162 protein-coding genes and 1 riboswitch (1 of these 163 only partly in view) are annotated in these 189,570 nt (G+C 58.9%); of the genes, 64 read left to right on the forward strand and 98 right to left on the reverse strand.

The features are described 5' to 3' along the window. The 5 genes from ispG to DOU54_RS09030 form a co-directional block, all read right to left on the reverse strand. A protein-coding gene (gene ispG, locus DOU54_RS09010) for a flavodoxin-dependent (E)-4-hydroxy-3-methylbut-2-enyl-diphosphate synthase (RefSeq protein WP_006698284.1) crosses the window boundary here: on the reverse strand, positions 1 to 1,035 show its 5' portion. 216 nt of this gene lie to the left of the window's left edge; the window shows 1,035 of its 1,251 coding nt (coding positions 1-1,035); it begins with the start codon at positions 1,033 to 1,035; its stop codon lies off the left edge, out of view. Between the two features lie 120 nt (positions 1,036 to 1,155). Then, positions 1,156 to 2,346: an MFS transporter gene (locus DOU54_RS09015; protein ID WP_004443984.1), complete on the reverse strand. Its 1,191-nt coding sequence runs from the start codon at positions 2,344 to 2,346 to the stop codon at positions 1,156 to 1,158. 33 nt (positions 2,347 to 2,379) lie between these two features. Next, positions 2,380 to 3,159, reverse strand: a complete 780-nt coding sequence (locus DOU54_RS09020) for a DeoR/GlpR family DNA-binding transcription regulator (RefSeq protein WP_004443986.1) — start codon at positions 3,157 to 3,159, stop codon at positions 2,380 to 2,382. 122 nt (positions 3,160 to 3,281) lie between these two features. Next, positions 3,282 to 6,743, reverse strand: a complete 3,462-nt coding sequence (gene pyc / locus DOU54_RS09025) for a pyruvate carboxylase (RefSeq protein ID WP_113382010.1) — start codon at positions 6,741 to 6,743, stop codon at positions 3,282 to 3,284. A gap of 105 nt (positions 6,744 to 6,848) precedes the next feature. After that, a complete protein-coding gene (locus tag DOU54_RS09030; RefSeq protein WP_004443990.1) occupies positions 6,849 to 7,586 on the reverse strand; it encodes a helix-turn-helix transcriptional regulator in 738 nt (245 codons plus the stop codon). A gap of 335 nt (positions 7,587 to 7,921) precedes the next feature. Between DOU54_RS09030 and DOU54_RS09035 the strand changes: the two genes are divergently transcribed. Beyond that, entirely contained in the window at positions 7,922 to 9,688 is a 1,767-nt protein-coding gene (locus tag DOU54_RS09035) for a glucan ABC transporter ATP-binding protein/ permease (protein WP_004443992.1), read from the forward strand. A 527-nt stretch (positions 9,689 to 10,215) separates the two neighbouring features. On the opposite strand, the gene DOU54_RS09040 is transcribed toward DOU54_RS09035, so the two are convergent. Continuing rightward, on the reverse strand, positions 10,216 to 18,711 hold the full coding sequence (locus DOU54_RS09040; protein ID WP_113382009.1) for a glycoside hydrolase family 94 protein: 8,496 nt from the start codon (positions 18,709 to 18,711) through the stop codon (positions 10,216 to 10,218). 561 nt (positions 18,712 to 19,272) lie between these two features. Between DOU54_RS09040 and DOU54_RS09045 the strand changes: the two genes are divergently transcribed. Next, positions 19,273 to 20,451, forward strand: a complete 1,179-nt coding sequence (locus DOU54_RS09045) for a M20 aminoacylase family protein (RefSeq protein WP_162749677.1) — start codon at positions 19,273 to 19,275, stop codon at positions 20,449 to 20,451. Between the two features lie 447 nt (positions 20,452 to 20,898). Then, positions 20,899 to 22,002, forward strand: a complete 1,104-nt coding sequence (locus DOU54_RS09055; RefSeq protein WP_113382085.1) for an NAD(P)/FAD-dependent oxidoreductase — start codon at positions 20,899 to 20,901, stop codon at positions 22,000 to 22,002. Positions 22,003 to 22,013: 11 nt separating this feature from the next. On the opposite strand, the gene DOU54_RS09060 is transcribed toward DOU54_RS09055, so the two are convergent. The 4 genes from DOU54_RS09060 to denD form a co-directional block, all read right to left on the reverse strand. Beyond that, positions 22,014 to 22,988 (reverse strand): threonine ammonia-lyase, encoded by a 975-nt coding sequence (locus DOU54_RS09060; RefSeq protein WP_022556987.1) that lies wholly within the window; start codon positions 22,986 to 22,988, stop codon positions 22,014 to 22,016. A gap of 110 nt (positions 22,989 to 23,098) precedes the next feature. Next, entirely contained in the window at positions 23,099 to 24,883 is a 1,785-nt protein-coding gene (locus DOU54_RS09065; protein WP_113382008.1) for an IlvD/Edd family dehydratase, read from the reverse strand. Positions 24,884 to 24,892: 9 nt separating this feature from the next. Continuing rightward, positions 24,893 to 25,795: an NAD(P)-dependent oxidoreductase gene (locus DOU54_RS09070; RefSeq protein WP_113731061.1), complete on the reverse strand. Its 903-nt coding sequence runs from the start codon at positions 25,793 to 25,795 to the stop codon at positions 24,893 to 24,895. Further along, positions 25,792 to 26,778: a D-erythronate dehydrogenase gene (denD, locus tag DOU54_RS09075; protein ID WP_006698295.1), complete on the reverse strand. Its 987-nt coding sequence runs from the start codon at positions 26,776 to 26,778 to the stop codon at positions 25,792 to 25,794. The genes DOU54_RS09070 and denD overlap by 4 nt, the downstream gene beginning before the upstream one ends. 200 nt (positions 26,779 to 26,978) lie before the next feature. Between denD and DOU54_RS09080 the strand changes: the two genes are divergently transcribed. The 6 genes from DOU54_RS09080 to DOU54_RS09105 all read left to right on the forward strand — a co-directional run bounded on the left by DOU54_RS09080 (position 26,979) and on the right by DOU54_RS09105 (position 33,493). After that, positions 26,979 to 28,424, forward strand: coding sequence for an FAD-binding oxidoreductase (locus tag DOU54_RS09080; RefSeq protein WP_035207983.1), 1,446 nt, complete (start codon positions 26,979 to 26,981; stop codon positions 28,422 to 28,424). A 115-nt stretch (positions 28,425 to 28,539) separates the two neighbouring features. Beyond that, a complete protein-coding gene (locus DOU54_RS09085; protein ID WP_035207984.1) occupies positions 28,540 to 29,256 on the forward strand; it encodes a FadR/GntR family transcriptional regulator in 717 nt (238 codons plus the stop codon). Positions 29,257 to 29,451: 195 nt separating this feature from the next. After that, on the forward strand, positions 29,452 to 30,612 hold the full coding sequence (locus tag DOU54_RS09090; protein WP_113382007.1) for a fumarylacetoacetate hydrolase family protein: 1,161 nt from the start codon (positions 29,452 to 29,454) through the stop codon (positions 30,610 to 30,612). A 21-nt stretch (positions 30,613 to 30,633) separates the two neighbouring features. Then, positions 30,634 to 31,164 carry a TRAP transporter small permease gene (locus DOU54_RS09095; protein ID WP_004444021.1) on the forward strand — a complete coding sequence of 177 codons (531 nt, stop codon included), beginning with the start codon at positions 30,634 to 30,636 and terminating at the stop codon, positions 31,162 to 31,164. Positions 31,165 to 31,168: 4 nt separating this feature from the next. Next, the gene (locus tag DOU54_RS09100) at positions 31,169 to 32,446 is read left to right on the forward strand and encodes a TRAP transporter large permease (RefSeq protein WP_045533426.1); all 1,278 of its coding nucleotides are present in this window, start codon (positions 31,169 to 31,171) and stop codon (positions 32,444 to 32,446) included. Positions 32,447 to 32,485: 39 nt separating this feature from the next. Further along, positions 32,486 to 33,493 carry a TRAP transporter substrate-binding protein gene (locus DOU54_RS09105; RefSeq protein ID WP_113382006.1) on the forward strand — a complete coding sequence of 336 codons (1,008 nt, stop codon included), beginning with the start codon at positions 32,486 to 32,488 and terminating at the stop codon, positions 33,491 to 33,493. Between the two features lie 101 nt (positions 33,494 to 33,594). Here the strand turns inward: DOU54_RS09105 and acs are convergent, their stop codons facing one another. Then, a complete protein-coding gene (gene acs, locus DOU54_RS09110; protein ID WP_004444026.1) occupies positions 33,595 to 35,547 on the reverse strand; it encodes an acetate--CoA ligase in 1,953 nt (650 codons plus the stop codon). Between the two features lie 230 nt (positions 35,548 to 35,777). Between acs and DOU54_RS09115 the strand changes: the two genes are divergently transcribed. Next, the gene (locus DOU54_RS09115) at positions 35,778 to 36,479 is read left to right on the forward strand and encodes a DUF1013 domain-containing protein (RefSeq protein ID WP_006698297.1); all 702 of its coding nucleotides are present in this window, start codon (positions 35,778 to 35,780) and stop codon (positions 36,477 to 36,479) included. Positions 36,480 to 36,536: 57 nt separating this feature from the next. On the opposite strand, the gene DOU54_RS09120 is transcribed toward DOU54_RS09115, so the two are convergent. Continuing rightward, the gene (locus DOU54_RS09120; RefSeq protein WP_162749676.1) at positions 36,537 to 37,196 is read right to left on the reverse strand and encodes a YggS family pyridoxal phosphate-dependent enzyme; all 660 of its coding nucleotides are present in this window, start codon (positions 37,194 to 37,196) and stop codon (positions 36,537 to 36,539) included. Between the two features lie 191 nt (positions 37,197 to 37,387). Here DOU54_RS09120 and leuS point away from each other — a divergent pair, with 191 nt between their 5' ends. Genes leuS through holA form a run of 3 tightly spaced genes read left to right on the forward strand, consistent with a single transcriptional unit; the run spans position 37,388 to position 41,605 of the window. Further along, positions 37,388 to 40,018, forward strand: coding sequence for a leucine--tRNA ligase (gene leuS, locus DOU54_RS09125; RefSeq protein WP_113382004.1), 2,631 nt, complete (start codon positions 37,388 to 37,390; stop codon positions 40,016 to 40,018). Next, complete coding sequence (gene lptE / locus DOU54_RS09130) at positions 40,011 to 40,556, forward strand: LPS assembly lipoprotein LptE (protein WP_006698300.1); 546 nt, start codon at positions 40,011 to 40,013, stop codon at positions 40,554 to 40,556. Before leuS ends, lptE begins: the two co-directional genes overlap by 8 nt. Positions 40,557 to 40,567: 11 nt before the next feature. Next, the gene (gene holA, locus DOU54_RS09135; protein ID WP_112553110.1) at positions 40,568 to 41,605 is read left to right on the forward strand and encodes a DNA polymerase III subunit delta; all 1,038 of its coding nucleotides are present in this window, start codon (positions 40,568 to 40,570) and stop codon (positions 41,603 to 41,605) included. A gap of 64 nt (positions 41,606 to 41,669) precedes the next feature. Here holA and fdxA read toward each other — a convergent pair whose 3' ends face one another. From fdxA to DOU54_RS09160, 4 genes are all read right to left on the reverse strand, one after another. Beyond that, on the reverse strand, positions 41,670 to 42,008 hold the full coding sequence (gene fdxA / locus DOU54_RS09140; protein ID WP_004444038.1) for a ferredoxin FdxA: 339 nt from the start codon (positions 42,006 to 42,008) through the stop codon (positions 41,670 to 41,672). 158 nt (positions 42,009 to 42,166) lie between these two features. Continuing rightward, positions 42,167 to 42,583 carry an RNA-binding S4 domain-containing protein gene (locus DOU54_RS09145; RefSeq protein WP_004444041.1) on the reverse strand — a complete coding sequence of 139 codons (417 nt, stop codon included), beginning with the start codon at positions 42,581 to 42,583 and terminating at the stop codon, positions 42,167 to 42,169. A gap of 4 nt (positions 42,584 to 42,587) precedes the next feature. Further along, positions 42,588 to 45,671: a helicase-related protein gene (locus DOU54_RS09150; protein ID WP_004444043.1), complete on the reverse strand. Its 3,084-nt coding sequence runs from the start codon at positions 45,669 to 45,671 to the stop codon at positions 42,588 to 42,590. A gap of 458 nt (positions 45,672 to 46,129) precedes the next feature. Next, the gene (locus tag DOU54_RS09160; RefSeq protein ID WP_373968923.1) at positions 46,130 to 47,467 is read right to left on the reverse strand and encodes a ubiquinone biosynthesis hydroxylase; all 1,338 of its coding nucleotides are present in this window, start codon (positions 47,465 to 47,467) and stop codon (positions 46,130 to 46,132) included. Here DOU54_RS09160 and tesB point away from each other — a divergent pair. From tesB to DOU54_RS09190, 6 genes are all read left to right on the forward strand, one after another. Beyond that, entirely contained in the window at positions 47,431 to 48,315 is an 885-nt protein-coding gene (gene tesB / locus DOU54_RS09165; RefSeq protein ID WP_004444049.1) for an acyl-CoA thioesterase II, read from the forward strand. The two genes, DOU54_RS09160 and tesB, sit on opposite strands and share 37 nt — an antisense overlap. Before the next feature lie 211 nt (positions 48,316 to 48,526). After that, entirely contained in the window at positions 48,527 to 48,877 is a 351-nt protein-coding gene (locus tag DOU54_RS09170) for a P-II family nitrogen regulator (RefSeq protein ID WP_004444057.1), read from the forward strand. 29 nt (positions 48,878 to 48,906) lie between these two features. Continuing rightward, positions 48,907 to 50,253, forward strand: a complete 1,347-nt coding sequence (locus DOU54_RS09175; protein WP_004444059.1) for an ammonium transporter — start codon at positions 48,907 to 48,909, stop codon at positions 50,251 to 50,253. A gap of 273 nt (positions 50,254 to 50,526) precedes the next feature. Continuing rightward, entirely contained in the window at positions 50,527 to 53,190 is a 2,664-nt protein-coding gene (locus DOU54_RS09180; RefSeq protein ID WP_004444062.1) for a DNA translocase FtsK, read from the forward strand. 47 nt (positions 53,191 to 53,237) lie between these two features. Further along, positions 53,238 to 53,963, forward strand: coding sequence for a LolA family protein (locus DOU54_RS09185; protein ID WP_006698306.1), 726 nt, complete (start codon positions 53,238 to 53,240; stop codon positions 53,961 to 53,963). 158 nt (positions 53,964 to 54,121) lie between these two features. Continuing rightward, positions 54,122 to 54,925: an exodeoxyribonuclease III gene (locus DOU54_RS09190; RefSeq protein ID WP_004444069.1), complete on the forward strand. Its 804-nt coding sequence runs from the start codon at positions 54,122 to 54,124 to the stop codon at positions 54,923 to 54,925. Positions 54,926 to 54,957: 32 nt separating this feature from the next. Here DOU54_RS09190 and DOU54_RS09195 read toward each other — a convergent pair whose 3' ends face one another. Together DOU54_RS09195 and DOU54_RS09200 are read right to left on the reverse strand one after the other, a co-directional pair. Further along, positions 54,958 to 55,413: a cyclic nucleotide-binding domain-containing protein gene (locus DOU54_RS09195; RefSeq protein ID WP_004444071.1), complete on the reverse strand. Its 456-nt coding sequence runs from the start codon at positions 55,411 to 55,413 to the stop codon at positions 54,958 to 54,960. Positions 55,414 to 55,531: 118 nt separating this feature from the next. After that, positions 55,532 to 56,215 carry a response regulator transcription factor gene (locus tag DOU54_RS09200; RefSeq protein WP_004444073.1) on the reverse strand — a complete coding sequence of 228 codons (684 nt, stop codon included), beginning with the start codon at positions 56,213 to 56,215 and terminating at the stop codon, positions 55,532 to 55,534. A 183-nt stretch (positions 56,216 to 56,398) separates the two neighbouring features. On the opposite strand from DOU54_RS09200, the gene DOU54_RS09205 reads away from it, so the two are divergent. Further along, positions 56,399 to 56,902: a L,D-transpeptidase family protein gene (locus DOU54_RS09205; RefSeq protein WP_113382084.1), complete on the forward strand. Its 504-nt coding sequence runs from the start codon at positions 56,399 to 56,401 to the stop codon at positions 56,900 to 56,902. Between the two features lie 71 nt (positions 56,903 to 56,973). Here DOU54_RS09205 and DOU54_RS09210 read toward each other — a convergent pair whose 3' ends face one another. Next, positions 56,974 to 57,543: a CarD family transcriptional regulator gene (locus DOU54_RS09210; protein WP_004444078.1), complete on the reverse strand. Its 570-nt coding sequence runs from the start codon at positions 57,541 to 57,543 to the stop codon at positions 56,974 to 56,976. Between the two features lie 541 nt (positions 57,544 to 58,084). On the opposite strand from DOU54_RS09210, the gene DOU54_RS09215 reads away from it, so the two are divergent. After that, a complete protein-coding gene (locus DOU54_RS09215; RefSeq protein WP_113382003.1) occupies positions 58,085 to 62,845 on the forward strand; it encodes an NAD-glutamate dehydrogenase in 4,761 nt (1,586 codons plus the stop codon). Between the two features lie 103 nt (positions 62,846 to 62,948). After that, the gene (locus tag DOU54_RS09220; protein WP_113382002.1) at positions 62,949 to 64,325 is read left to right on the forward strand and encodes an MFS transporter; all 1,377 of its coding nucleotides are present in this window, start codon (positions 62,949 to 62,951) and stop codon (positions 64,323 to 64,325) included. Between the two features lie 61 nt (positions 64,326 to 64,386). Here DOU54_RS09220 and phaR read toward each other — a convergent pair whose 3' ends face one another. Then, positions 64,387 to 64,962: a polyhydroxyalkanoate synthesis repressor PhaR gene (gene phaR, locus DOU54_RS09225; protein WP_113382001.1), complete on the reverse strand. Its 576-nt coding sequence runs from the start codon at positions 64,960 to 64,962 to the stop codon at positions 64,387 to 64,389. A gap of 243 nt (positions 64,963 to 65,205) precedes the next feature. On the opposite strand from phaR, the gene DOU54_RS09230 reads away from it, so the two are divergent. From DOU54_RS09230 to bfr, 4 genes are all read left to right on the forward strand, one after another. Then, a complete protein-coding gene (locus tag DOU54_RS09230) occupies positions 65,206 to 66,387 on the forward strand; it encodes an acetyl-CoA C-acetyltransferase (RefSeq protein WP_113382000.1) in 1,182 nt (393 codons plus the stop codon). A 157-nt stretch (positions 66,388 to 66,544) separates the two neighbouring features. Further along, on the forward strand, positions 66,545 to 67,270 hold the full coding sequence (gene phbB / locus DOU54_RS09235) for an acetoacetyl-CoA reductase (RefSeq protein WP_022557005.1): 726 nt from the start codon (positions 66,545 to 66,547) through the stop codon (positions 67,268 to 67,270). Positions 67,271 to 67,536: 266 nt separating this feature from the next. Beyond that, positions 67,537 to 67,848, forward strand: a complete 312-nt coding sequence (locus DOU54_RS09240; protein ID WP_004444092.1) for a (2Fe-2S)-binding protein — start codon at positions 67,537 to 67,539, stop codon at positions 67,846 to 67,848. Continuing rightward, a complete protein-coding gene (gene bfr, locus DOU54_RS09245) occupies positions 67,814 to 68,305 on the forward strand; it encodes a bacterioferritin (RefSeq protein WP_004444094.1) in 492 nt (163 codons plus the stop codon). The genes DOU54_RS09240 and bfr overlap by 35 nt, the downstream gene beginning before the upstream one ends. 31 nt (positions 68,306 to 68,336) lie before the next feature. On the opposite strand, the gene DOU54_RS09250 is transcribed toward bfr, so the two are convergent. The 14 genes from DOU54_RS09250 to rplU form a co-directional block, all read right to left on the reverse strand. Continuing rightward, positions 68,337 to 68,849, reverse strand: coding sequence for an RNA pyrophosphohydrolase (locus DOU54_RS09250; protein ID WP_022557006.1), 513 nt, complete (start codon positions 68,847 to 68,849; stop codon positions 68,337 to 68,339). A 56-nt stretch (positions 68,850 to 68,905) separates the two neighbouring features. After that, complete coding sequence (locus DOU54_RS09255; protein ID WP_113381999.1) at positions 68,906 to 70,099, reverse strand: divergent polysaccharide deacetylase family protein; 1,194 nt, start codon at positions 70,097 to 70,099, stop codon at positions 68,906 to 68,908. Positions 70,100 to 70,161: 62 nt separating this feature from the next. Continuing rightward, the gene (locus tag DOU54_RS09260; RefSeq protein ID WP_004444102.1) at positions 70,162 to 71,490 is read right to left on the reverse strand and encodes a S41 family peptidase; all 1,329 of its coding nucleotides are present in this window, start codon (positions 71,488 to 71,490) and stop codon (positions 70,162 to 70,164) included. Then, entirely contained in the window at positions 71,480 to 72,877 is a 1,398-nt protein-coding gene (locus DOU54_RS09265) for a murein hydrolase activator EnvC family protein (protein ID WP_113382083.1), read from the reverse strand. Before DOU54_RS09265 ends, DOU54_RS09260 begins: the two co-directional genes overlap by 11 nt. A 159-nt stretch (positions 72,878 to 73,036) precedes the next feature. Then, positions 73,037 to 73,519 carry a 23S rRNA (pseudouridine(1915)-N(3))-methyltransferase RlmH gene (gene rlmH / locus DOU54_RS09270; protein ID WP_113731063.1) on the reverse strand — a complete coding sequence of 161 codons (483 nt, stop codon included), beginning with the start codon at positions 73,517 to 73,519 and terminating at the stop codon, positions 73,037 to 73,039. Between the two features lie 157 nt (positions 73,520 to 73,676). Further along, positions 73,677 to 74,120 carry a ribosome silencing factor gene (rsfS, locus tag DOU54_RS09275; RefSeq protein ID WP_113381998.1) on the reverse strand — a complete coding sequence of 148 codons (444 nt, stop codon included), beginning with the start codon at positions 74,118 to 74,120 and terminating at the stop codon, positions 73,677 to 73,679. Between the two features lie 114 nt (positions 74,121 to 74,234). Next, on the reverse strand, positions 74,235 to 74,846 hold the full coding sequence (locus DOU54_RS09280; protein WP_193603312.1) for a nicotinate-nucleotide adenylyltransferase: 612 nt from the start codon (positions 74,844 to 74,846) through the stop codon (positions 74,235 to 74,237). A gap of 15 nt (positions 74,847 to 74,861) precedes the next feature. Beyond that, positions 74,862 to 76,148 (reverse strand): glutamate-5-semialdehyde dehydrogenase, encoded by a 1,287-nt coding sequence (locus tag DOU54_RS09285; RefSeq protein ID WP_162749674.1) that lies wholly within the window; start codon positions 76,146 to 76,148, stop codon positions 74,862 to 74,864. Then, positions 76,141 to 77,310 (reverse strand): glutamate 5-kinase, encoded by a 1,170-nt coding sequence (proB, locus tag DOU54_RS09290; protein ID WP_113381997.1) that lies wholly within the window; start codon positions 77,308 to 77,310, stop codon positions 76,141 to 76,143. Before proB ends, DOU54_RS09285 begins: the two co-directional genes overlap by 8 nt. Continuing rightward, entirely contained in the window at positions 77,307 to 78,374 is a 1,068-nt protein-coding gene (gene obgE / locus DOU54_RS09295) for a GTPase ObgE (RefSeq protein ID WP_113381996.1), read from the reverse strand. The genes proB and obgE overlap by 4 nt, the downstream gene beginning before the upstream one ends. A 169-nt stretch (positions 78,375 to 78,543) precedes the next feature. After that, positions 78,544 to 79,137 carry a GNAT family N-acetyltransferase gene (locus DOU54_RS09300; protein WP_004444123.1) on the reverse strand — a complete coding sequence of 198 codons (594 nt, stop codon included), beginning with the start codon at positions 79,135 to 79,137 and terminating at the stop codon, positions 78,544 to 78,546. Then, on the reverse strand, positions 79,134 to 79,766 hold the full coding sequence (locus DOU54_RS09305) for a GNAT family N-acetyltransferase (RefSeq protein WP_004444125.1): 633 nt from the start codon (positions 79,764 to 79,766) through the stop codon (positions 79,134 to 79,136). Before DOU54_RS09305 ends, DOU54_RS09300 begins: the two co-directional genes overlap by 4 nt. Before the next feature lie 131 nt (positions 79,767 to 79,897). Then, complete coding sequence (rpmA, locus tag DOU54_RS09310; protein WP_004444127.1) at positions 79,898 to 80,167, reverse strand: 50S ribosomal protein L27; 270 nt, start codon at positions 80,165 to 80,167, stop codon at positions 79,898 to 79,900. A 40-nt stretch (positions 80,168 to 80,207) separates the two neighbouring features. Beyond that, on the reverse strand, positions 80,208 to 80,522 hold the full coding sequence (gene rplU, locus DOU54_RS09315; protein WP_003492690.1) for a 50S ribosomal protein L21: 315 nt from the start codon (positions 80,520 to 80,522) through the stop codon (positions 80,208 to 80,210). A gap of 333 nt (positions 80,523 to 80,855) precedes the next feature. Between rplU and DOU54_RS09320 the strand changes: the two genes are divergently transcribed. Further along, a complete protein-coding gene (locus DOU54_RS09320; protein WP_113381995.1) occupies positions 80,856 to 81,296 on the forward strand; it encodes a metallopeptidase family protein in 441 nt (146 codons plus the stop codon). 19 nt (positions 81,297 to 81,315) lie between these two features. Here the strand turns inward: DOU54_RS09320 and DOU54_RS09325 are convergent, their stop codons facing one another. Then, positions 81,316 to 81,522 carry a DUF1737 domain-containing protein gene (locus DOU54_RS09325; protein WP_003505258.1) on the reverse strand — a complete coding sequence of 69 codons (207 nt, stop codon included), beginning with the start codon at positions 81,520 to 81,522 and terminating at the stop codon, positions 81,316 to 81,318. Beyond that, positions 81,519 to 82,430, reverse strand: a complete 912-nt coding sequence (locus DOU54_RS09330) for an HpcH/HpaI aldolase/citrate lyase family protein (RefSeq protein ID WP_113381994.1) — start codon at positions 82,428 to 82,430, stop codon at positions 81,519 to 81,521. The genes DOU54_RS09325 and DOU54_RS09330 overlap by 4 nt, the downstream gene beginning before the upstream one ends. Positions 82,431 to 82,540: 110 nt before the next feature. Between DOU54_RS09330 and DOU54_RS09335 the strand changes: the two genes are divergently transcribed. The 3 genes from DOU54_RS09335 (at position 82,541) to leuB (ending at position 84,921) form a co-directional block, all read left to right on the forward strand. Beyond that, positions 82,541 to 82,771, forward strand: a complete 231-nt coding sequence (locus DOU54_RS09335; protein ID WP_006698322.1) for a hypothetical protein — start codon at positions 82,541 to 82,543, stop codon at positions 82,769 to 82,771. Between the two features lie 161 nt (positions 82,772 to 82,932). Then, positions 82,933 to 83,538 carry a 3-isopropylmalate dehydratase small subunit gene (gene leuD, locus DOU54_RS09340; protein WP_006698323.1) on the forward strand — a complete coding sequence of 202 codons (606 nt, stop codon included), beginning with the start codon at positions 82,933 to 82,935 and terminating at the stop codon, positions 83,536 to 83,538. Positions 83,539 to 83,808: 270 nt separating this feature from the next. After that, on the forward strand, positions 83,809 to 84,921 hold the full coding sequence (gene leuB / locus DOU54_RS09345; protein ID WP_022557015.1) for a 3-isopropylmalate dehydrogenase: 1,113 nt from the start codon (positions 83,809 to 83,811) through the stop codon (positions 84,919 to 84,921). Here leuB and DOU54_RS09350 read toward each other — a convergent pair. The 3 genes from DOU54_RS09350 to cobA all read right to left on the reverse strand — a co-directional run bounded on the left by DOU54_RS09350 (position 84,902) and on the right by cobA (position 88,450). Beyond that, complete coding sequence (locus DOU54_RS09350; protein ID WP_113731065.1) at positions 84,902 to 86,149, reverse strand: cytochrome-c peroxidase; 1,248 nt, start codon at positions 86,147 to 86,149, stop codon at positions 84,902 to 84,904. The genes leuB and DOU54_RS09350 overlap by 20 nt on opposite strands. 199 nt (positions 86,150 to 86,348) lie before the next feature. Next, a complete protein-coding gene (locus tag DOU54_RS09355; protein WP_107340702.1) occupies positions 86,349 to 87,665 on the reverse strand; it encodes a cobyrinic acid a,c-diamide synthase CobB in 1,317 nt (438 codons plus the stop codon). Further along, on the reverse strand, positions 87,662 to 88,450 hold the full coding sequence (gene cobA, locus DOU54_RS09360) for a uroporphyrinogen-III C-methyltransferase (protein WP_035208016.1): 789 nt from the start codon (positions 88,448 to 88,450) through the stop codon (positions 87,662 to 87,664). Before cobA ends, DOU54_RS09355 begins: the two co-directional genes overlap by 4 nt. A gap of 58 nt (positions 88,451 to 88,508) precedes the next feature. Here cobA and DOU54_RS09365 point away from each other — a divergent pair, with 58 nt between their 5' ends. Then, entirely contained in the window at positions 88,509 to 89,639 is a 1,131-nt protein-coding gene (locus DOU54_RS09365; protein WP_037090092.1) for a cobalt-precorrin-5B (C(1))-methyltransferase, read from the forward strand. On the opposite strand, the gene cobM is transcribed toward DOU54_RS09365, so the two are convergent. From cobM to cbiE, 3 genes are read right to left on the reverse strand one after another with little or no spacing between them, the layout of a single operon-like run. Further along, complete coding sequence (gene cobM / locus DOU54_RS09370; RefSeq protein WP_004444155.1) at positions 89,594 to 90,367, reverse strand: precorrin-4 C(11)-methyltransferase; 774 nt, start codon at positions 90,365 to 90,367, stop codon at positions 89,594 to 89,596. The genes DOU54_RS09365 and cobM overlap by 46 nt on opposite strands. Further along, a complete protein-coding gene (locus DOU54_RS09375) occupies positions 90,364 to 90,786 on the reverse strand; it encodes a cobalamin biosynthesis protein (RefSeq protein ID WP_004444156.1) in 423 nt (140 codons plus the stop codon). Before DOU54_RS09375 ends, cobM begins: the two co-directional genes overlap by 4 nt. Further along, positions 90,780 to 92,039 (reverse strand): precorrin-6y C5,15-methyltransferase (decarboxylating) subunit CbiE, encoded by a 1,260-nt coding sequence (gene cbiE, locus DOU54_RS09380; RefSeq protein WP_113381992.1) that lies wholly within the window; start codon positions 92,037 to 92,039, stop codon positions 90,780 to 90,782. The genes DOU54_RS09375 and cbiE overlap by 7 nt, the downstream gene beginning before the upstream one ends. On the opposite strand from cbiE, the gene DOU54_RS09385 reads away from it, so the two are divergent. After that, entirely contained in the window at positions 92,038 to 92,820 is a 783-nt protein-coding gene (locus DOU54_RS09385) for a cobalt-precorrin-6A reductase (RefSeq protein WP_037090085.1), read from the forward strand. The genes cbiE and DOU54_RS09385 overlap by 2 nt on opposite strands. Here DOU54_RS09385 and DOU54_RS09390 read toward each other — a convergent pair. The 7 genes from DOU54_RS09390 to DOU54_RS09420 are packed head-to-tail and all read right to left on the reverse strand — an operon-like array spanning position 92,787 to position 101,102. After that, positions 92,787 to 93,548, reverse strand: a complete 762-nt coding sequence (locus DOU54_RS09390) for a precorrin-3B C(17)-methyltransferase (protein WP_045533471.1) — start codon at positions 93,546 to 93,548, stop codon at positions 92,787 to 92,789. The genes DOU54_RS09385 and DOU54_RS09390 overlap by 34 nt on opposite strands. Next, positions 93,545 to 94,312, reverse strand: coding sequence for a precorrin-2 C(20)-methyltransferase (locus DOU54_RS09395; RefSeq protein WP_113381991.1), 768 nt, complete (start codon positions 94,310 to 94,312; stop codon positions 93,545 to 93,547). Before DOU54_RS09395 ends, DOU54_RS09390 begins: the two co-directional genes overlap by 4 nt. Continuing rightward, positions 94,309 to 94,941 carry a precorrin-8X methylmutase gene (locus DOU54_RS09400; RefSeq protein WP_113381990.1) on the reverse strand — a complete coding sequence of 211 codons (633 nt, stop codon included), beginning with the start codon at positions 94,939 to 94,941 and terminating at the stop codon, positions 94,309 to 94,311. The genes DOU54_RS09395 and DOU54_RS09400 overlap by 4 nt, the downstream gene beginning before the upstream one ends. Then, positions 94,938 to 96,290: a precorrin-3B synthase gene (gene cobG / locus DOU54_RS09405; RefSeq protein ID WP_113381989.1), complete on the reverse strand. Its 1,353-nt coding sequence runs from the start codon at positions 96,288 to 96,290 to the stop codon at positions 94,938 to 94,940. The genes DOU54_RS09400 and cobG overlap by 4 nt, the downstream gene beginning before the upstream one ends. Next, positions 96,290 to 99,640, reverse strand: a complete 3,351-nt coding sequence (cobN, locus tag DOU54_RS09410) for a cobaltochelatase subunit CobN (protein ID WP_113731067.1) — start codon at positions 99,638 to 99,640, stop codon at positions 96,290 to 96,292. The genes cobG and cobN overlap by 1 nt, the downstream gene beginning before the upstream one ends. Positions 99,641 to 99,642: 2 nt before the next feature. Further along, positions 99,643 to 100,680, reverse strand: a complete 1,038-nt coding sequence (gene cobW / locus DOU54_RS09415) for a cobalamin biosynthesis protein CobW (protein WP_006700272.1) — start codon at positions 100,678 to 100,680, stop codon at positions 99,643 to 99,645. Continuing rightward, positions 100,677 to 101,102: a DUF1636 family protein gene (locus tag DOU54_RS09420; protein ID WP_004444176.1), complete on the reverse strand. Its 426-nt coding sequence runs from the start codon at positions 101,100 to 101,102 to the stop codon at positions 100,677 to 100,679. The genes cobW and DOU54_RS09420 overlap by 4 nt, the downstream gene beginning before the upstream one ends. Before the next feature lie 118 nt (positions 101,103 to 101,220). Then, positions 101,221 to 101,437: riboswitch (cobalamin riboswitch) on the reverse strand. Positions 101,438 to 101,568: 131 nt separating this feature from the next. Between DOU54_RS09420 and cobO the strand changes: the two genes are divergently transcribed. Both cobO and DOU54_RS09430 read left to right on the forward strand, forming a co-directional pair. Next, complete coding sequence (gene cobO, locus DOU54_RS09425) at positions 101,569 to 102,186, forward strand: cob(I)yrinic acid a,c-diamide adenosyltransferase (protein ID WP_004444179.1); 618 nt, start codon at positions 101,569 to 101,571, stop codon at positions 102,184 to 102,186. A 1-nt stretch (position 102,187) separates the two neighbouring features. Further along, positions 102,188 to 103,645 (forward strand): cobyric acid synthase, encoded by a 1,458-nt coding sequence (locus tag DOU54_RS09430; RefSeq protein ID WP_113381987.1) that lies wholly within the window; start codon positions 102,188 to 102,190, stop codon positions 103,643 to 103,645. Here DOU54_RS09430 and cbiB read toward each other — a convergent pair. Next, complete coding sequence (gene cbiB / locus DOU54_RS09435) at positions 103,632 to 104,597, reverse strand: adenosylcobinamide-phosphate synthase CbiB (RefSeq protein WP_072495204.1); 966 nt, start codon at positions 104,595 to 104,597, stop codon at positions 103,632 to 103,634. The genes DOU54_RS09430 and cbiB overlap by 14 nt on opposite strands. On the opposite strand from cbiB, the gene cobD reads away from it, so the two are divergent. Next, complete coding sequence (gene cobD / locus DOU54_RS09440) at positions 104,596 to 105,642, forward strand: threonine-phosphate decarboxylase CobD (protein WP_113381986.1); 1,047 nt, start codon at positions 104,596 to 104,598, stop codon at positions 105,640 to 105,642. The two genes, cbiB and cobD, sit on opposite strands and share 2 nt — an antisense overlap. Here the strand turns inward: cobD and DOU54_RS09445 are convergent. From DOU54_RS09445 to DOU54_RS09485, 9 genes are all read right to left on the reverse strand, one after another. Then, positions 105,624 to 106,901: an L-fuconate dehydratase gene (locus DOU54_RS09445; protein WP_006700268.1), complete on the reverse strand. Its 1,278-nt coding sequence runs from the start codon at positions 106,899 to 106,901 to the stop codon at positions 105,624 to 105,626. The genes cobD and DOU54_RS09445 overlap by 19 nt on opposite strands. A gap of 36 nt (positions 106,902 to 106,937) precedes the next feature. Further along, positions 106,938 to 107,267, reverse strand: coding sequence for an L-rhamnose mutarotase (locus DOU54_RS09450; RefSeq protein WP_006700267.1), 330 nt, complete (start codon positions 107,265 to 107,267; stop codon positions 106,938 to 106,940). Positions 107,268 to 107,278: 11 nt separating this feature from the next. Then, on the reverse strand, positions 107,279 to 108,412 hold the full coding sequence (locus DOU54_RS09455) for a mannitol dehydrogenase family protein (protein WP_112765678.1): 1,134 nt from the start codon (positions 108,410 to 108,412) through the stop codon (positions 107,279 to 107,281). Then, on the reverse strand, positions 108,409 to 109,419 hold the full coding sequence (locus tag DOU54_RS09460; RefSeq protein WP_113381985.1) for a zinc-binding alcohol dehydrogenase family protein: 1,011 nt from the start codon (positions 109,417 to 109,419) through the stop codon (positions 108,409 to 108,411). Before DOU54_RS09460 ends, DOU54_RS09455 begins: the two co-directional genes overlap by 4 nt. A gap of 3 nt (positions 109,420 to 109,422) precedes the next feature. Further along, positions 109,423 to 110,244, reverse strand: coding sequence for an amidohydrolase family protein (locus DOU54_RS09465; protein WP_113381984.1), 822 nt, complete (start codon positions 110,242 to 110,244; stop codon positions 109,423 to 109,425). A 4-nt stretch (positions 110,245 to 110,248) separates the two neighbouring features. Next, complete coding sequence (locus DOU54_RS09470; protein WP_113381983.1) at positions 110,249 to 111,262, reverse strand: aldo/keto reductase; 1,014 nt, start codon at positions 111,260 to 111,262, stop codon at positions 110,249 to 110,251. A gap of 66 nt (positions 111,263 to 111,328) precedes the next feature. Then, positions 111,329 to 112,270 (reverse strand): ABC transporter substrate-binding protein, encoded by a 942-nt coding sequence (locus DOU54_RS09475; protein WP_004444202.1) that lies wholly within the window; start codon positions 112,268 to 112,270, stop codon positions 111,329 to 111,331. 75 nt (positions 112,271 to 112,345) lie between these two features. Beyond that, entirely contained in the window at positions 112,346 to 113,368 is a 1,023-nt protein-coding gene (locus tag DOU54_RS09480; protein ID WP_004444206.1) for an ABC transporter permease, read from the reverse strand. A gap of 8 nt (positions 113,369 to 113,376) precedes the next feature. Further along, positions 113,377 to 114,942 carry a sugar ABC transporter ATP-binding protein gene (locus tag DOU54_RS09485; RefSeq protein ID WP_162749673.1) on the reverse strand — a complete coding sequence of 522 codons (1,566 nt, stop codon included), beginning with the start codon at positions 114,940 to 114,942 and terminating at the stop codon, positions 113,377 to 113,379. 254 nt (positions 114,943 to 115,196) lie between these two features. Between DOU54_RS09485 and DOU54_RS09490 the strand changes: the two genes are divergently transcribed. Together DOU54_RS09490 and DOU54_RS09495 are read left to right on the forward strand one after the other, a co-directional pair. Beyond that, a complete protein-coding gene (locus tag DOU54_RS09490) occupies positions 115,197 to 115,889 on the forward strand; it encodes a FadR/GntR family transcriptional regulator (protein WP_004444212.1) in 693 nt (230 codons plus the stop codon). Positions 115,890 to 115,931: 42 nt separating this feature from the next. Further along, positions 115,932 to 117,464 (forward strand): UxaA family hydrolase, encoded by a 1,533-nt coding sequence (locus DOU54_RS09495; RefSeq protein WP_022557036.1) that lies wholly within the window; start codon positions 115,932 to 115,934, stop codon positions 117,462 to 117,464. 85 nt (positions 117,465 to 117,549) lie between these two features. Here DOU54_RS09495 and purH read toward each other — a convergent pair whose 3' ends face one another. From purH to htpX, 4 genes are all read right to left on the reverse strand, one after another. After that, positions 117,550 to 119,166, reverse strand: coding sequence for a bifunctional phosphoribosylaminoimidazolecarboxamide formyltransferase/IMP cyclohydrolase (purH, locus tag DOU54_RS09500; protein ID WP_006700260.1), 1,617 nt, complete (start codon positions 119,164 to 119,166; stop codon positions 117,550 to 117,552). A 149-nt stretch (positions 119,167 to 119,315) separates the two neighbouring features. After that, positions 119,316 to 120,983 carry a heparinase II/III family protein gene (locus DOU54_RS09505; protein WP_162749684.1) on the reverse strand — a complete coding sequence of 556 codons (1,668 nt, stop codon included), beginning with the start codon at positions 120,981 to 120,983 and terminating at the stop codon, positions 119,316 to 119,318. Between the two features lie 125 nt (positions 120,984 to 121,108). Continuing rightward, a complete protein-coding gene (locus DOU54_RS09510; RefSeq protein ID WP_113381981.1) occupies positions 121,109 to 122,494 on the reverse strand; it encodes an RsmB/NOP family class I SAM-dependent RNA methyltransferase in 1,386 nt (461 codons plus the stop codon). After that, entirely contained in the window at positions 122,491 to 123,456 is a 966-nt protein-coding gene (htpX, locus tag DOU54_RS09515) for a zinc metalloprotease HtpX (RefSeq protein ID WP_004444222.1), read from the reverse strand. The genes DOU54_RS09510 and htpX overlap by 4 nt, the downstream gene beginning before the upstream one ends. Positions 123,457 to 123,587: 131 nt before the next feature. Here htpX and DOU54_RS09520 point away from each other — a divergent pair, with 131 nt between their 5' ends. Then, positions 123,588 to 123,788, forward strand: coding sequence for a DUF1674 domain-containing protein (locus DOU54_RS09520; protein WP_004444223.1), 201 nt, complete (start codon positions 123,588 to 123,590; stop codon positions 123,786 to 123,788). Positions 123,789 to 123,847: 59 nt separating this feature from the next. Here DOU54_RS09520 and DOU54_RS09525 read toward each other — a convergent pair whose 3' ends face one another. The 8 genes from DOU54_RS09525 to hemE form a co-directional block, all read right to left on the reverse strand. Next, positions 123,848 to 124,732, reverse strand: a complete 885-nt coding sequence (locus DOU54_RS09525) for a ParB/RepB/Spo0J family partition protein (protein ID WP_004444225.1) — start codon at positions 124,730 to 124,732, stop codon at positions 123,848 to 123,850. Between the two features lie 30 nt (positions 124,733 to 124,762). Beyond that, complete coding sequence (locus DOU54_RS09530; RefSeq protein WP_004444228.1) at positions 124,763 to 125,557, reverse strand: ParA family protein; 795 nt, start codon at positions 125,555 to 125,557, stop codon at positions 124,763 to 124,765. A 19-nt stretch (positions 125,558 to 125,576) separates the two neighbouring features. Next, positions 125,577 to 126,194 (reverse strand): 16S rRNA (guanine(527)-N(7))-methyltransferase RsmG, encoded by a 618-nt coding sequence (gene rsmG / locus DOU54_RS09535; RefSeq protein ID WP_113381980.1) that lies wholly within the window; start codon positions 126,192 to 126,194, stop codon positions 125,577 to 125,579. 11 nt (positions 126,195 to 126,205) lie between these two features. Next, the gene (gene mnmG / locus DOU54_RS09540; protein WP_113381979.1) at positions 126,206 to 128,089 is read right to left on the reverse strand and encodes a tRNA uridine-5-carboxymethylaminomethyl(34) synthesis enzyme MnmG; all 1,884 of its coding nucleotides are present in this window, start codon (positions 128,087 to 128,089) and stop codon (positions 126,206 to 126,208) included. Positions 128,090 to 128,145: 56 nt separating this feature from the next. Further along, on the reverse strand, positions 128,146 to 129,471 hold the full coding sequence (gene mnmE / locus DOU54_RS09545) for a tRNA uridine-5-carboxymethylaminomethyl(34) synthesis GTPase MnmE (RefSeq protein WP_113381978.1): 1,326 nt from the start codon (positions 129,469 to 129,471) through the stop codon (positions 128,146 to 128,148). A gap of 87 nt (positions 129,472 to 129,558) precedes the next feature. Next, complete coding sequence (rho, locus tag DOU54_RS09550) at positions 129,559 to 130,824, reverse strand: transcription termination factor Rho (protein ID WP_004444236.1); 1,266 nt, start codon at positions 130,822 to 130,824, stop codon at positions 129,559 to 129,561. Positions 130,825 to 131,010: 186 nt separating this feature from the next. Continuing rightward, positions 131,011 to 131,556 (reverse strand): protoporphyrinogen oxidase HemJ, encoded by a 546-nt coding sequence (hemJ, locus tag DOU54_RS09555; RefSeq protein WP_035208036.1) that lies wholly within the window; start codon positions 131,554 to 131,556, stop codon positions 131,011 to 131,013. Next, positions 131,553 to 132,587, reverse strand: a complete 1,035-nt coding sequence (gene hemE / locus DOU54_RS09560; RefSeq protein ID WP_072495218.1) for a uroporphyrinogen decarboxylase — start codon at positions 132,585 to 132,587, stop codon at positions 131,553 to 131,555. Before hemE ends, hemJ begins: the two co-directional genes overlap by 4 nt. Positions 132,588 to 132,996: 409 nt before the next feature. Between hemE and DOU54_RS09565 the strand changes: the two genes are divergently transcribed. The 5 genes from DOU54_RS09565 to dnaQ are packed head-to-tail and all read left to right on the forward strand — an operon-like array spanning position 132,997 to position 136,601. Beyond that, on the forward strand, positions 132,997 to 133,818 hold the full coding sequence (locus DOU54_RS09565) for a pyruvate, water dikinase regulatory protein (RefSeq protein ID WP_107340724.1): 822 nt from the start codon (positions 132,997 to 132,999) through the stop codon (positions 133,816 to 133,818). Positions 133,819 to 133,849: 31 nt separating this feature from the next. Continuing rightward, entirely contained in the window at positions 133,850 to 134,449 is a 600-nt protein-coding gene (locus DOU54_RS09570; protein WP_113381977.1) for a Maf-like protein, read from the forward strand. Beyond that, on the forward strand, positions 134,442 to 135,302 hold the full coding sequence (locus DOU54_RS09575; RefSeq protein ID WP_113381976.1) for a shikimate dehydrogenase: 861 nt from the start codon (positions 134,442 to 134,444) through the stop codon (positions 135,300 to 135,302). The genes DOU54_RS09570 and DOU54_RS09575 overlap by 8 nt, the downstream gene beginning before the upstream one ends. Next, complete coding sequence (gene coaE, locus DOU54_RS09580) at positions 135,302 to 135,910, forward strand: dephospho-CoA kinase (protein ID WP_044459679.1); 609 nt, start codon at positions 135,302 to 135,304, stop codon at positions 135,908 to 135,910. The genes DOU54_RS09575 and coaE overlap by 1 nt, the downstream gene beginning before the upstream one ends. After that, the gene (dnaQ, locus tag DOU54_RS09585) at positions 135,903 to 136,601 is read left to right on the forward strand and encodes a DNA polymerase III subunit epsilon (protein WP_004444252.1); all 699 of its coding nucleotides are present in this window, start codon (positions 135,903 to 135,905) and stop codon (positions 136,599 to 136,601) included. The genes coaE and dnaQ overlap by 8 nt, the downstream gene beginning before the upstream one ends. A gap of 95 nt (positions 136,602 to 136,696) precedes the next feature. On the opposite strand, the gene secB is transcribed toward dnaQ, so the two are convergent. Both secB and DOU54_RS09595 read right to left on the reverse strand, forming a co-directional pair. Beyond that, on the reverse strand, positions 136,697 to 137,179 hold the full coding sequence (secB, locus tag DOU54_RS09590; RefSeq protein WP_022555303.1) for a protein-export chaperone SecB: 483 nt from the start codon (positions 137,177 to 137,179) through the stop codon (positions 136,697 to 136,699). Positions 137,180 to 137,281: 102 nt separating this feature from the next. Further along, complete coding sequence (locus DOU54_RS09595) at positions 137,282 to 137,818, reverse strand: FxsA family protein (protein WP_113381975.1); 537 nt, start codon at positions 137,816 to 137,818, stop codon at positions 137,282 to 137,284. 140 nt (positions 137,819 to 137,958) lie between these two features. Between DOU54_RS09595 and DOU54_RS09600 the strand changes: the two genes are divergently transcribed. From DOU54_RS09600 to gyrB, 5 genes are all read left to right on the forward strand, one after another. Beyond that, complete coding sequence (locus DOU54_RS09600) at positions 137,959 to 138,657, forward strand: Tim44/TimA family putative adaptor protein (protein ID WP_004444258.1); 699 nt, start codon at positions 137,959 to 137,961, stop codon at positions 138,655 to 138,657. Next, positions 138,654 to 139,766, forward strand: coding sequence for a murein transglycosylase A (mltA, locus tag DOU54_RS09605; RefSeq protein WP_113381974.1), 1,113 nt, complete (start codon positions 138,654 to 138,656; stop codon positions 139,764 to 139,766). The genes DOU54_RS09600 and mltA overlap by 4 nt, the downstream gene beginning before the upstream one ends. After that, a complete protein-coding gene (locus tag DOU54_RS09610; RefSeq protein ID WP_022555306.1) occupies positions 139,763 to 140,332 on the forward strand; it encodes a Smr/MutS family protein in 570 nt (189 codons plus the stop codon). Before mltA ends, DOU54_RS09610 begins: the two co-directional genes overlap by 4 nt. Further along, positions 140,329 to 140,694: a helix-turn-helix domain-containing protein gene (locus tag DOU54_RS09615; protein WP_004444265.1), complete on the forward strand. Its 366-nt coding sequence runs from the start codon at positions 140,329 to 140,331 to the stop codon at positions 140,692 to 140,694. The genes DOU54_RS09610 and DOU54_RS09615 overlap by 4 nt, the downstream gene beginning before the upstream one ends. Positions 140,695 to 140,850: 156 nt before the next feature. Next, positions 140,851 to 143,286, forward strand: coding sequence for a DNA topoisomerase (ATP-hydrolyzing) subunit B (gene gyrB / locus DOU54_RS09620; protein WP_004444267.1), 2,436 nt, complete (start codon positions 140,851 to 140,853; stop codon positions 143,284 to 143,286). Positions 143,287 to 143,381: 95 nt separating this feature from the next. On the opposite strand, the gene DOU54_RS09625 is transcribed toward gyrB, so the two are convergent. Beyond that, the gene (locus DOU54_RS09625) at positions 143,382 to 143,984 is read right to left on the reverse strand and encodes a nitroreductase family protein (RefSeq protein ID WP_045533512.1); all 603 of its coding nucleotides are present in this window, start codon (positions 143,982 to 143,984) and stop codon (positions 143,382 to 143,384) included. A gap of 128 nt (positions 143,985 to 144,112) precedes the next feature. Between DOU54_RS09625 and DOU54_RS09630 the strand changes: the two genes are divergently transcribed. The 8 genes from DOU54_RS09630 (at position 144,113) to DOU54_RS09665 (ending at position 152,370) form a co-directional block, all read left to right on the forward strand. Beyond that, positions 144,113 to 144,955, forward strand: a complete 843-nt coding sequence (locus DOU54_RS09630; RefSeq protein ID WP_022555308.1) for a fumarylacetoacetate hydrolase family protein — start codon at positions 144,113 to 144,115, stop codon at positions 144,953 to 144,955. Between the two features lie 123 nt (positions 144,956 to 145,078). Then, positions 145,079 to 146,311 carry a polyhydroxyalkanoate depolymerase gene (locus tag DOU54_RS09635; protein WP_286079877.1) on the forward strand — a complete coding sequence of 411 codons (1,233 nt, stop codon included), beginning with the start codon at positions 145,079 to 145,081 and terminating at the stop codon, positions 146,309 to 146,311. A gap of 69 nt (positions 146,312 to 146,380) precedes the next feature. After that, positions 146,381 to 147,148 (forward strand): M48 family metallopeptidase, encoded by a 768-nt coding sequence (locus DOU54_RS09640; RefSeq protein WP_113381972.1) that lies wholly within the window; start codon positions 146,381 to 146,383, stop codon positions 147,146 to 147,148. 102 nt (positions 147,149 to 147,250) lie between these two features. Then, the gene (locus DOU54_RS09645) at positions 147,251 to 147,913 is read left to right on the forward strand and encodes a phosphoribosylanthranilate isomerase (protein ID WP_004444276.1); all 663 of its coding nucleotides are present in this window, start codon (positions 147,251 to 147,253) and stop codon (positions 147,911 to 147,913) included. Position 147,914: 1 nt separating this feature from the next. Beyond that, entirely contained in the window at positions 147,915 to 149,135 is a 1,221-nt protein-coding gene (trpB, locus tag DOU54_RS09650; protein WP_045533517.1) for a tryptophan synthase subunit beta, read from the forward strand. Positions 149,136 to 149,139: 4 nt separating this feature from the next. Then, positions 149,140 to 149,979 (forward strand): tryptophan synthase subunit alpha, encoded by an 840-nt coding sequence (gene trpA / locus DOU54_RS09655; protein ID WP_004444282.1) that lies wholly within the window; start codon positions 149,140 to 149,142, stop codon positions 149,977 to 149,979. A gap of 27 nt (positions 149,980 to 150,006) precedes the next feature. Further along, entirely contained in the window at positions 150,007 to 150,903 is an 897-nt protein-coding gene (accD, locus tag DOU54_RS09660; RefSeq protein WP_004444285.1) for an acetyl-CoA carboxylase, carboxyltransferase subunit beta, read from the forward strand. A gap of 87 nt (positions 150,904 to 150,990) precedes the next feature. Next, entirely contained in the window at positions 150,991 to 152,370 is a 1,380-nt protein-coding gene (locus tag DOU54_RS09665) for a bifunctional folylpolyglutamate synthase/dihydrofolate synthase (RefSeq protein WP_169692066.1), read from the forward strand. Between the two features lie 47 nt (positions 152,371 to 152,417). On the opposite strand, the gene trxA is transcribed toward DOU54_RS09665, so the two are convergent. The 12 genes from trxA to chvI form a co-directional block, all read right to left on the reverse strand. Next, entirely contained in the window at positions 152,418 to 152,738 is a 321-nt protein-coding gene (gene trxA / locus DOU54_RS09670) for a thioredoxin (RefSeq protein ID WP_003516334.1), read from the reverse strand. A gap of 78 nt (positions 152,739 to 152,816) precedes the next feature. Further along, positions 152,817 to 156,374, reverse strand: coding sequence for a double-strand break repair helicase AddA (addA, locus tag DOU54_RS09675; RefSeq protein ID WP_113381971.1), 3,558 nt, complete (start codon positions 156,372 to 156,374; stop codon positions 152,817 to 152,819). Further along, positions 156,364 to 159,549, reverse strand: a complete 3,186-nt coding sequence (gene addB, locus DOU54_RS09680) for a double-strand break repair protein AddB (protein ID WP_113731069.1) — start codon at positions 159,547 to 159,549, stop codon at positions 156,364 to 156,366. Before addB ends, addA begins: the two co-directional genes overlap by 11 nt. After that, positions 159,546 to 160,283 (reverse strand): nucleotidyltransferase family protein, encoded by a 738-nt coding sequence (locus DOU54_RS09685; RefSeq protein ID WP_113382080.1) that lies wholly within the window; start codon positions 160,281 to 160,283, stop codon positions 159,546 to 159,548. The genes addB and DOU54_RS09685 overlap by 4 nt, the downstream gene beginning before the upstream one ends. A gap of 16 nt (positions 160,284 to 160,299) precedes the next feature. Next, a complete protein-coding gene (gene tsaE, locus DOU54_RS09690) occupies positions 160,300 to 161,811 on the reverse strand; it encodes a tRNA (adenosine(37)-N6)-threonylcarbamoyltransferase complex ATPase subunit type 1 TsaE (RefSeq protein ID WP_113381969.1) in 1,512 nt (503 codons plus the stop codon). Then, the gene (locus DOU54_RS09695) at positions 161,808 to 164,453 is read right to left on the reverse strand and encodes a sensor histidine kinase (protein ID WP_113381968.1); all 2,646 of its coding nucleotides are present in this window, start codon (positions 164,451 to 164,453) and stop codon (positions 161,808 to 161,810) included. Before DOU54_RS09695 ends, tsaE begins: the two co-directional genes overlap by 4 nt. A gap of 208 nt (positions 164,454 to 164,661) precedes the next feature. Beyond that, a complete protein-coding gene (ahcY, locus tag DOU54_RS09705) occupies positions 164,662 to 166,062 on the reverse strand; it encodes an adenosylhomocysteinase (protein WP_004444302.1) in 1,401 nt (466 codons plus the stop codon). A gap of 121 nt (positions 166,063 to 166,183) precedes the next feature. Next, positions 166,184 to 166,459, reverse strand: coding sequence for an HPr family phosphocarrier protein (locus DOU54_RS09710; RefSeq protein WP_004444304.1), 276 nt, complete (start codon positions 166,457 to 166,459; stop codon positions 166,184 to 166,186). 11 nt (positions 166,460 to 166,470) lie between these two features. Continuing rightward, entirely contained in the window at positions 166,471 to 166,872 is a 402-nt protein-coding gene (locus DOU54_RS09715) for a PTS sugar transporter subunit IIA (RefSeq protein WP_003505374.1), read from the reverse strand. A 125-nt stretch (positions 166,873 to 166,997) separates the two neighbouring features. Beyond that, a complete protein-coding gene (locus DOU54_RS09720; protein WP_004444313.1) occupies positions 166,998 to 167,462 on the reverse strand; it encodes an HPr kinase/phosphorylase in 465 nt (154 codons plus the stop codon). After that, a complete protein-coding gene (gene chvG / locus DOU54_RS09725) occupies positions 167,452 to 169,242 on the reverse strand; it encodes a two-component system sensor histidine kinase ChvG (RefSeq protein WP_004444315.1) in 1,791 nt (596 codons plus the stop codon). Before chvG ends, DOU54_RS09720 begins: the two co-directional genes overlap by 11 nt. Before the next feature lie 57 nt (positions 169,243 to 169,299). Continuing rightward, the gene (chvI, locus tag DOU54_RS09730) at positions 169,300 to 170,025 is read right to left on the reverse strand and encodes a two-component system response regulator ChvI (RefSeq protein WP_006700117.1); all 726 of its coding nucleotides are present in this window, start codon (positions 170,023 to 170,025) and stop codon (positions 169,300 to 169,302) included. 338 nt (positions 170,026 to 170,363) lie between these two features. Between chvI and DOU54_RS09735 the strand changes: the two genes are divergently transcribed. The 3 genes from DOU54_RS09735 (at position 170,364) to lysM (ending at position 173,075) form a co-directional block, all read left to right on the forward strand. Beyond that, positions 170,364 to 171,974 carry a phosphoenolpyruvate carboxykinase gene (locus DOU54_RS09735; protein WP_035208087.1) on the forward strand — a complete coding sequence of 537 codons (1,611 nt, stop codon included), beginning with the start codon at positions 170,364 to 170,366 and terminating at the stop codon, positions 171,972 to 171,974. Positions 171,975 to 172,101: 127 nt separating this feature from the next. After that, the gene (gene arfB / locus DOU54_RS09740; protein WP_004444320.1) at positions 172,102 to 172,536 is read left to right on the forward strand and encodes an alternative ribosome rescue aminoacyl-tRNA hydrolase ArfB; all 435 of its coding nucleotides are present in this window, start codon (positions 172,102 to 172,104) and stop codon (positions 172,534 to 172,536) included. A gap of 86 nt (positions 172,537 to 172,622) precedes the next feature. Further along, complete coding sequence (lysM, locus tag DOU54_RS09745) at positions 172,623 to 173,075, forward strand: peptidoglycan-binding protein LysM (RefSeq protein WP_113381967.1); 453 nt, start codon at positions 172,623 to 172,625, stop codon at positions 173,073 to 173,075. A 48-nt stretch (positions 173,076 to 173,123) separates the two neighbouring features. Here lysM and coaA read toward each other — a convergent pair whose 3' ends face one another. The 7 genes from coaA to hisB are packed head-to-tail and all read right to left on the reverse strand — an operon-like array spanning position 173,124 to position 177,744. After that, on the reverse strand, positions 173,124 to 174,125 hold the full coding sequence (gene coaA / locus DOU54_RS09750; RefSeq protein ID WP_004444323.1) for a type I pantothenate kinase: 1,002 nt from the start codon (positions 174,123 to 174,125) through the stop codon (positions 173,124 to 173,126). Further along, on the reverse strand, positions 174,122 to 174,445 hold the full coding sequence (locus tag DOU54_RS09755; protein WP_004444325.1) for a phosphoribosyl-ATP diphosphatase: 324 nt from the start codon (positions 174,443 to 174,445) through the stop codon (positions 174,122 to 174,124). The genes coaA and DOU54_RS09755 overlap by 4 nt, the downstream gene beginning before the upstream one ends. 15 nt (positions 174,446 to 174,460) lie before the next feature. Next, complete coding sequence (gene hisF, locus DOU54_RS09760; RefSeq protein ID WP_113381966.1) at positions 174,461 to 175,237, reverse strand: imidazole glycerol phosphate synthase subunit HisF; 777 nt, start codon at positions 175,235 to 175,237, stop codon at positions 174,461 to 174,463. After that, positions 175,234 to 175,977 carry a 1-(5-phosphoribosyl)-5-[(5-phosphoribosylamino)methylideneamino]imidazole-4-carboxamide isomerase gene (gene hisA, locus DOU54_RS09765; RefSeq protein WP_035208065.1) on the reverse strand — a complete coding sequence of 248 codons (744 nt, stop codon included), beginning with the start codon at positions 175,975 to 175,977 and terminating at the stop codon, positions 175,234 to 175,236. The genes hisF and hisA overlap by 4 nt, the downstream gene beginning before the upstream one ends. Position 175,978: 1 nt before the next feature. Further along, on the reverse strand, positions 175,979 to 176,629 hold the full coding sequence (gene hisH / locus DOU54_RS09770; protein ID WP_004444331.1) for an imidazole glycerol phosphate synthase subunit HisH: 651 nt from the start codon (positions 176,627 to 176,629) through the stop codon (positions 175,979 to 175,981). Between the two features lies 1 nt (position 176,630). After that, positions 176,631 to 177,125, reverse strand: coding sequence for a DUF2628 domain-containing protein (locus DOU54_RS09775; RefSeq protein ID WP_037090013.1), 495 nt, complete (start codon positions 177,123 to 177,125; stop codon positions 176,631 to 176,633). Between the two features lie 22 nt (positions 177,126 to 177,147). Further along, a complete protein-coding gene (gene hisB / locus DOU54_RS09780) occupies positions 177,148 to 177,744 on the reverse strand; it encodes an imidazoleglycerol-phosphate dehydratase HisB (protein WP_113381965.1) in 597 nt (198 codons plus the stop codon). Between the two features lie 201 nt (positions 177,745 to 177,945). On the opposite strand from hisB, the gene hslV reads away from it, so the two are divergent. The 4 genes from hslV to DOU54_RS09800 all read left to right on the forward strand — a co-directional run bounded on the left by hslV (position 177,946) and on the right by DOU54_RS09800 (position 183,303). After that, positions 177,946 to 178,470, forward strand: coding sequence for an ATP-dependent protease subunit HslV (gene hslV / locus DOU54_RS09785; RefSeq protein WP_004444336.1), 525 nt, complete (start codon positions 177,946 to 177,948; stop codon positions 178,468 to 178,470). A gap of 73 nt (positions 178,471 to 178,543) precedes the next feature. Then, a complete protein-coding gene (gene hslU / locus DOU54_RS09790; RefSeq protein WP_004444342.1) occupies positions 178,544 to 179,851 on the forward strand; it encodes an ATP-dependent protease ATPase subunit HslU in 1,308 nt (435 codons plus the stop codon). Positions 179,852 to 180,049: 198 nt separating this feature from the next. After that, positions 180,050 to 181,015 (forward strand): DUF1402 family protein, encoded by a 966-nt coding sequence (locus DOU54_RS09795; RefSeq protein ID WP_113381964.1) that lies wholly within the window; start codon positions 180,050 to 180,052, stop codon positions 181,013 to 181,015. A 119-nt stretch (positions 181,016 to 181,134) separates the two neighbouring features. Further along, the gene (locus DOU54_RS09800) at positions 181,135 to 183,303 is read left to right on the forward strand and encodes a malate synthase G (protein ID WP_162749672.1); all 2,169 of its coding nucleotides are present in this window, start codon (positions 181,135 to 181,137) and stop codon (positions 183,301 to 183,303) included. Between the two features lie 76 nt (positions 183,304 to 183,379). Here DOU54_RS09800 and DOU54_RS09805 read toward each other — a convergent pair whose 3' ends face one another. Next, entirely contained in the window at positions 183,380 to 184,093 is a 714-nt protein-coding gene (locus DOU54_RS09805) for a L,D-transpeptidase (RefSeq protein WP_006700126.1), read from the reverse strand. 184 nt (positions 184,094 to 184,277) lie between these two features. On the opposite strand from DOU54_RS09805, the gene DOU54_RS09810 reads away from it, so the two are divergent. Further along, a complete protein-coding gene (locus DOU54_RS09810) occupies positions 184,278 to 184,763 on the forward strand; it encodes an MmcB family DNA repair protein (RefSeq protein ID WP_004444350.1) in 486 nt (161 codons plus the stop codon). A gap of 4 nt (positions 184,764 to 184,767) precedes the next feature. Here DOU54_RS09810 and DOU54_RS09815 read toward each other — a convergent pair whose 3' ends face one another. The 4 genes from DOU54_RS09815 to DOU54_RS27705 form a co-directional block, all read right to left on the reverse strand. Beyond that, positions 184,768 to 185,355 (reverse strand): ActR/PrrA/RegA family redox response regulator transcription factor, encoded by a 588-nt coding sequence (locus tag DOU54_RS09815; protein ID WP_004444351.1) that lies wholly within the window; start codon positions 185,353 to 185,355, stop codon positions 184,768 to 184,770. Between the two features lie 69 nt (positions 185,356 to 185,424). Then, positions 185,425 to 186,732 carry a two-component system sensor histidine kinase ActS gene (gene actS, locus DOU54_RS09820; RefSeq protein WP_081093539.1) on the reverse strand — a complete coding sequence of 436 codons (1,308 nt, stop codon included), beginning with the start codon at positions 186,730 to 186,732 and terminating at the stop codon, positions 185,425 to 185,427. A 26-nt stretch (positions 186,733 to 186,758) separates the two neighbouring features. Then, positions 186,759 to 189,245 carry an ATP-dependent helicase HrpB gene (gene hrpB, locus DOU54_RS09825; RefSeq protein ID WP_113381962.1) on the reverse strand — a complete coding sequence of 829 codons (2,487 nt, stop codon included), beginning with the start codon at positions 189,243 to 189,245 and terminating at the stop codon, positions 186,759 to 186,761. A gap of 48 nt (positions 189,246 to 189,293) precedes the next feature. Continuing rightward, positions 189,294 to 189,570, reverse strand: a 277-nt coding sequence (locus DOU54_RS27705) for a hypothetical protein (protein WP_210206193.1), incomplete at its 5' end; no start/stop codon positions are given.

The following is a 189,570-nucleotide window of genomic DNA, read 5'->3' on the forward strand; positions in this document are numbered from 1 at the left end:
GACATTTAATGCCTCGACGCCGGGATATTTTTCACGCCAGACCGGCATATTCTTGCGGATATCGTTCTGGATGTTCTGGGCCAGTTCCTGAAATACCGTCGACGTGGTACGCCCGCAGCCGGGACATGCCGCAACCACCGGAATGAACTGACGGAAACCCATGACCTGCAGCAATTCCTGCGCCACCTGCACCTCGCGGGTGCGGTCGCCATTCGGCTCAGGCGTCAGCGAAACGCGGATCGTATCGCCAATACCATGCTGCAACACATAACCCATGGCGGCGGACGAGGCGACGATACCCTTTGAACCCATGCCGGCTTCCGTGAGACCGAGATGGAGGGCGTGGTCGGAGCGTTCAGACAACATCGAATAGACGGCAATCAGGTCCTGCACCTGGCTGACCTTGGCCGAGAGGATGATACGGTTGCGCGGCAGGCCGATCTCTTCGGCAAGCTCGGCGGAAATCAGCGCCGACTGAACAATGGCCTCCCGCGTGACCTGACGGGCGGAAAGCGGAAAGCCCTCTTCCTTGTTCCTGTCCATCAGCGTAGTCAGCAATTCCTGATCCAGAGATCCCCAGTTGACACCGATGCGAACGGGCTTGTCGTAACGGATCGCCATTTCGACGATCTCACCGAACTGCTTGTCCTTCTTGTCCTTGAAACCGACATTGCCCGGATTGATGCGGTACTTCGCCAGCGCTTCGGCGCAGGCCGGATGGTCGGCCAGAAGCTTGTGGCCAATATAATGAAAATCACCGACCAGCGGCACATCCATCCCAAGACGCAGCAGCCGTTCACGAATTTTCGGCACGGCGGCCGCACTCTCATCCCGGTCAACGGTGATACGGACGATTTCCGAACCTGCCCGGAACAGCGCCGCCACTTGGCTGACGGTGGCGTCGATATCAGCCGTATCGGTATTGGTCATCGACTGCACGACGACGGGTGCGCCGCCACCGACGATGACGCCGCCGACGTCTACGGCGACGGAGGCGCGGCGGGGCTTCGGGTCGTAATCGGCATGTGACGTCATGGCGGTCTCTGGAGCTTGCGGCAAGGTCTTGCAATTGAGGTGAAACAAGGGGGACTTCTTGTCAACACCCAACGCGCTGGAGCTTCTACTTTACCGCAATCATGGCAAAATTCGATACGCCTATTCCTTGCCCGCACCGTCGGCATGACGGGCGAGCCGCGAAAGTAGCAGAACCACCACATGCAGTAACGGGAGAAACAGGAAGACGCTGGCGAGACCGGTATGTTCCGCAATGAAGCCAATCGCCGATGGCGCCACCAGAATGCCGGAATAACCCATGGTGGTGACGACCGAAAGGCCGATTCCCGGTGCCAGGCCCGGCATATTGCCCGCCGCCGAGAAGGCAATGGGCACCATGTTGGAGATGCCGATGCCCGCAATCGCGAAGCCAACGATCGCGATGGTGGAATTTCCCGCAATACCGGCGATAAGAAGACCGATAATCGACATGGCCGAACAGAAGCGCAGGGTCGTCACAGCCCCGAAGCGGTCGCGCACCAGATCGCCGGCAAAACGCATGGCCGCCATGGTCATCGAGAAAGCCGCAAAGGCGAAGCCGGATTGTGACACCGAAGCTCCGAGCTCGTTGCGCAGATAAAGAGCGCCCCAGTCGAGGATTGCGCCTTCCGGGATCATCGAGAAAAGGGCCATCAGGCCGATGATCCACGGCAGCGGCGTCAGCGGCAGGCCGCCTTTCGGGCGCTCTTCCTCCGGGTGCGGACGATCTGCAAGCACACGCGGCCATGCCACGATCAGCAGTACGAATGCGATGACCGTCAGCGCAATGGCATGCCCCTGCACGCCGATGGCCGTGATGAGATAACCGCCGAGACCGGCCCCGATGAGGCCGCCGAGGCTCCAGAAAGCGTGGCAGGATGACATGATGGCGCGGCGCATATCGCGCTCAACCGCTACCGCATTGGCATTCATGGCGACATCCATCGCTCCCGTTAGGCCGCCAAACAGGAAAACCGCGATTACCCCGGCCCAGACGGTTCCCGCCCAGGAAATGAAAAGCAGTGTGGGCAGAAAGATCGCCGCGGTCACGAGACTGACCGTCCGGGAGCCAAAACGGGCGATCTGCGAGCCGGCGATCGGCATGAAAACCAGCGAGCCGATACCGAAGACCAGGATGATGAGACCAAGCGCGCTTTCACTAAGGGAAAGACGCGCCGCAAATTCGGGAATCTTGGGCGCCCATGATCCCATCATGAACCCGTTCATCAAGAACAGCAGGGAAACGCCGATACGATGACGCGTCAGATAGGACGAGCGTGCACCCGTCTGCGAAAATGTGGTGGGGCCATTCATCGGCTATATCCTTCAGACTTGACCATGGGAAAATCAGGCGACGGCATCGTCGCCGCAATAAACGTCTACGCCTCGGCTGGACACGCCCTCGACCAACACGCGGTCGGCATCCCGTTCCAGCACAAGGGAAAGCGGCGGGGAAAAATCATGCACGTGGAACGCTGCCTTATGCCCCAGCTTCTCGGTGGTGATTGCAGCGACAATCCGCTGGCTGGCGCTGCAGGCGAGCCGCTTGAAAACGGCATCCTCGAAGACATCGGCCGACAGGCCGGTCTCGACCGCGACACCACAGACCCCGAGAACACAGAGATCGGGTCGCATCAATTCGAGCTGCCGCAGCGCCATTGCATCGATTGCCGCACCAACGGCGGGATCAACCTTGCCACCGATCAGCACAAGATCGATATCCGCCCGCCCCGTGAGTTCGGCGGCAATGGCGGGCGTATTCGTCACCACCGTTACATTGAGACCAGCCGGGATCGCCCTGGCAATGGCGAGGTTCGTCGAACCGGCATCGATGAAAACGACCATGCCCCGCTTGAGAAGCGGGACAACGGCGCGGGCCAGCAGAGCCTTGCGGTCCGCATCCTCGGCGATCCGCGTCTTCAGCGGCACCGTCTTGCTATCCGAGAGCAGGGCGCCGCCATAAACGCGCATGCATTCCCCACGGGCCGCCATCTCTCGCAGGTCGCGGCGAACCGTGTCTTCAGAAACGCCAAAGTTTTGAGCGAGGTCCTGCGCCAGCACACGGCCGTTCTGCCGCAACTGTTCGAGGATAAGCGCCTGCCGCTCGCTGACGAAATGATCACTCATACAGACTCATGCATAAACAGGAATAAACGTGCATGAACATGCATATTCGAGTTTTCGGGGAAACGCAATAAAAAACGCCCGCCGGGAAGGCGGGCGTCTAACTGTTCGATCGACGAATGTATTTATTCCGCGTAAGCGACCAGTAGATCCTTCGCATCGATCTGGTCGCCCGGGCGCACCAGAACTTCCGCGATCTTGCCATCCCGCTCGGCGTGAAGCGCCGTTTCCATCTTCATCGCCTCGATGGAGAGCAACACATCGCCAGCCTTGACCTCCTGGCCTTGATTGACGAAGACGCGGCTGATGACACCCGGCATCGGTGCCCCGACATGCGACGCGTTGCCAGGTTCGGCCTTGCGGCGCACGGCAGAGCCGGAAGCACCATGCGTCCGATCCGGCACCTTGATACGGCGCGGCTGACCATTGATTTCGAAAAACACCGTCACCATGCCCTTGTCGTCAACGCCGGATGAAGCCTGATTGACGATGACCAGCGTCTTGCCGCGCTCGATATCTGCAAACAGTTCCTCGCCATCCTCCATTCCGTAGAAATAGGCATGGGTGGGAAGCACCGAGACCGGACCATAGGTTTCGGCGGTGAGCGCGAAATCCGTGAATACCTTCGGATACATCAGATAGGATGCGAACTCGAAATCATCGACCTTGCGCTCCAGCTTGGTCTCGATGGTCTTCCGTTCGGCATCGAGATCGGCATCCGCCAATAGTGAACCCGGACGAACGGTATAGGGCGCTTCGCCCTTCAACGCTTTTTTCTGCAGGGCTTCCGGCCACCCGCCGGGCGATTGTCCGAGATCGCCCTTCAGCATGGAAACCACGGACTCCGGGAAAGAGACCTCGCGCTCGGGATTCTGTACGTCGGCCACTGTCAGATCCTGGCTGACCATCATCAGCGCCATGTCACCGACGACTTTCGAAGACGGCGTCACCTTGACGATATCGCCGAACATCCTGTTGGCATCGGCATAAGCCTGCGCCACTTCGTGCCAACGGCTTTCGAGACCCAGCGAACGCGCCTGTTCCTTGAGGTTGGTGAACTGACCACCCGGCATTTCGTGCAGATAGACTTCCGACGCCGGCCCCTTGAGATCGCTTTCGAAAGCCGCATATTGGTTGCGCACGGCCTCCCAATAGAAGGAAATGCGGCGAATCCATTCGGTATCAAGGCCCGTATCGCGTTCCGACCCGGCAAGCGCTTCCACGATCGAACCAAGGCACGGCTGCGACGTGTTGCCAGAGAAGGCGTCCATCGCGGCATCGACCGCGTCGACACCCGCATCCACGGCGGCAAGAACCGTCGCTGCCGCAATTCCTGATGTATCATGGGTGTGGAAATGGATCGGCAGACCCGTTTCTTCCCGCAGCGCCTTGAACAGAACCTTGGCGGCAGCCGGTTTCAGCAGGCCCGCCATATCCTTGACGGCAATAATATGCGCGCCTGCGCGTTCCAGTTCCTGGGCGAGATTGGTGTAATATTTCAGGTCGTATTTCGGACGCGCCGAATTGAGGATGTCTCCGGTGTAGCAGATGGCCGCTTCACAGAGCTTGTTTTCCTCCGAGATGGCATCCATCGAGACCCGCATATTCTCCACCCAGTTCAGGCAATCGAAGACACGGAAAAGATCAATGCCGCCCTTTGCGGCCTGACGGACAAAATACTTCACGACGTTATCCGGGTAGTTCTTGTACCCGACGCCGTTTGCCCCGCGCAGAAGCATCTGCAGCAGCAGGTTGGGAGCACCTTCGCGGATCAGCGCCAGACGCTCCCACGGGTCTTCGGTCAAGAAGCGCATGGAAACGTCGAATGTTGCACCGCCCCAGCACTCCAGCGACAGAAGCTGTGGCAGCGCTTTGGCATAGGCGCTGGCGACGCGGGCGATATCGTGGGTACGGACACGGGTCGCAAGCAGCGACTGATGTCCGTCGCGCATCGTCGTATCCGTGACGAGTACCCGCTTTTCGTTGCGCATCCAGTCTGCGAAACCCTTCGGGCCGAGCTTGTCCAGCAACTGCTTCGTGCCGTCGGGCGTCGGCGCATCGATATAGGGCACGATGGGCTTTGCCGCCTTGTCCGAGGGCCTTGCGCGTCCCTTGGTTTCCGGGTGGCCGTTCACGGTCACATCGGCGAGATAGGTCAAAAGCTTGGTAGCGCGGTCCTGCCGTTTGACCTGGGCAAAAAGCTCGGGCGTCGAATCGATGAAGCGGGTTGTATAGGTATTGTTGCGGAAACTGTCATGGCCGATGATGGCCTCTAGGAATGTGAGGTTGGTCGCCACGCCGCGGATACGGAATTCGCGCAAAGCGCGATCCATACGGTTGATCGCCTCGTCAGGCCGCGGCGCCCAGGCCGTCACCTTCACAAGCAACGGATCGTAGTAGCGGGTGATGACAGCCCCTGTATAGGACGTGCCGCCGTCCAGACGGATACCGAAGCCTGAAGCGGAGCGATAAGCGGTGATACGGCCATAATCCGGAATGAAATTGTGTTCCGGGTCTTCCGTCGTAATGCGGCACTGGAGGGCGTGGCCATTCAGGCGGATATCCTCCTGCCTCGGCACCCCGGATTCCGGCGTGCCGATGGCGGCGCCTTCCAGAATGTGAATCTGCGCCTTGACGATATCGATACCTGTGACGACTTCCGTAACGGTATGTTCCACCTGAATGCGCGGATTGACCTCGATGAAGTAGAATTTTCCGGTGTCGGCATCCATCAGATATTCGACTGTGCCGGCGCCGATATAGCTGGTCGCGGCGGCGATCTTCAGGGAATAGGCGGCCAGTTCCTGACGCTGCGCTTCTGACAGATAGGGGGCAGGCGCACGCTCGACGACCTTTTGATTACGCCGCTGGATCGAACAATCACGCTCGAACAGATGCACGACATTGCCATGCGTATCGCCGAGAATCTGGCTCTCCACATGGCGCGCGCGTTCGACCAGCTTTTCCAGATAGACTTCGTCCTTGCCGAAGGCGGCCTTCGCTTCGCGCTTGGCTTCCGTCACCTCGCGGGCGAGGTCTTCCTTCTTGCGGATGGCGCGCATACCGCGACCGCCACCGCCCCAGGAGGCTTTGAGCATCACGGGATAACCGATTTCCTCGGCCATGCGCTCCACTTCCGCCATATCCTCAGGCAGCGGATCGGTGGCGGGAACGACGGGAACATTGACCGAAATGGCGAGATTGCGGGCTGCGACCTTGTTGCCGAGCTGGCGCATCGTATCGGCGGTCGGTCCAATGAATGTGATGCCGGCCTTGTTACAGGCCTCCACGAATTCGGGGCTTTCAGACAGAAGACCGTAACCGGGATGAATCGCGTCCGCTCCGGAGAGCTTCGCAACGCGGATAACCTCCTCGATCGAAAGATAGCTCTCGATCGGTCCCATATCCTTGGCGAGATGCGGCCCCCTGCCGACCTGATAGGACTCGTCCGCCTTGAAGCGGTGCAAAGACAGCTTGTCCTCTTCCGCCCAAATCGCAACGGTTTTAATCCCGAGCTCGTTGGCTGCCCGGAAAACGCGGATCGCAATTTCGGATCGGTTGGCAACAAGTATTTTCGATATTTTCAAGACGGTCTCCCCACACGCCAAAACAAAATTCTGCTGCACTGCGGAATTAAGCAGCAAAACCCCGTCTTGGAAAGGGCAATTCCGGCGAGAACTGTTCTGTTTGCGCTAGCTCAGCAAGCCATGGCGGAACGCGAGTGCGACGGTGTGCTGCCGGTTCTTGGCGCTGAAACGACGCTGAATCCCGTTTATATACCAGTCGACCGTATGGTTGGAGATGGATAGCTTGCGGCCGATCTCCGCCGATGTCATGCCATCCGCCATCAGCGCCAGCACTTCCGTCTCACGCCGTGTGAGCTCAAGAGCGGAACCGTCTGGAATATTGCTGAGATCATGGGCCTGACCTGAAAGATCGAGCAGGCGCCAGAAGACCGCCCGGGTCGCAGCATCGAGCAGTTCCACCTGCAAGGAGGGCAATTGCCGGTCCTGTCCACCTATGAACACGGCACCTATGAATCCCGCCCGTCCATGCACGGGAAAAGCATAACCGCCCTGCAAGCCGTAACGGCCGGCATCGTGGAAAAACACGCTCGCCCTTTTCCGATGCATGGCGCGGGGAAGCCCCTCCAGCGCCTCTTTCCAATGAAAGGGTTTGTGCACCATGCCGATCACTTTGCGGACGGGATCGACGAGGTTGTATTTCTTGGCCCTGTAGACCTCTATCCAGCCTTCCGGCAAATGTTGCGCAAGGATTTGGCCGGTGGAGGCCAGCTCGCCGGTCATGCGTCTGCTGACAAGGAAATATTCGAAACCATATTCCCGAATGAGCGTTGCAAATTCTGAACGCACACGTTCGGCGTTTCCCGCCTGGTAACACGCAGAGATGAAGTGAAGAATATCATGCATAAAGACACATGGTCCGGACTTGGCTTGAAGGGGATGACACGAAGGACATGGTCCCGCGATGACGTCATGTTACTCGGGCGCCGGTCGGGTGAGATTGAACATATCGTCGTTAGCAATCCCTGAAACGAAGATGCGAAATCTTGTGACGGCAGGCCCCGGGAAACACCGGGAGGTTTTTTCGGTTCGCATGGACGGCCAATCTGTTAAGCCGCCATTCAGACAGAAAGAGCGATAATTACACAAAATTCGCCGTCTCATGCAACCTTGCTAAAGTAGCATCGTATTGAGGCCGAACAATCAACCGCTCGAAAAGACGCCCGGACTGGATTGAAAATTTGACCTTGTTTCAGGTTTACACACGCGCTCTGCGCTATCTGACCGTTCATAAATGGCGTGTGGCTGTCGTCGTCATCGCCAACGTCATTCTTGCAGCGATCACCATTGCCGAACCCGTGCTGTTCGGCCGGATCATCGACGCCATTTCTTCTGGCTCCAATGTCACGTCCATTCTCATATTATGGGCGGGGTTCGGCGTCTTCAACACCGTGGCTTACGTAGCCGTCGCCCGCGAAGCCGACCGGCTGGCGCACGGCCGGCGCGCTTCGCTCCTGACGGAAGCCTTCGGGCGCATCATCTCGATGCCGCTTTCCTGGCACCATCAGCGCGGCACGTCCAATGCCCTGCACACCCTCCTGCGCGCCAGCGAAACGCTCTTCGGCCTATGGCTGGAATTCATGCGCACCCATCTCGCGACCTTCGTTGCGCTGGTGCTGCTTGTGCCCACCGCCATGTCCATGGACCTGCGCCTCAGCTTCGTGCTGATTGGCCTCGGCATCGTCTACTGGTTCATCGGCAAATGGGTGATGGGCCGCACCAAGGATGGCCAGGCTTCGGTCGAAGAGCATTATCACAGCGTTTTTGCCCATGTCAGCGATTCCATCAGCAACGTTTCCGTGCTGCACAGCTACAACCGCATCGAGGCTGAAACCAAAGCGCTGAAATCCTTCACCGAAAAGCTGCTAAGTGCGCAATATCCCGTGCTCGACTGGTGGGCCTTTGCGAGCGCTCTGAACCGCACGGCCTCCACCGTTTCGATGATGATCATTCTCGTGATCGGCACCGTGCTGGTGAAGAACGGCGAGCTGCGCGTCGGCGATGTCATCGCCTTCATCGGTTTCGCCAATCTCCTGATAGGCCGTCTGGACCAGATGCGCCAGTTCGTGACGCAGATTTTCGAAGCCCGCGCCAAGCTTGAGGACTTCTTCGTCCTCGAAGATTCCGTCAAGGAACGGGAAGAACCGGGCGATGCCCGTGAATTGTCGAATGTCTCCGGCACCGTGGAATTCCGCAATGTCAATTTCGGTTTTGCCAACACCAAGCAGGGCGTTCACGATGTCTCGTTTACGGCCAGGGCCGGCGAGACGATCGCGATCGTCGGACCGACAGGTGCCGGCAAGACGACGCTCATCAACCTGCTGCAGCGGGTCTATGATCCCGATTCCGGCCAGATCCTGATCGATGGAACCGATATTTCGACGGTGACGAAAAATTCGCTCCGCAACTCCATCGCCACGGTGTTTCAGGATGCCGGCCTGCTGAACCGCTCGATCCGCGAAAATATACGCCTTGGTCGTGAATCGGCCACCGATGCCGAAGTGGTGGAAGCAGCGGCGGCCGCTGCGGCGACGGATTTCATCGACAGCCGCATCAACGGCTATCTGACCCAGGTTGGTGAACGCGGCAACCGCCTGTCCGGCGGCGAGCGCCAGCGTATCGCCATCGCCCGTGCGATCCTGAAGAACGCCCCCATTCTGGTTCTCGACGAGGCAACCAGTGCACTCGACGTGGAAACCGAAGCCCGTGTGAAGGCCGCAGTGGATGCGCTGAGAAAGAACCGCACGACCTTCATCATCGCCCATCGCCTTTCCACTGTCCGCGATGCCGATCTCGTCCTGTTCCTCGATCAGGGCCGGATCATCGAAAAGGGCACTTTCGATGAGCTAAGCCAACGCGGCGGTCGCTTTACCTCGCTGCTGCGCACCAGCGGCCTGCTGACGGAAGACGAAGGCCAGCAGCCCCGGCCAAAAGCGATAGCCTCCTGAGGCTCAGGAATGGAATGCAAAAAGGGCGGGCACTGTCGTGTCCGCCCTTTTTCGTTGTCTGCTTCGAAAATATCGGGACATCACGAAGCTTCTATCTCAGTCTCCCAACCGTCATAGTCACCACCCAATTTTTGCAGCCATTGCGCTGAGAAGTTCCTATTCCTCGGTCGATCTCGTTCGGAGCTTGCGGCTTGAAAACTCTATGCCCCATCGCGCTGTCTGCGATGCATCCATCGCCTCACGGGTGATGCTGTAGCCACGGGGGACCAAGAAGTCTCTGTACAGCATCTGCCCTTCATGCGTCGGAAAATATGCGAAGTGGTCTATCGGTCTCGATTTGCTGCCATCGTGCCCTTGCTTCGCTTTGACCCGCCCGTTGAGCGTTCTTGCCGGCCCTGTATCGCCGTACAGGCGCCATGCCCCAGACGCCAAACAACATCGAAGGCGGGGGAACCTCACAACAAAATTCGGGCCCCTGCGTCACCGCAGGAGCCCGACTTAAAAAGCAAACCGAAGGCCCGCTCGTCTCAGTCGAAGGGGATCACCCTCTCGCCGGCCGCCAAGTCCTTGCCATCGACAGATACCGAAACCTCCGCCGTGCCAGGCTTGCGGCTGACGGCAATGTCTCTAGCCTTGCCGTCGAGCGTGATCTTCACCGAGAAACCGCTCCAGTCTTCCGGCAGCGACGGTGAAATATGCAGCCTGCCGTCAGTGCGGGTGATGCCGAGAATACCCTCGACAGCGGCACGGTAGAGCCAGCCGGCCGAGCCGGTGTACCAGCTCCAGCCGCCACGGCCCGCATAAGCGCCTTCACCGTATACATCCGCGGTCACCACATAAGGTTCGACCCGATAGGTTTCCGACGCTGCCGCATCGAGCGCGTGGTTGACCGGGTTGAGCAGCTTGAAGCAGTTCCAGGCCTCCTGCGCCCTGCCCTGCTTGGCAAGAGCGAGAACCACCCAGGTCGCCGCGTGGGTATATTGTCCGCCATTTTCGCGCACACCTGGCGGATATCCCTTGATGTAGCCCGGATCGTGCGGCGCACGCGAGAATGGCGGCGTGAATAGCCGGATGATGCCGGTCTTTTCATCCACCAGATGCTCCATGACCGCATCCATTGCCTGCCGCGACCGGGCCTCTTCGCCTTCGCCGGAGAGAACGCTCCAGCTTTGGCCGAGCGAATCGATCCGGCATTCCTCGCTTCCGGCGGAACCCAGCGGCGTGCCGTCGTCGAAATAGCCGCGACGATAATAGCTGCCATCCCACCCCGCGGTTTCGAGCGCATTGCGCAGTTTTTCGCGGTGCGAGGCCCATCTGCCGACCCGATCCGTGTCACCGCGCTTTTCCGCAATTTCAATGAAATCGCGCAAGGCGCCGGAAAGGAACCAGCCGAGCCAGACACTGGTACCCTTGCCGCCAACGCCGACGCGGTTCATGCCGTCGTTCCAGTCACCGCCGAGGATCAGCGGCAGGCCGTTCTCCCCGGTGCGATGAATGGCAAGATCGAGCGCCAGCGCCGCGTGTTCGTAGAGCGTCGCGGATTTGTCGCTGGTTTCCGGCTGGAAGAAAGCGTCGTGCTGGCCGGGCATCAGCGCCGGCCCCTTCAGGAAGGGAATGCTCTCATCCAGAATGGCGATATCGCCGGTCGCCGAAACATACTGGTTGATTGCATAAGCAAGCCATACCACGTCGTCCGAGATAGTGGTGCGGACACCGGCGCCTGTCAGCGGCAACCACCAGTGCTGAACGTCGCCTTCCGGGAATTGCCGGCCGGCTGCGCGCAGGATCTGCTTGCGAGCGAGATCCGGCTGGTAGAGCAGGAACGCCAGAGTATCCTGAAGCTGGTCACGGAAGCCGAAGGCGCCGCTCGACTGATAGAAGGCCGTGCGCGCCAGAATGCGGCACGCCAGCGCCTGGTAGGGCAGCCAATTGTTGACCATGTGGTTGAAGCCGGCATCCGGCGTGGACACCTGTAACTGGCCGGTAAAACCGGTCCAGAACGCCTTGCTTTCCTCCAGCACGGACTGGAAATCCACACGGCGGACATCCTTCACCAGCGCCTCGGCCTCTTCCGCATTATCGGCATCGCCCAGAATGAAGGTCATGTGCCGTTCTTCGCCGGGCTTAAGGTGGATTTCCTGCATCAGCGCCGCACAGGGATCGCCGTCAACCTCGGTGCTGCCGCTGAGTGCGTTACCCGACACGATCGCCTGCGGGGCCTGTGCCGAACCAAAGCGGCCAATGAATTCCCGACGACTGGTAGTGAAACCGCTCGCCTCCGTATCAAGCGTCAGGAACGCCGTGCGTGCGCTGTAGTCGATGCTGTAGGGGTTCGACGCGAAGATTGCGTTGTTGCCCGCATCATGTCTGCTCAGAATGAACGGCGCTGATTTCTGTCCGTTATTGCCCAGCACCCATTCGACATAGGCATAAACCTTCAGCCGGCGGCTTTTAGAGCCTTTGTTGCGAACGATGACCTGCGAGAACTTGACCGGCTTTTCACGATCGACGGTCTGTGTCACCTCGACTTCAAGTGTGTCGGCAACGCCGGTCAGGATGGAGTAACCCAGGCCGTGACGGGTTTCGAACATGGCTTCTGGATCACGCGACAACGCGGCACACGGCGTATAGAGCTTTCCTGTGTCCACATCGGCGACATAGAAGGCCTCGCCCGGCCGGTTGATGACAGGGTCATTGCTCCACGGTGTCAATTGATAATCGCGCGAATTGCGGCTCCAGCTGAAACCTGCGCCTTCGGCCGAAATATGGAAGCCGAAATTCTCGTTCGATATGACGTTGATCCACGGATGCGGGGTGGACTGCCCACCATGGAGACGCACCACATATTCCTGTCCGTTCCTGGCGAAGCCGCCGAAACCGTTCCAGAAATCGAGATCGCCCGCGTCTTCGACCGGCTCCGCAACCGGGAAAGCCGGGACCGGCAGACGGGCCTGTGCGGCGTCGCTTGTGCCATCGGGACCACGATGGGCCGCAAACAGCGATACCGCGCGGTTGATCTGGTCCACGATCTTGCCGTTGCGCACATGGAGTACAACGCGGGAAGCGGCCAGAAGCGCGCTCCACGTCTCTTCATCCATCAGGTCACGGCGCACGGAGAAGACGTGCGGGCGACCGCCATCGGCGGGATTGATGCGGCGTTGTGCTTCGGAAATATGATCCAGCGCATGCTGCATGTCCTGCGCGTAGGATGCGGCCCGTTCGTTGACGATAACGAGATCGAAGATCACGCCGCGCGAACGCAGATATTCATGGGCACTCAGCGCCTCACGGGCGATGTCCATGTCCATATCGTCGTTGATGCGCAGGCTGAAAATCGGGAAATCGCCGGAAATCGCAAGCGGCCACAAGGCGCGCTGTGACGCGAGTCCTGTTTTCAGCGTTTCCGAATCCGCCCGCAGATGCATGTCGGGATAGGTCAGATATCGGCCGAGATGCTGGAAGGCGGCCGCCTGCTGTGAGGTGACGCCCACATGGCGCATCTGCACCTGTGTGCGCGTCCAGGCATGAACGAGTTCATGCGCGAAAGCGTCCGGATGACGATAACGGTCGATCGCCTTGTCGACTTCCTCGCGGCTCGGCGCGGCAATCGTCCAGAAGATCACGCTCACCTTCTTGCCTGCCGGCACGCGCACGGTGCGTCGCAGCGACAGGATGGGGTCGAGCGTGAAGCCGTCAGTGCTGGAAAGCGTCGCACCGGCATCGAAAGCCGCCGCTTCGCGCAGCGAACGGCCACGACCGATGAATTTGGCGCGATCCGTCTCGAATTCCGTCGGGCGCGACGGGCCGGCATTATCGGCGGCCAGATGCGCAATGACGGTGCCCGGCTCGTTCGGGCTGCGACGGTTGCGCCAGGCGCGGATGACGTCGCCACGCCGGCCGATCTCCGTCTGCACGAACATGCGCGAGAAGAGCGGATGGGCGTTGTCGTCATCCTCAGACGCAATGACCGGCTCCATATAGGAAGTCACTTCGATATAGCGATCCTCGGAACCGACATTGAGCAGGGTGACGCGGCGGCCTTCTGCATCGTGCTCGGTGGCGACGATGCATTCGACAACGCTCTGCAGGTCGCCGGTGGTCTTGTGGAACTCGGCCTTGTCGTCGGTGAAGACTGTCTTGGTCTTTTCACCCTCGAAGACACGCGGCTCCGCAGTCGCACTCCACCATTGCCCGTTGGTGGTGTCGCGCAGGAAGATGAAGGTGCCCCAGCGGTCTTCGGTCGGATCGGCCTTCCAGCGGGAAATCGCCTGCCCGTTCCATTTCGAATAACCTGCACCCGTCGAGGTAAGCATGGTCGAGTAGTGACCATTCGACAGGAACACCACCTCACGGTCGCGTGCCGCCGGATCGGCAATGGAGCGCACTTCCGCCCGCAGCAGGTCGGCCTGTTCCTTGCCGGGGGTCTCCGGTTCGTATTTGGCGCTCATGACCGGCACTTCGCGCGGCGCCTTTTCCTGCAGCAGCAATTCAGCTGCCTCGATCACCGGATCGGAATGGAAGAGCTCGCGCAGCACGCCGTCAAAGGCGACGTTGGCGACGGCCGCAATCGACATGCCATGGTGGTGGGCATAATAGTTGTAGACCACCGCACAGACCTTGCCATCAGGCACACGCGTTGGCGTGAAATCCACCGCATCGTGGAAACCGTATTGGCCAAGCGCGCCAAGCTTGCGCAGCTTGTCGAGGTTTTCAAGTGCACCATCCGGATCGTATTGGCTGGCGAGGATCGATGCATAGGGCGCGATTACCGCATTCTGGCCAAGGCCACGCTTGAGGCCCAGCGTCGGCACACCGAAGTTGGTGTACTGGTAGTTCATGTTGTGATCGCGGGCATTAAACGCCGCTTCGGAAATGCCCCATGGCGTGCCGAGACGGCGACCGTGATTCATCTGTTCCTTGACGATCAGGTTGTTGGTCTGGTTGAGGATACCCCCCTGACGCTCCTGCATCACAAGCGGCGGCATCAGATATTCGAACATGGAGCCCGACCAGGACACCAGCGCGCCCTGCGCACCGATCGGCACGACCTGACGGCCAAGGCGGTACCAGTGCTCAGTCGGCAGATCGCCCTTCGCGATGGCGAAGAGGCTGGTCAGACGGCATTCCGACGCCAGAAGGTCATAGCAGGCCTCATCCAGCTCCTTGCTTTCGACGCGATAGCCAATGGACAGAAGGCGGCGATCCTTGCGGTAAAGGAACGTGAAATCCATCGAGAAAGCGAGATTGCGGCTGCGGTCGCGCAGCGAAGCGAGACGCTGGCGCAAGGGCTCGACATTGGTCAGGTCGATGGCGCTGTCGGAAATATGGGCTTCGCAGCACTCGACCAACAGCTGCGCCCAACGCGTCACTTCGGTGCTCTGTGTGGACTTCACCTCGTGGTCGACATTGGTGGCGAGCTTCTGAATGTCACGCGCAAGCACCGCCAGGTTGATGACGCGAATGGAGGCGAATTCGTGCTCGCGCTTGACGGATGCCAGCGCGTTCGAGAAGCCTATGATACGCTCTTCGAGACGGCGATGCAGCGGCCGCAGGTTCTTGCGGTCGTCCGGCAAGGCCTTCAGCGTTTCGCGCAGAATGCCGGCCACGTCGCCGATACCGTCGAGGTTGCCCTGAAGATGGGCCGACGGCGCTTCCGCCCAATCGCGGCAAGCGGAAGAAACCGCAATCAAATGGCCGGCGAGATTACCGCTGTCCACCGCCGAAACATAACGCGGTCCAAGCGTCTGCAAGGTATCGGTGTGATACCAGTTGTAGAGATGGCCACGATATTTTTCCATCTTCTCGACGGTCTGGATCGTGTTCTCGATGCGCTCCAGCGTGTCGGCAAAGCTGATCCAGCCGAACTGACGCGCGGAGATGACGGAGAGCAGATAGACGCCGATATTGGTGGGAGACGTGCGCGAGGCAACGATCGGCTCCGGCGTCTCCTGGAAATTGTCCGGCGGCAGGTGGTTTTCCTGCGGTGTCACGAAGGTCTCGTAATACCGCCAGGTACGGCGCGCAATCTTGCGTAGTTCGAACGAGACGTGCTCGGAAACGAACAACCGGTCTTCGGTCTCGGCTGACTGGCTGACATACCAGGCAACGGCGGGCGATAGCACCCACAGCAGCGTAAAGGGAATGCCGATCAGGAAGGCATTGTCGCCCGGCAGCGCCGCGAACAGAAGGCCGAGCATCGCCACAACGGGGGCGTGCCACATCTGACGATAATAATCGATGATGCTGCCCTGCGCACTGGACTGGATACTGGCGGCGGTGCGCCATTCCAGCATCAGCTTGTGGCTGACGAGCAGGCGGTAGAGCGAACGCGCAATCGCATCTGTCATCATGCAGGCGGCATCGGCGATGAAGACGATTCTCAGCGCGACTTGCGCATTGGTGGCGCGGATTTCAGACCAGATGGTGTGGAAATGCGCCTGCGGCACGATGTCTGTCGAACGCGGCACAAGGCCGGAAAGCAGCGAAAGCGTCGGTGCAACGAAGAGCGAGAAGATCAGCAGGATCTGCCAGATCAGCGCCCCGAGCGGATCCATGAAATACCAGCCGAGGATCGAGGCGAAGAACCAGGCGATCGGCGTCAGTGAGCGACGCAGATTGTCGACCATCTTCCACCGTCCGATAGCGGTGACGCCGCGGGCGCGGTCGAGAATATAGGGAAGCAGCTGCCAGTCGCCACGCGCCCAGCGATGCTGACGGGAAACTTCCACCTCATAGCGCGTCGGGAAGTCCTCGACGAGTTCCACATCGGTCACCAGCGCGCAACGCGCAAACGAACCTTCAAGCAGATCATGGCTGAGGACGGAGTTTTCTTCGATACGGCCCTTCAGCGCCGCCTCGAAAGCATCCACGTCGTAAAGACCCTTACCGGTGAAGGTGCCTTCGGAGGTTAGGTCCTGGTAAACGTCGGAAACCGTGAAGACGTAGGGATCGATACCGCGGTTGATGGAAAAGACACGCTGGAAAACCGAAGCATCCTTGCCCGTGGTCAGGGAAGGTGTGACGCGCGGCTGCAGCAGACCGTAACCTTCGACCACCCGACCGGATTCAGGATCGATCCTGGGGCGGTTGATCGGATGGTGCATCTTGCCGACCAGCTTCGTCACCGCATCGCGCATCAGGCGCGTATCAGCGTCCAGCGTCATGACATATTTGACACCTTCCGGAATGATATTCGCGCCGCCTAGGAACGTCGTGTCCTTGTCGCCGCGCAGCAGCATGTTCAGCTCATGCAGCTTGCCGCGCTTGCGCTCCCAGCCCATCCAGCAGCCTTCGGCCGGATTGTAGATGCGGCGGCGATGCAGAAGGTAAAAACGTGTCTTGCCGTCAAAGGCGTAGCGGCTGTTCAGTGTTGCCAGCTCGCGCTTGGCATATTCGAGTATCTCGAGATCGTCTTCAGACTGCTCGTACTGCGCGTCGCGCCAGTCGCTCACCAGCGAGAAATAGATCTCACCATGCGGATTGGCCAGATAGTGCACCTCGATATTGCGCATCATCTCGTCAACGCTGTCGCGACTGGTCAGCATGCAGGGCACGGCGACCAATGTGCGCGCGTCCTCGGGAATTCCATTCTTGAACTCGTATCCGACCAGCCGGAACGGTTTCACGAAGAAGGTGACAAGGGTGTTGAAGAGGCCGGTCGCGCCCTCCGAGGCGGGCAGAGCGAACATCAGCAGGAAAGCGGTGACAACATACCAGGGCATGCCCGCTTCGGCGAGGAACCACCCGACCGCCAGCATGGCGACCGCGGTGATGAGAAGCACCGGCGCTGCAATTGCCAGCCAGTTGAACTTCCGCATCGCCCGGACGATACGCTGCGATACCAGGGGCCGGTATCCCAGCGCCTTTTCAAGCTCGAAACGACGCTGACCCACCAGCACGGAGCCGACATTGACGGGATGCGTCTCGTCCGCCTCTGCGGGCATATCGGTACGCGCCATTTCGACAGCGGCACGGGCGACCTCAACTTCGGTCTTGGGAGAACGACGCGCCAGAAGTTCGATGGTATTGCGGTAGGTGTTCCGGGAGCCGAAATCGAGCGTTTCGTAATCGGTTTCTTCGCGCAGAACCTTGTCGATATGGCTGACTTCCTCGAACCACACCGACCATTCGGTATCATCGATCTCGCGCAGGCTCTTGACGATGTTGCCCATCGTCACGTTGCCGGATGCGAGGCGATTATGCTCCGACATCATCACGTTTTCGGCATCGGTGCCGGCAGCGTGAAGACGCTCTTCGAGCCATGCGACGGCAAAACCCGATGTCTGCGAGCCGTTTCGGAGGCGATAAAGGAACTGCGTCGCGAAAGTCGGGTCATCGACCAGCGAATCGACCTGCTTGAGAAGTGCTGCCGACGCTTCCGCATCGTTCAAGCGGATAATCTCGTCGACCACCTCATTCGCCTTCTGGCGCATGCGGCGCGAACGCTCCACACGGATGGAGATGCGCCGAAGATTTTCGATGAGGACAAAACGGATGATCGATGGCAGCGCCCACAATTCGCCGATCTGCAGCGTCTTCGAGGTCTGGTAGCCATCCACCAGCGCCGTCATGTTTTCGCGCGATACCGTGCTGTGGGTGTGGGCGACATAAAGCCAGCCGAGCGCCATGACCCGCGGGATCGTCACGCCGCCTACCGTCATTGTCGGCAGCTGGCGATAGAACTTGCGCGGAAAATCACGGCGGACTTCCTGGATCGCCTCTTCGATGACGTAGTGGTTGTCGAGAAGCCATTCCGCCGCCGGCGTTATCGTCGCGCCATTTTCCGCGTCGACCGCCGTTGTGCGATAGACCCTGAGGATTTCCTTTTCATTCTCGCGATGACGCTCGAAGAAATCGAACTCCATGAAGCCGGGAAGGCTGTCGGCGCCATCGCGGGAAAGCGCGGCGCCCGCATCATGCAGTTCCTCGACCGTCATATAGGACGCGCGGATCGAATCATTATGATCGATCTGCTTCGTCTCGGAATCACGGGCGGCGGCGGTCGGGGTGATATGAAATGACATCGGGCTCGTATTCTGAACTTTATGGAGACTTGTTCGACTTGACCGGCATTTCGTCCGTGGCGGGAACACACACGAAAATCGGCCACGCTATATTTATGACTTATCCTGAACCTTCGGTGAACCGGACCGGACGCCCGGATGAGAGGACCGTCCGGCAGGGCGCCGCATACTGCTGCACAATGTTTGCAATCTGTTTGCGGGGCTTGAGATCAGCGCGTGCAGGAAGCTTCCGGTGACAGAAAGATCTCATCCTGCGGCCCGGCAACGCCGTTCCGACCGGATTTCGCACCCTCCCCGACGGCGAAATTTGTGCGCGCAACGCCCGATGGTCCCCCGTTGATAACCTGAAGGGCAACACGAGACCGGAACGGTTCGCGCTACATCCGAAAGACGCTAATGCCCCAGGACATCAATAGTTCCATGCCACCTGTCGCGACCCGATGCAAGCGCTGAATTTCAGGCCGTCTGAGTGCCTGCGGCGCCCCTTACATGCCCATGCATATGCTGCTATGTCATTTTGAAAAAGCACCGTAAAAAACGGCGAAACCCGGGACTTCGAAAATGACCAGACAGACCGCCACCATGACGTCTTTTGCCAATCATATGCCGGATGTGGTGGCAATCCGCCGCCACCTGCACCGTCACCCTGAAATAGGCCTCTCCGAGTTCAAGACCTCGGATTTCATTGCCGAACAATTGCTGGCGATGGGGTACGAGGTAACGCGCGGGCTCGCCGGCACTGGCGTTGTCGCCACGCTGCGCAATGGTGACAGCACGCGCACGCTTGGCATTCGAGCCGATATCGACGCCCTGCCGATCCACGAAGAAACGGGGGCGGAGTATGCGAGCGCCAATCAGGGCGTGATGCATGCCTGCGGCCATGATGGCCATACTGCCATGCTTCTCGGCGCAGCGAAGATCATAGCCGAACGCAGGAATTTTAACGGAACACTGCATCTGATCTTCCAGCCGGCGGAGGAAAATTTCGGCGGCGCCCGCATCATGATCGAGGACGGCCTGTTCCACCGCTTTCCCTGCGATGCGGTTTTTGCACTCCACAACGACCCTGGCCTGCCCTTCGGGCACTTTGTGCTGCGCGACGGGCCGATCCTTGCCGCGGTCGACGAGTGCAAGATCACCGTCAACGGTTATGGCGGCCACGGTGCCGAACCGCAGGATGCCGCTGATCCTATCGTTGCCGGGGCAAGCATCATCATGGCGCTGCAGACTGTGGTTTCACGCAACATCCATCCGCAGCTGTCGGCGGTCGTCACCGTTGGCGCCTTCCATGCCGGTGCTGCCAGCAACGTCATTCCCGAAACGGCGGAAATGCTACTGACCATCCGTTCCTTCGATCCGGGCGTGCGCGATGAGCTGGAAAAGCGCATTCGGGCGATAGCCGAAGGCCAGGCGGCCAGCTACGGCATGAGCGTCACCATCGATTACGAGCGCGGTTATAATGCAACCGTCAACCACAGGGCGGAAACGGATTATGTCGCCGATCTCGCCCGCCGTTTTGCCGGGCCTGAAAAGGTCGCAGAAATGCAGCGCCCGTCGATGGGCGCGGAAGACTTTGCCTACATGCTGGAGAAACGGCCGGGCTGTTATTTCTTCCTCGGCACCGCACGAACCGACAACGACCCGCCGTTGCACCATCCAAAATTTGATTTCAACGACGAAATCCTGCCGATCGGAACCGCTTTCTGGGTCGATCTTGCGGAAGATTACCTGAAGTCGTGAATGGGAATGAAAAAGGCCGGTCGGAGGAGCGACCGGCCTTTTGTTCTCAAATTACCTGATGAGAAGATCGGGAGGATCAGGGAACGAGACCGAATATGACGGCAGCGACAAAGGCCATGCAAACGCCGACGAGAGCCGCATGAACCGAATCTTTCCAGTTGCGCGGCGACTGGGGCTGCGAAACAAAGTCTTTTACTTTTCCTGCCTTGGAATAAGACATTGTACACTCCCTTCCTGCTCGGCCCTTCAATGCGGGCATTGCTTATTTCACTCGTAGAATAGCTTTATTCCCCACTGTTTCAGTAGAGATAATATTCCATAAGATAGGTGCATCGGGAAAAATACGGATTGCAACTTGCCGGGCGGCAAGCATCAATCTACCCATTGCGCGGCATCAGCGCGACGGGGCGCTTTCCGTCTGAAGGCAATGCGGACACGGAAAATACCATGACAGATATCGACGCCATCATTATTGGAGCCGGTGTGATCGGCCTGGCGACAGCGCGAGAACTCGCTATGCGCGGCCTCTTCGTCGTCATCCTGGAAAGCGAAAAGGAATTTGGCTCGGTCACTTCCTCCCGCAACAGCGAAGTCATCCACGCAGGCCTTTATTACCCGCCTGGAAGCCTCAAGGCCCGACTTTGCGTGGAGGGCAAGGAGCGTCTTTATGCTTTCTGCCAGAGCCACGGCGTTGCTCATCGCCGCTGCGGCAAACTCATCGTCGCCACGAGCCATGAAGAGACGGCCATGCTCGCCACTCTCCAGGAGAAGGGCAAGGCCAACGGATGTAACGATCTTGAGCTGATTGATGAACGACAGGCGGTTTTACTCGAACCCGCGCTCACCTGCGTTGCAGCCCTTACGTCACCTTCGACCGGTATCATCGACAGTCACGGATATATGCTGGCGCTGTTCGGAGACGCACAGGATCACGGCGCGGCCATGGCCGTCAACGCCCCCTTCGAAAGGGCGGAAGTGGCGGGCGATGGTTTTCGGATCCACGTCGGCGGCGCGGAGCCCACCAGCCTGACGTGCCGGCTGCTCATCAATTCCGCCGGACTTGTTGCGCCGATGGTGGCAAGAAATATAGAGGGATTGCCGGAGGATGGTATCCCGCAGGCGCGTTTCGCCAAGGGCAGCTATTTTTCGCTGGCCGGCAAGTCACCCTTTTCAAGGCTCATCTATCCGGCACCTCATACTCATGGCCTTGGCGTACATCTCACCCTCGATCTTGCTGGCCAGGCTCGTTTCGGCCCGGATGTGGAGTGGGTGGACGCCATCGATTACGCCGTCGATCCCCAACGCATGGAAGGTTTTGATGATGCGATACGGCGTTATTGGCCGCGCCTTCCCGACCATGCGTTGATCCCGGCCTATTCTGGAATCCGGCCGAAGATTTCAGGTCCGGACGAACCCGCTATGGATTTCCGCATTGACGGGCCGGAGACGCATGGCGTCAACGGTCTCGTCAATCTCTTCGGCATCGAAAGCCCCGGCCTTACTGCCTCGCTGGCCATCGCCAACGAGGTCGCGGCGCGGCTTGGGGCTTGATCCCAACCCGCTCAGCCGAAACGGGACAGCGCACCCGTCATGACCTCCGGATCGACATTGCCGCCGGAAGCGACTGCGATCACCGTTTCACTCTCCAGTTCATCGCCATGGAAGAGGGCCGCCGCCAGGGCCACCGCCCCACCGGGCTCAACGACGATCTTCAGCCGGTTGAAGGCGAGAACCATTGCCCGCAGCGCTTCCTCTTCGGTCACGGCGATGCCTTTCCCGCAAAGCCCAACCATGATAGGGAAGGTGATGTTACCGGGCTGCGGCGTAACGATCGCATCGCAGATCGAACCCGAGCTCGTGGCGTTCCGCTCGATCTTGCCCGAGGCAAGAGAGCGTGCCACATCATCGAACCGCTCCGGTTCCGAAGTCCTGACCTTATAGTTCGGTGCTTTCGCTGCAAGCGCAAGGGATATGCCGGATGTAAGACCACCGCCGCCGCACGGCACCAGGATCTCGGCTGAATCGATACCCAGTTCCGCGCCCTGTTCAGCAATCTCCAGCCCCACAGTCCCCTGCCCGGCAATGACCAGCGGTTCGTCATAGGGCCTGATCAGCGTCAACCCGCGCTCGCGCGAAATGCGGTCCCCAATGGCATCGCGATCCTCATTCGCGCGGTCATAAAGCACCACCTCCGCGCCATAAGCACGGGTATTGTCAATTTTGATCTTCGGTGCATCCATCGGCATGATGATGACGGCGGGAACGCCGTGGAGGCTGGCGGCAAGCGCCACGCCCTGCGCATGGTTACCGGAGGAAAAGGCGATGACGCCTTTGGCGCGGACCTCCGCAGGCAGGCCTGAGACGGCCGACCAGCCGCCACGAAACTTGAAGGAACCCGTTCTTTGCAGGCATTCAGCTTTTACGAAGAGCTTTCGCCCGGCAATCTCGTCCAGAAAAGGTGATGAGAGAAGCGGCGTGCGAACCGCTTGAGTGCCGATGCGCTCCCGCGCGGCTTCTATCATCGAAATATCAGTCATGTCCTGCCCCTATAATGCGGATGTGCAGGCACCTTATGAGGTCACACGCATTTACGAAACCGCCCGAAAAGAAAAATCCCCGGACGTGGCCGGGGATTCTGGTCGTGTGATCAATGATTGTGCCGGGGCATCTTCTCGGCAATGCGGCGAAAATCCGCAGCGCCTTCGAGAACCGCGCCGTCCGAAAGCTGCGTTACCGACTGACGATAAATGCGCTGCCAGGGCGTCGCATCCGCGGGAACAGCCGGAATGCCGTCTGCCTTGCGGGCTGCAAGCTCCTCATCCGGCACCAGCACGTTACACTCGCCCTTGTTGAAGTCGATGCGGATCACATCGCCCGCGCGAAGCCACGCTAGGCCACCGCCGGCCGCACTTTCGGGCGAGGCGTTGAGAATGGACGGGCTGTCCGCCGTTCCCGATTGCCGGCCGTCACCGATCGTCGGCAGGCTGGTGATTCCTTTTTTCAAAAGCGCATCCGGCGGCTGCATGTTGACCACCTCGGCCGAACCCGGCCAGCCAAGCGGCCCCGCACCACGAATGACGAGAATGGTACGCTCATCAATATTGAGGGACGGATCATTGATGCGGGCGTGATAGTCTTCCGAACCGTCAAAAACCACGCATCTGCCCTCGAAAATTCCCTCGTGGCCCGGCTCGTTGAGATAGCGCTGCCGGAACTCCGCCGAGATCACGCTCGTCTTCATGATGGCGAAATCGAACAGATTGCCCTTGAGAACCAGGAAACCTGCCCGTTCCTTCAGCGGATTTTCATAAGGAAGGATCACATCTCGGTCGGTCGATTCCCGACCTTCCAGATTTTCAGCCACTGTTCTACCGGTCACGGTCCGACAGCTTCCATCGAGCTTGCCCGCCTGCAGAAGCTCCCACATGATGGCGGGCGTGCCGCCGGCGCGGTGATATTTCTCACCGAGCCATTTGCCGGCCGGCTGTATGTTGGCCAACAGCGGAATATCGTAACCGTGGACCTGCCAGTCCTCTTCACGGAGTTCAACGCCCGCATGTTTCGCCATGGCCGCGAGATGCGGTTGGGCATTGGTGGAGCCACCGATTGCCGAGTTGACGCGGATCGCGTTCAGAAAGGCTTCGCGCGTCATGATGTCCGAGGGCTTGATATTCTCAACAACCAGTTCAACGGCGCGGCGGCCGGTGCGATAGGCCATCTGGCCGCGTTCACGGTAAGCGGCGGGGATTGCACCGCAGCCGGTGAGCGACATGCCGAGCGCTTCCGCGATGGCGTTCATGGTCGACGCCGTGCCCATGGTGTTGCAATGCCCGACCGATGGCGCGGACTCCAGCGCCGCCTGCAGAAACTCCTCTCGGGTGATTTCGCCAGCGCCATATTTGCGGCGCATGCGCCAGATCACAGTGCCGGAACCGACCAGATCGCCCTCATGATAACCGTCGAGCATCGGCCCGCCGGAGAGCACGATGGCCGGAATATCGACCGTGCTCGCCGCCATCAGTGCCGAGGGCGTGGTCTTGTCGCAACCCGTCGTTAACACGACACCGTCGAGCGGATAACCGTAAAGCACTTCCACGAGGCTGAGATAGGCAAGATTGCGGTCGAGCGCTGCCGTCGGGCGCTTGCAGTTTTCGAACATCGGATGGGTCGGGAATTCGATAGGAATACCGCCCGCATCACGGATGCCGTCGCGCACACGCTTCACCAGTTCCACATGGACGCGGTTGCAGGGCGTAAGATCGCTGCCGCTCTGGGCGATGCCGATCACCGGCTTGCCGGAACGCAGTTCTTCCGGCGTTACGCCATAATTCATGAAGCGCTCCAGATAGAGCGCCGTCATGTCGAGATGATCAGGGTTGTCGAACCAGTCCTGCGATCGCAGCCGGCGCATGGGTGTCTTCTCGTCGCTCATAAGCCTGCCTCAGCCCTGTTCGCGGTTGTTGAGTTTTTCGAGGTAAAGCAGGATGCCGCTGTGATCGATATCGGCACCGCCGTCACCAACGAAGTCGTCGAATTCCCGTGTCACCTGCTGCGTAAGCGGCAGGGTAAGCGACAGGTCCTTCGCCGTTGCCAACACGCCATTCAGATCCTTGAGCTGGAATTTGGATGGACCACCCGGCACGAAATTGCGCTTCACCATGCGTTCGCCATGCAATTCCAGTATCCGGCTTTCGGCAAAGCCGCCACGTATGGCGTTGCGGAAACCTTCGCGAGAGGCTCCTCCCGCTTCCACCAGCATCATCGCTTCGGCAACCGCGCCGATCGTAATGGCGACGATCTGCTGGTTGGCGAGCTTGCAGAGCTGGCCGGCACCCGAAGGACCCACATAGGTGAGCCGGCCCATCGGTGCAAAGACATCAGCAAGATCCGCGATCAGCGCCTCGTCTCCACCGGCCATGATGGCGAGCGTACCGGCCGTCGCGCCCGGCACACCGCCCGAAACCGGTGCATCGACGTGATGGATGCCAAGCGCCTGAAGCCGGGAGGAGTGTTCACGCGCGATCGGCGGCGCAATCGAGCTGCTGTCGATGACGACAGCCCCCTTTTTCAGCGCTTCGGCCACACCGGCCTCGAACAGCACCTCGCCCACGGCCTTGCCGTCACTCAGCATGGTGATGACAATATCGGCGCCCTTGGCTGCATCTGCCGGCGATGCCGCGACGACCGCGCCATCGGCAACAAGAGCCTCGGCCTTATCGACACTGCGGTTCCAGACCGTGACCGAAAAGCCCGCGCTCAGCAGGCGCCGGGCCATCGGCCCTCCCATCAGGCCGGTGCCGATGAAGGCGACCGAGCGCTTCTTCTCCTCCCCGCCGACACTCATTTCAGTGAACCTCCCAGTTCGTCCTCAATATGAACCTGAATAATCTCTTCGAAGGAGCTTTCGGCCGTAAAGCCGAGTTCGCGGGCACGCTTGGCTTCGAAACCGGGTGCCCAGCCTTCGCACATGCGCATGATCATCTCGTTCGGCTCGCGACGGATGAGGGCGACGGCCTTTTCCCCCGCCACCTTGCGCAGTGCCTCAATCTGTTCGCCGACGGTGGCGCTGAGGCCCGGCATCGATAGGTTGCGGCGCGGGCCGACCTTTTCGACGTCGATCGTGGCGCCATGAATGAGGAAACCGACGGCGGAACGCGGCGAGGCGTGCCAGTGGCGAATGCTTTCCGGCACCGGCAGAACCGCCTCCTGGCCAACCAGCGGCTCGCGCAGGATATTGGAGAAGAAGCCGGAGGCAGCCGCATTCGGCTTGCCGGGACGAATGCAGATGGTGGGAAGGCGAATGCCGATGCCGTCAAAGAAACCGCGGCGGCTGTAGTCGGACAGGAGCAATTCGCAGATAGCCTTCTGCGTACCGTAGCTGGTCAGCGGCGTGGTGTGGAATTCGTCCGGGATCGGATAGGGAAGCGGCGCACCGAAGACGGCGATCGAGGAGGTGAAGACCACGCGCGGCTTGTAGCCATCCTTGCCGTTGGCAAGGCGGATGGCATCGAAGAGATAACGCGTGCCGTCGAGATTGATGCGGTAGCCCTTGTCGAAATCGAGTTCGGCTTCGCCGGAGACGATAGCGGCAAGGTGGAAGATGACATCCGGACGGGCTTCGACCAGCTTTTCGGCTTCGCCAGGTGCGGAAAGATCGGCCGCGCGCGCATCGACGGCACCGGAAAAACCGGCAGGCGCTTCGGGCTGGAACACGTCGATAAGCGTGAATTTCTCCACCGCCTTGCCACCCAGTGACCCGTCCTTGACGAGACGCTGCGTCAGCTTGCGGCCCACCATGCCAGCGGCGCCAATAATTGCGATATGCATGTCTTCCTCCTCTTTGTCCCGGTCGTTCTCCCGAGACCGAAAAAACATCATCAGCCAACCGACCGATAAATTAGCTTGTAAGGTTGTCTGATAACCTTATATGATCGAGTTGAAAATAGTATTTTTTCACAAACCGGCAAAAGCAAGGGCGAAGAAGCCTTGCCCGGACATTTCAGGGCGGATTGAGCGGAGAGGGTGGAATGACGATCGTCAGCGAACACGATATCGGGGAATTGCGATTCTCGCTGAAGAACAGGTTGGGCGAGGCTTTGGTGCTCACGTCGCCGGAGGACATGCTGCGTTATTGCCGGGACTGGCATGGCGACGTCACCAGTTCGGCTGTAGCCGTGATCCGTCCCCGGTCGACGGAGGAAGTATCTGATACGGTGCGCGCCTGCGCCGAACTCGGACTCGCCATCATCCCTCAGGGCGGCAATACCGGTCTTGTACTCGGCGGCATTCCTGACGCGCCTAAACGCCAGGTCGTTCTGAGCCTCGAGCGCATGAACGCCATCCGCACCATAGACAGCGATGATTTTTCCGCCGTCGTGGAAGCGGGCTGCATTCTCTCGGAATTCAAGGACGCGGTGCAGGACAAGGGTATGTTCTTCCCGCTATCACTTGGGGCCCAGGGTAGCTGCCGTATAGGCGGTAATGTCTCCACAAATGCCGGCGGCATCAATGTGCTGCGGTACGGGATGACGCGCGAACTAGTCCTGGGTCTCGAAGTGGTGCTACCGGATGGCACTATCTGGAATGGGCTGTCGACGCTGCGCAAGGATAATCGCGGCATCGACCTGAAGCAGCTTTTCATCGGTGCGGAAGGAACGCTCGGCATTATCACCGCCGTTGCCGTCAAGCTCTACCCTAATCCGGAACATGTCGAAACGGCGCTGCTCGGCCTCAATTCGCTTGACGATGCCATCAAGCTTTACCGTCGCGCCCGTCGCGAATGCTGCGACCTGATGTCTGCCTTCGAATTTATGCCGCCGGTCGCCTTCACGCTGGCGATCGAGGCAATCCCCGACCTTAAAATGCCGATCGCCGGTGACTACCCGGCCTATGTACTGATGGAAATTTCAGGCTCCGGCCTGGTCGACACCGCAGACCTGATGGGCCGCTTCCTCGAAGGCGTCATGGAAGACGGGCTGGTGCTGGATGGCGTCATCGCATCGTCACGGGCGCAGGCGCAATCGCTTTGGCTATTCCGCGAAGGCATGAACGAAGGCCAGGCGCTGCGCGGCAGCCATATGCGCACCGATATTTCCGTACCGCTGTCAAAACTCGCGGCTTTCGTGGCCGAAGCCGAGGCGGAACTGGCGGAAAAACTGCCGGAGTGCCTCGCTGTTTCCTACGGCCATGTGGGAGACGGAAACGTCCACCTCAACGTGCTGCCGCCAAACGGTTCGACGCCGGAAGAGCGCGAAGCATTCATCTACAAGTCCAAAACGCTCGTCAATGAGGTGCTCGACCGTTACGTCGGCAGCATCAGCGCCGAGCACGGCATCGGCCGGTTGAAACGCTCGGATTTCGAAAGCCGGCTATCTGATGTGCAGCGGCGGATGATCACTGGCCTGAAAAACACCTTCGACCCTGATTTGCGGATGAATCCCGGTTGCCAGATAACCCTGCAACCGGATAGCTAATCAAGGTACGGCAGAGGCGGCTGAAAACGCCGCCTTAAAACCCCGCTGACGGCGAAGGAGGAAGTCGTCTGCAGCGGGAAAACGAACCAATCGTTTCTGTGGAACGGGAGCAACCATGACGCTGGAGTTCAATCAGATACATCGCAACGATCATCTCCCCGGCCGCATCGCCGCAGAGATCGCACGCGAGATCAACGATTCGAAACTCGGGCCGGGCGACAGGCTGCCGACTGAACATGTGCTGGCAAAAACCTTCGGGGTGAGCCGCTCTGTCATCCGCGAGGCGATAGCACAATTGCGCAATGAAGGTTTCGTCGAAACCCGGCAGGGCGTGGGCGCATTCGTCACCGATCCCCGGCAGAGACTGTCCATCCGTATCGAGCGCTCCCGGCTGAACGATCCGGAGAACTTCCGCGATCTTTTCCAGCTTCGCATGCCGCTGGAAATAGAAGCAGCAGGGCTGGCGGCATTGCATCGTAGCCCGCAGCAGTTGGCGCGACTGGCCGCGGCACTGGAAAAGATGAAAACCGCCGACGATTGGTCGACGGAAGGCGTTGCCGCCGATCTGGACTTCCACCGTATTCTGGCTGAGGCCACACAAAACGAATATTTCCTGATGTTCCTCGGCTTCATTGCGGAGCGCATCAGTTCCGCCATCAACATCGCTTTCTCCCGGGCGGTTTTTGGGGAAATTCTCGAGGTAACGATTGCCGAACATGTGGCAATTTACGAGGCCGTGGAAAAAGCTGATGCGCCCGCGGCCAAGAACGCGATGCGCAAGCATCTGATCGGTGCGGCAAGCCGCGTCAATCTGGAGCTGGATATATTTTGACTGGAAAAAAGGACTGGCAGTCAAGCTATAGGACAGGTTTCCGCGCTTCATGAGCGATACATGATAAATTTGTCCGCGAGACCGCTAGACTCGCTCGAAAAGTCATACTAAGAAGAATAAGATTAGGTTGTCAGACATCCAGACAATAAGACCGCAGGAGGCGGCCTGTCGGAAGTCTGAAAGGGGAGGATATACATGGCCGGCGTAAGGTCGATCGACGCTACCGCAATTTTGCCTGAGGATTATGAAAACGCTTTGCTCGTCGGCCGCGTCTGGTCGAAAAGCGAAGGCGGCCCCTGCCCCGTCCTCCTCAAGGATGGCGTGCTTTATGACCTCACATCTGTTTCTCCAACCATGTCAGAGCTTCTGGAGAAGACCGACCTGGTGGAGCAGCTCAAGGACACCGGTACTTTCGTCGCCTTAGGCGCGCTGGACGCGTTTCTGGACGGCTCAGCCGGCGAACTCCTCGCTCCCAACGATATTCAGGCCGTCAAGGCTGCAGGTGTCACCTTCGCCGACAGTATGCTGGAACGCGTAATCGAAGAGCAGGCCAAAGGCGATCCGCTGCGTGCGCAGGAAATTCGCGGACGGCTGGCGCCTGTTCTCGGCGACAATCTCAAGGGACTTGAGGCCGGCTCCGAAAAAGCTGCCGAAGTGAAGAAACTGCTCCAGGAAATGGGCCTCTGGTCGCAATATCTGGAAGTGGGCATCGGCCCGGATGCGGAAATCTTCTCCAAGGCGCAGGCCATGGCCTCAGTGGGCTGCGGTGCCCTGATCGGCGTCCATCCCAAATCGCAGTGGAACAACCCTGAGCCGGAAGTGGTGTTGGCCATCACCTCTGACGGTCGCATTGTCGGCGCGACGCTCGGCAACGACGTCAACCTGCGCGATTTCGAAGGCCGCTCCGCCCTGCTGCTCAGCAAGGCGAAGGACAACAATGCCTCCTGCGCAATCGGCCCGTTCATCCGCCTGTTCGATGGCAACTTCAGCATTGAAGATGTGAAGAAGGCGCAGATTTCGCTTCTGGTCGAAGGAGAGGATGGTTTCACCATGACGGGCGTCAGCCCCATGGAGGCGATCAGCCGCACGCCGGAAAACCTCGCTTCGCAGCTCTTGAACCGTAACCACCAATATCCTGACGGCGCAGTCTTTTTCCTTGGCACGATGTTCGCGCCGGTAAAGGACCGCCATGGCCCAGGTCTCGGCTTCACCCATTCAAAGGGTGACCGTGTCGAAATCTCCACGCCCAAGCTCGGTAAGCTGATCAACTGGGTCACGACGACTGACGAATGCCCGGAATGGACGTTCGGCACCGCGGCACTGATGCGCAACCTAGCGAAACGAGGGCTGCTCTAGATATTTCTTCGGGAGGGGAAAATGCAAAAGACAATCAATCTCTTTTACCGGATTCTCGAAATCATTCTCGTCGCGCTGCTTGCCGGCATGTCGATCATGGTCTTCGTCAACGTCGTCATGCGTTACACGATGAATTCCGGCATCAATGTCTCGGAAGAGCTGTCACGCTATTTCTTCGTGTGGCTGACCTTCCTCGGCGCGGTGCTGACCTTCCGCGAGAACAGCCATATGGGCATTGAAACGCTCGTGATGTTTCTGTCGCGCCGCGCCCGCATCGTCTGCATGATCATCTCGAACATCATCATTCTGGCCTGTTCCGCCATCTTCTTCTGGGGCACCTGGAAACAGTCCGGCATCAACGCCAGCATGCACGCCCCGGTCACCAAGCTCTCCATGATCTGGGTCTATGGCATCGGCATGTTCACGGGTGGCCTGATGTTCGTGATCGCGCTGGAACGCCTGTACCGCCTTCTGACGGGCCGCGTGACGGAAGACGAAATCGCCCAGTTTGCGGGCGAGAACCTGACGATCGAACAGCTTTCGGAGCGCTGATACCATGACACTTTTCGTTTTTGTCGGCTCTCTTCTGGGAGCCATGGCGATTGGCGTTCCCGTCGCTTTCTCGCTGATGTTCTGTGGCGTCGTGCTCATGTGGTACATGGGCATGTTCAACACCGCGATCATCGCGCAGAACATGATCTCGGGCGCAGACACCTTCACCCTGCTTGCCATCCCCTTCTTCATCCTCGCTGGCGAACTGATGAATTCCGGCGGCCTGTCCCGCCGCATCATCGACTTTGCGATCGCGCTGGTCGGCCACATCAGGGGCGGCCTCGGCATCGTGGCCATCGTCGCTGCCATCATCATGGCCAGCATCTCCGGTTCGGCCGCAGCCGATACCGCAGCCCTTGCCGCAATCCTCATCCCGATGATGGCGAAGGCCGGTTACAATATTCCGCGCTCCGGCGGCCTGATCGCAGCCGGCGGTATCATCGCCCCGGTCATTCCGCCGTCCATGGCGTTCATCGTCTTCGGTGTCGCCGCTAACGTTTCGATCACCCAGCTTTTCCTTGCCGGTATCGTACCCGGTATTCTGATGGGCATCTCACTGATCGTCGCCTGGCTGATCGTGGTGCGCAAGGATAACGTCAAGCCGCTGCCGAAAACCACGGCCAAGGAACGCGTTACAGCCACGGCCCGCGCCGGCTGGGCGCTCGGCATGCCCGTCATCATCCTCGGCGGTATCAAGGCCGGCATCATGACGCCGACGGAAGCCGCCGTCGTGGCTGCCGCCTATGCGCTTTTCGTCGGCATGGTGATCTACCGCGAACTGAAGCCGGCGGACCTGTTCCACGTGCTCCTGCGCGCCGCCAAGAGCACCTCAATCATCATGTTCCTGGTCTGCGCGGCCCTCGTCTCCGCATGGCTCATTACGGCGGCGAATATTCCAAACGAAGTTGCCGGCTACATCGAGCCGCTGATCGACCGTCCGATGCTGCTGATGGCTGTCATCATGGTGCTGGTCTTCGTCGTCGGCACCGCGCTTGACCTGACGCCGACCATCCTGATCCTGACGCCAGTTCTGATGCCCATCATCAAGCAGGCGGGCATCGACCCGGTCTATTTCGGTGTTCTCTTCATCATCAACAACGCCATCGGCCTGATTACCCCGCCGGTTGGCGTGGTGCTGAACGTCGTCAGCGGCGTCGGCCGCATCCCGCTCGGCAAGGTCACGATCGGTGTCTGGCCCTTCCTCGTCGCCGAAACCATCGTGCTGGCGCTGCTGGTGATTTTCCCGGACATCGTCCTCGTGCCTCTGCAGTACCTACGTTAAGTGAAACTTTTTCTCGACCACAATCCAAGGGAGGATATTATGAGAAAGCTTCTTCTGACCACCACGGCAATCGCCTTCGCAGTTGGCGCGGCAGCGCCGGCAATGGCCGAATTCAACAGCCGCAACATCCGCGTTTCGAACGGTATCAACCAGGATCATCCCGTCGGCAACGGCATCAAGGCCATGCAGGCCTGCCTCGACGACAAGTCCGGCGGCAAGCTGAAGCTGACGGCATTCTGGGGTGGTGCTCTCGGCGGTGACCTTCAGGCGACACAGGCCCTGCGCTCCGGCGTTCAGGAAGCGGTCGTCACGTCGTCCTCGCCGCTCGTCGGTCTCATCCCGTCGCTTGGCGTCTTCGACCTGCCATTCCTCTTCGCCAATGCCAAGGAAGCCGATGCCGTCATGGACGGCGCCTTCGGCGACATGATGAACAAGAAGCTGGAAGAACAGGGCCTGGTAAACCTCGCTTACTGGGAAAATGGTTTCCGCAACCTGTCGAACTCCAAGCACGCCGTCAACAAGTGGGAAGATTTCTCGGGCCTCAAGGTCCGCGTGATGCAGAACAACATCTTCCTCGACACCTTCCAGAACCTCGGTGCAAACGCTACGCCGATGGCTTTCGGCGAAGTCTTCTCGGCGCTTGAGACCAACGCGATCGATGCCCAGGAAAACCCCTATGTGACGATCGACACCTCGAAGTTCTACGAGGTGCAGAAGTACATCACGGAGACGAACCACGCTTACACGCCGTTCCTCTTCCTCTTCTCCAAGCCGATCTTCGACAGCTACACGCCGGAAGAACAGGTAGCCCTGCGCGAATGCGCAGTCGTGGGTCGTGACGAAGAGCGCAAGGTCATCCGCGAACTGAACCAGAAGTCGCTGGAAAAGATCAAGGCTGCCGGCCTCGAGGTGAACTCGCTGTCTGCCGAAGAGCAGGCGCGTATCCGCGAAAAGTCGATGGTCGTTTACGAAAAGCACAAGGCTGAAATCGGCGCCGACGTCGTTGACGCCGTTCTGGCGGACCTCAAGAAGATCCGCGGCCAGTAAGCCTTACAGCCTACGATGAAAAACACCCGGAGGTTCGCCTCCGGGTGTTTTTGTTTGTGAGGACAGTCAATAGAAAAAGGCTGCCGAAGCAGCCTCTCAGTTCACGCCGTGCGGTTTTGCCGGTTGGCGATGAGGTCCTCGACGACAGCAGGATCAGCGAGCGTCGACGTATCTCCCAGCGCACCAAAATCATCCTCGGCGATCTTGCGCAGGATGCGCCGCATGATCTTGCCGGAACGGGTCTTCGGCAGGCCGGGCGCGAACTGGATCTTATCGGGTGTCGCAACCGGTCCGATCTCGTTGCGCACGTGTTTTACCAGCTCTTCGCGCAGCGCATAGTCACCGTTCTGGCCTGCCATCAGCGTGACGTAACAATAGATGCCCTGCCCCTTGATCGGATGCGGATAACCCACCACGGCCGCTTCCGAAACCTGATGATGCGACACCAGCGCCGATTCCACCTCGGCCGTGCCAAGACGATGACCGGAAACGTTCAGCACGTCATCGACGCGGCCGGTGATCCAGTAATAACCATCCTCATCGCGCCGGCAGCCATCACCGGTGAAATACTTGCCCTTGTAGGTGGAGAAGTAGGTGTCGATGAAGCGCTGATGATCGCCATAGACGGAGCGCGACTGGCCCGGCCAGCTGTCGATGATGCAGAGATTGCCGTCCGCCGGCCCCTCCAGCACATTGCCTTCGGCATCGACAAGCTGCGGCTGCACACCGAAGAACGGCCTTGTCGCCGAGCCGGGTTTCAGATCGGTCGCACCCGGCAACGGCGAGATGAGAATGCCGCCGGTTTCCGTCTGCCACCATGTGTCGACGATCGGGCTCTTGTCCTCTCCCACCACATGGTAATACCACTCCCATGCTTCCGGGTTGATCGGCTCGCCCACGGTGCCGAGAAGACGGATGCTGGAGCGCGACGAGCGCTGGACGAACTGGTCACCCGCACCCATCAGCGATCTGAGCGCTGTCGGCGCCGTATAGAAAATATTGACCTTGTGCTTGTCGATGACTTCCCAGAAACGGCCCTGATCCGGAAAATTGGGAACACCTTCGAACATCAGCGTCGTCGCGCAATTGGCCAGCGGTCCATAGACTATATAAGAGTGTCCCGTGACCCAGCCGACATCGGCCGTACACCAGTAGACCTCGCCATCCTTGTAATCGAAGACATATTCATGCGTCATCGACGTATAGACGAGGTAGCCGCCCGTGGTGTGCAGCACGCCCTTTGGCTTGCCGGTAGAGCCCGACGTATAGAGGATGAACAGCGGATCTTCCGCGCGCATCTTCACAGGCGGGCAATCCGGTTTCACCGTGGCGATTTCCTGGTGGTACCAGATGTCGCGGCCCGGCGCCCAGCCGGTCTTGCCGCCGGTTCGGCGAACGACAAGAACCTTGTTGACAATGACGTATTGCTTGGCGGCGATATCGATCGCCTTGTCGGTATTTTCTTTCAGCGGTATCGGCTTGCCGCCGCGCACACCTTCATCGCAGGTAATGACGAAGGTCGACTGGCAGTCAACGATGCGGCCCGCCAGCGCTTCCGGCGAGAAGCCGCCGAAGACGACCGAATGGATCGCCCCGATGCGCGCGCAGGCAAGCATCGCATAGGCTGCCTCCGGTATCATCGGCATATAGATGGTGACGCGGTCGCCCTTCTTGACGCCGTGCTTCTTCAGCACATTCGCCAGACGGCAGACGTAATCATAAAGCTGGTTATAGGTGATCTTCTTGTCGATATAAGGGTTATCGCCTTCCCAGATGATCGCGGTGCGCTCGCCATGCGTCTTCAGATGCCGGTCGATACAGTTATAAGAGACGTTGGTGAGTCCGTCTTCAAACCACTTGATCGGCACCCTGCCCTTGAAGGACGTATTCTTGACCTTGGTGTAAGGCTTGAACCAGTCGATCCGACGGCCATGCTTGTCCCAGAATTTTTCTGGATCCTCGACGCTCTCCTGGTACCATTTCTGGTAACGCTCATTGTCGATGAGCGTGCGGGCTTTCGCCGACTTGAGCACCGGGTAGATTTTGGCAGACATGAACTCCTCCTGGAACCGGGTATGGCTTCTGACGCGGCCCGAGACTCCCACCTCAGGCATGTGTTGAATTCATAGCAGGTCAATTGCGCACGGCAATTAGACAAAGGTCATTTGTTTCGCAAAGAATTGCAATTATGATGCAATCCGGTTATAGAGCGGCAATATCCCGGAAATCAGTGGTTGATACCACGCCCGCGACACCGGCGCGGACGGACAGAAGGACTGTATCCATGGCTCAACAATTGCTCATGCCAAAGGCAACGGCTGTATGGCTGGTTGACAACACCGCGCTGTCGTTCGATCAGATCGCCACGTTCTGCAAACTGCACCCGCTTGAAGTCAAGGCAATTGCCGACGGTGAAGCCGCGCAGGGCATCAAGGGCCTAGACCCGATCGCCACCGGACAGCTTTCCCGCGACGAGATTGCCCGCGCTGAAGCCAATCCGAACCATAAGCTGAAGCTTTCCGAGCCGAAGGTACGCGTGCCCGAATCCAAGCGTCGCGGTCCGCGTTACACGCCGGTTTCCAAGCGTCAGGACCGTCCGAACGCCATTCTCTGGCTCGTTCGCAACCACCCGGAACTGAAGGATGCGCAGATTTCGCGTCTCGTCGGCACCACGAAGTCAACCATTGAGCAGATCCGCGACCGCACCCACTGGAACTCGGCAAACCTGACACCGATGGACCCGGTCACACTCGGCCTCTGCAGCCAGATCGATCTCGACCTCGAAGTTGAACGCGCCTCGCGTGGCCGTCCGCTGCCGACCGCCGAAGAGCTGGACAACACATTGCAGCCGGCGACGGCAACGGAAGGTCTGGATTACAACTTCCAGCGCGAAGAAGACGAACAGATCGACGCCGATGCAGTCTTCAAGAAGCTCTCCTCGCTGAAATCCACGCAGAAGGATGAAGACGAGGACGATCAGTACTGATCGACGTTTTCGAATGCTCGAAACCCGGCCTCAGTGCCGGGTTTTTTGTTTATGGCCTTATCGTGTGCCGAAGATCGCCGAGCCCACACGAACACTGGTCGCGCCGAATTCGACGGCCGTTTCGAAATCACCGGACATGCCCATGGAGAGTTTTTCTAGGCCACATTGCTTGGCAAGCTTCGCCAGCAGCGCAAAATGCGGACCGGGATTTTCATCTGCCGGCGGAATGCACATCAGCCCCTCGACAGCCAATTTCAACTCATCCCGGCAAAGGGCCACGAAAGCGATGGTCTCACGCGGATCGATGCCCGCCTTTTGCGGCTCGAGCCCGGTATTGACCTGCACATAAAAACGAAGGCTGCGGCCTTGTTTGCCGCATTCCTCGGCAAGCGCGCGGGCGATCTTTTCGCGGTCGACGCTTTCGACGACATCAAACAATGCCACGGCGTCGGCAGCCTTGTTGGACTGCAACGGGCCGATCAGATGCAGTTCTATGCCATCAGTCTTCTCTTTCAGCGCCGGCCACTTGCCCTGCGCTTCCTGCACGCGGTTCTCTCCGAACACGCGCTGGCCGGCATCGATGACCGGCTGGATCGCCTCCGCTTCGAAGGTCTTCGATACCGCAACGAGGGCAACATCTGCCGCCTTGCGGCCGGATTTTTCCGCCACATCCGCAATGCGCTGCCTGACATCCTGAAGTCGTGCTTCGATTTCCATCACAAGACCTTTTTTAACCGTTCGAACCGCTAACTAGACGCCGATCGCCTTGATGCCAAGCGGCTTTAGCACCATTTGAGGCACGCTGGCCAAGATTGAACGTCCGAACGCCCCGCCAAACTTGACGCCCCGGTCGTTTCATGGTGAAGGTCAGCGCACATTTTTCCCCTCGATACCCGGAATTTTAGACAATGGCCATCGAACGTTACAATCCTCGCGACGCCGAGCCGCGCTGGCAGCAAAAATGGAACGAAGACAAGGTCTTCGTGACAGACAACAGCGATCCGCGTGAGAAATATTACGTTCTAGAGATGTTCCCCTATCCGTCGGGTCGCATCCACATGGGCCATGTCCGCAACTATGCCATGGGCGACGTCGTCGCCCGCTACAAGCGCGCCCGCGGTTTCAACGTCTTGCACCCGATGGGTTGGGACGCCTTCGGCATGCCGGCCGAAAACGCCGCCATGCAGAACAAGGTTCACCCGAAAGATTGGACCTACCAGAACATCGCCACCATGCGCGGTCAGCTGAAATCCATGGGCCTGTCCTTGGACTGGACCCGCGAATTCGCGACCTGCGACGTGGAATATTACCACCGCCAGCAGGCACTGTTCGTTGACTTCATGGAAAAGGGTCTGGTCTACCGCAAGCAGTCGAAGGTCAACTGGGACCCGGTCGACCATACCGTTCTGGCCAATGAGCAGGTCATCGACGGCCGCGGCTGGCGCTCCGGGGCGCTGGTCGAACAGCGCGAGCTGACGCAATGGTTCTTCCGCATCACCGATTTCAGCCAGGACCTGCTGGACGAGCTGGACACGCTGGATCAGTGGCCGGAAAAAGTGCGCCTGATGCAGAAGAACTGGATCGGCCGTTCCGAAGGCCTGTCGCTGCGCTGGCAGACTGTTGCTGACACGGCACCGGATGGCTTCTCTGACATCACGGTTTACACCACACGCCCCGACACGCTGTTCGGTGCCTCCTTCCTGGCCATTGCAGCCGACCACCCGCTGGCGAAAGAACTGTCGGAAAAAAATCCTGCGATCGCCGAATTCTGCGATGAATGCCGCCGCCATGGCACGTCTCTGGCCGCGCTGGAAACGGCTGAAAAGAAGGGCATCGATACCGGCGTCAAAGTCGTCCATCCGCTGGATCCGACCTGGGAACTGCCAGTCTATGTCGCCAACTTCGTGTTGATGGATTACGGTACCGGCGCGATCTTCGGTTGCCCTTCCGGCGACCAGCGCGACCTGGATTTCGCCCGCAAATACGGCCTGCCGGTCGTGGCGGTCGTCGCCCCTGAGGGCCCGGATGCGGAAAGCTTCACGGTCGATGACACCGCCTACACCGACGACGGCGTGATGATTAACTCCGGCTTCCTGAATGGCATGAAAACGACGGATGCCTTCGAGGCAGTCGTGCAGAAGCTGTCGGCGCAGACGCTGGACAACGCGCCTCAGGCCGAGCGCAAGGTCAATTTCCGTCTGCGCGACTGGGGCATTTCCCGCCAGCGTTACTGGGGCTGCCCGATCCCGGTCATTCATTGCGAAGTCTGCGGCGTCGTGCCGGTCCCGAAAAAGGACCTGCCCGTCAAGCTGCCCGACGATGTGACCTTCGACGTGCCCGGCAACCCGCTGGACCGGCATCCGACCTGGCGTCACGTCGCCTGCCCGCAATGCGGCCATGACGCGCGTCGTGAAACCGACACGATGGACACCTTCGTCGATTCCAGCTGGTATTACACGCGCTTCACGGCACCCTGGGAAGATGCACCGACCGATCCGAAGGTCGCCAATCATTGGCTGCCTGTGGATCAGTATATCGGCGGCATCGAGCACGCGATCCTGCACCTGCTCTATTCGCGCTTCTTCACCCGTGCGATGCGCGAAACAGGCCATGTCGATGTCAAGGAACCCTTCAAGGGCCTGTTCACCCAGGGCATGGTGGTTCATGAGACCTACAGCCGTGGTGAAGGCACTGCACGCGAATGGGTGCCACCTGCAGATCTGCGGATTGAGGAAACCGACGGCACACGCCGCGCCTTCCTGCTGTCATCCGGCGAAGAGGTGAAGATCGGCTCGATCGAGAAGATGTCGAAGTCGAAAAAGAACGTGGTCGATCCCGATGATATCATCGCATCGTACGGCGCCGATACCGCACGCTTTTTCGTCCTGTCGGACTCGCCGCCGGATCGTGATGTGATTTGGTCCGAATCGGGCGTCGAGGGCGCGAACCGCTTCGTACAACGCGTCTGGCGCATCATCGGTGAAGCTGCCGAGGAACTGAAATCCGTCAGGCCGAAGCCTGCAGCCGAGGGTGAAGGGCTGGCGGCCTCCAAGGCGGCCCACAAGACGCTGAAGGCTGTTCAGGAAGACCTGGACAAGCTCGCCTTCAACAAGGCCATTGCCCGCATCTATGAACTGGTCAACGCGCTCGCCGGTCCGCTTGCGGATGTCGCTGCGGGCGGCAAATCCGACGACGTCAAGGCTGCAGCGCGTGACGCCGTCGAAATCCTGATCCGCATCATCGCCCCCATGACGCCACATCTGGCGGAAGAATGCTGGGCGGCACTCGGCAATGAAGGTCTGGTGGCTGAGACGCCATGGCCGACCTTCGTGCCGTCGCTGGTCGAGGAAAACGACGTGGTCATGCCCGTGCAGGTCAATGGCAAGAAGCGCGGCGAATTGACAATCGCGCGCGATGCGGATCAAGATGCGGTCCGCGCGGCTGCCCTTGCTCTGGATGCCGTCAAATCTCTTCTTGCCGGCGGCGAGCCCAAGAAAGTCATCGTGGTTCCGCAGAGGATTGTGAACATTGTTGTCTGACGTTTTTTCGAGATGGAGCCGCGTCGCGGCAGCAATTTCCGTCGTGATGATGGCTGGTCTTCTGGCGGGCTGCCAGGTGCGCCCGCTCTATGGCGAGGCTTCCGGGACCAAGGAAAGGCTGGCGGCCGTCAGTGTATCTGATATCGGCGGCAGAGTTGGACAGGAAGTTCGCAACCAGCTAATCTTCCTTCTGGCTGGCGGCGCTGGGCAGCCGACGACGGCGCAATATAACGTCAAGGTTTCGGTCAGCTCGAGCGCTTCCTCGACAGAGGTGCAGAATTACGACCTAACCACACGGACGAACAACAATTACGACGGGCCGTATCCAGGCCGTGTCATCATGAGCGGCCAATACGTGCTGACGCGCATTTCCGACGGTCAGATCCTGCGCTCCGCACGCCGCAGCGTGACGGCGCAGGTGGATCTGCCACAGCAGGAATTCGCCAAGATCCGGGCGACCCGCGACGCCGAAAACCGTGCGGCGCGCGAACTTGCCGAAATCATCCGCACCGACATCGCCGCCACCCTCGGCCGCTGAGAGCGGCGGCCGTGGCGGAGATAAAGTCCCATGAATTCGAGCGCTTCGCCGAGAATCCGGCGGAGCGCTTTCGCGTTTTCGTACTCTACGGGCCGGATCGTGGTCTCGTATCAGAACGCGCAACCCTCATCGCCAAAAAGACGGGGATAGATCCCGACGACGCTTTTGCGTCGCTGAAACTGACTGCGTCCGATCTCCAGGGCGACCCGGGGCGTTTGCTGGATGAGGTGAACGCCATTGGTCTTTTCGGCGGCGAGAAACTTGTCTGGATCAAGGGCGCGTCAGCTGAAAAGGCGCTGGTGGATGCCCTCCAGATTCTGGCGGAAACGCCGCCGGAAGCGAGCTTTCTCATCATCGAAGCAGGCGACATCAAGAAGGGCACGGGGCTGCGCAAGATCGCGGAACCGGCTCGATCCATCGCAGCCATTCCCTGTTACGCGGACGATGCGCGCGCACTGAACGCGTTGATAGACCAGGAACTTTCGGGCGACAATTTGCGTATCGCGCCTGCCGCGCGGCAACGGCTTATCGAATCGTTGGGGGGCGACCGTATCGCTTCACGAAACGAAATTCGCAAGCTGGCACTTTATTGCCGCGGCGCAGAGGTAATCGAGGAAGACGATGTCCTGGCCATCATCGGTGATGCCAGTACGGTTTCAGCCGATGACGCCGTTGACGCCATCCTGAAGGGTGACAGAAACGCGTTTTTTCATGCCACTCAGAAGATCATTTCTTCCAAGACGCCGATCTTCCTCGTGCTTCAGGGGTGCCTCAAGCAATTCCAGCTGCTCGATCAGATGCGCGCCGAGATGGACGAGAAAAAGCAGCAGGCCGGTCAGGTCATGCAGACGCTTGGACGCCATATCCATTTTCGCCGGAAACCGGTCATCGAAAGAGCGCTACGCACATGGCAGCCAGCGGCGATCGCGCGCGAGATGAACCGACTGCAGGCGGCCATCCTGCAAAGCCGCCAGCGTCAAAGTCTGGAGGAAAGCGTGGCCCTACTGACACTATTATCCACCACGCTGCAATCCGGCCGCGGCGGATAAACAAAAGCCCTCGTGCAGACGAGGGCTTTTCAAATGTTAGTGCGAGACCGTCGCAAATCTGCGGTCAGTCGCCCTTGCCGGGCTCAGCAGAGAAATAAAGCTCCAGCTTGCCTTCGACACCATCCATTTCCTTGGCTTCCGGCATCGGGTCGCGCTTGATGGTGATGTTCGGCCAGATCGCGGCATATTCCGCATTGAGCTTCAGCCACTTGTCGAGACCCGGCTCCGTATCGGGTTTGATGGCCTCGGCAGGACATTCCGGTTCGCACACACCACAGTCGATGCATTCGTCGGGATTGATGGCGAGGAAATTTTCGCCCTCGTAAAAGCAGTCGACAGGGCAGACCTCAACGCAATCGGTATATTTGCAGCGGATGCAATTGTCGGTCACGACATATGTCATGATGAACTCCAGAATATGCAGGCCGGGTCTTTGGGCTTCGGAACACAAGCCGTCGCCCGGAATTCAGACAGGGCAATTTCGCAAGTGACGTAATGCCTTTGCTTGCAGATAGCAAGGATAAACAATTCTGAAAAACGGGGCTGACTTGGAGGTTTATTCTAATCTGTACTGCCGTCGCTGTCGGACAGAAACCTGTCGAGCGCTCTGCGCTCCTTTTTCGTCGGGCGTCCGCTGCCCGGCTGGCGCATTGCCTGCTCAAGGAGTGTCAGCCTGTCGGAAGGCTCCTTCGGCGGCGTCTGATCGTCATAGAGAAGTCTGGCTTCTTCATAGGGGCCGCGCCGCGTCCCGCCCGACTTCACCACCACGACCCTGTCCATCCGCTCGAAGCTTATTTCCAGCCTGTCGCCGGGCTTCACCGCATGACTGGGCTGGCGGACGACGACGCCATTGATCTTCACCTGTCCCGACTGAACGTAGCTCTGGGCGAGCGAACGGGATTTAGCCATGCGGGCAAAGAACAGCCACTTGTCCAGACGCTGGCGCGTGCTTTCCAGTGGCTGTTCGCTGTTTCCCATAGGCTTACTTCTTCAGCTGCTCCTTGAGGGCAGCGAGCTTTGCGAAAGGCGAATCCGGGTCCAGCGGCTTTTCCTTGCGCGGTGGCTTGGCCTCGAAACGCTGCTGGCCCTGCGGCTTTCCGCCACGGTCGCTGCGCTCCGGCCTGTCCTTGCGCTCGCCACGATCATGACGATCATTATTGCGGTTGTTGCCGCGATCGGGACGGCCGCCGTCACGCTTGCGCTCGCCCTCGCCGCCACGATTGGCTGCATCGCGATTTGCCCCGTCGCGATTGTCACGACGGCCTTCGCCGCGTCGCTCGCCTTGCTCGCGCGCTGTCTGCTCACGACCCTGGCCACGATTGCCGGGACGACGGTTTTCACCACGCTGGTTTTCATTGCGGCCACCCGGACGCCACAGAAGCACGGGCTTCGGCTCGGCGGCCTCACCACTTTCCGCCGGAGCCGCTTCATTTGCAGCAGCCTCTTCACCGGCGGCTTCCGCGACCGGCGCCTCGGTAACGTCGCCTTCCACAACAGCAACCGCTTCGGAGGCCTGCTCTTCGGAAGCCGGCTCGTCCTGCTCGGTCTCAGCGCTATCCTCTTCGCCCGCCGTCGTTTCCGGGGCAGCCGGCACAGTGGCGCCTGCCTGGCTGGCGAGGAAGGCCTGTGCCTCTTCCGCCGTCACCTGATCGGCACGGTAACCGAGGCCCTTGAGGATTTCTTCCATGTCATCGAGCGTTGCGCCGAGAATGGAAAGCATCGCGGTCGTCGTCGTGAAACGACGGCCATCATAAGCGCCTTCGGGGCGCGGCTGCTGGCCGGGCTTCCACTGCAGCAGCGGACGGATGAGATCGGCCAGACGCTCGAGAATGTCGATACGCACCGCGCGCTTTCCGAGGAAACGGAAACCGGCAAGCTTGTAGAACATGCGCTCGAAGCTGGCATCCGTAACGACCGAGGTGCGGCCTGCAGCCAGCACGGGAATGAGGTCGCCATAACCCGGTTTGCCAAGACCATCATTCTTCAAGGCCCAGAGCAGCGTCACAAGTTCTGCCGGAGCGGGCTTCAGGAGCGCAGGCAAAAAGACATGATAGGCGCCGAAACGCACGCCGTAACGCCGCATGGAAGCACGCGCGTCCTGATCCAGCGACTTCACGTCTTCCGCGACGTCACGACGGAACAGCACGCCGAGATTTTCAACCAGCTGGAAAGCGAGACCCTTTGCGAGACCCTGAAGGTCTTCCGCGCGGGAGATATCATCCAGCGGCTTCAGCACGGTTGCGATCTGGTGGTTGACGAAACGCTCGATCCGCGCGAGCGCGTGATCACGGGCATTACCGCTCAACTGCTCGTCGGCCAGCAGGATCACCCGCGGCTTCATGATATTGTCGCCGGCCGAAAGACGGGCAACCGGCTCGCCCAGCCAGCGAACCAGACCATCGGAGCTCAAAGCGAGATCGCCATTTCCACTGGCGTGCAGACGCGCGGCACGCGCCTCGTATTCGAGCGCGAGCGCCTTCTGCGCCGCAGCCTGCACGGCCTTCTGATCCGGCCCTTCCATTCCCGGCACCGGCGTGAACCGGAACCCGGCCAATTGGCCGACGTGATGACCTTCTACGAAGACATCACCATTTACACTGATTTCAGCTTCAAGCATCGCATTCTCTCTCAGGCGCCTCATGAGCACAGATGTCCTGCGATCAACAAAGCGTTTCGTCAACCTTTCATGTAGCGCATCGGACAATCGATCCTCGATTTCCCGAGTCTTTTCTTGCCAGTGTGTCGGATCGGCAAGCCATCCTGGGCGGTTCGATACATAAGTCCATGTTCTGATCTGCGCAATCCTCGCAGACAAGGTATCGATCTCTCCATCCGTGCGGTCGGCGCGACGCACCTGTTCGGCCATGAAATCCTCGTTCACCGTCCCGCGCTTGACGAGGTCGAAATAGAGCGTGGAGATCAGATCCGCATGCTGCGCCGGCGCGATACGGCGATAGTCCGGAAGCGCGCAGGCCTCCCAGAGCTTTTCCACCCGTGCATCGGTCGTCGTCACGTCGATGATTTCGGGATAACGGGACAGATACTCCAGCGCCTGCTGGTCGATGGCCGGCAGGGCGCGCGAAAGCCCCTGGATCGCCGGCGCAGCGTCAAGGCTCGCACGCAGATTGGCGATAGAGGAAAAATCGAAGTTTTTCGTCCGCCACTGCAACACCTTCACCGCATCGAACTGATGCGTCTCGATCCGCTCCACCAGTTCGTCATCGAACGGGTCGACACGGCCTGTCACCCCGAAGGTGCCGTCACGAAGATGGCGGCCGGCGCGGCCGGCGATCTGGCCGATTTCGCCCGGATTGAGATTGCGGAATTGATAACCGTCGAATTTTCGGTCCTGCGCGAAAGCGACGTGATCGACATCAAGGTTAAGGCCCATGCCGATAGCGTCCGTCGCGACCAGATATTCGACATCGCCGGACTGATAGAGACCCACCTGCGCATTGCGCGTGCGGGGCGAAAGCGCGCCTAGCACAACGGCCGCGCCGCCCCGCTGGCGGCGCACCAGTTCGGCAATGGCATAGACCTCATCGGCGGAAAAAGCGACAATCGCCGTGCGCTGCGGCAGGCGGGTTATCTTCTTCTGGCCGGCATAAAAAAGCTGCGACAGACGCGGTCGCTCCACCACGGTAATTCCCGGCAGCAGCTTTTCGAGGATCGGGCGCATCGTGCCCGCCCCCAGCAGCAGCGTTTCCTCCCGACCGCGCAGATGCAGAACCCGGTCGGTAAAGATATGCCCGCGTTCGAGATCGCCTGCCAGCTGCACCTCATCGATTGCAACGAAGGCGGCCGTCGTTTCGCGCGGCATGGCTTCCACTGTGCAAACGGAATACTTGGCTTTTGGGGGTGAGATTTTTTCTTCGCCGGTTATCAGCGCCACATTGGGCGCCCCCACCTTTTCGACCAGACGGGTATAGACCTCGCGCGCCAAAAGGCGCAGCGGCAGGCCGATGACACCGCTGCCATGCGCCACCATACGCTCAATCGCGTAATGGGTCTTGCCGGTGTTGGTGGGGCCGAGAACGGCCGTGACACCGCGGCCGCTCAGGATCATGGGGCGAAAATTCAACGTACTATCCGCGAATCGACTTCATCTGCTTGGCGTGCCACCCACATCAACGGTATGGGCCGCACGCACCACACATGGCAACGCCTACCGACAAAGGCAATAGGCCTCACCCGCAAAGTGCTACAAGGCGACCAGTCAACGAAATTTTCCATTTCGATTCAGATAGTTGAACAAGAAAAAAGAATCCGGCGAAAATGAAATCGATTCGGCTGCGGAACAGTCTGCGAACGAATCGAATACGAATCGCTGACTCCTCGTGATTCAGCTTTTGTTCTCCGCAATATCTGGTTGGCGAAGTCACGGCCTCTACCAGATTATGAATCCGGATAAGTCCTTGGCCGGATTCGGCATTACGGTAAAACCGCCGGTCGGAAAATCCGGGAATCGGCTGTCAAGCGCCAATCCCCGAAAAGCCGTTCCGAAGCCAGCACCACAAGCCGAGATCAGAGTGCCTCACCGGTGAGCAAACGCGGCGCATTTGCATCCGTGGTACCGGCGGCCTGGCCGATGAAATAGGATTTGAGACCCGGCAAACGATCCACCACGCCGAGACCGAAATCGCGCATGATGCGAATGGGACCGACATCATTGGAGAACAGCCGGTTCAGCACATCCGTGGTCACCCCCATCCGCAAGGTGTCGAACCGGCGCCAGGACTGATACCGCTCCAGAACATTGAGGGAGCCGATGTCGAGGCCGAGACGGTCAGCTTCAACCACGGTTTCGGCCAGAGCCGCCACATCCTTGAAACCCAGATTGAGGCCTTGACCCGAGATCGGGTGAATACCGTGGGCCGCATCACCGGCGAGCGCGAAACGCGACGCGACGAAGGACCGTGCCAAAGTGAGACCCAGCGGAAAGGCGCGCCGGGGACCGACAGGGCGGATCGTGCCGAGCTTGTGGCCGAACCGGCGCTCAAGCTCCTCCTCGAACACCAGGTCGTCGGCGGCCACAAGCCTGTCGGCATCGGCGGTGCGTTCGGTCCAGACAAGCGAAGACCGGTTTCCCTTCAACGGCAGAATGGCGAAGGGTCCGGATGGCAGGAAATGCTCCTCGGCGCAGCCTTCGTGCGGTCGCTCATGCTCAACGGTCGTCACGATGCCTGACTGATCGTAAGCCCAGTGCACCGTCTTGATGCCAGCCATATCCCGAAGAGCCGAGCGAACACCATCACAGGCAATCAGCAATCGCGCTTCGAGCGTCGATCCGTCGGAAAGGTGAATAGCCGTCGACTGCGGTCCTGCTGTAAAATCGGAAACACTGAGGCCGTGGCGGATTTCTATGCCCAGGCGTGCGCAAAGGCCCCGCAACGCGCCTACCAAAGCGACGTTTGGAACCATATGGGCAAAGGGCCGGCCCTCTTCCACCGCGCCGTCAAACGTCAGGAACACGGGACGTACCGGATCGGCGGTTTTCGAATCGGTAACGATCATCTTGTGGATCGGCTGGGCTTCCGGCTCGATCTCGTTCCAGATGCCGAAAACATCGAGCATGCGGGTAGCCGCTGCGATAATGGCGGACGCGCGAACATCCTTTGCCCAGACATCCTCAGGAGCGGCTTCAATTACCTGCACATTCAGATGCGGGGCCGCCTGCTTGATTGCCACAGCAACGGAAAGACCGACATATCCGCCGCCTGCCACCACAACGTCCAGCATCGCGCTTCTCCTCAAATCTTGTGCATGCATCATCGGCGCACTATAGACCATGTGACGTCTTCCTACAGCCGGAGCAGGCCGAAAAAATGTCGCATCCCTTGCAATCGTCAGACCCGATGGCAAATCTCATCGCCACGCTCGATCTTGAGAAGCTGGAAGAGAACCTTTACCGGGGCGAAAGCCCGCAGATCGGCTGGCAACGGGTTTTTGGTGGTCAGGTCATTGCACAGGCCCTGATCGCCGCGCAAAGAACCGTGGATGACGATCGCTTCGTGCATTCGTTGCACGCCTATTTCATGCGTCCCGGCGACCCGCTGGTGCCCATCGTCTACCAGGTCGAGCGTATCCGCGATGGCGCCAGTTTCTGCACCCGTCGCGTGGTCGCCATCCAGCACGGCAAAGCTATTTTTTCCATGTCGGCGTCGTTCCAGATATTCGAGGACGGTTTTACCCATCAGATCAGGATGCCTGATGTGACGCCGCCTGAAAAACTGATGAGCGAGGAACAGATGCAGGCGGCTTTCCTCGCAAAGGCGCCCGCTTCGATCCGAAACTACTGGAGCAACAAGCGGCCGATCGAGATCAGGCCGGTCTCGCTGACCCACTACATCTCAAAAGAAAAGCTGGAGCCGCAGCAGGATATCTGGGTCCGTGCCGTTGGAAGCGTACCTGACGATCCGCGCCTGCAATCCGCCATTCTCGCCTATCTCTCCGACATGACGCTGCTGGACACCTCGCTCTATGCCCATGGCACGACGATCTTCGATCCTTCGATCCAGGTGGCAAGCCTAGACCACGCCATGTGGTTTCATCGTCCCTGCCGGCTGGATGACTGGCTACTCTATACACAGGACAGCCCCAGCGCCTCGGGCGCGCGTGGTTTGACCCGTGGCAATATTTTCACCAGACAGGGTGAACTGGTCGCCTCCGTGGCGCAGGAAGGTTTGATCCGCAAAAGGGCAAATGATTAAATAAAGTGCGTTTTCTAAAAATCGCACATTTTATAGACGCAAAATTCGCCGACAAATGCCCCTTTTTCAGACGTCCGTCATATAAACATTACATTTCAATAAGTTAGTTACACACTCAAAACTGGCACGCCCTTTGAATGTATGTCCGCAGTCGCTGTTACTGATCTGCCAGCGGCAGGAGAGTCGGCTCCGTGCCGAGGACAAACAAAGGATGGGAAACCAGATGAAAATTGTGATGGCCATTATCAAGCCGTTCAAGCTGGATGAAGTGCGTGAAGCACTCACCGGCGTCGGCATCCAGGGCCTGACCGTGACCGAAGTAAAGGGTTACGGGCGCCAGAAGGGACATACCGAGATTTATCGCGGCACGGAATATGCGGTGAGCTTCCTTCCCAAGCTAAAGATCGAGATCGCTGTTCCATCCGACGTCGTGGACAAGGCCGTCGAAGCGATCGCATCTGCGGCAAAGACCGGGCAGATCGGCGACGGCAAGATCTTCGTTTACTCAATTGAACAGGCCGTGCGCATCCGTACCGGCGAAACCAACACAGAAGCGCTTTGAAGCACGGCTGACAGGGGAGTTTTCTAGCTATGCAACTCAACAAGTTTTTGACGCTCGGCAAGCTGGGCGCAACAGCGACGGCCCTGATGGCCCCGGCCATCGCCTTTGCCCAGGATGCAGCGCCGGCCGCAGCCGCAGCGCCTGTTCCGGAAAAGGCCGACACAGCCTTCATGTATGTCGCCACCATCCTCGTGCTCTTCATGATCCTTCCGGGCCTGGCGCTGTTTTACGGCGGTCTTGTCCGCACGAAGAACATGCTCTCCGTTCTCATGCAGTGCACGGTCATCACCGCCGTCATGATGCTCATCTGGGTCATCTACGGTTACTCTTTCGCCTTCGGCGGCGGCACCGGCCCTTATTTCGGCGGCTTCGGCAAGCTTTTCCTGTCGGGCGTTTCGCTTGACAGCACCTCGGCAACCTTCTCGCAGGGCGTCGTGATCTACGAATATACCTTCATCGCCTTCCAGATGACCTTTGCGGCCATCACCCCGGCGCTGATCATCGGTGCCTTCGCGGAACGCGTGAAGTTCTCCGCCGTCATCCTCTTCACCATCCTGTGGGCCACCTTCGTGTATTTCCCGGTCGCCCATATGGTCTGGGACGCAAACGGCCTGATCTTCGGCATGGGCGCTCTCGACTTCGCCGGCGGCACGGTCGTCCACATCAATGCCGGTATCGCAGGCCTGATCGGCGCGATCATGGTCGGCAAGCGCACCGGCTTCGGCAAGGACATGATGGCTCCTCACTCCATGACACTGACACTCGTCGGTGCAGCCATGCTGTGGTTCGGCTGGTTCGGCTTCAACGCCGGCTCCAACCTCGAAGCATCGGGTGGTGCGGTTCTCGCAACCATGAACACCTTCCTCGCAACCGCAGCCGCCATTGTTTCCTGGTCGCTGGTTGAAAGCTTCACCCGTGGCAAGGCATCCATGCTGGGCGCCGCGTCGGGCATGATCGCCGGCCTCGTTGCCGTCACACCTGCTGCAGGCTCGGTTGGCCCGATGGGTGCCATCGTTCTCGGCCTCATCGTCTCGCCGATCTGCTACTTCTTCGTCTCCGTGGTGAAGAACAAGTTCGGTTACGACGATACCGCTGACGTCTTCGGCGTTCACGGCATCGGCGGCATCATCGGCGCACTCGGCACCGGCATCTTCACCTCGCCGCTACTCGGCGGCACCGGCAAGCCCGAATTCTCCATCGCCTCGCAGCTCTGGACGCAGTTCGTGGCCGTCGCCATCACCATTGTCTGGTGCGCCATCGTCTCTGCAATCCTTTACAAGATCGTCGATGTGATCGTCGGGCTCCGCGTCCCGGTCGAAGCCGAGCGCGAAGGTCTGGACCTCGCCACCCACGGCGAAGCCGCTTACCACTCCTGATACCGGGAAAATGGGGTTCTCCATCCCCATTCCCAAAAGAAAGGCCCGTTTCGACGGGCCTTTTTCTTTGCCGCCAATCTGCCGTTGCGCAACCGCTTCAAAGCTGAAATCCGCTCAAACGCTCACCCTAAAACGCTCTGGCATCCTCAAAAAACCGCATGGTTAACACGACATTAACCAGCTGGCGGTTAGTTTTCCCTGTCAATCCGGGATCAGGCCGTGTGCCGGATCTCGCCGAAACCAAAAAATGACGGGTTCAGGGACATGGGCAGAATGCATTCTCCGACATTCGATGGTCGTCACACACGTTTTGTGCTGACGGCGTTTTTCGTGCGGCAGATTATGGCTCTGGCCGGTTTCGCTCTGCTTGCCACGATTGCACTCGGTATCGCCGCGCTCGCGACGTGGAATGTGGCGGATCCGAGCCTGTCCTATGCCACAGGAAACCAACCAACCAATCTCCTGGGCTACGGCGGCGCGATCTTCGCGGATATCGTTATGCAGTTCCTCGGGCTTTCGGCCATCATTTCCCTGCTGCCGGTCATTGCATGGGCGATCGCCCTGATCGCCGGCCGCAAGCTGCAGCGCATACCCGCCCGCCTCGTGGCCTGGATCGCGGGCGCGATCGTCTGCGCTGCGTCCCTCGGCTGCTTTCCGGCTCCCGTCACCTGGCCGCTGCCGAACGGTATCGGCGGCGTGATCGGCGACATGATCCTTCGTTTTCCCGCCCTATTCATCGGCGCTTATCCCACGGGCACCGTTGCGACGATACTTGGGGTAATATTCGCCGCGCCGGCTACCTGGCTCATGCTGTTTGCCGCCGGCATTGTCGGCGGTCTGGACGATGAACTGGAGCGTGAAGAACCCGGACCGGCCGTCAGCAAGGCCCGCGCCGTCCGCGAGGCGGAAGAGGACGACGAGGATGATGGCGAGGGTTTCTTCGCCAATATTCTCGCCTTCGGCGCACTGACGCACTACTGGTACATCACCCAGGCCCGTTTTCGTCGCCTGTTCGGCCTGAAGTCGAAATCGCTGCATGACGAATTCGAACATCCCTATGATTTCAACGAGTATGAATTCGGCACGCTAAACGAGCCGTCGCGCCTCAAGACGGCGATCAACCGTCTCGACCAGCGCGCGGAACCCTCTTTCGAAGAACGAACTGCATCGCGTCGCCAGATGTCTCCTCCCTCCATCGCGCCCAGTCATGAAGACGATGGGGACGGCGAGCCGTCCTTCGGTACTGACGAGGCCCGCCTGCCAAGTGGCATCCTTTCCGATGACGACATCGACCAGAAATTCACTGCCCGACAGGCGCCGGGACGCGGACAGACGAAAATAACCGCTCCTTCGGCACGCCCGAAGCCCAGTGAGCGTGTGGCACGCGAAGCACAGGCCTCTTTCATCGCCGCAGACGGTTTCCAGCTTCCTACCGTTCATCTTCTGGCGGAGCCCAAGAACATTGTTCGCGACAATACGCTAAGCGAAGAGGTGCTCGAGCAGAACGCCCGTCTTCTCGAGGGGGTTCTTGAAGACTTCGGCGTCAAGGGTGAAATCATTCATGTCCGCCCCGGCCCGGTCGTCACACTTTACGAGCTGGAACCGGCCCCCGGCATCAAATCGTCGCGTGTCATCGGCCTCGCGGATGATATCGCCCGCTCCATGAGCGCGATCGCCGCCCGCGTGGCCGTTGTTCCCGGCCGCAATGCCATCGGCATCGAACTGCCGAACCAGACCCGCGAAACCGTGTTCCTGCGCGAACTGATCGGCAGCCGCGATTTCGAAAACAGCAAAGCCAAGCTTGCCATGGCGCTCGGCAAGACCATCGGCGGCGAACCCGTCATCGCCGATCTCGCCAAGATGCCGCACCTGCTCGTTGCAGGCACCACCGGTTCGGGCAAGTCCGTTGCCATCAACACCATGATCCTGTCGCTGCTTTACCGCATGTCACCGGAACAGTGCCGCCTGATCATGATCGACCCGAAAATGCTGGAACTGTCGATCTATGACGGCATTCCGCACCTGCTTTCTCCCGTCGTCACGGATCCGAAAAAGGCGGTCGTCGCGCTCAAATGGACGGTGCGCGAGATGGAGGAACGCTACAAGAAGATGTCCAAGATCGGCGTGCGCAATATCGACGGCTTCAACAGCCGCGTGCAGCAGGCGCTCGACAAGGGCGAAATCCTCACCCGCACGGTGCAGACCGGTTTCGACCGCCAGACCGGCGAGGCAATCTACGAAACGGAAGAGTTCGATCTGAAGCCCCTGCCCTATATCGTCGTCATCATCGACGAGATGGCCGACCTGATGATGGTGGCCGGCAAGGATATCGAAGGCGCGGTGCAGCGTTTGGCGCAGATGGCGCGTGCTGCCGGCATCCATGTCATCATGGCCACCCAGCGTCCTTCGGTCGACGTCATCACCGGCACGATCAAGGCCAACTTCCCGACACGCATCTCATTCCAGGTCACCTCGAAGATCGACAGCCGCACGATCCTTGGAGAGCAGGGCGCCGAACAGCTGCTCGGCATGGGTGATATGCTTTACATGGCGGGCGGCGGACGCATCCAGCGTGTGCACGGGCCCTTCGTTTCCGACAATGAAGTGGAAGAGATCGTTTCCTATCTGAAGACACAAGGGTCGCCTGAGTATCTCGAAGAGATTACCGAAGAAGAAGACGAGGACGGCGCTGGCGCAAGCCCGGCCGGCGGCGCCAGCTTCTCGGATTCCGAGGACCCCTACGATCAGGCCGTGGCCGTCGTACTTCGCGATGGCAAAGCCTCCACCTCCTATGTGCAGCGTCGTCTCGGCATCGGTTACAACCGCGCGGCATCGCTGATCGAACGCATGGAGCAGGAAGGCATTATCGGCCCCGCCAACCACGCCGGAAAACGCGAAATCCTCGTTCCCACGGAAGCAGATATCATCGAGCGATAATCCGCAACCAAGCGGCGTCGAGAAGCGTTATTACACGCTTTCACGTCATGAAGCCGCCGCGTTTTTCGCGGACAATCGCTGCGATGAAGGAGAACAGAATGAACGACCTGACCACCGGCGAAACGGCCAATGCAAGCGCAGCGCAAAATGGCGTGACGCGGCGTGGGGTGCTGACGGCATTTTCCATGGCTGCCGTGATCGCTGGCATCTCGCCGCTCGACGCCTTTGCCCAGGCAGCCGGCAATACCGCAACGGCACAGAAGATCGCGAACCACTTTTCGTCGGTCAAAACCATGATGGGTGAATTCGTGCAGTTCGGCCCGCGCGGGGAACAGACCGGCGGCAAGTTCTACATCGAACGGCCAGGCAAGCTCCGCTTCAATTATGAAGACCCCTCGCCGATGCGCGTCATCTCCGATGGCAAGAATGTCGTCATCGGCAATATGAAGCTGAAGACATGGGATCTTTATCCACTGTCGAAGACTCCGCTCAGCCTGCTTCTCTCCGACAAGATCGATCTCAGCAACCAGAAGGTCCGGGATGTGAAGGAAGAATCTGACCTGACCACCATCGTCCTCGGTGACAAGAGCGTGTTCGGTGATTCCACCATCACGCTGATGTTCGACCCGAAGACGTTCGATCTGCGGCAATGGACCACGACGGACGCCCAGAACAAGGACACGACCGTCATGATCTTCAACGTTCAGACCGGCGTGAACCTCGATGAACGCGTCTTCAACATCAATTATGAAGAAGTACGCAAGCGCGGCTGACGCTCCCTGTCGATGTATGCTGTGTGAAGGCGGCTCTCAGGCCGCCTTTTTCATTTTGCCGCTAAAATACATTCCCGTTTTCGTCACGATGTTATAAGCCTGCGCCCCGGAAACAGCCTTGAGGCCTTGCTTCGAGGCGATAAAAGCGGAGCTCATTTATGTCGTTTTCGATAACCACCTGGAACATCAACTCGGTCAGGCTCAGAATGCCGATCGTCGAGCAGTTTCTGGTGCGTTACAAACCCGACATTCTCTGCCTGCAGGAAACCAAATGCCCGAATGGCGAGTTTCCGATGAAGCCGTTGAAGGCGCTGGGTTACGAGCACGTGATCATTCACGGCCAGAAGGGCTATCATGGTGTCGCCATTGCCTCGAAAATCCCGCTGACGGAAGATCATCGGCAGGATTACTGCGGAATTGGCGACGCGCGCCATATTTCCGCGATTGTCCAGGTGGGATCGCGCCGCATCCGGCTCCATAATTTTTATGTTCCGGCAGGCGGCGACGAACCTGATCGCTCAATCAATCCGAAATTCGGCCACAAGCTGGATTTCATTGAGGAAATGAAGGCATTGCGTGCCGATGGCGTGCCGGGCACCTCTTCCATACTCGTCGGCGACCTCAATATAGCGCCGCTCGAAAACGATGTCTGGTCGCACAAGCAGCTTCTCAAGATCGTCAGCCACACGCCGGTGGAAACCGAGGGTATGCTGGACATCATGAAGAAGGGCAACTGGCTTGATCTGATGCGGCTGAATGTGCCGGCGACGGAAAAAATCTATACGTGGTGGAGTTACCGCGCCAAGGACTGGGAAGCGGCTGATCGCGGCCGCCGCCTCGATCACATCTGGTCGTCTCAGGATCTCGGCCCGTCGCTTGACAGGATCGAGATATTGCGGGAAGCCCGCGGCTGGAACCGACCATCGGATCACGTTCCAGTCACCGCCCATTTCCGGTTTTGAACCAATGCCGAACGCGGTGATCTGGCGCGCGGTCACATGAAGCGGTTCTGCAAACGGGCCGCACCGGCGGCCAGAGACGCGATATTGTCGCGAATGCGCGCCGAAACGATGTCGGCGACCTCAGGAAACTCTTCCACCAGACGGTGAAAGAGAATGCGCGTTATCCGGATGACTTCGGAATCCTCCGCAGCCACGGCAGTAAATTTTCTTTCGCAAAGGGTAAAAAGCGCAAGTTCCGAAAGCAGGGCGCCCTTTCCGGGCGTAGCCTGCAGCACGGGCTTGCCGTCCCGTCCGGCTGAAAAAAGCTCGAAATGACCCGACGTCACGGCAAAGGCGCATTCGGCAGGGGAGTGTTCGCGAAACAAGGTCTGTCCCGCCGCGACACGCCGGCGCTCTGCGCCGAAGGCGATGAGCCGCAGCTGATCATCACTGAAGCCCGCAAACAACGGCACTTGCCCCAGCAGCATGATATCGTCGGTCAAGGCCATGTCGATTGTTACTCCGGAAAACCGCCTGCGTTGCTATAGCGGTTTTCCAATATCGGCCTTCAAAACACAAGGTGCTAGAGCAATGCTCAACAACTCGGGGGGACCCCCCGGGGGTCTATCAGGGGACGATCTTGTAGCCGCCGTTCTCGGTTACGAGAATCTCGGCATTGGAAGGATCCCGCTCGATCTTCTGACGCAGGCGATAAACGTGCGTTTCGAGCGTGTGGGTCGTGACCCCGGAATTGTAACCCCAGACCTCTTCCAGCAGGACGTCGCGCGTCACGACCGTGCTGCCTGCCCGGTAGAGATAACGAATGATCGCGGCCTCTTTTTCCGTCAGCCGGATTTTCTTGCCGTCTTCGGTCGTCAGGAGCTTCTGGCTGGGCTTGAACTGATAAGGACCAACGGTGAAGACCGCATCCTCGCTCTGTTCATATTGACGCAACTGGGCCCGGATGCGGGCGAGAAGCACGGCGAAGCGGAAAGGCTTTGTCACGTAGTCATTGGCGCCAGCCTCAAGGCCAAGGATCGTGTCCGAATCCGTATCGTGACCCGTGAGCATGATGATGGGCGCCTTGAAGCCGCCCTTGCGTAAAAGCTTCACAGCTTCGCGGCCATCCATGTCGGGAAGGCCGACATCCATGATGAGTAGATCGACCTGCGAAGTTTTGGCGGTCTGCATCGCCTGTGCGGCGTTTGCGCCGCTCAACAGCGAGAATTCCTCATAGGGAGACAATTGCTCGGTCAGCGTCTCCCGAAGATCGTCGTCATCGTCCACGAGAAGGATAGTGCGAGCCGTCATTCGGATTCTCAGCCTTTCTTACTTTAATCGTCAGCCAATTCAGCGGTTTGCCGGTAAAAGGTCAACCCATTGCCATCACATGATGAAGTGCTATGACTTCACGTTAAATAACCTGCAAAGCAAAATCTCGTGAAAAACATGAGCAAACGTCCCGTAGAACAACGTAAACGCGCATCAACGCTCATGGTTCGGCCAGCTCCTTTGAAAATCAACCGGGCCATCGTTCAGCTCGGCCATCTCACATTTCCGGCTGCCATCGGGCGCAATGGCCGTACTGCACGAAAACGAGAAGGTGACGGAAAGTCGCCGATTTCCTTGACCCGCCTGCTGCATGGCTTTTATCGCGGCGACCGCATGTCCGCCATCACGACTGCCCTGCCGATGCAACGTACGCGGAAATCGATGCTGTGGTGTGATGAGCCCGGCAACCCCAATTACAATAGGCTGGTCAAGGCACCTTTCGCGCCGAGCCACGAGGACATGATGCGCACAGATGGCCTTTACGATGTCTGTCTCGTGCTGGACTGGAACGTCACCTCAAGAAGCCGCAACCGCGGCTCGGCAATCTTCATGCATATTATTCGGCCGGGATATGAACCAACAGCAGGTTGCGTAGCACTGCATCCCCGCGACATGCGGCGCGTCCTGCCGCATCTGCGCAAAGGCACGAAAATCCGCATCTTGTGAATTAAGCCGGCACTTGGACAACAAAAAACCCGCCATAAAGGCGGGTTTTTTTAGAAGGAAGAGGCCGGCGATTACGCGGCTTCGTCCTGAGAATCGTCTTCCTCGACAGCCTTGCCGCGCTTGGGGCCCTTGGCAAGGTTGACTTCCACCAGGCGAACAGCCTCGGTTTCGGACATCTTGTTGACAGCGGCGATTTCGCGCGCCATGCGGTCGAGAGCGGCTTCGTAAAGCTGGCGCTCGGAATAGGACTGCTCAGGCTGGTTTTCCGCGCGGTAAAGATCGCGAACGACTTCCGCGATCGCGATGAGATCGCCGGAGTTGATCTTCGCATCATATTCCTGCGCACGGCGCGACCACATGGTACGCTTCACACGTGCCTTGCCCTGCACCACTTTCAGCGCCCGCTCGACAAAATCGCCTTCGGAAAGCTTGCGCATGCCGATGCTGACGGCTTTGGCGACGGGAACTTTAAGACGCATCTTGTCTTTTTCGAAATCAATGACAAAAAGCTCAAGCTTCATGCCGGCGACTTCTTGTTCCTCGATGGCAGAAATGGTACCGACACCATGAGCGGGATACACAATCGCTTCACCGGTTTTAAAGCCGTGATGTGCTGGAGATTTCTTCTGCTGGGTCGTCATTCGTTCTAAAAACTCCCTGTTACATACCCGGGGATGCCGGGGTTGGGTCGGTCAGGCCCTGATGAGACGGGGGAACCGTCAGGTGATTCCGCACTGGTCCAGCCGTGCACGCAAAAATACACCTTCCCGCCTCGCGGGGTTCGATAACGTAAACGCTCGATATGTCACGGAAACCGCGTGCAAAAGAGGTGTTGCTTTCGTGGTGTTTTTGGGCACACAAATGCCGCGCTGTGGATCAGTGTTGTTGGTGTACCACAAAAATAGGCGCAAATCAATAATTTGCTTCAACCGTGGCCGCAACATCACATTGCGGCTCAAGAACCGCTTAAAAATTAGCCGCAAAAATACTGTCGTATGCTTCTAAACTGAGCCTCGCGAGAAAAGAAGCAAAAAAATTTCACTTACCGCCTGAAGAAACACGATAGCCTCTTAAACTCTTCGTAATTCCACGCCAATATCCGATTCGACTGAAAAGGCAAAATCCGCAAATTGGCGATGCTTTTTTATATTAAAGTGTGATTTTTGGAGGAATCCACGTCAAATGGGCTACAGAAACAATCCAAAACGCGAAAAACAGATCGAAAAAGCGCGCCAGCAGGCAATTGCCGAAAATGTCGAATTTCTTGATCCTGGTATTCTTTATGGAAGGGCAAGTGTCGACGATATAGAATATTATTCCGCCGAGATGCTGGCGGCGAGTGCCGCCCACAGTTTCCAGGCGCTTTCGCGATGGACCGGGGACACCCCTCATATCAGCATTTCCCAAGTCGAGGGTGTTTCCCCGCGGGACGTGCCGGTAACGGTTCTGACCATTATCGGCCGCAACATGCCCTTCCTCTACGATTCTGTTATGGGCGAAGTCACCAGCAGTTATCGTGGTCTTTATCTTGCCGTGCACCCGATCCTCGTCCGAGACGATGATGCGAAGGGTGGTTACCGCCTTGCCGAGCCCGATGATGATCCGGCCGGCAATATAAGTCTTATCCAGCTGCACATCGCACCGCTTTCGCAGCAGGGAGCCTCGGCTCTGGAGGAGCGGCTTCGCTTCGTGCTGAAGCAGGTGGAATCGGCCTATCGCGACTGGCGGCCCATGCTGGCGAAGCTAGACGAGGCGTTGGATGAACTGTCGAAACGCGGCTCGTCGCGGCGCAAGGCCGAACGGACGGAGGCGGTCGAATTCCTCAACTGGCTTCGCAACGACAATTTCACCTTCCTGGGCATGCGTGACTACACCTATTCCGGCAAGGGGAAGAACGCGAAGATCGAGCGCGGTGACGGCGTCGGCCTCGGCAGCCTCAGCGACCCGGATGTCCGCGTGCTGCGCCTCGGCAAGAATGCCGTGACGACGACACCGGAAATCCTTGCCTTCCTCGATGGCCCGGATTTCCTCATCGTTACCAAGGCTAATGTGAAGTCCATCGTGCATCGTCGCGCCTATATGGACTATATCGGTATCAAGCGCTTCGACGAGGACGGCAATGTCGTTGGTGAGCTGCGCATCGTCGGCCTTTTCACGGCAACTGCTTATACACGTTCAGTCAAGCAAATCCCCTTGCTGCGCGCCAAGGTCGCGGAAGTCGAGCGGCATTTCGGCTTCGATCCAAACAGCCATTCGGGCCGCATCCTGCAGAACACGCTGGAAGCCTATCCGCGTGACGATCTTTTCCAGATCGAAACCGACCTTCTGATCCGCTTCATCGAGCAGATCATGGAGCTCAGCGACCGTCCGCGTGTGCGCGTGCTCGCACGTATAGACCGTTTCGACCGCTTCGTTTCGGCGATCATCTTCGTTCCGCGCGAGGAGTATAATTCCTATGTGCGCGAGAAGATCGGCGATTATCTGAGCAGGGTCTATGACGGGCATATCTCGGCCTATTATCCCGCCTTCCCCGAAGGCGCCGTTGCCCGCGTCCATTTCATTGTCGGCCGCACGGAAGGCAAGACGCCCCGCATCGCCCAGGACAAGCTCGAAGATGCCGTCAGCGATATTGCGGCACGCTGGATAGATCACTTCGTCTCCCTGTCCGAACCGGGCGCACCGGTGCTGGAAGTGGATCAGGCCTATCAGGAAGCTTTCACGCCCGAAGAGGCGATCGGCGACATGCCTGATATTCTGGCCGCTGTGAAGGGCGATCCGGTCCGCATTGAATTCTATCAGCAGGAAGGCCAGCCGGCGGGAACGCTATCCCTGAAGATTTTCCACCGCGAAGGCCATCTTCCGCTTTCACGACGTGTTCCGCTGCTCGAAAATCTTGGTTTTAATGTCATCAGCGAGCGCACTTTCGATATCGGCGTCGTGGCGGATGGCGAAAAGCACGACATCGTGCTGCACGACATGGAACTATCGGTCGCGGCCAGCACGACACTCGACCTGCCGCATTACGGACAGAAACTCGAAGAAGCTTTCCTTGCTGCTTTTTCAGGAAAGGTGGACAATGACAACTTCAACCGCCTGATCCTTGCCTGCGGTCTCACAGTGCGCGAAGTCTCCGTGCTGCGCGCCTACGCGCGGTACCTGCGCCAGACCGGAATCGTCTATTCGCAGGAACATATCTCCGAAACGCTCTATAAATATCCTGACATCTCCGGGAATATTTTCGCGCTGTTCAAGGCCGGCTTCGATCCATCCATCGAAGAGAAGAAGCGGCTGAAGAAACTCGCGGAAATTCATAAGGCAATCGAAGCAGCCCTGAGCGGCGTTCCCAATCTCGATGAGGACCGCACCCTCCGGCGTTACGTCAACGCCATCGATGCAACCCTGCGCACCAATTACTTCCAGAAAAATGCCGACGGCACGCCGCGTGACATTCTGGCATTCAAATTCGATCCCAAACATCTGGACGGCCTGCCCGATCCGCGCCCCTTCCGCGAAATCTTCGTTTACGGAACGGAGGTCGAAGGCGTGCATCTGCGCTTCGGTAAGGTTGCACGCGGTGGTCTGCGCTGGTCGGATCGCGGCCAGGATTACCGCACGGAGGTGCTCGGTCTTGTCAAGGCGCAGCAGGTGAAGAACGCGGTCATCGTGCCCGTCGGCGCCAAGGGCGGTTTCTTCCCGAAGAACCTGCCCGCCGGCGGCTCCCGCGACGAGGTCTTTAATGCCGGCCGCGAGGCCTATAAGACCTATATCCGCACACTGCTGTCCATCACCGATAATATTGTCGACGACGCCATCGTGCCGCCGGCTGACACATTGCGGCTCGATGGTGACGACCCCTATTTCGTCGTCGCCGCCGACAAGGGAACGGCCACCTTCTCCGATACGGCAAACGGCCTTGCCCATGAAGCCGGCTTCTGGCTGGACGATGCCTTTGCATCGGGCGGTTCGGCCGGTTACGACCACAAGAAGATGGGCATCACCGCGCGTGGCGCATGGGAGACGGTGAAGCGCCATTTCCGGGAGATGAACACCGACATCCAGACCACACCCTTCACGGTGGCGGGTGTGGGCGATATGTCCGGCGACGTCTTTGGTAACGGCATGCTGCTGTCGGAGAAGATCAGGCTTATCGCCGCCTTCGACCACCGCGATATCTTCATTGATCCGGATCCCGATACCGACAAATCCTTCGCCGAGCGCAGGCGGCTGTTCGAATTGCCGCGTTCCAGCTGGCAGGATTATGACCGTTCGGCTCTCTCTGCCGGTGCGATGATCATTTCGCGCTCTGAAAAATCGGTGACGCTGACTCCGGAAGCCGTGGCGGCCATCGGCATCGACAAGTCAGTCGCCACACCGTTCGAAATCATGACCGCCATCCTCAAGGCCCCGGCCGATCTCCTCTGGTTCGGCGGCATCGGCACCTACATCAAGGCGGCGGTGGAAACCAATGCCGAGGTGGGCGACAGGGCAAACGACCCCATCCGCGTCAACGCCACGGAGGTGCGCGCCAAGGTCATCGGCGAAGGCGCCAATCTCGGTATCACCCAGAAGGGGCGCATCGCCTATGCGCTTTCGGGCGGGCGCTGCAATTCCGACGCCATCGACAACTCGGCAGGCGTGAACTCCTCCGACGTCGAGGTCAATATCAAGATCGCACTCGCCTCCGCCGTCAATAGCGGTCGCCTGACGATGCCGAAGCGTAACCAGCTTCTCGCCTCCATGACGCCTGAGGTGGCGCAGCTGGTATTGCGCAACAACTATCTGCAATCGCTGGCGATCTCGCTGACCGAGCGGCTGGGCCTTTCAAACCGGGAAGAACTCGGCCGCCTGATGAGCGCACTGGAGGCAACCGGGCAGTTGAACCGCAAGGTCGAAACCCTGCCCAACAATGCCGAGTTCAGCGAGAGATACGCCACCGGCAAACCGCTGACCCGGCCGGAGATCGGGGTGCTCTTGTCCTATGCCAAGCTCACTTTGTTTGATGCACTGGTGGCAAGCACGCTTCCCGACGAACCCTATCTCCAGCATCTGCTGGTCGATTATTTTCCGGCCAAGATGCAGAAGAACTATGCCGACGATATCAAATCGCATCGCCTGCATCGCGAAATCGTCGCGACCGCACTTGCCAATGCCGTGGTCAATCGCGGCGGCCCCGGCTTCGTGCAGAAACTTGCCGATGCAAGTGGTCTGCTTGCGGCCGATGTCGTCAAGGCAGCAGTAATCGTTGAAGATGGCTTCGGTCTCAAACGACTGTGGAGCGAGGTCGATGCGCTTGACGGCCAGATCGGGGGCGAAGTTCAGAATGGGCTTTATGCCACGATCACTCGTATCTTCACGGATGCGAGCAGGCTCTATCTGCAAACCGGGAGCGCGGGTGCGACCCCGGGCGACATGGCGACGGAAATCGAGCGCCTGAAAACCGCGATCAAGACGCTGTCACCGGCAGCGGCGAAATATCGCCGCGAACTCGGCATCACGGAAATCGACGGGGTTCCTTCCGCTCTTCTGGAGGAACTCGATACGCTCTCGCTGCTCGTCTATGTGCCTGAAATCATGCGCATCGCCGAGAGTGCGGGCACAACGCTCGCGCGCGCCGCTGAAAGCTACGCCACCGTCTCCTCGACCTTCCGTGTCGCGCGCCTGCTGGATGCCAGCCAGCGCATCACACCGGCGGATCACTACGAGAGCCTGGCTCTCCTGCGCAGCCAGGACCAGATTTCCTCATCGAGACGCCGGATCGTTATCTCCGCCCTGACAGAATATGCCAGGGAGAAGGATCCGGTTCAGGCCTGGTATGCGGCGGATCGCGTGCGGGTCAATCGTATCGTCTCCGAACTCGGCGCGCTCAGCGAGAGCGGCGATACAAACCTCGCGCGGCTCACCGTGGCGGCGGGCCTGCTTGGCGATATCGTTCAGGCACGCTGATTGGCCGCCTTAAAAACGCCATCCGGGTCACCACCCGGATGGCGCCAGACAAGACGATGCACCGGCATCGCGCCGTATTTCCCAATTTCCGATAGGACGATGAATGACTAGCCCTGCCCCAAATGCGCAAGCAGTCGTTACCAAACGCGGCATCTGGGGCTGGGTGATGTTCGACTGGGCGGCGCAACCCTTCTTCACGGTTGTCACGACCTTCGTTTTCGGGCCCTATTTCGTCGCCCGCCTCACCGACGATCCCATTGCGGCCCAGGCGACGTGGAGCAATGTGGCGACGGTATCGTCGATCATCATCGCCCTCTTCTCCCCTATCCTCGGCTCCATTGCCGACCAGTCCGGCGCACGCAAGCCGTGGATCGCCTTCTTTGCCGTCATCAAGATCGTCAGCCTGTGTCTCCTTTGGTACGCGGCACCGGGATCGCCGGTCATTCTGCCCGTTATCTGCATGATCCTCGCCTCCATCGCGGCGGAATTCTCGATCGTCTTCAACGATTCCATGATGCCGCGGCTCACCAACCCGCAAAATGTCGGGCGCATTTCCAATCTCGCCTGGGGGCTCGGTTATCTCGGCGGTATGGTGGTGCTGATCGCCGTGGTGACGCTGCTGGCGGCCAATCCACAAACCGGTGTAACCATCGCCGGCATCAAGCCTCTGTTCGGCCTCGATCCCGCAACCGGTGAGGATGCGAGAATAACCGGTCCGCTCGCTGCGCTCTGGTATCTCATCTTCATCCTGCCGATGTTTCTGCTGACCCCCGATGCTGAAAAAGGTCTGCCCTTTGCAGCGGCAATCCGCTCGGGATTGGGGGAATTGAAGATTACGTTGCGCGAATTGCGCCACCGCCCCATGCTGTCGCGGTTTCTGATCGCACGCATGCTTTATCAGGATGGCGTCAACGGCGTTCTCATTCTCGGCGGCGCCTTCGCCGCCGGCATGTTCGGCTGGGCGACGATGGAAATCGGCCTCTTTGGAATTCTGCTCAACGTCGTCGCCATCGCGGGGTGCTTTGCCGCCGGGCGAGTTGACCAGAGACTTGGATCGCGCGTCACCATCCTCATCAGCCTCGTGCTTCTGCTCGCAGCCACGCTCGGCATCGTCTCCACCGAAAAGGGCTCCACCCTGTTCGGCCTGATACACTTGTCGACGGCGGACGATGGCAGTATTTTCGCGACAGGCGCCGAAAAAGCCTATCTGTTGTATGGAGTACTGATCGGCCTTGCATTCGGCCCGGTTCAGGCGTCATCCCGCTCTTATCTCGCCCGCAATATCACCGTGGCGGAGGCAGGCCGCTACTTCGGAATTTACGCGCTCTCCGGACGCGCGACCAGCTTCATGGCGACGCTGTCGTTTTCCATGACAACCTATATGAGCGGCTCTGCTCACATTGGCATGGCCTCGCTCATCCTGTTTCTGGGGTCCGGGTTTCTGCTTTTGTTGCGCGTGCCGGAAAGAACGGCAAGCTGAAAGCGCGAGGCAGCAGCCGATGCGGTCTGGTCAATCCGGCATCGGCGCGCAGAGGATAGCGTCAGAGCTGGTCGAGCTTTTGCTGCAATGCGCGCAGCTGCGCCTTCAGCTCATCGATTTCGGATGCATTCGGCTTGCGGGTCTCTTTCGGCGCCTGTGGCATTGCAAAAGGCGTGAAACCCTGCATTGCCTGCCGGAACAGTTCCGTATTTCGGCGGACCTGCTCTTCCATCATCTGCAATGGCGCCTGAAAATTGCGGGCGAGCGAGCCGTCACCGAAAGCCTTGGCCATATGCTCCTGCATCTGGCTCTGCTGGTCGGAAAAGGTCTTCATGGAATGTTCGAGAAATGTCGGCACGACCATCTGCATCTGGTCGCCATAATAGGAGATCAATTGACGCAGAAACGCCGTCGGCAACAGCGTATTGCCGGTTTTAGCCTCCTGTTCGACGATGATCTGCGTCAGCACGGCGTGCGTGATGTCTTCGGATGACTTCGCGTCCTGAACCTTGAAGTCTTCACCACGCTTGACCATCTGCGCCAGATCATCAAGCGTTACATAGGTGCTGGTGCCGGTATTGTAGAGCCGCCGATTGGCGTATTTTTTAATGATCGTTTCGCCGTCGTGTTTCGCCATGCCCGCCTCCTCGCGATGATGGTATTTTTTTGTTTTTTGGTGTTATTGCTCTTCCCGGCGCAAAGTGTATGCGCAAAATGCGCTGTCTGACAAATGTTTTGTGCATCGCAACAGTTTGTTTTTTGCGCAGCAATTTTTAGCAAGATTCCAACGTGATTTAGCAATATCTTTTAAAGCAACTTTCGTCATTTGACTTGGATTGAAAGCTTTGCCAGTCTCCGCCCGCAAGTGAGGAGAAAACAAATGACCCTGCCTTCAATCGTGATTGCCAGCGCTGCGCGCACCGCCGTCGGTTCTTTCAATGGCCACTTTGCCAATACGCCGGCCCACGAACTCGGCGCGACCGTTATCAGTGCCGTGCTTGAACGTGCCAGCGTTGCGGCGAACGAAATTGATGAAGTCATTCTCGGTCAGGTCCTCACCGCGGGCGAAGGGCAGAACCCGGCGCGGCAAGCCGCAATGAAGGCAGGCATTCCGCAGGAAGCGACCGCTTTCGGCCTCAACCAGCTCTGCGGCTCGGGACTGCGCGCCGTGGCCCTCGGCATGCAGCAAATCTTGACGGGTGATGCGGACATCGTCATTGCCGGCGGTCAGGAATCCATGTCCATGGCGCCTCACTGCGCCCATTTGCGTGGCGGCGTGAAAATGGGCGACTTCAAGATGATCGACACCATGCTGAAGGACGGCCTGACCGACGCCTTTTACGGCTATCACATGGGCATCACCGCTGAAAACATAGCCCGCCAGTGGCAACTCTCCCGGGATGAGCAGGACCAGTTTGCGGTCTCATCGCAAAACAAGGCTGAAGCCGCACAGGCTGCCGGACGTTTCGTGGACGAAATCGTCGCTTTCACCGTGAAGGGCCGCAAGGCCGATATCGTCATCGACGCCGATGAACATATCCGCGCCGGCGCATCGCTGGAAACGATGGCCAAGTTGCGCCCTGCCTTCGACAAGGACGGCACCGTGACGGCGGGGAACGCCTCAGGTCTGAACGACGGCGCAGCCGCCACGCTTTTGATGTCGGAACGGGAAGCAGAAAAGCGCGGCATCAAGCCACTGGCCCGTATTGCCTCCTGGGCGACGGCGGGCGTCGATCCGCAGATCATGGGCACCGGCCCCATTCCCGCCTCCCGCAAGGCGTTGGCCAAGGCCGGCTGGTCGGTAGGCGATATCGGCCTCGTCGAAGCCAACGAAGCGTTTGCAGCCCAGTCCTGTGCCGTCGTGCGCGAGCTTGGCCTTGATTCTGATATCGTCAACGTCAACGGCGGAGCGATTGCCATCGGCCATCCGATCGGCGCTTCGGGTGCCCGCGTCCTGAACACCCTGATTTACGAGATGCGCCGCCGTAACGTGTCCAAGGGTCTTGCGACACTCTGCATCGGCGGCGGCATGGGTGTAGCCATGTGCATCGAGGCGCTCTGACGCGCGGGCCGCCCTCACTTGCCAAAAAGCAATTCCGGTTCAGCGGACAATAAGATAGAAGCGGCCTCCCATTGGCCGCATTTCTGTGGCGGTTGAGCACGATGAACAAGCACCTGCACAACTGCAGGCGCTTCAATGACAGGTCATGGAGGCCTAGATGAGCCGGGTTGCTTTGATTTCCGGCGGGACGAGCGGTATAGGTGCCGCCATAGCCCGCGCCCTGCAGGCAGCCGGCTATCGGGTGGCCGTCAACTATGCATTCACGACGGACCGGGCCGAGACATTCCAGACGGAGACAGGCATTCCTGCGTTCCAGTGGGACGTGCGCGACTACGACGCGTGCGTCAACGGTATCGCGAAGGTGGAGGAAACCCTCGGGCCGGTCGAAATCCTCGTCAACAATGCCGGCATCACCCGTGACGCCATGTTTCACAAGATGACACCGCAGCAGTGGCGTGACGTCATCGACACGAACCTCACCGGCGTCTTCAATATGACCCACCCCGTCTGGCCGGGCATGCGGGAGCGCGGTTTCGGCCGCATCGTCAATATTTCCTCCATCAATGGACAGAAGGGTCAGGCGGGCCAGGTCAATTACTCCGCGTCGAAAGCCGGCGATATCGGCTTCACCAAGGCGCTCGCGCAGGAGGGCGCAAGCCGCAATATCACCGTCAACGCCATCTGCCCCGGCTATATCGGCACGGAAATGGTGAGAGCGATCCCGGAGAAGGTTCTGGCCGAGCGGATCGTGCCACAAATCCCCATCGGACGGCTTGGGGAACCGGAGGAGATCGCGCGTTGCGTCCTGTTTCTCGTCTCGGACGAGGCTGGCTTTATCACCGGTTCCACAATGACGGCGAATGGCGGTCAATATTTCGCCTGACATTTACACGCCTGCTGCTCCGGCCGGTTCAGATCAGTAAACTTCTCGTGATATCGTGACAGCACATTTTGGCGCGCACGAAAACTTGAGCAGGACAGGACGTAAAAAAGAGACAGCTAAACCAATGAAAATACGACATTTTTCGTATAGTTTAGAACGAGTCTAGAAAATCGTTATGAATTTGAAAAGAGGTTTTTCTTGACATTCGCTGTCCTGTTTTGGTTTAAGAACGAAAACAACGTGTTGCGTCATACAGGCAGTCCATCATGCTGGTTTGCAGCTGCAATTACATCACCGATCATGAGATCAAGGACGTTATCAACGAGCTCCTCGATGAGGACTGTTGGCAGCTTATCGTTCCCGCAAAAGTGTATCATGCCATGGAAAAGCGAGGTCGCTGCTGTGGCTGTTTTCCGACCGTTGTCGACCTGATTATCAAAACCACGGAAGAATATCACGCCCGTCGGCACTCGACTGAGGCCGATGTTTTTGATTTTATGTCCCGCCTGAAGCGATTCCACGAAGAGAACAGGAGAGCGGACATTGAAAGGCGACAAAAGAGTCATCGAGCGGCTTAACGAAGCCCTTTTTCTCGAACTCGGTGCAGTAAACCAGTATTGGCTTCATTACCGGCTTCTGAATGACTGGGGTTACACCAAGCTTGCCAAGAAGGAGCGTGCGGAATCCATCGAAGAGATGCAGCACGCAGACAAGCTTATCGACCGGATCATCTTCCTGGAGGGCCATCCCAACCTCCAGACCGTTGCTCCCCTGCGTATCGGACAGAATGTCAAGGAAGTGCTCGAAGCCGACCTTGCTGGTGAATATGATGCACGGGCGTCTTATAAGAAATCCCGCGATATCTGTCATGAGGCCGGCGACTACGTTTCGATGAAGCTGTTCGAAACGCTGCTGATCGACGAGGAGGGTCATATCGACTTCCTCGAGACCCAGCTCGAACTGCTCGGCAAGATCGGCGAAGAAAAATACGGCCAGCTCAATGCGGATTCCGCCAACGAAGCGGAAGACCACTAAAATACCGAAAAGGCGGCCGGCGGCCGCCTTTTTATTTATCGGAAAGGTGCCGGAATTCGGCAACCACTTTCTCGTAGACGCCGCGCTTGAACGGAACGATGAGTTCAGGCAGGCTCTCCATCGGCTTCCAGTCCCAGGCATCGAATTCGGCTGCGTGCCCCGTCGGTGGCGGATCGATCTGGATTTCGCTTTCGTCGCCTTCGAACCGGAATGCGAACCAGCGCTGTGCCTGGCCGCGATATTTACCCCTCAATCCGATGCCGATCAGTTCCGGCGGAAGATCGTAGTGGATCCAGTCGCTCGCTTCCGCCAGCAGCCGCACCGTTTTCATTCCCGTCTCTTCGTGAAGCTCGCGAATGGCCGCGGCCAGAGGCCGCTCGCCCTCATCAATCCCCCCCTGTGGCATCTGCCACAAATGCGGCGAGCCATCATATTCGGAATTGCCTTCCTTGATGCGCCGGCCGGCCCACACCAGGCCTTCGGCGTTCAGAACCATCATCCCCGCACAGGGACGATAGGGCAAATCTTCTGCTTTGATTGTCATGGGTTTCCCGCATTGTCTGAGCGCCACAAGGGCGCGGAAATGGCCGCAGGCAAGGTTTACTGCCCCGCCGGCTCCGAAACAAGGGCGGAAACGCCGACGATCTCGATACCGCGGCCCGCCGCTTCCCGGGACCACCGCGAGATCGCCGCAATGCTTTCATCAAAAGCAGAAGCCACCCCGATCGCCTGACCATTGCGGCGCGCGACCCGCTCCAATTCGTCCAACTTCCGCAAGATGGAAGCTTCGGTCACTTCGCCGTCGAGCAGAATATCGGCAAAACCCTGGGGGGCAGAGATGGCCTTTGCAATCCCGCCACTCAGGGACTGCGCTGACGAACCATCGTCCAGAAATAGCAGACCACGTTTGCCGATATCACGCATCACCGGCTCCAGCGCCGCCTGCTCGGCGAGAAAGCGCCCGCCGAGATAATTCATGATGCCGGTATAATTGGTGATTTTGGCCATGGATCGATGCAGCCGGTCGAGGTTTACCTTGGCGGGATCGGCGGCAATCAATGTATCCGGGCCGGGATTGGTGCCGGGATAACCAAAGGGCTCCAGCGGTATCTGGAGAAGAATTTCGTGCCCCTCACGGCGTGCTTCCTGCATCCAGCGTTGCAGGCTGTTGCCGCTGGCGGCAAAGCCAAGCGTCACCTCCGGCGGCAGTTCCCGTATCGCCTTTTGCGAGCCTGTCTGGCTGAGGCCGAGACCACCGACCACGATCGCCACCCGCGTGCCCCGCGCTCCCGACCAGGGCCGCGCATATTGCTCCATCGGCCGCAATCCGTCGGCGCCCACCACTGGCAACCTGCCAAAGGCCGTATCCTCAAGCAATTCCTCGTTGGGCCGCGTGGCCATCCGCGGGTCCTGGCCATAGGTCTGGCCGCTCATCAACACAGGCCCGTCATTATCACGGGGCCGAGGAGAATAGACTGAGACAACGTTACCATCGGGCATGGTCGCACGATTGATGTTCGCGCCAGATCGGCCACTTTCCGGTTGCAGACCAGCCGTTTCGGCCTCCTCGGCCGGTACGGATGGTTCAGCTTTGTTTTGCGCAGGCTGCAGTTCAAGATCCGGCCCGGTCGCCGTCCTCTGCAGATTGCCGGGCGAGAGCGCCGTGTAGACGGACAGTCCGCCGATGGAAAGAACCGCAAGCGCCGCCAGAACCATAATGACGGAAAAGCGCCGGTTGATACCGGCGCTTTTTTTCTGACGACCCAGAAGCGGTTTTCGCAGGTCCGAAGGCAATGAACGATCCGTCCAGAGGGTTTGTCAATCGAGATGGAGTGCCGGAAACCGGCACAGCGCTCTTATTGCTTGTTGACCACAGCCTTTTCCGGGTTGGGCGGGAAAGACGGATCCGTCTTGACGCCACGCAACAGGTCAAGCGCATAGTTAAGCTGGATGTCGTCCTTGGCCTCCGGCGGAACATAGGCCGAAGAACCCGAACCTTCGTCCGTTTCGCTCTGACCCTTGATGTGCCCGGAGAGACTGGATTCGCCCTCTGCCGTGACGCGACCCTGCAATTCCGGCGGCAAAGGCTGCTCTACCTTGATATCGGGCTCGATACCTGTTCCCTGGATCGATTTGCCAGACGGCGTGTAATAGAGCGCGGTGGTCAGACGCAGCGCACCGGCCTCGCCGAGCGGAATGATCGTCTGAACCGAACCCTTGCCGAAGGAGCGCGTGCCGACAACGGTCGCGCGACGCAAATCCTGCAGAGCGCCGGCAACGATCTCAGACGCCGAAGCCGAACCGCCGTTGACGAGCACGATCACCGGCTTGCCGTCGGTCAGATCGCCGGCCGTTGCGTTGAAGCGGCGGGTCTCGTCGGGGTTACGGCCACGGGTCGAAACGACCTCACCACGCTCAAGGAAGGCGTCGGAGACATTGATCGCCTGATCGAGCAGACCGCCCGGGTTGAGGCGCAGGTCGAGCACGTAACCCTTCAGCTTGTCGGCAGGAACATCCGCCTTGATCTTCTTGATCGCCTTTTCGAGATCGTCGTAGGTCTTCTCGGTAAAGGAGATGACGCGCAGATAACCGACATTATCGCCCTCGACACGCGACTTGACCGCGCGAACGGCAATCACGTCGCGCACAACGGTAATTTCAAGCGGCTTGTCGGCGCCCTGGCGGATGACGGTCAGCTTGATGGGCGTCTTGACTGCGCCGCGCATCTTTTCGACCGCCTGCTCCAGCTTCAGTCCGCGAACCGGCGTACCATCGATTTCGGAGATGAAGTCGCCGGCAAGAATGCCCGCGCGGGAGGCTGGCGTATCATCCATCGGAGAGATGACCTTGACCAGTTCGTTTTCCATCGTCACTTCAATGCCGAGGCCGCCGAACTCACCCTTGGTCTGGGTGCGCATGTCGTTGGCGTCCTTCGCATTCATGAAGCTTGAATGCGGGTCGAGCGAGCTGAGCATGCCATTAATGGCATTTTCCACCAGCTTCTCGTCATCCGGCGGCGTCACATATTGCGCACGCACGCGTTCGAACACGTCGCCAAAGATCGACAGCTCCTTATAGGTCGAAGGCCCGGCCGCCTGTGCCGGCATGCTCGCCGAATAAATCACGCTCATCGCCGTGGCGCCCATAAGCCCACCGATAAGGAGAAGCGAAACCTTACGAATCATTGTGCGCCCTTCCGGTATTTTTTGCGGTCCACCACGGTTGGGAATCAACCGGTACACCATCTTTCCTGAACTCAATGTAGAGCGTTGGCCTGTCGGTTTCCAGCGCCAATGCTGCTGCACTCGCTACTCTTTTTGCCCCCATGGAGGCGATCGGCTCTCCGGAGAACACGAACATGCCCTGCCGGGTTCTTACATTATCCATGCCCGTCATGACCACGTGATACCCATCGCCGGTATTGAGGATGACCATGCGACCGTAGCTGCGAAAATCGCCGGCAAATACCACGAATCCGTCCGCAGGCGCCGTCACGATGGCCTCCGGGCCGCTCGCGACGACAACTCCCTTGGAAAAATGGCCCGTACCATCCGCATCGCCGAAGCGCCGCAGCACTTCGCCCGCCACCGGAAACTCCAGCTTTCCCTTCAAACTCGCGAAGGGATATGCGGGCGCAATACGGTTTTTATCGGGCATTCCAGCCTCGGCCGCGGCGCGCTGCTTTTCGCGTTCCGCCTCCGAAAGACGGGCCAGACGCTGCTCTTCCGCACGCGCCTTTTCCATCGCCTCCCGTACCGAGGTAATTTCGCCTTCAAGCGAACTGACCAGCCCTTCGAGGCTCGTCGCCTTGCTCGCAAGTTCTTCGGACCGCTTGCGCTCCGCCTCCAGCTCCGCCGCCGTCTGGGAGTTCTTGCGGTCGTTTTCGGCAATCAGCAGGTCGAGGCGTTTTTCCTCTTCAAGACTTGCCGTCATCATACCCGTAAGATCGTCCTTTTCGCGAGCGATTGCCTGTCTGAGATCGGTCAATTCTTTGAGAGCGGCGACCAGCTTGTCCGTTTCACCGCGAATGCCGGGCACAACGGCGCCAAGAAGAATGGCGCTGCGAACGGAAGCAAGCGCATCCTCCGGCGAAACGAGCAGGGCGGGCGGCGGATTTCTGCCCATGCGCTGCAACGCGGCCAGAACCTCAGCCAGTACACCGCGCCTCTCCCGTAGAGACGCCTTGACGCCGTCCTCGCGCACCGAAAGCTTGGCCAGGCGATCCTCACCATCGCTGATCTTGGTTTCCAGCGCCTTGCGTCTCGCAGCCGACGCAATCAGCTCTTCCCGGATACGGGCGCTGTCCTGATTGAGGGATGCAATGCTCTCCTCGAGCTTCCTTGTTTTGTCCTCGGAAAGTCCGATACTGTCGACCAACTCCTCCAGATCCTGACGGTTCTGGTCACGACGCTTCTCCAGCGACTGCAACTCATCTGGAGATAAATCGCCATTCTCGGTGGGAATGGCGCCCGCATCATCGCGCGAATAGGTCGGACCGATCCCCACAACGAAAGCAGCGAGAACCGCGCCCGCAAGGGCCGCGTGCCGTTTTCCTGGAGACTTCTTGTCCATCTGAACTTTCTTTGATGCCGAAGCAGGGAGCGCCGATATTAGGGATTTTACCGCGATCTTCCAAGAGGCCTGTAAGGGGCGGCCGACGACCATGCCCATGTCAGCCGTGTCGCCGAGCTTCATGTTGAAATTGCGACGGCACCCGCATCCGTACCCGCGTCATACCCGGTGATAGGGGTGACCGGATAGGATGGTAACGGCGCGGTAAAGCTGCTCGGCAATCAGAATGCGGACAATCTGATGCGGCCATGTCAGTTTGCCGAGATTGAGAACGGCTGTCGCCCTGTCATAAAGGCCGGGATCGAGACCATCGGCCCCGCCGATGGCGATAACAAGTTCGCGCTTGCCGCTGTCGCGCAGATCACCGAAAAAGGACGCAAAGGCCGGGCTGTCGAGCGCCTTGCCACGCTCATCGAGTAAGATGAGCACTGCGCCATCGGAAAGATGCTTTTCCAGCATCGCCGCCTCTTCGCGCTTGCGGGTTTCTGCGTTTGATGCACGACTTTCCGCGACTTCGATGACCCGCGAAAATTCCAGCCCGACCACCGGGCCAGTCTTGGCGAGGCGCTCGATATAACGGGTCGCAAGATCCTTTTCGGGGCCGGATTTCAGCCGTCCCACCGCAAAAATTGAAATCCGCATCGCAAACCTGCACGTGTCGTAGCCCAACGGGCCACGCTCTTAACAGCATAGCGCGCGGATTCCTATGCGGCCGACCTGATTTCCGGCCAGAAGCATCGCTCCGAAGTCACAGGCGATCTTCGGCAAAAACGATGCCTTCGCTCAAAGGCTCACCGCATCAATGCAGTGTCTCTTCCGGCATGTCCGGCGTCGCCCACATTTTTTCGATGTTGTAGAAAGCGCGGATTTCCGGTCGGAACACATGAACGATGATATCGCCGGTATCGATGAGCACCCAGTCGCCGGTCTCAAGACCTTCGACGCGGGCGTTTCCGAACCCTTCATCCTTCATGTCTTTCAGAAGATGCTCGCAAATCGCCGAGACATGCCTGTTCGACCGCCCGGAAACCACAACCATGTAGTCCGCAAGCGCCGATTTTCCGGCAATGTTGAGAGAGACGATATCTTCAGCCTTGGAGTCCTCGAGGCTCGCGAGGACGGTGTCGAGGGCATAGCCGGCGGCATCGGCGCCACTGTCCTGGCCCTTCGGGATAGCAACGAATGCTCTTCCCTTGGCGTGTACTGTTGTCAGAGGTTTTCCTTTCCAAGAATGACAAAACAGGCACTATGCGACGCGATTCTCTGCGTCACACAATGAAGGTGGCATCAAAGCATTAACTTTTCAAGATATGGAGCCTTAGACGGCGGCCACATACATCATTTGTGATCAGCCGTGTCATTTGCGGCCGTTACGTAGCGCAGTGGAGCTGAGCGTGGAACGCGGTCCATGAATGAAAACCCAGGCGGGCGCTGGTTTTTTCCATAAAACACCGGCATCGTCCTCATCGATCCGCGCCTGGCTGAAGGCCTGCGCCATGGTGGAGGAGAGGTAGGAAAGCGTCGAACCCGGCCTGTCGATCACCGCAATCGGGAAAGTCTCAGCAATCGTGCGCCATTTCTGCCAGTGATGGAAACTCTTGAGATTATCGGCACCCATAACCCAGATGAAGCGCACGTGCGGATTTTTCGCCTTCACCTTGGCGAGCGTATTAGCGGTATAGCTTATGCCCAGCGATTTTTCGAAAGCCGTGACCTTGATGCGAGGATCGTGAACGAGCTTTTCGCAGGCAGCGATGCGATCTTCGAGAGAGGCCAGCTCTGAGCGGCTTTTCAACGGATTGCCTGGCGTCACCATCCACCACAGCTGATCGAGACCGAGCCTGCGCAGCGCAATCTCTGCAACAAGCGCGTGACCGGCATGCGGCGGATTAAAAGAACCGCCGAACAGCCCGACAACCATGCCGCGCTCCACATGCGGCATGGTGAGATAACGTCTGTCGAGGCGCATATCGGCCGGCAAATATCAGGTCCGTGTCTGGCCGGTGCCATGCACACGGTATTTGAACGAGGTAAGCTGCTCGACGCCGACGGGGCCTCGCGCATGCATCTTGCCGGTGGCGATGCCGATTTCAGCGCCCATGCCGAATTCACCGCCATCGGCAAATTGGGTCGAGGCATTGTGCAGCAGAATGGCTGAATCAAGTTCGTTGAAGAATCGCGCCACCACCTCGGCATCCTCGGCGATAACGGCCTCGGTATGGTTGGAAGAGTAGGTGCCGATATGTTCGATCGCACCGGAAATGCCATCCACCACGGCGACCGAAATGATTGCATCGAGATATTCGGTGCGCCAGTCCTCTTCCGTTGCCGGCGCGAGACCCGCCATCACTTCGCGTACGGCCTGCGAACCGCGCACTTCACAACCAACCTCCATCAGAGCCTTGACGAGCGGCTCCAAATGCGTGGAAACGGCAGCAGCATCCACCAGCAGCGTTTCGGCCGCCCCGCAAATGCCGGTACGGCGCATTTTGGCGTTGACAACGATGCGTTTCGCCATGTCGAGATCAGCGGATTTATCGACGTAGATGTGGCAAATCCCCTCAAGATGCGCGAAAACCGGCACGCGGGCCTCCGACTGTACCCGGGCCACGAGGCTCTTGCCGCCGCGCGGCACGATAACGTCAACCGTGCCATTCAGGCCGCTGAGAAGCGCGCCGACGGCGGCGCGGTCGGTCACCGGTACTAGTTGAATGGCATGCTCGGGAAGACCCGCGATCTTCAGACCTTCCACGAGGCAGGCATGGATAGCACGCGATGAATGTTGCGAATCCGAGCCGCCGCGCAGGATCACGGCATTACCCGCCTTGAGACATAGCGCGCCGGCATCCGCCGTCACGTTCGGGCGGCTTTCGTAAATCACACCGATAACGCCAAGCGGCGTGCGCACGCGCTCGATCTTCAGGCCATTGGGCCTGTCCCATGCGGCGATGACTTCACCGACCGGATCGGGCAGCGCCGCGACGGAACGAATGCCTTCAGCGATACCGGCAATCCGGTCATCATTGAGCGTCAGCCTGTCAATGAAGGAGGGCGCAAGACCAGCCTGATCCGCCGCGGCTAGATCTTTGCGGTTAGCAGCAAGGATCGCCTCTTTCGAGGCCTCAATGGCGGAGGCCATGGCAAGCAGCGCACGGTTCTTCTGGTCCGCGCCAGCGATGGACAACGGTCGTGAAGCAGCTTTCGCCTGAGCGCCGATGGTCATCATCAGCGCGTCAATATCATGGCTCTGCTTCACGGCCTGTTCAGGCATGGACCTCATCCTTCTCTGCACTCTTAACTTTCACGGCGGCCCCGGTCATGACGAGGTCGTCGCGATGGATCATCGCCGCCCGTCCGACATAACCAAGGATCGCTTCAATCTCATTGGACTTGTGGCCGACGATGAGACGTGCCTCTTCCGCATCGTAACCCGCGAGACCGCGCGCGACCTCACGGCCTTCCGAGCCGATGATGGCAACGGCATCGCCGCGCCCGAAATTGCCCTTGACCTGCCGCACGCCAGCGGGAAGCAGGCTTTTACCGGCATAAAGGGCCTTTTCCGCGCCGGCATCCACATGGATTTCGCCAGCGGGCTGCAACTGCCCGGCAATCCAGGTCTTGCGTGCCGTCACCGGGGTTCCGGATGGCGCGAACCATGAGGAGCGCGCACCGTTTTCGATGGCCTTGAGCGGATTGAGCGTCTTGCCTGACGCGATGATCATGCCACAGCCGGCAGCGGTGGCAATCTTGCCCGCATCGATCTTGGTGCGCATGCCGCCGCGCGAAAGCTCGGAAGCTGCGCCGCCCGCCATGGCTTCGATTTCGGGGGTGATGTCCGCAATCGTGTCAAGGAATTTGGCGTCCGGATCGAGATGCGGCGGAGCTGTGTACAAGCCGTCAATATCCGACAGCAGAACCAGCAAATCGGCGCCCGTCATGGTCGCCACTCGCGCAGCGAGGCGATCATTATCGCCATAACGAATTTCGGTAGTCGCAACCGTGTCGTTTTCATTGATGATCGGAATAGCGCCGATCTTCAGAAGCTGGTTGATGGTGGCGCGCGCATTGAGATAACGGCGACGCTCTTCCGTGTCGGAGAGCGTCAGCAAAATCTGGCCGGCAACAATGTCATGCCGCGACAGGCTCTCCGACCATGCCCGCGCCAGCGCAATCTGGCCGACAGCCGCCGCCGCCTGGCTTTCCTCCAGCTTCAACGCGCCCGAAGGCAGGCCGAGCACGGTGCGGCCAAGAGCGATAGCGCCCGAAGACACCACCTGAACATCCGCACCGTTTTTCTTCAGCGCCGCGATGTCCTCGCAGATGGCATCCAACCAGTCTTTCTTCAGGCCGCTTTTGCGGTCCACCAGAAGCGCCGATCCGATCTTGATGACGATCTGGTGGTGGCTGCCCAGCGGCTTGCGCGTCAGGCTCATAGGCGGTCGTCCTCTTCCTCGACCTCGCTCTCATGCGGCATGGACCGATCGGGAAGGGCGGTTTCGCCGCCATTGCTTGCCGACACGATGATGTCGCGAAGGGCGCGAAGGGCTTCCGTCATGCCGATATGCGCGGCAGCGGACAGAAGAAGCGGCGGACGGCCGCAGGCCTTTTCCAGTTCCTTGGCCTTCTTTTTCAGTTCCTTTTCATCCAGCACGTCGATCTGTGACAGCGCGACGATTTCCGGCTTGTCTGTCAGTCCGCCACCATAGGCATCGAGTTCAGCTTTGACGGTCTTGTAGGCCTTGCCGACCTTCTCTTCCTGCGCGGAAACGAGATGCAGAAGCACGCGGGTGCGCTCGACATGGCCGAGGAAACGGTCACCGATGCCGACCCCCTCATGCGCGCCTTCAATCAACCCGGGAATATCCGCCAGCACGAATTCACGGCCATCGATGGTCGCGACACCAAGGTTCGGATGCAGCGTCGTGAACGGATAGTTGGCAATCTTTGGTCGCGCACGCGTCACGGTTGCAAGGAATGTAGACTTGCCCGCATTAGGCAGGCCAACGAGACCAGCGTCTGCAATCAGCTTCAAACGAAGCCAGACCGTCTTTTCTTCACCCGGAAGACCCGGATTGGCGTGGGTGGGCGCCTGATTGGTGGATGACTTGAAATAGGCATTGCCGAAACCGCCATTGCCGCCCGTGGCCAGGCGAAAGCGCTGGCCCTCCTTGGTGAGGTCGACGATCAGCGTCTCGTTGTCTTCCTCAAAAATCTGCGTGCCAACAGGCACCCGCAGCACCACGTCGGAACCCTTGGCGCCGGTGCGGGTCTTGCCCATGCCGTGCTGGCCGATCGAGGCCTTGAAATGCTGCTGGAAACGGAAGTCGATCAGCGTGTTGAGACCGTTGACCACCTCAACCCAGACGTCGCCGCCGCGTCCGCCATCGCCACCATCGGGGCCGCCGAATTCGATGAATTTTTCACGCCGGAACGACACGGCACCAGCGCCGCCATCACCGGACTTGATATAGACTTTTGCTTCATCGAGAAATTTCATCGGACTGCCGTTCTGTCGGTTTGCGGGCACAACAACCAATCGTGCTGCGCCAAACAAAAATATCGTCGTTTCGAATACAAGCGCTTCTTCACAAGGTCAAAGACTATCGTGCGGGAAGCTCATGCGCGAGACAAGGCCGGTCTGGATCAAACCGGCCCTGTAATGCTCCTCAAATGCGATGCGGCTTAATGAAATCTTCAGCCGTGACCATCGTGTCGATATGCGCCACCATGGCGGCACGCGCCGTGGCGTAGATCTGGTGACAACCGGTCACCCGGAAGCCGAGCTTCTCCTGCACACGCAGCGAGGCGGGGTTATCCGCAAACACGCCGGAGTGAAGGGTCACTCCCGGCATGCGGCGAAAGAACCGCTCGACGACGGCGGCCACCGCCTCGGTCATGTAGCCCTTGCCCCAGTAGAAGCGGTTGAGCCAGTAGCCCAAATGCCACTCGCCATGCCGCAATTCCACCGAGACGACGCCAATCAGCGTGTCGTCACCGCTGGTGATGGCGAAATCCCAGTCAGGCAGGGTGCCGGAGGTGCGCAACACCAGCCACTCCAGCGCATCCTGCTTGTGGTAAGGCGCGGGAACGCGGGCCAGCATTTTCGTTACCGCAAAATCGCCAAGCGATTCCGCAATGCTGCCGGCATCGGAAAGGCGCTGCGGGCGCAGCACCAGACGCGATGTCTCGATGACGGGGCAGGGGCCTGGCGGCGCTATCGCAGGGGCCGCCCGGCGGCGGCTCAGTTCGAGCGTGCTCATCCCATGTCCCCCCAGCTCTTCAGCGAAACCCAGGTCTTGCGGTCCAGCCTGTACCATTCGACCGGCACCATGCCACCGAGCGCCAGCGAACCGACCATGCCGGAGCCCTGGAACTGGAAACCGCACTTCTGGATGACACGGCGCGACGGGATGTTGGTGACCCGGCAACGGGCATCGATCTGGTCGATCTCACGCGTACGAAAGGCCATGTCGATCAGCGCATGCGCCGCTTCGGTCATGTATCCCCGGTTCCAGTAGGGTTCCCCCAGCCAGTACCCGATCTCCAGCGTCTTTTCGTCTTCCTGGGGTTCGAGCGCGCAGCAGCCCAGAAACTCGCCATTGTCCATGCGGGTAATCGCATAGACGCACTTGCCAATCTCGCCAGCTTTGGAGCGTCGCACAAAATCCGCGGCGTCTTTGGCCGTGTAGGGGTGCGGCATACGCGATACCATGGTCGCGATATTGGCATTGTTGGCAAGATGGGCAAGGGCGTCGATGTCTTCTTCGTGAGGCTTGCGCAAAACCAGCCTCTGCGACAGTAAAACGGGGCAATCGCTCCTCGACCGATCGGGCCTCGGCCGTTCCTCGGGTGACCGTGATTGGTCAACCCTCAACAATTCAGCTTGCATGGTTCAGTCCCTCCATGAGGTTAAAGAAAAAGGGGAGTTGGGTGGTGCCCCATCTCCCCTGTTTTCTTGACTGAACCTGATACGCCTCAGCCGGGTCGATGGGACACCGGCTGCATATGACGCTTACCGGCTTATTCTGCGGCTTCCGCTTTCGGTGCCACGGATACGAATACGCGGCCATTGGCCTTCGTACGGAAGTTCACGTTACCTGCGGTCAGTGCGAAAATCGTGTGGTCCTTGCCCATGCCAACATTGGCGCCGGGATGCCACTGCGTGCCGCGCTGACGCAGAATAATGTTGCCTGGAATGACAGCTTCGCCGCCGAACTTCTTTACGCCAAGGCGCTTGGATTCGGAATCGCGACCGTTACGCGAGGAACCGCCAGCTTTTTTGTGTGCCATTGGAGTTCTCCTTTAAACCTTGTTTCCCGTGTCGCGCCGATCAGGCAGCAACGATGTCCGTGATGCGGACGACAGTGTGATGCTGACGATGGCCGCGCGAACGCTTGGAGTTCTGACGACGACGCTTCTTGAAGGCGATGACCTTCTTGCCGCGGTTGTGCTCGACAACTTCCGCCTTGACGATGGCACCCTTGACGAAGGGAGCACCGAACTTGGCGTCGGCACCTTCGCCAACAACGAGAACTTCGGTGAATTCTACAGTTGCGCCTGCCTCTGCTTCCAGCTTTTCGATGGTCAGCACGGCGTCGGCCGCTACGCGGTACTGCTTACCGCCGGTCTTGATGACTGCGAACATTTTTTATCCTTTCATGTTCGTTCCGGCTCTGCCCGCCTAAGCAAGCTGGCCGTCTTTTTATCAGTCGGAATTTGGTAGAAACCCGTCGGGACAGGATGTCCCTTTGAATGTCTGCCGGTGAAGCCGCCTTTTTGAGGGCGGTATTTAAAAGAAGGCGCACTACGCCATCAATTTGGGTGCCGATTACGCGAGACGCCGGTTTATGTCAAGATGAAGACGGCTTGAAAAGTAACTGTAACGCCAAGAATTTCATGCTTTTTCGGCAGGCGCGGCAGTCAGGTCTCGAAATTTGCCCAGCAAGTGTTTATATGGGCCTTCCAACAAGGAGCAGAAATGGCCCGCATAGACCAGACCGACGATTGGCGGGACCGCCATGCGCCGACACTTTCCGCCTTCGAATCGCTTGCGATCGAGGCCTATGGCCACCTGCCGGAAGAATTTCGCGCACTGACGAAAGATCTCATCATCGAGATCGCCGATTTCCCGACCGACGATGTCTTCGAAGACATGGCGCTCGAAACCCCTTTCGATCTCCTGGGGCTTTTCGAGGGCCGGGGCATCTCCGAACGTTTCACCATGGAAACGGGCGAGATGGTAAACCGTATCACGCTTTATCGACGTCCCATTTTAGACTACTGGGCCGAGAACGAGGAAACACTGGGTGATATCATCACTCATGTCCTCATCCACGAGATTGGCCATCATTTCGGCCTGTCTGATGACGACATGGAGCGGATCGAAGAAAGCGCCGACGAGGCCGCCGCCGGTCGCTGATCGGGGCGGCCATTACTGCTTACTGCTCGCCGAGCTTCATGTCGGGATGGTATTCCTTGCCCTCGACCACCTTGGTCACGGCCTGGCCGCAATGCATGACGCCACTTGCCGCATTAAAGGCATAGCTTGGCGAACCGGCGAGTTCCCAGCCTTTGTTCAGCGCCTCGGTAACCCGGTGACAGAATTTCGCGTCGTCCGGTCCGGTGATGAAACGATAGACCTTCACGTCTTATTTGCCTTTCTTTGTGCGATGATATCGGCCATGGCGACCAGCCTTTCGGCCTGGTTTACATGCAGCCGTTCTATCATCCGACCATTCATGTTGATGACATTCAATTTCGCATATTCCGGTTTTGCGAAAGCCGCAATGATCTCACGCGCTTCCGCGACCGCAGTCTCGTCCGGGGCGAAACGCCGGTTAGCCGGCTCGATCTGAGCAGGATGGATCAACATCTTGCCATCGAACCCCATGGCGCGCCCCTGTTCGCATTCAGCTTCGAAGGCCTCGATGTCACGAAAGTCGTTTGAAACGCTGTCGATGACTTCCAGACGGTACGCACGGGCGGCAAGCACAACCTGCATCATCCAGGGTACGAGATACATGCGGTCTGTCAGCGCTGGAACGCGCGTTTCCTTGCGGAGGTCGTTCAGTCCGATGACAAAAGCCGCCAGCCGTGCATCCGGCGTGTGGGCCGCGTCTGCAATCGAGGCGGCGTTCAGGACACCGAGCGGCGTCTCGATCATCGCCCAGATTTTCAGGGCTTCGGGCGCATCTGCTTCGGCCAGAAGATCAGCCACGTCATTGATATCCGCCGGCTGTTCCACCTTCGGCAGCAAGACTGCGTTCGGCCGACAGGAAAGAACAAGCTGCAGATCCGCCCTCCCCTCAGACGTGGAGAGGGGATTGATGCGAATAATGGTCTCGCCGCCGAAAAAAGGGGCTTCCGAAAACAAGGTTTTCAGATTCTCCCGCGCCTTGCCCTTCATGTCGGGCGCTACCGAATCTTCCAGATCGAGGATCACCCCGTCACAATCGAGATCGCGAATTTTCTCCAGTGCCCGGACGTTGATCGCGGGGACGGACAGCAGCGAACGGCGCGGTTGGACAGGAATATTTTCGGAAAAACTGACCATGCCGCACTTGTGTCAAGCTTTTGTGACATCTGCAAGCCGACAATCCACTGAATCCTCTTGCAAGCCGGAAGAAGAAGGCCCACATTCGTCTGGAAAGAAAGGTTTGGATCATGCAAGGCATACGTTCGTTTTTCATCGCCGCATCCGGCATTGCAATTCTGGCCATGGCCGCTCTTTTCACGGCGTCGCTTACGGTCGCTTTCATTGGCGTGCTCGCGGTTCTTAGCGCAGCCCGCCTCCTGTCCGCGCGTCTGAAGCCGGCTCCGATCCCTGTGAAGCCCCGCAGCCAGCGCGACATGCGCGTCTGGAACGACGGCAAGGGTACGATTATCGATCTCTGAGGTCGATGAATTCGGAAAAAGCACCGGCGGTGCGCGCAAGGCGTACCGATGAATGCGGGTTTGCGCTTCTAAAGCGACCCTTTTTGCAGTATTTCCCCAGTTAACTCCGGCCGGCTTTAGCCAGCGCCAGATTTTGTTCAGGGAAACACGGGAAGCGACAGATGGAAAAATTCACCAAGCTGACAGGCGTTGCCGCGCCCATGCCGGTCGTCAATATCGACACCGATATGATCATTCCGAAAGATTATCTGAAGACCATCAAACGCACCGGTCTTGGCAAGGGCCTTTTTGCTGAATCCCGGTATCTCGAAGACGGTTCGCCCAATCCCGATTTCGTGCTGAACAAGCCCGCCTACCAGAACGCCCAGATCCTCGTCGCCGGCGATAATTTCGGCTGCGGCTCATCGCGCGAACACGCACCCTGGGCGCTGCTCGATTTTGGCATCCGCTGCGTGATCTCCACCAGCTTTGCGGATATTTTTTACAATAACTGTTTCAAGAACGGCATTCTTCCGGTTGTCGTCAGCCCGGAGAACCTGGAAAAGCTGCTGGACGACGCATCGCGCGGATCAAACGCCGTTCTTTCCATCGATCTTGAACGTCAGGAGATCAGCGGTCCCGACGGCGGTACGATCAGTTTTGAGATCGATGAGTTCAAGCGTCACTGCATGCTGAACGGCCTCGACGACATTGGCCTGACGCTGGAACATCGCGGCGCAATCGATACCTTCGAAAAGACCAACGCCTCCGCGCGGCCCTGGGCCTGATCCCACTTTCTACGTCGTGCATTCGCACAAGCGGGCCCGTCAGGAAAATGCGTCAAGGTGAAAGACTAAAAAGCCGATCCCGTACAAAACCGTACCGGATCGGCTTTTGCTTTGCTTGAAAAGCCCCTGAGGCAAAGATAAGAAGCCCACGATCCCGTCCGGCTGCAATAAGACTTTGCAGATGCAGGACGGAACGAGTTTGACGCCGCGCTCGCCGCCATCGAAAACCCTTCTGGATGTTTTCCGGCGCGCCGCCCAAGGAGGGTTCCTATGACAGTTCGTTCGCTTTTCCTTCTGCCCGGTGATGGTATCGGCCCTGAGGCCATGGCCGAAGTCCGCAAGCTGATCGACTATATGAACAGCGCTAAAGGCGCCGGTTTCACAGTCTCCGAAGGCTTGGTCGGGGGTTCCGCCTATGACGCCCATGGCGTTGCGATTTCCGATGCGGACATGGAAAAGGCGCTCGCTGCCGATGCTATCCTGTTCGGCGCCGTCGGCGGCCCGAAATGGGATGGCGTTCCCTATGAGCATCGCCCGGAAGCCGGCCTTCTTCGCCTGCGCAAGGATCTTGAACTTTTCGCCAATCTGCGCCCCGCCATCTGCTACCCGGCACTCGCCGCCGCTTCCTCCCTGAAGCCGGAACTTGTCGAAGGTCTCGATATCCTCATCGTTCGCGAGCTGACGGGCGGCGTTTATTTCGGTGAACCAAAGCAGATCATCGACCTCGGCAACGGCCAGAAGCGCGGTATCGACACCCAGATCTATGACACCTTCGAGATCGAGCGTATCGCCAGTGTCGCTTTCGAGCTGGCCCGCACCCGCGACAACCGCGTCTGCTCGATGGAAAAGCGCAACGTAATGAAGTCGGGCGTGCTGTGGAACCAGGTGGTCACCGAAACCCATGCCGCAAAGTACAGGGATGTTCAGCTGGAGCATATGCTGGCGGATGCCGGCGGCATGCAGCTGGTGCGCAAACCCAAGCAGTTCGACGTTATCGTCACCGACAATCTCTTCGGCGACATGCTTTCCGACGTCGCCGCCATGCTCACTGGCTCGCTTGGCATGCTGCCTTCTGCCTCGCTTGGCGCACCGGACGCCAAGACCGGCAAACGCAAGGCGATGTACGAGCCGGTCCACGGCTCGGCGCCTGACATTGCCGGCAAGGGCATCGCTAACCCCATCGCCATGATCGCGTCCTTCGCCATGTGCCTTCGCTACTCGTTCAACATGGTGGATGAGGCAACGAAACTCGAGACAGCAATTGCAAACGTGCTCGACAAGGGCATCCGCACCGCCGACATCATGGCAGAAGGCAGCCGCCAGGTCGGCACGTCCGAAATGGGTGATGCGGTTCTTGCCGAATTCAAGGCGCTTTCGGCGTAAGGCTTGATACAGGCTGGGCAGGCGGCATAGCCGTCTGCCCGTTTTCCTTCGTAAGAAGATGCTCGTAGCGCCTGTCGGTCAGTGTCTTCAGAAACGCGACAATGGCGTCGACCCGCTTGTCGTCCAGCGCCGGCGCTGATGTCAGTTCCGCCATGGCGATATTCTCAGGCACCTCAGGCGCGTCCCAGGCCCTGCCGGTTTCAGGATTGATCTGACGGCTCGGCTTCTTGCTCTTATATTTCACGTAAAACAGCACGACCGTGCGCAGATCCTTGAACACGCCATTGTGCATGTAAGGGCCGGTCACGGCGACGTTGCGCAGCGTCGGCACCTTGAATTTGCCGCGCTCGGCCGGATCACCGGCGACGATCGGATTCTGCGCAAGACCGAGATCGACTGCGTCCGGCTTCGAGCCATTTACGGCCCGGACAGGTGTATTGGCGGGCACACCGATGTTGAAATATTTGTGGTTGGTGAAGAGGCCGTCTTCCAGACCCTTGGCGCCCCGGATTTCGTGGCAGGTATTGCAATTGGTGAATTGCGTCGAGGAGATAAGAACCCGCCCCAGCTCTTCCTGATCAGTCAGCTTTTCCTCGCCACGCAGGAAGCGGTCATATCTGGAATCGAAGGTCGAGAACTCGTCCGATCGCTCAAAGCTCGCCAGCGCCTTCGTCATTGCGGCATAGGCGGTGTCGTCGTTCTCAAAAACATCCTTGCCGAACTGCGCACCGAACGCCGCGACATAATCCGGATTCTCCTTGAGTCGCTTCACGACCGAGGGCTTGTCCGGCATACCCATTTCGACGGGGTTGAGCGGCGGTCCACCTGCCTGATCCTCCAGCAGCGAGGCGCGGCCGTCCCAGAACTGGCCACCCACATACTCTCCCGCCGCATTCCTGCCGAAAGGCGGTGAGAACCGGGCGTAGGCCGCGGTCGGCGCGTTGCGGTCGCCCAGTGAGAAACCGTCATCGCCGAGCGAAACATCGCGCCCAACCTTATCGTTTTCCCGTCCATCGGAAAAACCGGCCGCCTGCATATGGCAGGTGGAACAGGCCATCGTCCGGTTCATGGAAAGATTGGGATCGTCAAAGAGCGCCGCACCGAGCTTTTCCAGCGTCGCATAATCTTCGCCGCCATGAGCAGCCACGCCATCGAACCCGACACCGAAAGGAGCGAGCAGAACGGATGCAGCCAGAGCAGCGGAGAGAAAAAATCCGGGTTTCATCATCGGTAGGCACGCTCGAGATAAATGCGCGATAGCAGATCCGGGCCGCGGCAGACAGAACGGCTTCCGGCCCGGACTTCACGGAACATGGAGCGCCGGAAGTATTTCCGTCTTTCCATGCCCTCTGAGAGGACCCTATAACACTTTCTAACGGTCGGAGCCTACAAACTTTCACAGCTTGCTCCACTTTGCCGCACCGGGATCAAACGCCCCGGGCAATGGCGTGGAAAAACGTGCCCGAAACGAGGCCTCGCCTGCCGCCCGATGGCCCGAGCGGGCGACCCTGCCCGTCGGCTATCTCAGCAAAAGGCGCGTCTTGGCCGGGGTCGATGACCCGCGCATAATGGAATTCATGGCCGCGCAGAACTTCCCCTGCTGATCCGAGCGGACCATTCACCGCAATTGTTGCCTGCCGGTAGCCGAGATTCATCTTGCGCGTGGCAAAGCTGGTGGCATGCGACAACAGACCTGTCATGGCATGGGTCACCCCATCGGCATCCTCCAGCGCCGCCCCCATCACCATGTAACCGCCACACTCGCCATGCACGGGCTTTGTCGCGGCAAAGCGGGTAATGCCGGCCTTGAAAACAGCGGCATTCGCGAGTTTTCCGGCAAAAAGCTCGGGATACCCGCCGGGCAGCCAGCAGATATCACAGCTCCCATCCGGAGCCTCATCGGCGAGCGGAGAAAAAGGCACGATTTCGGCGCCGGATGCATGCCAGTGCTTCTTGAGATGCGGGTAAAGGAAGGTGAAAGCTGCATCTTCCGCCAGCGCAATGCGCTGGCCGGGCGGCGCGATGGCTGCTGCTTTGGAACCCGGAGGCAGCTCGACCGGTGCAGCAAGTGACAACACGGCATCGAGATCGATGGATTTTTCCATCGCGTCCGCGAGCCTTTCGATATGTGCATCGATTTCCGGATGTTCGCTCGCCTGCACGAGACCCAGGTGACGTTCCGGGAGGATGAGGGAGGGATCGCGCAGCACGCATCCGGCAACCGGCAATCCGATTTTTTCGATGGCTTCCGTACACAGGAGCCTGTGCCTTTCGCTGCCGGCCCGGTTCAGCACCACCGCCGCCATGGTTACGGCGGGATCGTAATGGGCAAAACCGTGAGCAACGGCGGCGGCGGTCTGCGACTGACCGGACACATCGAGGACCAGCAACACGGGAATGCCGAATAGCCGTGCCAGATCCGCAGCCGAACCGGTACGGTTTTCCGCCACCGGAATGCCGTCGAACAGGCCCATCGCGCTCTCGATCAGAATGAGATCGGCATCCTGCGTGTGCTGTGAAAACAGGTGCCGCAGCAGCTCTGGCCTCATTGCCCAGCTATCCAGATTAAGACCTGATGAGCCGGTGGCGAAGGCATGGAAACCCGGGTCTATGTAATCGGGTCCCGTCTTGATGCCGCGTACCTTGATGCCGCGTCTGGCGAAAGCCCGCAGCAGGCCGATAGTCACGCTGGTCTTGCCGGATCCCGAGCGCGCTGCGCCGATGATGATCGCCCGCGCCGTCATGCCTGCGAAACTCCCAGCCGCTCGCGCATCGACACAATCTCTCCGATGACGATCAAGGCCGGCGCTTCGAAATTTTCCCGCATTGCATCGCCAGCTATACTTTCCAGCTTGCTAATAAAGATGCGCTCTTGTTCAGTTGTCGCCGACATGATGACAGCGACCGGCGTCGTTGCCGCACGTCCGCCCTGCATCAGAAGCTTTGCGATCGCGCCGATATTCTTCAGACCCATATAAACGACGATGGGCTCCTGTGTTTTTGCCAGCGCCAGCCAGTCCAGGTCCTCCTCCGTGCCAGCCGCATGACCGGTGGCGAGCGTCACGGCGCGACTGATCCCACGCATCGTGGCTGGAATACGCGCAGAAGCCAGCGCAGCCAGCGAAGATGTCATGCCCGGCAATATGCGAAACGGAACGCCGGCACGGACCAGCGCCTCCGCTTCTTCGCCGCCACGGCCAAAAATGAAGGGATCGCCGCCCTTCAGCCGCAGCACCTTTTTTCCCTGCCGGGCGAAATCGATCAGCGAGGCGGTAATATCGTCCTGCGTCGCAGAGGGCTTGCCACCGCGCTTGCCGGCAAAGACGATCTCTGCCTGGGGACCGAGCGCCACGACATCGTCACTCACCAGCGCATCACGCACGATGATCTCGGCCTGGGAGAGTGCCAGCGCCACTTCGAGCGTCAGATAACGCACATCGCCCGGCCCTGCGCCCGCGAGCCAGACGTGCCCCGCTTCGAAGGCCGGACTTTTTGCGGCAATACTGTTCAAAATCTGCGGTATCGACATTCTTCTCGGCTGCTTTTTAACGATGACGGAAAAAGCCGTCCCGGCTATAGGAATTCATATGGAAACGGATGGAAAGACCCTTCGCCGCGGCTGGACCACGGGCACCTGCGCGGCAGCCGCCACGAAGGCGGCCTGCGCCGCCCTTCTGACCGGCGAGTTTCCTTACCCTGTCGAGGTCGAACTTCCAAGCGGCGCGAGGCCCGCATTTTCCCTCGCGACCGAGGAAAAGGGTGAAAACTTCGCCCGCGCAGGTGTCATCAAGGATGCGGGCGATGACCCTGATGTTACCCACGGCGCACTGATCGAAAGCACGGTGCGGCGCGGTCAGCCGGGAAGCGGTATCACCTTCAAGGCCGGCACGGGCGTCGGCACCGTCACGCGGCCCGGACTGCCCCTGCCGCCAGGAGAACCCGCCATCAATCCCGTGCCACGCAAGATGATCGAAACCGCCATTCACGAGGTGGCTGGTGCGGAGACTGATTTCGAAGTTGAAATTTCCGTTCGAGACGGCGAGAAACTTGCGGAAAAAACCCTCAACGGCAGACTCGGCATTCTCGGGGGTATCTCCATTCTCGGCACCACGGGCGTCGTTATCCCTTTTTCCTGCTCGGCCTGGATCCACTCCATCTGGCGAGGCATTGACGTGGCGCGTGCGACCGGCTGCACTCATGTGCTCGGCGCTACCGGGAACACCTCTGAAAAAGCGGGACAGGCGCTGTATGAACTGCCCGAGACCGCGTTGATCGACATGGGGGATTTCATCGGCGGCATGTTGAAATATCTGCGCAGCCACCCGGTCGAACGGGTAACGATTGCTGGTGGCGTCGCCAAGATGACGAAGCTCGCCCAGGGGATGCTCGACGTGCACTCCAAAAAAGGTCTTGCCGATCTCGATGCGCTGGCGGCGCTGGCAGGGGAGGCAGGTGGCGATGGGGAACTCGCTGACGCCATTCGCAGCGCCAACACCGTCGCCCATGCTTTCCAGCTGGCCGATCGCAACGCTATCGATCTTGGCGCGATCGTTGCGGAAAAAGCCTGGGTGACCGCGGCGGCGGCGCTGAGGACGCCGGCCATAGCACTGGATATCCTTGTTTTCGATCGTCAGGGCGCGTTGAAGGGACGCACCGCCTCCACCCCGTCGCATCAGCCCGCCGCATCCTCCTTTGGAGACCGGAAGCGGCGTACATAGTCTGCACTGTAGAGTGCGCTTTCACGAAAATCCGTCGAGGCCAAACCACGGCCGACAAAGATCAGCGCCGTGCGCTCGACAGGCTCGGCCGCAAGCTTGCCTTCGATATCGAACAGGCTACCGCGAATGACCCGCTCATCCGGCCAGGACGCCCGCACGACAATGGCGACGGGGCAATCGGAACCATAAAGCGGCGTCAATTCTTCCACGACCCTGCCGATGGCATGAATGGCAAGATGGATGGCAAGCGTCGCGCCCGTCGCACCGAAAGCCTGCAGCGTCTCACCATCAGGCATCTTCGATGCACGCCCGGAAATCCGCGTCAGCACAAGGCTCTGCGCCACTTCCGGCACCGTCAGTTCGCGTTGCAAGGCGGCGGCGGCGGCGGCGAAGGAAGGAACCCCGGGCGTCACGCTGTAATCGAGCCCCAGCTGCTCCAGCCGGCGGATCTGTTCGCCCATTGCGCTCCAGACGGAAAGGTCGCCGGAGTGCAACCGTGCAACGTCCTTGCCTTCCCTTGCTGCCGCGATGAATTCCGCCTCGATCTCATCCAGCGAAAGTGCGGCCGTATCGACAATACGCGCGCCCGGCGGGCAATAGTCGATCAGCGCCTTCGGAACCAGCGAGCCGGCATAAAGGCAGACCGGGCACGCCGCGATAAGATCGCGCCCGCGCACCGTAATGAGATCGGCGGCGCCCGGACCGGCACCGATGAAATGAACCGTCATTCGTGTTCTCCATGTTCGATCGCGCAGCCGCCATCCTCTGGGGCGGCACCGTCAGCGGTTGCGATGGCCACCGTCACATCGCCGTGTACGAGCCGCGGCGCGACCAGTCTTGCATTCTCTCCCGCTGCCGCAAGCGCCGCGGTTTCGCTCACGCTCGGCAAACCGGACCGCTCGAAACTTGCGCGTGAAAACGTCAGCGTTTTCGAGATAACGGCGTCAAGCCGATGCTGCGCGACGATTTCGAGCGACAGGGAAAGAGTTTTCGCCGCTTCCGCAAGGCCGGCTTCCCGCGATTTAAGTGGCGCAGTTGCCAGGCGGTCGGCCTTGACGCCAAAATCCTGCTCGGCAGCCCGCAAGGCAGCGATGATCATCCCCGCCGTTGCTCCCTTGCGGCAGCCTATGCCAGCCACGATCACCATGGCTTCACCCAGCTCCACTGGGTCACCGGCATGGCCGGACGCCACCCCGACATTGAACCGACAGCAGCCGCCCGCGACACATCCAGCCTTACAATCGAACCGCCGAGTCTCGCATGCGCGGCCAGCAGAACTGCCTCCATTTCCAACGTCACGGCATTGGCGACCAGACGCCCCCCGGATTTCAATGCCTCCACGGCCCCATCGAATACACCCGCCTCACTGCCGCCGCCGCCAATGAAGATTGCGTCCGGACGGGGTAACCCTTCAAAAGCGTCGGGAGCGGAACCGATCATGACCTCAAGCCCGGGAACACCGCAGACGTCGGCATTAAACGTTATGCGTTCCGCCCTTGCCGGGTGCTGCTCTATGGCAATGGCGCGGAGCGAAGGGTGCGACAGCATCCATTCAATGCCGATCGAACCGGAACCCGCACCGATATCCCACAGCAGTTCGCCGCGGCGTGGCGCCAGCGAGGACAGGGTCACAGCCCGGATTTCGCGTTTGGTGATCTGACCGTCATGTTCGAACAGGCCATCGTCGAGTCCGTGCGCAAAGGGCAGGACACGTGCGCCTTGATCCGCAACAACGTCAATTGCCACGACATTCAGCGCATTGACGTCCTCAACGGCGAAATCGCTTGCCGGGACGCAGCGCGATCTTTCCCGCTCTCCTCCCAAAGCCTCGAGCAGAGTGAATTCCGACCGGCCGAAACCGCAGGCAGACAGCAATTTTGCGATCAAAACCGGGTCACGCTCGTCCGACGTCAGCGCTATGATGCGGGTGCCGGGATGGAGATGCGGCCGCAAAAGGTCGATGGGTCGGCCGTGCAGTGAAACGCACTCGACCGATTGCAGCGGCCAGCCGAGCCGGGAAGCCGCGAGAGAAAAGGCCGAAGGCGAAGGATACGAGACAGCCTCCTGGACAGGGACGCTTCTCAGAAGCGTGACGCCCACACCATAGAAGAATGGATCACCGGATGCCAGCACGCAAACCCTCCTGCCGCGCAGCGCCAGAACGTCCCTCATCTCCACGTCGAATGGCACGGGCCAGGCCCGTGCTTCGCCCTGAATGGCCGCAGCGGCCAGGTCCAGATGACGTTTGCCGCCAAAGACAACTTCAGCGGCCTCAATTGCCCGCAGCGCATTTTTACCGAGCCCGTCAAGCCCGTCCTCGCCGATGCCGACGATGGAAAGCCAGCGCGTTGCTTCCTTTTCGGTGGAAGCCTTGCCCCTTCCGGAATATTCAGAGGTCATGACACGCTCCATACTCATTCTTGGCGGCACGACCGATGCCCGCCTCCTGGCCGGCCGGCTGGGCGAAGATTCCACCTATCGCGTCCTGCTCTCCATGGCGGGCCGCACGATCTCCCCGGTGGAACAGCCCGTACCCATGCGCAGTGGCGGCTTCGGCGGTGCGGCGGGGCTGGCGGATTTCATCCGCGCCGGGAATTTCGATATTCTGGTGGATGCGACCCATCCCTATGCCGCCAGAATTTCCGCCAATGCCGTGGAGGCGTCGAAGCGCGCCGGCGTTCCGCTCATCAGGCTTTCGCGTCCCGCCTGGCAGCGTCAGCCGGGCGATAACTGGCAAAGTGTCGAGAGCATCGATCAGGCGGTCGTCGCGCTTGGCGGCCAAGGCAGATGCGTTTTTCTGGCGCTCGGTCGACAGGAGCTTCTTCCTTTTGAGGCCGCGCCCCAGCACAACTATCTCATCCGCAGCGTCGATCCCGTGGAACCGCCGCTGAAGTTGCCGGATGCGCGTTACATCACTGCACGCGGTCCTTTCGCAACGGAGGACGAAATCCGTATGCTGGAAGAAAACCGCATTGAGGTCGTGATATCGAAGAACTCGGGTGGCGCAGCAAGTTACGGCAAGATCGAAGCGGCCAGACAACTCCATCTGCCGGTTATCATGATCGAGCGGCCGAGGCAGTCGCACGACACGGCCGCCACAAGCGTAACGGTGCCGGATATAGCGACTGCGCTCACCGCCATCCACCATCAGTTTTCTCTTTTCGAAAAACGAGGCGAATAAACGATCGGTTCTTTTCCGGGACGTTCGATCAAACGCGTTTCTTCCGAACCGACAATGACACAGGTCGCCATGTCTGCCATGTCGCTCGACGCCTCCGATAGCGGCACGACCCGTATGCGCTCATCCAGGCGGCCTGCCGCCCTGCCGAAGATCACCGGCACCGATCCGGGCAGATGCACCCGCAGCAGGTCAAACGCCGTGCCGAGCTGATGCGGCCGCGCCTTGCTGACAGGATTATAGAAGGCCATCACGAAACCCGCCTGCGCCGCTGCGATCAGTCGTTTCTCGATGATTCCCCAGGGTTTGAGATTGTCCGACAGTGAAATGGCGCAAAAATCATGCCCGAGCGGCGCACCAGCTCTTGCCGCCACCGCCAGCATCGCCGTCACGCCGGGCACGACGGAAACATCGATGTCGCGCCATTCGGATGGACCATTTTCGATTGCCTCGCAGATGGCCGCCGCCATGGCGAAAACACCGGGATCACCACCGGAAACCACGCAGACCCTGCCGCCTTCGGCCGCAAGCCGAAGGGCCTGTTCAGCGCGGGAGATCTCCTCGCGATTGTCGGAGGCATGACGGCGCTGATGGGGACCAAGCGACAGCCGGTCGAGATAAGGAATATAGCCGAAAAAATCGTCGGATGCCGCGACAGCGGCGAGCGCCTCCGGCGTCATCTGTGCAGCATTACCGGGTCCCAGTCCGACGACGACGAGCTTGCCGGTCATGGTGCTTCACCCGGGCCGGGCCTCGTTTTCCAGCCAGGTACAAGAACCAGCGAAAAGTAGGGTGCAGGCGAAGCATCCCGCTCGATGAGCCGCACTGCATGGCTGTTGGCCATGGTGCCGCGCTCGACATAAAGCGCCTGTTCGAGCTTGCCGGCCTTTTCCAGTGCACGGCGGATTTTGGGCAGGTTGCGCCCGACTTTCATGATGACCGCCCCGTCCGTGCCGGAAAGACGGTCAGAAAGAACATCTTCTGCAAGCGTTCCAGGAAGCACGCTCAGAATATCGTCTCCCTGCACCAGCGGCAGTCCAGCCATGGACCAGCAGCCGGACATGGCGGTGATGCCGGCTACGACTTCCGCGTGATAGGACGGCGCAAGCCGCAGGTGCAGATGCATATAGGAGCCATAGAACAGCGGATCGCCTTCCGAGAGCACGGCAACATTCCTGCCGGCTTCGAGATGTGCTGCAATGTCCTTCGCCGACTGATCGAAAAATAGGGCGATCGCATCGCGATATTCCTCACCGTTCTTGTCGCTTTCAACCGTGACGGGGTAAACCAACGGCATTTCAAGCGTGCCCGGACGGATAAAGGCCTCGACGATACCACGGCCGTTGCCGCTGCTGCCCTTTTTGCAGAAGAAAGCCAGAACGTCGGCTGCCTCGATGGCGCGCACCGCTTTCAGCGTCAGCAGTTCAGGATCGCCGGGACCGGTGCCGACGCCGACGAGTTTCCCCTTACGATGTTCAAAAAGAGCCGCGCTCACAGGCCCGCCCTCGCAACCGCGTTGACGGCGGCAGCCGTCATGGCCGAGCCGCCCATGCGTCCCTTGACGATGGCGTAGGGAATGCCGAGCGTACTGACTTCCAACGCATCCTTCGATTCCGCTGCGCCGACGAAACCGACCGGCATGCCGATGATGGCGGCGGGGCGAGGCGCGCCCTTTTCGAGCATCTCCAGAAGATAGAACAGGGCTGTTGGCGCGTTGCCGATCGCCACCAGAGCACCGTCCATGTGCTCCGCCCAGAGATCAAGCGCGGCGGCCGAACGTGTATTGCCGATGGACCTCGCAATGTCGGGCGTGCGCGCATCACGAAGTGTGCAGATGACCGCATTGGCGGCTGGCAGGCGCGCGCGCGTCACACCATGGGCGACCATTTCCGCATCGCAAAGGATGGGCTTGCCCGCAAGGAGTGCGCCACGCGCGGCAGAGACAAAATCCGGGGAGAAACGGAAATGGGCGGCGGCCTCAACCAGCCCGCAGGCATGAATCATGCGAATGGCGATGTCCGCCTGATCCTCGGCAAAAGCGGATAAATCCGCTTCCTCGCGTATTATGGCGAAGGAGCGCTCATAGATCGCATTGCCATCGCGAATATAGTCATAGTCGGTCATCGGTCATCCTGTCGAAGCGCCGCGACAATTGCCTGCCTGCCCAGACGGGCAAACAGGCCAGCGGCGTTTTCCCCGGGCTTATGTTCTTTTTCATAAAGACGGGCAAGCCGCGAAAGCGCCGCTCTTTGTTGTGCAAAGGGTAAAATGCCGTCCGGAGAACCGCCGGCGCGGCCAAAAATCGAAAAAGCCATGCCATTATCAGAACCTGAAAAGGTCAGAAGCGACGGCGCAGGGTGGGCGCAGCCTTTGCCGCATCCGGAAATATGCAGGGTCACGGAACCGTCGAGCAGCGGGGCGCAAGCGCCTGCCGCAAAGGAAGCCAGTTCGTGAGTAGGATAAAAGGCCGACGCGCAACCGGGAGCGCCGGGACAGACTGCTATGGAAGATCGCCCGTCGCCGGCAGCCGTGACGAAACCCGATGTTCCGGCACTTGCAAGTAGTGCGCCGCACGCGCGCTGGGAACCGAAAAACAGCAGGCTATGATTTATCGCTGGCCGAAGAGACTGAATACCGAGCACGGCGGCCGCTTCGCAGAGACGCGCTATATCAGCGGCTTTGATCTGACTGAAGGCAGGCGCGACGCCTGCAGCAAAACCGGCCCCGCCTGCGGCCATCAAACCCAAAGGCACGAAGGACGGGGATGCCTCGCTTCCGGCCAGATCCACCAGATGATCACCGCAGATCGCTTCAATCATCTTCCGGTCCAGATCGCGACCGCGGGCGAGCGGACCTTTTTTTGCCAGAAGCGCAAGCAATTCAAGGACGACACCAGCTGCGGCGCCGGCGCCAACCAGCCCCGCATCCACCGAGCTGCTTTCCGGACCGCCCACAAACAGGCGCCAGAAGACCTGCCCTTCCAGACGCTGTGCTTTCAGGCGGATGTCAGCGAGCAAATCTCCCATGGAGACATATCCGCCACCGTCGATCACCACAGACATTTTGACGGCGAGTTTTTCAGCAAGCCCCAGCGCTTTTGCCTCCCGGCGAATCTCGTCTGCAAGAGAACGGCCATCGGCAATTTCCGTCTCGTCACGACCGGATAAGGGCGACACCTCAACCGCCAGCCCATCGCGAAGCGGTAGACCAAGCGCCAGAACCTCTTTTTCCAGAAAGCGCGCGCTCTCGGGCGACAGACCGCGAAATTGCAGGCTGCCCCGGGCGGTAATGTCCATCAAGCCATTGCCATGGAAATCCGAAAGATCGCAAAGCCTCTTCATCTCAAGGGGCGTGATATCCTCTTCGAATGCGATCCGTGACAGGAGACCATCGCCGGTGGGCATGGGTGCAGAGAGAGCCGGGCATGCGCCGCGGCGGCTGACTGGCTGAACGGGATTGAATAAGGCCGTCATCACGCGCCGACCCTTTCCGGACGGGGCAAAAGCAGCATTTCAAGCTCCGCATCCACCGCGTTTCGGCGACTGTGCCACAGGCCGCGGCGGCGGGCGGACAAGAAACGTTCCGCCATCACCCGCGCTGCCTTCGGGTTTTCGCGCAGGATGAAATCGCGCACCGCTTCATTGCCGAAATAGGCATCGTAAAGGGCTTCAATCAACGATGACGACACCGCATTGGTGGTTTCGGCAAAGCCGACCAGCCGGTCCACCGTCTCGGCAAACTCCGCCGCACCGCGTGGGCCGTGTCGCATCTGGCCTTCGATGAAGCGCGGATTGACGGCACGGGCCCGCACCACCCGCGTCAGGGCCTGTGTCATCGATCTTGCCCGTGGGCGCGCCGGATCGGTCGTATCCAGCGCCACGATATCGGCAACGCCTCCAAGTGCAGCCTTGGCAGCGGAAAAGCCGCCAATGAAAGCGACATCGGAAGAACCGTCCAGAAGATCGCGGCCGGGATCATCGCCGGTGTGAACCAGAAGATCAGCCCGGCGCACCGCCTGCGCAAATCCGGCATCCTCGAAAATCTCCAGCCCGTCCGCACCTCCGAATGCGTAACTTGCCGAATCTAAGTAGGCTTTACCCAGTTCCTCGCGTTCGTCCCATTTGCCGCTGGCGAGCTTCTCCTCAATACCAGCACCATAGGTGCCGGGCGCAGAGCCGAAAATCCGCGGTGGTATATGACCGAGCAGAGCCGCCTCTTCCGCAAGCGGATTGTCGCCCGGCGCTTCTTCACGCCGCGCCACGGCCTTGGCGGCAGCATCGAGAAGCGCGATCAGCGCAGGAAACATATCCCGAAACAGGCCGGAAATGCGGAACGTCACATCAACGCGTGGACGGCCGAGGCTGGCCGGCGGCAGCACCTCGATGCCGGTAACGCGGCCGGTGCCGGCGTCGTAAATCGGCCGCGCTCCCATCAGGTGCAGCGCCTGCGCCACATCCTCGCCGCCGTTGCGAAGACTGGCACTTCCCCAGAGATCGAACACCAGATGTTTCGGCCAATCCCCGTGGCTCTGCAGATGATGACGGAGCACCTCTTCGCCGGCCATGCGCCCTAGTTCAAAAGCGGTGGGCGTCGGCATCGTGCGCGGATCCGCTGCATAAAGATTGCGGCCCGTGGGAAGGACATCGATCCGGCCCCGTGCCGGTGCGCCGGAAGGACCGGGAGCAACGTGCCGGCCATCGAGTGCGGCAAGCAAGGCCGCCTTCTCGGCCCGGGCGCTTTGAAGTCTCAGAGGATCAGCCTCACCTTGGGCGCAGCGGCCGAAAATGTGTTGGCCGTCCTTGATCGCAAAATCCTTGAGATCACAGAGAAAGGCGTCGATGCGTGAGAGGGCGGCGTCGGCATCGTCTTTCGTATTCACGCCGGCCTCGGTTGCAAGCCCGGTTTCCTGCGCTTTTTCAATGATCAGCTTCGCCAGCCTGTCGCGCCGGCGCCGATCGAGCCCATCGGCCTGCGCATATTCGTCGACCAGCTGTTCAAGCGCCAGTTGTTCCGGCGAAAGCCCGGCATTAACCAGCACCGGCGGAATATGGCCGATGGTGACGGCTGCAATACGCCGTTTCGCCACCGCCGCCTCACCGGGATTGGAAACGATAAACGGATAAATCACCGGCAGCGGACCAGTGACAATTTCCGGAAAGCACTTGCGGGAAAGCGCCACTGTCTTGCCCGGCAGCCATTCCAGCGTACCGTGCGCGCCCACATGCACGATGGCATGGGCGGATGCCACGCGCTGCATCCATGCGCCGAAGGCAACAAGCGCGTGGCGCGGAGGCAGGGCGGGATCGTGATAGTCAACCCGGCGGTCCTCATTGCGCCCCCTGTCCGGCGCAAGCGCCACGAAGACCTGGCCGAAACGCGCGACGCGAAAACGAAACCCGCCATCGGCAAAAGCTTCATCACTTTCCGCAGCTCCCCATGTCGCACTCAAGGAGGCCGCGGCATCATCAGGCAAACCCGAAAGAAAACCTCGATAGTCCGCAAGGTCGATCGTCGCTTCCTGCTGCTCAAGGCGATCGAGCAGCGCCCTTGCTGTTTCAGGAATATCTTCGACGCAATAGCCGGCATCAGCAAGATCTCGCAGCATTTCGAGCACGCTTTGCGGCACATCCAGACCAACGGCATAACCGGTTCGCCCCGGGGCTGCACCCGGATAATCCGGCATCAGAACGACAATGCGCCGCTCCTCCGGCGAGGTATTTTTCAGACGCAGGAAGGCCGCGATGCGGCTTGCCACCTGTTCGACACGATCCGCCTCCGGCATGTTTACGAGACTGATACCGCCATCGGTCCGAGGCTGCTTGAAGGAAATCACGCCTGCGAAAATCCGGCCATCCAGTTCAGGCAGCACAATATGCATGGCAAGATCGGACGGGTTTAGTCCACGCGCATTCGCCGCCCAGCCGTCGCGGCGGGTCGTCGCCATTGCGACCTGGAAAACGGGAACGCCAAGCCGATCGAACAGCGTATGGCCATCGGCATCGCTCTGACTCGCAAAGGCCGTCGCAGCAAGGATGGCAGCGGGCTGAATATCTCTCAGCGCCTTTTCGAGAAAGCGAAGGGCGTCGCCATCCTTCAGGCCGCTGACAAAAATCGGCACCGGGGAGAAACCGCGCTCGCAAAGCGCGTGAAAGAGCGCATCCACCGGCGCTGCATCCGCAGCCAGCAACATGGAGCGATAAAAGACAATAGGCAGAACGGGCGCGGCAGCCGGGAAGCCAGAGCAGGCCTCCATTTGCCCTAACACCCCCAACCCCGGCCGATAAAAGCCGGCTTTCGGCAATGGCTCAGCTTCTATCATCGGCCATGCGTCATCTCTTGCCAGAGCGGCGAGGCCACCGGCAAGGCGACCCATATTCTCTCTTCCGCCTTCGCGGAAAAAGGAAAGGACGGATGCCAGGATGTGCGTGTCCACGGTCGACGCCGCTTCGAGCTTTTCGTCCCTTTCACTGCATTCGCCGGGCAGAAGCAGAAGCTTTATGCCACGTCGGCGCGCCATGCTGGAAAGCTGATCAACTCCATAACGCCAGCGTTCCGCTCCACCGAGGATTCGGACAAGGATGACCGTGGCATGCTCCGCCGTCTTTTCGATCCACAGGTCAACCGACATGGGATGGCGAAGCTCGGCGAGGTTTGCGGCGGACAGGCTGGGGAGCACACTGTCCGCCTGTCGCCACGCCTGCTCAAGCCCGGCAAGATCGCTTGTCGAAAACGACAGCATCACCACATCCGATCGAGGCTGGTTGAGGTCAACCGGCTCGATCAGATCGTCAAGAGACGAGGATGTGGTGGCAAGAATATGCATCGTCAGGCGGCCAGCATCTGTTCGATCTTTTCGCGATTGATGCCCTTTTCGCCGATAATGACCAGTCGGCTGCGGCGCTGCTCGCCCGCTGCCCAGGGGCGGTCGTAATAATGATTGACCCGGCTTCCGACCGCCTGCACCTGCAGACGCATGGGCTTGGCGGAAACTTCGACGAAGCCCTTGATGCGCAGGACGTTTTCAGCCGCAGCCGTTTCGGCAATGCGCGCCGCCAGTGCTTCCGGATCGGCCACAGCCGGCAGGTCGATGACGAAGCTGTCGAAATCGTCGTGTTCATGGTCGAGTTCACCGTCATGGTGGGTGCGGCGGTTTTCGATATCCTCTTCAACGGCAAGACCAAGACCGATCAGCACGGCGGGGTCGATGGCGCCATTGGAGGCCACAACGATCTTCGCCGCCTTCGGCAGATGTTCGAGCACATGCGCCCTCGCCTTGTCGAGACCGGCTTCATCAAGGAGATCGGCCTTGGTGAGAACGATGAGATCGGCGCAGGCGACCTGGTCCTCGAAAACTTCCTCAACCGGATCATCGTGATCAAGCGCCTCGTCATTGGCCCTCTGAGCAGCGAGCGCCTCCATGTCGTGCGCGACCTTTCCTTCAGCAAGGGCGGCGCCATCCACCACGGCCACGACGGCGTCCACGGTCACGCGGCTCTTGATGGCCGGCCATTGGAAAGCCTGGACCAGCGGCTTAGGCAGGGCAAGACCAGAGGTCTCGATCAGGATATGCTCCACCTTCGGCTGGCGGCTGAGAATTTGTTCGATCGCGGGCTGGAAATCGTCAGCCACCGTGCAGCAGATACAGCCGTTGGCCAGTTCGACGATGTTTTCTTCCGGGCAGCTTTCAATGCCGCAGCCTTTCAGGATTTCGCCGTCGATACCGATATCGCCGAATTCATTGACGATGATTGCGAGCCGCTTGCCGTCCAGCTTTTCCAGAAGACCACGCAACAGCGTCGTTTTTCCCGCCCCTAGAAAACCGGTGACGATGGTGCAGGGAACGCGGTCCAGATGGTTACTCATGATCTCTCCTCGGTAAAATCGAATGGGGGAATGCGCGCCACCATGCCGCGCTTTAATGGTTCGGGGCGGCCGCGCCAGGGCATCAGGCCATCTGAAGACGCAGAAAGAAGCCGCGCGCCGGTCAGCAGGTCCCCTGCATCGTCGGGTGTCAGCCCGCCAAACACATAGGACCAGCCATTGGCGCTGCGCAGCACGGCACTGAGGCCACGTTTGCAGTTGGCGAGACAATTGACGGAACGGACCGCGATGCCGGACGCTTCCGCCTCTGCGGTGACGGCCTCGGCAAGACGTGAGCCGGCACGTGGCTCGGCGCTGGGATCAGCTTCGTCGCGACAGCTTCGGCAAACGAAAACGACCACACCGGACGCCGTTTCATCCTGCGCGTTTCCACCAGCAAATGAAGATGTCGCTGAAATATCCAAACCGTATCGTTCCCGCGCCAAGTCAAATTCTTTGGGGTGCGGATATCGAAAACGGTATGCGCACAGGCACAGACCGGCTGTTCGACGTCATCGACTGACCGGAGCACCCCGCCCGGTAGACGTTTTTCCTGAAGCGGCAGGTCTCCTGGCTTGCGGCTCGATGAGCGCCCGGACACCGCCTTCCCGAACCGTCTCTCTGGTCCAGTGGCTTTACGGTGCGGGCTTGCCGCTTACAGTTGCGGGGGCAGCCACGGAATGACCCGTTTCAGGGTGGAACCGTGTTCCCTCTTAGCTTTTCCCGTTGCCGGGGAAAGACCGTCAGTTCCTTACCCTTAGGCCGAACGGGCTTTGGGGTCAATGCCGCCCCTGTGGCTCGCGCATTGCCGGGTGCGGCAAATTGGGTATAGTCGCCGCTCCGAAGGGCAGGGATAAGTTCCCGGCTGCTGGAGTGAAGAAGGAATATGCGATGACACGCGACATCAGCGACAACGAAGCCGAGCGCCATCGGCAGAAAATGGTCAACCGCAAGACGGTGCAGGATGCCGAAGTCGCGGCAAAGACCATCGAAAAAGGTCTGCTGATGATCAATACCGGCCCCGGCAAGGGCAAGTCCACGGCCGCCTTCGGCCTTGCGTTGCGTATGCTCGGCATCGGGCGCAGGGTCGGCGTCGTGCAATTCATCAAGGGTGCATGGTCGACCGGCGAACAGCAGGCGCTGGCTCTGTTCGGTGACAAGGTGGTGTGGCGTACCATGGGTGAAGGCTTCACCTGGGATACGCAGGATCTGAAACGCGATGTTGCCGCTGCCGCGAAGGCGTGGGAAGAAGCCGTGACACTGATGGCTGACCAGACGATCGGCCTGCTGATACTCGACGAACTGAATATCGCATTGCGTTATGATTACCTGCCGCTTGACGAGGTCGTGACGACGCTGGCCAGCCGCCGGCCCGATCTGCACATCATCGTCACCGGCCGCAATGCCAAGCAACCGCTGATCGACGCCGCCGACATGGTGACGGAGATGACGCTGGTAAAACATCATTTCAAGGCGGGCGTGAAAGCACAGCCAGGGATAGAATTCTGACATGGCCGCACGGGTTCTGATGTTTCAGGGAACCGGCTCGGATGTCGGCAAATCGCTGATGGTGGCCGGTCTAGCCCGCGCCTTCGTCAGGCGCGGCCTGTCCGTCATGCCGTTCAAACCACAGAACATGTCGAATAATGCGGCCGTTACCGCCGACGGCGGCGAGATCGGCCGAGCACAGGCGCTGCAGGCGCGGGCCGCTGGCGTACCCCTCTCTGTCCACATGAATCCGGTTCTTCTGAAACCGCAGAGCGAGACCGGGGCACAGGTGGTGGTTCAGGGCAAAATCGCCGGCAATGCCAGGGCAGCCGATTACCAGCACCTGAAAGCCGGGTTGATGCCGCGCGTGCTGGATAGCTTCAACCGCCTGAAACAACAGGCCGATCTGGTGCTGGTGGAGGGGGCGGGCAGCGCATCCGAAATCAATCTGCGTGCCAATGATATCGCCAATATGGGGTTTGCGAGAGCTGCTGACGCGCCTGTGATCCTCATCGGCGATATTGACCGCGGCGGCGTCATCGCCAGCCTTGTCGGTACCAAAGCCGTACTCGAACCTGACGATGCGGCGATGATCGAAGGTTTCATCGTCAACCGCTTTCGCGGTGATCCCGCGTTGTTTTCGGACGGCATGCGGATAATCCAGAAAAGGACAGGCTGGGCCTCGATAGGCCTTCTGCCGCATTTCTCCGATGCCACGAAACTGCCGGCTGAAGACGCGCTCGGTCTTTCCGGCCCGGCTGAGCGAAAACCCGGCGCAAAGATCCGCATCGCCGTGCCGATCCTGCCGCACATTTCCAATTTCGATGATCTCGACCCTCTGGACATGGAGCCGGACGTTGAACTGATCCGCGTGCGGCCGGGCGAGACCATTCCCGCCGATTGCCAGCTGGTTTTGCTGTGCGGTTCGAAATCCACCATTGCCGATCTCGCCGTGCTGAAAGATGCGGGTCTGGACATCGACATAAAGGCGCATGTGCGCCGCGGCGGCTACGTTCTCGGCCTTTGCGGTGGCTACCAGATGCTCGGAAAAACCGTTGCGGATCCTGACGGTATCGAGGGATCACCTGCGACTGTCGACGGACTCGGTCTGCTTGATGTCGACACGGTTTTGACGGGTGACAAGCGACTCGTTTCTGTTCAAGGCGCGAGCTTTGATGGTGTTGGTTTATCCGGCTACGAAATGCATGTCGGGGAAACCACGGGAGCAGCAGGCAATCTGGTGTTTTCGACGATCGACGGGCATCACGATGGAAGCATCTCACCCGACGGCCGTGTCTTCGGCACCTATATTCACGGCCTCTTTGCTCATGATAGCCAGCGCGGCGCATGGTTGGAGCGTCTCGGCGGGTGCGGCACCGACCTGAACTATGATGCGCAGGTGGATGCGGTTCTCGACCGTCTGGCTGCGCATATGGAACAGCACCTCGATCTCGACGGGCTGCTGGCTATAGCGCGATAAGGATCGCCAGAAGCCCGAATAGGCCGATCAGCAACAGGTCCGCAATCCGTGCCAGCCGCAACGCCGTGCGAATATCGCCGGCGACCAGCGCAGACCTTCCGCCGTCCCCCATGAAACGCGCTTCGATCATCTGTCCGCCGTAAGAACGCGGTCCGGCAAGCGCAAAACCCAGCGCGCCGGCCAGCGCCGCCTCCGGCCAGCCTGCATTGGGAGAGCGGTGGTGGCGCGCATCGCGACGGATCGCGGCAATGGCCGCTTTTGGCGACGCGCCCTCGACAAAAAATGCGGCGACGACAAACAGGCTGCCGCTCAATCTCGAAGCGGGCAGATTGATGAGATCGTCAAGCCGGGCCGAAGCCCAGCCGAACGCTTCATGGCGAGGCGAACGATGACCGATCATGCTGTCGGCCGTATTGACCGCCTTATAAGCCGCGCCACCTGGCAGGCCCAGAAGCCCCATCCAGACGGCAGGGGCGACGATGCCATCGGAAAAGTTCTCGGCGAGACTTTCGATCGCCGCCCGGCAGATCGCCGCCTCATCCAGCTTTTGCGGGTCGCGGCCGACGATCATCGAGACAGCCTTGCGGCCACCCTCAACTCCTTCACGCTCCAGCGCAGTCGCAACCGCCTCCACATGCTGCTCCAGACTTTTCTGTGCCGGAAGCGAAGCACCGAGGATGGCGACCGCCAGAAGTCCGAAGGGCAGGAAAAGCAGAACAGATTGCGCAAACCATGCAAGGATCACCGTCAGCCCGACAAAAACAACCAGCGCCACAACACCCGCGGCCTTGCGCCGTGAAAATGACGCGCTGCCCCGGTTCCATTTTTGGTCCAGCAGCGCGATAAGCGAACCGACCCAGGTGACAGGATGGCCGATATGTTTGAACAGCCAGTCCGGATAACCGGTCAGGCGTTCGATCACGAGCGACAGGAAAGCGAGAGCGAGGAACATGGGCGAGACAATATCAGAAATGGCACAGGCTGCGATCCGCCACGGCGGCAATCTCGGCAGAGCGCGCCTGATGTTTCCAGACGCGTCTGAACCGTGGATCGACCTTTCGACCGGAATCAACCCGCATCCCTATCCGTATTCTGCCATTCCCGCCAGCGCATTCGCTCGCCTGCCGGAGCCCGAGACGGCCGACTATCTGAAACGGCTGGCCGCACTCCATTTCGGCGCACCCTCCGCCCGACATGTCACGCTATCGCCCGGCACCCAGATGCTCATGCCGCTGCTGGCTCAAACCGCACTTGCCCGGGGCGCCAAGAGCGGCGCGGTGCTGTCACCTGCCTACGCGGAACATGCCCGCACCGCACGCATGGCCGGGCTGACCATGATGGAAGTGGAGCATATCAGCGACCTGATCGCTCACGACTACGTGGTGGTGGTCAATCCCAACAACCCCGACGGACGTATCATCGATCGCGAAACTCTTTTGCGGCTCGCCGATTCAATGCATCGAAACGGCGGCCTGCTGGTGGTGGATGAAGCCTTCATCGAAACAGGAGGCGCCGAGAGCCTTGCGGATAGCGTTGATCGGCATGCTCTAGTCGTCCTTCGTTCCTTCGGCAAATTTTATGGCCTGGCGGGAATCCGGCTTGGTTTTGCAATTGCGCACCCTGATATCGCTGCGGGGTTGGAGGCGAGGCTCGGCCCATGGGCGGTTTCCGGCCCGGCGCTGCACATTGCAACGGAAGCCCTGGCGGATGGAACGTGGCAATCTGCGATGCGGCTGCGTCTCGCGGATGAAGCACGGCGCATGAATTGCCTTTTGGAAAAAGCGGGGCTGAACGGGGTTGGCGGCACGCCTCTGTTCACACTGGTGCGGGACGAGCGTTCCAAGGCCCTGTTCGATCATCTCGGCCGTCTCGGAATACTCGTGCGCATTTTCGATGAAAGGCCGCACGACATCCGTTTCGGCCTTCCGGGTAACGACGCTGAGTGGCAGCGCCTTCAAGCGGCGCTGCTCTCTTTCGATCATCCCTCGAAAGTGTAGGTTTCAATCGACTCCGGCTTCATTTCGATGGAGAAACCCGGCAGTTTCGGCGGCATATAAGCGGCGTTTCTGATATCGCAGGGCTCGATGAAATGCTCGTGTAGGTGATCCACATATTCGATGACGCGACCTTCCTTGGTGCCTGAAACCACCAGATAGTCGATCATCGACAGGTGCTGCACATATTCGCAAAGCCCGACGCCGCCGGCATGCGGCCAGACCGGCAGATTGTATTTGGCGGCAATCAACAGCACCGCCAGCACTTCGTTGAGGCCACCCATACGGCAGCTGTCGATCTGCACCACATCGATCGCGCCTTCAGCGATGAACTGCTTGAACATGATGCGGTTCTGGCACATTTCGCCCGTCGCCACCTTCACGGAACCAATGGCTGCGCGAATCTTGCGATGGCCGGCGACATCATCCGGGCTGGTCGGTTCTTCGATGAAGAAGGGCTTGGAAAAGGCGAGCTTATTCACCCACTCGATTGCCTGGTCCACTTCCCACACCTGATTGGCATCGATCATCAGATAACGGTCTGGGCCGATCACTTCGCGGGCAATGGTGAGACGGCGAATGTCATCCTCCAGATCACGTCCAACCTTCATCTTCACATGGTTGAAACCGGCATCGATGGCTTCCTGGCAAAGACGGCGCAGCTTGGCGTCGTCATAACCGAGCCAGCCTGCGGAAGTCGTATAGCAGGCGTAACCTTCGCTCTTCAGCGTCTCGATGCGTTCCTTTTTGCCGCTTTCGGCTTTCTTGAGAATTGCGAGCGCCTCGTCCCGGGTCAGCACGTCAGTAAGATAACGGTAATCAACGATATCGGCGATTTCTTCGGCGCTCATATCAGCCACCAGCTGCCACACCGGCTTGCCGGCTTTCTTGGCCAGCAAATCCCACACTGCGTTGACAACGGCGCCGGTGGCGAGATGCATCGCACCCTTGTCGGGGCCGATCCAGCGCAGCTGGCTGTCGCTGGTCAGATGCCGCCAATATTTGCCGGGGTTCTCAGTGACCGTGGCAAGATCGGTGCCGACGACGAGGTGACGCATCGCTTCGATGGCCATGCAGCAAATATCGTTACCCCGGCCGATGGTGAAGGTCAGGCCGTGGCCTTTAAGACCCGGCTCATCCGTGTCGAGAATGACATAAGCCGCCGAATAATCCGGGTCGGGGTTCATCGCATCGGAGCCGTCCAGGCTCTGGGATGTGGGGAAACGCAGGTCGAAAACACGCAGATCAGTAATTTTTGTCATGGCCGTTTACTCGCGGTCAGTGCCTATGGAAATCGTTCAGTCGTGGTGGAAGGTCTCTTCCATCATAGCCCACCACTCGCCGTCCCTGCGGGTTTCGAGCGGTTTCTGGCAGGGAATCGTAAAAGACCACCATTCCTGGTTCTTGGGGCTGGCCGCCATCTTCGCCATATCGGCGCTGAAATCGGTGCCATGATATTCCCAATAGCCAAACAGCAGGTTTTCCGGCTCCCGCAGGAAAATCGTGTAGTTACGGATATTGCAATCGCTGATCAGCGCCAGAACTTCCGGCCAGACGGCGGCATGCAGCCTTTTATACTCCGCGATCATCTCCGGCTTGACGCCTATGACCATTCCCATACGCTGCATGAAAAACTCCGTTACTTTCTGATTGTGGCAAGCGCCGCGCGCAGCTTTGATTGCGGCAGGCTCAATCCCAGCCGGTCCGCTGCGGCAATGACCGGAGCAAAGCGTCGGCGCTTCTTCTCATCGTGATTACCGGCGATATCGGCCAGTCGATGGGCAAGGAAGGGATTGCGCAAACGCTCCCGCAGCACGCCGATATAGGCCTGCGCATCATTTCCCATGCCTTCAGCAATAAAGACCGGCAGAACCTCGTCGCGCCATAACGTTTCCAGATCCGCGACGAGTGCACTGTCGTCCATTGCCTGGCGCACCGTCTCGTCCTTTGCCCGCGCATCCTGCAGCCAGCGTTCCGCCAGATAGGAATGGCCGAGATTGAGCAGGAAAAGCTTCAGCTTTTCATAGTGGTCGAGATCGTCCGTCAGCACCACGGCAGGGTGATTGCAGGGCAGGACAAGCCCGTCCTGCTTTTCGATCGCCCAGAGCGCGTAAGGCTCCGCCACTGCACCTACCGGATCGATAGGCTCGGAAACGATGCGATCGACCAGGCTATTGGCGAAACGGCACTTTTCGTTCAGGTAAAAGGCAAAACCCGCCGGCAATTGCCATTCATCGGCAAGCCGGCGAATGACCTCTTTCAGCTTTTCGCCATTACGCGGCACAAGTTCACAAGGAAAGATGGACACGGGCGCTTCCGGATTGCGCTGAAAACGTTCGAGCAGCAAAATGCAGAGTTTCGCCGGAAAGCTCCTCGGGACGGCCGTAAAATCCGCCGCGAGATCTGCGCCATCCGCAGAATCAAGCTCATAACCGCGGTCTCCGGTATTGGACAAGATGACAGCAGCTTCGCAGGCGAGGCGGCGTACTTCCTCCCATTCGGTTGCCGAGGTCAGGGCCCGCGCGACAGCCTTGCCCTCAATTTCCTCATCCACGTTCCGCCCGTCACGGATGCCGCGAATGCGCACGGGGTAGGGCGCGCCACTATTCAGCGCCGCGACACGCTTCAGGCTTTCCGCATTGCCGGTTGTCTGGACAATCGCGATGCGACCGATAGCCTCGTCCTTCTCCAGCGCTTGCGAGACAAAGAGGTCCGCATGCGCCAGAAGAAAGCGGCTGGTACCGAATTGCAGGATGGGCGTCTCGGGCGTCATGCGACCTCCACCATGCCTTTGATGACTCCGGCTTTCGGATCTGTCAGCCCTGCGAACTGCGATGGCACGTCGGCAAGCGTCATACGGTGCGTAATCAGCGCCTCAGGTACTTTCCCTTTCCGCAATGCCTGCAACACGCGTTCGAAATCCTCCGGCGTCGCATTTCGGCTGCCGAGCAGCGTCGTTTCACGTTTGTGGAACTCCGGATCGTTGAAGCTGATATCGCTCGCGACGATGGAAACAAGCACATACGAACCGCCATGGCCGACGAAGGAAAAGCCGCGCTCCATGGCTTTAGGATTACCGGTCGCATCGAAGACCGCATCGAAGAAATCACCGTTGGTAATCTCGGAAAGACGATCTTTGTCGCCGTCCCCAAGCGACACTGTATGGGCGACGCCGAGATGCTCCTTGCAGAAATCCAGCCGGTCGGTGCGGCCATCGATCATCGTGACTTCGCCGCCATCGAGAACCGCGAAAACCGCTACCGCCATGCCGATCGGTCCGGCGCCGACGATCAGAACCTTCTGTCCTTTCTCGACATTGCCACGGCGCACCGCATGCGCGCCGATAGCCAGAAATTCGGTCATCGCCGCCTGGTCGAGGCTCAGCCCTTCAGCCTTCAACACGAATTGCTGCGGCACGTTCAGATATTCCACCATGCCGCCATCACGATGAACGCCGAGCACGCCGATATTGCGGCAGCAATTGCTCTTGCCCTTCAGGCAGGCGCTGCATTTCCCGCAAGAAATATACGGAATGATGGTAACAACGTCGCCGGCCGACAGATGGCTGCCTTGCGGCACCTCTTCAACCGTACCGGAGAGCTCATGGCCCATGATCCGCGGATAAGAGAGGTAAGGCTGATTGCCGGTGAAGATGTGGAGATCCGTACCGCAAACCCCGATGCGACGGACGCGCACCAGCACCTCACCTTCGCCACGCACAGGTTTAGGCAGATCCTTGGCGCTGAGTTGACCGGGAGTGTCGCAGAAAATCGCCAGCATGGATCACCTGTGGGAAAGGGAGTAAAAACGAATGGCGTTACCGCCGAAGACTGCCGCATGGTCCGCTGCCGGCACGATATCGCGACAGAAGTCCAGCCATTCCTGATAATCGCCCGCCAGTCGCAAAACCGGCCAGTCGCTGCCGAAAATCACCCGGTCTGCGCCGAACAGCTCCAGAATGGTTTCGGCATAGGGCCGCACTGCTTCCGGTCGCTGATCGCCGCGCTCGGTCAGGAGGCCGGAGAGCTTGCAATGGACATTGGGAAGAGCCGCCAAAGCGCCCATATCCTTGCGCCAGGCGCTGTAGTGGCCGGTCGCAATCAGCGGCTTGGCACCATGGTCGATGACGACAGGCAATTGCGGGTGACGCCGGGCAAAGGCGAGGAGATGCGGCAGATTGGGCGGCAGGACCAGCGCATCGAACGCCAGGCCGTGGTTCACCAACGCCGCCACGGCGGGATCGAGCAGCGGATCATCGATCCATGCCACGTCTTCCATGCCCTGCAGCATCGGGCGCACGGCTTTGAACGCCAGATGTTTTGCCCGGCGGGCGATTTCAGTTGCAGCATCTGGAGACTTCATGTCCACCCAGCCGACCACACCTTTGATGAAATCTGTCTCTTCCGCCCGCGCCAGCATGAAATCCGTATCGGCAGCCGTCTCCATCGTCTGAACCAGCACGGTGCCGGAAATTCCGGCCGCGGCCAGCAATGGCGACAAATCCGCTGGAAGAAAATCCCGGTAGATGGCGGCGAGCGACGGCGGCGGCCACTGGCCGGCACGGTCCTTCATTAACCAGAAATGCTGGTGGGCGTCGATAAGCATTGCCTCAGGCCTTTCCGCCCGGCACCGGCGCACCTTCGGCGATCAGACCGCGTCTGTGCAGTTCCGCCCAGAACTCATCCGGAATAGATTGTTCGAACCATTCGATATTGGAAGCGAGCTGCTGCGCATTCCGCGCGCCCGAGACGACGGTGACCGAAGCCGGATGGGCCAGCGGAAATTGCAATGCAGCCGCCTGCAGCGACACACCGACTTCTTCGCAGATACCCTGCAGCGCATCAACCCGCGTAAGGATATCGGCAGGCGCATCGGCATAATTGAATTTGCGGTTGCCCGCGAGAATGCCGGAATTGAAAGCACCGGCGACAACGATGCCGACACCGCTTTCGGCGCAGCGGTTCATGAAAGCAAGGCTCTGCTGCTCCAGCAGCGTATAGCGGCCGGCAAGCATGGCGACGTCGATGTCAAAGACATCCATGGCGTCGTTGACAATTTCCCACTCGTTGACGCCAAGGCCGATAGCGCCAGTTGAACCTTCCTCACGCAGCTTGCCAAGCGCCCGGAAGCCGCCGCCAGCGGTCAGCTGCTCCCAGTAATGCTGGTGCTTTTCGCCATGGGTGTAGGAGCCGATATCGTGCACATAAAGAATATCCGGCTTCAGAACGCCGAGCCTCTGCTGGCTGGCCTCGAAAGAGCGTAGAATGCCATCATAGGAATAATCATAGAGCGGGCGGAAGGGTAGCGGCGCAATATAGGCATCCTCTTCCGGGCCGACGGTCTCATCGGGAACCATGACGCGACCGACCTTGGTGCTCAGCGAATATTCGCTCCGGTCATGCTCCGTCACCATGGTCCCCAGGCGACGCTCCGACCGCGTATATCCATAAAACGGCGCGGTATCGAAATAACGCATGCCGCTTTCCCATGCCTTGTCAAACGCACCCTTGGACTCTTCATAGGGCGTAACGCGGTAGAGATTGCCCATCTGGGCGCAACCGAGACCCATGACGGTAACGTCGACGGCGCGGCGCGGCAATTTACGTGTATCGGAGACTTTCATCGCGGAGACTTTCCAGCTTGCCTTTGGAAAGACGCGCCGCCGGTGAAGCGGCGCGTCATCGCTTGATCAGTAAAGAACGTTCTTTGCTTCCGGCTTTTCGATATTGTCCTTGGTGACAACAACGACGCCGGTGTCGACGAACTTCTCGACCTTTTCCTTGTTGATGAGCTTGGTGACGGTTTCGACGCCCTTTTCACCCATCTGATAGGAGCCCTGAACCACGATTCCGGCGAGCGTGCCGTCCTTCACGAAGTTCTGCAGATCCTGGTTGCCGTCGAAGCCGATGGCGACGACCTTGCCGGCCTTGCCTGACTGGGCGAGCGCACGGCCAACGCCGATGGCCGTCGGCTCATTGGCGCCGAAAATGCCCTTCAGGTCCGAATTGGCGGCCAGAACGTCGGTCGTCTGGTTCAGCGCGGTCGCCATCTGCGACTGCGAGTAGAACGGGCCGACGATCTTCAGGTTTGAGTTCATCTGGATGTAATCGGTGAAACCGCCGACACGGCCGATTTCAGAACCAGCCCCGGCGACATAGGACATGACGGCGATCTTGCCTTCCTTGCCCACCTTGTCGATCAACGCCTGCGCTGCCAGTTCGCCGGCTTTCTTGTTATCGGTCGCGAGGAACGACTGGTAATATTGCTCAGAGCCCTTGGCGAGCTGCGAGTCGATGAGAACGACGGGGATACGGGCTTCCCAGGCCTTCTTGACAGCAGGCACCAGCGCGTCCGGATCGGAAGGTGCAAGCACGATGCCGGCGACCTTACGGTTGATGGCGTTCTCAACCATGTTAACCTGGTCGGCAATGGCCGATTCCGCAGCCGGACCCTGGAAGGTCATGGTGTTGCCTGAAGAATTCTTCATGGCCGCATCGGCGCCCTTCTGGACGTTCTGCCAGAAGGTCGAATTGACGGTCTTGACGATGACGGCGATTTCACCGGCCTGCACGGTGGAGACGCTCCACAGCGCGATTGCGGATGTCAGAAGGGCAGTCGCAATTTTCTTCATTTCTTCCTCCGTGATGTCGGCATACCGGGCCTCCCCTGCCGATCTTTTTTGCGGAAAGGGTCCGCAGCCCTTTGATCAGCGGCGGTTGCGCAACTGGTCTATCCAGACGGTGACCAGAATGACGAGGCCGATGATGATCTGTTGCGTGAAGGCAGAGACGCCATTCATATTAAGACCGTTGCGCAGGATGCCGATGACGAAGGCGCCGATGGCCGTGCCTGAAATCGTGCCCACGCCGCCGATCAGCGATGTGCCGCCGATAACCGCGCTGGCAATGGCATCCAGCTCATACATCACACCTTCGTTGGGCTGGGCGGTAACGAGGCGCGACATCAAAACGCAGCCCGTCAACCCGGCAAGCGTACCGGAGAGGATGTATGTGAAGTTGGTGACGCGGGCGACGTTGACGCCGGAAAGACGTGCGGCATCTGCATTGGAGCCCACGGCATAGATGTGGCGGCCGAGGATCGAGCGGTTGAGCATGAAGGACACCGCAAGCGCAATCACCACCATCAGGATGACAGGGTAGGGGATGCCTGGAAATACGACATTCGGAAAGCCGTCATCACCGATATTGACGATGCGGAAAAGGGCGCCGTTGCCAAGTTCGCCGAAGGATTCGCCGAGGCCGGACACGGCGCGCGCACCGGTGATCTGCAACGCCACACCGCGGGCAATCAGCATCATGCCGAGCGTGGCGATGAAGGGCGGCAGCTTGAAGCGCGTGACCAGCAGCCCGTTGATCAGCCCGCAGAGCGAACCCGTCAGAATGCCGAGCAACATGCCGACCGGCACCGGCATGCCGAGTTCCTTCACCGCAAGAGCGGCAACAACCCCTGCAAGAGCCAGCACCGAACCGACGGAAAGGTCGATGCCGCCGGTGATGATGACACAGGTGGCGCCAATGCCGAGCAGAGCGATGGACGTGACCTGCAACGCGATCGTCATGCCGTTATTGACGGTAAAAAAGGCGCTGCTGGTGGCGGAGAACACCGCGACAAGGGCGAACAGGCTGCCGAGCGCGGCAAATTTCTGGATGATGTCCTTCTGGCGATCGCTGACAGCGAAGCCCTTTTTGGGTTCTGCAATATTGGCCATGTCGTTCCTCACTGCGCGGCCCGGCCGTAACCGGACGCATACCGCATGATTTCTTCCTGATTGGTCTTGGCGGTTTCGAGCACGCCCGTGATCCGGCCCTGGTGGAAAACCGCGATGCGGTCCGTCAGCCCCAGAATTTCCGGCAGTTCCGAACTGATGAGAATGACACCGATGCCCTGAGCGGCCAGCTCATCCATGATCTTGTAGATCGCGAATTTCGCACCGACATCGATGCCACGTGTAGGCTCATCGAAGAACAGGATACGGGATTGGCGGAACAACCACTTGCCGATGATGATCTTTTGCTGATTCCCCCCCGATAGCAGGCGCACCGTCTGCTCGATGGAAGGCGTGCGGATATTCAAGAGGTCGACGTATCGCTTGGTGACCTCGTCGTGTTTCCTGAAGTCGATCAGCCCAAAACGGTTGGAAAGTTCGCCGAGATTGGCGAGCGTCGTATTGGCCGCTACCGACATCTTGATGGCGAGGCCGTCGCTTTTCCGGTCTTCCGAGAGATAGGCGATGCCTTCTTCAATCGCATCCTGCGGTGAGCTGATCGAAAGCTCGCGACCATTGAAGGTGATCTTGCCGGCATCGAGCGGGTCCGCCCCAAAAATCGCCCGCGCGACTTCCGTTCGACCTGCACCCATAAGGCCGGCAAAACCCAGGATTTCGCCGCGCCGAAGCGAAAAACTGACATCGCTGAACACGCCGTTGCGGGTCAGCCCATCGACGGAGAAGATGATATCGTCCGTCGGGCGCGATGTGCGCTCGGGGAATTTATCCTCCAGCGAACGCCCGACCATACGCGTGACGATGTCATCAACGGTGATGGAGGCGAAGTCGTCGGTCGAAATATAACGTCCGTCGCGCAAGACCGTCACACGATCGACGATCTCGGCCATTTCGTCGAGACGGTGAGAAATATAGACGATACCGACGCCGGAAGCCTTGAGGTCTCTGATGACCTTGAAGAGAAGGCGGGTTTCCTGCTCCGTCAGAGAAGAGGTCGGCTCATCCATGATGAGCACTTCAGCATCAAGAGAGAGCGCCTTGGCGATTTCCACCATCTGGCATTGGGCGACGGAGAGGCCGCGGACGATCTGATCCGTATCGATATCGACACCCAGCCGGTCGAGACAGCGCTTGGCATCGAGGCGCAGCTTCTTGCGGTCAACCAGGAAACCGCGACGCGGTTCGCGCGCAAGATAGATGTTTTCGGCGACGGAAAGATGCGGAACGAGATTGAGTTCCTGGTGGATGATGGCGATGCCGGCAGCTTCGGACTCGAGCGGGGAGGCGTATTGCACCTTCACGCCCTTGTGCAGGATGGTGCCATCACTTGGCTGGTACACACCGCTGATGATTTTCATCAGCGTCGATTTTCCCGCCCCGTTCTCACCACAGACAGCATGCACCTCGCCGCTGCGCAGATCGAAATGCACATTCGACAAGGCTTTGACGCCCGGGAACTCCTTGCTGATATTTTCGAGACGCAGAAGGGCCGAACGCTCCGCGCGCGCCATCTCCTCAGGCGAGTACTCGCCCCGAATTGTCGATGCGCCCTGCGACATCTGGAAACCTCCCACCCGTATCCCCGCTCCACCGGGGTCATGAACAGGTCAAATGGTTAGGCCGGTTTTTTTAAATGGTCAAGCCAATTAGCTGACAATTTGCGAATCCGGACTCATAGCGAAAATTTCATATCTAAACTGCTTCGGTAAAAAACATGTAATTTCACATATTTAAGTAATTTCTTGCGTATTGATACGCTTGGCGCTACGGTAAGGCCAAATATGAACTTCGGACAGGACTTGTCGTAAAACTCATGAGTGGTCAGGCCAAAATAGCGGAGCCGCGCAGGCTTTATCAGCAGATTGCGGACCAGATACGCGAACTCATCGATCTGGGTGAATTCCTGCCCGGTACGCGGCTTCCCGCCGAGCGGGAACTGGCTCAGAAGCTCGGTGTATCGAGGCCTTCGTTGCGCGAGGCCCTGATTGCGCTTGAGATCGACAACACAGTGGAAATCCGTATGGGTTCCGGCGTCTATGTTTCGGCGGAAGCGCTGCAGACGACCCACCATACCAAATCGCTTGGCGACAGCCCCTCCGAACTGATGCAGGCGCGCGCCGCATTGGAGGGTGCCACCATCGTGCTGGCGGCAAGCCGGATGACCGATGAAGCGATCGCGACCCTGCGCCAGATACTCAATACCATGCAGAGGGAAATAGAGGCCGGTCGCAAGCCGCTGGACCAGGACCGGCTGTTTCACGTCACAATAGCGGAGCAATCCGGTAACAGCGTTTTAGCCCGAATGGTGGCCAACCTTTTCGATGAGCGCCATAGCCCCATTTCGGCCCAGCTCCGCGTGAAGTTTGAAGACCGCGATACCTGGACCCATGCTCTTCAGGAACACGAGGCCATTCTCGCCGCGCTTGAACTGAAAGACCCGCTGTTGGCGCAGGCCGCCATGCATACCCATCTGGAAGGTTCTAAGAGACGCTGGGTCGAAAACTGACCCAGGAACATAGCAGGCAATATACCGGGAGGAGGAGCATCCGTGAGTGAGAATTCCGAGGCAACCATTTTGCTGAACGCCAACGACAACGTTGCGGTGGCGCGTCGGTCCATCCCGGCGGGCGGCGCGACGGGCAGGGGCGATCTGGCGGCGCTGGAGTTGATTGGGCGCGGGCACAAGGTGGCCCTTAAATTCATCAGATCCGGAGATGAGGTGCTGAAATACGGGCAGGTGATTGGCATCGCCACCCAGGACATCGAACCTGGCCGGCACGTGCACCTGCACAATCTTGCCATGGTGCCTTCCGAACACGCGCATCAGTTCAGCGTCGACATTGAGGAGAAGGGCATGGTGCCGGAAGCCGAGCGCCGTACCTTCATGGGATATGACCGTGGCCTCGGCGGTGTCGGAACGAGAAACTATATCGGCGTCATCGCTTCTGTGAACTGTTCCGCCACGGTGTCACGCTATATCGCCGATTATTTCAACAAGCAGGGCGGCCTTGATGGTTTCGACAACGTCGATGGCGTCGTGGCGCTGACCCACGGCGGGGGCTGCGCGCTGAATACAAAATCGGAAGGCTACCGTCTGCTGATCCGCACCATCCAGGGCTATGCCCGCCATCCTAATTTTGGTGGCATCCTGTTGATCGGCTTGGGCTGTGAGACCAACCAGATCGCGCCTATCCTCGAACATTACAAGATGGAGGAGGGCGACCGGCTGCGCACCATGACAATCCAGCAGCATGGCGGCACCCGCAAAACGATCGACGCGGCAATTGCCGAGATTAAGGCCATGCTGCCGATGGTCAATGCCGCACGCCGTACGGAACAGCCTCTTTCAAAGCTGAAAGTGGCGCTGGAATGCGGCGGTTCCGACGGATACTCTGGCATTTCCGCCAACCCGGCCCTCGGATATGCCTCCGACCTCATCGTCCGCAATGGCGGCACCACAGTTCTCTCCGAAACGCCAGAGATTTACGGCGCCGAACATCTTTTGACCAAGCGCGCCATCACCCCTGCCGTCGCCGAAAAGCTTTTGCAGCGTATCGACTGGTGGCGGGATTACACGGCTCGTAACGGCGATGAACTCAACAACAACCCCTCTCACGGCAACAAGCTTGGCGGCCTGACAACCATTCTGGAGAAATCGCTGGGCGCGGTCGCCAAGGGCGGATCCATGCCGTTGAAGGCGGTGTACGAATTTGCGGAGACAGTAACGGAGCAGGGTTTCGTCTTCATGGACACACCCGGTTACGACCCTGTCGCCGTGACAGGGCAGGTTGCCGGCGGCTGTAACGTCATCTGTTTCACCACCGGCCGCGGCTCGGTTTCCGGCTTCAAGCCTGCGCCATGCATCAAGATCGCCACAAATTCCGAAATGTATGAACACATGAAGGAAGATATGGATTTGAACTGCGGCGAGATCGTTACCGGGAACGAAACAATCGAAGAATCCGGCGAAAGAATTTTCGAACACATCATAGCGGTGGCCTCCGGCAACAAGACTGTCAGCGAGATCTACGACTATGGCGATAATGAATTCGTGCCCTGGCAGGTCGGCGCAGTGACCTGAGCCCCTCACGCCACTGTCCCACGTGAAACAAAAAAGGCCCGAAGAGCGATTCTTCGGGCCTTATTTATTTCTGATCATATCGCGCTTAATGGCGGAAGTGACGCATGCCAGTAAAGACCATCGCAACATCGTGCTCATTGGCTGCGTCGATCACTTCCTGATCGCGCATGGAACCGCCGGGCTGAATAACGGCAGTCGCACCAGCGGCAATCGCCGCAAGCAGGCCATCGGCAAAGGGATAAAAGGCTTCCGAAGCGACGGCAGAGCCACGGGTCAGCGGTTCAGCCAGACCGAGAGCCCTGGCGGCATCTTCGGCCTTCTGAGCCGCGATACGGGCTGAGTCGACACGGCTCATCTGGCCGGCGCCGATACCCGCTGTCTGGCCGTCCTTGGCGTAGATGACGGCGTTGGATTTCACGTGCTTGGCGATCTTGAAGGCAAACTTCATGTCTTCAAGTTCCTGCGCCGTCGGCGCGCGCTTGGTGACGACCTTGAGATCCAGATCTTCGACCATGCCATTATCGCGACTTTGGACCAGAAGGCCGCCCGAAACCGTCTTTGCGGTAATGCCGGCCGCGCGCGGGTCAGGCAGGCCGCCGGCTGCCAGAAGTCGCAGGTTAGGTTTGCGGGCAATGATCGATTTTGCTTCTTCTGTAACATCAGGCGCGATGATGACTTCAGTGAAAAGCTTGACGATCTCTTCCGCCGTTTCCGCATCAAGCGTGCGGTTGAGAGCGATGACGCCGCCGAAGGCCGAGACGGAATCGCATGCCAGCGCTCGCCGGTAGGCTTCTGCAAGCGTCGGACCGGTCGCGACGCCACAGGGATTGGCGTGCTTGATGATTGCAACGGCCGGCGCATTTTCCGGCAGGAACTCCGCAACCAGTTCGTAGGCGGCGTCGGTGTCGTTGATATTATTGTAGGACAGTTGCTTGCCCTGAAGAAGCGTCGCTGTTGCAACGCCAGGCCGCTTTTCTCCGGTCAGATAAAAACCGGCGCTCTGGTGCGGGTTTTCGCCATAACGCATCTTTTCCTTCAGCACGCCGCCAATGGCGCGGTAGTCAGGGGTTTCGATAGCGAGCGCCTCGGCAAACCAGTTGGAAATCATTGCGTCATAAGCAGCCGTGCGGGCATAGGCCTTGGCGGCGAAGCGCTGGCGCAGCGCATAGCTTGTCTGTCCGTCATCGGCCTGCAGGGCTTCAACCAGATCAGGATAATCGGACGGATCGGTCACCACGGTCACATAGGCATGATTCTTCGCCGATGCCCGGATCATGGCCGGACCACCAATATCAATGTTTTCCACCGTGGTCGGATAATCGCCGCCCTTGGCGCGAACGTCCTCGAACGGATAAAGATTGATGACAGAAAGATCGATCGCCTCAATACCGTGAGCCTTCATCGCATCCACATGTTCGGCATCATCCCGGATTGCCAGAAGCCCACCATGGACGTTGGGATGCAGGGTCTTGACGCGGCCATCCATGATCTCGGGAAAATTCGTGACCTCGGAGACATCCGTCACCGGCAGACCCGCATCGGCAATAGCCTTTGCCGTTCCGCCCGTCGAGAGCAGCTTGACGCCGAGTTTGGACAGAACTGTCGCCAGCTCGATAATGTCGGTCTTGTCGGACACGGAGAGCAGCGCCGTGCGAATTTTGACCTTGTCGGGAGCGGGAATTTTTTTGGATACGACGGCCATCGAATATACTCCGTTAAACGGGGAGGACAGGCTGGAACGGGTTTTCCAGCAATTGCCGCCGCGTTAACACAGCTTACCGCAAGAATAAACAGCGGGGACGTCGAAGGATAAAAACTAGGGTATTTTTGCCGAATTCCAGGGGGAAAGGCTCAGGCCTGACGCTCAATGAGCCAACGAATCTCCCGCGTGTTGGCGAGATTGAACGGTAGCTCGATCTGCTGCGATGGCCGCATTCCGGACGCATCGGCCATGAACACGTCCTCGGTCACGAAAAGCTCCAACCCCGGTGCCGTCAGCAGCCAAATGGTTCCGTCCGCGGCCTCAAGATAAATTGACTCATCATCCCGCTGGTGCAGCTGGATATGGGGGTGGATGTGGAAACGCGAAACCGCCGAGACCGACTGGGTCTGCGCGTTTGCGGCATTGTGATCGGCCCTTAGCAGGTCACGACCCTTTATCTTGGTGCCAGCGGCATTCAGCTCCATCTCCCGTTCGTGATAACAGCCGAAGTTGTGAAGATATCCGTCATGCGACGCCCACAGGACATCATTGCCGTTTGCACCCGTTTCGCGCCGGCTATCGACCTGGCTGACACCGGAAACCATGATCGGTCCGAGCAATCTGGATCGCGACAGTCTGCATGAAGACGTGTCGGCGAGCGTGACGGTGGAATGAGCAGCGGTCGACCGGCTAGCCCGTTGATATTCAGGCGCCGCGTTTCGCGGAAACCCGGAATTGACGATGAAGCGGTTTTTTCCGCATGACATCTCGAAGGAGAGGCAGCCCGAATGCGCGTTACGTGAAAGCTCGGCCGAGCCAGGATAGCCCGTATCCACGATAACCACCGTCTCGCCCGCGGCAAGGCGGTGATAATTCACATCCGGCAACACCTTGGAAGGCCGGCCCGCTGTCTCATCATAACGGAGCACCGAAACAAGCTCATTGGCGAGCGTGGCTGTTGCGCCGTTGAACAAGGCGAGATCGCCGCCCTGGTGCCGAAAAAACCGTATCGCCGGAAACATGCGGTCTATCGCAGGAACCAGCCCGGACGGCAGGTCATGGCCGAGATTGATATAGCTTTGTCGAAGGGGCAGAAGGTCGAGCAGCAGATCCAGCATCACGCGCGGATTGCGGGAGACATGCCCGCCATCGGGCAGGATCTGCCGCTCCATTTCCTGAGCCAGCTTCATTCCGTGCCGCGCGATCCGCGACATCCGGGTGGGCATGGCGATAGAAGCCATGGCAAGCGCGATCCTGATCCGCAGTCTCACCTCCCCATCCGGCGCGTGCCTGACGATTTTCTCGAGGTAGCGCACGTGAAAGACGAGGCTTTTCAGAAACCGGCGATAAAACCCCGCATCTGCTTCGTATAGGACCACGGGCGAGTGGGAAAGCCAGGCGATCAATCTCTGCGCTGCGATTTCCGGAGCCCACGCAACCCCCGCAAGCTTTTTGCCATGGATGGCCATCCATTCGGCGACGATACGGCGGGCCTTCCTGCATGCCTCGCTCGATCTGTCGGAACGGATGTGGCGCAGCCAGCTAAACGCATGCAGCCGCTCTTCAAAAACAAGCGAAGGATATTCCACCTGAAAAGGCGAGTGGCCACCGGTTTCCATGACACGGCCGGCAAGCGCGATACGGCCGCGCAGCAACTCCTCGGCAAAATAGGGATCGATTGCCCGAAGATCCGTCGGTGCCGCAACAAGCCCCTCCGGCGCACGATTGGCAAAACGTGAAACATGCAGACGTAACGGCGTGAGGCCGACACACAGATGGCGATACGCCATCCGCGAAAGAAGACCGGCGGCATTCATGCTGCCTGCAAAGGACCCTAACAAGCTGTGTTTCCCGTTTCACATGTTTTGTTTTTATCAGTGAACCGTGATGACCGGAACGTTATCGACAATTATCCAATGATTCGCGAAAGCTTGGCTTTTTTCTACTTCTTACGCAAGACACTGCTAAAAAACCCATCGACCCCCCCGAACATGTCGGGCGTGGTGCGAAGATCACCCTCGGCGTTGATCGCCGCTTCCATTCCCGGCCAATCCTCACTGTGGACGGCGACACGTTCTACATCGGGATTTTCCGCCAGGACTTCGGCAATCATCGCCTCACCTTCGGAAGGATCGAGCGAGCAATTGGAAAACACCACGATACCGCCTGGTGCAACCAGCGTCAGCGCGTGCCGCAACATCTGGCCCTGCAGAGCAGCCAGCTTGGCAATATCGGCCTCGTCCTTCGTCCAGCAAACATCGGGATGTTTGCGCAATGTCCCGGTTGAAGAGCAGGGTGCGTCGAGTAGAACGGCGTCAAAAAGCTGCTCCGGCTGATATTTCAACATATTGACCTCAACCGTTTCAGCCTGAAGGCCAAGCCGGTCGAGATTTTCCCTCAGGCGACGAAGACGATTGCCAGACTGATCCAGCGCCGTCACTTTCGCACCCGCAAGTGCAAGCTGGGCCGTCTTGCCGCCCGGAGCGGCGCAGAGATCGGCAACACGCTTGCCTGAGATATCTCCGAGTAATCGCACGGGCATGCTGGCCGCAAGATCCTGCACCCACCAGGCACCTTCCGCAAAACCTTCAAGAGAAGGTATCTGGCCTTCAAATTCACCCAGGCGCACGCTGCCATTCGGCATGACGGTTCCGCCCAGCTTCTCAGCCCAGAGGGCAGGATCGGCCTTGACGGTGAGGTCGATGGAAGAAGGTGTGAGCTGCGCGTCAGAGATGCGTTGCGCCACCTCATGCCCATAGGCCGAAACCAGCCTTGCGTAGAACCAGTCCGGCAGGACCGACACACCGGCGACGGCCTTTTCGATTTCGGCCTTCTCACGACCCAGCCGTCGCAGAACCGCGTTGACCAGCTTTACGAAGCGCCGGTTGCGTGGATCACGATGCGCCTGCTCGACAGCGAGATCGACGGCCGAGTGATCCGGGACATCAAGGTAGAGCATCTGCGCCGCGCCAACGACGAGAATGTGGTGCAATGACCGCGCACCCTGTGGCAACGGGCCATCCAGCAGCATTGACAGCGCCGTTTCAATCCGAGGGAGGTGACGAAGCGCGCTATTGACGATGGCTCTCACCAGCGCTCTGTCCGCGGGCGACAGCGCACGATAAACGGAATTGCCATTTTCGCTGTCCAGCATACCGTCCAGCGAGGTTTTCTTTTCCAGAACGGCGGCCAATATGCGGGCGGCAGCTATGCGCGCAGGAAGACCGGGTTTGTCTTGGAAAGACGAAGGGCCGTCTTCACGGCCCCTGCCTTGCGCCAACCTCGGTTTTTTGGACCGTGACGGCTTATTTTGAATATCTGATGTCAAGACCAAGGTCCCTTGCGCTCATTTTCATTGCCCCGTCCCCAGCCTGTCTTGGGAACCGAACCCGATTTGCGCTGAGGTCTATCACCCGATGGCGGCGGCGTCGATCCTCGCGGGGAAAACTCCTGTGCCATCGCATGCAATGCCGCCACCCGGTTTTCCGTATTCGGGTGCGTGGAGAAAAGATTGTCCATACGTTCACCCGAGAGCGGGTTGATGATGAACATATGCGCTGTTGCGGGATTGCGCTCCGCGTCGTCATTGTGGATACGCTGCGCCATGCCGGAAATTTTTTGCAACGCCGATGCAAGCCAGAGAGGATTGCCACAGATTTCAGCGCCACGCCGGTCGGCGGAATATTCGCGTGTCCGGCTGATCGCCATCTGGACCAGCATTGCGGCAAGCGGTGCGACGATCATCGCAACCAGGACGCCGATGAATCCGAGAGGGTTATTATTGTTTTCCCGATTGCCGCCAAAGAAGAACGCGAAATTGCCGAGCATGGAAATCGCACCCGCCAGCGTAGCGGTAATTGTCATTGTCAGCGTATCCCGGTTTTGCACATGCGCCAGTTCATGCGCCATCACACCGGCCACTTCCTCGGGCGTCAAACGCTCCAGCAGACCCGTTGAAGCAGCAACAGCGGCGTTTTGCGGGTTCCTTCCCGTCGCAAAGGCGTTTGGCTGCGGGCTGTCATAAATATAGACCTTCGGCATGGGCAGGCCGGCATTGTGTGAGAGATCGCGGATCATGTGGAAGAACTCAGGCGCATTCGCCTCATCGATTTCCCGGGCATGATAGGCCGAGAGAACCATCTTATCTGAATTCCAGTAGGAAAAAAGATTCATGCCGGCAGCCATGACGAGAGCAATCATCATGCCGCCCTTGCCCCCGATCAGAAAACCGACGCCCATGAACAATGCCGTCATGAAGGCCAGAAGCATTGCCGTGCGCATCATGTTCATCCGCTGAAATCTCCCTGTCGTGGCCGGAATTCTCATCGCCGGATTATTCCGGGGTTTAAAAAATCCCTATGGGTATATAATCTGGGAAACGGCAAACATATTTCAATATCCCGTTATAGGGAGGGTTTCTCATGCAGGATGCGGATAACGACAACGGCGCGGAGCAGCGGAGGCGGCTATCGCCCGCGGCTGAGCGGGCCCTGAAAGAAGCAGAAGAACGGCGCAAACAACAGGCAGATCTACAGTTACCGCCGGAAACCGGTGGCCGCGGCGGCGCCGAACCGGTTCGTTTCGGCGACTACGAAATAAAGGGCCGCGCAATAGATTTTTAGGCGGTCGCCATAACGATAATACCCGCCAACGGCGGGTATTTTTCAATTAAAACAAGTACTTATTGTTTATTTTCCAACAAGCGACACACTGCCTCTAGTTGCTCGAGCGTCCGGTAAGCGATACGGATTTGCCCCGATCCCCCCTTGTGGTTAATCTTTACGTCAAGACCGAGGGCATCAGAAAGACTGCGCTCCAGTGCGACCGTATCTGAATCTTTTTCCGCGGCAGGGCGCTTTTCCGTAGCTTCGCCCTGCGATTTGATGTCGTTCTGAGCCAATCGCTCGGCATCACGGACCGACAAGCCCTTGGAAACGATCATGCGTGCGAGATTCGCCGGATCGGAAGTGGAAACGAGCGCCCGCGCGTGACCTGCGGAAAGCGAACCATCCGCGAGCATGTCGCGTACCGGGTCCGGAAGTTTCAATAGCCGAAGGCTGTTGGCGACGTGGCTTCGGCTCTTGCCGATAATCTCACCGAGATCGTTCTGAGTGTAACCGTGTTCCGCGATCAGCTGCTCATAACCCATCGCCTCTTCCAGCGGATTGAGGTCTGAGCGCTGGACGTTCTCGACGATGGCCAACTCGAGCGCCGTCCGATCATCCACATCACGAACGATAACAGGCACGTCGGTGAAGCCGGCCAGCTGCGCAGCGCGCCAGCGCCTTTCACCGGCAATAATCTCGTATCGATTGACTCCGACCGTCCGTACCACCACAGGCTGAACAATGCCATGCTGCCGGATGGACGCGGCCAAATCCTGCAGCTCATTTTCATCGAAATGACGACGTGGGTTCCGTTGGCTACGAGCAATGAACTCTATCGGAATGGTGCGATCAGCGCTGACAGTACGCTGGGGTTCACCCACGGGCACAGGCTGGTCCATTTCACCGATCAAGGCCGCGAGACCACGTCCCAGCCGGCGCTTGGAAAGATCATCACTCATAAGATATCACTCCGTAGATTGCGGCAGACGTCAGGCGGCTTTACGCAAACGCTCTCTCTGGATCACTTCCGATGCGAGCTGCAGATAGGCCTGACTACCAGCACATTTCAAATCATAAAGAATTGCCGGCTTACCATAAGATGGGGCCTCGGAAACGCGAACATTGCGCGGAATGAGCGTATGGTAAACCTTTTCTCCGAGATGCGTTCTGACATCCGAGACAACCTGTTGCGCCAGATTATTGCGTGCATCGAACATCGTTAGAACAATCCCTTGGATATCGAGCTGCGGATTGACCGACCCTCTTATCTGGCTGACCGTATCGAGCAACTGGCTAAGGCCTTCCAGCGCAAAAAACTCGCATTGCAATGGCACCAGCACGGAATGCGCGGCCGTCATTGCGTTCATCGTCAGGAGGTTGAAGGACGGGGGGCAGTCGACAAGGATATATGAATAACCTCTAGCCTCTGTCGTCTCCATCGCTTCACGCAGAAGAAAGACTCGATTGGCAACGGTAGCAACTTGCATCTCGAAACCAAGCAGATCCATCGTCGATGGCACAATATCGAGATTTGGAACAGCGGTTGGGACAGCGACTTCCGCAATATTGTGATCACCGATTAGGAGATCATAAGAGGAGAGCTTCCGCTCTCGTCGGTCAATCCCCAGCCCGGTACTGGCGTTACCCTGCGGGTCCAGATCAACTATCAATACCCGCTCACCGATGGCTGCCAGCGCTGTGGCCAGATTGATAGCAGTCGTTGTTTTGCCGACCCCACCCTTCTGGTTTGCTACTGCGATAATCCGGTTTTTTTCCAAAGTCATGCCGCACCTGGCCAGCTTGTCAGCGCCTCAGAGCGAGGTTGCTGATTTCAAGAACAACAGAATCTGCCTCAATGGCACTCCGATGTTTTACCAGATCAAATTGCCAGCGACCATGTGCTTTCTGCACTTCGGATTCATAATCCCGGCCTTTATTGAAATATGCCTTGAGATCCGGATTTTTTGTGGCCCAGGGATGAATATAGTCGAAAAGCAAATCCAGCTCCGCCAGTGCGCGGGCCGACACAGAATCGCACGAATTGAGAATGGCAGGTGCTTTCTCAATTCGCACGGGATGAACCGCTCCACGCGCGCCAGTTTCCTTTAACGCTATCCGGAGAAATGCGGCCTTCTTATTGTTACTTTCCACCAGATCGACCCAGCCGCCGCCAATTTCAGAGAGGAATATGGCAGTGACGACACCGGGAAAACCCCCACCGCTGCCCAGATCAACCCATCTTTGCGGATAAGGAGAGAGATGAAATATCTGGGCACTGTCGGCAATGTGACGGCTCCAGAGTTCTGTAAGAGTGGAGGGGGCCACCAGATTGGTGGTCTTATTCCACTTCTTGAAGAGCTCGACAAAATGCTCGAGCTTCTCCTGTGTTTCACGTGAAACACTCTGGCCGTTTATCTTCATAATCCGACTCGCTATTGGTGCAGACGCAATTTTTCATTCTGCGATGGAGAGCTTTTCCGCAGAAGGGCGAGAAGCAGCGATATCGCAGCCGGCGTCATACCGTCAACACGTGCGGCTTGGGCAATGTTTTCTGGACGGGCCTTTTCCAACTTTTGTTTCAACTCATTGGAAAGGCCGGACAGGCTTTGAAAATCGAAATCGTCAGGAATCTTTCGCTCTTCGTCGCGTTTGATGTCCACGATGTCGGCGCTCTGGCGCTGCATATACACAGCGTAACCAGCCTCGATTTGCAGCACATCCGCAATTTTCTCGGGAAGCCCACCTAACTCGGGCCAGTGCTGTTTGAGGACATCAAGCGACATATCAGGATAGGCAAGCAATTCATAAACGGAGCGGCGTTGTCCGTCCTGATTGAGCTTTAATCCCTGTTTTGCTGCCTGCGAAGGGCTGATCGTGAGGGTCTTCAGCAGGTCACGACCCGAACCAAGTTCTTCTATAAAATTATCGAATCGCTTTTGACGGTGATAACCGATGATTCCCGCCCGCTGACCGACTGGCGTTAGCCGCAGATCGGCATTATCGACTCGTAACGACAGCCTATATTCCGCTCTTGACGTAAACATTCGGTAGGGTTCGCTGACACCCTTGGATGTCAGATCATCGATCATGACGCCGACGTAGGATTCCGTCCGGCTGAAATAATGCGGATCGCTGTTGCTTGCATAAAGAGAGGCATTGAGGCCGGCGACGAGCCCCTGAGCAGCTGCTTCTTCATAACCGGTTGTGCCGTTGATCTGCCCCGCGAGGAATAGACCAGCAATCTTGCGACACTCGAGTGAGGGCTTGAGTTCTCGCGGGTCGACATAGTCATATTCGATCGCATAACCCGGCTGCAAGATCGCAACCCGCTCGAGACCGGGTATGGTGTGGATGAACTGTTCCTGAACAGACGCCGGAAGTGACGTGGAAATTCCGTTAGGGTAGATCGTATGATCATCCAGTCCCTCGGGCTCCAGAAATATCTGATGACCATCACGCTCGCCAAACCGAGTGATCTTGTCTTCAATCGACGGACAATAACGTGGACCGACGCCTTCGATCTGACCCGAATACATTGCTGAAAGATGGATATTCTCTTGAATGACCCTGTGTCCGGCTGATGTGGTTCTGGTAACTCCACATTCGATTTGCGGATTCACGATATTGTCGGTCATGAAGGAGAAGGGCACAGGATCTTCGTCTGCGCCTTGTCGATCAACACCGCTCCAGTCGATTGTTCGCCCGTCCAGACGGGCAGGCGTGCCGGTCTTAAGTCTGCCCATGCGAAGACCAAGCCGCGATAGAGTGTTGGAAAGGCCGATTGACGGTTCTTCGCCCACACGGCCGGCCGGTACCTTTTCGGAGCCGATATGAATAAGGCCACGCAAGAAAGTACCACTTGTCAGTACCACAGCACCGCAGGGAATCCGGCTACCATTCGCCATGACGACAGCAGCCACTCGCTCATTCGTCATCTCAATATCAAAAGCGTCGCCCTCAATAATGGTAAGATTCTCGATATTTGCAATTTCACCCTGCATCGCTTCACGGTAAAGACGGCGATCCGCCTGGGTGCGGGGACCGCGCACTGCCGGACCCTTTTTGCGATTGAGCATGCGAAACTGAATACCGGCAGCGTCAGCTACCCTACCCATCAAACCATCCAGGGCGTCGATCTCGCGAACGAGATGACCCTTTCCAAGCCCGCCAATTGCTGGATTGCAGGACATGACACCAATGGTGTCGCGTTTATGGGTCACGAGCGCGGTTTTTGCACCATGGCGAGCCGCAGCCGCGGCCGCTTCACTGCCGGCATGTCCACCACCTATAATAACGACATCAAATGACTGGTGCATCTATCTGCGCCCTGTTCTGATCTAGCCGCGCGTCCGCGGCCCATGTTTCACGTGAATCATTTTCCTATGCAGAATTCTGAAAAGATGACGCCCAGCAAATCTTCAACATCGACGCGTCCTGTAATACGACCAAGCGATGTCGCTGCGAGCCGCAAATATTCCGACCTTATAGCAAGATCCATGGCTTCAGAATCGAGCGCATCACTAACATAGTTGAGCGTCTCTTCAAGTCGTTTTTTATGGCGAGCCCGGGCTGGCATCAAAGTCTGGACCCCCTGCAATCGCGATTCAATTTCCCGTTTTATCAATAACCGCAATTCATCGAGACCAATTCCTTCTTTCACCGAGATCGCCAGATCGAACTCAGCTCCAGGCGTCGAAGACGACAACGCCGCCTTGGTCCTGACGCGCAAATGCGGCCTGGCAGACAGTGATGCGATGGTTTGTTTCAGAAACGAATCGTTATCCTGCAGCACCAGAATGAGATCCGCAGTCTCCGCTGTCAAAACAGCGCGCCGCACACCCTCCTGTTCCACCACATCATACGTTTCCCTCAGGCCTGCCGTGTCGAATATTCGTACCAGATAGCCCTCAAGGTTAATGTCCACGCTCAATACGTCCCTGGTCGTACCGGCAATGTCGGTGACGATGGCGATATCCCGGCCAGCTAACGAATTCAGCAGGGTGGATTTCCCGGCATTGGGTTCTCCGATGAGCGCCACCTTAAAACCATCCCGAATAATCTCGCCGTTTCCGCCGGCCTCCAGATGGGAGGCAATTTCCGCTCCCAGCTGTCTCATCGCCTCCCATACCTGTCCAGATACGGAATCCGGAACGTCCTCCTCGTCGGCGAAGTCGAGCTCCGCCTCGATCAGCGCACGCGCACGCGTCAGGCGCTGAGCCCATCCGTCATAAAGAGCCGAAAGATTGCCTGTACTCTGTTCAACCGCCAGGCGACGCTGCATCTCCGTTTCAGCCTGAAGCAGGTCGGCCAAACCTTCGACTTCAAGCAGGTCCATCTTGCCATTCTCGAAGGCTCTGCGCGAAAACTCCCCGGCCTCCGCGGGACGTACATCCGGGAACCGCTCGAACTCAGCAAAAATCGAGGCAATGACTGCCCGGCTTCCATGGCATTGGATTTCAACGCAGTCCTCACCTGTGAAGGAATGCGGTGCCGGGAAAGACATTACGAGCGCCTGGTCGATGGTTTCATTGTTTCGATTCCGAATCAAACTCAGCCTGGCTTTTCGTGGTGCCGGAAGCTCTCGTCCGGTCAATGCTGTCAGCATCGCGAAAGACATGGGTCCGCTGATCCTCACGACGGCCACCCCCGCCGGGAGGGCGCCGCTCGAAAGTGCATATATCGTATCAGGGGAAGGCATGGCGCACCTCGATCAAAACAGTCAAGCCGCATTCGAATAAACGAATGCGGCTTTAACGACCTCAGATGAATCCGGCTAATTTCCGGTTCAGGTGTTCATCGATTCGAAGAAATCCGAATTGTTTTTAGTCTGCTTCAGCTTATCGATGAGGAACTCGATGGCGTCCATCGTTCCCATCGGCGCGAGAATACGGCGAAGAACAAAAATCTTCTGCAAATCCTGGCGCGGCACCAGAAGGTCTTCCTTACGGGTACCAGATTTCAGAATATCCAGCGCCGGGAAGATACGCTTGTCTGCTACCTTCCGGTCAAGCACGATTTCCGAGTTACCCGTACCCTTGAACTCTTCGAAGATGACTTCATCCATACGGCTGCCGGTGTCGATCAGCGCCGTTGCAATGATCGTCAGCGAGCCGCCTTCTTCGATATTGCGGGCGGCACCAAAGAAGCGCTTCGGCCGCTGCAGGGCGTTGGCGTCCACACCACCTGTCAGAACCTTGCCGGAAGAGGGAACGACGGTGTTATAGGCGCGACCAAGACGGGTGATGGAATCGAGCAGAATGACGACGTCGCGGCCATGTTCAACGAGGCGCTTCGCCTTTTCGATGACCATTTCAGCGACTTGTACGTGGCGTACCGCTGGTTCATCGAAGGTGGAGGAAACGACCTCTCCCTTGACCGAACGCTGCATGTCGGTGACTTCTTCCGGACGCTCATCGATCAAAAGAACGATGAGGTAACATTCCGGGTGATTTGCCGTGATTGAATGGGCAATGTTCTGCAGCAGCACCGTTTTACCGGTACGTGGCGGTGCAACGATCAAGCCACGCTGGCCCTTGCCGAGCGGTGCGACGAGATCGATAACCCGCGACGACAGATCCTTGGATGTCGGAACATCAAGCTCCATCTTAAACCGCTCGTTCGGATAGAGCGGCGTCAGATTATCGAAATGGACCTTGTGGCGGATCTTTTCGGGATCGTCGAAATTGATCGTGTTGACCTTTAGAAGGGCGAAGTAGCGCTCACCTTCCTTGGGACCGCGGATAGGTCCTTCAACCGTATCGCCGGTCTTCAGCGAAAACCGACGGATCTGCGAGGGAGAGATGTAAATATCGTCCGGACCCGGCAGATAGTTTGCGTTTGCGGATCGCAGGAACCCGAAACCGTCCTGCAGGACTTCAACGACGCCTTCGCCGATGATTTCGATGTCCTGGCTCGCGAGAACCTTGAGGATTGCGAACATGAGCTCCTGCTTGCGCATGGTGCTCGCATTTTCAACTTCCAGGGATTCGGCAAAAGTCAGCAAGTCGGTAGGCGATTTGCTCTTAAGTTCCTGAAGCTTCATTTCAGCCATGAAGAGAAGACCGTTTAATAATGTAATGTCGGGGGAGGGCGTGTTCGCGAATCAGATGCTGTGGGAAAGACCGCAGATGACTGAATAATTCACATGCCACGAAGATGAGTGGTCCGAAAATAGCGATTGAACATCGCTGCTGCAAGAGGAAAGCACGAATTCCGCGAAATTTATCGTTACACCGCTCTAACCGAAGGGTTTCACAACCACAAGTATGACGATGAGGATCATCAGCAACGTTGGAACCTCATTCATCAACCGCCAGTGACGGGCAGGCCTGGTATTTTCATCTCGGGCGAAACGTTTCGCACTACGCGTGAAATAAACATGGGTCGCAGTCAGAAGCACGACCATAGCGATTTTTGCGTGCAGCCAGCCACCAGAAAAACCGTAGGCCGACCAGGCGAGATAAAGTCCGAGCACCCAGCTTATCATCATCGCCGGGTTCATGATGACCTTGATCAGCCGCTGCTCCATTACCTTGAAAGTTTCGGATTGCTGCGAACCTGCCGGCGCATCGGTATGATAGATGAAGAGCCTTGGCAGATAAAAGATCGCCGCCATCCATGAGATCACAGCAATAATGTGAAACGCCTTGATCCAGAGATAGAGATCGGCAGGATCCACGTAAAAGAACAGGGCGACGACTGCGATGAAAACGCCCAGCCCGACGCCAGCCCGCAGGGCGGCCCTGTTTCCTGATCGCGCAGAAGTCTGTTTTTCGTCATTCATGGCACGGTCCCACCCGCACGCACCCGCTCGACCAGCCGGGTCACATTGTCCGGATCAGCCTGCGGCGTGATGCCGTGACCGAGATTGAAGATCAACGGACCCTGCCCAAGGGCCTGCAGCACGGCGTCGATACTATCCTGCAGAGCCCTCCCGCCCGCCACCATCAGCATTGGGTCGAGATTGCCCTGCACGGGCCCTTCCTTCTGCAAATCCTTGGCGAAGCTGAGCGGCACGGACCAATCCAGCCCGATCGCGTCTGCACCGGTCTTACGACGGTAGTCCTTGAGAAGATAACCCGCCCCCTTCGCGAAAGCGATTATTTTCGCGGAGGGACGCCGCGCGCGCACCGAAGCAATAATACGGGCAACCGGTTTTATCGCGTAATTCTCGAACTCCTTTTCGCCGAGCACGCCCGCCCAGGAATCGAAAATCTGCACGGCATCGGCCCCTGCATCGATCTGCGCCACGAGATAATCCGCGGAAACCTCGGCGAGAAAAGCCAAAAGCTTTTCCATCGCGGCGGGCTCCCTATAACCGAATAGCCGCGCCGGCGCCTGGTCGGGCGTTCCGTGACCGGCAATCATATAGGTCGCGACCGTCCACGGTGCGCCACAAAAGCCAAGAAGCGTCGTTTCATCCGGCAATGAACTGCGAAGACGCGACACCGTTTCGAAGACAGGCGAAAGATGCGCCATGACATCAGACGCATCGAGTTCTTCAATACCGCTGACATCGATCGGGTCCATGGCGGGGCCCCTGCCTTCGGTGAAGGACACATTGCGGTGAAGCGCGTCGGGTATCACCAGAATGTCGGAAAAAAGAATCGCTGCATCCAGCCCGAACCTGCGAATAGGCTGAAGCGTCACCTCGGTTGCCAACTCGGGATTATAACAGAGATCCAGGAAACTTCCGGCGCTCTTCCGCGTTTCCCGGTACTCCGGAAGATAGCGTCCAGCCTGACGCATCAGCCATATGGGCGGCGGCGTGACCGTCTTCCCGTTCAAAACAGTCATAACCTTGCGTTCGCTCATCACACCCAACTTCTAAAAAAATAAAATCAAAGAGATTTAAAAGATTTTCTATTTCTTAGAGTCTGTGGGTAGCAAGGATTAAAATCATTCCAGTCGAAATGCCGCAGCCGCATCTTTTCAGCACGGTGGTAGGATAAATTTCGGCAGCGATCTTGAAAAACCTGAAAAAATCGTAATTTATCTCGAATTTTCAATGGATTATATTCTTATTGGAAAGTTCTTGACCTGTGGACAGGCTGTGAATCGGGTTGGACAAGTGTCAACTCTTCCAGCAATTCACAGGCTGCCCGGAGCATGGTGAAAGCCACTTGCGGATTGTGGAAAAACACCACTTTATTCACGGCGCGGTTCGACCCGCAGGCTCGTTCGGACATTTGTCCCGGGTTATCAACAGCGGGAGAAAAACAGCGTGGAGAACAAAAAAAGCTTCTTCCATCTGCACCTGATTTCGGACTCAACAGGTGAGACTCTCATGTCTGCCGGCCGCGCGGTCTCGGCACAGTTTCACGCATCCATGCCGGTGGAACACGTCTATCCGATGATCCGCAACCAGAAGCAGCTCGCGCAGGTCATTGACCTCATCGACAAGGAACCGGGCATTGTCCTTTACACCATCGTCGATCAGCAACTGGCAGAATTCCTGGATTTGCGCTGTCACGCGATCGGCGTGCCCTGTGTCAACGTGCTTGAACCCATTATCGGCATCTTTCAGACTTATCTAGGCGCGCCATCAAGACGGCGGGTCGGTGCGCAACACGTCCTCAATGCGGATTATTTCGCGCGCATCGAAGCGCTCAATTTTGCAATGGATCACGATGACGGACAGATGCCGGAGACCTATGACGAGGCGGATGTCGTTATCATCGGCATCAGCCGCACGTCGAAAACTCCGACCAGCATCTATCTCGCCAACAGGGGTATAAAGACCGCAAACATTCCGGTTGTTCCCAACGTGCCTTTGCCCGAAAGCCTCTATGCCGCCACCCGGCCTCTGATCGTCGGCCTCGTGGCGACGTCGGATCGAATATCGCAGGTTCGCGAGAACCGCGAACTGGGCGCAACCGGCGGATTTGACAGCCGCCGTTACACGGATCGCGCCACGATCATGGAAGAGCTGAAATATGCGCGTGCGCTCTGCGCCCGCAACAATTGGCCTCTGATTGACGTCACACGCCGTTCCATTGAGGAAACGGCTGCTGCCATCCTTGCCCTTCGCCCGAGGACGCGATAATCCGGATCGCACCATCAGGAGCAGACAGTCGATGAAACAAGAGTTGATCCTCGCCTCGTCCAGCGCATCCCGCCAGATGCTGATGCGCAATGCGGGGCTGACATTCTCGGCGATACCAGCGGATATTGATGAGCGCGCGCTCGATGAGCGGCTGGAACGTACGGGCGCCAGCCCGGAGGAAGTTGCACAAGAACTCGCGACTGCCAAGGCTCTTGCCGTCGGTTCGCTTCATCCGGACGCACTGGTTCTGGGCTGCGATCAGACCATGGCACTCGGTGCGCGGGTCTATCACAAGCCGAAGACCATGTCCGAGGCCGAAGCACATCTGCTGTCATTGTCCGGTAAGGTTCACCGCTTGAACAGCGCGGCTGTCCTCGTTCGCGGCGGGGAGGTGATATGGAAGGTGGTTTCCAGTGCTGAACTTGCCGTGCGAACATTGAGCCCCGAATTTGTCTCCCGTCACCTGCAGAGGGTGGGTGAAAAAGCTCTAAGCAGCGTGGGCGCCTATCAACTCGAGGGAGAGGGAATCCAGCTATTCACTTCGATTGAAGGCGATTATTTCACGATCCTCGGCCTGCCGCTTCTGCCGCTTTTATCGAAACTGCGCGACCTGGGTGTCATCGATGGCTGATTCACGTGAAACATTAACCATAAACGCTTTCGTTGTTGGTTACCCGATCAAGCATTCCCGGTCGCCGATCATTCATTCTTACTGGCTCAAGAAATTCGGTATTACCGGTAACTATGAGGCAGTCGAGGTCGTATCGGACAATTTTGCGAATTTCATTGCAACCGTGAAGGAAGGTAAGCCCGGTACGGCCGTGGGCGGCAACGTCACCATCCCGCACAAGGAGGCCGCTTACCGGTTGGCGGATCGTCCTGATGCTCTGGCGGAAGAACTGGGTGCCGCCAACACCATCTGGATGGAGGAGGGTAAACTCCATGCCACCAATACCGATGGTTACGGGTTCGTGTCTAACCTGGATGAGCGGCATCCCGGCTGGGACAAAACGGACCGGGCGGTGGTTTTTGGTGCCGGCGGCGCAAGCCGTGCCGTCATTCAGTCGCTGCGCGACCGGGGCATCGCGGAAATTCACGTCCTGAACAGGACGCTCGAACGTGCTCGCGAACTGGCTGATCGTTTTGGCCCACGCGTCTTTTCCCATCCCCAGGCAGCGCTGCAGGAGGTCATGCAGGGCGCCGGGCTGTTCGTGAATACGACATCGCTCGGTATGGATGGCGCTGAGGCGCCGCATCTCGATTTTTCGCAACTCGCTGCCAAGGCGGTGGTGACCGATATCGTCTACGTGCCATTACGAACACCGATCCTTAAGATGGCGGAAGAGCAAGGTATCACGACCGTCGATGGTCTCGGCATGTTGCTTCATCAGGCAAAACCGGGGTTCAGGCGATGGTTCGGCAAAATGCCGGAGGTGGATGAGACCCTGCGTGCTCTGATCATCGCGGACATGGAGAAACATTGATGATTGTCATCGGTCTCACCGGCTCGATTGGAATGGGAAAAACGACAACCGCGAAATTGTTTGCCGAAGAAGGCGTTCCGGTTCTGGATTCGGACGAGGTCGTTCACGGTCTTTATCGGGCGGAGGCCGTAGGCCAGATCGAGGCAGCTTTTCCGGGCACCACCGTTTCCGGCGTCGTAGACCGGGAAAAACTCGGTGACATCTTGAGAAAGAATCCGGCTAATTTCAGAAGGCTTGAAGAAATCGTCCATCCACTGGTTCGGAAAAAACAGGAAACCTTTCTGTCCGAAGCAAGGAAAAACAGCCGGAAATTTGCGCTTCTGGATATTCCGCTGCTGTTCGAAACGGGTGCGGAAAGCCGTGTCGACAAAGTCGTGGTGGTGAGTTGTGCACCAGAGATCCAGCGCGAGAGAGTCCTGTCACGACCAGGAATGACCGAAGAAAAATTGGAAATGATCCTTGCCCGGCAGATGCCCGATGCGGAGAAGCGTAGACGTGCCGATTTTATCATCGATTCCGGAAATGGTGTCGAAGCGGCCCGGGATCAGGTAAGAGACATTTTGCAGAAGCTGACCGTTGAGTCGCGCCGTGGAGAGATGCATGCGTGAGATCATTTTCGATACGGAAACCACAGGTCTGGAGTCGAAGCTGGACCGGATCATCGAAATCGGCGGCGTGGAACTGATCAACCACTTCCCGACTGGCCGCACCCTGCATCTTTATATCAATCCCGAAGATCGCAAGGTTCATCCCGATGCGCTTGCCGTTCACGGCATTACCGACGAGTTCCTGCAGGATAAGCCCAAATTCGCTGAAGTTGTCGACCAGATTCGGGATTTCTTCGAAGGTGCGCGCTGGGTGGCGCACAATGCAACATTCGATATGGGGTTCATCAACGCGGAATTCGCCCGTCTCGGGATCGAACCGGTCGCCGCTGATCTGGTGACGGATACGCTGTCGCTTGCCCGCCGCAAGCACCCGATGGGACCGAATTCGCTGGACGCGCTTTGCCGCCGTTATGGAATAGACAATTCCCATCGCACCAAGCATGGCGCGCTTCTTGACTCCGAGCTTCTGGCCGAAGTCTATATCGAAATGATCGGCGGCCGCCAGACCGCGCTCGGCTTCGGCTCTGCCGCCAGGCAGGAAACCATTGTCATTGAGGAAGACATTCCGCTGGAGCCCCTGCGACGGCCCCGCCCCCTGCCGTCGCGGCTGGATGCGGAGACGGTCGCCGCCCACGGCAAACTCGTTCTCGGCATGGGGGACAAGGCGATCTGGAACCGGTACCAGAACTGAAGCCTGCTCAGATACTTAAATCGCAAATCTGCGTAAAGAAAAACCCGGGCCAAGAACCCGGGTTTTGTTTGTCTGTAATGGAAGATGGCCGCTGCTTAGTTCGGGACAGCCTGAACCTGAGCTTTTGCCTGTTCCTCGGCAACGCGCTGCGCAAACATCTGCGCAAAATCGATCGGATCGATCATGAGCGGCGGGAAACCGCCGTTGCGGGTAACGTCGGCAATGATCTGGCGGGCGAAGGGGAAGAGCAGGCGCGGGCACTCGATGAAGAGCACCGGCAGCATGTGTTCCTGCGGGAAGCCGGCGATGCGGAAGACACCGCCATAGACCAGCTCGGCCGCAAACAGAACCTTATCGCCATCCTTGGCTTCGGCATTCAGTGTCAGCACGACATCAAAATCCGAACCGGAAATCGGATTAGCATTGACGTTGACATTGATGTTGATCGACGGCGCATTCTCACGGGCCTGCAGCGAACGAGGAGCACCCGGATTTTCAAAGGAAAGGTCCTTGATGTACTGGGCAAGAATGTTGAGAGAAGGGCTAGCTGCGCCCTGTGCGCCATTTTCAGCGGTCATTACGGTTCCTCGCGGCGTGAATTCGTGGAAGGCGGTCTATCATTTCGACTCCGGGCTTACAACCCTTCGTAATCGGGTCGTCGACATGCGTTCGACGCGGCGTCAGGGCTTGGGCAGGTCGCGATCATCGGGCCTGTTCGACCAGGGAGAGTCTTTCGGCCCGTCGCGGTGAAACTCCTCTTCATCCAGATCCACCACCTTCGAATTGCCATGAGATCCCGGGCCATTGCTGAAACCGGAATAATCGCCCGGCCGGGCGCCGGGCTGTCTGAATGAACCAGTCACGACGACGCGCGGTCCGAAGGCTTTCCAGAAAAACCGGCGAATGGCCGGCGACAGAAGCAGGAGGCCGAGAATGTCGGTGATGAAACCCGGAATGAACAACAGGATGCCCGCCACGACGCGCATCGCGCCATTGACGAGTTCGTCCGCAGGCTGTGCGCCCGTGCGGCCCGCATCCTGAAGATTTCTCACCATGCCGAGACCGCCCAGGCGCAATATGAGCAATCCCAGGAAAGACGTGAACAGGACGAGAGCCAGTGTCAGCCACAGGCCTATTGCCTTGCCGACAATAATGAAACCGGCAATTTCAAGGATGGGCATCATCAGCACGATGATGGGGAGAAAGGAAAAACGCATCTTCTAGCCTTGCGTGTGCATCTCTGGCAGATTGCCGGTTCCCGGGACACCGATGATTGAATCTGCATATTTGAATGATGGTAAGATGCAGACTATATGATGGTGTGGTTTTCGAATTTAAATGGCGGTTTTGGTAAAAGATGGGCTTCAGCGACTTTATCACATTGTTTTTTCTCGTTGCAGCGGTGCTGATCTTCTTTCAGCTGCGCAGCGTCCTTGGCCGTCGCACGGGCAATGAAAAGCCGCCTTTTGATCCTTATAGCCCGCGCGATGTCGCGAAGGGTCCCGTCACGGATGATAACAAGGTCGTGACACTGCCGAAGCGCGCCGAGGCGGAAGATGAAAACCGCTTCGCCGAGGTGGATGCACTGGCGCCTGCAGACAGCGCACTCAATGCCTCCCTGCGTGAGGTGATGACGAAGGATCCGTCCTTCCGCCCGAAGGAATTCCTGAACGGCGCCCGCATGGCCTACGAGATGATCGTGATGGGTTTTGCCGATGGCGACCGCAAGACGCTCAAGAACCTGCTATCCAAAGAGGTGTTTGAAGGTTTCGACGCAGCGATTTCCGAAAGGGAAGGCCGCGGCGAGGTCGTGAAATCGACTTTTGTTGGCATAGAGAAAGCCGATATCACCCAGGCGGGTATTCGCGATTCCGAGGTGCAGATAACGCTCCGGATCGTCAGCCAGCTCATCTCGGCGACCTATGACAAGGATGGCAAGCTGGTCGATGGTGATCCGGATGCGGTTGCGGAGGTGGATGACATCTGGACCTTCTCGCGCGATATCCGCTCACGCGATCCGAACTGGAAGCTGATCGCCACCGAATCCGAGCAATGACCGCGCCCTTTTCGATCGAAGAAGTTTCTTTCAGCGACCTGCCCGGGTGGCGGCAAGACGATCCCGCTAGCCTTTTTCCGGCGATGACCGCAATTCTGTCGCATCTTCGGAGCGCAAAACCCTATCGCACCGGCGCACTCGGCGTCACGGCGGCGGAACTGGTTTCGCTGCTGGAGGTCGCTGAGAAATGCGAGACAGACAGTCCCGAACAGGCACGCCGGTTCTTTGAAACCAACTGTGTTCCTTTCAGGATTTTTCCGTCGCAGGGAAAAAGCGGTTTTGTGACCGCCTTCTACGAGCCTGAACTGGAAGTCTCGTCTGAACCTGACGACATCTGGCGTTATCCCATTTACCGCCGACCACCCGAATTGGTGGATATCGACGATACCAATCGGCCCGTCGGCTTCGATACATCCTATGCTTTCGGCAGGCAGGATGAAGACGGGATTTCCTGTTTCCCCGATCGCCGCGCGATCGATGAAGGCTATCTGGAGGGCAGGGGGCTTGAGATCGCCTGGGCGAAATCGAAGGTCGATCTGTTTTTTGCCCATGTGCAGGGCGCGGCACGTCTGGTTTTTCCCGATGGTGCGATAAAGCGCATTACCTATGCGGCCAAGGCAGGCCATGCTTTTTCACCGATCGGACGTCTGCTTCTCGATCGCGGAGAACTCGATCCGAAAACCGTGTCGATGCAGACGATCCGCAAGTGGCTCGCTGACCATCCCGATCAGGTGGATGGAGTACTATGGCATAACCGCTCCTACATTTTTTTCCGGGAGGCGGATGTTGCCGACGAGGATATGGGACCGGTCGCCGCCGCAAAAGTACCGCTCGTCGCTGGGCGCTCGCTTGCTGTGGACAGGCTCATCCACACGTTCGGGCTTCCCTTCTTCATCCATTCGCCGTCGCTTACCCATCTCGATGATGGAAAGCCTTTTGCGCGGCTGATGCTGGCGCTCGATACCGGGTCGGCCATCATTGGCCCCGCCCGCGGCGATATCTTTACCGGTTCGGGTTTCGAAGCCGGAGAACTTGCCGGCACGGTGCGCAATGAGGCAGATTTTTATATACTGGTACCGCGGGTTGCTGCGCAGAGGTATCGGCGATGAAGAACAGTCGCAAGCTCGGCAAGGAAGAACGCGTTCTGTGGGGAAAGGTCGCAAAAACCACACGGCCGATCTCCGGCAGGCTCGAAGACTTGCTGGCTTTCGATGACGTGGAGGACCCTGCGGGGGAACCAGATGTTTCTCTGACCGGTAAAAGCACCTTTCCGCGCATGCTTGCGGAGCCGGCTGAGCCGCCCCCTCCAGCTCCGGATAAAAAGCCGAAAATCCACCAGCCGATGGAAAAACCGGTCAAGCGTAAGCTGACCCGCGGCCGCCTGCCATTGGAAGGACGGATCGATCTGCACGGCATGTTCCAGAGTGAGGCCCACGCCGTACTGCTCGATTTTCTGTTGCGCGCACATGAGCGGGGTCTAAGACATGTGCTGGTCATTACCGGCAAAGGTCGATCGATTGGCAGTGACGGGGCTTTGAAAAGGGCGGTGCCCATGTGGTTTTCCAAACCCGAATATCGCCACCTGATTTCCTCCTATGAGGATGCGTCGGCCAATCACGGCGGCGATGGCGCGCTTTATGTGCGGCTTTCGCGCCGGCGAGGCGAAAAGTCATGACGCCCTTTGCGCTGGCCGTGCGGCAGCTTCGTGAGCGCAAGGGTGTGACGCAGAAGCAAATGGCCGCCGCCATCGGCGTCTCGCCGGCATACCTTTCAGCGCTTGAGCATGGCAAGCGCGGCAAGCCGAGCTTCGATCTCCTCCAGCGCATTGCCGGATATTTCAACATCATCTGGGACGAGGCCGAGGAACTGTTCTTCCTTGCCGGCTCATCCGACCCGAAGGTGGTGATCGACACAGTCGGCCTGCCGCCGCAATATACGGCTTTCGCCAACCGGCTGGCACGGGATATTCGCAAGCTGCCGCCGAGTGTGGTAGAGGAACTGTCAGCCGTGCTGCAAAAAAGCCGTTCTTGCGATTGAAACCCCTCTATCCCCTGCTTTATGCAGCATCCTGAAGCATGCGGCCTTTGGGATTGGGTATAGAATTTCTATAGTCGCATGTCGGATTTGAGTGATTCGCTGGCTTCAGGCCCTCTCACTGGAAACCTGGCCAGGAAAACTTTGGAAAGAGTACTTATGACCGAAACATCGTCAAGCGAAGTCGGCGCGAACGCGGAATATGGAGCCGATTCGATCAAGGTCCTCAAGGGCCTTGATGCCGTGCGCAAACGGCCCGGCATGTATATCGGCGATACCGATGACGGTTCCGGCCTGCATCACATGGTCTACGAAGTCGTCGACAACGCCATCGATGAGGCGCTTGCGGGCCACGCCGACCTGGTGACGGTGACCCTGAATGCCGACGGCTCCGTGACGGTGACCGATAACGGACGCGGCATTCCGACTGACATCCATTCCTCCGAGGGCGTTTCTGCCGCCGAGGTCATCATGACCCAGCTGCATGCGGGCGGGAAGTTCGACCAGAATTCTTACAAGGTGTCGGGCGGTCTGCACGGTGTCGGCGTTTCGGTGGTCAACGCGCTCTCCGTCTGGCTGAAGCTCCGCATTCGCCGCAATGGCAAGGTGCACGAGATTGGCTTTACCCATGGTGTCGCCGACGCGCCGCTTTCCGTTATCGGCGAATATGAAGGCCGTTCGGGCACGGAAGTCACCTTCCTGGCAAGCCCTGAAACCTTCACCATGACCGACTATGATTATGGAACGCTGGAGCATCGCCTGCGCGAACTCGCATTCCTGAACTCCGGCGTGCGCATCCTGCTTACCGACAAGCGCCATTCCGACGTCAAGCAGGAAGAACTGCTGTATGATGGTGGCCTCGAGGCCTTCGTCCGTTATCTCGACCGCGCCAAGAAGCCGCTGGTTGATAAGCCGGTCGCCATCAAGGGTGAAAAGGATGGCATTACGGTCGAGGTCGCACTCTGGTGGAACGATAGCTACCACGAGAACGTGCTTTGCTTCACCAACAACATTCCGCAGCGCGATGGTGGCACCCATATGGCAGGTTTCCGCGCGGCTCTGACCCGCCAGGTCACCTCCTATGCCGAAACCTCCGGCATCCTGAAAAAGGAAAAGGTAAGCCTTCAGGGCGAGGACTGCCGTGAAGGTCTGACGGCCATCCTTTCCGTCAAGGTGCCAGATCCCAAGTTTTCGTCGCAGACGAAAGACAAGCTTGTGTCGTCTGAAGTGCGTCCGGTTGTCGAAAGCCTCGTCAACGAAGCGCTCTCCACCTGGCTCGAAGAACATCCATCCGATGCGAGAATCCTCGTCGGCAAGGTGGTTGAAGCCGCTGTCGCCCGAGAAGCCGCCCGCAAGGCGCGCGAATTGACACGCCGCAAAGGTGCGCTCGATATTGCCTCTCTGCCCGGCAAGCTCGCCGACTGCTCCGAGCGCGATCCGGCAAAATCAGAACTGTTCCTCGTCGAGGGTGACTCCGCCGGCGGTTCGGCCAAGCAGGGCCGCTCGCGCGAAACCCAGGCGATCCTGCCACTGCGCGGCAAGATCCTGAACGTGGAACGCGCCCGCTTCGACAAGATGTTGTCCAGCCAGGAAATCGGCACGCTGATTACGGCGCTCGGCACCTCCATCGGCAAGGACGAATTCAACGCCGATAAGCTGCGTTACCATAAGATCATCATCATGACGGATGCTGACGTCGATGGCGCCCACATCCGTACACTGCTGTTGACCTTCTTCTTCCGCCAGATGCCGGAACTGATCGAACGCGGCCATCTCTATATCGCCCAGCCGCCGCTTTATAAGGTGACGCGCGGTAAATCCGTTCAGTACCTGAAGGACGAAAAAGCGCTGGAAGAGTATCTGATTTCCATGGGTATCGAGGAAGCATCTTTGACGCTCGGCTCTGGCGAAGTGCGTGTTGGCGCCGATCTTCGTGAAGTCATTCTGGATGCGCTGCGCATGCGCTCGCTGATCGACGGGCTGCATTCCCGTTACAGCCGCTCCATCGTGGAGCAGGCGGCCATTGCCGGCGCACTCAACCCCGAGCTTTCCGCCGACGCGGCGCGTGCGGAGGAAACTGTTGCCGAAGTGGCCCGGCGTCTCGATATGATTGCTGAAGAGACCGAACGCGGCTGGTCCGGCACTGTGCTGCAAGACGGCGGTCTGCGCTTCGAACGCATGGTGCGCGGCGTCAAGGAAGTCTCGACGCTGGATATGGGCCTGCTCGGTTCTGCCGATGCCCGGCACATCGACCAGCTTGCGGCCCGCACGCGTGATATCTACGCCACGCCGCCGGTTCTGCAACGCAAGGATGGCACGATGGAGCTGGCCGGCCCGCGCGCGCTTCTGGATGCGATTTTCGCTGCCGGACGCAAGGGTCTCTCCATGCAGCGCTACAAGGGTCTTGGCGAAATGAATGCCGAGCAGCTTTGGGAAACCACACTCGATGCCAACGTTCGCTCGCTGCTGCAGGTAAGGGTAAGTGACGCGACTGATGCCGACGGCCTGTTTGCCCGCCTCATGGGTGACGAAGTCGAACCACGCCGCGACTTCATCCAGGAAAATGCACTCAGCGTCGCCAATCTGGATATTTAAATTTGGGGAATGTTTCGCGTAACGATTCACGTGAAACGAAACTTTAACAAAAGGCCCGGCGGTAATCTCCGCCGGGCCTTTACGGATAATGGTGATCAGTCAGCCTTGCCGGTGAAGCGACCTTCAAAGGCAACATCGGAAAGGGGCAGGCGTTTGCTTGGCACCTCCCGTTCCGCCAGATCATCAGGAAGAACGGACTTGTCGGTGAGCGTGCCGATGGCGACCCCTGCCTCCACCTTGTAGCCTTCCGGTATATTCAGTTTTTCGACGATCTTGTCCTTGAATATGCCGGCCATGCCGTGCGCGTGGTAACCGAGCAGGTGCGCCTGCATGGCAAGTGAAAACCAGGCGGCGCCGGCATCGAAGGAATGGGTTGCTGACGGTTTCTTCTCGCCGTCGTGCGAGATATTGTGGTCTCGGGAAATGACGAAAAGCAGCACGGAGGCGTTTTTTGCCCAGCGCTGGTTTCCCTCCATCAGCAGTTCCACGAAGAGCGGCCAGTCTTTACTATCCTTGTGTGCATAGACAAACCGCCACGGCTGATGATTGGAGGCGGAGGGCGCCCAGTGCGCCGCGTCCAGAATGGTCATCAGATGCTGCGCCGGCATGGCGTGACCATCGAAGGCGCGCGGAGACCAGCGATCGAGGAAGAGGGGATCAACGGGATATTCTGATTGCCGGTTATTGCTGTTCGTCACGGGCCATGTCCTTTTGATTGACGGGAAGGAAAAGGTATTTTTCGAAACTTGGCACAGTCAAGGGGTGACAAGTATGAATGCATCGTTCATATATGCATCACCTTGTCTGACAACCGGGAGAGAGTTCCATGAAATTGATGCGTGTCGGCCAGCCCGGCCAGGAAAAACCTGCAATCCTCGACGCGGAAGGAAAAGTCCGCGATCTGTCCGCCCATGTCAAAGATATCGGCGGCGAAGCCATTTCTCCCGAGGGCCTCAAGAAGATCGCCGCGATCGATGTCGGCACACTTCCGGTGCTGAACGAAGAGCGCATCGGCGCCTGCGTTGCGGGAACCGGGAAATTCATCTGCATCGGCCTTAACTTCTCCGACCATGCCGCTGAAACGGGTGCCACCGTACCGCCGGAACCGGTCATTTTCATGAAGGCCACCTCGGCCATCGTTGGTCCGAATGACAATGTCGTCATCCCGCGCGGTTCGGAAAAGACCGACTGGGAAGTCGAGCTTGGCGTCGTCATCGGCAAGACCGCCAAATATGTCTCCGAAGCGGATGCTCTCGATTATGTCGCCGGTTATTGCGTTTCGCACGATGTTTCCGAGCGCGCCTTCCAGACGGAGCGCGCGGGCCAGTGGACCAAGGGCAAGTCCTGCGACACTTTCGGCCCCATCGGCCCGTGGCTGGTGACGAAGGACGAAATCACCGATCCGCAGAACCTCGGAATGTGGCTGAAGGTCAACGGCCAGACCATGCAGGACGGTTCCAGCAAGACCATGGTTTACGGCGTGGCCCACGTTGTCTCCTATCTCAGCCAGTTCATGTCGCTGCACCCCGGCGATGTCATTTCCACCGGCACGCCTCCCGGCGTCGGCATGGGCCTGAAGCCGCCGCGTTACCTGAAGGCTGGCGATGTCGTGGAACTCGGTATCGAGGGTCTCGGTTCCCAGAAGCAGACCTTCGTCGCCGACATCTGATTATACGGCGTTCAACGGAAAGTGAGGCGCTGGCGGGAAACCGCCGGCGCCTTCGATTTTGTGCACCTGCGAAAAGCTGCTATGGTTGAAAAAAAGAGCGTGATCGCGAGGGAGGCGTCATCAGTGTTCTACCATCTCTATGAAATGAACCATGCGGCCATGGCGCCGCTGCGTGCCGGTGCCGATATGATGCGCCAGGCCTGCAACAATCCTCTTAATCCGCTGTCCAGTACGGCCTTCGGCAGAAGCCTCGATGCCGGTTTCGAGGTTTTCGAACGGCTGACGCGCCGTTATGCGAAGCCGGAATTCGGTCTCGGCAACACGATTGTCGATGGCCAGAGCATAAATGTTGCTCAAGAGGTCGTCTGGTCTCGTCCGTTTTGCAATCTTCTTCATTTCGAAAGAGAGTTCGATACGCCCCGTCAGTCCGATCCGAAGATACTGCTGGTGGCTCCGATGTCCGGTCACTACGCCACCCTGTTGCGGGGGACAGTGGAGGCCCTGCTGCCATCTGCGGATATCTATATCACCGATTGGGCCGATGCCCGTACGGTGCCGGTGAGCGAAGGAACTTTCGATCTCGACGATTATATCAGCTATATCATCGAGATGCTGCACGAGATCGGGCCGGGCGCACATGTGGTTGCTGTCTGTCAGCCATCCGTGCCGGTTTTGGCCGCCGTTTCGCTAATGGAGGCGGATGGTGATGCGTTTGCACCCGCTTCCATGACGCTGATGGGCGGACCGATCGATACGCGCATCAACCCCACCGCCGTCAACGGTCTCGCCAAGGCCAAGCCGATCGAATGGTTCCGCGACAATGTGGTCATGCAGGTGCCGTGGCCGCAGCCGGCCTTTGGGCGCAACGTCTATCCGGGCTTCCTGCAGCTGTCCGGCTTCATGTCCATGAACCTCGACAAGCACATGACGGCGCACAAGGATTTTTACCTCAACCTGGTCAAGAATGACGGCGATTCCGCCGAAAAACACCGCGAATTTTACGATGAATATCTGGCCGTCATGGATCTGACGGCGGAATTTTATCTGCAAACGGTGGAAACCGTCTTCATCGACCATGCGCTTCCGAAGGGAAACATGCTGCATCGGGGCAGGGCGGTCGATCCCGCTGCCATCCGCAAGGTCGCATTATTCACTGTCGAAGGGGAGAATGACGATATTTCCGGCGTCGGCCAGACAAAGGCAGCGCACGATCTCTGCCGCAACATCCCTGAAGATAAACGCGCGCACTACATGCAGCCGGATGTAGGGCATTACGGTGTCTTCAACGGTTCGCGCTTCCGCAAGGAAATCGTGCCGCGTATGCTGGATTTCATTGGTAAACACAAGACGACCTAACGGCAGAACGGTAGGTGACGCCGCGCATTTGCGTGGCCAAGGGATGGACGAATCGGTTATGAAGGCTTCATGTTTTCGCTTCTCAGAAAATCCCTGAAGTCCCCGGCGCCAAAGAAGGTCGTGCCGAGCCAGCGCACCGTCTCGGTGGCAGGCCGGCAGGTGCCGATCACGGTCAGGGAGAACCCGCGGGCGACGCGCATTACCTTGCGCATCGAGCCGGGCGGCCGGGCGCTGAAGCTGACGATCCCGGTGGGTCTGCATCATCGCCAGGTGGATGATTTTCTCGAGAGACATCAGGGCTGGCTGGAAGGCAAGCTTCCGAAGTTCAGTCCTGATGACGGTCTGCGTTCCGGCACGACCATCGATATCAGGGGTATAGCCCACCGTATTGACCATACGGGCAGCCTGCGCGGCCTGACGCACGTCGTGAAAGACGCCGATGGCGTGCCCGTTCTGAAAGTCAGCGGCGCGCCCGAGCATCTGAGACGGCGGATAGCGGCCTTCCTGAAAAAGGAGGCGAAGGCCGACCTCGAGCGGCTTGTGGCCGTTCATGCCAGAGCGGCCGGCCGGCCGGTGCGATCGATCAGCATGAAGGATACACGCAGCCGCTGGGGTTCCTGTTCCCATGATGGAAACCTAAGCTTTTCCTGGCGCATAGTCATGGCTCCGGAAAAGGTCATCGATTATCTCGCCGCCCACGAGGTCGCGCATTTGAGGGAAATGAACCACGGGCCGAAATTCTGGGCTTTGTGCGAAAAACTCTGCCCGCACACCGATGAAGCCAAGGACTGGCTGAAACGTAATGGCTTCAAACTCCACGCCATCGATTTCGATTGAAACTTAGGGCGTCAATCGCCATCTGGATTCACGTGAAACATTCCATCAATAACGGATGCGATTTGGCTCGACTCTCGTCGCATTTCGTGTCAGGTCGCGGATATGAAACCGGATATCAAGATTTGCGGATTGAAGACACCGGAAGCGCTGGAGCGCGCCATCAGGCGCGGCGCGTCGCATGTCGGTTTTATTTTCTTTGAAAAAAGTCCACGCAACATCGAGCCCGATTTAGCCGGTAAGCTGGCCGAAGCCGCCCGTGGCGCAGCCAAGGTGGTCGCCGTCACCGTCAATGCCGATAATGATTATCTCGATGAAATCGTCGATCTCGTAAAACCTGACATTCTGCAGCTGCACGGCAGTGAAAGCCCGGAGCGGCTGTTGACCATCAAGGCGCTTTACGGCCTGCCGGTCATGAAGGCGATTTCCATTCGCGATGCCGCTGATCTTGCCAAAATTGGCCCTTATAACGGGATAGCCGATCGTTTTCTGCTGGATGCCAAGGCGCCCGCTGGTTCGGAGCTTCCGGGCGGCAACGGTGTTTCCTTCGACTGGACCATCCTGCGCTCCCTTGACGGAAGCATCGATTACATGCTTTCCGGGGGACTGAACAAGGACAATGTCGCCGAGGCTCTGGCAGAAACCCGGGCGAGCGGACTAGATTTGTCATCTGGCGTCGAAAGCGCGCCGGGCGTCAAGGATCTGTCCATGATCGACGCTTTTTTCGATGTGGTGAATGATTGGTCGAAAGGCCCAAAGGGAGCTTGAAGTGAACGACGCGCCAACACCCAATTCTTTTCGCGCTGGTCCTGATGAGGACGGACGTTTCGGCATTTACGGAGGTCGCTTCGTTGCTGAAACGCTGATGCCGCTCATTCTGGATTTGCAGGCGGAATGGGACAAGGCCAAAACCGATCCCGCGTTCCATGCGGAACTCAAGCATCTCGGCGCGCACTATACCGGTCGTCCGAGCCCGCTTTATTTTGCGGAGCGGCTGACGGCGGAACTTGGCGGCGCGAAGATTTACTTCAAGCGCGAAGAACTGAACCACACGGGTTCACACAAGATCAACAATTGCCTCGGCCAGATCCTGCTTGCCAAGCGCATGGGAAAGACCCGCATCATCGCGGAGACCGGTGCCGGCCAGCACGGCGTTGCCTCGGCGACCGTTGCGGCGCGCTTCGGCCTGCCGTGCGTCGTTTACATGGGCGCGACGGACGTTGCGCGTCAGGCCCCGAACGTGTTCCGTATGAAGCTTCTCGGTGCCGAGGTAAAGCCGGTCACGGCCGGCCACGGCACGCTGAAGGATGCCATGAACGAGGCACTGCGTGACTGGGTCACCAATGTCGACGACACTTATTACCTGATTGGTACTGCCGCGGGCCCGCACCCCTATCCGGAAATGGTCCGCGATTTCCAGGCCGTTATCGGCGAGGAAGCCAAGGCGCAGATGCTGGAAGCGGAAGGCCGTCTGCCGGATATGGTCATTGCGGCAGTTGGCGGCGGCTCTAACGCCATCGGCATCTTCCATCCTTTCCTTGATGACAAGAGCGTCCGCATCGTTGGCGTCGAGGCGGGTGGAAAGGGCCTTTCGGGCGAAGAGCATTGCGCTTCTATCACTGCCGGGTCGCCGGGCGTGCTGCATGGCAACCGCACCTATCTGCTGCAGGATGCGGATGGTCAGATCAAGGAAGGCCATTCTATCTCCGCAGGCCTCGATTATCCCGGTATCGGCCCTGAACATTCCTGGCTGAACGACATCGGCCGCGTCGAATATGTGCCGATCATGGACCATGAGGCGCTGGATGCCTTCCAGATGCTGACCCGCCTTGAAGGCATCATTCCGGCTCTGGAGCCGAGCCATGCATTGGCCGAGGTCATCAAGCGTGCGCCGAAAATGGGCAGGGACGAGATCATCCTGATGAATCTCTCCGGCCGCGGCGACAAGGATGTCCACACTGTCAGCAAGTTCCTTGGAATGGATGTATAAGATCATGACTGCACGTATGGACAAGCGCTTCGCCGATCTGCGCGCGGAAAATCGCCCGGCCCTGATTACCTATTTCATGGGCGGCGACCCGGATTTCCAGACCTCGCTTGGCATCATGAAGGCGCTGCCGGAAGCCGGTGCCGACGTTATCGAACTCGGTATGCCATTTTCCGACCCAATGGCGGACGGCCCGGCCATTCAGCTCGCTGGCCAGCGCGCGCTGAAGGGCGGACAGACGCTGAAAACCACGCTCGATCTTGCTCGGGAGTTCCGCAAGGAAGACGATGCGACGCCGATCGTAATGATGGGCTATTACAACCCGATCTATATCTATGGCGTCGAAAAATTTCTGGACGACGCACTGGCGGCAGGCATCGATGGCCTGATCGTGGTCGATCTGCCGCCGGAAATGGACGATGAGCTCTGCATTCCGGCGCTTGCGCGCGGCATCAACTTCATCCGTCTCGCAACGCCGACCACGGATGGCAAACGCCTGCCGACCGTCCTTAAAAATACCTCAGGTTTCGTGTATTACGTCTCGATGAATGGTATCACCGGTTCAGCACTCCCTGATCCCTCGTTGATCTCGGGCGCTGTCGGTCGTATCAAGGCGCATACGGAACTGCCGGTCTGTGTCGGTTTCGGTGTCAAGACGGCTGATCATGCCAAGGCAATCGGTGCCGTGGCGGACGGTGTGGTGGTGGGTTCCGCCATCGTCAACCAGATTGCCGGCAGCCTGACCAAGGATGGACAGGCAACCGCAGACACCGTGCCGGCGGTTACGACGCTGGTAAAAGGACTTTCAACGGGCGTACGTGCATCGCGCCTCGCCGCTGCAGAATAAGCGCGCGGCCCAGTCAGGAGTAGACAGTTGAACTGGATCACCAATTACGTTCGGCCGCGGATCAATTCCATGCTCGGCCGCCGCCCGGAGGTTCCGGAAAACCTTTGGATCAAGTGCCCGGAAACGGGCGAAATGGTCTTCCATAAGGATCTCGAGGACAATAAGTGGGTCATCCCTGCGTCCGGTTATCACATGAAGATGCCGGCAAAAGCTCGTCTTGCCGATCTTTTCGATGGCGGCGTCTATGAGGCTCTGCCGCAACCGAAGGTCGCGCAGGACCCGCTGAAATTCCGCGATTCCAAGAAATACACCGATCGCCTGCGTGATAGCCGCGCGAAGACCGAGCAGGAAGATACCATCCTTGCCGGCGTTGGCCTGCTGAAGGGTCTGAAGATCGTTGCCGTCGTGCATGAATTCCAGTTCATGGGCGGTTCGCTCGGCATCGCCGCCGGTGAAGCTATCGTCAAGGCCTTCGAGCGCGCCATTTCCGAGCGTTGCCCGCTCGTCATGTTCCCGGCCTCCGGTGGCGCGCGCATGCAGGAAGGCATTCTTTCTCTGATGCAGCTGCCCCGCACCACCGTTGCGGTAAACATGCTGAAGGAAGCTGGCATGCCTTACATCGTGGTTCTGACGAACCCGACCACGGGCGGTGTCACGGCCTCCTATGCCATGCTCGGCGACGTGCATATTGCCGAACCGGGCGCTGAAATCTGCTTCGCCGGCAAGCGCGTGATCGAGCAGACCATTCGCGAAAAGCTGCCGGAAGGCTTCCAGACCTCGGAATACCTGCTGGAGCACGGCATGGTGGATATGGTCATTGATCGTCGCGAAATCCCGGACACGCTGGCTAATCTGCTCAAGATCATGACCAAAGCGCCCGCTGACAATGCAAACGCTGTCGTCCCGCTGGCCGCTTCGGCCTGAGGAAAAAAAATATGTCGCCCGGAGGCATAAATTGCCTTCGGGATGATGTTATACGTTGCCTGATTTCATTTTTAGGGCGGCGGACAAATGACAAGCAAAACGCCTGAAAGGCGAACGGAAGACATGACGAAGCCCGCGATCGGTGAGGCAGAAAAGATCATTGAAGAGCTGATGCAGCTCCACCCCAAGGGCTTTGATCTTTCACTCGACAGAATTTCCCGTCTTCTCGAAAAACTCGGCAATCCACAAAACAGAATGCCGCCGGTGATCCATGTGGCCGGCACCAATGGCAAAGGTTCTGTAAGCGCCTTTTGTCGGGCCTTGCTAGAATCAGCCGGACTCTCCGTGCACGTGCACACCAAGCCACATCTCGTCAATTGGCATGAACGCTATCGCCTCGGCGTGGCCGGAGAGAAGGGCCGCTTTGTCGATGATGCTGTCTTCGCAGATGCCCTTCGTCGTATTGAAGTTGCAAACGAAGGCCAAAAGATTACCGTTTTCGAGATTCTGACTGCGGTGATGTTCCTTCTTTTTTCAGAACATCCGGCTGATGCAGCTATTGTAGAAGTGGGACTTGGTGGGCGTTTCGATGCGACCAATGTGATTAACAATCCGGCTGTTTCTGTTATTATGCCGATTTCGCTCGATCACGAGGCCTATCTCGGTGACCGCGTCGAATTGATCGCCGCCGAAAAGGCGGGAATCATGAAAAAGGGCTCACCTGTCGTCATTGGCCATCAGGAATATGACGCGGCGCTCGAAACACTTGTCGCCACGGCGGAACGGCTCGGTTGCCCGGTGTCCGTCTATGGCCAGGATTTTTCCGCCCATGAAGAATTCGGCCGCATGGTCTATCAGGATGAGTTCGGACTGACGGATGCGCCGCTGCCACGGCTCCCGGGCCGTCACCAGCTTGCCAATGCCGCTGCCGCGATCCGCGCCGTCAAGGCTGCCGGTTTTGAGGTGACGGAGCGGATGATCGAAAAGGCCATGACCACGGTGGAATGGCCCGGTCGTCTTCAGCGCATCCTGACTGGAAAAATCGCTGAAATGGCGCCGAAAGATGCGGAAATCTGGATCGACGGTGGCCATAACCCCGGTGCGGGTGAAGTGATTGCAGAGGCAATGGCGGGTTTTGAGGAAAAGACGCCGCGGCCGCTCTTCATCATTGCCGGCCTCATCAACACCAAGGATCCGGTGGGTTATTTCAAGGCCTTCGCCGATATCGCCGAATATGTCTTCACCGTGCCGATCGGCGGCACGGATGCAGCGATCGACCCTGTGGTACTCGCCCATGCCGCCTTCGATGCTGGCCTCGTTGCAGCGCCAACATCGTCTCTGACACATGCTCTGGAAGAGTTGTCGCGCCGCTTCGACCCTGAAGGACCGGCGCCGCGCATCCTGATCGGCGGTTCGCTTTACCTTGCTGGCAATGCACTTGCCCTCAACGGCACCGTGCCGCAATAAAAAAGCCCGGCAGCGATGCCGGGCTTCTCTCATTCCGTTGATATTGCTTATGCGGCGCCGGAAATCCAGGCCGAAAGCGCTGTCTTGGGAGCAGCGCCAACCTTGATGTCAGCCACTTCACCGCTTTTGAAAATGGCGAGCGTCGGGATGGAGCGAACGCCGAACTGAGCGGCCAGTTCCGGGTTTTCGTCGATATTCAGCTTTGCGACCTTGACCTTGCCGGCCAGCTCGGAGGAAATTTCCTCAAGGCTCGGCGCGATCATCTTGCACGGGCCGCACCATTCGGCCCAGAAATCCACCACGACGGGTTCGGAGGATTCAAGGACTTCGGACTGGAAGTTGGCGGCATCGACTTTTACGGTAGCCATATCTGGCTCTCCTTTCAGTAAATCTTTTCCACTATCGATGTGATGCGGGCGCGTCGAAATTTCAATGCCCCCGGTATCTCACTTTGTCTTTATTGCGGCAAGGGCCTCTCTCATCGCATCGTCGCCAACCGTTATAAAGGCAGCATTTTCCGTATAAATCAGCGCACAGACAAATTCCTTGCCGGGATAAAGCGGCGCCAGAATTTCCCGATAAATGGCGAGCTGCGCCGTATGGGAGAAGGGTATTTCACGCGCTTCGCGGGGCGGCACTCGGTTGGTCTTGTAATCGATCAGGATGACGCGATCTCCCTCGACCGCCAGCCGGTCGATGCGGCCGGAGACTGCATATTGCTGCCGGCCGAGGGCCATCGTGCCCATGATCGACACTTCCGCGCGACTGTTGGCAGAGAAGGCCGGCTGCACAGCGGGTTCGGACATGACACGCAAAACGGCCCGTACCAATTGCTCGCGCTCGGTAACAGGCCAGAACCGCGCCGCGCGTTCAGCATAACGGCGCGCCGCCTCTTCCCGTTCGACCTCCGGAAAATCGGGCAGCGCCTGAAGCATGCGATGCACCAACCGTCCGCGCTGCAGCGCCAATGAAGAAACCTCGGCTTTCTCCCCGAACAGCGGTGAGCGCACGGCGAGATCATCCGCACCGTCATCGATGATGGTGCCCGCGCCGGAAGGGCTGAGCGGTCTCGGTAGAGAGGGCAGGGCCGGCAAAGGGGTAAGAAGTCCCGCTGGGAGGGCATAGTCTTCCTGCTGCGGCGTTTCCGGTGGCCTTTGTGGAGCAGGTGTCGAGTGCGGTTCGGATTTGCGCCAGACAAGCCCCTGCCATTCCTCACCATCCGCCGTGAAAAGCTGGGGCTTGCAATGGTCTTCGTTGTTGGCAAGCGCCTTTTTGACGATGGCATGCCAGCATTCGGGATTTTCCTTCTGGCCGCGATAACCGCAGACGACGAGATGATCGGCGGCGCGCGTCATGGCCACATAAAGTAGCCGCCGATATTCGTCTTCGGCGGCGGTCTTCAGCCGCTCTTCGTCCGATCGGATAAGATGGTTTGAAAATCCGCTGCCGGGCAACCAGACCGGGAAGGCGTCTTCACCTGCTTCGACAAAACGCAGTTTAGGCACATGGCTGTGATTGAAGGCCTTCGAACCGCCATCGACGACAAAAACGACGGGTGCTTCCAACCCCTTGGAGGCGTGCACGGTCATGATGCGAACTTCGCCGCGATCCTTGTCCTGCTCCCGCTTCACCTCCGGTGAGTCAGTTTCCAGGACGGAGAGAAAGGCCTGCAGGCCGGGCAGGCCGGTCCTTTCGTGATCCAGCGCGAAGGACAGGAATTCATCCAGAACGTCGCTTGCCTCGTTGCCAAGCCTGCCGAGAAATTTTTTGCGTCCGTCGTGCAGTGTAAGCACCGCTGCGAAGAAATCATGCACGGTGGCCGTTTTAGAAAGCGCGATAAAACCTTCCAGCTTGGCGGTAACGCTGGAAAGATGGCTATTCTCTTCCTGCGCAAGGATCTGCAGCCGTTTCCAGACGCTCTCCGTTTCCGATCGCATGGCGGCAATGTCGAAAACGTCGTCTTCCGTCAGGTTGAAGAGTGGACTTTTCAAAAGTGCGGCAAGGGAAAGGTCGTCTTCGGGCAGGACAACGAAATGACCGAGCGCCAGAAGGTCCTGCACGGCAATGTGGTCAGTCAAACGAAGGCGGTCAGCGCCGGCAACGGGTATGTTCTTGCGCCGTTTCAGCTCCCGGGTCAGTGCATTGACGAAGGCATGACGTTTTCTGACGAGCACCAGAATGTCGCCCGGTTCGATGGCGCGCTCCACGCCTTTTTCGATGATGGTCTCGCGTCCGATCATATCGGCGATGCGCGCGGCGATCCGGCGGGCAACTATGGTGGCCGGCGCGCTTTCCCGCAGCGCATCGAAGGGGGCTGTCCAATCCTCTTCGTCCTCGGTGGTTTCCGGTGCCACCATATCCCATACTTCCACGGTGCCGGGATGGCCAGCGCGGTTGGACCGGTGCTCCACCGGTTCGTTATCGGCACTGAGGCCGCTTGCGTTATTCGGGTCCGAAAACACCTGGTCGACAGCCGCCAGCACATCCTCCGTGGATCGGAAGGATAGCGGCAGGCGAATGCGGTGAAAGGCCTGTTCGACCGAATCGACCCGTCTCTTGGTCTCTTCGCGCTCCTGCGAAAACCGTTCCGGCCGCGCGCCCTGGAATGAATAGATCGACTGTTTTTCATCGCCCACGGCAAACAGCGTCCGCCGCCCCATGCGGGCGCTCTCGCCGGTGAAGAAATCCGCCGCAAGCGACTGGATGATCGACCATTGCACCGGGCTCGTGTCCTGCGCCTCATCCACCAGAATATGGTCGATGCCCTGATCCAGCTTGTAATGCACCCACGCACCCGCCGTATCGCGGTTGAGGAGGTTGGCCGCGCGCTCGATCAGGTCTTCGAAATCGAGCTGGCTTCGCTGTTTCTTCAGGTCTTCGAAATCACCGATCAGCCTTTCCGCCAGAACAAGGGCGCATTTGGTCGCCGCCAGCATCCGCACCAGACGATAACGGTTGCGGCAGGAAACGACATGGTCCCGCGCCAGCGTCAGCGCATCGAGAAGTTCGGGGGCGGATTTCTGCATGCCCTTGTTGATGACATAGGCATCCGATTTCTTTTCACCCTTGGCCGTCAGCAGGGCGGCTTCGATGAATTCCATCCGTCGCACGGCGTCTGGTTGTCGTTTTGCTTCCCTGAGTGCATAGGCGACATCGATGACGCGTGATCCACCCACCTCGTCGGCAAGGGTGAGATACGTATCGAGCGCGAGGCCGGCGAGGCCGGGTAGAGGCCAGAAAGCGGCCGCGGCAGTTTCTTCGGTCTCTCCATCTGCAATCTGCATCGCCTGCCGCAACCGGGCATCGATGCCGCCTGACTGTTTGGCGCCCAGAAGGAAGGCCCGCAAGGCACTGCGATTAGTGATGATGGCGGAGAGCAGCGCTTCCAACCCGCTTTCATCGGCGAGATCGAGAACATAGGCCAGCGCCTGCGCCAGGTCCGCATCGCTTTCCGTCGAAACAGCGGTCAGGAGCGAACGGCGCGCCTCAGCCAGCAGCGTGGTTGCGGCGCGGTCGTCGAGAACGGAGAAATGGCCGGCGACATTGGCTTCCAGCGGAAATTGGTGCAGCAACGCCTCGCAGAAGGCGTGGATTGTCTGGATCTTCAAACCGCCCGGTGTTTCCAGCGCCTTGGCGAAGAGCCTGCGCGCCTCGGCAAGCTTGATGCGATCCGGCGCCTTGCCTTCGATGGCGGCGATGCGGTCCTTGAGATCGGAATCCGGCAAAGTAGCCCATTCCGCCAGACGGTCGAAGACGCGGCTCGACATTTCCGATGCTGCGGCCTTGGTATAGGTGAGGCAGAGGATCGCCGAAGGCCGGCAGCCAGCCAGAAGCAGGCGGATGACGCGCTGGGTCAGTACGTGGGTCTTGCCGGAACCGGCATTGGCCGACACCCAGGCGGAACTGGCGGGATCGGAAGCAAGCCGCTGCCGGGCGCTGGTCCAGTCGATCCAGCTTTCAGGTGTGTCGGCGGCAGGACCGGCATCGAAGGGATCAATCGTCATCGCCGTCTCCCGGTTCTGCCGTCGACCATTCCGAAACGCGGGCGAGGTGATCATATTCCCCGCCGTAGGATTGCTGTTCTTCCGGCACCAGCCGCGAGGCGAAGCCGTTTTCCCCGTTGCGCAGCGAATGAACGAATTTGGTGAGCTGTTCTATCGATTCCGTCGCGAGCTCAATTGCCGATTTTGGCGGTCTTTTCCCGCTTCGGCTGGAATGTTCGTTATTGACCTGATCGGCGAAAAAACGCTCGCCCGGCCGCAGGCGAACATAGATGAGGTTTTCCGGTGTGGGCGAACCGGCTTCGCGGAAGGCGCCGCGCATCAAGGCCGCCGCCTCCAGCGCAAGCTGCGGATCGAGCAGAGCGCGCGCCTGATTGACGGAAGGCGCGAGCCCCGTCTTGTAGTCGATAATATCCGCCTGACCGTTCGTCTTGATGTCGATGCGGTCGGCGACGCCGGTGAGCCTTATGCCTGCTTCGACGATTTCCTGGCCCGCGCGCGCCTCGAAAAAGCTGTGACGAATGGATGGATGACGTTCTTTTTCCCAGTCGATGAAGGCGCGCGCCACCGCTGCAAAACGTGGCCGCCAGATCACATCTACATGGGGAGGCAGGTTTTCAGCATCGAAACATTCGTCGAGAATGCGCTGCATGGCCGAAAGCGAGGCCGACGTACCGGGAATGTGCCCCTCACGGGAATAGCGCTCGATGATCGTGTGGTAGAGCGTGCCACGATCGGCTGCGTTCGGGTCGCGGTTGAACGGGTCAAGCGCGTCGAGCTTCAGAATGCGCCGCGCATAGATCGAATAGGGGTCGCGGCGCAGGCGGCCCACTTCGCTGAAGGAGTAACGCGTCGGCTGCAATTCAGCCGGCGGTTTCGGGGAAGGGCGCTTTGCCGCCTCCTGCTCGATGCTCTCATCCATCAGACCCGCCCAATGGCGATATGTCTCGCCACGTTTTTTAAGGACCTTGGCAAAATCCTCGCCGCCCAAGGCCAGCAGCCTTTGCAGCCAGCGTGAGGCGACGGCAGGCGTGGAGCCCTGCCTGAGCGCCCGGGTGTAGAAAATGTGTCGCGTGCCGTTGGCCATCTCAAAGTCATGCGCGAGCTGGCCGATACGCCGTTCCGGCGGCTCCAGCCCGATCGCAGTTTTCATGGTGCGGGAAAGAAACGGATTATTCGCCGTTTGGCCCGGCCAGAGGCCTTCATTGAGACCGCCGATGATGACCGTATCGACACTTTGCAGCCGCGCTTCCAGCGCGCCGAAGATGAAGATGCGCGGATGGCGCATCGATCTTGGCTTGATTGATTCCCCTGCCACAAGCGCCGCGAATATATCGATCCATTGCGGACCGTCCGCGTCGAGGATATCTCCGCTTTCCATCAGTTCGGCAAAGAGGCTGGAAAGCTTGTCTCCGGCCTCGCCAGACCAGAGAGCGGCAAGATCTGTATTTTCATCCCCACAGATGGCTTCCATCACGCGGCCGGTCCGTTCCGCCCAGTCGGAAAGAGGCAACCTGTCGGTAAAGGCCCGGCCAGATCGGTCGCGGCGGACGAAGGCGGAGCGCAGCGGCTCTGTGGCCATTGCAATTCGTCGCGCCAGATCACGCGCGGCGTCAACGCTTCCGTCAGGCAGAGCCAGCCGCCAGGCGGGCGGATGTCTGTCCTCGCGTTGCGCAAGCAGTTGGGTGTCAAGAACCGTTTCCAGATTGCCCACTTCAGTTTCGACGCGGCCGCCTCGCAGCGCAATCAGCTCAAGCGCCTTCGAAGCCCTGGTGAAAGCTTCGCTCGAGAGCCCGAAACGGGCGAGCGGGTGTTTCAGAAGGGAAATGATCGGCACCGGGTCTCCGGGTCTCAGGATCGCCTCCAGCGCGAGTTGCGTGAGGCCGGCCTGGGCCGTTGCCGAAAGCGGCGTGCCGGCGGAATCGTCGGCTTCGATGCCGAAGCGTTGCAACTCCGTTGCCACGCGCCGCGCCAGCCCGCGGTCGGGTGTTATCAGGGCCGCCTGCGAAGGCCGTCCCGAGGCTGGTGCTTCGAGCGCAAGCCTGAGCGCCACTGCGATGGCGGTGGCCTCTTCGCGCTCGTTGGCAGCTTCAATCAGCGTGGCCGCTGCAAAGGCATCGTCAAAAATTGCGGAATCCCGGTCTTCACGCCATCGGTTCCAGTCACTGGTGGATTTGGCCGGCGCAAGCGCTGCCGAAAACACCGCGGCGCGCTTTTCCAGATCGTTGTCGAGGGCACCGATCGGAACCACATCGTCACGCAGGATGCCCAGTTTCTGCAGCAGGACATAAAGCCCGTATTGCGAGTGAGTGCGGCTCGAAGGATCGGTGGGGTCCTCGGCGATCGCCTGCCATTGCTCTTCCGGCATGGCAAGATCAAGCCCCGGAAGCACCACCACGCCTTGCGGTAAAGCTGCAACGGCGGCGATGAGATCGGCGGCGGCGGGAATGGAGCCCGTGGAGCCAGCGACGATGATCGGACCGGTGTCCGGCAATGTGGCAATTCGGTTCGCTTCTGCCCGGAGGATGGCGTTGCGGTGCCGTCCGGCCGAAGATCTGTTGAGTTCGGCAAGCCGGGCGGGCCAGAAGATGCTGGCGATCTTTAAAAAATCGGCCGTGAGCTGCCACCATTGAGCGTGATCACCGGTATCGAGATGCTGAAGTGCTTCCCAATCTTTTTCTTCCGTATCCATCGCGTCGATCACCTCTGCCAGCGCACGCGCGAGCCATATCGCGTCGGCCGGGCTGGCGGGGGCGACCAGCGGCGAATCGGAATGGATCGCCCGAATGGCGTCCGGCAGGCTGTTGCGCCATGCAAGGATGAGACGCGCGAGTTCGATCAGTCGGCCGGTGCCGGAAATCGGCGGCGCGAGATCCATGATCTCAGGGTTTTCGACATCGAAGAAACCGCTGTCGTCATCCGTTTCGCCAAGGGGCCGGATGAGCGGCAGAATGGCGGAACGGCCGCCAAGAAGATCGACGAATTCCGAGCGCAGCACGCGGGCCGAACGCCGCGTCGGCACATATATCGTCACCTTGGCAAGCGACAGGGGATCGGCCGGGTCATATCGATAGCCTGCCGCCAGTCTTCCGTCGCACAGCGTTTCCGCAAGCGTTTTGAGGAACGGTGTTCCCGCAGCGATCGTCAGAACGCGCTTTGCGTGGTGGGAGCCCGTCATGCAGAGCGTTTTTCCCTGAATTGCCGGATGATGTTCTCAGCATCGTCTATGGCGTCCGGCGTGCCGACGGTAATCCAGTGACCATCCAGCGGCAGCCCGTAAAGCCGGGCCTTTTCAATCGCGCGATCGAAGTAAATATTCAGGTTGAAAGCGTCCGCGGGTGCGTCGTCAAGCAGCCGCGAGTCCATGGCGATGGCGCCGGCATAGACGACGGGGTTCGTGTCGCCCTCGCGATGGCGGGTCAGTCTTCCGTCCGCGGCGAGGTTGAAATCCCTCTTGCCATTGTGGCCGGTGGTCCGATCCATGTCGACACAGAGCAGTGCCATATCCATCCGACCGGGATCGAAGAACTGTGCGAGCTTGCGCAGATTGCTGGCCACGTGCAGCTGCTCACCGATCCAGAAGAGATCGGCATTCATGACGAAGACCGGGCCGGGTTCCAGAAGCTTCAGACCCTTGGCGAGACCGCCGCCGGAATTCATCAGCTGGGAGCGTTCGTCGGAAATCAGGATTTCGGCATCGGCGCGGCGCTGAAGATGGGCGACCATCTGCTCGGCGTGGTGGTGCACATTGACGACAATTCTTTCGGCACCGGCTTCCACAAGAGCGTCGAGCACATAATCGATCATTGGCTTGCCGGCGATCTGTACGAGTGGCTTCGGGATCGTATCGGTGATCGGGCGCATCCGAGTACCGAGCCCGGCGGCCAGCACCATCGCGTTTTTGATCGTCATCGTGGTCAACCGTCTTTCAGTCGTTAAAGTCCATGCCCATGCGCAGGCACCAGTCTCTGAGCGGCGCAAGTTCCGGATGCGAAAGCGCTGCGGCGAGATAGCGGAACGTCCGCGGCGTATGCTTCATATAACCGGGTTTGCCATCCCGTTCCATCAGCCTGACCCAGATACCGGCAAGCTTGCAGTTGCGTTGCGCCGACATGATGGAGAAGGCCTTGAGAAAAGCAGCCTCATCGAAAGAAGGCGTGTGTCGCCTGCTCTCGAGATAATGCGAAAGCAGGCGTGCCTGCAATCCGGGCTCGATTGTAACCCGGGCATCCTGAACAATGGAAGCGAGATCATAGGCGGTCGGGCCAATCATCGCGTCCTGAAAATCGATCAGGCCGACCTGTCGTATGCCGGCGTTCTGCTGTTGCCAGAGGATATTTGGCGAATGGAAGTCGCGCAGCAGCAGCCCGTTTTCGCAATCTGCAAGCGAGTCGATCAGAGCGTCCCAGATGGCGTAATATTCCTGCTTCTCGCCATCGGACAGTGGCCTGCCGCGCTTATAGGGCAGATACCATTCCACCAGCAGCGAGACCTCGATCTTCATCGCCTGCCGGTCAAAGGGTGGAACCTCATAGGTGCTGCCATCACCCACGGGCAGGGGACCGGGTTGTGACGCTTGATGAAGTGCCGCCAGAAAGTCAACGCTTTCCAGATAGCGCTCCTCGATTGGGGCGCCATCGGCGGCTAACACTCCATCTCGCCCCAGATCCTGCAACAGGAGAATGCCTTGGTCGATGTCCGCCGTGATGATCTCCGGCGCGCAAAAGCCGCGATTCCGCAGATAGTTACCGATCGCCACGAAGGAGCGGGCATCCTGGGCGAGGTGGGCAATCTCCGCATAGGTCTTGCCGTCGGCGACGATGGCGCCTTTCAAGGGGCGGCGCCAATCCATCAGGATAAGGTCCGGGCCATCGTTGGAGATGGTCTCATAGGCACGGGTGGAAGCATCGCCGCTCAGAAAGCGGCGGACCGCGTCACCTCTGCCATTTCTAGCGAGGAATTCCCGGATGGCAAAAACCCGCTCAAGCCGCGCTTTCGGTTTTGCCGGAGCCTCGATGGAGGCGATCCGCCCTTCACCGGAATGCGTCAACGTCAGGGTTACGGTCTGGCCGGGTGGCAGAATCTCTCCTGCTATATCCGGCCATTCGATCAGGCAGATGCCATCCTCCAGCATCTCATCGATGCCGAGCTCATCCAGTTCGGAAACATCCGAAAGCCGGTAGAGGTCGAGATGGGCGACCGGAATGCGGGTGGCATAGGTTTGGATGATGGTGAAGGTGGGGCTCGGAACCTCAAGATCCGGCTCGTCTGCCATCGCCCGGATGAAGGCGCGGGCAAGCGTCGATTTACCGGCGCCAAGGTCGCCGACCAACGCCAGACAATCGCCGGGCTTCAGCGCCAGCGCGAGGTCTTCACCGAGCCTGATGGTGTCCTTTTCCCCCGCAAGAGGAATGGTGATCGGCAAGACATTTTCGCTCATTCTGCGGCAATGGAATGCGGACGCGTGGCGGAAGGAATGCGGCAGGTGACGGTGGTGCCGTTGCCGGGCCGGCTGTCTATGCTAACCGTTCCGTGGTGGAGACTGACGAAACTTTCGACAATGGAAAGGCCAAGCCCGGCGCCGGTTCGCCGGCCGCCATTGCCGCGGGTCGAAAACCGATCGAAGACCGTTTTCAGCATGTCTTCCGGGATGCCCGGTCCCTTGTCCGCCACAGAGAATATGAAGTCACCTTCGCTGCGCTGGCAGGAAAGCGTAACTGAAGACCCTTCCGGCGCGAAATTGATCGCATTGGTCAGGAGCTTGATGAGGATCTGCTTCAGGCGCTGGTGGTCTGCCACGAGGCTGCCGAGATGAGCCGGGGCGACGATCTGAAGTGAAATGCCGCTTTCCTGCAGCCGGTCCGCGATCTGCACCGAAACATCTTCGAGCAATTCGTTCAGGTCATTATCCGAATAATTGAGTTGCATGATGCCGGCATCGACGGTCGCAAGATCGAGAATATCATTGACGATCGTCAGAAGGACCGAGGAGGATGTGGAAATATGGTCGAGATATTCCGCCTGCCGCTCCGTCAATTCCCCAAGGCCCGGGGTCTTCAGGAGATCGGTGAAGCCGATAATGTTTGTCAGCGGCGAACGCAGCTCATAGGAAACATGCTGCACAAAATCATTCTTCAGCTCATCTGCCTTGAGAAGAGCGTCGTTCTTTTCCATAAGGGCGCGCTCAGCCCGTACGCTGTCCGTCATGTTGACAAAGGTCAGCATGGTCTGCGCATCCGGCAACGGAATGATCGCATAATCGAGGACGAGGCCGGAAAGCAGTTCCAGTGTGCCTTGCCGGGATGGCCGCTCATCATCGAAACTGGTGATGAACTGGCTGAAGGCGCGCCAGCCGTCCGGCCCGTCGTAGGATGGTGCGCAGGCGGTTTCGATGGCGCGGATGTGCGTTCCGGTTTCGGCCTGTTCGGCAGTCACACCCCACAGCGCCCGGAATGCCGGGTTCGACAGGCGAATACGACCGTCCGCACCGAACACGGCGACCCCCTCGGCCAGATGGTCGATGGTTTCGCCCTGCACTTTCACCAATGTGTTGTAGCGCATTTGCAGATCGACCTGCTCGGTCAGGTTTTCGAAAACCCAGGTTGCGCCACCCTGCGGATGGGCCGTCGCAATCACCCGCAGTGTCTGGCCGTTGGGCAGGTGCCAGAGATCGGTCTTGGTATCGAGCGAACGGTATACGGAGAGCGCCATCTCCTTCCAGTTCTTCCAGTTGAGCTGCTCGGGCAATTTGCCGGCGGTGCGCAACCTGTCGAGAAGCTCTGAATTGTCAGGCCCGGATTCGAGGAACACGAGGTCGAGGCCCCACAGAGTCGCAAAAGCCTGATTATAGAATTGCAGCCGCTGCCGGCCGTCGAAAATGGCGACGGGCGTTGCCAGATGATCCAGCGTTTCGGCGTGGCTCTTCAGAACCCGCTTCAGTTCCTCGCTGATGGTTTCGGCCTCGGTGGCATCGATGGCGATACCGGCAGACCCGCCCGCCGTTTTGATGTCGACGACATCGAAGAAGCTGCGATTACCCGCAACCACCGTGGAAATACGGTCGTGATAGGGCGATTCCGGGGTCGCGGCCGCGCGTATCTTCTGCCGGGTAACCGTGTTCAGAAGTTCTCGTTTCTCCTGAATGGCCTGTTCCGCATTCCGCGCATCCACTGCCTGCGCATAGGCATGGTTCACCCAGATTAGTTCGCCTTCGCCATTGCGACGCCAGACGGGCTGCTCGATGGAATCGAGAAGTTCCTGGAAAGTCGAGACGGAAGCGATCAGCCGTTCACGCTCCACCTGCAGTTCGGCGAGCTCCGCACGCAGATTGTTGAGGGCGATGAAGCGTGCAAAGGCATTGCCGCCGGAAACCCGGCCCTGAACCTCGATAACTTCGCCGCGATGCGTTTCGATGGTGAGATCGAAACTCTGTGCGTGGCTACGAAGTTTTTCAATGGATTTCTCAAGCTGACTGGCGGATGCCGGTTTCAGCCAGCGGCCAAAGGCCAGAAAATCCTGGTCCGCCTGCGGCACGCCTGTCTCGGCCGGCAGCTGCCCCAGAAATTCCGGACGATTTTCTGCGCCATCCCAGATGACGATGCGGCGGCTCTTGTCGGAAATCAGCGCCTCGTATTTGGCGATCTTGTGGTGAGACTGGGCAAGCGCCTGGCGAAATTCGCTGCTCTCCGCCTCTATATTGCCGCGCTGGCGCACCAGCCAGACGACTGAAAACAGCGTCGCGGAAAGCATACCCACGAAAAGCGAATAGGTTATGGTTTCACCTGATGAAAACAGCCGAGCGCCGGCTTTGGCCGCAAGTCCATCCTGCGCCAGCACCACGGTGGCTGAACCGGCCAAAAACGTGCCGGAAAGCAGGAAGGGAAGCCGTGAAAAGCCGGTCCGGATCGCACGGATTGCCAGCCGGCAACGTGCCAGAGCATTTCCAGGAAAAGTGAACACCGGGTTTCCGTCCGCAGATGCGCCAAAACGCACCAGAGTCTGTGCGCTCAATGCCACGCCCGCTTGCGTGTTTTCAACGCGTTGAACTGTCTGCTCGCGCAGATCCGAATTTTGAACCGACATCCCCGGTCTGTCTCCGTCCTATGTGCCGCATCTTCGACAAGACATCCCATTTCGTCTGCACCGCCCTGTGGTGCGTCCGAATCAAGTCTGATGACAATACCGCCTTCATAAATCTGCGAAAAGGGAGCGCGCAAAAAAGATGCCGCGCGCTTTGTCAAGCGCGCGGCATCTAGATATTGTGTAATTTCAGTGGATATTAACTATGAAATTAATATCTGTAGTGGTCTGCCTTGAACGGGCCCTGCTTCGAGACGCCGATATAATCTGCCTGAACGTCGGAAAGTTCAGTCAGGCGCACACCAAGCTTCTCGAGATGGAGGCGTGCGACCTTCTCGTCGAGGTGCTTCGGCAGCACGTAAACGTCGTTCTTGTATTCGCCCTGCTTGGTGAAGAGTTCGATCTGGCCCAAAACCTGGTTGGTGAAGGAGGCCGACATGACGAAGGAGGGGTGACCGGTGGCGTTGCCTAGGTTCAGAAGACGGCCTTCGGACAGCAGGATGATGCGGTTGCCCTTCGGGAACTCGATCATGTCGACCTGCGGCTTGATGTTCGTCCACTTCAGGTTACGCAGCGATGCGACCTGAATCTCGTTGTCGAAGTGGCCGATATTGCCGACGATCGCCATGTCCTTCATCTCGCGCATGTGCTCGATGCGGATGACGTCCTTGTTGCCCGTCGTGGTGATGAAGATATCGGCGGAGGAAACAACGTCCTCCAGGCGAACGACTTCGAAACCGTCCATGGCAGCCTGCAGTGCGCAGATCGGGTCGATTTCGGTCACCTTCACGCGGGCGCCGGCGCCCTGCAGCGAAGCGGCCGAACCCTTGCCAACATCGCCGTATCCGCACACCACGGCAACCTTGCCGGCCATCATCACGTCGGTTGCGCGGCGAATGCCGTCAACCAGCGATTCTTTGCAACCGTATTTGTTGTCGAACTTGGACTTGGTGACGCTGTCATTGACGTTGATCGCCGGGAAAGGCAGCAGGCCCTTCTTGCTGAGGTCGTAGAGGCGGTGCACGCCGGTCGTCGTTTCTTCGGTGACACCCTTCAACGCGTCGCGCTGCTTGGTGAACCAGCCGGGCGAAGCCTTGAGGCGCTTGTTGATCTGCGCGAAGAGAATTTCTTCTTCTTCGGAGCCGGGATTGGAGAGCACGTCTTCGCCCGCTTCCGCGCGAGCGCCAAGCAGGATGTACATGGTGGCATCGCCGCCATCGTCGAGGATCATGTTGGAGAGACCGCCATCGGTCCACTGGAAGATCTTGTCGGTATATTCCCAATATTCCGTCAGGCTCTCACCCTTGACGGCAAAGACCGGAATGCCGGCTGCCGCAATGGCCGCTGCAGCATGGTCCTGTGTCGAGAAGATGTTGCAGGAGGCCCAGCGAATGTCTGCACCGAGTTCCTTCAGCGTCTCGATGAGAACGCCGGTCTGGATCGTCATGTGAAGCGAACCGGAAATGCGGGCGCCCTTCAGCGGCTTGCTTTCACCGAACTCCTTGCGGCAGGACATCAGGCCCGGCATTTCGGTTTCGGCGATGTCCAGTTCCTTGCGGCCGAATGCGGCAAGGTTGATATCGGCGACGATGTAGTCCTTCTCAAGGCTCATGAGATTCTCCAGATCAGAAGCGCCGCACATTGCGGCCCGGCTTTTTACGTAGCAGCGGTTTAGCAGGCCACGAACGATCTGGCAATAATGATATAAAGAAGTCTTTATGTCTTTATATGGCTCAGGCTTCTTCGCCGAACCGGTCGGCGACCAGGGCCTCAAGTGCGGCGAGCGCCTCTTCGGCCTGATTGCCGCTCGCCTCGACATAGACACTGCATCCGGGGCTGGCCGCCAGCATCATGAGACCCATGATCGAGGTGCCGCCGACGGTCATGCCGTCTTTCGAAACCGTAATGGTCGCGTCGAAGCCTTCAACCATCTGCACGAATTTCGCTGATGCCCGGGCATGGAGACCGCGTTTGTTGATGATCGGTAGTTCCCGGGAGAGTGGCGACATGGGCTGACTTCTTATTTGCCGCTTAAAACGCGGCTGGCGACGTTGATATATTTGCGGCCGGCATCGGATGCGTCCTGAAGGGCCTTGTCCATATTGTCTTCGCTGCGAACGCCGGCAAGTTTGATCAGCATCGGCAGGTTAACCCCGGCGATGACTTCGACATTGCCGTTATTCATGACCGAAATCGCAAGATTGGAAGGCGTGCCGCCAAACATGTCCGTCAGGATGATGACGCCATTGCCGTCATTGGCGCGCGCGACAGCGTCGATGATATCCTGCCGGCGCTGATCCATGTCGTCTTCGGGACCGATACAGACCGTCTCGATCAATTTCTGGGGACCGACGACATGCTCCAACGCATGACGAAACTCCTCAGCCAGCTTGCCATGGGTGACAAGCACTAGTCCGATCATGAAATGCTCCCTTGCACACGCACTCTCATTGCCGACTATCGCAACGCGGCAATCCTGTCCATCGGTGGGATTTCATCTTGATGAGGAAAATGCGAATCGCAAGCCTAAAATCGCCCGAATCATCGTCACTTCACATTCGTTTTGAAAAGATTCTGAGCAAGTGCAGCAAATTTTCCATAGGGCGTGAGACTTGAAAGCGGAATACGCAGAAGCGGAAGATGCCCGCCGCACGGCAGCGATAACATCTCGTCATCTTCGGGAAGTCTTGGATTTTCGGGTGAAACAACTGTCGTGACGGCGAAATGTAGCGGCGCGCGCGCAATGCTTTTAAGTGAAACAATGCCGCTGCCGCGTAATTCCAACAGGCCGGCGATGGCTTCCGGCCGTTCGGCGATGATGGTCTCGCCATCGCGATACACGAAAATCTGATCGTCCGCGATCAATGCGGCCGGCAATCCGCACCGTTCCGCCTCCGTCAGGAAGCTGAAGGCGAGTTCGCTTTTGCCGCTGCCCGACGGCCCCGTGAATAGGATGCCGGTGTTTTGAACAACGATCGCGGTTGCGTGCAGGTTGAAGCGTTCAGCGTTCATGGGTTTCAGCCGCCGGCAGCGACAGGGTGAAGCGCGCGCCTGATATCACGCCATATTTGTCGACGACGTTCTCTGCCCGCAGGCTGCCGCCATGGGCTTCCGCGATCTGGCGGCTGATGGAAAGGCCAAGGCCGGAGTTCTGTCCGAAACCTTCGCTCGCCGGCCGGTCGGTGTAGAAACGCTCAAAAATCCGGTCGATATCTTCGGCCTGAATGCCGGGCCCGTTGTCCTCTACCTGCACGATGCAACGATCCTTGTGACGGGAGAGGCGTACCGTGATGCGGCCGCTTTCTTCGGCAACGAAGGAGCGCGCATTCTCGATGAGGTTGGTGACGATCTGGCCGATACGCAGATCGTGGCCGTTCACCACGAAGGAGGTCTTTGCGCCCGCTTTCCGGTCGACAACATAGTCGATCGTCACGCTTTTCTTCTTGGTGCTTATCTGGCGGGATATATCCACCAGACCCTTCATCAGCACATCAAGATCGAGCGGCGCGGCGTCGGCGCGCGCCAGTTCGGCATCGAGCCGCGACGCATCCGAAATGTCGCTGATCAGGCGGTCGAGGCGGCGCACATCGTGGAAGATGATCTCGGTCAGGCGCTGTTTGGACTCTTCGGTCTTGGCGCGCGGCAGGGTTTCCACGGCGCTGCGCAGCGAGGTCAGCGGGTTCTTGAGCTCATGGCTGACATCGGCGGCGAAACTTTCGATCGCATCGATACGGTCGTAAAGCGCCGTCGTCATTTCACGCAGCGCAATAGAGAGGTTGCCGATCTCATCCTGGCGCGCCGAGAAATCCGGTATTTCCTCACGGGTTCTCGCCCCGCGGCGCACGCGGATCGCGGCCGCCGACAGCCGCCGCAGCGGCGTGGCGATGGTGGAGGAGAGGAGCAGCGACAGCACGATGTTGACCAGCGTGGCGATGCCAAAGACGCGCATGATGGCGAGGCGCTCGGCATGCACGATCTTGTCGATATCGCCCGCTTGTGTCGAAAGCAGCAGAACGCCGAGCACGGCCCGGAAGCGCTGTACCGGTACGGCCACGGAAACAATCAGCTCACCCTTTTCCGTGACACGCACGACCGCGCCGCGCACGCCGGTCAGCGCGTTCATCACTTCCGGATAGATAGAGCCATCGCCGCCAGGCGCTTCCTTGTATTGCGGCAGGCTGCTCGGCTGCAGCATGCGGTTGAACATGCTGGTGAACCAGTCGCCCCAGGTCTGCGTCTCGGGCGTTACTGGCGGCAGGTCGAAGCGCAGCACCTGACCGCGCGAATAAAGATGTCGGGAATCGAGCAGCAGATTGGCATCGGCATCGAACAGCCGCGCGCGGGTGCGCGTTGGCGAAATCAGCCGCCGTAGCACCGGCGCCACGCGTTCCGGATTGATGGGGAAACTCAGGTCCTCATCATTGGGGGCAGGGGTTATGCTCTGTCCCGCCTGCAATTCGAGCAGCTTTTCCGGGTTGATGGTGATTGAGTTGGTATCGACAGAGGCGGAAGCGGAAACCGCGCCGGCTATGATTTCGCCCTGCGTCAGCAGGCTTTCCACGCGCGCATCGATCAGCCCCTCGCGGAACTGGTTGAGATAGAGAATGCCGCCGACTAGAACCACCGTCGCGGCGACGTTGAAGAACAGGATGCGGCGCGTGAGGCTGGAAAACACCGCATTGCCGAAAATGCGCCGGATGATCGTCAGCGGATGGATACGATGGCGGCGTTCGCTGCCGCGTTCTTCGGCATCGTCACTGTCCGAGACGGTTTCCGGCGTTTTTTTCAACACGTATTCAAGTCCTTACCACCCCATACCGGGCGGTCCCTTCTGCGTGAGTCGGCTCGTTCAAGCCGCTTCGCGGAAGCGATATCCTACGCCATAAAGCGTTTCAATCATATCGAAGTCGCCATCGACCAGTTTGAACTTCTTGCGAAGACGCTTGATGTGGCTGTCGATGGTGCGGTCGTCCACATAGACCTGCTCGTCATAGGCGGCATCCATCAGCGCGTCGCGGCTTTTCACGACACCTGGACGTTGTGCCAGCGAATGCAGGATGAGGAATTCGGTCACCGTCAGTGTTACCGGTTCGCCCTTCCAGGTGCAGGTGTGGCGTTCCTGATCCATGGCGAGCTGCCCGCGCTCCAGTGTGCGCGCCTGTTGGTCTGCCGTCGGCTTCAGAACGTTGCCGGTTGCGGCGGATGCTTCGCGGCTGCTGGCGCGGCGCAGGATGGCTTTGACGCGTTCCACCAGAAGGCGTTGCGAGAACGGCTTGGTGATGAAGTCGTCCGCGCCCATCTTCAGGCCGAACAATTCGTCGATCTCTTCATCCTTCGAGGTGAGGAAGATAACCGGCAGATCCGACTTCTGGCGAAGGCGCCGCAAAAGCTCCATGCCATCCATGCGGGGCATCTTAATATCGAAAATGGCGAGCTGCGGCGGACGGGCGATCAACCCGTCAAGCGCGGAAGCGCCGTCCGTATACGTTTCGACCCGGTAGCCTTCGGCTTCGAGCGCGATCGATACCGAAGTGAGAATATTCCGGTCATCGTCGACAAGCGCGATCGTCTGCATGTAGTTGGTCTCCATCGTCATTTTCTCGTAACTCCCGACATTCACCCAGCCAGGTTGTGCGCCGCGAGCCACTCTCTTGAGTATAAAGGTGGAACAAATTGTGGCAAAGGAAAACTCACCCCAAAATCGCAAGGGTAGGACGAAGAGATTTCGTAGAGACGCCGCAGCTGAATTTTAATGCGTCTTCAACCGATTTAAAAAGAAATAAAATCTTTTAAATCGATTAATATATTGAAATTACTAAGTTTTTTAAACTTCGGCTCTTGCGTTTCCAAGAGGTGCCACGTATTTTCCGTGAAAATTTCAACGGCCTTATCGTCATTAACAAGGAACGCGTCATGACCGAGATTGGGGTTCATAATCCTGCCAACGGAGTTGCAGAACTCGGACTGGGCAAGGCTTCCCGCGTCTTTTATAACCTCAATGAGAGCGAACTATACGAAGAGGCAATCCGCAACGGCGAGGCCGAGCTGACCATCGACGGTGCGCTGCGCGCCGTCACCGGCCAGCACACGGGCCGTTCTCCGAAGGACAAATTCGTTGTGCGCGACGCGTCCACCGAGAACACCATCTGGTGGGACAACAACAAGCCGCTGTCGCCGGAAAACTTCGAGTTGTTGCGCCAGGACATGTTGGCCCATGCCGCCGGAAAGACGCTCTATGTTCAGGACCTGATCGGCGGCGCCGATGAGGAAAATGCGTTGCCGACACGCGTCGTCACCGAGCTCGCCTGGCATTCGCTGTTCATCCGCAATCTGCTGATCCGTCCGAAGCAGGAAAAATTGGCGGGCTTCAAGCAGAAGCTCACCATCATCAATCTGCCGAGCTTCAAGGCAGATCCGGCCCGTCATGGTGTCCGTTCGGAAACAGTCATCGCCTGCGACCTTACCAACGGCCTCGTTCTCATCGGCGGCACGTCCTATGCCGGTGAAAACAAGAAGTCGGTCTTCACGGTGCTGAACTACCTGCTGCCAGCCAAGGGTGTCATGCCCATGCATTGCTCGGCTAATGTCGGTCCGCAGGGTGATTCTGCCGTTTTCTTCGGCCTCTCCGGCACCGGCAAGACCACGCTGTCGGCTGATCCGTCGCGCACGCTGATCGGCGATGACGAACATGGCTGGGGCGAACACGGCATCTTCAATTTCGAAGGCGGCTGCTATGCCAAGGCGATCAAGCTTTCGGCCGAGGCCGAGCCGGAAATCTACGCCGCGACCCGCCGTTTCGGCACGGTTCTTGAGAACGTCGTGCTGGACGAAAACCGCGTTCCTGATTTCAACGACAATTCGCTGACGGAAAACACCCGCAGCGCCTATCCGCTGCACTTCATTCCGAATGCATCGGAGACGGGCATTGCCGGCCACCCGAAGACGATCATCATGCTGACGGCTGACGCCTTCGGCGTGCTGCCGCCGATTGCCCGGCTGACACCGGAGCAGGCCATGTACCACTTCCTCTCCGGTTACACCGCCAAGGTCGCCGGTACGGAAAAGGGCGTGACCGAGCCGGAAGCGACATTCTCCACCTGCTTTGGCGCCCCCTTCATGCCGCGCCATCCGGCCGAATATGGCAACCTGCTGCGTGAGCTGATCGGCAAGCACGGTGTGGATTGCTGGCTGGTCAATACCGGCTGGACCGGCGGCGCTTACGGCATCGGCAAGCGTATGCCCATCAAGGCCACCCGCGCGCTTCTGACCGCCGCTCTCACTGGGGATCTGAAGAACGCACAGTTCCGCACCGATGCGAATTTCGGCTTCGCCGTCCCTCAGTCGCTTGAAGGTGTTGACAGCGCGATCCTCGATCCGCGTTCCACCTGGGCCGATGGCGCAGCTTATGACGCGCAAGCCAAGAAGCTGGTGTCGATGTTCGTCACGAACTTCACCAAGTTCGAAGACCACGTCGACAGCAAGGTTCGTGACGCAGCGCCGGGCCTTTTGCTCGCGGCAGAATGAATAAGCCTCGTTTATGAGGAGGAGGGGAACCCGGCCCAAGTGCCGGGTTTCTTTTTGCCGGGTTCTTTCGTTTTGTCCTTGTTTTCATTTTTCACGATCTGTGGCATCACCGGCGCGGAGAGAAAACATGGCCAGCGACCCGCTTTACATCAATAACCGCATCACCATTGCCGGCTGGGAGCTGACGGAGCAATTCGTGCTGGCCGGCGGGCCGGGCGGCCAGAACGTCAACAAGGTTTCGACAGCGGTTCAGCTATTTTTCGACATTGCGAATTCACCCTCCCTTCCGGAAAGGGTGAAGGTCAATGCGTTGCGGCTCGGTGGCAGGCGCGTATCAAAAGAAGGCGTGCTGATGATCGAAGCGAGCCGGTTTCGCAGCCAGGAGCGCAATCGTGAGGATGCGCGCGAGCGCCTGAAGGAACTGATCCTCGAAGCCGCCGCCCCCCCGCCGCCGGTGCGCAAGGCTACCAAACCCACCAAGGGCTCCGTCGAGCGCCGCCTCAAGGCGAAGTCCGGTCGCTCCGATATCAAGAAGATGCGCGGCAAACCTTCGGGCGAATAAGCGACGATCAGACGACGAATCTTTCGCCCTTGTCATGGAGCTTCAAATATCGTCTGGTAAGCCTCCATACAACCAAGGAGGGTGCTATGGGTCTGTTCAATTTCATCAAGGAAGCGGGAAAGAAGCTTGGTATCGGCGGCGACGACGCGCCGGATGTCGACGCGGTCAAGAAGGAACTCGCTTCCCACGATCTCGGCACCGACAAGGTTCAGGTCGAGGTGGTGGATGACAAGGTTGTCCTGAAGGGCGAAGTGGACGATCAATCGATTTTCGAAAAGGCGGTCATCGCGGTCGGCAATACGCTCGGCATTTCCAAGGTCGAGGCCGGCGAGTTGAAAGTGGCCGAAGCGCCGGCAAAAGAACCGGTCTTCTTCTATACGGTCAAAAAGGGTGACAATCTCTGGAAGATTGCGGAAGCGCAATATGGCAAGGCCAATGGCGCGAAGAACAACATCATCTTCGAAGCCAACAAGCCGATGCTGACGCACCCCGACAAGATTTATCCCGGCCAGGTTCTGCGCATTCCAGACCTTGCCTGATAACGCCTTGTAACCGCTGCGACGGAGATGCCGCCTTCGCGGCATCTTTCACAATTTGCGAAGCGCGACCGTGTCGATCAGATGGTTTTTGCCCTTGCGTAAAATAAGGTCGGCGCGCGGGCGGGTCGGCACGATGTTCTGCCGCAGGTTCTTCAGGTTGATGTTCTGCCAGAGGCCTTCAGCAATGCTGAGCGCCGCTTCTTCGCTGATCGAGGCATAACGGTTGAAGAATGAATTGGGATCGCGGAAGGCGGTTTTTCTCAGATTCATGAACCGGTTCACATACCAGTTGTGAATAAGGCCTTCGTCAGCGTCGATATAGATCGAGAAATCGAAGAAGTCGGAAACGATCGGCACGATCCTCCCGCCTGCCGGCAGGTCGCGCGATTGCAGCACGTTGATGCCTTCGAAGATGAGGATATCCGGCTGGTCGATGACAGTGAACTCGTTCGGCAGAACGTCATAGGTCAGGTGCGAATAACGCGGCGCCTTGACATTGGGCTGGCCCGCCTTGATGGCCGACAGGAAACGCAGGAGCGCGCCGATATCGTAGCTCTCCGGGAAGCCTTTGCGCTCCATCAGATTCTCGCGCCGCAATACCTCGTTCGGATAGAGAAATCCGTCAGTGGTGATGAGGTCGACCTTGGGACTGGAAGGCCAGCGCGCCAGAAGCTCTTTCAGAATACGTGCCGTCGTGGATTTGCCAACGGCAACGGAGCCGGCGATGCCGATGACGAAGGGCGTCTTGTTGACGTCAGCCATGTTGAGGAAGCGGTTGCGCTGCTCAAACAGCAGCTGCGATGCTTCCACATGGGAAGACAGCAGGCGCGACAGAGACAGGTAGATGCGCCGCACCTCATCCAGATCGATCGGATCATCCAGCGAACGCAGCCGTTTGACCTCGTCGGCAGAAAGCGTCAATGGCGTGTCGGCACGAAACTTCGACCATTCTTCCGAACTGAAGAAGTGGTAGGGCGAATATTCATCCGGTCGGAAATGATCGAGTGTGCTCGGCATGCCTCTCTCCCCGCTGCCTGCCTCGATCTTCATGATGTCGGCCTCGCTGCCTTTTCCGCAAGACCGGTTTGCCCGGTCCTGCGCTCCAGCTCGGCGAAAACCTCATTCAGCGGGATGTCGGCGATCTTCAAAACCACCAGCAGATGGTAAAGCAGGTCCGCCGCTTCGTTCTTCAGCCCGTCGCGGTCTTTTGCGATGGCCGCAATGACGGCTTCCACGGCTTCTTCGCCAAGTTTCTTTGCCGCACGCTCCTGGCCGGCCGCAACCAGCTTGGCCGTCCAGGATTCGTCAGGAGAGGCAGCGGCGCGGGTTGCGACGATGCGCTCCAGATCGGAAAGGGAAAATGCGCTCATAGGGGAATCCTGCAATCAGTCGAGACGCATGGCGATGCCATGCTGGGCCATGTAGTTCTTGGCTTCACCGATCGAATAAGTGCCGAAGTGGAAGATCGAAGCGGCAAGCACCGCAGTCGCATGGCCATCACGAACGCCTGCCACCAGATCGTCCAGCGTGCCGACGCCCCCCGAAGCGATGACGGGGACTCGAACCTGATCGGCAATGCTGCGCGTCAGGCCGATATCGTATCCGCTTTTGGTGCCGTCGCGATCCATCGAGGTGACAAGCAATTCGCCGGCGCCGCGTTCGACCATCTTGATGGCGAATTCCACGGCGTCAATCCCGGTCGGCTGGCGTCCGCCATGGGTGAATATTTCCCAGCGGCCTTCTTCCCCATCCTTCGAAACCCGCTTGGCGTCGATGGAAACGACGATGCACTGGTTGCCGAACTTGTCGGCCGCCTGCGCCACGAAGTCGGGATCCTTGACCGCTGCGGAATTGATCGAGACCTTGTCGGCCCCGCACAGAAGCAGCTTGCGGATGTCGGCGACGGCGCGAACCCCGCCACCGACGGTCAGTGGCATGAAGCAATGATCGGCCGTGCGCGAAACCACATCGAATATCGTGTCGCGATTATCCGAAGAGGCGGTAATGTCCAGGAAGCAGAGTTCGTCCGCCCCTGCCGCATCATAGGCTTTCGCCGCCTCGACCGGGTCGCCTGCGTCGATCAGGTCTACGAAGTTCACGCCCTTGACGACACGGCCGTCTTTCACATCCAGGCAGGGAATAACGCGAGCTTTTAGGGTCATACGCGTACCTCCTTTGCGGCCTTGATGAGGGCGAGCGCCTCGGCCGGATCGATACGGCCGTCATAAAGCGCGCGGCCGGAAATCGCGCCCTCAAGCTTTGCCGCATCCGGCTGCAACATGCGCTTGATGTCGTCGATGGAGGCAAGACCACCGGACGCGATGACCGGGATGGAGACGGCGTCGGCCAGTTCCAGCGTTGAGGCCCAATTTATACCGGCCAGAATGCCGTCACGATCGATATCGGTATAAATGATCGCGGCAACACCAGCGCCTTCGAAACGTTTGGCAAGCTCGATCACGCCGAGTTCGGAGGCTTCCGCCCAGCCTTCCACCGCAACCTTGCCGCCCTTGGCATCGATACCGACGGCGACCTGGCCGGGAAAACGCTTGCAGGCTTCAATGACCAGAACCGGATCGCGCACCGCCACGGTGCCGAGAATGACGCGAGCAAGCCCACGGCTCAGCCAGGCCTCGATATGATCGAGCGTGCGGATGCCGCCGCCCAGCTGCACCGGGTTTTTCGTCGCCTTCAGAATGGCATCAACCGCCGCGCCATTGACCGTCTGGCCGGCGAACGCACCGTTGAGATCAACGACATGCAGCCATTCAAAGCCTTGATCCTCGAAAGCTTTCGCCTGTGCGCCGGGGTCGGTATTATAGACGGTGGCCTGGTCCATATCGCCGAGTTTCAGGCGAACGCACTCACCGTCTTTAAGGTCGATTGCGGGAAAAAGAATCATGTCAGGGCTTCCAGCGCAGGAAATTGGAAATCAGGGCAAGGCCGAGCGTCTGGCTTTTTTCCGGGTGGAACTGCGCGCCGGCCATATTGTCGCGACCGACGAAAGCCGTCATCGCGCCACCGTAATTTGTGGTGGCGATGACATCCGTCGAGTGCTTGGCCGCCAGATGATAGGAATGCACGAAATAGGCGTGCAAGCCATCCGCGCCCGTCTTGATGCCGTCGAACAGCGGGTGGGCGTGGCGGATTTCCAGCGTGTTCCAGCCGATCTGCGGAATCTTCAGGTTCTTATCGGCGGGCGTCATTTCCACGACGTCACCCTCGATCCAGCCGAGCCCGGTGCTAACAGTCTTTTCCAGCCCGCGCGAGGACATGAGCTGCATGCCGACGCAGATGCCGAGGAAGGGATGCGCCTTTTTCTCGACGGCTTCAAGGAGCGCCTCATGCATTCCGGGAACGGCATCCAGACCGGCGCGGCAGTCGGCATAAGCGCCGACACCAGGCAGCACGATGCGGTCTGCCGAGGCGACGTGATCCGGCTTGTCGGTCAAATCAATGGTTGCGTTGATGCCGGCTTCACGCGCGGCACGCTCGAAAGCTTTGGTGGCCGAACGCAGGTTGCCCGAGCCGTAGTCGATGATCGCGACACGCATGTCAGCGCCTTCCATTCAAGTCGAAAAGAAACGATCCGGCGGGATCGTTGACGAAGTTTTTGCCGCCGCTCTTTTGCGGCGAAGGGGTCCAGACCGGGTGCGACAGCTGTTCTTCCGCGTCAGCGTTTTCGGAGAGACCGGAGAAATATATATCTTCGGCGCTCGAAAGATCAGGGGCGGAAACGACTGACTTCAGCGTCCAACCCTTGCGGATCAGGTGCCGGACGAGAAAATTGCGTCCCTCCAACGCTGTTATGAGCCCAATCGTGAAACCAACAAGAATTCCGGCAGGTTCGAATCCGGCTAACATCGAGACTTGTCCGGCCGCAACGAGTGCGATAACAACGATGGCCGTCGCCAGCCACAGCCGGTTGATCGCAAGCCATAACCATGGCGCAAAGAGAGCCAGCCAGACGAAACGATCGGCAATGAATCGGGTCGTCTTGTGGTCCCTGTCCGGCCCGTTGGGGGCTTCCAGAACGAGATAGCTTGTCATGGGCTTCCTGACAGCTTTGGCGTCAGGCCAGCATGCCCTTTGTCGAGGGAACGCGGCCTGCCTGCCGGGGGTCGATCTCGGTTGCCGTGCGAAGAACGCGGGCAACGGCCTTGAAGCATGTTTCGGCGATATGATGGTTGTTGGCGCCGTAATGGTTCAGGATATGCAGCGTGATGCCGGCATTCTGGGCGAGCGCCTGAAAGAATTCGCGCACCAGTTCCGTGTCGAAGGTGCCGATCTTTGGCGCGGAAAAATTGACGTTCCAGACGAGGAACGGCCGGCCGGAAATATCGACGGCGGCCTTGGTCATCGTCTCGTCCATGGCAAGGTCGAGCGAGGCGTAGCGGGCAATACCGCGCCGGTCGCCCAGCGCCTTCGCGATCGCCTGGCCAATGGCGATACCGGTATCTTCCACGGTGTGATGATCATCGATGTGCAGGTCGCCCTGAACCTCGATATCCATGTCGATCAGCGAATGGCGGCTCAGCTGGTCCAGCATATGGTCGAAAAATCCCACGCCGGTGGAAATTTTCGATTTGCCGGTGCCGTCGATATCCACACGCACTGAAACCGAAGTTTCGTTGGTCTTGCGGATAATCTCGCCTTTACGTTCTGCCATTTTGGCCGCTCCGTGAAAATGTCGCCGTTCCTTATCAGCACGGGACACAAATATCCAGTTGTTCCATCGTCTTGGCTGACCTGCGGAAAACCCGGTGTGATCCCGATGATTGCAATCGCAAAAACCAGACTTACATAGAACCCGAAAAGGGCCGCAACCCGGCCCGTTAACTCCAGGCCCGGCAGGGCAGACAGGTGTTTGATGACAACAATCATTACAGTCAGAAAGGGCGGCAAGGTCGTCATGGCTGGCGACGGGCAGGTGAGCCTCGGCCAGACCGTCATGAAGGGCAACGCCCGCAAGGTTCGCCGCATCGGCAAGGGTGAAGTGATTGCCGGTTTCGCAGGCGCGACGGCCGATGCTTTTACTTTGCTTGACCGCCTCGAGAAGAAACTCGAGCAATATCCCGGCCAGCTCATGCGCGCCGCCGTGGAACTCGCAAAAGACTGGCGCACGGATAAATATCTGCGCAATCTCGAAGCGATGATGCTGGTCGCCGATAAATCCACCACGCTTGCCATTACCGGCAATGGCGATGTGCTGGAGCCCGAGCACGGCGCAATCGCCATCGGTTCCGGCGGCAATTATGCTTTCGCTGCCGCCCGCGCCATGATGGATACCGACAAGTCGGCCGAAGACGTGGCCCGGCAGGCGCTCGATATCGCCGCCGATATCTGCGTTTATACCAATCACAATCTCGTCGTGGAAACGCTCGACGCCGAGTAAGCGTATTTCTCACCAATGGGTCCTGTGGGCCGGGCCGAATGGCCGGCCGGAACAGGAAAGCCGAGAGGACAGAATGACCACTTTTTCTCCCCGGGAAATCGTCTCGGAACTGGACCGCCACATCATCGGTCAGCACGATGCAAAACGGGCGGTCGCGATTGCGCTGCGCAATCGCTGGCGTCGCCAGCAGCTCGATGAGAGCCTGCGCGACGAAGTCATGCCAAAAAATATTCTCATGATCGGGCCGACCGGTGTCGGCAAGACGGAAATCTCGCGCCGCCTCGCCAAGTTGGCCGGCGCGCCTTTCATCAAGGTTGAAGCCACCAAGTTCACCGAAGTCGGTTATGTCGGCCGCGATGTCGAGCAGATCATTCGTGACCTTGTCGAGATTGGTATCGGCCTCGTGCGCGAAAAGAAGCGCGCCGAAGTGCAGGCCAAGGCGCATCAGAGCGCCGAAGAGCGCGTGCTCGACGCGTTGGTCGGCTCAACCGCGTCACCGGGCACGCGCGAGAGCTTCCGCAAGAAGCTGCGCGATGGTGAATTGGACGACAAGGAAATCGACATCGAGGTGGCCGATAGCGGATCGGGCATGCCCGGTTTCGAAATCCCGGGCATGCCGGGCGCCAATATTGGCGTGCTCAACTTGTCGGAAATGTTCGGCAAAGCCATGGGCGGACGCACCAAGAAGGTGCGCACGACGGTGTCGAAATCCTATGCCGACCTTATCCGTGACGAATCCGACAAGCTGCTGGACAATGAGATGATCCAGCGCGAAGCGGTCAAGTCGGTGGAAAATGACGGCATCGTCTTCCTTGACGAGATCGACAAGATTGCCGCCCGCGATGGCGGCATGGGCGCCGGCGTCTCGCGCGAAGGCGTGCAGCGCGACCTGCTGCCGCTCGTCGAAGGCACGACGGTTTCGACCAAATATGGGCCGGTCAAGACCGACCATATCCTGTTCATCGCATCGGGCGCCTTCCATGTGGCGAAGCCGTCGGATCTCCTGCCTGAGCTTCAGGGCCGCCTGCCGATCCGCGTTGAGCTGAAGCCACTGACCAGGGAAGATTTCCGCCGTATCCTGACGGAGACGGAAGCAAGCCTCATCCGCCAGTACAAGGCGCTGATGGCGACGGAAGAACTGGATCTCGACTTCACTGACGACGCCATCGATGCTCTGGCTGATGTGGCCGTTCATCTCAACTCGTCGGTCGAAAATATCGGTGCCCGCCGTCTGCAGACGGTAATGGAGCGTGTTTTGGACGAAATTTCCTTCAACGCGCCGGATCGTGGCGGTTCCGCCGTCAAGATCGACCAGGAATATGTCCGTAAACACGTCGGCGACCTCGCCGCCGATACGGACCTCTCGCGCTATATTCTCTGAAGACTTCAGGGATCGAGGAAAGAAGAGTGCGGCCATATTTGCCGCACTCTTTTATTTTATCTGCCTCATCTCGCATTCAGCCCGCATTTTGTTTATGGGAAGGGCTGCATTCCGGTTGGAACCGTTTTAGTGGAATGATCAGGTTTTCCAGCACCTTTCGCTGGCAGAAGCCGCAGGCTTGAGAAAAGGCATTCGCTCGTGCGCAAAACTCTTCTGGCATTTGCCGCTGCTTTGACGTTTACCGTCACCGCGTCTTCTTATGTGCAGGCCGCAACGGTCGTGCCGCCGGGCAATCGCAATGCCGAGCAACCGGGCGTTCCCGGTGCTTCCGCAAAAAGAACCAAGGCGTCCAACACGTCTTTTGAGCGCAAATACCAGAAGGTCATCGATCTTTTGTCTTCCGACAAGGCGCTGATCGCCAAGATCAAGTCGACGGCCGGGCGTTACGGGATTGATCCGATCCATATGATCGGCGCGATCGTTGGCGAACACACTTATAATGTCGATGCCTATGACCGGCTGCAGTCTTATTACGTCAAGGCAGCTTCTTACGCGGGTAGCAGCTTCCGTTTCGGCTATAAGGATGAAACGATTGCGCAGTTTCTGACGCATTCGCAATTTTCCAAATGCCAGTCGAAGAAGGATTCCTACAGTCTCTGGAACTGCCGGGAAGATGTATGGGATGACAGTTTCCGCGGCAAGACCGTCGATGGCGTGACCTATCCGAACAACCGTTTCAGTGCTGTGTTCTTCCAGCCCTTTTATGCCGGCCAGACCTTCGGCCTCGGCCAGATAAATCCGCTGACGGCGCTGATGCTGTCCGACATGGTGGCGAGAACGTCGGGTTATGAGAAGTTGGATGAGAACGACGCCACCGCGGTCTACACCGCCATCATGGACCCCGACCGCTCGCTGGCTTTCATGGCGGCCTCTATCCGCAGATCGATCGATGATTACCGGTCGATTGCCGATATGGACATTTCGAAGAATCCGGGCGTGACCTCCACGCTTTATAATGTCGGTGGGTCGCAACAGCGCGCTGCCATTCTGGCCCAAAAGAACCGCCAGCGCGCCGCAGGCGGGGAACAGCCACTGTTGCCGGAGGAAAATTATTACGGCTGGCTGGTGAATGACCGCATCAAGGATCTCCAGGCGCTTTTGTAGAAAACGGCGACTATCGGCTGCATTGTTTCCAAAAAGGAAATAATATTTGGCTGGCTGCCGCAATTGACGAGCGCCCGCCTCCGCGTCCAATCTGTGTTTCCAGAATAGAGGAGGCGCATGTGAGCCGCACGAATAAATTCGGCCTTTCCATCGATGACAGGCTTTATGCCTTTTTGACTGAAGATGTCCTGCCGGGCACGGGTCTAAACAGCGAGGCGTTCTTCGAAGGCTTTTCGGCCATTGTTCACGAGCTTTCTCCGAAGAACCGTGAACTGCTCGCCAAGCGCGATGCGTTGCAGGAAAAAATCGACGGCTGGTACCGAGAGAACGGTGCCCCCTCGGATTTCGATGTATACGAGGCATTCCTGAGGGAAATCGGATACCTTTTGCCGGAAGGTCCTGATTTCAAGGTGGAAACCAGCAACGTCGATCCGGAAATTGCTGCCGTCGCCGGTCCGCAGCTCGTTGTTCCCGTCATGAATGCCCGTTATGCGCTGAACGCCGCCAATGCCCGTTGGGGTTCGCTTTACGATGCACTTTACGGCACGGATGCCATTTCCGATGCCGATGGTGCCGAGAAGGGCAGGGCCTATAACCCGAAGCGCGGTGAAAAGGTCATCGCCTGGGCGCGCAACTTCCTCGATGAAACCGCTCCGCTTTTGAGCGGCAGCTGGTCTGATGTCACCGGTTTCGAGATCGTCGATGGGCTTCTGCAGCTTGTTGCCAGCAATGGCGGAACCGGTCTCAAGGACGAAACGCAATTCAAGGGTTTCACCGGGGAAGCGGCAAAGCCCGCGACAATCCTGCTCGGCAAGAACGGTCTGCATACCGAAATCGTGATCGATCCCTCGACCGAAATCGGCAAGGGCGACAGGGCGGGCATCTCTGATGTCATTCTTGAATCCGCCCTGACGACCATCATGGATTGCGAAGATTCGGTTGCCGCCGTCGATGCCGAGGACAAGGTTCTGGTCTACGGTAACTGGCTCGGCCTGATGCGTGGAGACCTGACGGAAGAGGTCTCGAAGGGTGGCCACACTTTCACACGCCGCCTCAACCCGGATCGCTATTATACAGCGCCCAATGGCTCCGCGCTGACGCTGCCGGGCCGGTCGCTGATGCTGGTGCGCAATGTCGGTCATCTCATGACCAATCCGGCAATCCTTGACCGGGATGGGCGTGAAGTACCCGAGGGCATCATGGATGCCGTCGTCACGGCGCTCATTGCACTCTATGACGTCGGCCCTTCCGGGCGACGCCAGAATTCTCGGGCCGGCTCCATGTATGTGGTGAAGCCGAAGATGCATGGGCCGGAAGAAGTGGCCTTCGCCAACGAGATTTTCACGCGGGTCGAAGAGCTTGTCGGCATGCAGCCAAACACCATGAAGATGGGCATCATGGATGAGGAGCGCCGCACCACTGTTAACCTCAAGGAAAGCATTCGCGCGGCGAAGGGTCGTGTCGTCTTCATCAATACAGGCTTCCTCGACCGTACCGGCGACGAAATCCATACCTCCATGGAAGCGGGTCCGATGATTCGCAAGGGCGACATGAAGCAGGCCGCCTGGATCGCCGCTTATGAAAACTGGAACGTCGATATCGGGCTCGAATGCGGACTTTCCGGCCATGCGCAGATCGGCAAAGGCATGTGGGCCATGCCCGACCTGATGGCGGCGATGCTGGAGCAGAAGATTGCGCATCCAAAGGCCGGTGCCAACACGGCATGGGTGCCGTCGCCGACGGCGGCGACGCTGCATGCCACGCATTATCACAAGGTTGATGTCGCCGCCGTTCAGGAAGAGCTGAAAAGCCGCGGCCGTGCGAAGCTTTCCGACATTCTGTCAGTGCCGGTTGCGCCGCGTCCCAACTGGACGCCGGAAGAAATCCAGCGTGAACTCGACAACAATGCGCAGGGCATTCTCGGCTATGTGGTGCGCTGGGTCGATCAGGGTGTCGGCTGCTCCAAGGTACCAGACATCAACAATGTCGGTCTGATGGAGGATCGCGCGACGCTTCGCATTTCAGCGCAGCACATGGCGAACTGGCTGCGCCACGGCGTCGTGACAGAGGCGCAGATCGTCGAGACCATGAAGCGCATGGCGGCTGTGGTCGACGCGCAGAATGCAGGCGATCAAGCCTATCTGCCGATGGCGTCCGACTTCGAAGGATCGGTAGCCTTTCAGGCTGCTGTCGAACTGGTGTTGAAGGGCCGGGAGCAACCGAACGGCTACACTGAACCGGTCCTGCACCGCCGCCGCCTCGAGCTGAAGGCAAAGCAGGCGGCGTAATCTCCGCCCTTTTCATCAATAAAAAAGCCGCCGGGACGTTTCCCGGCGGCTTTTTCTTGATCTGCTGTTGCGGCCCTTACTGGATCACGACGACCTTGGTGCTGCGGCCTGGGCGGACGCGGCTGTAAAGGTCGATCACATCCTGGTTGATCATGCGGATGCAGCCGGAAGAAGCAGCAGTGCCGATCGAGGCCCATTCGGGCGAACCGTGGATACGGAACAGCGTATCCTGTCCCTTTTCGTTAAAGAGATACATGGCGCGCGCGCCGAGCGGGTTGGAAAGGCCGGGGCCCATGCCGGCCTCGACATATTTCGCCACTTCCGGCTTGCGGTCTGCCATTTCCTTTGGCGGATGCCACATCGGCCATTCCTGTTTCCAGGCCACATAGGCTTCACCGGCCCAGGCGAAACCGGCCTTGCCGACGCCGATGCCGTAACGCACGGCGCGGTTGCCGGAGAGGATATAATAAAGGAAACGATCGCGCGTATTGACGATGATCGTGCCGGGACGCTCGTTGGTCTGGAACTCGACGATCTGGCGACGGTACTTCTCATTCACACGGTTGATCGGAATGGCCGGCAGCGCATAGCCCGCATCGGTCACCGGACCATAAACATCATTGAAGATCTGCACCGTCTCGACTTTCGCCGGAACGGGATCAGCAACCGGTACGGAGGCTGCGATCTTGCCTGATGTTGGCGTGGCGGATTGGGAGGTAGTTTCGGCGCAGCCGGCCAGTGCCAGTGCTGCCGTCAGACCGAGTATGGTCAATGGGGTACGGATGCGCATGTCGTTCTCGCGGAAAATTCGCCAAATTGTGCGAAGGAGTAGGCTTAATAGGATAAATCGGTTATTTTCCATTCAGCCGCTCTTGGCAAGCCGTTGTGCAGCCGCGAAACGGCACCGCATTTAAAATTGCCGGTTGATTGCCTTTTTTGCAACAATAGGCCAAACGCTTCAGCAGCCTTTATCCATGACTATTCTTTCCGTTACCAACAATAATCCGTTAATCGACGGCCGCCAGTCGGACAAGGCGATGCTGGTGCGCCGCGGCGTGCAGGTGCTGTTGCACGAAATGCGCCACTCGGTCTTGCCGGAACTGCCGCTTGCAAGCGGGCGAAGGGCAGATCTCATCAGCCTGTCGGTCAAGGGTGAAATCTGGATCATCGAGATCAAATCCTCGATCGAGGATTTCCGCGTCGATCGCAAATGGCCGGAATACCGCCTGCATTGCGATCGATTGTTTTTTGCCACCCATCCGGAAGTTCCAACCGATATATTCCCGGAGGAATGCGGATTGATACTGTCGGATGGGTATGGCGCTCACATGCTTCGCGACGCGCCGGAACATAAATTGCCGCCGGCGACCCGCAAATCTGTCATGCTGGATTTTTCCAGAACCGCTGCGACCCGGCTTATGCTGGCGGAATGGACCACCGGGCGCAGCTTTGGCGAATAGGCGCTTATTTGGGCGCGCGCTTCGCGAGAATACGCTGCAGCGTCCTTCGGTGCATGTTCAGTCGCCGCGCCGTTTCCGAGACGTTGCGCTCGCACATTTCATAAACGCGCTGAATGTGCTCCCACCGAACCCGGTCGGCTGACATCGGGTTTTCGGGCACTTCCGTCTTTTCACCCTTGCGCTGCGTCAGGGCGTTGAACACGTCGTCGGCATCGGCAGGCTTGGCCAGATAGTCCAGCGCCCCCAGTTTTACAGCGGTAACAGCTGTGGCGATATTGCCGTAGCCGGTCAGAACGACGATCTGGGTGTCGTCGCGGTTCTGCCTGATGGCTTCGATCACTTCCAGCCCGTTGCCATCCGCAAGCCGCAGATCGACAACCGCATATTTCGGCGGCGCGGCCTTGGAACGCGCAATGCCTTCGCTCACGGTCTCGGCAGTGTCGACAATAAAGCCACGTGTCTCCATGGCCCGGGCAAGCCGCCGCAGGAAAGGGCCATCGTCATCAACGATCAGCAGAGATTTGTCAGGTCCGATAGGATCGATATCGTCCGCCGGCGCGCTTGTGGATGAGGTCTGGTCTTCTGTCTTCATGTCTCCGGCCTTCCGGCAACGTCATCGGCTTTTCTTGTTCTTATTGCCGCTTCAGCGTCAATGGTAAAGTCAACGGCTTCTTTTATCCTCCATGAGCGCCCGAGGCCAGACGATTGTGACCCGCGCGCCGGTTCCGGTTGTGCCGCGATTTTCGAACGCGACGGTGGCGCCGGAGCGCTCCAGCAAGGTCTTGGCGATAAAGAGCCCGAGCCCGAGCCCACCTGCACGTGTGTCATTGTGACGTTCGGTCACATAGGGCTCGCCGATACGGGCAAGCACGTCATGGGCATAACCTGGCCCATCGTCTTCAATGATGACTGCAACGTTCTGATGATCGTAATCCACCGTTACGGTGACTTTTTCGCGCGCATAATCCACGCCATTTTCAATGAGGTTGCCAAGGCCGTAGATGATGCCGGCATTGCGGATTCCGACCGGCTCGTCGGCGCGATTGTTCTTTTCAACCAGTTCCAGACGAATGCCGAATTCGCGATGCGGCGCCATTACCTCCTCGATCAGCGATGAAAGCGGCAGGCGGCGCATGTGCTCCTCATTGTCGGCGGACAGGGAGGTGAGACGACGCAGAATGTCGCGGCATCTTTCGCTCTGGCTGCGCAGCAGCGCTATGTCCTCTCCATATTTCTCATCATCCCCAAGTTCCCGCTCCATCTCCTTGGCGACGACGCTGATGGTCGCAAGGGGCGTACCCAGCTCGTGCGCTGCGGCGGCCGCCAGGCCGTCGAGCTGTGAAAGATGTTTTTCCCGTTCCAGCACCAGTTCGGTCGCAGCCAGCGCATCCGCGAGCTGATTGGCTTCGTGGGAAACGCGATAGGCATAAAAAGCTGCGAAAGACGTGGTGGCAATGATCGCCACCCAGGTGCCGACATGCAGCAGAAGCTGGATCGGCAAGACCTCACCGGGATACCAGGGAACCGGAAAGGGCGAAAAGGCGATCGCCGTCGAGCAGATGACGGCAAAGCCGAGGAGAATGAGGGAATGCCGCAACGGTTGGGAGGCAAAGGCAATGATGACCTGCACGCAGATCAGCGGCGCGAAAGGATTGGAAAGTCCGCCTGTGATATAGATCAGCGCCGTCAATTGCAAAAGGTCAAAGGCCAGCAGCAATGTCGCTTCCCACGGCTCCAACCGGTAGGTGGAGGGAAAACGGGCGGTGAGAAAAAGGTTGGCGAGCGCCAGCGCCGCGATCAAAAGGCCGCAGGCCAAAAGTGGCAGCGGAAAATTCAGCCCGAAGGCGACAAGCAGGATCGTCGCCGTCTGTCCCGCAACCGCCAGCCAGCGAAGCCACACAATGGTCTGCAACCTTATCCTGCGGCTGGCGCGGCCAAGCCTGGTGGTTTCGATCGGATGGCCAGCCACCTTCGTCTCCTTTACCCTTGTCATCATCACGTTCCGCGCGGTTTCGCACGGCTGGTCGGCAGGGCATCGGCGGGATCCTCCGGCCACGGATGACGCGGATAGCGACCACGCATATCTGCCCGCACGTCCTTCCACGATCCCGCCCAGAAGCCGGGAAGATCACGCGTCGTCTGTATCGGCCTGTGCGCAGGCGACGTCAATTCCAGGAGCAGCGGCAACCGCCCCTGCGCAATGGCCGGGTGCGCCTTCAGCCCGAAAAGCTCCTGCACGCGAATGGAAAGCGTCGGCTCGCTGGCGTCATAGCGGATGGGATGCCGCTGGCCCGTCGGCGCTTCGAAATGGGTTGGCGCCAGCCTGCCGAGATCTCGGGCGACCTCATGTGGCACCAGGGACAGAATCCCTTCGGAAAGACTGCCGGGCCGGATGTCCTGAAGGCTCCGGACGCCATGCTGAAAAGGGATGAACCATTCGTCCAGCCGCGAAAGCAACGCCTCGTCGCTGACATCCGGCCAGGGCTCTCCGATGCTGGCATTCAGAAATCCGATCCGATCTCGCAATTGCGCGGTCTCTTTCGAAAAAGGAAGTATGCCGATGCCGAAATGCCGAACGCCGTTGGCGAGCGCTTGCGCTGCCTGCTCACCGTCGGGACGGGGCAGGGGCGTTTCGTCCAGAATGATGGCGCCCAGACGCACTACCCGGCGCGCCCGCGCCTGTCCGCTCGCCTTGTCGAACAGCAGCTGATCCTGCTGAACGATAAGATGTGGCATACGCTCTTCTATATCGGCCCTGTCGATGCCGGCCGCCGCAAGGATGCGCGGCTGCGCGGCCCGTCCCGTAATGTCAGCGACAACAAGCATTCGGCTCGCCGCCAGCCGCTCCGTTTCAGCCAGTTCAGCCCCGCGGCCATTCGCCATGACATACCGCCCGCGCGCGCCGCGCTGAAGCGCGATCCTGTCCGGATATGCGTGCAGCAGAAGCGGTCCTGCCTCGCTCGGCAGGTCGTTTGCCGCCGGCATATCACCGACTGTGTCGAGAAGGCGGAAAGCCAGCTTGCGCGCCGCCTGCGCCCTTTCACCTCTATCGGCAAGAAAGCGCCGCAGTCTGTCATCGAGATCGATATCATTTCCGCCCAGGCCCTGTTCCGTCAGCATGACCGCAAGCATCGCCGCCTTTTTTCCCGAGCCTTCGCCTGCGGCTGCAATCACCATCGCTGCGAGCCTCGGCGGCAGGGAGAGGCCTCGCATCAGGCGGCCCTGCGGCGTCAGTGCGCCGCTTTCATCAAGGGCGCCAAGATTTTTCAGGAGTGCGACCGATTCTTTGAGTGCAGCCTCAGGTGGCGCGTCCAGAAAGGCGAGAGACGAGGGGTCATGAACACCCCAAAGGGCAAGATCGAGCGCAAGGCCGGCAAGATCGCTCGCCAAAATTTGCGGCGGCGTAAATGCACTGAGTGCTGCCGTCTGCCCCTGATGCCAGAGGCGAATGGCAACGCCGGGCTCGGTTCGGCCGGCGCGACCGGCGCGCTGATCGGCCGAGGCGCGTGATGCCCGCACGGTCTCAAGCCTGGTGATGCCGGTCGCCGGTTCGAAAACCGGCAACCGCTGCAGACCGCTGTCGACCACGACTCTCACACCATCGATGGTTATCGAGGTCTCCGCTATCGATGTTGCAAGGACAATCTTCCGTCGCCCGGAGGCTGCCGGCTTGATCGCGGCGTCCTGCTCCTTCTGAGAAAGATTGCCGTAAAGTGGGATGATATCCGTATCGTCGGGGAAATGTCCTTCCAGCCTTGCAGCCGTCCGGGTAATTTCCGACTGTCCGGGCAGGAAGGCCAGAATGGACCCTGTTTCCGATGCATGGGCTTCCCTAATCGCCCTTGCCACCTTTTCATCGACCGGCATGCCCTGCCAGCGTTCCTCGTAACGAATGTCGATCGGAAAGGTCCTTCCAAGACTTTGGATGACCGGAGCGCCACCCATAAGCGCGCTGATGCGTTCAACGTCGAGAGTTGCGGACATGACGAGGATCCGCAGGTCCTCACGCAAACCGGTCTGGACGTCGAGGGCCAGCGCCAGCCCGAAATCTCCGTCAAGCGAGCGCTCATGAAATTCGTCGAATATCACCGTCGAGACATCGGAAAGCTCGGGATCATCCAGAACCATCCGGGCAAATACGCCTTCCGTTACCACCTCGATCCGGGTTTTTGATGAAATACGATTGTCGAGCCGCATGCGGTATCCGACGGTGTCACCGACATCTTCATGCATGAGATCGGCCATGCGTCCCGCCGCTGCGCGGGCCGCAAGCCGGCGTGGCTCGAGAAGAATGATCTTTCCGTCGCCCCGCCACCTCTGCTGTAGGAGATAAAGCGGCACCAGCGTCGTTTTGCCCGCCCCGGGAGGGGCCGAGAGAACCGCACGTCTCGCCCCCGACAAGGCACCTGCGATTTCCGCGAGAACGGCGCTGACGGGAAGTTCAGGTAAGTCGGTCTTTATTGGCGCTGGTGTTCTGGTCATGCAAAGGAGCCTGGTATTAGGGTAGCATATGAGCGTCTTCTTGTTGTTTTAATGCACGACACGACGGTTTGACAGCCGGCCACGCCGCTTTCGAAGATATGCCACCGGCAAAATGGCGGTCGCAGCGGGAAGGCTCGGACGTTTTAAAAGGCGCAGATGGCCGGTGCGCAGCAAAACGCTCGCGGGATTTGGCGCATTCTGTGGGTTTTCGCATAAATGGCTAATTATCCTCATATATTTCAACAACTTAACAAAAATGTCAGTTTTTTGACGGTAGGTGTGTTGACTTGTTTGAGGTGATGGATTTATAAGTCCGCTCACTGAA

This window comes from Agrobacterium sp. MS2 (assembly GCF_003261015.1).
Classification (GTDB): Bacteria; Pseudomonadota; Alphaproteobacteria; order Rhizobiales; family Rhizobiaceae; genus Agrobacterium; species Agrobacterium pusense.

What these genes read in the sequence shown, in the direction of transcription:
- DOU54_RS09015 (WP_004443984.1), bottom strand. Translation starts at nt 2,346, where the DNA reads ATGAATGGCCCCACCACATTTTCGCAGACGGGTGCACGCTCGTCCTAT.
- DOU54_RS09020 (WP_004443986.1), bottom strand. Translation starts at nt 3,159, where the DNA reads ATGAGTGATCATTTCGTCAGCGAGCGGCAGGCGCTTATCCTCGAACAG.
- DOU54_RS09030 (WP_004443990.1), bottom strand. Translation starts at nt 7,586, where the DNA reads ATGCATGATATTCTTCACTTCATCTCTGCGTGTTACCAGGCGGGAAAC.
- DOU54_RS09040 (WP_113382009.1), bottom strand. Translation starts at nt 18,711, where the DNA reads ATGTCATTTCATATCACCCCGACCGCCGCCGCCCGTGATTCCGAGACG.
- DOU54_RS09045 (WP_162749677.1), top strand. Translation starts at nt 19,273, where the DNA reads ATGACCAGACAGACCGCCACCATGACGTCTTTTGCCAATCATATGCCG.
- DOU54_RS09055 (WP_113382085.1), top strand. Translation starts at nt 20,899, where the DNA reads ATGACAGATATCGACGCCATCATTATTGGAGCCGGTGTGATCGGCCTG.
- DOU54_RS09060 (WP_022556987.1), bottom strand. Translation starts at nt 22,988, where the DNA reads ATGACTGATATTTCGATGATAGAAGCCGCGCGGGAGCGCATCGGCACT.
- DOU54_RS09065 (WP_113382008.1), bottom strand. Translation starts at nt 24,883, where the DNA reads ATGAGCGACGAGAAGACACCCATGCGCCGGCTGCGATCGCAGGACTGG.
- DOU54_RS09070 (WP_113731061.1), bottom strand. Translation starts at nt 25,795, where the DNA reads ATGAGTGTCGGCGGGGAGGAGAAGAAGCGCTCGGTCGCCTTCATCGGC.
- denD (WP_006698295.1), bottom strand. Translation starts at nt 26,778, where the DNA reads ATGCATATCGCAATTATTGGCGCCGCTGGCATGGTGGGCCGCAAGCTG.
- DOU54_RS09080 (WP_035207983.1), top strand. Translation starts at nt 26,979, where the DNA reads ATGACGATCGTCAGCGAACACGATATCGGGGAATTGCGATTCTCGCTG.
- DOU54_RS09085 (WP_035207984.1), top strand. Translation starts at nt 28,540, where the DNA reads ATGACGCTGGAGTTCAATCAGATACATCGCAACGATCATCTCCCCGGC.
- DOU54_RS09090 (WP_113382007.1), top strand. Translation starts at nt 29,452, where the DNA reads ATGGCCGGCGTAAGGTCGATCGACGCTACCGCAATTTTGCCTGAGGAT.
- DOU54_RS09095 (WP_004444021.1), top strand. Translation starts at nt 30,634, where the DNA reads ATGCAAAAGACAATCAATCTCTTTTACCGGATTCTCGAAATCATTCTC.
- DOU54_RS09100 (WP_045533426.1), top strand. Translation starts at nt 31,169, where the DNA reads ATGACACTTTTCGTTTTTGTCGGCTCTCTTCTGGGAGCCATGGCGATT.
- DOU54_RS09105 (WP_113382006.1), top strand. Translation starts at nt 32,486, where the DNA reads ATGAGAAAGCTTCTTCTGACCACCACGGCAATCGCCTTCGCAGTTGGC.
- acs (WP_004444026.1), bottom strand. Translation starts at nt 35,547, where the DNA reads ATGTCTGCCAAAATCTACCCGGTGCTCAAGTCGGCGAAAGCCCGCACG.
- DOU54_RS09115 (WP_006698297.1), top strand. Translation starts at nt 35,778, where the DNA reads ATGGCTCAACAATTGCTCATGCCAAAGGCAACGGCTGTATGGCTGGTT.
- DOU54_RS09120 (WP_162749676.1), bottom strand. Translation starts at nt 37,196, where the DNA reads ATGGAAATCGAAGCACGACTTCAGGATGTCAGGCAGCGCATTGCGGAT.
- leuS (WP_113382004.1), top strand. Translation starts at nt 37,388, where the DNA reads ATGGCCATCGAACGTTACAATCCTCGCGACGCCGAGCCGCGCTGGCAG.
- fdxA (WP_004444038.1), bottom strand. Translation starts at nt 42,008, where the DNA reads ATGACATATGTCGTGACCGACAATTGCATCCGCTGCAAATATACCGAT.
- DOU54_RS09145 (WP_004444041.1), bottom strand. Translation starts at nt 42,583, where the DNA reads ATGGGAAACAGCGAACAGCCACTGGAAAGCACGCGCCAGCGTCTGGAC.
- DOU54_RS09150 (WP_004444043.1), bottom strand. Translation starts at nt 45,671, where the DNA reads ATGATCCTGAGCGGCCGCGGTGTCACGGCCGTTCTCGGCCCCACCAAC.
- tesB (WP_004444049.1), top strand. Translation starts at nt 47,431, where the DNA reads ATGTCGCATCCCTTGCAATCGTCAGACCCGATGGCAAATCTCATCGCC.
- DOU54_RS09170 (WP_004444057.1), top strand. Translation starts at nt 48,527, where the DNA reads ATGGGAAACCAGATGAAAATTGTGATGGCCATTATCAAGCCGTTCAAG.
- DOU54_RS09175 (WP_004444059.1), top strand. Translation starts at nt 48,907, where the DNA reads ATGCAACTCAACAAGTTTTTGACGCTCGGCAAGCTGGGCGCAACAGCG.
- DOU54_RS09180 (WP_004444062.1), top strand. Translation starts at nt 50,527, where the DNA reads ATGCATTCTCCGACATTCGATGGTCGTCACACACGTTTTGTGCTGACG.
- DOU54_RS09185 (WP_006698306.1), top strand. Translation starts at nt 53,238, where the DNA reads ATGAAGCCGCCGCGTTTTTCGCGGACAATCGCTGCGATGAAGGAGAAC.
- DOU54_RS09190 (WP_004444069.1), top strand. Translation starts at nt 54,122, where the DNA reads ATGTCGTTTTCGATAACCACCTGGAACATCAACTCGGTCAGGCTCAGA.
- DOU54_RS09195 (WP_004444071.1), bottom strand. Translation starts at nt 55,413, where the DNA reads ATGGCCTTGACCGACGATATCATGCTGCTGGGGCAAGTGCCGTTGTTT.
- DOU54_RS09200 (WP_004444073.1), bottom strand. Translation starts at nt 56,215, where the DNA reads ATGACGGCTCGCACTATCCTTCTCGTGGACGATGACGACGATCTTCGG.
- DOU54_RS09205 (WP_113382084.1), top strand. Translation starts at nt 56,399, where the DNA reads ATGGTTCGGCCAGCTCCTTTGAAAATCAACCGGGCCATCGTTCAGCTC.
- DOU54_RS09210 (WP_004444078.1), bottom strand. Translation starts at nt 57,543, where the DNA reads ATGACGACCCAGCAGAAGAAATCTCCAGCACATCACGGCTTTAAAACC.
- DOU54_RS09215 (WP_113382003.1), top strand. Translation starts at nt 58,085, where the DNA reads ATGGGCTACAGAAACAATCCAAAACGCGAAAAACAGATCGAAAAAGCG.
- DOU54_RS09220 (WP_113382002.1), top strand. Translation starts at nt 62,949, where the DNA reads ATGACTAGCCCTGCCCCAAATGCGCAAGCAGTCGTTACCAAACGCGGC.
- phaR (WP_113382001.1), bottom strand. Translation starts at nt 64,962, where the DNA reads ATGGCGAAACACGACGGCGAAACGATCATTAAAAAATACGCCAATCGG.
- DOU54_RS09230 (WP_113382000.1), top strand. Translation starts at nt 65,206, where the DNA reads ATGACCCTGCCTTCAATCGTGATTGCCAGCGCTGCGCGCACCGCCGTC.
- phbB (WP_022557005.1), top strand. Translation starts at nt 66,545, where the DNA reads ATGAGCCGGGTTGCTTTGATTTCCGGCGGGACGAGCGGTATAGGTGCC.
- DOU54_RS09240 (WP_004444092.1), top strand. Translation starts at nt 67,537, where the DNA reads ATGCTGGTTTGCAGCTGCAATTACATCACCGATCATGAGATCAAGGAC.
- DOU54_RS09250 (WP_022557006.1), bottom strand. Translation starts at nt 68,849, where the DNA reads ATGACAATCAAAGCAGAAGATTTGCCCTATCGTCCCTGTGCGGGGATG.
- DOU54_RS09260 (WP_004444102.1), bottom strand. Translation starts at nt 71,490, where the DNA reads ATGATTCGTAAGGTTTCGCTTCTCCTTATCGGTGGGCTTATGGGCGCC.
- DOU54_RS09265 (WP_113382083.1), bottom strand. Translation starts at nt 72,877, where the DNA reads ATGGACAAGAAGTCTCCAGGAAAACGGCACGCGGCCCTTGCGGGCGCG.
- rlmH (WP_113731063.1), bottom strand. Translation starts at nt 73,519, where the DNA reads ATGCGGATTTCAATTTTTGCGGTGGGACGGCTGAAATCCGGCCCCGAA.
- DOU54_RS09280 (WP_193603312.1), bottom strand. Translation starts at nt 74,846, where the DNA reads ATGCGCCTCGACAGACGTTATCTCACCATGCCGCATGTGGAGCGCGGC.
- DOU54_RS09285 (WP_162749674.1), bottom strand. Translation starts at nt 76,148, where the DNA reads ATGCCTGAACAGGCCGTGAAGCAGAGCCATGATATTGACGCGCTGATG.
- proB (WP_113381997.1), bottom strand. Translation starts at nt 77,310, where the DNA reads ATGAGCCTGACGCGCAAGCCGCTGGGCAGCCACCACCAGATCGTCATC.
- obgE (WP_113381996.1), bottom strand. Translation starts at nt 78,374, where the DNA reads ATGAAATTTCTCGATGAAGCAAAAGTCTATATCAAGTCCGGTGATGGC.
- DOU54_RS09300 (WP_004444123.1), bottom strand. Translation starts at nt 79,137, where the DNA reads ATGAGCACGCTCGAACTGAGCCGCCGCCGGGCGGCCCCTGCGATAGCG.
- DOU54_RS09305 (WP_004444125.1), bottom strand. Translation starts at nt 79,766, where the DNA reads ATGCAAGCTGAATTGTTGAGGGTTGACCAATCACGGTCACCCGAGGAA.
- rpmA (WP_004444127.1), bottom strand. Translation starts at nt 80,167, where the DNA reads ATGGCACACAAAAAAGCTGGCGGTTCCTCGCGTAACGGTCGCGATTCC.
- rplU (WP_003492690.1), bottom strand. Translation starts at nt 80,522, where the DNA reads ATGTTCGCAGTCATCAAGACCGGCGGTAAGCAGTACCGCGTAGCGGCC.
- DOU54_RS09320 (WP_113381995.1), top strand. Translation starts at nt 80,856, where the DNA reads ATGGCCCGCATAGACCAGACCGACGATTGGCGGGACCGCCATGCGCCG.
- DOU54_RS09330 (WP_113381994.1), bottom strand. Translation starts at nt 82,430, where the DNA reads ATGGTCAGTTTTTCCGAAAATATTCCTGTCCAACCGCGCCGTTCGCTG.
- DOU54_RS09335 (WP_006698322.1), top strand. Translation starts at nt 82,541, where the DNA reads ATGCAAGGCATACGTTCGTTTTTCATCGCCGCATCCGGCATTGCAATT.
- leuD (WP_006698323.1), top strand. Translation starts at nt 82,933, where the DNA reads ATGGAAAAATTCACCAAGCTGACAGGCGTTGCCGCGCCCATGCCGGTC.
- leuB (WP_022557015.1), top strand. Translation starts at nt 83,809, where the DNA reads ATGACAGTTCGTTCGCTTTTCCTTCTGCCCGGTGATGGTATCGGCCCT.
- DOU54_RS09350 (WP_113731065.1), bottom strand. Translation starts at nt 86,149, where the DNA reads ATGATGAAACCCGGATTTTTTCTCTCCGCTGCTCTGGCTGCATCCGTT.
- DOU54_RS09355 (WP_107340702.1), bottom strand. Translation starts at nt 87,665, where the DNA reads ATGACGGCGCGGGCGATCATCATCGGCGCAGCGCGCTCGGGATCCGGC.
- cobA (WP_035208016.1), bottom strand. Translation starts at nt 88,450, where the DNA reads ATGTCGATACCGCAGATTTTGAACAGTATTGCCGCAAAAAGTCCGGCC.
- DOU54_RS09365 (WP_037090092.1), top strand. Translation starts at nt 88,509, where the DNA reads ATGGAAACGGATGGAAAGACCCTTCGCCGCGGCTGGACCACGGGCACC.
- cobM (WP_004444155.1), bottom strand. Translation starts at nt 90,367, where the DNA reads ATGACGGTTCATTTCATCGGTGCCGGTCCGGGCGCCGCCGATCTCATT.
- DOU54_RS09375 (WP_004444156.1), bottom strand. Translation starts at nt 90,786, where the DNA reads ATGGTGATCGTGGCTGGCATAGGCTGCCGCAAGGGAGCAACGGCGGGG.
- DOU54_RS09385 (WP_037090085.1), top strand. Translation starts at nt 92,038, where the DNA reads ATGACACGCTCCATACTCATTCTTGGCGGCACGACCGATGCCCGCCTC.
- cbiE (WP_113381992.1), bottom strand. Translation starts at nt 92,039, where the DNA reads ATGACCTCTGAATATTCCGGAAGGGGCAAGGCTTCCACCGAAAAGGAA.
- DOU54_RS09390 (WP_045533471.1), bottom strand. Translation starts at nt 93,548, where the DNA reads ATGACCGGCAAGCTCGTCGTCGTCGGACTGGGACCCGGTAATGCTGCA.
- DOU54_RS09400 (WP_113381990.1), bottom strand. Translation starts at nt 94,941, where the DNA reads ATGACCGACTATGACTATATTCGCGATGGCAATGCGATCTATGAGCGC.
- cobG (WP_113381989.1), bottom strand. Translation starts at nt 96,290, where the DNA reads ATGACGGCCTTATTCAATCCCGTTCAGCCAGTCAGCCGCCGCGGCGCA.
- cobN (WP_113731067.1), bottom strand. Translation starts at nt 99,640, where the DNA reads ATGCATATTCTTGCCACCACATCCTCGTCTCTTGACGATCTGATCGAG.
- cobW (WP_006700272.1), bottom strand. Translation starts at nt 100,680, where the DNA reads ATGAGTAACCATCTGGACCGCGTTCCCTGCACCATCGTCACCGGTTTT.
- cobO (WP_004444179.1), top strand. Translation starts at nt 101,569, where the DNA reads ATGACACGCGACATCAGCGACAACGAAGCCGAGCGCCATCGGCAGAAA.
- DOU54_RS09430 (WP_113381987.1), top strand. Translation starts at nt 102,188, where the DNA reads ATGGCCGCACGGGTTCTGATGTTTCAGGGAACCGGCTCGGATGTCGGC.
- cobD (WP_113381986.1), top strand. Translation starts at nt 104,596, where the DNA reads ATGGGCGAGACAATATCAGAAATGGCACAGGCTGCGATCCGCCACGGC.
- cbiB (WP_072495204.1), bottom strand. Translation starts at nt 104,597, where the DNA reads ATGTTCCTCGCTCTCGCTTTCCTGTCGCTCGTGATCGAACGCCTGACC.
- DOU54_RS09445 (WP_006700268.1), bottom strand. Translation starts at nt 106,901, where the DNA reads ATGACAAAAATTACTGATCTGCGTGTTTTCGACCTGCGTTTCCCCACA.
- DOU54_RS09450 (WP_006700267.1), bottom strand. Translation starts at nt 107,267, where the DNA reads ATGCAGCGTATGGGAATGGTCATAGGCGTCAAGCCGGAGATGATCGCG.
- DOU54_RS09455 (WP_112765678.1), bottom strand. Translation starts at nt 108,412, where the DNA reads ATGACGCCCGAGACGCCCATCCTGCAATTCGGTACCAGCCGCTTTCTT.
- DOU54_RS09460 (WP_113381985.1), bottom strand. Translation starts at nt 109,419, where the DNA reads ATGCTGGCGATTTTCTGCGACACTCCCGGTCAACTCAGCGCCAAGGAT.
- DOU54_RS09465 (WP_113381984.1), bottom strand. Translation starts at nt 110,244, where the DNA reads ATGCTTATCGACGCCCACCAGCATTTCTGGTTAATGAAGGACCGTGCC.
- DOU54_RS09470 (WP_113381983.1), bottom strand. Translation starts at nt 111,262, where the DNA reads ATGAAAGTCTCCGATACACGTAAATTGCCGCGCCGCGCCGTCGACGTT.
- DOU54_RS09475 (WP_004444202.1), bottom strand. Translation starts at nt 112,270, where the DNA reads ATGAAGAAAATTGCGACTGCCCTTCTGACATCCGCAATCGCGCTGTGG.
- DOU54_RS09480 (WP_004444206.1), bottom strand. Translation starts at nt 113,368, where the DNA reads ATGGCCAATATTGCAGAACCCAAAAAGGGCTTCGCTGTCAGCGATCGC.
- DOU54_RS09485 (WP_162749673.1), bottom strand. Translation starts at nt 114,942, where the DNA reads ATGTCGCAGGGCGCATCGACAATTCGGGGCGAGTACTCGCCTGAGGAG.
- DOU54_RS09490 (WP_004444212.1), top strand. Translation starts at nt 115,197, where the DNA reads ATGAGTGGTCAGGCCAAAATAGCGGAGCCGCGCAGGCTTTATCAGCAG.
- purH (WP_006700260.1), bottom strand. Translation starts at nt 119,166, where the DNA reads ATGGCCGTCGTATCCAAAAAAATTCCCGCTCCCGACAAGGTCAAAATT.
- DOU54_RS09505 (WP_162749684.1), bottom strand. Translation starts at nt 120,983, where the DNA reads ATGAATGCCGCCGGTCTTCTTTCGCGGATGGCGTATCGCCATCTGTGT.
- htpX (WP_004444222.1), bottom strand. Translation starts at nt 123,456, where the DNA reads ATGAACATGATGCGCACGGCAATGCTTCTGGCCTTCATGACGGCATTG.
- DOU54_RS09520 (WP_004444223.1), top strand. Translation starts at nt 123,588, where the DNA reads ATGCAGGATGCGGATAACGACAACGGCGCGGAGCAGCGGAGGCGGCTA.
- DOU54_RS09525 (WP_004444225.1), bottom strand. Translation starts at nt 124,732, where the DNA reads ATGAGTGATGATCTTTCCAAGCGCCGGCTGGGACGTGGTCTCGCGGCC.
- DOU54_RS09530 (WP_004444228.1), bottom strand. Translation starts at nt 125,557, where the DNA reads ATGACTTTGGAAAAAAACCGGATTATCGCAGTAGCAAACCAGAAGGGT.
- rsmG (WP_113381980.1), bottom strand. Translation starts at nt 126,194, where the DNA reads ATGAAGATAAACGGCCAGAGTGTTTCACGTGAAACACAGGAGAAGCTC.
- mnmG (WP_113381979.1), bottom strand. Translation starts at nt 128,089, where the DNA reads ATGCACCAGTCATTTGATGTCGTTATTATAGGTGGTGGACATGCCGGC.
- mnmE (WP_113381978.1), bottom strand. Translation starts at nt 129,471, where the DNA reads ATGCCTTCCCCTGATACGATATATGCACTTTCGAGCGGCGCCCTCCCG.
- rho (WP_004444236.1), bottom strand. Translation starts at nt 130,824, where the DNA reads ATGGCTGAAATGAAGCTTCAGGAACTTAAGAGCAAATCGCCTACCGAC.
- hemJ (WP_035208036.1), bottom strand. Translation starts at nt 131,556, where the DNA reads ATGAATGACGAAAAACAGACTTCTGCGCGATCAGGAAACAGGGCCGCC.
- hemE (WP_072495218.1), bottom strand. Translation starts at nt 132,587, where the DNA reads ATGAGCGAACGCAAGGTTATGACTGTTTTGAACGGGAAGACGGTCACG.
- DOU54_RS09570 (WP_113381977.1), top strand. Translation starts at nt 133,850, where the DNA reads ATGAAACAAGAGTTGATCCTCGCCTCGTCCAGCGCATCCCGCCAGATG.
- DOU54_RS09575 (WP_113381976.1), top strand. Translation starts at nt 134,442, where the DNA reads ATGGCTGATTCACGTGAAACATTAACCATAAACGCTTTCGTTGTTGGT.
- coaE (WP_044459679.1), top strand. Translation starts at nt 135,302, where the DNA reads ATGATTGTCATCGGTCTCACCGGCTCGATTGGAATGGGAAAAACGACA.
- dnaQ (WP_004444252.1), top strand. Translation starts at nt 135,903, where the DNA reads ATGCGTGAGATCATTTTCGATACGGAAACCACAGGTCTGGAGTCGAAG.
- secB (WP_022555303.1), bottom strand. Translation starts at nt 137,179, where the DNA reads ATGACCGCTGAAAATGGCGCACAGGGCGCAGCTAGCCCTTCTCTCAAC.
- DOU54_RS09595 (WP_113381975.1), bottom strand. Translation starts at nt 137,818, where the DNA reads ATGCGTTTTTCCTTTCTCCCCATCATCGTGCTGATGATGCCCATCCTT.
- DOU54_RS09600 (WP_004444258.1), top strand. Translation starts at nt 137,959, where the DNA reads ATGGGCTTCAGCGACTTTATCACATTGTTTTTTCTCGTTGCAGCGGTG.
- mltA (WP_113381974.1), top strand. Translation starts at nt 138,654, where the DNA reads ATGACCGCGCCCTTTTCGATCGAAGAAGTTTCTTTCAGCGACCTGCCC.
- DOU54_RS09610 (WP_022555306.1), top strand. Translation starts at nt 139,763, where the DNA reads ATGAAGAACAGTCGCAAGCTCGGCAAGGAAGAACGCGTTCTGTGGGGA.
- DOU54_RS09615 (WP_004444265.1), top strand. Translation starts at nt 140,329, where the DNA reads ATGACGCCCTTTGCGCTGGCCGTGCGGCAGCTTCGTGAGCGCAAGGGT.
- gyrB (WP_004444267.1), top strand. Translation starts at nt 140,851, where the DNA reads ATGACCGAAACATCGTCAAGCGAAGTCGGCGCGAACGCGGAATATGGA.
- DOU54_RS09630 (WP_022555308.1), top strand. Translation starts at nt 144,113, where the DNA reads ATGAAATTGATGCGTGTCGGCCAGCCCGGCCAGGAAAAACCTGCAATC.
- DOU54_RS09640 (WP_113381972.1), top strand. Translation starts at nt 146,381, where the DNA reads ATGTTTTCGCTTCTCAGAAAATCCCTGAAGTCCCCGGCGCCAAAGAAG.
- DOU54_RS09645 (WP_004444276.1), top strand. Translation starts at nt 147,251, where the DNA reads ATGAAACCGGATATCAAGATTTGCGGATTGAAGACACCGGAAGCGCTG.
- trpA (WP_004444282.1), top strand. Translation starts at nt 149,140, where the DNA reads ATGACTGCACGTATGGACAAGCGCTTCGCCGATCTGCGCGCGGAAAAT.
- DOU54_RS09665 (WP_169692066.1), top strand. Translation starts at nt 150,991, where the DNA reads ATGACAAGCAAAACGCCTGAAAGGCGAACGGAAGACATGACGAAGCCC.
- trxA (WP_003516334.1), bottom strand. Translation starts at nt 152,738, where the DNA reads ATGGCTACCGTAAAAGTCGATGCCGCCAACTTCCAGTCCGAAGTCCTT.
- addA (WP_113381971.1), bottom strand. Translation starts at nt 156,374, where the DNA reads ATGACGATTGATCCCTTCGATGCCGGTCCTGCCGCCGACACACCTGAA.
- addB (WP_113731069.1), bottom strand. Translation starts at nt 159,549, where the DNA reads ATGACGGGCTCCCACCACGCAAAGCGCGTTCTGACGATCGCTGCGGGA.
- DOU54_RS09685 (WP_113382080.1), bottom strand. Translation starts at nt 160,283, where the DNA reads ATGACGATCAAAAACGCGATGGTGCTGGCCGCCGGGCTCGGTACTCGG.
- tsaE (WP_113381969.1), bottom strand. Translation starts at nt 161,811, where the DNA reads ATGAGCGAAAATGTCTTGCCGATCACCATTCCTCTTGCGGGGGAAAAG.
- DOU54_RS09695 (WP_113381968.1), bottom strand. Translation starts at nt 164,453, where the DNA reads ATGTCGGTTCAAAATTCGGATCTGCGCGAGCAGACAGTTCAACGCGTT.
- ahcY (WP_004444302.1), bottom strand. Translation starts at nt 166,062, where the DNA reads ATGAGCCTTGAGAAGGACTACATCGTCGCCGATATCAACCTTGCCGCA.
- DOU54_RS09710 (WP_004444304.1), bottom strand. Translation starts at nt 166,459, where the DNA reads ATGTCGCCACTCTCCCGGGAACTACCGATCATCAACAAACGCGGTCTC.
- DOU54_RS09715 (WP_003505374.1), bottom strand. Translation starts at nt 166,872, where the DNA reads ATGATCGGACTAGTGCTTGTCACCCATGGCAAGCTGGCTGAGGAGTTT.
- DOU54_RS09720 (WP_004444313.1), bottom strand. Translation starts at nt 167,462, where the DNA reads ATGAACGCTGAACGCTTCAACCTGCACGCAACCGCGATCGTTGTTCAA.
- chvI (WP_006700117.1), bottom strand. Translation starts at nt 170,025, where the DNA reads ATGCAGACGATCGCGCTTGTCGACGATGACCGGAATATTCTCACTTCG.
- DOU54_RS09735 (WP_035208087.1), top strand. Translation starts at nt 170,364, where the DNA reads ATGACCGAGATTGGGGTTCATAATCCTGCCAACGGAGTTGCAGAACTC.
- arfB (WP_004444320.1), top strand. Translation starts at nt 172,102, where the DNA reads ATGGCCAGCGACCCGCTTTACATCAATAACCGCATCACCATTGCCGGC.
- lysM (WP_113381967.1), top strand. Translation starts at nt 172,623, where the DNA reads ATGGGTCTGTTCAATTTCATCAAGGAAGCGGGAAAGAAGCTTGGTATC.
- coaA (WP_004444323.1), bottom strand. Translation starts at nt 174,125, where the DNA reads ATGAAGATCGAGGCAGGCAGCGGGGAGAGAGGCATGCCGAGCACACTC.
- DOU54_RS09755 (WP_004444325.1), bottom strand. Translation starts at nt 174,445, where the DNA reads ATGAGCGCATTTTCCCTTTCCGATCTGGAGCGCATCGTCGCAACCCGC.
- hisF (WP_113381966.1), bottom strand. Translation starts at nt 175,237, where the DNA reads ATGACCCTAAAAGCTCGCGTTATTCCCTGCCTGGATGTGAAAGACGGC.
- hisA (WP_035208065.1), bottom strand. Translation starts at nt 175,977, where the DNA reads ATGATTCTTTTTCCCGCAATCGACCTTAAAGACGGTGAGTGCGTTCGC.
- hisH (WP_004444331.1), bottom strand. Translation starts at nt 176,629, where the DNA reads ATGCGTGTCGCGATCATCGACTACGGCTCGGGCAACCTGCGTTCGGCC.
- DOU54_RS09775 (WP_037090013.1), bottom strand. Translation starts at nt 177,125, where the DNA reads ATGACAAGCTATCTCGTTCTGGAAGCCCCCAACGGGCCGGACAGGGAC.
- hisB (WP_113381965.1), bottom strand. Translation starts at nt 177,744, where the DNA reads ATGGCAGAACGTAAAGGCGAGATTATCCGCAAGACCAACGAAACTTCG.
- hslV (WP_004444336.1), top strand. Translation starts at nt 177,946, where the DNA reads ATGACAACAATCATTACAGTCAGAAAGGGCGGCAAGGTCGTCATGGCT.
- hslU (WP_004444342.1), top strand. Translation starts at nt 178,544, where the DNA reads ATGACCACTTTTTCTCCCCGGGAAATCGTCTCGGAACTGGACCGCCAC.
- DOU54_RS09805 (WP_006700126.1), bottom strand. Translation starts at nt 184,093, where the DNA reads ATGCGCATCCGTACCCCATTGACCATACTCGGTCTGACGGCAGCACTG.
- DOU54_RS09810 (WP_004444350.1), top strand. Translation starts at nt 184,278, where the DNA reads ATGACTATTCTTTCCGTTACCAACAATAATCCGTTAATCGACGGCCGC.
- DOU54_RS09815 (WP_004444351.1), bottom strand. Translation starts at nt 185,355, where the DNA reads ATGAAGACAGAAGACCAGACCTCATCCACAAGCGCGCCGGCGGACGAT.
- hrpB (WP_113381962.1), bottom strand. Translation starts at nt 189,245, where the DNA reads ATGACCAGAACACCAGCGCCAATAAAGACCGACTTACCTGAACTTCCC.